The sequence below is a fragment of the Acinetobacter kanungonis genome (genome assembly GCF_009939195.1).
Taxonomy (GTDB): Bacteria; Pseudomonadota; Gammaproteobacteria; order Pseudomonadales; family Moraxellaceae; genus Acinetobacter; species Acinetobacter kanungonis.
Map to the genome: position 1 here is coordinate 173014 of NZ_JAACKC010000001.1, position 230686 is coordinate 403699.

At 41.3% G+C, this 230686-nt stretch carries 195 protein-coding genes, 1 tRNA gene, 5 pseudogenes and 1 riboswitch (2 of these 202 running past the window's edge); of the genes and pseudogenes, 108 read left to right on the forward strand and 93 right to left on the reverse strand.

Annotation, left to right across the window (positions count from 1 at the left end; all coding sequences use genetic code 11):
• The 3 genes from GWK51_RS00775 to GWK51_RS00785 all read left to right on the forward strand — a co-directional run.
• Positions 1–194, forward strand: partial view of a styrene monooxygenase/indole monooxygenase family protein gene (locus GWK51_RS00775; RefSeq protein ID WP_216071654.1) — the 3' end only. It extends 1045 nt beyond the left edge of the window; 194 of the gene's 1239 nt are visible here — the last part of the coding sequence; its start codon lies off the left edge, out of view; it ends in the stop codon at positions 192–194.
• A 29-nt stretch (positions 195–223) separates the two neighbouring features.
• Complete coding sequence (locus GWK51_RS00780; RefSeq protein ID WP_161932772.1) at positions 224–754, forward strand: flavin reductase family protein; 531 nt, start codon at positions 224–226, stop codon at positions 752–754.
• Between the two features lie 64 nt (positions 755–818).
• Positions 819–1751 (forward strand): SphA family protein, encoded by a 933-nt coding sequence (locus GWK51_RS00785; RefSeq protein ID WP_235941049.1) that lies wholly within the window; start codon positions 819–821, stop codon positions 1749–1751.
• A gap of 78 nt (positions 1752–1829) precedes the next feature.
• Here GWK51_RS00785 and GWK51_RS00790 read toward each other — a convergent pair whose 3' ends face one another.
• From GWK51_RS00790 to GWK51_RS00810, 5 genes and pseudogenes are all read right to left on the reverse strand, one after another.
• Positions 1830–2849: an AraC-like ligand-binding domain-containing protein gene (locus GWK51_RS00790; RefSeq protein ID WP_161932302.1), complete on the reverse strand. Its 1020-nt coding sequence runs from the start codon at positions 2847–2849 to the stop codon at positions 1830–1832.
• 381 nt (positions 2850–3230) lie between these two features.
• Positions 3231–4022: a 3-oxoadipate enol-lactonase gene (gene pcaD, locus GWK51_RS00795; RefSeq protein WP_161932303.1), complete on the reverse strand. Its 792-nt coding sequence runs from the start codon at positions 4020–4022 to the stop codon at positions 3231–3233.
• A gap of 47 nt (positions 4023–4069) precedes the next feature.
• A pseudogene (gene pcaF, locus GWK51_RS16790) lies at positions 4070–5283 on the reverse strand (3-oxoadipyl-CoA thiolase).
• Between the two features lie 70 nt (positions 5284–5353).
• Positions 5354–6007 (reverse strand): 3-oxoacid CoA-transferase subunit B, encoded by a 654-nt coding sequence (locus tag GWK51_RS00805; RefSeq protein ID WP_161932304.1) that lies wholly within the window; start codon positions 6005–6007, stop codon positions 5354–5356.
• Between the two features lie 13 nt (positions 6008–6020).
• Positions 6021–6703: pseudogene (locus GWK51_RS00810) on the reverse strand (3-oxoacid CoA-transferase subunit A).
• Positions 6704–6983: 280 nt separating this feature from the next.
• Here GWK51_RS00810 and pcaU point away from each other — a divergent pair.
• Positions 6984–7808: an IclR family transcriptional regulator PcaU gene (gene pcaU, locus GWK51_RS00815; protein WP_161932305.1), complete on the forward strand. Its 825-nt coding sequence runs from the start codon at positions 6984–6986 to the stop codon at positions 7806–7808.
• A 76-nt stretch (positions 7809–7884) separates the two neighbouring features.
• Here pcaU and GWK51_RS00820 read toward each other — a convergent pair whose 3' ends face one another.
• Together GWK51_RS00820 and GWK51_RS00825 are read right to left on the reverse strand one after the other, a co-directional pair.
• Entirely contained in the window at positions 7885–9207 is a 1323-nt protein-coding gene (locus tag GWK51_RS00820) for a basic amino acid/polyamine antiporter (protein ID WP_161932306.1), read from the reverse strand.
• A 9-nt stretch (positions 9208–9216) separates the two neighbouring features.
• Positions 9217–10095, reverse strand: a complete 879-nt coding sequence (locus GWK51_RS00825) for a homocysteine S-methyltransferase family protein (protein ID WP_161932307.1) — start codon at positions 10093–10095, stop codon at positions 9217–9219.
• A gap of 470 nt (positions 10096–10565) precedes the next feature.
• Between GWK51_RS00825 and chrA the strand changes: the two genes are divergently transcribed.
• The 6 genes from chrA to GWK51_RS00855 all read left to right on the forward strand — a co-directional run bounded on the left by chrA (position 10566) and on the right by GWK51_RS00855 (position 16246).
• On the forward strand, positions 10566–11918 hold the full coding sequence (chrA, locus tag GWK51_RS00830; protein ID WP_161932308.1) for a chromate efflux transporter: 1353 nt from the start codon (positions 10566–10568) through the stop codon (positions 11916–11918).
• 181 nt (positions 11919–12099) lie between these two features.
• Positions 12100–13044, forward strand: a complete 945-nt coding sequence (locus GWK51_RS00835) for an ABC transporter permease (protein ID WP_161932309.1) — start codon at positions 12100–12102, stop codon at positions 13042–13044.
• Complete coding sequence (locus GWK51_RS00840) at positions 13044–13928, forward strand: ABC transporter ATP-binding protein (RefSeq protein ID WP_161932310.1); 885 nt, start codon at positions 13044–13046, stop codon at positions 13926–13928. Before GWK51_RS00835 ends, GWK51_RS00840 begins: the two co-directional genes overlap by 1 nt.
• Before the next feature lie 81 nt (positions 13929–14009).
• Positions 14010–15014: an isopenicillin N synthase family dioxygenase gene (locus GWK51_RS00845; protein WP_161932311.1), complete on the forward strand. Its 1005-nt coding sequence runs from the start codon at positions 14010–14012 to the stop codon at positions 15012–15014.
• Complete coding sequence (locus GWK51_RS00850; RefSeq protein ID WP_161932312.1) at positions 15011–15901, forward strand: hypothetical protein; 891 nt, start codon at positions 15011–15013, stop codon at positions 15899–15901. Before GWK51_RS00845 ends, GWK51_RS00850 begins: the two co-directional genes overlap by 4 nt.
• A gap of 15 nt (positions 15902–15916) precedes the next feature.
• The gene (locus tag GWK51_RS00855; RefSeq protein WP_161932773.1) at positions 15917–16246 is read left to right on the forward strand and encodes an SMR family transporter; all 330 of its coding nucleotides are present in this window, start codon (positions 15917–15919) and stop codon (positions 16244–16246) included.
• Positions 16247–16309: 63 nt separating this feature from the next.
• Here GWK51_RS00855 and GWK51_RS00860 read toward each other — a convergent pair whose 3' ends face one another.
• Genes GWK51_RS00860 through GWK51_RS16795 form a run of 3 tightly spaced genes read right to left on the reverse strand, consistent with a single transcriptional unit; the run spans position 16310 to position 17923 of the window.
• Positions 16310–17332 carry an ABC transporter substrate-binding protein gene (locus tag GWK51_RS00860; protein ID WP_161932313.1) on the reverse strand — a complete coding sequence of 341 codons (1023 nt, stop codon included), beginning with the start codon at positions 17330–17332 and terminating at the stop codon, positions 16310–16312.
• An 18-nt stretch (positions 17333–17350) separates the two neighbouring features.
• The gene (locus GWK51_RS00865; protein WP_100242635.1) at positions 17351–17788 is read right to left on the reverse strand and encodes a CopG family ribbon-helix-helix protein; all 438 of its coding nucleotides are present in this window, start codon (positions 17786–17788) and stop codon (positions 17351–17353) included.
• 3 nt (positions 17789–17791) lie between these two features.
• The gene (locus GWK51_RS16795; protein WP_407925952.1) at positions 17792–17923 is read right to left on the reverse strand and encodes a hypothetical protein; all 132 of its coding nucleotides are present in this window, start codon (positions 17921–17923) and stop codon (positions 17792–17794) included.
• A gap of 255 nt (positions 17924–18178) precedes the next feature.
• Here GWK51_RS16795 and GWK51_RS00870 point away from each other — a divergent pair, with 255 nt between their 5' ends.
• Positions 18179–20062: an AAA family ATPase gene (locus GWK51_RS00870; protein ID WP_161932314.1), complete on the forward strand. Its 1884-nt coding sequence runs from the start codon at positions 18179–18181 to the stop codon at positions 20060–20062.
• Positions 20063–20115: 53 nt separating this feature from the next.
• On the opposite strand, the gene uca is transcribed toward GWK51_RS00870, so the two are convergent.
• The 6 genes from uca to mnmG form a co-directional block, all read right to left on the reverse strand.
• Positions 20116–23721, reverse strand: a complete 3606-nt coding sequence (uca, locus tag GWK51_RS00875) for an urea carboxylase (protein ID WP_161932315.1) — start codon at positions 23719–23721, stop codon at positions 20116–20118.
• A 5-nt stretch (positions 23722–23726) separates the two neighbouring features.
• A complete protein-coding gene (locus GWK51_RS00880) occupies positions 23727–24377 on the reverse strand; it encodes an urea amidolyase associated protein UAAP2 (protein WP_142769004.1) in 651 nt (216 codons plus the stop codon).
• 18 nt (positions 24378–24395) lie between these two features.
• Positions 24396–25139, reverse strand: a complete 744-nt coding sequence (locus GWK51_RS00885) for an urea amidolyase associated protein UAAP1 (RefSeq protein WP_161932316.1) — start codon at positions 25137–25139, stop codon at positions 24396–24398.
• 29 nt (positions 25140–25168) lie between these two features.
• Positions 25169–25265, reverse strand: a riboswitch (guanidine-I (ykkC/yxkD leader).
• A 169-nt stretch (positions 25266–25434) separates the two neighbouring features.
• Entirely contained in the window at positions 25435–26499 is a 1065-nt protein-coding gene (locus GWK51_RS00890) for a diguanylate cyclase (protein ID WP_161932317.1), read from the reverse strand.
• Positions 26500–26735: 236 nt separating this feature from the next.
• On the reverse strand, positions 26736–27962 hold the full coding sequence (gene mhpT / locus GWK51_RS00895) for a 3-(3-hydroxy-phenyl)propionate transporter MhpT (RefSeq protein ID WP_161932318.1): 1227 nt from the start codon (positions 27960–27962) through the stop codon (positions 26736–26738).
• Between the two features lie 307 nt (positions 27963–28269).
• Positions 28270–30150, reverse strand: a complete 1881-nt coding sequence (gene mnmG / locus GWK51_RS00900) for a tRNA uridine-5-carboxymethylaminomethyl(34) synthesis enzyme MnmG (RefSeq protein ID WP_161932319.1) — start codon at positions 30148–30150, stop codon at positions 28270–28272.
• A 262-nt stretch (positions 30151–30412) separates the two neighbouring features.
• Between mnmG and GWK51_RS00905 the strand changes: the two genes are divergently transcribed.
• The 7 genes from GWK51_RS00905 to purD all read left to right on the forward strand — a co-directional run bounded on the left by GWK51_RS00905 (position 30413) and on the right by purD (position 38183).
• Positions 30413–30757: a hypothetical protein gene (locus tag GWK51_RS00905; protein ID WP_100242643.1), complete on the forward strand. Its 345-nt coding sequence runs from the start codon at positions 30413–30415 to the stop codon at positions 30755–30757.
• An 872-nt stretch (positions 30758–31629) separates the two neighbouring features.
• Positions 31630–32529 carry a bile acid:sodium symporter family protein gene (locus tag GWK51_RS00910; protein WP_161932320.1) on the forward strand — a complete coding sequence of 300 codons (900 nt, stop codon included), beginning with the start codon at positions 31630–31632 and terminating at the stop codon, positions 32527–32529.
• Positions 32530–32642: 113 nt separating this feature from the next.
• A complete protein-coding gene (prmA, locus tag GWK51_RS00915; protein ID WP_161932321.1) occupies positions 32643–33545 on the forward strand; it encodes a 50S ribosomal protein L11 methyltransferase in 903 nt (300 codons plus the stop codon).
• A gap of 19 nt (positions 33546–33564) precedes the next feature.
• Positions 33565–34446, forward strand: a complete 882-nt coding sequence (locus tag GWK51_RS00920) for a DUF3426 domain-containing protein (protein WP_161932322.1) — start codon at positions 33565–33567, stop codon at positions 34444–34446.
• A gap of 391 nt (positions 34447–34837) precedes the next feature.
• The gene (gene fis / locus GWK51_RS00925; RefSeq protein ID WP_001086304.1) at positions 34838–35107 is read left to right on the forward strand and encodes a DNA-binding transcriptional regulator Fis; all 270 of its coding nucleotides are present in this window, start codon (positions 34838–34840) and stop codon (positions 35105–35107) included.
• Between the two features lie 91 nt (positions 35108–35198).
• Positions 35199–36773: a bifunctional phosphoribosylaminoimidazolecarboxamide formyltransferase/IMP cyclohydrolase gene (gene purH, locus GWK51_RS00930; RefSeq protein WP_161932323.1), complete on the forward strand. Its 1575-nt coding sequence runs from the start codon at positions 35199–35201 to the stop codon at positions 36771–36773.
• Between the two features lie 126 nt (positions 36774–36899).
• Positions 36900–38183 carry a phosphoribosylamine--glycine ligase gene (gene purD / locus GWK51_RS00935; RefSeq protein WP_161932324.1) on the forward strand — a complete coding sequence of 428 codons (1284 nt, stop codon included), beginning with the start codon at positions 36900–36902 and terminating at the stop codon, positions 38181–38183.
• Positions 38184–38281: 98 nt separating this feature from the next.
• On the opposite strand, the gene GWK51_RS16540 is transcribed toward purD, so the two are convergent.
• Together GWK51_RS16540 and GWK51_RS00940 are read right to left on the reverse strand one after the other, a co-directional pair.
• Positions 38282–38443, reverse strand: coding sequence for a helix-turn-helix domain-containing protein (locus GWK51_RS16540; protein ID WP_235941030.1), 162 nt, complete (start codon positions 38441–38443; stop codon positions 38282–38284).
• Positions 38440–38853 carry a hypothetical protein gene (locus GWK51_RS00940; protein ID WP_235941031.1) on the reverse strand — a complete coding sequence of 138 codons (414 nt, stop codon included), beginning with the start codon at positions 38851–38853 and terminating at the stop codon, positions 38440–38442. Before GWK51_RS00940 ends, GWK51_RS16540 begins: the two co-directional genes overlap by 4 nt.
• A gap of 37 nt (positions 38854–38890) precedes the next feature.
• On the opposite strand from GWK51_RS00940, the pseudogene GWK51_RS00945 reads away from it, so the two are divergent.
• The 11 genes and pseudogenes from GWK51_RS00945 to GWK51_RS00995 all read left to right on the forward strand — a co-directional run.
• A pseudogene (locus GWK51_RS00945) lies at positions 38891–39148 on the forward strand (3-hydroxyacyl-CoA dehydrogenase family protein); the annotation flags it as partial.
• 736 nt (positions 39149–39884) lie between these two features.
• Positions 39885–40760, forward strand: coding sequence for a MetQ/NlpA family ABC transporter substrate-binding protein (locus GWK51_RS00950; RefSeq protein WP_161932325.1), 876 nt, complete (start codon positions 39885–39887; stop codon positions 40758–40760).
• A gap of 73 nt (positions 40761–40833) precedes the next feature.
• Positions 40834–41859 (forward strand): methionine ABC transporter ATP-binding protein, encoded by a 1026-nt coding sequence (locus GWK51_RS00955; RefSeq protein WP_142769016.1) that lies wholly within the window; start codon positions 40834–40836, stop codon positions 41857–41859.
• Complete coding sequence (locus GWK51_RS00960) at positions 41856–42551, forward strand: methionine ABC transporter permease (RefSeq protein WP_161932326.1); 696 nt, start codon at positions 41856–41858, stop codon at positions 42549–42551. The genes GWK51_RS00955 and GWK51_RS00960 overlap by 4 nt, the downstream gene beginning before the upstream one ends.
• 91 nt (positions 42552–42642) lie before the next feature.
• On the forward strand, positions 42643–43272 hold the full coding sequence (locus GWK51_RS00965) for a hypothetical protein (protein WP_161932327.1): 630 nt from the start codon (positions 42643–42645) through the stop codon (positions 43270–43272).
• Between the two features lie 189 nt (positions 43273–43461).
• Complete coding sequence (gene dnaE, locus GWK51_RS00970; RefSeq protein ID WP_161932328.1) at positions 43462–47031, forward strand: DNA polymerase III subunit alpha; 3570 nt, start codon at positions 43462–43464, stop codon at positions 47029–47031.
• A gap of 41 nt (positions 47032–47072) precedes the next feature.
• A complete protein-coding gene (locus GWK51_RS00975) occupies positions 47073–47927 on the forward strand; it encodes an RNA methyltransferase (RefSeq protein ID WP_161932329.1) in 855 nt (284 codons plus the stop codon).
• Positions 47920–48729 (forward strand): serine O-acetyltransferase, encoded by an 810-nt coding sequence (gene cysE / locus GWK51_RS00980; RefSeq protein ID WP_142769018.1) that lies wholly within the window; start codon positions 47920–47922, stop codon positions 48727–48729. The genes GWK51_RS00975 and cysE overlap by 8 nt, the downstream gene beginning before the upstream one ends.
• A gap of 116 nt (positions 48730–48845) precedes the next feature.
• Positions 48846–49760: an ABUW_2363 family tetratricopeptide repeat lipoprotein gene (locus GWK51_RS00985; protein WP_161932330.1), complete on the forward strand. Its 915-nt coding sequence runs from the start codon at positions 48846–48848 to the stop codon at positions 49758–49760.
• Positions 49761–49882: 122 nt separating this feature from the next.
• Positions 49883–51889, forward strand: coding sequence for an alpha/beta fold hydrolase (locus GWK51_RS00990; protein ID WP_161932331.1), 2007 nt, complete (start codon positions 49883–49885; stop codon positions 51887–51889).
• A 181-nt stretch (positions 51890–52070) separates the two neighbouring features.
• On the forward strand, positions 52071–52799 hold the full coding sequence (locus GWK51_RS00995) for an SDR family NAD(P)-dependent oxidoreductase (protein ID WP_100242659.1): 729 nt from the start codon (positions 52071–52073) through the stop codon (positions 52797–52799).
• Between the two features lie 253 nt (positions 52800–53052).
• Here GWK51_RS00995 and GWK51_RS01000 read toward each other — a convergent pair whose 3' ends face one another.
• The gene (locus GWK51_RS01000; protein ID WP_161932332.1) at positions 53053–55749 is read right to left on the reverse strand and encodes a helix-turn-helix transcriptional regulator; all 2697 of its coding nucleotides are present in this window, start codon (positions 55747–55749) and stop codon (positions 53053–53055) included.
• A gap of 352 nt (positions 55750–56101) precedes the next feature.
• Here GWK51_RS01000 and GWK51_RS01005 point away from each other — a divergent pair, with 352 nt between their 5' ends.
• The 4 genes from GWK51_RS01005 to GWK51_RS01020 all read left to right on the forward strand — a co-directional run bounded on the left by GWK51_RS01005 (position 56102) and on the right by GWK51_RS01020 (position 60303).
• Entirely contained in the window at positions 56102–56596 is a 495-nt protein-coding gene (locus tag GWK51_RS01005) for a 2,4'-dihydroxyacetophenone dioxygenase family protein (protein ID WP_161932333.1), read from the forward strand.
• A 72-nt stretch (positions 56597–56668) separates the two neighbouring features.
• Positions 56669–58303 (forward strand): long-chain fatty acid--CoA ligase, encoded by a 1635-nt coding sequence (locus tag GWK51_RS01010; RefSeq protein WP_161932334.1) that lies wholly within the window; start codon positions 56669–56671, stop codon positions 58301–58303.
• A gap of 35 nt (positions 58304–58338) precedes the next feature.
• Positions 58339–59163 carry an SDR family NAD(P)-dependent oxidoreductase gene (locus GWK51_RS01015; protein ID WP_161932335.1) on the forward strand — a complete coding sequence of 275 codons (825 nt, stop codon included), beginning with the start codon at positions 58339–58341 and terminating at the stop codon, positions 59161–59163.
• Positions 59164–59481: 318 nt separating this feature from the next.
• Complete coding sequence (locus GWK51_RS01020) at positions 59482–60303, forward strand: SDR family NAD(P)-dependent oxidoreductase (protein ID WP_161932336.1); 822 nt, start codon at positions 59482–59484, stop codon at positions 60301–60303.
• A 66-nt stretch (positions 60304–60369) separates the two neighbouring features.
• Here the strand turns inward: GWK51_RS01020 and GWK51_RS01025 are convergent, their stop codons facing one another.
• A complete protein-coding gene (locus tag GWK51_RS01025) occupies positions 60370–60984 on the reverse strand; it encodes a MarC family protein (protein ID WP_161932337.1) in 615 nt (204 codons plus the stop codon).
• 12 nt (positions 60985–60996) lie between these two features.
• Positions 60997–63057, reverse strand: a complete 2061-nt coding sequence (locus GWK51_RS01030; protein ID WP_100242665.1) for a choline transporter — start codon at positions 63055–63057, stop codon at positions 60997–60999.
• Positions 63058–63611: 554 nt separating this feature from the next.
• On the opposite strand from GWK51_RS01030, the gene betI reads away from it, so the two are divergent.
• The 6 genes from betI (at position 63612) to GWK51_RS01060 (ending at position 71550) form a co-directional block, all read left to right on the forward strand.
• Entirely contained in the window at positions 63612–64238 is a 627-nt protein-coding gene (gene betI / locus GWK51_RS01035; protein ID WP_161932338.1) for a transcriptional regulator BetI, read from the forward strand.
• On the forward strand, positions 64231–65703 hold the full coding sequence (gene betB / locus GWK51_RS01040; RefSeq protein ID WP_161932339.1) for a betaine-aldehyde dehydrogenase: 1473 nt from the start codon (positions 64231–64233) through the stop codon (positions 65701–65703). Before betI ends, betB begins: the two co-directional genes overlap by 8 nt.
• A gap of 107 nt (positions 65704–65810) precedes the next feature.
• Positions 65811–67478 (forward strand): choline dehydrogenase, encoded by a 1668-nt coding sequence (gene betA, locus GWK51_RS01045; protein ID WP_161932340.1) that lies wholly within the window; start codon positions 65811–65813, stop codon positions 67476–67478.
• 543 nt (positions 67479–68021) lie between these two features.
• A complete protein-coding gene (gene mqo, locus GWK51_RS01050) occupies positions 68022–69656 on the forward strand; it encodes a malate dehydrogenase (quinone) (RefSeq protein WP_161932341.1) in 1635 nt (544 codons plus the stop codon).
• 68 nt (positions 69657–69724) lie between these two features.
• The gene (locus GWK51_RS01055) at positions 69725–70999 is read left to right on the forward strand and encodes an MFS transporter (protein WP_161932342.1); all 1275 of its coding nucleotides are present in this window, start codon (positions 69725–69727) and stop codon (positions 70997–70999) included.
• Between the two features lie 65 nt (positions 71000–71064).
• Complete coding sequence (locus tag GWK51_RS01060; protein WP_142769028.1) at positions 71065–71550, forward strand: hypothetical protein; 486 nt, start codon at positions 71065–71067, stop codon at positions 71548–71550.
• 104 nt (positions 71551–71654) lie between these two features.
• Here the strand turns inward: GWK51_RS01060 and GWK51_RS01065 are convergent, their stop codons facing one another.
• Entirely contained in the window at positions 71655–71852 is a 198-nt protein-coding gene (locus GWK51_RS01065; RefSeq protein ID WP_161932343.1) for a hypothetical protein, read from the reverse strand.
• A 290-nt stretch (positions 71853–72142) separates the two neighbouring features.
• On the opposite strand from GWK51_RS01065, the gene GWK51_RS01070 reads away from it, so the two are divergent.
• The 4 genes from GWK51_RS01070 to GWK51_RS01085 all read left to right on the forward strand — a co-directional run bounded on the left by GWK51_RS01070 (position 72143) and on the right by GWK51_RS01085 (position 76825).
• On the forward strand, positions 72143–72433 hold the full coding sequence (locus GWK51_RS01070) for a hypothetical protein (protein WP_161932344.1): 291 nt from the start codon (positions 72143–72145) through the stop codon (positions 72431–72433).
• 309 nt (positions 72434–72742) lie between these two features.
• On the forward strand, positions 72743–73252 hold the full coding sequence (locus tag GWK51_RS01075; protein WP_161932345.1) for a sigma-70 family RNA polymerase sigma factor: 510 nt from the start codon (positions 72743–72745) through the stop codon (positions 73250–73252).
• Between the two features lie 17 nt (positions 73253–73269).
• On the forward strand, positions 73270–74235 hold the full coding sequence (locus tag GWK51_RS01080; RefSeq protein ID WP_161932346.1) for a FecR domain-containing protein: 966 nt from the start codon (positions 73270–73272) through the stop codon (positions 74233–74235).
• Positions 74236–74293: 58 nt separating this feature from the next.
• Positions 74294–76825, forward strand: coding sequence for a TonB-dependent siderophore receptor (locus GWK51_RS01085; protein WP_161932347.1), 2532 nt, complete (start codon positions 74294–74296; stop codon positions 76823–76825).
• A 602-nt stretch (positions 76826–77427) separates the two neighbouring features.
• Here the strand turns inward: GWK51_RS01085 and GWK51_RS01090 are convergent.
• A complete protein-coding gene (locus GWK51_RS01090) occupies positions 77428–77865 on the reverse strand; it encodes a hypothetical protein (RefSeq protein ID WP_161932348.1) in 438 nt (145 codons plus the stop codon).
• Positions 77866–78251: 386 nt separating this feature from the next.
• Between GWK51_RS01090 and GWK51_RS16710 the strand changes: the two genes are divergently transcribed.
• Positions 78252–78374, forward strand: a complete 123-nt coding sequence (locus GWK51_RS16710) for a hypothetical protein (protein WP_268895752.1) — start codon at positions 78252–78254, stop codon at positions 78372–78374.
• 202 nt (positions 78375–78576) lie between these two features.
• Here GWK51_RS16710 and GWK51_RS01100 read toward each other — a convergent pair.
• From GWK51_RS01100 to GWK51_RS01110, 3 genes are all read right to left on the reverse strand, one after another.
• A tRNA-Ile gene (locus tag GWK51_RS01100) sits at positions 78577–78653 on the reverse strand.
• 361 nt (positions 78654–79014) lie between these two features.
• Complete coding sequence (locus tag GWK51_RS01105; protein ID WP_161932349.1) at positions 79015–79491, reverse strand: ester cyclase; 477 nt, start codon at positions 79489–79491, stop codon at positions 79015–79017.
• A 64-nt stretch (positions 79492–79555) separates the two neighbouring features.
• A complete protein-coding gene (locus GWK51_RS01110) occupies positions 79556–80992 on the reverse strand; it encodes a gamma-aminobutyraldehyde dehydrogenase (RefSeq protein ID WP_161932774.1) in 1437 nt (478 codons plus the stop codon).
• A 663-nt stretch (positions 80993–81655) separates the two neighbouring features.
• Between GWK51_RS01110 and GWK51_RS01115 the strand changes: the two genes are divergently transcribed.
• The 5 genes from GWK51_RS01115 to GWK51_RS01135 all read left to right on the forward strand — a co-directional run bounded on the left by GWK51_RS01115 (position 81656) and on the right by GWK51_RS01135 (position 88329).
• A complete protein-coding gene (locus tag GWK51_RS01115) occupies positions 81656–83152 on the forward strand; it encodes an APC family permease (protein WP_161932350.1) in 1497 nt (498 codons plus the stop codon).
• A gap of 236 nt (positions 83153–83388) precedes the next feature.
• A complete protein-coding gene (locus GWK51_RS01120; RefSeq protein WP_161932351.1) occupies positions 83389–84714 on the forward strand; it encodes an APC family permease in 1326 nt (441 codons plus the stop codon).
• Between the two features lie 31 nt (positions 84715–84745).
• Entirely contained in the window at positions 84746–86164 is a 1419-nt protein-coding gene (locus GWK51_RS01125; RefSeq protein ID WP_161932352.1) for an NAD(P)/FAD-dependent oxidoreductase, read from the forward strand.
• A gap of 738 nt (positions 86165–86902) precedes the next feature.
• The gene (locus GWK51_RS01130; RefSeq protein ID WP_142769047.1) at positions 86903–87463 is read left to right on the forward strand and encodes a 1-acyl-sn-glycerol-3-phosphate acyltransferase; all 561 of its coding nucleotides are present in this window, start codon (positions 86903–86905) and stop codon (positions 87461–87463) included.
• Positions 87464–87579: 116 nt separating this feature from the next.
• On the forward strand, positions 87580–88329 hold the full coding sequence (locus GWK51_RS01135) for a YebC/PmpR family DNA-binding transcriptional regulator (protein ID WP_100241530.1): 750 nt from the start codon (positions 87580–87582) through the stop codon (positions 88327–88329).
• 84 nt (positions 88330–88413) lie between these two features.
• Here GWK51_RS01135 and GWK51_RS01140 read toward each other — a convergent pair whose 3' ends face one another.
• A complete protein-coding gene (locus GWK51_RS01140; protein ID WP_100241531.1) occupies positions 88414–88884 on the reverse strand; it encodes an Lrp/AsnC family transcriptional regulator in 471 nt (156 codons plus the stop codon).
• Positions 88885–89141: 257 nt separating this feature from the next.
• Entirely contained in the window at positions 89142–89912 is a 771-nt protein-coding gene (locus GWK51_RS01145; RefSeq protein ID WP_142769048.1) for a glutathione S-transferase family protein, read from the reverse strand.
• A gap of 369 nt (positions 89913–90281) precedes the next feature.
• Here GWK51_RS01145 and GWK51_RS01150 point away from each other — a divergent pair, with 369 nt between their 5' ends.
• From GWK51_RS01150 to GWK51_RS01190, 9 genes are all read left to right on the forward strand, one after another.
• Entirely contained in the window at positions 90282–91484 is a 1203-nt protein-coding gene (locus tag GWK51_RS01150) for an SfnB family sulfur acquisition oxidoreductase (protein WP_161932353.1), read from the forward strand.
• A 10-nt stretch (positions 91485–91494) separates the two neighbouring features.
• Positions 91495–92718 carry an SfnB family sulfur acquisition oxidoreductase gene (locus GWK51_RS01155; RefSeq protein ID WP_161932354.1) on the forward strand — a complete coding sequence of 408 codons (1224 nt, stop codon included), beginning with the start codon at positions 91495–91497 and terminating at the stop codon, positions 92716–92718.
• A complete protein-coding gene (locus GWK51_RS01160) occupies positions 92718–94133 on the forward strand; it encodes an LLM class flavin-dependent oxidoreductase (RefSeq protein WP_161932355.1) in 1416 nt (471 codons plus the stop codon). The genes GWK51_RS01155 and GWK51_RS01160 overlap by 1 nt, the downstream gene beginning before the upstream one ends.
• Before the next feature lie 31 nt (positions 94134–94164).
• Positions 94165–95007 (forward strand): MetQ/NlpA family ABC transporter substrate-binding protein, encoded by an 843-nt coding sequence (locus tag GWK51_RS01165; protein WP_161932356.1) that lies wholly within the window; start codon positions 94165–94167, stop codon positions 95005–95007.
• A gap of 9 nt (positions 95008–95016) precedes the next feature.
• Positions 95017–95859, forward strand: coding sequence for a MetQ/NlpA family ABC transporter substrate-binding protein (locus GWK51_RS01170; RefSeq protein WP_161932357.1), 843 nt, complete (start codon positions 95017–95019; stop codon positions 95857–95859).
• Positions 95860–95870: 11 nt separating this feature from the next.
• Positions 95871–96941 (forward strand): methionine ABC transporter ATP-binding protein, encoded by a 1071-nt coding sequence (locus GWK51_RS01175; RefSeq protein ID WP_161932358.1) that lies wholly within the window; start codon positions 95871–95873, stop codon positions 96939–96941.
• Positions 96922–97581: a methionine ABC transporter permease gene (locus GWK51_RS01180; RefSeq protein WP_100241539.1), complete on the forward strand. Its 660-nt coding sequence runs from the start codon at positions 96922–96924 to the stop codon at positions 97579–97581. The genes GWK51_RS01175 and GWK51_RS01180 overlap by 20 nt, the downstream gene beginning before the upstream one ends.
• 113 nt (positions 97582–97694) lie before the next feature.
• Positions 97695–98786, forward strand: coding sequence for a redox-regulated ATPase YchF (ychF, locus tag GWK51_RS01185; protein ID WP_100241540.1), 1092 nt, complete (start codon positions 97695–97697; stop codon positions 98784–98786).
• A gap of 293 nt (positions 98787–99079) precedes the next feature.
• Entirely contained in the window at positions 99080–99691 is a 612-nt protein-coding gene (locus GWK51_RS01190; protein WP_161932359.1) for a superoxide dismutase, read from the forward strand.
• Between the two features lie 191 nt (positions 99692–99882).
• Here the strand turns inward: GWK51_RS01190 and GWK51_RS01195 are convergent, their stop codons facing one another.
• A complete protein-coding gene (locus tag GWK51_RS01195; RefSeq protein ID WP_161932360.1) occupies positions 99883–100422 on the reverse strand; it encodes an Mpo1 family 2-hydroxy fatty acid dioxygenase in 540 nt (179 codons plus the stop codon).
• Between the two features lie 94 nt (positions 100423–100516).
• On the opposite strand from GWK51_RS01195, the gene GWK51_RS01200 reads away from it, so the two are divergent.
• On the forward strand, positions 100517–101218 hold the full coding sequence (locus tag GWK51_RS01200) for a Crp/Fnr family transcriptional regulator (protein ID WP_161932361.1): 702 nt from the start codon (positions 100517–100519) through the stop codon (positions 101216–101218).
• An 87-nt stretch (positions 101219–101305) separates the two neighbouring features.
• On the opposite strand, the gene GWK51_RS01205 is transcribed toward GWK51_RS01200, so the two are convergent.
• Together GWK51_RS01205 and GWK51_RS01210 are read right to left on the reverse strand one after the other, a co-directional pair.
• Positions 101306–101479: a hypothetical protein gene (locus tag GWK51_RS01205; protein WP_161932362.1), complete on the reverse strand. Its 174-nt coding sequence runs from the start codon at positions 101477–101479 to the stop codon at positions 101306–101308.
• A gap of 181 nt (positions 101480–101660) precedes the next feature.
• Positions 101661–102146 carry a hypothetical protein gene (locus GWK51_RS01210; protein ID WP_142769059.1) on the reverse strand — a complete coding sequence of 162 codons (486 nt, stop codon included), beginning with the start codon at positions 102144–102146 and terminating at the stop codon, positions 101661–101663.
• A gap of 101 nt (positions 102147–102247) precedes the next feature.
• Between GWK51_RS01210 and GWK51_RS01215 the strand changes: the two genes are divergently transcribed.
• The 5 genes from GWK51_RS01215 (at position 102248) to dapC (ending at position 108683) form a co-directional block, all read left to right on the forward strand.
• Positions 102248–103006 (forward strand): AzlC family ABC transporter permease, encoded by a 759-nt coding sequence (locus tag GWK51_RS01215; RefSeq protein ID WP_100241546.1) that lies wholly within the window; start codon positions 102248–102250, stop codon positions 103004–103006.
• Positions 102996–103343 (forward strand): L-valine transporter subunit YgaH, encoded by a 348-nt coding sequence (ygaH, locus tag GWK51_RS01220; RefSeq protein ID WP_142769060.1) that lies wholly within the window; start codon positions 102996–102998, stop codon positions 103341–103343. The genes GWK51_RS01215 and ygaH overlap by 11 nt, the downstream gene beginning before the upstream one ends.
• 237 nt (positions 103344–103580) lie before the next feature.
• Complete coding sequence (purT, locus tag GWK51_RS01225) at positions 103581–104795, forward strand: formate-dependent phosphoribosylglycinamide formyltransferase (RefSeq protein WP_171519123.1); 1215 nt, start codon at positions 103581–103583, stop codon at positions 104793–104795.
• A 26-nt stretch (positions 104796–104821) separates the two neighbouring features.
• Complete coding sequence (gene glnD / locus GWK51_RS01230) at positions 104822–107488, forward strand: [protein-PII] uridylyltransferase (protein WP_161932364.1); 2667 nt, start codon at positions 104822–104824, stop codon at positions 107486–107488.
• Between the two features lie 25 nt (positions 107489–107513).
• Positions 107514–108683 carry a succinyldiaminopimelate transaminase gene (gene dapC, locus GWK51_RS01235; RefSeq protein ID WP_161932365.1) on the forward strand — a complete coding sequence of 390 codons (1170 nt, stop codon included), beginning with the start codon at positions 107514–107516 and terminating at the stop codon, positions 108681–108683.
• A 59-nt stretch (positions 108684–108742) separates the two neighbouring features.
• Here the strand turns inward: dapC and GWK51_RS01240 are convergent, their stop codons facing one another.
• The 5 genes from GWK51_RS01240 to msrB form a co-directional block, all read right to left on the reverse strand.
• Positions 108743–110962, reverse strand: coding sequence for a TonB-dependent receptor (locus tag GWK51_RS01240; RefSeq protein ID WP_161932775.1), 2220 nt, complete (start codon positions 110960–110962; stop codon positions 108743–108745).
• 176 nt (positions 110963–111138) lie between these two features.
• Positions 111139–111753 (reverse strand): LysE family translocator, encoded by a 615-nt coding sequence (locus GWK51_RS01245; RefSeq protein ID WP_161932366.1) that lies wholly within the window; start codon positions 111751–111753, stop codon positions 111139–111141.
• A 41-nt stretch (positions 111754–111794) separates the two neighbouring features.
• A complete protein-coding gene (locus tag GWK51_RS01250; protein ID WP_235941050.1) occupies positions 111795–112679 on the reverse strand; it encodes an AraC family transcriptional regulator in 885 nt (294 codons plus the stop codon).
• Between the two features lie 5 nt (positions 112680–112684).
• A complete protein-coding gene (locus GWK51_RS01255; RefSeq protein WP_100241554.1) occupies positions 112685–113167 on the reverse strand; it encodes a glutathione peroxidase in 483 nt (160 codons plus the stop codon).
• The gene (gene msrB, locus GWK51_RS01260) at positions 113164–113583 is read right to left on the reverse strand and encodes a peptide-methionine (R)-S-oxide reductase MsrB (protein ID WP_100241555.1); all 420 of its coding nucleotides are present in this window, start codon (positions 113581–113583) and stop codon (positions 113164–113166) included. The genes GWK51_RS01255 and msrB overlap by 4 nt, the downstream gene beginning before the upstream one ends.
• 229 nt (positions 113584–113812) lie before the next feature.
• Between msrB and GWK51_RS01265 the strand changes: the two genes are divergently transcribed.
• Complete coding sequence (locus tag GWK51_RS01265; protein WP_161932367.1) at positions 113813–115243, forward strand: pyridoxal phosphate-dependent aminotransferase; 1431 nt, start codon at positions 113813–113815, stop codon at positions 115241–115243.
• Between the two features lie 133 nt (positions 115244–115376).
• The gene (gene gloB, locus GWK51_RS01270; RefSeq protein ID WP_161932368.1) at positions 115377–116108 is read left to right on the forward strand and encodes a hydroxyacylglutathione hydrolase; all 732 of its coding nucleotides are present in this window, start codon (positions 115377–115379) and stop codon (positions 116106–116108) included.
• 512 nt (positions 116109–116620) lie between these two features.
• Here the strand turns inward: gloB and GWK51_RS01275 are convergent.
• A complete protein-coding gene (locus tag GWK51_RS01275) occupies positions 116621–117004 on the reverse strand; it encodes a DUF962 domain-containing protein (RefSeq protein ID WP_161932369.1) in 384 nt (127 codons plus the stop codon).
• Positions 117005–117394: 390 nt separating this feature from the next.
• Between GWK51_RS01275 and GWK51_RS01280 the strand changes: the two genes are divergently transcribed.
• Together GWK51_RS01280 and GWK51_RS01285 are read left to right on the forward strand one after the other, a co-directional pair.
• Entirely contained in the window at positions 117395–118858 is a 1464-nt protein-coding gene (locus GWK51_RS01280; protein ID WP_161932370.1) for a CYTH domain-containing protein, read from the forward strand.
• Positions 118859–119041: 183 nt separating this feature from the next.
• Positions 119042–120502 carry a CYTH and CHAD domain-containing protein gene (locus tag GWK51_RS01285; protein WP_161932371.1) on the forward strand — a complete coding sequence of 487 codons (1461 nt, stop codon included), beginning with the start codon at positions 119042–119044 and terminating at the stop codon, positions 120500–120502.
• Between the two features lie 7 nt (positions 120503–120509).
• Here the strand turns inward: GWK51_RS01285 and GWK51_RS01290 are convergent, their stop codons facing one another.
• Complete coding sequence (locus GWK51_RS01290) at positions 120510–121142, reverse strand: hypothetical protein (RefSeq protein WP_161932372.1); 633 nt, start codon at positions 121140–121142, stop codon at positions 120510–120512.
• 109 nt (positions 121143–121251) lie between these two features.
• Between GWK51_RS01290 and GWK51_RS01295 the strand changes: the two genes are divergently transcribed.
• Positions 121252–121641 (forward strand): DUF3144 domain-containing protein, encoded by a 390-nt coding sequence (locus GWK51_RS01295; RefSeq protein WP_161932373.1) that lies wholly within the window; start codon positions 121252–121254, stop codon positions 121639–121641.
• A gap of 53 nt (positions 121642–121694) precedes the next feature.
• Here GWK51_RS01295 and GWK51_RS01300 read toward each other — a convergent pair whose 3' ends face one another.
• The 4 genes from GWK51_RS01300 to GWK51_RS01315 form a co-directional block, all read right to left on the reverse strand.
• Positions 121695–122027, reverse strand: a complete 333-nt coding sequence (locus GWK51_RS01300; protein ID WP_235941035.1) for a hypothetical protein — start codon at positions 122025–122027, stop codon at positions 121695–121697.
• A 131-nt stretch (positions 122028–122158) separates the two neighbouring features.
• Positions 122159–124924 (reverse strand): M16 family metallopeptidase, encoded by a 2766-nt coding sequence (locus GWK51_RS01305; protein ID WP_161932374.1) that lies wholly within the window; start codon positions 124922–124924, stop codon positions 122159–122161.
• Between the two features lie 129 nt (positions 124925–125053).
• On the reverse strand, positions 125054–125878 hold the full coding sequence (locus GWK51_RS01310) for a PhzF family phenazine biosynthesis protein (protein ID WP_161932375.1): 825 nt from the start codon (positions 125876–125878) through the stop codon (positions 125054–125056).
• Between the two features lie 156 nt (positions 125879–126034).
• Complete coding sequence (locus GWK51_RS01315) at positions 126035–127423, reverse strand: L-cystine transporter (RefSeq protein ID WP_142769073.1); 1389 nt, start codon at positions 127421–127423, stop codon at positions 126035–126037.
• A gap of 157 nt (positions 127424–127580) precedes the next feature.
• Between GWK51_RS01315 and GWK51_RS01320 the strand changes: the two genes are divergently transcribed.
• The 5 genes from GWK51_RS01320 (at position 127581) to GWK51_RS01340 (ending at position 131940) form a co-directional block, all read left to right on the forward strand.
• Complete coding sequence (locus tag GWK51_RS01320; protein ID WP_161932376.1) at positions 127581–128171, forward strand: flavin reductase family protein; 591 nt, start codon at positions 127581–127583, stop codon at positions 128169–128171.
• Between the two features lie 117 nt (positions 128172–128288).
• Positions 128289–129488 carry a YbfB/YjiJ family MFS transporter gene (locus tag GWK51_RS01325; protein ID WP_216071657.1) on the forward strand — a complete coding sequence of 400 codons (1200 nt, stop codon included), beginning with the start codon at positions 128289–128291 and terminating at the stop codon, positions 129486–129488.
• 568 nt (positions 129489–130056) lie between these two features.
• Positions 130057–130302 (forward strand): hypothetical protein, encoded by a 246-nt coding sequence (locus GWK51_RS01330; RefSeq protein WP_161932377.1) that lies wholly within the window; start codon positions 130057–130059, stop codon positions 130300–130302.
• Positions 130289–130825, forward strand: coding sequence for a hypothetical protein (locus GWK51_RS01335; RefSeq protein ID WP_161932378.1), 537 nt, complete (start codon positions 130289–130291; stop codon positions 130823–130825). Before GWK51_RS01330 ends, GWK51_RS01335 begins: the two co-directional genes overlap by 14 nt.
• Before the next feature lie 287 nt (positions 130826–131112).
• A complete protein-coding gene (locus tag GWK51_RS01340; RefSeq protein ID WP_161932379.1) occupies positions 131113–131940 on the forward strand; it encodes a hypothetical protein in 828 nt (275 codons plus the stop codon).
• 13 nt (positions 131941–131953) lie between these two features.
• Here the strand turns inward: GWK51_RS01340 and GWK51_RS01345 are convergent, their stop codons facing one another.
• The 4 genes from GWK51_RS01345 to GWK51_RS01360 form a co-directional block, all read right to left on the reverse strand.
• Positions 131954–132517, reverse strand: a complete 564-nt coding sequence (locus GWK51_RS01345) for a M23 family metallopeptidase (protein WP_161932380.1) — start codon at positions 132515–132517, stop codon at positions 131954–131956.
• A 571-nt stretch (positions 132518–133088) separates the two neighbouring features.
• Positions 133089–133529, reverse strand: coding sequence for a hypothetical protein (locus GWK51_RS01350; protein ID WP_161932381.1), 441 nt, complete (start codon positions 133527–133529; stop codon positions 133089–133091).
• The gene (locus tag GWK51_RS01355; RefSeq protein WP_161932382.1) at positions 133520–133726 is read right to left on the reverse strand and encodes a hypothetical protein; all 207 of its coding nucleotides are present in this window, start codon (positions 133724–133726) and stop codon (positions 133520–133522) included. The genes GWK51_RS01350 and GWK51_RS01355 overlap by 10 nt, the downstream gene beginning before the upstream one ends.
• A 263-nt stretch (positions 133727–133989) precedes the next feature.
• Complete coding sequence (locus GWK51_RS01360; protein WP_100241572.1) at positions 133990–134328, reverse strand: hypothetical protein; 339 nt, start codon at positions 134326–134328, stop codon at positions 133990–133992.
• Positions 134329–134946: 618 nt separating this feature from the next.
• On the opposite strand from GWK51_RS01360, the gene GWK51_RS01365 reads away from it, so the two are divergent.
• Positions 134947–135735, forward strand: coding sequence for an rRNA large subunit pseudouridine synthase E (locus tag GWK51_RS01365; protein ID WP_100241573.1), 789 nt, complete (start codon positions 134947–134949; stop codon positions 135733–135735).
• Positions 135736–135769: 34 nt separating this feature from the next.
• On the opposite strand, the gene GWK51_RS16545 is transcribed toward GWK51_RS01365, so the two are convergent.
• Positions 135770–136441, reverse strand: a complete 672-nt coding sequence (locus GWK51_RS16545; protein WP_235941051.1) for a hypothetical protein — start codon at positions 136439–136441, stop codon at positions 135770–135772.
• Between the two features lie 96 nt (positions 136442–136537).
• Complete coding sequence (locus tag GWK51_RS01375) at positions 136538–138769, reverse strand: NADP-dependent isocitrate dehydrogenase (protein ID WP_142769082.1); 2232 nt, start codon at positions 138767–138769, stop codon at positions 136538–136540.
• 466 nt (positions 138770–139235) lie between these two features.
• Between GWK51_RS01375 and paaI the strand changes: the two genes are divergently transcribed.
• Complete coding sequence (paaI, locus tag GWK51_RS01380) at positions 139236–139649, forward strand: hydroxyphenylacetyl-CoA thioesterase PaaI (RefSeq protein WP_100241576.1); 414 nt, start codon at positions 139236–139238, stop codon at positions 139647–139649.
• A 131-nt stretch (positions 139650–139780) separates the two neighbouring features.
• On the forward strand, positions 139781–140179 hold the full coding sequence (uraH, locus tag GWK51_RS01385) for a hydroxyisourate hydrolase (RefSeq protein WP_161932383.1): 399 nt from the start codon (positions 139781–139783) through the stop codon (positions 140177–140179).
• Positions 140180–140260: 81 nt separating this feature from the next.
• On the opposite strand, the gene GWK51_RS01390 is transcribed toward uraH, so the two are convergent.
• Positions 140261–141964, reverse strand: coding sequence for a M61 family metallopeptidase (locus GWK51_RS01390; RefSeq protein WP_161932384.1), 1704 nt, complete (start codon positions 141962–141964; stop codon positions 140261–140263).
• 179 nt (positions 141965–142143) lie between these two features.
• Between GWK51_RS01390 and GWK51_RS01395 the strand changes: the two genes are divergently transcribed.
• The 5 genes from GWK51_RS01395 (at position 142144) to GWK51_RS16715 (ending at position 147755) form a co-directional block, all read left to right on the forward strand.
• Entirely contained in the window at positions 142144–143454 is a 1311-nt protein-coding gene (locus tag GWK51_RS01395; RefSeq protein WP_161932385.1) for a D-alanyl-D-alanine carboxypeptidase PBP6B, read from the forward strand.
• Positions 143455–143580: 126 nt separating this feature from the next.
• Positions 143581–144864, forward strand: a complete 1284-nt coding sequence (locus GWK51_RS01400) for an NAD(P)/FAD-dependent oxidoreductase (protein WP_161932386.1) — start codon at positions 143581–143583, stop codon at positions 144862–144864.
• A 135-nt stretch (positions 144865–144999) separates the two neighbouring features.
• Positions 145000–145482, forward strand: coding sequence for an FKBP-type peptidyl-prolyl cis-trans isomerase (locus tag GWK51_RS01405; protein ID WP_016167486.1), 483 nt, complete (start codon positions 145000–145002; stop codon positions 145480–145482).
• A gap of 139 nt (positions 145483–145621) precedes the next feature.
• Entirely contained in the window at positions 145622–147037 is a 1416-nt protein-coding gene (locus tag GWK51_RS01410) for a cryptochrome/photolyase family protein (RefSeq protein ID WP_161932387.1), read from the forward strand.
• Positions 147038–147629: 592 nt separating this feature from the next.
• Positions 147630–147755, forward strand: a complete 126-nt coding sequence (locus GWK51_RS16715; RefSeq protein WP_264757391.1) for a hypothetical protein — start codon at positions 147630–147632, stop codon at positions 147753–147755.
• 45 nt (positions 147756–147800) lie between these two features.
• Here GWK51_RS16715 and yaaA read toward each other — a convergent pair whose 3' ends face one another.
• Positions 147801–148580, reverse strand: a complete 780-nt coding sequence (gene yaaA / locus GWK51_RS01415) for a peroxide stress protein YaaA (protein WP_161932388.1) — start codon at positions 148578–148580, stop codon at positions 147801–147803.
• Between the two features lie 125 nt (positions 148581–148705).
• Here yaaA and GWK51_RS01420 point away from each other — a divergent pair, with 125 nt between their 5' ends.
• Entirely contained in the window at positions 148706–149335 is a 630-nt protein-coding gene (locus tag GWK51_RS01420) for an alpha/beta hydrolase (RefSeq protein WP_100241582.1), read from the forward strand.
• A 434-nt stretch (positions 149336–149769) separates the two neighbouring features.
• Positions 149770–150210, forward strand: coding sequence for a DUF2147 domain-containing protein (locus GWK51_RS01425; RefSeq protein WP_100241583.1), 441 nt, complete (start codon positions 149770–149772; stop codon positions 150208–150210).
• A gap of 130 nt (positions 150211–150340) precedes the next feature.
• Here GWK51_RS01425 and GWK51_RS01430 read toward each other — a convergent pair whose 3' ends face one another.
• The 3 genes from GWK51_RS01430 to pheA form a co-directional block, all read right to left on the reverse strand.
• Positions 150341–150715: a hypothetical protein gene (locus GWK51_RS01430; RefSeq protein ID WP_161932389.1), complete on the reverse strand. Its 375-nt coding sequence runs from the start codon at positions 150713–150715 to the stop codon at positions 150341–150343.
• 116 nt (positions 150716–150831) lie between these two features.
• On the reverse strand, positions 150832–153078 hold the full coding sequence (locus GWK51_RS01435; protein ID WP_161932390.1) for a bifunctional prephenate dehydrogenase/3-phosphoshikimate 1-carboxyvinyltransferase: 2247 nt from the start codon (positions 153076–153078) through the stop codon (positions 150832–150834).
• Between the two features lie 172 nt (positions 153079–153250).
• Positions 153251–154360 (reverse strand): prephenate dehydratase, encoded by a 1110-nt coding sequence (gene pheA, locus GWK51_RS01440; RefSeq protein WP_100241586.1) that lies wholly within the window; start codon positions 154358–154360, stop codon positions 153251–153253.
• A 441-nt stretch (positions 154361–154801) separates the two neighbouring features.
• Here pheA and GWK51_RS01445 point away from each other — a divergent pair, with 441 nt between their 5' ends.
• Positions 154802–155320: a type 1 glutamine amidotransferase domain-containing protein gene (locus GWK51_RS01445; RefSeq protein WP_100241587.1), complete on the forward strand. Its 519-nt coding sequence runs from the start codon at positions 154802–154804 to the stop codon at positions 155318–155320.
• Between the two features lie 46 nt (positions 155321–155366).
• Here GWK51_RS01445 and GWK51_RS01450 read toward each other — a convergent pair whose 3' ends face one another.
• Positions 155367–156509, reverse strand: coding sequence for an acyl-CoA dehydrogenase family protein (locus tag GWK51_RS01450; RefSeq protein WP_161932391.1), 1143 nt, complete (start codon positions 156507–156509; stop codon positions 155367–155369).
• 159 nt (positions 156510–156668) lie between these two features.
• Positions 156669–158015, reverse strand: coding sequence for a dicarboxylate/amino acid:cation symporter (locus tag GWK51_RS01455; protein WP_100241589.1), 1347 nt, complete (start codon positions 158013–158015; stop codon positions 156669–156671).
• Between the two features lie 445 nt (positions 158016–158460).
• Here GWK51_RS01455 and GWK51_RS01460 point away from each other — a divergent pair, with 445 nt between their 5' ends.
• Positions 158461–159456, forward strand: a complete 996-nt coding sequence (locus tag GWK51_RS01460; RefSeq protein ID WP_161932392.1) for a glycosyl transferase family protein — start codon at positions 158461–158463, stop codon at positions 159454–159456.
• 103 nt (positions 159457–159559) lie between these two features.
• Here GWK51_RS01460 and GWK51_RS01465 read toward each other — a convergent pair whose 3' ends face one another.
• Positions 159560–159832 (reverse strand): YeaC family protein, encoded by a 273-nt coding sequence (locus GWK51_RS01465; RefSeq protein ID WP_142769094.1) that lies wholly within the window; start codon positions 159830–159832, stop codon positions 159560–159562.
• Positions 159833–159834: 2 nt separating this feature from the next.
• Positions 159835–160740 (reverse strand): NAD(+) kinase, encoded by a 906-nt coding sequence (locus GWK51_RS01470; protein WP_100241592.1) that lies wholly within the window; start codon positions 160738–160740, stop codon positions 159835–159837.
• Between the two features lie 189 nt (positions 160741–160929).
• Between GWK51_RS01470 and mrcB the strand changes: the two genes are divergently transcribed.
• The gene (mrcB, locus tag GWK51_RS01475) at positions 160930–163329 is read left to right on the forward strand and encodes a penicillin-binding protein 1B (protein ID WP_161932393.1); all 2400 of its coding nucleotides are present in this window, start codon (positions 160930–160932) and stop codon (positions 163327–163329) included.
• 16 nt (positions 163330–163345) lie between these two features.
• The gene (locus tag GWK51_RS01480) at positions 163346–163894 is read left to right on the forward strand and encodes a tetratricopeptide repeat protein (protein WP_161932394.1); all 549 of its coding nucleotides are present in this window, start codon (positions 163346–163348) and stop codon (positions 163892–163894) included.
• A gap of 39 nt (positions 163895–163933) precedes the next feature.
• Here the strand turns inward: GWK51_RS01480 and GWK51_RS01485 are convergent, their stop codons facing one another.
• Positions 163934–164833 carry a thiamine phosphate synthase gene (locus tag GWK51_RS01485; RefSeq protein ID WP_161932395.1) on the reverse strand — a complete coding sequence of 300 codons (900 nt, stop codon included), beginning with the start codon at positions 164831–164833 and terminating at the stop codon, positions 163934–163936.
• A 141-nt stretch (positions 164834–164974) separates the two neighbouring features.
• Between GWK51_RS01485 and hemP the strand changes: the two genes are divergently transcribed.
• Positions 164975–165145, forward strand: coding sequence for a hemin uptake protein HemP (gene hemP, locus GWK51_RS01490; RefSeq protein ID WP_100241596.1), 171 nt, complete (start codon positions 164975–164977; stop codon positions 165143–165145).
• Between the two features lie 111 nt (positions 165146–165256).
• Here hemP and GWK51_RS01495 read toward each other — a convergent pair whose 3' ends face one another.
• The 4 genes from GWK51_RS01495 to GWK51_RS01510 all read right to left on the reverse strand — a co-directional run bounded on the left by GWK51_RS01495 (position 165257) and on the right by GWK51_RS01510 (position 169670).
• Positions 165257–166594, reverse strand: a complete 1338-nt coding sequence (locus GWK51_RS01495; RefSeq protein WP_161932396.1) for a sensor histidine kinase — start codon at positions 166592–166594, stop codon at positions 165257–165259.
• On the reverse strand, positions 166595–167260 hold the full coding sequence (locus tag GWK51_RS01500) for a response regulator transcription factor (protein WP_161932397.1): 666 nt from the start codon (positions 167258–167260) through the stop codon (positions 166595–166597).
• 99 nt (positions 167261–167359) lie between these two features.
• Positions 167360–167722, reverse strand: a complete 363-nt coding sequence (locus GWK51_RS01505) for a NirD/YgiW/YdeI family stress tolerance protein (RefSeq protein ID WP_161932398.1) — start codon at positions 167720–167722, stop codon at positions 167360–167362.
• Positions 167723–167912: 190 nt separating this feature from the next.
• The gene (locus tag GWK51_RS01510) at positions 167913–169670 is read right to left on the reverse strand and encodes a GspE/PulE family protein (RefSeq protein ID WP_142769101.1); all 1758 of its coding nucleotides are present in this window, start codon (positions 169668–169670) and stop codon (positions 167913–167915) included.
• A gap of 251 nt (positions 169671–169921) precedes the next feature.
• On the opposite strand from GWK51_RS01510, the gene GWK51_RS01515 reads away from it, so the two are divergent.
• Both GWK51_RS01515 and GWK51_RS01520 read left to right on the forward strand, forming a co-directional pair.
• Complete coding sequence (locus GWK51_RS01515; protein WP_100241601.1) at positions 169922–171181, forward strand: MgtC/SapB family protein; 1260 nt, start codon at positions 169922–169924, stop codon at positions 171179–171181.
• A 252-nt stretch (positions 171182–171433) separates the two neighbouring features.
• Positions 171434–172366: a sensor domain-containing diguanylate cyclase gene (locus tag GWK51_RS01520; RefSeq protein WP_161932399.1), complete on the forward strand. Its 933-nt coding sequence runs from the start codon at positions 171434–171436 to the stop codon at positions 172364–172366.
• Here GWK51_RS01520 and tsaA read toward each other — a convergent pair.
• Positions 172352–173080: a tRNA (N6-threonylcarbamoyladenosine(37)-N6)-methyltransferase TrmO gene (tsaA, locus tag GWK51_RS01525; RefSeq protein WP_161932400.1), complete on the reverse strand. Its 729-nt coding sequence runs from the start codon at positions 173078–173080 to the stop codon at positions 172352–172354. The two genes, GWK51_RS01520 and tsaA, sit on opposite strands and share 15 nt — an antisense overlap.
• A gap of 105 nt (positions 173081–173185) precedes the next feature.
• Here tsaA and GWK51_RS01530 point away from each other — a divergent pair, with 105 nt between their 5' ends.
• Positions 173186–173965, forward strand: a complete 780-nt coding sequence (locus GWK51_RS01530) for a ferredoxin--NADP reductase (protein ID WP_100241604.1) — start codon at positions 173186–173188, stop codon at positions 173963–173965.
• 453 nt (positions 173966–174418) lie between these two features.
• Here the strand turns inward: GWK51_RS01530 and GWK51_RS01535 are convergent, their stop codons facing one another.
• Positions 174419–174985 (reverse strand): TetR/AcrR family transcriptional regulator, encoded by a 567-nt coding sequence (locus GWK51_RS01535; protein ID WP_100241605.1) that lies wholly within the window; start codon positions 174983–174985, stop codon positions 174419–174421.
• A 260-nt stretch (positions 174986–175245) separates the two neighbouring features.
• Here GWK51_RS01535 and GWK51_RS01540 point away from each other — a divergent pair, with 260 nt between their 5' ends.
• Both GWK51_RS01540 and GWK51_RS01545 read left to right on the forward strand, forming a co-directional pair.
• The gene (locus GWK51_RS01540; RefSeq protein ID WP_161932401.1) at positions 175246–176085 is read left to right on the forward strand and encodes a hypothetical protein; all 840 of its coding nucleotides are present in this window, start codon (positions 175246–175248) and stop codon (positions 176083–176085) included.
• Between the two features lie 149 nt (positions 176086–176234).
• On the forward strand, positions 176235–177023 hold the full coding sequence (locus tag GWK51_RS01545) for a DUF2071 domain-containing protein (protein WP_161932402.1): 789 nt from the start codon (positions 176235–176237) through the stop codon (positions 177021–177023).
• A 27-nt stretch (positions 177024–177050) separates the two neighbouring features.
• Here GWK51_RS01545 and GWK51_RS01550 read toward each other — a convergent pair whose 3' ends face one another.
• A complete protein-coding gene (locus GWK51_RS01550; RefSeq protein WP_161932403.1) occupies positions 177051–177692 on the reverse strand; it encodes a cation transporter in 642 nt (213 codons plus the stop codon).
• A 63-nt stretch (positions 177693–177755) separates the two neighbouring features.
• Between GWK51_RS01550 and GWK51_RS01555 the strand changes: the two genes are divergently transcribed.
• The 3 genes from GWK51_RS01555 (at position 177756) to GWK51_RS01565 (ending at position 179887) form a co-directional block, all read left to right on the forward strand.
• Positions 177756–178160 carry a MerR family DNA-binding protein gene (locus GWK51_RS01555; protein WP_161932404.1) on the forward strand — a complete coding sequence of 135 codons (405 nt, stop codon included), beginning with the start codon at positions 177756–177758 and terminating at the stop codon, positions 178158–178160.
• A gap of 80 nt (positions 178161–178240) precedes the next feature.
• Positions 178241–179635: a prephenate-dependent tRNA uridine(34) hydroxylase TrhP gene (gene trhP / locus GWK51_RS01560; protein ID WP_161932405.1), complete on the forward strand. Its 1395-nt coding sequence runs from the start codon at positions 178241–178243 to the stop codon at positions 179633–179635.
• A 3-nt stretch (positions 179636–179638) separates the two neighbouring features.
• Positions 179639–179887 (forward strand): YfhL family 4Fe-4S dicluster ferredoxin, encoded by a 249-nt coding sequence (locus GWK51_RS01565; protein ID WP_161932406.1) that lies wholly within the window; start codon positions 179639–179641, stop codon positions 179885–179887.
• Positions 179888–180029: 142 nt separating this feature from the next.
• Here the strand turns inward: GWK51_RS01565 and ahpF are convergent, their stop codons facing one another.
• The 4 genes from ahpF to GWK51_RS01585 all read right to left on the reverse strand — a co-directional run bounded on the left by ahpF (position 180030) and on the right by GWK51_RS01585 (position 184623).
• Entirely contained in the window at positions 180030–181595 is a 1566-nt protein-coding gene (gene ahpF / locus GWK51_RS01570; RefSeq protein ID WP_161932407.1) for an alkyl hydroperoxide reductase subunit F, read from the reverse strand.
• A gap of 140 nt (positions 181596–181735) precedes the next feature.
• Positions 181736–182665 (reverse strand): hypothetical protein, encoded by a 930-nt coding sequence (locus tag GWK51_RS01575; RefSeq protein ID WP_161932408.1) that lies wholly within the window; start codon positions 182663–182665, stop codon positions 181736–181738.
• A gap of 31 nt (positions 182666–182696) precedes the next feature.
• Entirely contained in the window at positions 182697–183815 is a 1119-nt protein-coding gene (locus tag GWK51_RS01580) for a toxic anion resistance protein (protein ID WP_161932409.1), read from the reverse strand.
• A 7-nt stretch (positions 183816–183822) separates the two neighbouring features.
• Positions 183823–184623, reverse strand: a complete 801-nt coding sequence (locus tag GWK51_RS01585) for a tellurium resistance protein (RefSeq protein ID WP_161932410.1) — start codon at positions 184621–184623, stop codon at positions 183823–183825.
• Positions 184624–184912: 289 nt separating this feature from the next.
• Here GWK51_RS01585 and GWK51_RS01590 point away from each other — a divergent pair, with 289 nt between their 5' ends.
• On the forward strand, positions 184913–186964 hold the full coding sequence (locus GWK51_RS01590; RefSeq protein ID WP_161932411.1) for a TonB-dependent receptor plug domain-containing protein: 2052 nt from the start codon (positions 184913–184915) through the stop codon (positions 186962–186964).
• A gap of 204 nt (positions 186965–187168) precedes the next feature.
• On the opposite strand, the gene GWK51_RS01595 is transcribed toward GWK51_RS01590, so the two are convergent.
• Together GWK51_RS01595 and hrpA are read right to left on the reverse strand one after the other, a co-directional pair.
• On the reverse strand, positions 187169–188284 hold the full coding sequence (locus tag GWK51_RS01595) for a beta-ketoacyl-ACP synthase III (RefSeq protein WP_161932412.1): 1116 nt from the start codon (positions 188282–188284) through the stop codon (positions 187169–187171).
• A gap of 30 nt (positions 188285–188314) precedes the next feature.
• Positions 188315–192241, reverse strand: coding sequence for an ATP-dependent RNA helicase HrpA (hrpA, locus tag GWK51_RS01600; protein ID WP_161932413.1), 3927 nt, complete (start codon positions 192239–192241; stop codon positions 188315–188317).
• Positions 192242–192744: 503 nt separating this feature from the next.
• On the opposite strand from hrpA, the gene ahpC reads away from it, so the two are divergent.
• Positions 192745–193308, forward strand: a complete 564-nt coding sequence (gene ahpC, locus GWK51_RS01605; RefSeq protein WP_100241618.1) for an alkyl hydroperoxide reductase subunit C — start codon at positions 192745–192747, stop codon at positions 193306–193308.
• A gap of 196 nt (positions 193309–193504) precedes the next feature.
• Positions 193505–193711: a KTSC domain-containing protein gene (locus GWK51_RS01610; protein ID WP_100241644.1), complete on the forward strand. Its 207-nt coding sequence runs from the start codon at positions 193505–193507 to the stop codon at positions 193709–193711.
• Between the two features lie 59 nt (positions 193712–193770).
• On the opposite strand, the gene GWK51_RS01615 is transcribed toward GWK51_RS01610, so the two are convergent.
• From GWK51_RS01615 to GWK51_RS01630, 4 genes are all read right to left on the reverse strand, one after another.
• Positions 193771–194373, reverse strand: coding sequence for an O-methyltransferase (locus GWK51_RS01615; protein ID WP_161932414.1), 603 nt, complete (start codon positions 194371–194373; stop codon positions 193771–193773).
• 64 nt (positions 194374–194437) lie between these two features.
• Positions 194438–194659 carry a DUF1653 domain-containing protein gene (locus GWK51_RS01620; protein WP_161932415.1) on the reverse strand — a complete coding sequence of 74 codons (222 nt, stop codon included), beginning with the start codon at positions 194657–194659 and terminating at the stop codon, positions 194438–194440.
• Between the two features lie 176 nt (positions 194660–194835).
• Complete coding sequence (locus GWK51_RS01625) at positions 194836–195930, reverse strand: fatty acid desaturase family protein (RefSeq protein ID WP_142769120.1); 1095 nt, start codon at positions 195928–195930, stop codon at positions 194836–194838.
• Positions 195931–195944: 14 nt separating this feature from the next.
• Complete coding sequence (locus GWK51_RS01630) at positions 195945–197012, reverse strand: ferredoxin reductase (RefSeq protein WP_161932416.1); 1068 nt, start codon at positions 197010–197012, stop codon at positions 195945–195947.
• A gap of 138 nt (positions 197013–197150) precedes the next feature.
• Here GWK51_RS01630 and fabR point away from each other — a divergent pair, with 138 nt between their 5' ends.
• A complete protein-coding gene (gene fabR / locus GWK51_RS01635; RefSeq protein WP_161932417.1) occupies positions 197151–197846 on the forward strand; it encodes an HTH-type transcriptional repressor FabR in 696 nt (231 codons plus the stop codon).
• A 75-nt stretch (positions 197847–197921) separates the two neighbouring features.
• Here fabR and rapA read toward each other — a convergent pair whose 3' ends face one another.
• The 9 genes from rapA to GWK51_RS01680 form a co-directional block, all read right to left on the reverse strand.
• Positions 197922–200759: an RNA polymerase-associated protein RapA gene (gene rapA / locus GWK51_RS01640; RefSeq protein ID WP_161932418.1), complete on the reverse strand. Its 2838-nt coding sequence runs from the start codon at positions 200757–200759 to the stop codon at positions 197922–197924.
• A gap of 144 nt (positions 200760–200903) precedes the next feature.
• The gene (locus GWK51_RS01645) at positions 200904–201545 is read right to left on the reverse strand and encodes an RluA family pseudouridine synthase (protein ID WP_142769123.1); all 642 of its coding nucleotides are present in this window, start codon (positions 201543–201545) and stop codon (positions 200904–200906) included.
• Between the two features lie 131 nt (positions 201546–201676).
• Positions 201677–202381, reverse strand: a complete 705-nt coding sequence (locus tag GWK51_RS01650; RefSeq protein ID WP_161932419.1) for a phosphopantetheine-binding protein — start codon at positions 202379–202381, stop codon at positions 201677–201679.
• On the reverse strand, positions 202381–202800 hold the full coding sequence (locus tag GWK51_RS01655) for a GlcG/HbpS family heme-binding protein (RefSeq protein ID WP_161932420.1): 420 nt from the start codon (positions 202798–202800) through the stop codon (positions 202381–202383). The genes GWK51_RS01650 and GWK51_RS01655 overlap by 1 nt, the downstream gene beginning before the upstream one ends.
• A 63-nt stretch (positions 202801–202863) precedes the next feature.
• Complete coding sequence (gene hemL / locus GWK51_RS01660) at positions 202864–204165, reverse strand: glutamate-1-semialdehyde 2,1-aminomutase (RefSeq protein WP_161932421.1); 1302 nt, start codon at positions 204163–204165, stop codon at positions 202864–202866.
• Between the two features lie 41 nt (positions 204166–204206).
• Complete coding sequence (gene thiE, locus GWK51_RS01665) at positions 204207–204827, reverse strand: thiamine phosphate synthase (RefSeq protein WP_161932422.1); 621 nt, start codon at positions 204825–204827, stop codon at positions 204207–204209.
• 136 nt (positions 204828–204963) lie between these two features.
• A complete protein-coding gene (gene rnk / locus GWK51_RS01670) occupies positions 204964–205368 on the reverse strand; it encodes a nucleoside diphosphate kinase regulator (protein ID WP_142769128.1) in 405 nt (134 codons plus the stop codon).
• Positions 205369–205534: 166 nt separating this feature from the next.
• The gene (glyA, locus tag GWK51_RS01675) at positions 205535–206788 is read right to left on the reverse strand and encodes a serine hydroxymethyltransferase (RefSeq protein ID WP_100241631.1); all 1254 of its coding nucleotides are present in this window, start codon (positions 206786–206788) and stop codon (positions 205535–205537) included.
• Positions 206789–206942: 154 nt separating this feature from the next.
• A complete protein-coding gene (locus GWK51_RS01680) occupies positions 206943–208169 on the reverse strand; it encodes an alpha/beta hydrolase (RefSeq protein WP_161932423.1) in 1227 nt (408 codons plus the stop codon).
• Positions 208170–208404: 235 nt separating this feature from the next.
• Here GWK51_RS01680 and GWK51_RS01685 point away from each other — a divergent pair, with 235 nt between their 5' ends.
• The 3 genes from GWK51_RS01685 (at position 208405) to GWK51_RS01695 (ending at position 210409) form a co-directional block, all read left to right on the forward strand.
• A complete protein-coding gene (locus GWK51_RS01685; RefSeq protein ID WP_161932424.1) occupies positions 208405–209103 on the forward strand; it encodes a DUF3820 family protein in 699 nt (232 codons plus the stop codon).
• Between the two features lie 87 nt (positions 209104–209190).
• Positions 209191–209853: a hypothetical protein gene (locus GWK51_RS01690; RefSeq protein ID WP_161932425.1), complete on the forward strand. Its 663-nt coding sequence runs from the start codon at positions 209191–209193 to the stop codon at positions 209851–209853.
• Positions 209854–210061: 208 nt separating this feature from the next.
• The gene (locus tag GWK51_RS01695; RefSeq protein ID WP_161932426.1) at positions 210062–210409 is read left to right on the forward strand and encodes a hypothetical protein; all 348 of its coding nucleotides are present in this window, start codon (positions 210062–210064) and stop codon (positions 210407–210409) included.
• Between the two features lie 327 nt (positions 210410–210736).
• Here GWK51_RS01695 and tpgA read toward each other — a convergent pair whose 3' ends face one another.
• From tpgA to GWK51_RS16550, 3 genes are all read right to left on the reverse strand, one after another.
• Positions 210737–211531: a trimeric autotransporter adhesin/peptidogylcan-associated protein TpgA gene (gene tpgA, locus GWK51_RS01700; protein ID WP_161932427.1), complete on the reverse strand. Its 795-nt coding sequence runs from the start codon at positions 211529–211531 to the stop codon at positions 210737–210739.
• Positions 211532–211591: 60 nt separating this feature from the next.
• Positions 211592–218182: a YadA-like family protein gene (locus GWK51_RS01705; protein WP_328703723.1), complete on the reverse strand. Its 6591-nt coding sequence runs from the start codon at positions 218180–218182 to the stop codon at positions 211592–211594.
• 155 nt (positions 218183–218337) lie between these two features.
• Entirely contained in the window at positions 218338–218457 is a 120-nt protein-coding gene (locus GWK51_RS16550; protein ID WP_235941037.1) for an ESPR domain-containing protein, read from the reverse strand.
• 522 nt (positions 218458–218979) lie between these two features.
• Here GWK51_RS16550 and aspT point away from each other — a divergent pair.
• The 4 genes and pseudogenes from aspT to GWK51_RS01720 all read left to right on the forward strand — a co-directional run bounded on the left by aspT (position 218980) and on the right by GWK51_RS01720 (position 224067).
• The gene (gene aspT, locus GWK51_RS01710) at positions 218980–220665 is read left to right on the forward strand and encodes an aspartate-alanine antiporter (protein WP_161932428.1); all 1686 of its coding nucleotides are present in this window, start codon (positions 218980–218982) and stop codon (positions 220663–220665) included.
• A 51-nt stretch (positions 220666–220716) separates the two neighbouring features.
• The gene (locus tag GWK51_RS01715; protein ID WP_161932429.1) at positions 220717–222321 is read left to right on the forward strand and encodes a bifunctional aspartate transaminase/aspartate 4-decarboxylase; all 1605 of its coding nucleotides are present in this window, start codon (positions 220717–220719) and stop codon (positions 222319–222321) included.
• Positions 222322–222697: 376 nt separating this feature from the next.
• Positions 222698–222847, forward strand: a pseudogene (locus GWK51_RS16555) (IS481 family transposase); the annotation flags it as partial.
• A gap of 61 nt (positions 222848–222908) precedes the next feature.
• Positions 222909–224067: pseudogene (locus tag GWK51_RS01720) on the forward strand (IS3 family transposase).
• A 237-nt stretch (positions 224068–224304) separates the two neighbouring features.
• Here GWK51_RS01720 and GWK51_RS01730 read toward each other — a convergent pair.
• The 6 genes from GWK51_RS01730 to GWK51_RS01755 all read right to left on the reverse strand — a co-directional run.
• A complete protein-coding gene (locus tag GWK51_RS01730) occupies positions 224305–224586 on the reverse strand; it encodes a hypothetical protein (protein ID WP_161932430.1) in 282 nt (93 codons plus the stop codon).
• Positions 224587–224631: 45 nt separating this feature from the next.
• Positions 224632–225237, reverse strand: a complete 606-nt coding sequence (locus tag GWK51_RS01735; protein WP_161932431.1) for a ComF family protein — start codon at positions 225235–225237, stop codon at positions 224632–224634.
• An 11-nt stretch (positions 225238–225248) separates the two neighbouring features.
• On the reverse strand, positions 225249–226238 hold the full coding sequence (locus GWK51_RS01740) for a hypothetical protein (protein WP_161932432.1): 990 nt from the start codon (positions 226236–226238) through the stop codon (positions 225249–225251).
• A complete protein-coding gene (locus GWK51_RS01745; protein WP_161932433.1) occupies positions 226235–229744 on the reverse strand; it encodes a DEAD/DEAH box helicase in 3510 nt (1169 codons plus the stop codon). The genes GWK51_RS01740 and GWK51_RS01745 overlap by 4 nt, the downstream gene beginning before the upstream one ends.
• A gap of 94 nt (positions 229745–229838) precedes the next feature.
• Positions 229839–230312: an HAD family hydrolase gene (locus tag GWK51_RS01750; RefSeq protein ID WP_161932434.1), complete on the reverse strand. Its 474-nt coding sequence runs from the start codon at positions 230310–230312 to the stop codon at positions 229839–229841.
• 47 nt (positions 230313–230359) lie between these two features.
• On the reverse strand, positions 230360–230686 hold the final stretch of the coding sequence (locus tag GWK51_RS01755) for a DNA-processing protein DprA (RefSeq protein ID WP_161932435.1). The gene runs 594 nt beyond the window's last position; only the last 327 of its 921 coding nucleotides appear in the window; its start codon lies beyond the right edge, outside the window; it ends in the stop codon at positions 230360–230362.

Below are 230686 nucleotides of genomic sequence, written 5' to 3' on the forward strand. Positions count from 1 at the left end.
CATGGACCAATAGTCTGCTTTTGCCACCACAACCGCATGTCGTGGAATTACTTGCAGCCGCCAGCCAGAACCAAGCCATTGCTTCAGTGATGGCAAATAACTTTGATGACCCACGTGACTTTGCGCCGTGGTGGTTTGATGCAGAACAGGCACAGCATTTTATTGCTTCGAAAACGGCACAAAAAGTTGCGTAATCAGGCTGGGTAAAAGGAGCTTAGGCATGATGGACAGTATTGTAGATATGGCACTACAGCCAGTAAATGTAGAAAACCCTAGAGAAATACGGAATTTACTCGGTCAGTTTGCAACAGGGGTCACGGTGATTACTACTCGTAGTAAGCAGGGGCGTAAAGTCGGTATGACGGCAAATTCCTTTTCTTCCTTGTCACTCGACCCACCCTTAATTTTATGGAGTTTATCCAAAACAGCCCCAAGCTTGTCGGACTTTGTAGATGCAGAACACTTTGCCATTCACATGCTGGCACAAGAACATCATCTGTTGTCTGGACATTTTGCCAAAGCCTCTGCAGACAAGTTTGCGGGGATTGCTCATCGAGAATGTGATGTGGGTGTCCCGATTCTGGAAGATGTGCTGGCAACTCTCGTTTGTCGCAATGTGACTCAATATGAAGGAGGAGATCATCTCATTTTTATTGGTCAGATTGAGCAATATCAACAACGGCAGGGAGAGCCTCTGGTTTTTCATGCAGGAAAATATCGCGTTGCTGCAGCACATCCAGAGCTAAGCAATTAAAGATTTGGTCACGATGCTTTCATCGTGACTTTTTATTTAGGAAAGAAGAATGAAGTCTCGTGTAATGCAAAAAAGTATTTTGCTCTGTGGTCTGGGGTGTCTGTCTTTCATGGCACATGCTTATGATTTGCCGACGGTAAATTTAGGGATGACCAGCTTTTTAGATGGGGGTTTGCCTGCTGGCACAGGCTGGTATGCACAAACCTATTTTCAAAACTATGACAGTGATGAATTGGTCGATGCACATGGAAACAAACTCCCTTTACCTAAAACAGACCTCAACTATCAAGTGATAGTGGAGCAAATTAGCTACTTATCTAATGTTAAATTAGGCGATCATGCCAGTTTAGGGGTGAATTTTCTGATTCCATTTGTGAGCAAAATGGATATGGATGATGGATTGAATCAAATGGCAATCAAATCACAGGGTGGTTTTGGTGACATCATGATCGGGCCTTTTGTACAATTCGATCCAATTATGGGAGCAGCGGGTCCCAAATTTGTACATCGGATTGAGTTCCAAGTGAACCTGCCAACAGGGGATTACAGTTCACAAAAAGATATTAATCCGAGTAATAACGCGGTTTCGTTAGATCCGTATTGGGCTGCAACCTACTGGTTTAATCCAAAGTGGACGGCTTCGACACGTATTCATTATTTATATAATTTTAAAAATGATGATCCAAGCTATGCATTTGTTGGTGCAGATGAGGTTCAGGCGGGTCAGGCATTGCATGCAAACTTTGCTACAGAATTTGCATTTACCCCACAGTTACGTTTGGGGATCAATGGATATTGGTTAAAGCAAATCACCGATACTGAGGTGGATGGCGAGGAAGTTAAAGGACGTAAAGAAAAAGTCTGGGCAATTGGTCCAGGTGGAATGTTTAGCTTTTCACCGAATAACCATGTAGTGGCCAATGCTTATTTTGAACAAGATGCAGAAAACCGTCCTGAAGGCACACGGATGCAAGTTCGCTATATTCATCATTTCTAATTAAAACAATGCCTTTTATCCCTTGCAGGATAAAAGGCAATTTATTTATGTGTTAGTGCAGATTTTATTTAAATTGCCTTAGCTACAACGACGCGTAGATGACGGTAAAGTTCCAAAACGTCTTTTATATTCTTGAGAAAATCTGCCTAAATGGGTAAATCCCCATTTAAATGCCACATCGGTAACGGTCAAATGTTCATTCCGTACGAGCTCAAAGTGTGCCTGATCAAAACGTAATTCCCTGAGATATGCCATTGGGGTCGTGCCCAAATAGTTTTTAAAGCCCGTAAATAAGGTACGTACACTTACACCCGCTTGTTCTGCCAGCGTTTCTACACTTAAAGGCTCATGTAAATGTTGTTGAATATAGGCCTCAGTCCGTTTAATAAAATGTGGCGAAATGGTTTTGTCTTTATGCGAATCTATTTTATCCAAGCCATTATTGGGTTGCCCATAAATCAGCGCATTTAATAGGTTGGATTCAAACTGTTTAAAAGCCAGTGGATGATGCAGTGGATGTTTGTCGCATGCCAGTGCATCCATTAAGGTGCGGAGTAATTGCAAAAAGTAGCTGCCATTTTGGCTGGCAAAATCGAGTTTGGGATCAAAAATCAGCGGGGTGTTGTCTGTGTCAGGAATATGTTGACGGCAGTGATGCAGAAAATCCTCTTTAGAAATTTTTAAAATGAGTTGTGGCGAATTGGCATGCCAACGCATCCGTAACGATTGTTGCGGTGAAATGATGGATGCGACTTGCGAATAGGACATAAATTTTTGACGTCCAAATTCAATTTCGGCATAGCCATGCGTTGGAATCTGGATTAAATAAAACTTGTCTAAATGGTCGGGTTCTATAATCACATCTGCGCCGTAGACCAGACGGCTAATGGAGAGGGCACCTGTTTTAACATGGTGCATGGTTGCACTAAAATTTTTCTGTGGCTTGGAAATTTTTAATAGGTGAGGTTTAAAAACTTGCCCCACATTCTTACAGGTTTCGTCTATATCTTGATGGCTGAACAGTAAATTATGCGGAGCAAAAATTGATTCTTGCTGAAAATGTCGCCCATTTAATTCAGAAGAGTTGGCTTGATACATATCGCTATTCCTTTGGCTAACTCCTGCGTGCATTTCACCTTGAAAATTCTGCTCGGATATTTTCGAATTGGTGGAAATACGGCACTTAGATGATTCAGTTGTGCGCAAAATATAAAAAGATCAATGCAAGATATAGACCAGAATTGCCAAAAAATGCTGCTTTCAACAAGTATTAGTGAAGGAGTAAAGATCCTTATTTTTGGTATTGAATGACAGGCAGCGACTTGAAGATTCCATTCTATGAACTTGGTTTTCTTATTGAGATCTTATTCCTTAAGATCTGCATAATTTTATAGCAAATCCAAGTGATAGGGTCAATTTTATGATCACTTGGATGATGCTTATGTTATTGAAATAGTATCTATTTGAACGAATGTATTTCTAAAGACATACATTCGTTTGTAAAAAGCTTTTGAGGTTCTGATTAAACGCCGTTGGCTGTTCCACATTGGAAATATGCGAAGCATCAATTTCTACCAACTGACTACTCGGAATCTGCTGCTGCATAAACTGCGCATCTGCCACGGTGGTGACTGGGTCTTGCTGACCTGCAACAATCAACACGGGCACAGTAATATCTTTCAACTGCTCCCGCACATCCGCTTTAGCCAAAGCCGCACAACAGTTGGCATAACCTTCGGCGCTGCCAGCTGCCAAGTCGTTTTGAAGATTAGACACCACTGTAGCATGACTTTGGATAAAGGGAGCTGTAAACCAACGCGATGCTGCGGTATCCGCGATCGGTTGTAAACCTTGGGCTTTGACTAGGGCTGCACGATCCAACCATGCCTGTTCCTGACCAATTTTGGCTGCGGTATTGCACACCACCACTTGACTAAACCGCTCTGGATAATGAATCGCCAGCCATTGACCGGTTAAGCCACCCATAGAAATTCCACAGAAGGCGGCTTTTGCAATCTGTAAATGATCCAGCAACTGAATCACATCTTCACCCAACTGTTGCAGCGTATACGGACCCGTTGGCGTCGATGAAGCACCATGACCGCGCGTGTCATAACACACCACAAAGAACAGATCCTTTAAAGCTTTAAACTGCTGCTGCCACATGCCATAGTTGGTACCTAAGGAATTGGAAAACACCAAAGCAGGATTGCTGGCATCGCCAAAAGTTTGATAATGCAGTTGCAGCTCAGGCGTGGTTAAAATGGGCATATGTTATTCCTTCATGTATTTTTAATTAACTCATTTAACTTTTTGGATCAGCCTTCTACGCGCTGAATAATCAGCGCAATGCCTTGACCCACACCAATACACATTGAACACAGGGCATAAGTGCCACCGGTTTGTTCCAATTGATTCATTGCTGTCGTCACCAAACGCGCACCTGAAGCACCGAGTGGATGACCAATCGCAATTGCACCACCATTTGGATTCACTTGTGTGGTGTCATCTGCCAGACCAAGATCACGGGTGACGGCAAGTGCCTGTGCAGCAAAAGCTTCATTCAGTNTCAATCACATCCATCTGTTCAATGCTGAGATTGGCTTGTTTGAGGAGTTTCTTGATCGCAGGAGCTGGGGCAAAGCCCATGATGCGCGGTTCTACGCCCACTGCCGTAGAGGCAATGATCTTGGCACGTGCTTTCAGTTGGTACTGTTCAATTGCTGCTTCTGACGCAATCAGTACAGCAGCCGCACCGTCATTGATGCCTGACGCGTTTCCCGCTGTGACGGTGCCTTCTGCTGTANACGACTGGCTTCAGTTTCGCCAAACCTTCTAATGTGGTCGATGCACGTGGATGTTCATCGGTATCCACCACAATCGGATCACCCTTACGCTGAGCAATGCTCACTGGGATGATCTCGTGTTTAAAAAAGCCTTGAGCTTGCGCGGTTGCTGTGCGCTTTTGACTCGTCAAGGCAAACTGGTCTTGATCTGCACGATCAATATTAAATTGTTGTGCCACGTTCTCGGCAGTCTGTGGCATGGTCTCTACGCCATACATGGCTTTCAATTTGGGATTGATAAAACGCCAGCCCATGGTGGTGTCTTCAATTTTCTGGCTACGCCCATAAGCGCTTTCTGATTTACCCATGACAAAGGGCGCACGCGACATGCTTTCCACACCACCCGCAATAATCAGATTGGCTTCACCCGCTTTAATCGCGCGTGCTGCAATGGCAATCGCATCTAACGATGAACCACATAAACGGTTGATGGTGGTGGCTGGTACTTCAACCGGTAAACCTGCCAATAATGCCGACATACGTCCGACATTACGGTTATCTTCACCCGCTTGGTTGGCACAGCCGTAGATCACATCATCCACCTGTTTCCAGTCCACGCTTGGATTACGTTGCATCAGGGCTTGAATAGGCAATGCACCCAAGTCATCAGCACGAACTGGAGCTAAACCTCCAGCATAACGGCCAAATGGGGTACGGATGGCATCGATGATATAAGCGTCTTTCATGTTTAATCTTGTCCTGTGAATCCCCCCTTATATTTCCCCTCTTTCTTAAAGAGGGGTTAGGGGAGATTAATTATCCCTGTGTCGCATCCATCAGCGGAGCACCCGTCATCGCCTGCAATTCTGCAAAGCTTAAGCCGTCGACTTTCTCAATCACTGTTAAGCCTTCAGGCGTAACATCAATCACACACAGATCCGTGTAGATCCGATCGACACATTTCAAGCCTGTTGCTGGATAAGTCAGTTCCGCCACGATCTTTGGTTCACCTTGTTTGGTGACATGATCAGTGGTGATAAACACTTTCTTGGCACCCACGGCTAAATCCATGGCACCACCGACGGCTGGAATTGCATCTGGTGCACCGGTATGCCAATTCGCTAAATCACCATTGGCTGCAATCTGGAAGGCACCCAATACAGCAATATCCAAATGTCCACCACGCATCATGGCAAAAGAGTCGCCATGGTGGAAAAAGGCACCGCCTTGCAGCATGGTCACATATTCTTTACCAGCATTGATCAGTTCAGGATCTTCTTCACCAGCCGCTGGCGGTGGACCAAAAGCCAACAAGCCATTTTCAGAATGCAGGAACACATCTTTGTCGCTTGGCAGGTAGCTGGCAATCTTGGTCGGTAAGCCAATCCCAAGATTCACATAAGCCCCATCGGGAATATCTTGTGCCACACGTTCAGCAATCTGGTTGCGGCTGAGTTTTTGATAGCTCATGAAAGTCTCCTACTTACACAGCAACAGGTTCAGGTTGTACCTGCACCACATGTTGAACGAAGATGCCTGGGGTGATGATATGTTCTGGATCTAATTCACCCAGTTCCACCACTTCCGAGACTTGAGCAATGGTTACACCTGCTGCCATGGCCATGATCGGACCAAAATTACGTGCAGATTTACGATAGACCAGATTGCCCCAACGGTCGCCTTGCTGTGCTTTAATCAAAGCGAAGTCGGCTTTGATTGGATATTCCAACACATAATCTTTACCGTCGATGTGACGGGTTTCTTTACCTTCCGCCAATAAAGTCCCGTAGCCTGTTGGGGTAAAGACTGCACCGAGTCCCATGCCCGCAGCTTGAATACGACAGGCCAAATTGCCTTGTGGCACCAATTCCAGTTCGATTTTGCCTGCACGATAGAGTTCATCAAAAACCCAAGAATCTGACTGACGCGGGAAAGAACAGATGACTTTTTTNCACGGCACCAGCTTTAAGCAGTTTCGCCAGACCATAATCGCCATTGCCTGCATTGTTGCTGACAATGGTGAGGTCTTTAATGCCGAGTTGAATTAAGCCATCGATCAGTTCTGCAGGTTGTCCTGCTGTACCAAAACCACCAATCATGATGGTTGAGCCGTNCGGTGATTTGGGAGAGCGCTTCCGTTAAGGTCGCTGCACTTTTATCTATCATTAGATAACTCCATTGTGCATCATGCAAATTTGAAAAGGCGCGGAAACCTCACGTATACTGGAGAACTATTCAGCTAAAACAACATTCCCTAGTCTTTTAGTTTGATTTCCTTATGTGTTCATTTTTTATCATTTCCCTACATAAGACTAGATGGTCAGACCAGCTTTTGTTCGATGATCGAACTTTTTCACCTACTATCGAACAAAACCTGATTTTTTCAGTCTGATTTCACGCTATAGTAAAAAATATAAAGACAACAGCATTGAAGGGAATCGCAAAGATGGATGAGGAATTGCAGAGAACAGAGAAACTGCTTGAAAATAAAGACAATAAAAAAATCATTCGACATGAAGACTTTGTCGCAGGCATTAGTAAAGGCATGGCAATTCTCGACTGTTTTGGTGCCGACCGTCATCGCTTGAATATTTCCATGGCTGCCGAACGCACAGGCATGACCCGCGCTGCAGCACGGCGTCACTTGCTGACCCTCGAATATTTGGGCTATTTAGAATCGGATGGTCATTATTTTTATCTTACCCCGAAAATTCTGAAATTTTCAGGTGCCTATCTTGGTGGTGCTCAACTTCCAAAAATCTCTCAACCTTTGTTGAATCTACTTACCAATCAAACCTCTCTGATTTTTTCCGTAATGGTACTCGACGGTTATGAAGCGATTACCATCGCCCGCAGTGCAGCCCATCAACAGACTGACCGTGTCAATCCTTATGGTCTGCATTTAGGCAACCGCTTGCCTGCACATGCGACATCCGCAGGCAAAATTTTATTGGCACATTTAGAACCGCATGAACAACGGGAATGGTTAGAAAAATATCCGCTACAACGCTTGACCAAATATACCCATACCGACAATGAAACCTTCTTAAACCTACTACATGAAATTAAAGAACAAGACTGGTGTTATTCCTGCGAGGAACATGAACTGGGTGTACATGCACTGGCGGTCCCTATTTATGAGCAAAAATCCAAAGTCATTGCAGCCCTGAATATCGTGTCTCCTACTACCCGCACCACCAAGGAGTATCTGATTCAACATATTCTGCCTTTACTACAGGAAACAGCGCGGGAATTACGCAATATCTTATAAAAACCCTAACACTGGCTGTGATACTGATAATCCTTTTTTAAAAAAAAGACCGCTTCTCTAAGCGGTCTTTTTAGTTTTACTCGAATGCCACTTTTTTATGGCTCAATCGACTATAGAAAAAGATCAACAAGCCCAGCAAATATAAACACCCTGACAGCAACAGCAATGAAACGCCTGCTGCATACAGTAACCATGCGGCATAAATCACGGCGACTGAGGCAATCCAAACATGCTTACTGCGTTTATTTCTAACCGATTCTTTTAAATAGAATGCTGAAACCAAGAAATAAGGCAAAAGAATCATCACCGATGAAATCAGCAACAATTGGGTGTAGTTCTTGTCAAAGAAACACACGGCAATAAGCGAAACCTGCACCACAATTGAGGTCAACCACAGCGATGCAATCGGTACACCATTGGCATTGGTCTTTAAAAACACGGCTGGGAAGGCTTTGTTTTTCGCTGCTAAGAATGGAATTTCCGTAGCGAACAAAGTCCAACTCAAATAAGAAGAACTTACCGAAATAATCAAACCAAGGGTAATAATAATGGTACCTGGCAGCCCTATCAGTTGCTCCAAAATAGTTGCCATAGATGGATTATGCATATTGGCAATTTCAGCGCGCCCCGTTACCCCATAAGCCAGCACCGTCACCATCACATAGAAACTCAGCGCTAACAACACACCCAACACGGTGGCACGACCAATATCACTGCGGTTCTTGGCGCGAGAGGATAACACCACTGCCCCTTCAATCCCCGTAAATACCCATAAAGTAATGAGCATCAGATTACGGACTTGCTCCCAAACTGGTACTTGCAAAGTGAAATCAATAAAATTGAGCTTGAACAGATCCAGTTTGAACGCAACAAAACTGCAGGCAATAAAGATCACCAAAGGTACAATCTTGGCAATGGTTGCAATCAAGTTGACTAATGCTGCTTCTTTAATGCCCTGACTCACCAGCCAATGCACAATCCAGACAAAAATGGATGAACCAATCAGCGCATAGAGTGTATTGCCTTCACCGAAATACACATGTTCTGGACTATCGGTAAATAAACCCAAACCCGAGAAAGCAATCACGACATAACCGACAATCCCAATGGTGGTACATAACCAATAGCCCCATGCGGAACAGAACCCGATTAACTCGCCAAAACCTTCACGGGCATAGTTATAAATACCACCTTCAAGATCTGGGCGTTGTCGTGTTAAAAATAGCAGCGCAAAAGCCAGAAATAGAATACCGACGCCAGTAATAAGCCAAGCAATTAATAAGGCCTGACCATTTGCCACTGCCGCCATATTCTGTGGAAGGCTAAAAACCCCCGAACCCACCATTGAGCTAAACACTAAGGCGGTCAGGGAAAGTAAGCCAATTTTAGCTGTAGACATATGAAAGTATTACTGTTTAAAAAATTGAGAAAGTTCTGCAATATGTTCAGGACCTATACCACAGCAGCCCCCAATTAAAGTTGCACCCGCATCTTGCCATTGCTTAGCAAAGTTCAAATACAACTCAGGATTTAGATCGGCACGAATTTCATCTAAACCATCATTGGCTGTGGCTTCGCTGTTTTGCGGTGGAAAGGCATTGGCATAAGCCCCAATTTGCACTGTCTCAGGCAAGAGTGCCTTAATTTCTCGAATGGCTTGTAAGACCACTTCTGGCTGACAGCAATTAAACAATACGGCATTGGCATTCAAACGTGTAATCAGCTCCGCAGCTTGTTCAAGGCTTTCACCCGAACGCAATAACGGATGTTCAAGCTGAATTTCATCTTGTAAGGTAAAAGACACCCAAAATTCACGCCCATCTTTAGGTAATAAGGCATGCACTGTTTCAACTTCTTTAAGGCAAGATTGTGTCTCTGCCAGCCAAAAATCAACATCTGGCGAAAGTGCTGCAATAATGGGGGTTGCTAAAGCTTTTGCTTCATCTTCTTTAAATAAGTCTGCACGGTAAGAACCAAATAACGGCGGCAAACAGCCCGCAATGCGAACCGCTTTACCACTCTCCGCAACGGCATTTTTTGCCTGCGTTACCGCAACGTTTACCAAGCTCGTCACTTCATTTGCAAAGCGTTGCTCGCCGATATGAAATGGCACCACTGCATAATTATTGGTGGTAATGACTTCTGCACCTGCCTGAATAAAATCCAAATGCACTTGTTTTACAATTTCAGGGGCTTCAGTTAAAGCCAAAGCAGACCATTCAGGCTGTCTAAAAGGTGCGCCTCTACGCGCAAGTTCACGACCAAAACCACCATCTAAAATTTTCATAAAGTTAAGTTGTATTAAAGAAAGATGGCAATTATAGAGAATATCTAAAGAGAATTAATGCTTGAAACCTCCAAACAATATCTTTATTTCAGCTAATCAAAATTCATTTTTCTAATAATTAAAGCTGTTAATGTGTATGCAGAACGCTGTTAATTCATTCAAAATTATCATTCAAAAAATAATGCTGGAAGCTCCATGAAATTGATATGGAATATTACTTCTCGATACTGGATAAGGCTTGGATAAAGGGTTCCTTGATGATGAATTATGGTGCTAATCGGAACTGATAAAAGATACCAAATAAAAGAAGAGAGAAAAGAATGACAAAAGCGGAATCGGGAAGCTGCTTTTCTTCATAGTGAAAGAATCTTGCAGCAGAATCTATTCAAGCAACTGAAACACCAGCTAAATCAATAGAAAGTAAAATATTTCAACCCAAATCACGCGTTATAACCCTTCAGGCACCCCCCATGAATCAACCTCATCAACCATCCTCCGAAATTACAAATATACAGGCTATTCCCTTTTGGCAGGCCTTAAAGTTTTGGTGGAAATTAGGTTGGATTAGTTTTGGCGGTCCTGCGGGACAAATTGCATTAATGCATCAGGAGTTGGTCGAAAATAAACGCTGGATTTCTGAAAAACGCTTTTTACACGCGCTTAATTACTGCATGCTGTTGCCCGGTCCAGAGGCGCAACAACTAGCGACCTATATCGGCTGGTTAATGCATAAAACCATGGGCGGGCTGGTTGCAGGTTTACTCTTTATTCTGCCCTCTTTATTTTTGATCATCGGACTTTCATGGGTGTACATTCAGTTTGGAGATGTGCCCTTCATTGCAGGCTTATTTTATGGCATTAAGCCCGCAGTCACGGCGATTGTGTTTCACGCCACCTATCGTATTGCCAAACGCGCCTTAAAAAATAAGAGCTTATGGATGATTGCCATTTTGGCCTTTATCGCGATTTTTATCCTGAAAATTCCGTTCCCGCTGATTATTCTGAGTGCAGCAGTTTTGGGCTTTCTCTTGGGCCGTTATCACCCACAATGGTTAAAGAATGCCCCACAGCATTCTACTCAGAGCAAAGATTATGGTCCCGCCTATATTGATGATCATACCCCTACACCCGAACACGCCCATTTTAAATGGTCAAGACTGTTAAAGGTGGTGCTGTTTGGCGCAATCTTTTGGTGTACCCCCATGATCATACTCACACTGAGCTTGGGCTGGGAACATCACTATACCCAAATGGCGTGGTTTTTTACTAAAGCCGCCTTACTCACTTTTGGGGGGGCTTATGCAGTTTTGCCTTATGTATATCAGGGTGCGGTGCATCATTATGGCTGGCTCAGTGCCAATCAGATGATTGATGGACTGGCTTTAGGTGAAAGCACGCCGGGTCCTTTAATCATGATTGTGGCTTATGTCAGTTTCTTGGGTGGCTTTAGTCAGGCGCTACTGGGGAGCGAGCATGTCTTTTTAGCAGGCGTTATCGGGGCCTGTATTGCCACTTGGTTTACCTTCCTGTTTTCCTTTGTGTTTATTCTTACTGGTGCCCCTATCATTGAATCCACCCATCAACACATTCAATTCACTGCACCTTTAACGGCCATAACCGCCGCAGTAGTTGGGGTCATTCTGAATCTGGCCCTGTTTTTTGCCTACCATGTGTTGTGGCCACAAGGGTTTTCAGCAGAACTCGATGTCATTGCCCTGCTTTTAACTTTAATGGCAACCATCTTACTGTTCTATTTTGAATGGAATGTGATGAAAGTACTGCTCATCTCTGCGGTTTTAGGTTTGCTGGTTTATCTAGTTTAGAGGATGGATTCAGTCTAAGCATGCTTTCAACTTTAATCTAACATTAGATCAAACATCGACTCCACATTGCCCGAACCTGCATTGAGGTAAGCCCACCTGTTTGTTTTTTAACTCTTTGGCATCCATTTTGCTTAAAAGTATTACGGTTTTAAAAATTCGTAATACTAGGCGGGCAAGCACTATGGGCTATGTTGCAACTGAACTTAACCACAAAAACAAGCTGATTCTGGGCTTTTGCTCGTTTCTCATTCCAATTTTAATCTGGTGTGCGGTGAGCTATTTACCTTTTATCTGGCATCCACAAGTCCAAATTACCGATTCTGGTAGTGTTTCTTACTTCCAAGTGGACAGTCGGGTTGATAAAACCCTGTTCTATAATGAAGCACAAAATGCAGTCAATCATGGCGATGCGCCACCTCAAGGCAAACTGGTTAATCCCATTTATTTGCCTGCACCTGATCAAGTTGCAACCGCATTATTTACCGCTTTTACCACGCCACCTGTTCAAGCCGATGCCCCATGGTTTCATCAAAGCCTGTGGCACAGTATCAAGCTGGTGTTTACCGCCTTTTTCCTGTCGTCTTTAGTGGGGATTCCTTTAGGCATTTTGTGCGGTTTCTCACTCAAGATTTCAAAACTGACTGAACCTTTTGTCGAATTCTTCCGCTATTTACCTGCACCTGCTTTTGGCGCACTGGCTGTTGCCATTTTGGGGATTAATGATGCACCCAAAGTCGCCATTATTGTGATTGGTACACTGTTCCAACAAATCCTGATTATTGCCAATACCACACGTATGGTCGATCGTGGTTTGATTGAAGCAGGTTATACCCTCGGCACCAGCAAAATGAAAAGCCTATTCCATGTGGTGATTCCCGCTGCCCTGCCAGATATTTACCGTGATTTACGCGTACTGCTCGGCTGGGCGTGGACGTATTTAATTGTGTCTGAATTGATTGGCACCACTTCGGGGATTACTTGGTTTATGACCCAACAAGCGCGTTACCAAAACTTTGACAATGTCTATGCAGCTATTTTGATTATTGGGGTAATTGGACTGGTCTGTGACGTAATTTTAATGAAACTGGGCGAACGCATGTTCAAATGGAAAGCAGGAGCAAAATAATGACGACCCACTCAAATTATGATGCCAAACAGTATTTTGAACAGATCTATCAACGTCCTGTCATTTTGGAAGCCAAACAGCTCACGCAAGTGTTTCAGCATGGTAAAACCCAAAGAACCATTCTGAATCAACTGGATTTAAAAATTCATAAACGCGAGTTTATCTGTGTGATTGGTCCTTCAGGTTGTGGGAAATCGACGTTTAGCCGAGTCGTGGCAGGACTGGATCCGTATCACAGCGGTGAATTATTGGTAGATGGTCAGCCAATTACAGGACCAAGTCCAGAACGCGGCATGGTGTTTCAGGGCTATACCTTGTTCCCGTGGAAAACCGTAAAAGAAAATGTGATGTTCGGCCCACTGATGAAAGGTGCCAGTCATGCTTCTGCCGAAGCGCATGCGCGCGAGTGGATTAATATTATCGGGCTGGAAAAATATGAAAATCAGTATCCGCACCAGCTTTCAGGTGGGATGAAACAACGGGTTGCAATTGCACGCGCACTGGTCAATCAACCGAAAATTTTGCTCATGGATGAACCTTTTGGTGCACTCGACCCGCATACACGACAAAAAATGCAAAAGCATTTAATGGACTTATGGCAGAACATCGACATCACCATTATTTTTGTCACGCATGATATGGATGAAGCCATTTTATTGGCCGACCGTATTGTCGCGCTCAAAGCCAATCCGGGGGAAATTAAGGAAATTATTGAGGTGAATTTACCGCGTCCACGTAATGCGGAGTTAATGCTGACGCCTGAATTTAAGCAACTCCGTGAACGGGTTGATGCCTTGGTACATGCGCAAGAAGATGAACTGGACCCTGCTTTAGAAGAGCTGCCAAAAATTCCACGCATGACGCAAATCAGTACACAAAAGTAAGAATCACAGAACTTCATATAGCCTTTGGGACGACCCAAAGTGTTTAACGATGTGTTGGACGACCAACATTTGGTGATCACTATGCAAAAGGAATACGTATTACCCCTCGTCGAAATATCACAACTCAGTAGCCCCCATCTGGAAGATCGTTTGGCTGTGGCACAAGCGCTCGATCAAGCCTGTAAAGACGTGGGTTTTCTATATTTAAAAGGCGACCAATTTCAGCCTGAACTGTTTCAGAACCTGTGCCGTATTGCCGAACAATATTTTGCGCAAGATGAAGCGCAAAAAATGCGTCACTATATTGGTCAATCGGAAAATCATAGTGGCTATGTGCCCATTGGTGAAGAACAGTTTGTCAGCAATAGCTACGACTTGAAAGAATCCTATGATATCAATTATGACTATTTAACATCTGAAGGACGGCGTCCCTTAGTCGGACCAACCCAGTGGCCCGACTTTCCAGAATTTAAACTGCATGTGGCTGAATATTATCAACATCTTAAGCAGATTGGGCATCAACTGTTTCGCTGTTTTGCACTGGCATTGGGTTTAGATGAGCACTATTTCGATGCGCATATAGCACATGCCCCCAGCCAACTGCGTCTGATTCATTATCCTTTTAATCAAGCAGCTCAAGATCGTGAAGGGATTGGGGCACATACCGACTACGAATGTTTTACCTTGCTGTTGCCCACGGCGCCCGGCTTACAAGTCTTGAATAAACAAGGCGAATGGATGGATATTCCTTTATTGGAAAATACCTTGGTGATGAACATTGGCGACATGATGGAAATTCTGTCCAATGGACGCTACCTCGCCACCAAACACCGCGTCAAAAAAGTTCAGCAAGAACGCTATTCCTTCCCGCTGTTTTTCTCGTGTGACTATGACTATCTGATTCAACCTGTGATTGATACCGATCAGCCGCGCTATGCGCCGCTGAAAGGTGGTGAGCACCTGTTTAATCAGACCGCCCAAACCTTTCAGTATTTAAAACAAAAAGTCGCATCGGGCGAGATCGTGCTGGAAAATGCCCGTCCGCTGTATTCCTTTGGTCTGAATGAACAAAAGGAGCTGTCATGAACCTGATTGAATTATCTGCTGAACTGGCTCCAACCGATCTTACCACCCTGCAATTGCCCACTGCTTTACTGGGTGCATTTCGACGCAAAAGCATCAGTTTTTTTAATGGTGAGACCGATGAAAAAACCATTGTTTACTGGTTTCAGTCCACATCCTTCACCATCGATTTACGTCTGAAAGATGTCACGCAAACCCCAATTTTGCAGCGACAAGGTTGGCTTGGACAAACCCTTTGGGATGAAGTAGATCAACTACTGTCATGGCAGGTTGAAGCACATGCCAATTATCAAAACCACATTCAATGGCCTGAACCTGCGAAATTACACTGCATTGGCAACTGTATCTTGGAGTTTTCACCCAGTAATGCTTATGTGGAAGATTGGCGTCAGCAAGCCAGTCAAGGTTTGTATTTAGGCTTACGCTTAGAAAAAGCCATTCACCTTGCATCGAATACACCCATTCAAATGGATGCAGGACTGATTATTTGTGGCGATTGGGTGGCTTATGCACAGTCACGACTGCCACAAAATCAGCAAGCCTTAGCATCTTACGAAAATCTAGCAGAGGCACACGCAGCAGGGGGTGATTTAGAGCAGATCAATCAATTTGAAGTTTCAGTCGGTTCCCTAACTTCAGGGGTGCAATATTCGACTCAGAATCATCGATTGCAACAATCCTTTCAACTCGATGGCTTTGAACGCGTCAGTGAGCATCAACTTCGACAGATTAAAGACATAGACGGTGAACGCTATGCCTTGTATTTCACGGTCGACATGTATCAACCGCACTATCAGTTCCAAACCCAAACCGCCACCACAACCACCAGCCAAACTTGGCTCACACAAGAAGCTGAGCATCTATTGCACCATGCTCAAGCCACATATTAAGCAGGTGATATTTTGATTGCATTTATCTATTTAGGCATCGCGATTATTGCGGAAGTGATTGCCACTTCTGCCCTAAAAGCATCACAAGGTTTCAATGTACTGCTACCCTCCAGTATTACGGTTTTGGGTTATGCGGTTGCTTTGTATTTCCTATCTTTGACGCTCAAAACTATTCCAATGGGAATCGCCTATGCGATTTGGTCAGGTGCAGGCATTATCCTCATTTCATTGGTCGGTTGGTTTGGCTTTAAACAGCAACTGGATTTTCCAGCTTTAATTGGCTTGGGTTTAATGATTTCAGGCATTTTGGTGATTCATATTTTTTCGCAAAGTACACAGCTTTAATTTTTTATTCATGACGATTAAAAGCCCAGTTCAAGACTGGGCTTTTTCCTGTGCTGCTTTAACTTATTGCGCTGCTTGCACCAACTCAGGATAAATTAAACCATCCACATCTAGTTTGGTTTTATAAATACCATTGGTCACATTAAATTCATTCACATGATAAGTCGAACCATAAATCGAATCGAAGCCTGAGCCTTTGGTAAAGACTTTTTTGTTTGCCGCAACATCGAGTAAATGCGTGCCGCCAATAAATTGTTCATACTGCTGCGGATCGACCCCAACGCGATTCGACATAATCTTGACGGCATCGGCATGGGTTGCAGGGTCATTAATGTATTTTACGGTTTTATCCCAAACCTGAATCAGTTTTGCCCACTGCTCTTTGTTAGCAGCCAAATGGCTCATATTCACGGTCAAGGTGTCATAAATCAGACCCGGTTTATCTTCAGAGGTGTAAATAATTTTAGACCCTGCCACCGATTTTAATGCCTGATTGGCAACAGGTTGCCACACTGCAATCGCATCAACCTCTTTACTTGCAAACACCTGCGGTAATTCATTGGTCATTGAATTGACCAGCTTCACATCGGTAGATGGAATTTTGGCGTCGGTTAATGCAGTTGAAAGTAACAGGTGATCCACCAGTCCTTTTTCAGTCGCAATCGATTTCCCTTTTAAATCTGCAATGCTGTTAATGCCTTCTTTGGCAATAATCACATCATTCCCCGCAGAATAGTCGGTTGCCATAATCATGATGCCTTTGGTTCCTCCCGATGCCGTCACCAGATTATCACCATTGGTGACCAAAACTGCATCTAACTGGTTGGCTGCAAAAGCCGATAATGAAGCCGAATAATCAAACCATTTAAATTCGACATTTAAGCCTGCATCTTTTAACCAGCCTTTTTCAATGGCAACTTGCCAAGCCACAAAACCGGGCCAGTCACTATAGCCAATGGTCATTGCCTGAGTCGCTGCGGCTGTTTCGGTCTTCTTTTCAGCTTCAGGTACTTTGGCGGTATTGTCACAACCCGAAAGTAAAATACCCGCAACTACTGACATTGATAACACTGCTTTTTTCATCATTTTCAGGTTCCCCTAAGATTATTCAACATTTTGTGGAATCGGTGGCATTACCGCGTCCATCAGTTCAAGGTGTCCGTTAATGACCCCTTTCAAGGCAATAAATTGCTGGCTCATTAACTTTAATTCTGCGCTTTTGCCCTGCATGAGCATGACTTCCATAATTTTTTGCTCATCCAGTTGGATATGCAGCGAGCTAATCACTTGTTCTAAATATTGCTGTTGCAAATCCATCAACTGCACCCGTAATGGCATTGAACTGGCGTCATACAACAAGGTTAATGTCCCAACCATGACTGCATTTTGTTGTTCTTCTACCGCAATTAAGTGCTTGTGAATCATGTCTACAATGGCTTGCGAACGACTTTCATAGCATTGATCGACAATTTTCTGATCGAGTGCACTTAAGGTACTTTCTGGCACCGTGACACTGATTCGGGCAAGTTTAGGTTTAGGCACAATTCACTTCCGCAATGATTCAGGATGATGAGGGTCTTGCTTGATATAAAAGCCTGCTCTCACGCTTAACAACTCCAGTAAAAACTGTTTAAAGAGCTGTGATGTCTTCTTGGCTTGATTCTGCTTCTTTTGCATCTGTAGCTCCTCTTTGGTATTACCAAATTCGAATTTTGTATTACTCGAATAAATGCAGAAACCGTGCCAGTTTGATAGAGGATATTTACGGTTTTAAGGACTGAAAAAGCTTATTCTTTGTGCAGAAAATTGAGCCTTGTCCTAATTCGGGGCAAGACCATGCATTAGACATAATTTGAGATTTCTTTGATTAGATTCAACTTTCTATTTTTATGTAATATCATGTGCTTATAAAAAACTTATGTATATTTAAAGATGAACAACAAACTCTATTATTGGGCTGAAAATTTAGAAGACTATAGTGCGGATAATGAAGAAGGTTATGGTCAAGTTATAGAAATAAAACGATTAAACTTTTTTATTGGTAAAAATAATGCGGGTAAGAGCCGATTTTTAAGGGCTTTATTTGAATCAAAAAATTCTTATAGCTTTTATCAATCTGAGTTCTATTTAAAACTATGTAAGCTAAGTGAAATTTTAAAACATGATTCCTATAAACAGAAAAGAAACAATTCATATTATGGTCATTTTACCAGCAGTTTTGATAGTTTAAGAACAAAACTCACCGAAAACAATAAAAGTGAAGCTATTCAGTTATTTACCCATATTTTAGATTACCTTTCTCATTTAGGAATTTTACCCTTACTTGTTAGTAACAATAATGCTCCTCATGCAATTGAACTATTTTCAAATCAAATCAACAACCCTACTGTTAAATTTGATGCACTTAAACTTTACATTCCCATTCTAAGAGGAATGCGTCCAATTACTGGCATCAACAATAGTCAGCACTATATTGAACGCACTCAAAATGATTATTTTACTGATTATAAAAGATTCAACTCCAAAAATATCATTACAGGTGAAAGTCTTTATAACGATTTAAAAATACATTTACTCGGCGAACCTGAACAACGAGACTTGATTAAAAGTTATGAAGAAATGCTCAGTCAGTATTTCTTTGATAATGACCCTGTTTCACTCATTCCTAAACATGACCAAGATGTAGTCAATATTAAAATTGGTAAAGACAAACAATTCCCAATTTCACAACTTGGGGATGGATTACAACAAGCAATTATTTTGACCTATGAAGCATATATAAAAAGACAAGATTCTGAAGGTAATGAACAAATTCATGCTTTTTTTATTGAAGAACCTGAATTGCACATGCATGCAGGTATGGTTCGCCAGTTGATGAATTTCTATTTAAATGAAACCCGTCACTACTATTTCTTTTCGACTCATTCCAATCATCTATTAGATATGGCTGATGAATCCGATCAAGTCATCATCCAAAAGTTCGTCAAAGAACCAAAAATAGATAATCCAAATACATTTAATTTTAAAATTTATCGCTGCGACCGAGATCGAGACTTACTTGCTTCATTAGGGGTTAAACCCTCATCTGTATACTTAGCCAATTGTACAGTTTGGGTCGAAGGCATTACAGACCGCCTGTACATTACAAAATATATGGAGAAGTATCTAAACGAACTAAAAACATCCAACGAAGAGTTATATAAGAAATACCGCCGCTTTATGCCAAATTACCACTATACCTTTGTGGAATATGCAGGAAGTAATCTAGTGCATTGGTCTTTTAGTGATAATTATGCCGATCATCTAGAAGACAAAGGTTTAAGTGCAAAGGCTGTTGCAAGTGAAATGCTTTTGATTGCTGATGGAGATATTCACGGCAAGGCTGATCGTGTAGCCATTTTAAAAAAGGAATTGAAATCTGAGAATTATTTCATTCTAAAATGTAAAGAAACAGAAAATACATTACCTAAAGATTCTATTATTCGCGTAGCAAAATCTAGATTTTCTCGTATGAAAGAATCAACAACTCAAAGTTATGATATTGCGCTCATTGATCAAATTACCGATGATCATTATTTTGATCATGCAGATGATGGAATTGGCAAGTTGCTTGATACGAAAATCAAAAAACCAAAATCTACATCCTCCAAAACTGCATTTGCTGATGGTGATGGCGTTGGGACTATTAAATCCAAGTTAGATTTTTGCCGAGAAATTATTAAAGATTTTGATGAAAACCCTGATTGGCAACTCACTCCTAAAGCGAATGAGCTTTGCGAACGAATTTTCAAGCATATAGAAAAATGTAATCGTTAAAGCTTTTTAGCACCCTAACCTCTCTCCTAAAAGAAAGGTTAGGGAAAAACAATCTAAGCCACAGGCGCCAATGTAAACAACACCTGCCCCGTTTTCACTGTTTGCCCTTTCTCAATGGTAATGGCTTCGACTTTCATGCGTTCAGGTGCCAAAATTGGAATCTCAATTTTCATGGCTTCAATCACGGCCAAAGTCGCGCCTTCTTCAACCACATCCCCCGCCTGACATTCAATTTTCCAAATTGAACCCGGCATATGTGACTCTACGGCACAGCCACCATCAGGAATTAAAACGGCTTCGCCATCATCCACCGCATCTAAACTTTCGGAAACATATTCCGCCAAACCAGCTTCATGCCAGCGGCGGCGTTCGGCTTCAAAGTTACTTTGTTGCGTGTGCTTAAATGCTTGAATGGTTTCAGCGTTTTCCTGCAAGAACTGATTGTATTCTTTTAGGTTCAACACGCCTTCTTCCACGCGAAGGTTTAAACGTCCTGCTTTAAAATCTTCACGCATCTGCATCAATTCAGCTTCAGACACTTCATAAAATTTAATCTGGTCAAAAAAGCGCAGTAACCACGGCTTACCCTCTTCAAAATTGGCATTTTTACGGTAGCGACTCCACATTTGTGTGGTACGACCCACAAATTGATAACCGCCCGGACCTTCCATGCCGTACACGCACATATAGGCACCACCAATGCCGACGGCATTTTCAGGCGTCCAAGTCCGTGCAGGGTTATATTTGGTGGTCACTAAACGTTGACGCGGGTCTAAAGGCGTTGCCACAGGCGCACCCAAATACACATCGCCCAGTCCCATCACCAAATAACTGGCGTTATAAACCACATCTTTCACCGCCTGTTTCGAGTCCAAGCCATTAATACGGCGAATAAACTCAATGTTATCTGGGCACCATGGTGCATCAGCACGCACAATTTGGCTATAACGTTCGGTTGCCAATTGAGTTTGTGAATCTTCCCACGCCAAAGGCAAATACACCGTCCGTGATGGCACCTGCATTTCTGCAATATTCGGAATTTGTTCTTCAGCTACTTCAAGCAAACGTAGCAAGTCGGTTTGATCCAGCACCAAACAATCATAATGAATTTGTAGCGAGCGAATGCCCGGAGTTAAATCAATAATGCCCTTGATGTTCTGCTCTTTCATCCATTGCATTAAGGCATGAATACGGAAGCGCAGATTCAAATCCAGCACCAACTCGCCATATTCCACCAACAGGTAATGGTTCCCTGCAGGACGATAAACCACATCTGGACGTATACCATCCCCTTTAAAGGTATCCAAAATCACATGATTTAAAGTGATCGGTTCAGCTTGTACCGCTTGCGCATAGTGAATGCTTTCAGGTAATGGTGCATCCAGCATGACTTGATAGTCTTGATTGAGTTGTTTGGCTTGGTGATAGCTGACTGGTACAAATTTAACTTTATCTCCCGCTTTCAGTTGTCCCAATTTCCACAATTCAGAATGAATCACCACCGCAGGACAGACAAAACCGCCCAAACTCGGACCATCAGGTCCCAAGATAATCGGCATATCCCCAGTAAAGTCGATTGCACCAATAGCATAGGCATTATCGTGAATATTGGATGGATGTAAGCCCGCCTCACCACCATCTTCACGTGCCCATTCAGGTTTTGGTCCAATCAGACGAATACCTGTACGGCTGGAGTTGAAATGAATTTCAAACTCATCTTCAAAGAAGGTTTCAATGTCTTGATTGGTGAAAAAATCTGGCGCACCGTGCGGACCATACATCACTGCAATTTCCCAATGCGAATTAAACGTAGGGATTTGCGCCTGATTTAAAGCATGTAAAGGCTGATCGCTAAAAGATGTGATCGGCAACATATCCCCGACCAGCAAATTACGCCCTGCATGCCCCCCAAACTGACCTAAGGTAAAGGTCGCTTGCGAGCCCAGATACTCAGGGACTTTGAAGCCACCTTTAACCCCAATATAACTGCGGCAGCCTGTGCTAATTTTGCCGCATTTCAGGATTTGCCCTTTCTTCACATTCACGGTCTGCCACATGGGAATGCTCAAACCATCCAGTGTACTTGGCATCTCGCCGCCCGTGAGGACAATTTGGCTATCACAATGAAATTTCAGGCTTGGACCTTGCAAGGTACATTCCAAACCTGCCGTATTTTTCTCATTGCCCAACAGTTGATTGGCAACATTTAAAGAAAAAGGATCAATTGCCCCTGATGGTGGTACACCCACATCCCAATATCCCAAGCGCCCTGTCACATCTTGAATCGAAGTTTGAATACCTGCCTGTAACACCTCAATCTTTTGGGTTTTCCACTCAAAACTATTTAAGAAACGCGTGGTTTGTGTGCCTGCAAGAAATACTTCCCCTGCCACAATGTTCTGCAAATATTCGAGGTTGGTTTCAATTCCTGCCACTTGCGTATTGGCTAGTCCTGCACTCATGGCTTGAATCGCAGTATCACGATCTACGGCAGTCACAATGATTTTGGCAATCATCGGGTCATAATAGGAAGATACATTCGAGCCTGTTTCCACCCAAGTTTCGACACGACAATCTGGATCAAATTCAACTTCAGTTAAAAGTCCTGCACTCGGTTGGAAGTTTTTAATCGGATCTTCGGCATATAAACGCACTTGAATGGAATGCCCTTGCGACAGTAATGCTTCCGTTGGGGCAGCCCAATCACCACTGGCTAAAGTCACCATCCATTCCACCAAGTCCACAGCATAGACTTGTTCCGTCACACCATGTTCAACTTGTAGGCGGGTATTCACTTCCAAGAAGTAAAATTCTTGGGTATCGGTATCCATCACAAATTCAACCGTACCCGCAGAACGATAGTGCACAGATTGCATCAGTTGAATTGCCACCTGTTGCAAATAATCGCGCTGTTCGTCTGACAAATGCGGTGCAGGCGTTTCTTCAATTACTTTCTGGTTACGGCGTTGTACCGAACAATCACGTTCCCCCAAGGCCAAGACCTGACCTTGACCATCCCCAAAGATTTGCACTTCGATATGACGGGCATTTTGCACAAATTTTTCTAAATACAATCCTGCATCTTTAAAGTTGGCTTGCGCCAAATAGGAAACAGTTTGATAGGCATCTTTCAGTTCTTCAGCATTCCAGACCAAACGCATGCCAATACCACCACCACCCGCGGTGCTTTTTAGCATCACAGGGTAGCCAATCTGTTCGGCTTGTGCCAAAGCTTCCGCCTCATCTGCCAACAAGCCACTCCCCGGTAAAAGCGGCACTTGGCTCTGAATCGCCAATTCACGTGCAGTATGCTTTAAACCAAAACTGCGCATTTGGGCAGAAGTCGGACCAATAAAGGCAATTCCTGCGGCCTCACATAAGTCACAAAACTCGGCATTTTCGGATAAAAAGCCATAGCCGGGGTGAATCGCTTCTGCCCCAGTCTGCTGTGCGACTTGCAGGATTTTTTCAATATTTAAATAACTTTGGCTGGCGGGTGCTGCACCAATACAAACGGCTTCATCCGCCATGGTTACATGCAAAGAGTCTCGGTCTGCTTCGGAATAAACAGCAACCGATTGAATCCCTAATTTCTTGAGGGTGCGGATTACTCGGCAAGCAATCGCACCACGGTTGGCTATCAGAACTTTATTAAACATGGTGCTTACTCCGCAGCTTCACGCACAATCAGTTGGATGGGCGTTGGGTTATAGGCATTACACGGATTATTCAACTGAGGACAATTTGAAATCAGTACAATCAAATCCATCTGCGCTTGAATTTCCACATATTTCCCTGCGGCTGAAATGCCATCATCAAATTTCAAATGACCATCTGCGGTGACTGGTACATTCATAAAGAAATTAATGTTCGGACCAATATGGCGCACATTTAAACCATGCTTTAACGCCACAGGGTGTTTCGCCAAGGCATACATGAAATTATTGCGGCAGCTATGCATCGGGTAAGTGTCATGCGCATAACGAACCGTGTTGCTTTCACAAGAACATGCACCACCAAGTGTGTCATGTCGACCACAATTATCATCGTGAATCACGGCCATCGGTCGAGCCAAATTACTATAAAGAGTCGTACCTTTTTCTAAATAAATCTGACGGTTCATCGCCAAAGTATCAGTGGCGCTATAGCGTTCTTCTGGATTTTCAGCACTGATAAACAACGTATCCACCGCCTGATTGCCTTCTAAATCGATAATGCGGAAATATTGCCCTTGTTTAACCTCACACATCCATGCTTCGCCCGCAGGACATACTTCACTTAACACTGTTTTTTCAAAATTTTGTAATACGGTCATGACTGTTCTCCCCTGTGTTTAGCAAGCATCAGATAATGCGAAATAACGTGCATTGTTTTGAAATGCACGCTGGTTTTGGGCACATGAATCACGACAAATATCATGCTCATTCAGAGGATTGGCTTTAAACAGGGAAAGCTGAATGTCCGCAGGTTGATAGTGAGGAGTTTGATCTAAAGCATGCGGTGCAGCAGACAAGAACACCAAACAATCCATTTCAAAGCGCAGCTCAATCACCTGATCGGTATTATCAGCAGTCACATAAGAGAGTTCGCCCGCATCATTCGGCGCAACTTTGGAAAATAAATTTAGGGTGGCGCTTAAGTCAGTTTGTCCTAGAGAACTCTTCGCCATTTCCACCAATAAGCCATCGACGCCACTTTGATACATGGCATTGCGTGCAGCTTGAAAGTTCTGCTGACCATATTGTGCTGCAATCTGTTCGGCACGACTTGCACCACACAACACATCATTCCAACCATGTTCATCCGTGACAATCGAAGCCATGACACGACCAAGATCTGAATACAGCACATGCCCTGCGCTTAAATACGCGGTATGTTGTCCCTTCAAACTGTCTGGCATGTTAAAGCGCTCCAGTTTATCGGCAGCATTGACACAGAACAGTGAAACATTGGCATGTGCGGAAAGTGCTTGAAAATGAAGAACCGCACCTTTTTGAATACGTCCCGACCAGTGATGCCCACCCGGCAAAACCTCAGTCCAGAGTGTTTGATTATTATGATATTGCTGTAAGCCCATTGCTGTTACCTCTTCGGTGGATTCGCATGACCTCCCGGGCTTTTATCCCTCCGTGTAGTTCTTTCGAACCGTGAACTCTCGGTCTCGGACATACGCGCACGTATCGGAACCCTAGATCACTTTTTTCATAGTCATGATTAAGCAAAGGCTGTGCCAATTTAGTATTACGATTTTTCGCATTCGTAATACTATTTTTGAGCGAAGATGAGGCAAAAGAAAAAAACTGGTGCTTTTGTGCACCACAAATACAACATTTTAAAAATAATGATAAAAGAAATGGATGATCTAGTTTTGATTAACTCATTTCACAAACGTATTGCACGCCATCACGTCCTTGGCGTTTGACTTCGTATAAAGCCTGATCTGCCATCTTCAGCCAGTCGGTCGTCGAACGCGCGGCTGCCGCAGAAGAAATCCCAATACTGATACTCATGCGAAAATCGGGATTACTGGGTAATCTGAAATGTCGTACTTTATCCAAAATGGTTTGAGACAGTTGCATAATTTCCTGCGAACTACTGTCCATGACAATCACTGCTAACTCATCTCCCCCAAAACGGGCAGGAATGTCCTTGGTTTGAATCGATTCTCTTAAAATATTAGACAGCTCAATCAGCACATAATCCCCCATTTCATGCCCGTAGGTATCATTAATTTCCTTAAAATGATCCACATCAATCAGCATCAAAAACGCTGTATGATTGCCGCGTTGGGTTTGAACAAAAGTACTGGCTAGACGTTGCTCGAACAAACGGCGGTTGGGAATATGTAAGCGCGGATCCATTAAGGCAATCCGTTCAAACTGGCGGTTCTTCTGGCTTAAATTGGTCGATAATTTTCGAGACAGCACACTTAGCGCAATTAAATATAGCGTGGCTAATGGAATGGTCAGCCAAACGGTATGTGGACTAAAAGTGAGCGTCAGAGGCATGCCCACTAATAACCAAATACCAAACAAAGAAACAGTAAAGCCTAAAATGGATGGTGCTAAAAGTTTCCATCCACCTGCGGCATAACGGTCGGCAATAAACACCGCCAAAATAATAAAAGATGGCATCGGACTTAAACCCATCACGCCAATCCACGCTCCACCAAACATGGTGTCTAAAATCAAACTGGTTTGTTCTGTTTTAACAGGGTCACTTGAATTTTTACTAATGAGATAAGCCAAACTCGGCCAGATAAATGCATTGATCCCCAGTAATACTAAAAAGCCCGTGCCATAATGCATATCCAATAAAACCGAATACATCGGCAAGAAACATAAAAATGTCCCTAACTGCCGCATGATAAAAATTCGTTTTAAAAATCTTTTCGTTCGCGTTTGTAATAATTCTTCATCAGGAACGATGTAAGACATATTTAACCTAATGCTAAATGAGAATAATTTCCTCTAATGTAGCAAATTTTATTCCCTAATTAATCTCTAATCTTATAAAAAAGTTGATATTTCTCACTTTTTGAGACTGTGACTCATTCTTATAAATTTATAAATACAATGCCTGAAGTTTTTAGTTATCGTCTGATGAGCAAAGCCAATATAAAAAGCACAAGTGCAAATCATCACACCTGTGCTTTTATTTTACAGCTACGGTTTTATCCCACGCTTTCATTCTGCTCTTGTTTGGCTTTAAAGCGCGATAACGAAGTCACGGCAATGGCTGAAAGCACAATCCCCGGTGCACTTGCCATCAAAATGCCTGTGGTTCCTAAACCTAATGCCAGAATTTTTCCTGTCAGCAATGGACCCGTCATTGCCCCTAACCGACCTAAAGAAATGGCGCTACCTACCCCAGTCACTTTGCCAGAGCCTGAGTAAAAAATGGGAGAAATACCGTAAAGGATCGATTGACCACCCGTAGAAAAAATACCACCCAACACCCCTGCAATAATTAATACCGTCGCGACCTTACTGGTAAACAGTAATAATATGGCGATAAACAAACCTGTGTAGATAATGGCTGCCATTTGCCATAATTTTAGACGGTCTAACAAATATCCAAAGCCCAACGTTCCTATTACAGCACCCACTTGGAATACCAGCATGACTAAAAATGCTTGTTGCTTTTCTAGGCCTTGTTCCATCAGTAAGTTCGGTAACCAGCTAATTAAAATATAGTTCACCATTAAGGTAAAAAAGAAGCTGACCCAGAGGGGTAAAGTCTGTTTAAATTTTTGCTGTTGAAATAACACTTCTGTCATTGCAGGCACAGATGCTGTGTCTATTTGCTCTGAAAGTACTACTGGCTTCGGCTTATCTTTTAAAATAAATGCCATAAAGGGAATCAGGACCAATGGCGTTATTCCACCAATCAGGAACAGGGTTTGCCATGGAATATCTTTAAAATAAATCGCCAATCCTGCTACAAAGATTGCCCCGACAGGCAAACCACAATACATCAAACTGTTTAATTTACCTCGGTTGGCTTCAGTCGCTTCATCACCCACCACTGAAATCATAGTCGGCATTGCTGCGCCTAAACCTAATCCCGTAAAAAAGCGCGCAAGATATAAAATTTCCACATTGGGTGCGACTGCACTGATGCTAAAAAATACCCCAAAAATTGCAATCGAGAGCATTAGCACTTTCTTTTGCCCTAGATAATCTGCAATGCGTCCACCAAAGAATGCACCAAACAGCATGCCAAATACACCAAGGCTGAACACATAACCCATTTGTACTTGATCTAATCCAAAGGTTGCTGCGATTCCTTTTGCTGCAATACCAGGTGCTTGTAGGTCAAAGCCTTCAAAAAATGCTACCCAGAAACACAAAAATACGGTGAGGAATTTCTGCATTTTTCCCGTATTTGTTTGAGCCATAATTGATCTCCATTCAATAGTTTGCAAGTTGGCTAAACTTGTAGGGCTATTTTGAAAGGTATCACTGGCGAGAAATAGCACGACAATGGTCGGGTTTAATTTGCATGTGCCAAGCAGTTTAAAAAAATTAAGAGCTAAAAGCTTATTTCTTTATAGTTTTAAGCGATTAAATATTATTAAAATTATTATTTTTCATGTAGATAAGAAATGGAAAGCTATTCGCTATCATGCCATTACTAAAAATGATGATCCTCATTTTTGCATAAAAAAACCCGCTCTCAAGCGGGTTTTCTCAAGTCAAATTAGCTTAAGCCGATTTCTTGGTTTGTGCATTCTTACGAATCGTAATCATCACCAACTGCACTGCTGCTGGTGTCACACCAGGAATACGGCTAGCTTGTGCTAAAGTATCTGGACGGACATCTTTCAGCTTTAAGGTGATTTCACGAGAAAGACCTGAAACCACATCATAGTTAAAATCGGCTGGAATTTTGGTTTCTTCCAAACGCTTCATTTGCGCGACATCTTCATGCTGACGGTTAATATAACCTTCGTATTTCACCGCAATTTCAATCTGGTCACCTACTTGTGGTGACACTTCAGAGCCAGTCAATTCTGCAATTTGAGCAAATGAAATATTTGGACGTTTTAACAGATCAATCGCGCTACATTCTTTCGACAAGTCAGCACCCGTCATTTCAACAAACTTTTTACCCATTGGGTTGTTTGGTGCAGCCCATAAATGCTGTAAACGACCTGTTTCTGTTTCAACCGCTTCCATTTTTTCACAGTAAGCTGCCCAACGAACGTCATCCACCAAGCCCATTTCACGACCCACTGGGGTTAAGCGCTGATCCGCATTGTCTTCACGCAACATCAAACGGTATTCCGCACGTGAGGTAAACATACGGTACGGTTCTTTGGTACCCAATGTAATCAAGTCGTCAACCAGTACGCCCATATAGGCTTCATCACGTTTTGGCGTCCATTGTTCTTGATCCCATGCACGACGTGCAGCATTCAGACCTGCCAATAGACCCTGCGCACCCGCTTCTTCATAACCTGTCGTACCATTAATCTGACCTGCAAAATACAGGTTGTTAATCGCCTTAGTTTCTAAAGTAAATTTAAGTGCTTGCGGGTTGAAGTAATCATATTCAATCGCATAACCAGGACGCAAAATATGCGCATTTTCCATACCACGAATTGAACGTACCAATTCAAATTGCACATCAAATGGTAAAGAGGTCGAAATACCGTTTGGATATAATTCGTGTGTATCTAAACCTTCTGGCTCTAAGAAAACTTGATGCGAATCTTTGTCCGAGAAACGGTGAATTTTATCTTCAATCGATGGGCAGTAACGTGGACCAACCCCTTCAATCACACCTGTGTACATTGGTGAACGGTCTAAACCACCACGAATAATGTCATGGGTTTTTTCATTGGTATGTGTGATGTAACAGTTCACTTGTTCTGGGTGCATAGACGCGTCACCCATAAACGACATCACTGGTGATGGGAAATCACCCGGTTGTGGTGTCATCACAGAGAAATCTACTGAACGTGCATCAATACGTGGCGGTGTACCCGTTTTTAAACGACCAACAGGAAGGTTTAATTCACGTAAACGTGCTGCAAGCGCAATAGAAGGAGGATCACCAGCACGACCACCGCTCGATTTTTCCAAACCAACGTGAATCACGCCGCCCAAGAATGTGCCTGTAGTCAGTACAACCGTTTTCGCATCAAAGCGAATACCCATTTGCGTTACTACACCTTTAACGGTATCGCCTTCTACAATCAGGTCATCAGCCGCTTGCTGGAAAATATCCAAATTGGCTTGGTTTTCTAAAGTCTCGCGAATTGCAGCTTTATAACGCACACGGTCAGCCTGTGCACGTGTTGCACGTACTGCTGCACCTTTACGCGAGTTCAGAATACGGAACTGAATACCGCCTTTATCGGCAGCTAGCGCCATCGCACCGCCTAAGGCATCAATTTCACGAACAAGGTGTGATTTACCAATACCACCAATGGCTGGGTTACAGCTCATCTGCCCTAAAGTCTCAATGTTATGAGTCAAGAGTAAAGTCTGTCGACCCATACGCGCCGCAGCAAGCGCTGCTTCCGTACCTGCGTGACCGCCACCGATAACAATGGCATCGTAAACTTTAGGATAATGCATAGTGGTATAGAGAGAAGTAAAAAGAATGACAGAACATTATATCAAATTTTGCTGGATAAGTTGACAAAGCTAGTCAATTTTATTTTTAAACATTCCATCTCCAATGTTGCATATCACTACATAAACACTATTGAATCGTCTATTAATTAAGCAATTAAACACAAATTCTCTGCACTTTTTACCTGATTTACACTGTTTTATTTTGTCTATTTTTTATCCTATTAATTAATAACATTAGAAACAAAGGAACAAGGTACGCATCATGAATAAGAATGTTCTACTCTCTGCTGTTCTCTGCGGTTTATGTCTCGCGCCATTTGCAACCCAAGCAAATGATAAAGTTGAAACAACCTACAACGCCCAAAAATACATGCAACTTTGTAAAGGTAAGTCTCAAGGTACTTGGGTGAGTTTTGCCTACCGCGGAATTATTTGGAATGGTACCTGTGAGCCACAGTTTTTTAGTATGAATAAAGCCGTCAAAGGCAATGAAACCGAATTAATGACTGCATGTCAAATGGATATGGCAACCAAATCTGTCATGATCAATGGTATGGAAGTGAAAGGGAAATGTGCACTCGGCTTTACCCCACCCCATCCTAAATAAACACCACGTATTCCCAAGTTATCCTCCACAAAGTGGTCATCGGTTGTACGCCTTTGACCATTTTTATTTTGTCTTTATAAAACAATCCGTAATTCAACTATTCTCAACATGATGCTTACTGATTAACACTGATGTGAAATCTTTTTAATTCAAATAAAACAGTCACAAAGGATCAATAAAAATTATATTTAAGACGCTTTCACTCTTTTAGCTCCATCTTAAAGGAAAAGCTTTTTATGGTGATTGACTCTATTCGAAGAGCTTCTCAACGTAGTCTATTGATGGGCAAGATTGAAAAATGATTTTGATATTCGATAAAACTCTAAGTGCCTTACCTGGTATCCTTTAATAGTCAGCAATTCAAAAATCATCTTTCCCTTTTTCTTTTCATTAACGTCAGTAGAAATAAGCATCAGATCAATTTGAGTACCGCTCGGTCACGTTTTACTGTTATTTTGAGCACAATTTGCACTTGCTAAATTTAAATGTAGATGCCTTTTCTTGATATGACACATTACCTAACTGCAACGCTTAAAATCTTGGAAAATTTAAACATTATCCATTAATCATTGAAAAGTAATTACTTATAGCTGTGGCGCGAGCTTCCATGAAAATGAAGCATTTAAGCAAGCGTGTCGTTCATCACAATAATGCTTAAAAATCGCAAAATAAATATCCACATCCTCTCCAACACAGCACTGCGCATAAAGGTCATTTGCAATTGATTTGAATTGATTATGATCAAAGGGATTGTGTATCGCTATGTGCGAAAGACCCTCACAAAAATATTGCACACAATCTCAATCACAAAAACTCAGGATCGAGTTTGACTGATTTTAAAAATTAAATTGATTAAACAATAGGAATAAAGAATGGATGCTGGATTGATTACCGTTGTTTTGCCATTAGCCTTGGCAATTGTCATGATGGGTTTGGGCTTAGAACTCACCCCCAAAGATTTTGCACGTGTCACTCAACAACCCAAAGCTGTACTAATTTCACTGTTCAGCCAACTTTTTCTGCTGGTTGGTGTTGCCTTCCTGCTCTGCAAGCTCTTTGCTCTACCCCCACTACTCGCAGTCGGTTTAATGTTATTGGCAGCTTCACCTGGTGGTAGTACCGCTAACTTATTCAGCTATTTATTTAAAGGGGATGTTGCTTTAAATATTACCCTCACCGCGATTAACTCCGTACTTGCTGCCATAACCTTGCCATTAATTGTCAATTTCTCCATCAATCATTTTATGAATGATGGACAACAAATCAGCCTACAGTTCAGCAAAATTATTCAGGTGTTTAGCATCATTATTGTACCTGTCTGCATAGGCATGCTGATTCGTCATTTTGCCCCAAATTTCACCCACAAGATGAACAAGCCTGTCCGTATCTTTGCAGTGGTATTCTTGGTTCTGATTATCATCGCTGCCTTTATTAAAGAGCGCGCGCACATCATGGAATATTTTGCGCAAATTGGTGCGGCAACCATCCTGTTCTGTATCATCAGCCTGACCATTGGTTATTTTGTACCGCGTCTAATGGGTGTACATACCACTCAAGCACGTGCCTGTGCCTTTGAAATTGGCATCCATAACGGTACATTAGCCATGACCATTGCACTAACAGTCTTGGAAAATACTACGGTATCCATTCCAGCAGCCGTATATTCGCTCTTTATGTACATCATCGCGGCTGGCTTTGGCATGTTATTGAATAAATTTGATCGTGCCACCGCACCTGCCCATAATAACAACTCTCTGAAACTCGAATCTTAATCAACAATCAGGATGCTTCGGCATCCTTTTTTACAGTTATATGAAAGAGTAGCTGTCTGGACTGCACTCCGCTACAATGGGCGCTTTAGAAAAGCAAAGTTTGGGTTATCTCCGTGAAGTGGTTACAAATTCATATTACTGTTGATCAAGCACAAGTCGATTTTACAGAAACATTATTAAGTTCTTTGGGCGCAGTAAGCGTGACTTTGGACGATGCTGAAAATCAAGACTTACTTGAGCCACTTCCAGGCGAAACACCGCTTTGGAATAAAGTTATTGTGACAGGCATCTATGCCCAAGAAGAAAATGAAGAAATTGATGTTGCAGCATTAGAAACCTTCATTCGTACTCAAATGCCAGATGCACCAATGCGCAGCGAATTCTTGGAAGATCAAGTTTGGGAAAGATCTTGGATGGATTACTACGAGCCAATTCAAATTGGTGAGAAATTCTGGATTGTCCCTGAATGGTTAGAGCCACCAGAAGCAGATGCAGTTAACATTAAACTTGACCCAGGTTTAGCATTTGGTACTGGTAATCACGCAAGTACTTTCCTTTGCTTACAATGGCTTGGCAAGACCGACCTGAAAGATAAAATCGTCATCGATTACGGTTGTGGTTCAGGCATTTTGGGTGTTGCAGCTTTACTTTTAGGCGCGAAAAAAGTCTATGCAACAGATATTGACCCACAAGCAGTCTTGGCTACGCAACAAAACGCCGATTTAAATGGTGTACTCGACAAGATCTTTGTGGGCTTACCAGATGAATTTAACGAAACTTTCGGCAGCCAAAAAGCTGATGTTTTGGTTGCAAATATTTTAGCGGGTCCGCTCATGGCACTTGCACCAGAGTTTGCAACTTTAACCAAATCTGAGGCAGAGTTCGCACTTGCAGGCGTAATTGAAGAGCAAGTTGCTGATGTTTCTAGTATTTACTCAGAGTTTTTTGATATATTAGACGTTGAGAAACGTGAAGAAAACTGGTGCCGTATCTCAGGCAAACGCCACAAAATCTAACTATCTAAATTAAAAAACTATGAGTGAAAAGCAAACCAGCTGTCCTGAGTGTCTAACAATTTATCGAGTCTCCGTGGCTCAACTGACTGTTGCTCAGGGCATGGTTTGTTGCCCAAAGTGTTCCACCACGTTTAATGCGTTAACGCATTTGGTCAATCAACCCTTCGGTCAGCTTGCAACCTATCCTTCTTCAGAAGATTATTTTGATGCGCCTGCTCAGAACGAAGATTTTCGTCCGCAAATGACTAGTATTACGTTTGAACATTCATTATCGAATCGTCAACAGCTCCTCGAAATCTTTGACCGTAAAATTGAACACTCCAATATTGATTTAAAGACTTATTTAAACAACCTCAATTATTTTAGTACTGACCCAATTGGCAACTTCCCTGCGCTGAACTTGGCAGACAAAGATGTTGAGCGTAAACCACGTAGTCCTGCGTACTATGTCATGTGGGGTATGATTAATGTTGCTTTAATTCTTTTATTGTTATTCCAATTCTTCTGGTTTAATCCACATTATTTAAGAAGCAGCCCAGCTTTGGCAGCAAGTTTTAACCAAGCTTGTGCATTATTTAAATGTGAATTCTTGCAAGCAAACTATAGCCAGCTTGCCATCAACAAAGCCAAAGTTAGACGCATTGGTAAAAAAGAGACACTATTTACTGGTGAATTGGTCAATTCACATGACAAGAGCTTGCCTTTACCAATAATTAAAGTGACTTTAAAAGATCAAGGTGTCGAAACAGGCAGCTACAACCTACAACCAAATGAATATTTGGCGGACAGCTTGGTCGGTATTCAACGTATTCCACAGAAAAGACCATTTAAAATTCATTTTGAGCTTCCAGTCGACCGAAAAAGCTTTGATGACTATCGTTTAGAAATCGTTGGACCTTAAAAAAAGAAAAAACTACAAAAAAAGTAAAAAAAAAGTAAAAAAAATGCAGTTTTCTTGCTCACTTTTTCTAAGACAATGGTATCATACGCGCCACGAAAGCTTTGTGCTGCAAACTCCTCGCTATATTTCACAACAACTACTAGTTTTGCCAATGCGCTTTATTCCAGATAATGCGTAGGGTATCTATTTTTTGTTTTGATTTTGATCAGTAACAAATATTAAATTATTGTTACGCATGTTTTTTGATCAGTATGGCAAAGTTGTGGCAAGCTAAATGTACGAGTTTTAGAACTCCTCGTTTTAGGATCTAAAACGGAGTTCATTTATTTTTATAGACAACATTAATATACCGCTTTACCCAAGTGGTATCTGATTTTTCGGATTAATTCGCATGAATAGCAAATCTCCTATTTTTACTGCACAATCTGATGTTGCTCTACGTATTCACGTAGATCGCGCAGTTCGCCATTACTTTGCTCAATTGCAAGGCGAGCAACCTTCTCAGGTATATGACATGGTGCTAGCAGAAATGGAGAAACCTCTTTTATCTGTCGTTCTTGAGTATACACGCGGTAATCAAACGCGTGCTGCTGAGATCCTAGGACTGAACCGTGGTACTTTACGTAAAAAGTTGAAAGCTCACGGTTTAATGAGTGAATAAATGATAAAATGCTTGCGGCTTCCGCGGGCATTTTTTTTACCTGCTATTTTAGCTTTTTTTGTTTTAATTCTTGATAACTGTGACGAAGATCATGACCATTAAACGCGCGTTAATCTCTGTTTCCGATAAAACTGGCATTGTTGAGTTCGCTCAAAACCTTTCTGCTCTAGGGGTAGAAATTTTATCAACTGGCGGTACATATAAGTTGCTTAAAGACAACAATATCGCAGTTGTTGAAGTTTCAGAGCACACTGGTTTCCCAGAAATGATGGATGGTCGTGTAAAAACTTTACATCCGAAAATTCATGGCGGTATCTTGGCTCGTCGTGGTCTAGATGAAGCTGTAATGGCTGAACACAACATCGACGCAATTGACTTGGTGGTTGTGAACCTTTATCCATTTGCTGCAACAGTGGCTAAACCGAACTGTTCACTTGCAGATGCAATTGAGAACATCGACATCGGTGGTCCAACCATGGTTCGTGCTGCTGCGAAAAACCATGCGTCTGTTGGTATTGTTGTAAATGCATCTGACTATGACACTGTTGTTGCCGAGCTTAAAGCGAATGGCGCGTTGTCTTATGAAACTCGTTTTGATTTAGCAGTAAAAGCTTTCGAACACACTGCTCAATACGACGGCATGATTGCTTCTTACCTTGGCGCTCGCGTAGGTAAAGCTGAAGGTGAAGCAGACAAATTTGCCCGTACCTTCAATACACAGCTTAATAAAGCACAAGATTTACGTTATGGCGAAAACCCGCATCAAGCGGCTGCGTTCTACGTTGACCCTGCTGCAACTGAAGCCTCTGTTTCAACTGCAAAACAGCTTCAAGGTAAAGAGTTGTCTTATAACAACATCGCCGACACTGATGCTGCACTTGAATGTGTAAAATCTTTTGCTAAACCAGCCTGCGTTATTGTGAAACATGCCAACCCATGTGGCGTTGCAGTTTCATTAGATGGCATTCAAGCTGCTTACGATCTTGCTTATGCAACTGACCCTGAATCTGCATTCGGTGGCATTATTGCATTCAACCGTGAACTTGATGTAGCAACTGCACAAGCAATTGTGGATCGTCAATTCGTAGAAGTCATCATTGCACCAAGCATTGCTGAAGGCGTACTTGAAGTGACTGGCGCGAAGAAAAATGTTCGCGTATTGGTTTGCGGTGAATTACCTGCGATTGATGAACGTGCTCCACAGTTAGACTACAAACGTGTCAACGGTGGTTTATTGGTTCAAGACCAAGACTTAGGCATGATCACCAAAGATGATCTTAAAGTTGTGACCAAGCGTGCACCGACTGAACAGGAAATTGATGACATGATTTTTGCATGGAAAGTTGCAAAATATGTGAAATCAAATGCGATTGTTTATGCGAAAAACCGTCAAACGATCGGTGTAGGCGCAGGTCAAATGAGCCGCGTAAACTCAGCACGTATTGCAGCGATTAAAGCTGAACATGCTGGTTTAGTGGTTGAAGGTGCAGTTATGGCATCTGATGCATTCTTCCCATTCCGTGATGGTATTGATAATGCTGCGAAAGCGGGCATTAAATGCATTATCCAACCAGGTGGTTCAATGCGTGATGAAGAAACAATTGCAGCAGCTGATGAAGCAGGCATTGCAATGGTCTTCACTGGTATGCGTCATTTCCGTCACTAATTTCGGATTTCGACGATAATGACTTGGTCATTCGTATCATTTAAAACAGATTTCTAAATCTTGCATAAAGTCTTCGGCATTTCAGCAGAAGACTTTATGTCATTTCGATTCATGGAGTATGAACCGATGAATATTTTAGTTTTGGGTAGCGGCGGTCGTGAACATGCATTGTCATGGAAAATCGCTCAAGATGAAAAAGTTGCCAAAGTATTCGTTGCCCCAGGTAACGCAGGTACAGCAACTGAAAATAAATGCGAAAACGTTGCTTTAGATATTCAAAACAACCCTGCAATTATTGAATTTGCCAAAAATAATTCGGTGGATTTAATTGTCGTCGGCCCAGAAGCTCCTTTGGTAAATGGCGTTGTAGATGCTTGCCGCGAAGCTGGACTTAAAATTTGGGGTCCGACTCAGTTTGCTGCACAGTTAGAAGGTTCTAAAGCCTTCGCTAAACACTTCTTAAAACGCCACAACATTCCAACTGCATTTTACGATGTATTCACTGAAGTTGATGCGGCGAAAGCCTATGTTGCTGAACATGGTGCACCAATTGTGATTAAGGCAGACGGTCTAGCTGCAGGTAAAGGTGTCATCGTTGCAATGAGCAATGAAGAAGCTTTTGCTGCCATTGATGACATGTTGGCTGGTAACAAGTTTGGTGATGCGGGTTCGCGTGTTGTGATCGAGCAATTCCTTGCTGGTGAAGAAGCCTCTTTCATTTGTATGATTGATGGCGACAACATTTTACCAATGGCAACGTCTCAAGATCACAAACGTATCTTTGAAGGTGACCAAGGTCCAAACACTGGCGGTATGGGGGCTTACTCTCCTGCTCCAGTCGTGACACCAGATGTATTTGAACGTGTAATGGCTGAAGTCATGCGTCCAACCGTGGAAGGCATGAAAAAAGACGGTCATGTGTATACAGGCTTCTTGTATGCAGGCTTAATGATTGATGAACAAGGTCAACCACGTGTGATCGAGTTCAACTGTCGTTTTGGCGATCCTGAAACTCAACCGATCATGATGCGTTTAAAATCTTCATTGGTGGATTTAGTTGAAGCAGGTATTGCAGGTAACCTTCCAGCAGAAGCTGAATGGGATGAGCGTAAAACTGTAGGTATCGTACTTGCATCGAAAGGCTACCCAGAAACTTCAAGCAAAGATGATGTGATTTCTGGTTTAGACACTGAAATGACTGATGCTAAAGTTTTCCACGCAGGTACAGCAACCAATGCCAATGGTGACATTGTGACTGCAGGTGGTCGTGTACTGTGCGTAACCGCATTGGGCAACACCATTGGTGAAGCACAAGCCAAAGCTTTAGAACTTTGTGAAAAAGTGACTTTTGATGGTGTCCAATATCGTAAAGATATTGGTTACCGTGCGATTGCGCGTGAAAATGCTTAATTTGCATTAACACGGCATAAAAAAAACCCGCTTGTTTGCGGGTTTTTTTATTTTTGATCTGCGCTGAAGAGCATAAAACTAAAACTTAACCATCTAATTTAATTTAAAAAATTGGTCTCATTTTGATTCAATGCTTCAAGTGGCTGTGAACTTTCAACTTTAATTTTAAGCTGCCGTGGTGACATGCCAAACCACTTCTTACACGCTCGACTTAAAGTAGATTGTTCTGAAAAACCGAGTGCCGAGGTAATCTGTGTCATGGTTGCCTTAGAATCCACCAGATACTGCAAAAAAGTTGTCGCCTTAACTGATCTTTGATTTCATCAAAACTGGTTCCAGATTCGCTCAATCTTCGCTGTAAACTTCTCGGGTGCATTGCCAATATCTTCGCAACATCGACTTTATTGGCTTTAGGGCTGGATAAATTAATCCGAATCGCATGCTGTACGCGCTCGACAATTGAACCTTGTTGACTGCGAAAACTCTGTTCAAGATAACTATCAACAATTTCACGCAACCCATGATCTGCACTATTAAATTGAATATTTAGCATGCTTTTATGTAGATACAATGCAGCACGGCTCTGCCCTTCCATGACATCTGCATTGAAAAACCGCCTATAGATATTCAGCGGTGCAATCGGATGATGCGGTAAAGCCACCTTTAGCAAGCGATATTGCTCACCACTTTGGGTAAAAGAAGTATCAGACCCTCATACCATCGATAAAACATGGATGAAGTCCTTTGGCTCACCAAAAGGTCCATTTGCAATCTTGGACATCATTGGAATTAACACGGTTTACAATGTCGCAAAATTACATGCAGAAGTGAACCCGATGATGGCACGCATTATGGAAAGATTGGAACAGGAATATATCAATCAAAATAAATTAGGTCTTCCTACAGGACAAGGTTTCTACAACTACCCTAACCCTGCTTATGAAGCTGCTGATTTCTTAAAATAATCAGTATTCAAACTGCCGCACAAGATAAAGATTGAATTCAGCTAAGGTGATTAACTGTACCTATCGCCTTAGCTTTCACATATTAAGCTTTGATTCACTTTATTCACCTCGCTTTCGCTTTATTCACTCGAATTAGACTTTAGTCTTAAATTTAATAAATATTTAGCAAGCAGAATAATCATTCATAGCCTAAAATAAACCATAAAATTGCATAAATATTCTATAAATTCATATGCTTAAAATTTATTAATACATTCAATTTTCATCAATTATTCATTTTTCATATGTCTATTGGATAAAATCTTATAAAGCATAATTTTTCAGCACAATTAACAAATTCAACAGATTAAGTTAAAACAATATATTGTTTTTATTGTTATTTTATTTAAAACCTGCATTTTCTTTTGCGACTAAACAGATAAACATTGCATTCTTATTCACTATATCGAATATAGTTTTATTGTTATCATAGCGTAACTTTTTAAGACTTCAAAAGCTGCTTCAACAGTAATACGATGTGATTTCAATATCATAACGTGAAAATTTTGAACTTCTTAATACGAAATTATTTTGGTCTTGTTGGGATGAAGCGAATTCCTGGTTTTATTGATAGCTAGAAATCGCAAAGTACCGAATTTTTATCAGACAGTTTCATTCATCGTCATCATCGCACATTTATTTAGCTTGTCTTTATAATGCAGATACGATGCAGTTATGTCTGCACTAGGAAATATTCATGAAAAAGCTATTTAGCGTTTTATTGAGTGCATCTGTATTAACACTCAGTGCCTGCAGCAAACAGGAAGCTCCTGCGACTGAAGCAAAAACCGATACAGCTACAACTACTGAACAATCTGTTGTCATGGCATCTACAGGTTCTGATGCTGATATCTGGCGTTATATTGCGACCCTACCTGAAACTAAACAGGCAGGCATCAAGCTTGAAGTTAAAAACTTTACTGACTACGTAGCAATGAACACTGCTGTAGCCAACAAAGAAATCGACATCAATGCATTCCAATCTTATGCTTACCTTGTTGCATTCAATGCCAACAACAAAGACAAGATTGCACCAGTTTCGACGACTTACCTTGAGCCAATGGGTATTTACTCAAGCAAAGTAAAAAAATTGGATGAGTTCCAAAACGGCGCGACAATTGCTATTCCAAATGACGGTGCGAACGAATCTCGTGCATTGTTATTGCTTCAATCTGCTGGTCTAGTGAAATTGAAAGATGGTTTTGATGATGTAAAAGGCACACCTGCTGACATCGTTGAAAACAGCAAAAAATTAGAGATCAAACCAATTCAAATGGCGACTGCGGTTCGTGTGAAAGACGAAGTTGATGCAATTGTATTGGGCAACACTTTGGCAATGGAAGGTGGTTTAAACGTATTGAAAGATGCGGTTTTCTATGAGCCAATCGACCAAAGCACTAAAATGAACGTGAACATTTTGGCTGTTGCTGAATCTCGTAAAGATGATCCTATCTTGAAAAAAGTGGGTGAGCTTTACCACACTAAAGCTGTAGAACAATATGTTCAAGAACACTTTGGTGGCACTAAAATTGATGTAAACAAACCTGTTAGCTATCTTACAGAAAGCAAATAGTAATATAATGCTGCAAACAAAACAGGCAAAGTAACTTTTGCCTGTTTTTTCATTTTGTACAGTTTTTGACGCTATGATTGAATTTAAAGACATCTCAAAACACTACGAGCTCAAAGGTCAAACCATACGTGCTCTGGATAACATTAACCTGACGATTCCAGATGGCAGTATCTTTGGCATTATTGGCTATAGTGGTGCAGGTAAAAGTACCTTAATCCGTCTGATTAATTTGCTTGAACGTCCAACGCAAGGTCAGGTCATTATCCGTGACACCGACTTCACTGCTTTGGATGCACGTTCATTACGTCAAGAACGTGCAAATATAGGCATGATTTTCCAGCACTTCAATTTACTGCAAACCAAAACGGTGGCAGCCAATATTGAAATGCCGCTCAAGCTCTTGGGCTTTTCCAAAGCTGAACGCGAAAAACGTCTGAATGAATTGCTTGAATTTATCGATCTCAAGCATAAAAAAGATGCTTATCCAGATGAACTTTCAGGTGGTCAAAAACAGCGTGTCGGTATTGCACGTGCCTTGGCGAATCATCCGAAAATCCTACTTTGTGATGAAGCAACCTCTGCACTCGATCCACAAACCACCAAGTCGGTTTTGGCTTTGCTGAAAAAGATCAACCAAGAACAAGGCATTACCATTGTCATGGTGACGCATGAAATGGATGTGATTGAATCGGTCTGCGACTATGTGGCAGTCATGGAACAAGGCAAAGTGATTGAAACAGGTCCGACGCTGGATATTTTCAGTCAGCCGCAACATCCGACCACCAAAAACTTTATTCAAACGGTATTACAGCAGCAATTGCCAATCAATATTCTGAAGAATTTAGAAAACCAAAATCAGCACAGTATTTATAGCCTGCAATTCTTGGGTACTTCAGCACAAGAAACCGTAGTGCAAGCCGCAATTAAACAATTTGATATCAGCTTGAATATCTTGTTTGCCAACATGACCGAAATTAATGGTTCAGTGATTGGACAGATGTTTATTCAGTTATTGGGTGATCCAAACATCATTCAAGACGCCATTGCATTCTTTGAACAGCACGGCGTGAAAGTTGAACAATCTGGAGTCTGCGAATGAGAGATTTAATCGTCCAATGGCTGACAGACCTCACGGCACCTTTTTGGCATAGCTCACTTAGCATTGACCAATTTGTAACGGCGATGCAAGAAACCTTCCACATGGTGTTTTTCGCCATGCTGTTTGGTTCGATTTGGGGCTTTATTCAAGCCATTGCCTTATTGGTGACTCGCCCAGATGGCATTTTACCCAATCGTGTGGTGTATCACCTGCTCAATCCGATTGTGAATGCTTTACGTTCCCTGCCTTTTATTATCTTACTGATTGCCGTGATTCCACTCACCAAAGTGATTGTCGGCACTTCAATTGGGACTTGGGCAGCGATCGTGCCCCTCACCATTTACGTGGGTCCATATATTGGTCGTCTGATTGAAACTTCCCTATTAGAAGTAAATGAAGGGATTATTGAATCGGCACAAGCGATGGGTGCTAGCCCTTGGCATATCATTTTCAAGTTTATTGTGCCTGAAGCACGTAGCTCACTTATTCTCAATCTAACCACAGCAACTATTAGCCTGATTGGTGCCACTGCAATGGCAGGTGCTGTTGGTGCAGGCGGTATTGGTGACTTGGCAATTTCCTATGGTTACCAACGTTTTGATACCAGTGTGGTGATTCTGACTGTAATTGTACTTCTAATACTCGTACAGTTGGTGCAAAGTCTCGGTGACTGGTTGTCCCGCTTAAGATAACCCTGATCTTTTAAAGCTCCCTAGATGGGAGCTTTTTTCAAGTTCAAAATTTATATAATCAACAACACAACAGACGAACTACAACGAAATCATGAAAATAACTACTGTATTAATGGGACTTGGCTCGCTTTCTATAATTCACCAAGTTCATTCAGCTCATTACGATTATGTCACCAGCATCAAAGTTAACCAGATTGAACTCAATGCTGCTGTATCGGCAGAACAAGTCAGTCAATTGATTAAAGCAGGTAATGCGAAAACCCAAAAAATCTATTCAGAATGTACAGGGAATTATGAATACGGCCTAAAACCAACGCTTAGCAAAAACCTAAGCTTTGAAATTTTTGCTGAAGATAATCCTCAAATCAAAGATGCACAATTTTATAAAAGTAAATCCAGCTTCCAGCAACTGGGACAAACCAAAGGTCGTGTCTGGTTAACTTGGAACAACACCCAAGAGATGAACGAGAAAATTGTTGCAGACAATGTTCAAATTACAGCGCACTATACTTTGCAGCAGTTTAAACAAGATTTTAAACACAGTGCACAAACATTGAGTCCATCGGGAGAAGCTCAAGTACTTATTTTAGAACGTGATCAAGTGAATGAGTTTATAAAGCATCCGCAAGATTTCAGCCCACCTTATACGGCTTCTCTCAATTTCAGTTTTAAAAATGGAAAACTCGCAAAGTTCTCCATTCAGCAAGCGCTTGCATGTTAGAGGTACATTCCCTGTCTCCGCTCATTTCGCCCATCTAACAAGAAATGGGCGGTCAGTTTGTACAAGTTAAAATAAAACCAGCCTTGAGAAGCCTTTAGGCTATTAAAACTTAACCAATTCATTTCAATTAAACTCAGAATAAGCGCAGAGCATGCTAAACTATTGAGTGGTTTTCGCAGGGACTCATTTATGCACTTTGTTCATCTTGGTATTCATACCGAATTTTCAATTACTGAATCTATCGTTCGGATACCTGATCTAATTAAAGCTGCGATAAATGACGAAATGCCAGCTTTGGCTTTGACCGACTTGTCGAATCTGCATGCAGCCGTCAAATTTTACGGCTCTTGTCAGTCCAAAGGTATTAAACCGATTCTAGGTTCAGTCATTCGACTGAATGATGCCGAACATCGCGTGACCTTATTGGCCATGACCAATAAAGGCTGGCGTGGACTGACGGAAATTGTTTCCCGCGGTTTTATTGAAGGTCAGCAACTCGATATCCCCTGCGTGCAAAAAGACTGGGTGCTGGAACAGCATGATGACATTATTGCCTTATTGGGCATGCAAAGTGATGTCGGTAAAATGCTGTGCTCGTCCAATCCGCAAAAGGCAGAACCCTTACTCGAACAGTGGATCGAAAAATTCGGTAATCGGGTTTACCTTACCCTCACCCGCACGGATCGCCCTTTTGAAGAAGATTATATTGTCGAAGCGGTAAAACTCGCCAAAAAATATAATATTGGCGTGGTAGCACATAACGATGTGCACTTTATTACTCGTGACGATTTTGAAGCACACGAAGCGCGCGTCTGTATTGCCGATGGTTATGTGCTTGGTGATGATCGTCGTCCAAAGCCTTATAGCCCTGAACAATATTTTAAAACTGCGGCTGAAATGACCGAGCTGTTTTCAGATTTGCCGACGGCAATTGAAAACAGTTTCCACATTGCGAGACGTTGTAATGTCACTTTGCAACTGGGTAAGTACTTCCTTCCCGACTATCCAATTCCAGAAGGTCATACCATTGACACCTTCTTTGAGCATTTATCCAAAGAAGGTCTGGAAGAACGCCTCAATCACCTCTATCCAGTGGAACAACGTGGCGATGACTGGGCTGAAATCCGTAAACCGTATGATGACCGTATTACTTACGAAATTAACATCATTAACTCGATGGGGTTCCCTGGCTACTTCCTCATCGTTATGGACTTCATTCAATGGTCGAAAAATAATGGGGTTCCAGTTGGTCCTGGACGTGGTTCGGGTGCGGGCTCTCTGGTCGCTTATAGCTTAAAAATTACCGACCTCGACCCACTCCGTTACGACCTGCTCTTTGAACGTTTCTTAAACCCTGAACGTGTCTCGATGCCCGACTTCGACGTCGACTTCTGTATTGCAGGTCGCGATAAAGTCATTGACTATGTAGCACGCAACTACGGACGTGATGCGGTTTCCCAAATTGCCACCTTCGGTACCATGGCAGCAAAAGGTGCCATTCGTGACGTTGCCCGTGTACTCGGTAAATCTTATGGTTTGGCGGATCGTATTTCCAAAATGATTCCGACCAAGCCTTTAGGTTTGTCTTTAGAAGAATCGATTGAAGCTGAACCACAACTTAAAGATATTGTCACCAATCCATCTAACCCGGACAACGACGATGCCTCTGAAATTTGGGAAATGGCGCTCAAGTTAGAAGGCATTACTCGTAATACAGGTAAGCATGCGGGTGGTGTGGTGATTGCACCAACCAAAATTACCGACTTCTCTGCGGTACTGTGTGATGCAGATGGTACAGGTCGTGTCGCACAATACGATAAAGACGATGTTGAAGCTGCTGGACTGGTCAAGTTCGACTTCTTGGGTCTACGTAACTTAACCGTTATTGAAGACGCAGTACAAAATATTAACAAGCACTACCCGTCTGAGATACCACTGGATATTGCCAACATTCCACTGGATGATAAAGACGCCTACTTGGTTTTCGCAGATGCCAATACCACTGCGGTCTTCCAGTTTGAATCCGTCGGCATGAAAAAAATGCTCAAGGAAGCTCGTCCGAGCAAATTTGAGGAAATTATTGCCTTCGTATCCTTATACCGTCCGGGTCCTATGGATCTAATTCCAGACTTTATTCACCGTATGCATGGTGGCGAATTTGAGTACCTACATCCTTTACTTGAAGGCGTACTCGAACCAACTTATGGGATTATGGTGTATCAGGAACAGGTAATGCAGGCTGCACAGTATTGTGCGGGCTATACTCTGGGTGGCGCGGACTTACTGCGTCGTGCCATGGGTAAAAAGAAACCTGAAGAAATGGTGAAACAGCGCCAGATCTTTATTGAAGGTGCATCGAAAAAAGATATTGATGAAGCCACGGCCAACCATATCTTCGACTATATGGAAAAGTTCGCAGGTTACGGTTTTAACAAATCGCATGCAGCAGCGTACGCATTGGTTGCTTATCAAACGGCGTGGCTAAAAGCACATTATCCTGCTGAATTTTTGTCTGCGGTAATGTCATCGGAAATGCAGAACACCGACAACGTGGTGTTCCTAATTGATGACTGCCGTAATAATAACTTAGATGTATTACCACCATCTGTGAATATGTCGCTCTATCATTTCCATGCGACCGATGAAAAGACCATTGTCTATGGCTTAGGTGCGATTAAAGGCGTCGGTGAACAGGCCATGCAGTCGGTGATTGACTCTCGCCTGCAGGATGGTCCGTATAAAGACCTGTTTGATTTCTGCCACCGTATTGATTTAAAGAAAATCAATAAACGTACCCTTGAAGCGCTGATTCGTGCTGGTGCTTTGGACTGCTTAGGTATTGAACGTTCAAGCCTCATGGCACAATTACCTGAAGCAGTTCAAGCTGCGGAACAGGCACGTAGCAACCGTGAAACAGGCATCATGGATTTATTTGGTGAAGTTGAAGAAGTTCAACGTAAGCCTGCCAAACCTGTGAAACCATGGTCAGATGAAGTTCGCCTCAAAGGTGAAAAAGATACCCTTGGCTTATATTTAACAGGACATCCGATTGATGTATATCGTCCTGAATTAAAATCCTTCATTCCTGCCAAAATTAATGAACTCACACCGACCCGTCGCGGTGTAACCACAGTATTTGCAGGTTTGGTGGTGGATGTTGCCAACTTCCCGAACCGTGTCATGGTTACGCTAGATGATGGGACATCGCGTATTGAAGTTTCTGCCAACCACGAACGCTTCCAACGCTTTAAAGACATTATCATCAATGAGCGCGTGGTAGTAATTGAAGGTGAAATTTACGAGCGTGAAGGTTTTGACCGTCCGATGGGACGTCTCACCAAAGCCTTTAGCCTGAATGAGATTCGCCAGAAACGCGCCAATAGCATTCAAATTAAATTACAGCCAGAACATCTGAGCAAAACCTTGGGCCAAGATTTGCAAAAAATCTTGTTGCCGTATTGCAATGTCGACCTGTGCAATCACATCCCGGTGTTATTGCAACTGGATTATGCTTATGCTACTGCCGATTTACATTTAGGCATGCAGTGGAAAGTCGCGCCTTTAGATGAGCTTCTCAGCAAATTACGCGATTATTTTGGTAAAGAAGCCATCTATATTGAATATCAGGTCAAGTCGAAAGCGGCTAAAGCTGTCAGTTATGAACAGGCTAAACCTGCCCAAGTACCCCCTCCACCTGCCGATTTGAGCATGGATGAGGCAATGGATTTATATCAAGCTGAAGCGAACCAATACTCTTAACGATTAAGGTCATTCAGCGATTTAACAAGATTGGAAATGTGATGAATCAATTTGACAATACTGCCGTTGCAGCACATCTTTCCCATGTACGGATTGTCATGGTGAATACCACTCTGCCTGCCAATATTGGTAGTGCACTGCGAGCCATGAAAACCATGGGACTCAGCCAGTTGGTGCTGGTCGCGCCAAAGACTTATCCGCATCCAGACATTGAAGCTTTGGCGGCTGGCGCAGTCGACCTGATTCCACAGATTCAAATTGTGGACAGCTTAGAGCAAGCCATTCAAGACTGTCATATTGTGTTTGGCACCAGTGCACGTAGCCGTACCATTCCTTGGCCTTTACTCGATGCACGCCCTGCGGCAGAAATGTCGCTCAAAGCGGTGGTTTCGCAGCAACAAAATATTGCCGTAGTGTTTGGTCGTGAAGACCGTGGCTTGACCAATGAAGAACTGGCTTTGGCCAACTACCATGTCACCATTCCAGTCAACACCGATTACGGCGTGTTGAATGTGGCACAAGCCATTCAAGTGATTTGCTACGAAATGCGTATGGCTGCACTGGCTCTGGTAGAAAAAACTGAAGATCCTGAAACGACCATGCCCGTGACCAAAACCGCTCAAATGCATTGGGATGAGCCCTTGGTCACGCATGATCAAATGCAACAGTTCTACCCGCATTTAGAGAAAATGCTTGAAGATATTGAATTTTTAGATCCAAATAACCCAAGATTATTGCCCTTACGCTTGCGTCGCTTATTTGGGCGTATACAATTAGATAAAATGGAATACCATTTACTGCGTGGTATTTTTAGCCGTGTACAAGCCTTGCATAAAGGCACATGGAAACCATCTACACCTAAGACCCAAGACAAAGAGGATCCGTCTGATGCTTAAACAGCTCAAAGAGGATATACAAGCTGTCTTCGCGCGCGATCCAGCAGCTCGAAACACTTTAGAAGTTTTAACCACCTATCCGGGTATTCATGCCTTAATCATGCACCGTATGGCACATGAATTGTGGAAAAAAGACTGTAAAGGTTCTGCACGACTGCTGTCTTCGTTTAGTCGTTTTGCAACAGGTATCGAAATTCATCCAGGTGCAAAAATTGGTCGTCGTTTCTTCATCGATCATGGCATGGGTGTGGTAATTGGTGAAACTGCTGAAATTGGTGATGATGTAACCCTTTATCATGGCGTGACCCTTGGGGGAACCACATGGAATAAAGGCAAACGTCACCCTACGCTGGAAGATGGCGTGATTGTGGGTGCGGGGGCAAAAATTTTAGGACCGTTTACCGTTGGTAAAGGTGCTAAGGTTGGCTCAAATGCCGTCGTGACCAAAGCTGTGCCTGAAGGCACCACTGCTGTGGGTAATCCCGCCCGTTACATCAGCAAAGACCGCCCGAAAGATGAAGATGAAGCACGTCGTCGTGACTATGCAGAAAGTATCGGCTTCCAACCTTATGCAGCGACACAGGACCAGTCTGACCCGATGCTGGAAGGCATGCGTGTTTTACTGGACCGTATTCAAAACAATGAAAAGCGCATGAATACCTTGTGCCAGCGTTTATCCCTGCTTGATCCAACTTTTAAAAAGCAACAGTTGAATGAACAGCCGTATAGCGAAGAAGAATTAAAAATTATTGAAGACGTGCGCCGCGAATGTGAGGCACAAAGTAGTCAATCAAAGCCATAACGACATAATTAAAAACCAACTGTAACACGCACTATATTGCATGTTCGTCCGAGTTTTCTTAGACTGACGAACATGCAATTTTTTATTACTTTTAAAAGAAAGAATGGATGAATACTATGACGTTAAAGCCTCTGGCAATCGCACTAATTGCCGCATCATTTCTAACGGCTTGTAGCACAACACCAACCAAAGATAAGAACTCTAAAGAACCAATTATTTTCACAGAACCAGATCTTACTGCACCATTTTATGCACTAAACCCATTTAACTATTCTGCACCACCTCCATTTGAACTTGAGTTAAAACAAGCTGCGGCTCAACCTGTCACCAAAATGGTGGTGACCAATCCAGAAAATCCAAATGAAAAGATTACTCTAGATAGCAACCGTTTGATTATTCCGACAGTGCATAACAATCAACGCAGCATGAAATATGCAGTACTTGCGGGTGAAAACGAAATTGATATCACCGATATTGATGACTTTTTGCAAATGGTCGAAGGTAAAGCCCGTCACTATCCACCTCGTTTTACAGACCGTAAAGAACGTAAAGGCTTTGAAGCGAAGCTAAAAATGGTGACTCAGCAGCTGGATACTCTTGCAGTGCGTGATGATGCTTCTTTTGACATTTTGGTTCGTGCGTTCAAAGCCAGCGTCATGGCGCGTAACCTCGATTTGGGTTCGGTTTATACCACCAAATCACTTACTTATGCACAACGCATCTTAAAAATTAATCAAGATGACCCTGAAGCAAACTTCTGGTTCGGTTTTGGTTTGTCTGAAGGTGGTGGTCAACGCGAAGCCATTCCATATTTAGACAAAGCCATGAAGGCGGGTGTACAGGAGGCATATTTGTCTGCTGCCAATAACTACATTGCAATGGAACAAAAGAAAAGCGCGATTCAGATCTTGAAGAACTATAAGCTCAAGTACCCACAAGAAGCTGCTGTCGCTGACCGCTTAATTAGCGAAATTGAAAGCCAAGGTCGCTGGAATGTATGGCAGGTTTTGAATCCACCTAAAGCGTCATAATTCATATCATGAGATCAATAGACCGTCCAGTACGGTCTATTTTTTTGGCAATGATTGAAAAAGCTGACAATTATCGTATGATTTAAAAAAATAGAAACAAAACATTATCTTTAGATCACGCTATGCAAAAAAACTTCAGCCGTATTGCCCTACTCGCTATATTGACCACGACGTTGCTTTCGGGCTGCCAAGTCGTGACTGTCAAAAACCAAGCGGTAAAAGTCACGATTACCAATGAGCGTGAAAGCATTCTGACACGTGACAAACTCAGTGAAGCGACTTTAAATGTACTTTCCATGACGGGACGTGAAGCGAAGATCTGTACGGCACACCCGACCCAATGTGTACAGGAATTACAGCAAATCCCGCAAATTCAGGATGAACAACTATATTCCGCTGCAAGTGAATTGTATCTGGCACGGGCACTGGCATTAGAAGCATCATCAAACTGCAAGATGGGTTTATTGGCGAGCCATAAATCGGAAGAAAAGCAGAAAATTCAGCAAGAAAATTATCATCAATGTTTGGACCAAGAACTAGACATGCTGGATAAAAGTATCCGTTATAGCTATGCCTACATGTTTAAAACCCAACGCGGCCCTGAAGATCGAATTTTTGATAACCGCCAAGTCCAAATCCGAGATTTCTATAACTTAGCCATTGCCAAGCTATCGAGTGCGTATAGTCTGCGACACCCGCAAAAAGAAGTTGGGCAGCAAATTAAGGTCGGTCAGAGCATCTATCAACTGGATTTCAGCAATTATCCATTATTGAAAGATCAGAAAATCGAACAACTGATGTCGAGCTATAACCTGAATTTTTCAGGCTTACGCTCCATCAACCGTCGTGATGGTTTTGGATCTGAATTTGTACTGGTACTGCCTGATGCCAATGATCAGCAAAAGGAATCCAATAAATACATTCTTGATCCCTTGCATTTTTCCTATGCAAGTGGGGTCAATCCGAATATTCACAAAGCCCGTTATTTGGCGGCAACCTTTACCGCGGAGCCGAAATCAGCCACTTCGGTGAATGATATTTTGACCAAACCTGAATTTGTGATTCGTGCCTATGACCCTTATAAGTATGAGCAAATTCAACTGGCAGGCAAAAATTATCCTTTAGCTGCCAACTTCTCAACTCCGTATGGCTTATGGTTAGCGCAAAATAATTTAGGTAAAGCAGCTTATCTCACCTTAATTGACCGAGACAATCGCTTAACCATGCCGCATTTGTATATGTTAGAGCCTTACAATCCAAATAAAAAAGTGATTGTCTTGGTACATGGTTTGGCCAGTAGTCCTGAAGCATGGATTCGTTTAACCAACGACATTATGGGCGACAAAGTCTTAAGGGAAAACTACCAAGTCTGGCAAGTGTTCTACTCAACCAATATGCCAATTACGGAAAGCCGTTTTCAAATTTATGCCTTGCTGAAACAAAGTTTTGCTCAGGTGAATGCCAATGCCTCTGCCAAAAATGATGCTGTCCTGATTGGACACAGTATGGGGGGAATTATCGCCCGCCTACTGGTCAGTGATGCCGATGTCACACAAAAAGCACTGTCGATGATGAGCAACCGACAATTGAACAAATATAAAAATGTGCCTATTGTGTCGCAGCGCATGAATATACAAGATATCCCAAATTTTAGCCGTGCCATTTTTCTTTCTGCACCACACCACGGCACAGCTTATGCAGACCTGTGGTTTACCCGTGCTGCACGTAAAGTGATTAAACTGCCTGGTACATTTTTAACTGCGGTCGGTGATACCTTGCAAAGCCAAGAGCATGATTTTTCAGATCTGGCTAAACAGATTGATCAGGGACTCATTCAAAATGGACCAAGTGACTTAAGTTATAAGTCCAAGTTTATGGTACTAACCTCCGACATTGTGCCGCGTAAAGGCTTGTTATTTCATTCAATTATGGGAAACAACACTGATAGCAATGACCCGAATGTGATTACCGATGGCGTTGTGCCATACAAAAGTGCGCATTTGGATGGTGCTGTCTCAGAGAAGATTATCAAAGGTGGACATTCCATTCAGGAAACACCTGAAGCCGTTCTTGAATTAAGACGCATCCTGCGTTTACACCTTATGCAACTTGGACTGTATAAACCATAATTCACCGATCAGCCCATGTTCTAAATACTTCAACATGGGCTGACTTGGTTTACTCTTCAACTATTTTGATATTCCCCATTCATTAGAATGGTTTTGAATTCCTATTCTTTTCATTTGATTCTACAAGCGCTAATGTAAATCCCATCAGCTTAAGCTGAAAATACTATAACGGGATTGAAACATGGAAGCGTTCAACACAAAAATGTTTGAAAATAAAGTTGCTGTCGTCACAGGCGGAACTTCAGGTATTGGTCAAGCCGTTGCAATTGCATTTGCTGAAAAAGGTGCAAAAGTTTGGGCACTTGGACTAAATTCACAGAAAGCTGTTTTCCCAGCAGGCTTAGATATCGAAGCCGTTGAAATGGATGTGACCGACAAAGCTGCGGTTGATGCCTTCTTTGCCAAAGTTGATCGTATTGATACTTTATTCAATGGCGCAGGTATGGGTTCTGTTGCTGAACATGAGTTAGACACTTATAAAAAAGTCCTTGAAGTCAACTTAACTTCTGTTTTCTATATCAGTGAAGTTGCAGCGAAAGCTTTGGCGAAATCAGATAATCCATCAATTATTAATGTTTCTTCGCTTTATGCACAGTTTGGTTCAGCACTTGCACCAGCTTATTCTTGCTCGAAAGGTGCGATTGATCAGTTAACCTTCTCACATGCACTAAGCATGTCAGCAGCAAACATTCGTGTAAATGCAGTAGCACCAGGTTGGATTGATACTCCACTCATTCAACCACTGAAAGACATGCCAGAAGTATTTGGTGGCATCATGGCACGTTCACCAATGCAACGCCTTGGTAAGCCAGAAGAAATTGCCAATGTCGTGCTTTTCTTGGCTTCTGATGCTGCAAGCTTCGTGAATGGCGCGATCATCAAAGTTGATGGTGCATATTCTATTTTCTAAGCGGCAGGCATAAGCAAGCTTCGAAAGTAGATTCCAACCGTTTCTCAGCATGCTGGGAAACGGTATGAATTTTGAAGATGAAGATTATTTCCGCATGATCTTCATCTTCAAAGTTCAAAACCAGTTTTTTGCTTGGTTAGCTATCAAATCTTCAAATAACAAATCAAATTAAAATATTTCCAGTTCCCTATCTTGCCCATGTCTTAGCGTTTAGGCATGGGCATCTTTTTTTTATTTTCTACTAAATTTAGAATTATGGAATCAGACCTTGTTTTTTAGCTTCCGTTACCGCCTCTAATCTCGAGCGTACGCCAAGCTTGTTGTAGATATTGCGTAAATGCCACTTTACCGTATTAACGGACAAGAATACTTTATCTGCCAACTCAATATCCGTACAGCCCTCGCTCACCTTAAGTAAAATTTGTAATTCACGCTTGGACAATAATTCAGCTTGAATTGCACTGACAGCTTCATCTTCATGCACAACTTCAGTTTGAGGAGTTGGACAAATGGAAGTGAGCACCTCAGCAAATGCCAAAATTGAATGCTCTTTCTTCGGTTTCGATTTCAAAATAAATTTAACGTAATCCGCTAACAGCTGGAACAGCAATGGATGTTCGTCTAAAACAATACGAACCGCCTTGGTCGGCTCTAACAGCACTAGGGCTTGCTCAAACCAGTTAAACGCAGCATCTATTTGCTTCAAACGATAGTCGGCCAATGCCAATAACAACAAAATTCGAACCCGACGTAAGGGATAAGTCATGATTCGGGCCAGCTCTTGCGCTAAAAATGCTTTGGCTTGCTGTTCATGCCCCATAAAAATCAATTGGCGATACAGGGCTAAATCATCTCCCGTAATCACATTGGAGATATTTAAGGTTTTCTCTAAATGCTTTTGGCATAACTGTTCCACTTCTTGTGCATCAGCATCCAGTAACTTGTGCTTTTTATCAAACCACTGATATTGTTCATAAATGCTTTGCACAGTGCGACTTAACCTAGGCATGACCCAGTCATTGGTACAAATTTGTGATTGAGTCAGACAAGCCTGTTCTGCCTGTAGATTGCCTTGAATATGCGCCAGACGTAATAACAACTCAAACCCGACAATCGCAAGGTCAGGAATAATCAATTGCTCGCCATTATGAAAATGCTGCAAGGTATTTTCAGCGAGTGAAATCTCGTTCAGATCATAATAGAGACTGGCTTTCACACTGCTGGTAATCATTTTGACAATTGGTCGTAAAACCTCATCTGAACTCAGTTTTAAATAATCATCACTTTTGCCTATGTATTCAAATTTGACCAAAGCTTTGTCCAAATTACCTTCAAGATAATCACATAAAGCTTCTACACAATCGGTGATAATCAAACCAAAGACATTTTGACCTTGTATATATGCTGCGCGTGTTTGAATTAAGATTTTTCTGGCTTCGGTCATTTTCCCCAGACAAATATGATACAAAGCACCGATTCCAATTAAGGGTGCTCGCACAAAATAAGAGGCTTCTTCTAGTTTTAAGACATTCTCTTGCGCCAATTCCGATGCTTTTTTAATGTCATCACTCATCAACGCAACCATAGGTGCCAGAGCCAACTGGTCATCCCCGACGATGCTTTCACTCGAATCCACTTTGAGCCAAAGCTGTAAATAATGATTGCCAAGTAAATGCTGATGGGTAATGGTTAAAGACCAAATCACGTCATAGAGTAAAACTGCACGTTGTGCCAATAGTGCATCTGGGATGAGTTTGACCAATTCCAATAGGCTATAAAAACGTCCTTCCAAAACCAGATCACGGCTCACATCACTTAAAAGATCCAAGACCAGCATTTGATGTTCTGCATGCTGTGCATGGTAAATGGCTTCCATTAAATAATGGCGCTGCTGATACCAATAAGCTGCGCGAAGATGCGCTGCTTTATACTGTTCTGGATTTGAAACTTTAAACCGATTTTCGAGGAATTCACGGAATAAATGATGAATTCGATACCACGAGTTTTGTTCATCTAAAGCTTGCAGGAACAATCCTTTTTGAATCATGTTCTCTAGCAATTTAGCGGCGGCTGGGTTTTCTGCCACTTCTAGAATATTAGATAAGCTAATTTTTCTTAATACACTAATATTGAGCAGAAAATTTTGCATATCTTCTGGTAGCTGAATAAAAACCTGCTCACTCAAATAGTCGACAATTTGATTGTGGGCACCACTTAAGCTTTCAATTACGGCACCAGCATCGTGATAATTTTTTAAATATAGATTCGTCAGTTGAATGCCGGTTAACCAGCCTTCCGTTTTTTCAATCAACTGCTCAGCTAAAGCAGGCGTCAAAGTCACATGATCAAAATTCTGTTGTTTTAAAAAATCAATAAGCTGTGCGCTGTCTGAAGGTTTAATGCTTAAATGAACTTCCGTCACCAACTTCAAGCGCCCCAACAGATATTCTTTAGCAAAACTCCAATTCGGTTTAACTCGTGATGAAATCACCAAATGACAATTCAAAGGTAAATATTGGTACAACCACCACAGTATATTTAAACACTCAGGGTTTTCGATAACTTCAAATTCATCGATAAAGAACACCGTTTCAGCACTCATATCTGAAACTTTATGGGTTAATTCAAGAATATTTTGCTTGTGCACCTGACCATCAGGAATGGAACTCAGCTGATCTAGGCCTAAGAGTGCAACCCAAAGATATTGGTAAAGTCGAATCGGGTCATTGTCATCACTATCCAGTGTTAACCAGCTAATACGTTTGCCCTTGGCAATCAGTGCTTCACTGAGCTGATGCATTAATGTGGTTTTACCATAACCCGCTGCCGCATGGATAAAGACGAGAGAAGATTGGCAATAGTCCAGCATATGACCTAACAACTCAGGACGTTGCATTGCCTTATCGCTCATAATGCTTGGACGGCTGAGTTTAGTTTTTAATACTTTCATTTCAAATCATCCAATCTTTCTTATTTATTTCCATCAGCAAATTTCTACTCCTTGAAATTTAACAGCAAATTTACATACTCTTCAAATATATGTATTCCGCTAGTATAAAGCCGTCCCCAAATTAAAATAAGGCAAACAATCTCGTCATGTGAAATTGCATCATAATAAGGTTGAAAATATATCTTTGATACAAACTAATCGAACAATAATCAAACAACCCTAAATCCATTCTTTTGAATGGTTTGCTAATTCTGAAACGTTGCTATGCTCAAGTACATGGAAATAGCAGATATTCGCTGATCTAAGCGTTCTGATATCTCACTCACAAATAAAGACATACATGGAGTTTGTCATGAGTATTGCACAATCAATTAAGCATCAAGACCGCTTATTAACAATTAACGTTAACGATGGTGAAATCGAAAACGCATTACCAGGCGTACATGTTACCCCTTGCTTCTTAGATCCAGATAATGGTGTTTGGGTTATCCGCGCACGTTTCGATGCTGGTGTTACATTACCGCGCCATTTTCACACAGGTGTTGTTCATTTCTATACAACAGCAGGTGCTTGGCATTATGTCGAATATCCAGAAGATGTTCAAACAGCTGGTAGCTATTTATTTGAACCAGCAGGTTCTATCCACACTCTAACAACTCCTGAAGGCGCAGAAGGCTTCATGATTGTTGAAGGTGCCAATGTTAACCTCAATGATGACGACTCACTGATGTTCATTATGGACGCTGGTTGGATTGAGCGTACTCTCCATGCAGTTGCGCAACAAACAGGTCAAAAAATGCCACGCTACATTAAGCCAGGCTCTGAAGTTGCATTTAACAACAAATAAGTTCATAAAAGACTTTTAGCACTGGCTAAAAGTCTTTCTTTATTAAAAAAACAGCTACCAAGGATGAATGAAATGTTTGGCAAAATGATGCATCAATCTTTGTTGATTAGTAATTTACTAGAGCACGCAGCAAAGTATCACTCTGACACCTCTGTCATTTCACGTGAAGTGAATGGTCAAATTACGACAACCAACTGGTTACAAGTTCAGCAAAACAGTAAACGCTTAGCCAATGCTTTTACGACATTTGATCTTGAAACGGGTGATCGTCTTGCGACTATCGCTTGGAATAACCATCGTCATTTAGAAACTTGGTACGCAATTTCGGGCAGTGGCTATGTTTGCCATACCATTAACCCACGTCTTTTCCCTGAGCAATTGGTCTTTATTATTAATGATGCTCAAGACAAAGCGATTTTCTTTGATTCAACTTTCTTACCGTTAATTCAAGCTATTCAAGGTAAAGTTCCGACCGTTGAACGTTTCATCTGCTATGGTTCACGTGATGAAAAAGTCCTTGAAGCATTACCAGGTGTACTTTTCTATGATGAATTGATTCAACACCAATCTACAGAGTTTAACTGGCCACAATTCCACGAAGATACGCCAAGTTCGCTATGCTATACCTCAGGTACGACTGGTAATCCAAAAGGTGTATTGTATAGCCATCGTTCTACGCTATTGCACACCATGGCAATCAGCTTACCAGACACACTTAACTTATCTGCTAAAGATATTGTGATGCCTGTGGTACCCATGTTCCATGTGAATGCCTGGGGTGTGCCGTATGCAGCAGCAATGGTTGGATGCACAATTGTACTTCCTGGTCCAAACTTAGATGGTGACAGTCTCGTTAGCCTCATTGATGACTACAAAGTAACTGTCGCTTTAGGTGTACCTACAATTTGGCAAGGTCTACTCGCTGCTGCAAAAAAACGTGGGACAACTTTAGAAAGTATGGCTCGCAATGTTGTCGGTGGCGCTGCTTGTCCTCCGTCTATCATCCGTGATTTCAAGAATAACTACAATTGCGATACGATTCACGCTTGGGGCATGTCTGAAACCAGTCCTTTAGGTACAGCAAACCAACCGAAAGCAAAACATTCAGCTTTAAGTGAAGAAGAATTTGAAAAACTTCGTTTAACTCAAGGTCGTCCTCCTTTTGGCGTAGAACTACGTATTGTAAATGGCAGTAGCACAACTGCATTACCTAATGATGGGCATACACAAGGTAATCTACAAATTCGTGGCCCATGGATTGTTGATCATTACTTCAATCAAGAGAAAAGTTCACTGACTGCAGATGGCTGGTTTGATACGGGTGACATTGCCACCATTGATGCCGATGGTTATATGACCATTTGTGACCGTGCTAAAGACTTAATTAAGTCTGGTGGTGAATGGATTTCTTCTGTCGAAATTGAAAATATTGCAGTGGGTCATCCTGAAATTCGCATGGCTGCGGCAATTGCAGCGCGCCATCCAAAATGGGATGAGCGTCCAATTCTAATTGCAGTGAAACAAGAAAATTCGACCATTACAGAAGAAGAAGTGCGTGCATACTTTGAAAACAAGCTTGCTCGCTGGCAGATTCCTGATGTTGTAATCTTCGTTGAAGCACTTCCTGTAAACGGTACAGGTAAAATTGTAAAAGCTGATCTACGTAACCAATTTGGTGATGTACTATTAAAAGACGAAGTCGTCTAATTTATTATTTTAAAAGTTGACCTGAGGACATTGCGATGACAAACAATAGCTCTAAAACAGCATGGGTGACTGGCGGAAGCAGTGGTATTGGTCTTGAACTGACTAGACGTCTACTCAAAGACAAATATCAAGTGTGTATTTTTGCCCATGCAGGTATTGAACAAGCCGTTACTGAATTGCAAAAACTCTCACCTGCTGTTTGTGGTTTTGAACTTGATGTACAAAATGAAACTACGATGCAAGCAAAATTTGCTGAAGCTGTAACTGCATTTGGTGCACCAGATCTATTAATCAACTCTGCAGGGATTAGTATTGCGAAGAATTTTGATGAAATGACTTCGCAAGAGTTTGAACGACAAATCAATATTAACTTGATTGGTAGTCGCAATGTTGCTCATGCTGCTTTACCCCATCTACAACAAGCGGTTAAGGAAGGAAAACGACCAAAAATCGTATTCATTGCCTCTGCTGCGGGTCTAGTCGGTTGCTACGGTTATACAGGTTACTGCGCATCAAAATTCGGTGTAATTGGTTTAGCCGAAGTCCTTCGTATGGAATTACGTAGCAAAAAAATTGATGTTGCTGTGGTTTGCCCACCAGAAGTCGATACACCGTTAGTCACTGAAGAGCGTAAAACAGGTTCACCTGTTACCGCGGCCTTGAAACAATTGGGTGGTGGCACCATGCCAGTCGACAAAGCGTGTAAAGAAATCTATGAAGGCATTTTCTCAGATGAATTCATGGTGATTATTGGCACACAACTCCGCATTTTGAATAAACTCGCAAGAGTCTTACCTGATCTTTATCGTAGCCAAATCGATAAAAAATTAGACAAGATCATCCAGAAATTTTCGTTATAAGACACGGGTTGATTCAGCTACACGATAGCTGAATCAACCCAAAATAGAATAAAAAGCCCAATTCCTAAAATTCGGTTTTTTCACTGCAAACGGATTTGAACCTGTTCATGTAAGAACACTATTCATAGATTGCAGTAAAACAAAAAATTCATTCAGATTCAGCAATGCAACGGCCGCCTATTTCTTCAGAACGGGTGTTTAGATAACTAATGCCTAATTTTCATAAAAATTAGAAAATTAATTGTCCATGTGCCTGTTTCAGTGAAATTGAGGTCTCTGAATAAAGCTATTTATTACCACACTCATAAGGATAATGAGATGCAAAACAATATGTCTAAAACAGCATGGGTTACGGGTGGCAGTAGCGGTATTGGTCTAGAACTGACTAAGCGCCTACTCCAAGACAACTATCAAGTCTGTATATTTGCCCACGCGGGTATCGAACAAGCGCTAAAAGACCTCCACAAATTGTCTCCTAAAGTTACTGGCTTCGAAGTTGATGTCCAAAATGAAAGCACCATGGAAGAAAAATTTGCGGAAGCAGTGGCTACATTTGGTACACCTGATCTTGTGATTAACTCTGCTGGTATTGGTGTTGCAAAATCTTTTGAAGACATGACTTCTGAAGAATACCAACGTCAAATCAATATTAACCTTATCGGTAGCCGCAATGTTGCACATGCTGCTTTGGCACACTTAAAACAAGCAGTTCAACAAGGCAAACGACCTAAATTAGTATTAATTGCTTCTGCAGCTGGTTTAGTGGGTTGCTATGGTTATGCAGGCTATTGTTCTTCTAAATTTGGCGTGGTTGGATTAGCAGAAGTACTCCGTATGGAATTACGTAGTCAGAAAATTGCTGTGGCAGTAGTTTGTCCTCCAGAAGTCGACACCCCATTTGTGACAGATGAACGTAAGAATGGTTCCCCAATTACGGCTGCATTAAAACAGTTGGGTGGTAGCATGCCAGTTGAGAAAGCGTGTAAAGAAATTTACCAAGGTATTTTCTCGAAAGACTTTTTGATTATTCCTGGTACACAAGCACGTATTTTGACCAAACTTTCTCGCGTATTACCAGATACTTACCGTAGTCAAATTGATAAAAAATTAGATCAAATTCTTGAGAAATTTGCATCCTAATTAGAATCATATTTCTGACAATAAAAAAACCGAATGCATTGCATTCGGTTTGTTATTTTGATGAACTCACATCTCTGCAATCACACCTAAAATCCCAGTAATAATCATATCAATCGCAATCGTACCAATCAGTAACGCAGATAATCGACCCACAATATCCACATAACGGTCTATATATTTGGCATGCTTATACCTGAGATGATCATGCGAAAACTTCATCAAAATCATTAAACTACAGGTTAGCGCCAAGGTGAAGAAAATCACCAGTGCAGCGCTACCAATGGGCAAAGACATGCCTGTTACCACGGCAGCACTGATCGTCCCCGGTCCAATCATAAAGGGCATGGCAATGGTACCTGCCAAATGTTCAGGTGCTCCCCGCATCTCACCGATGGTGTCTGCACCTTGAAACACATAGCGATAACCAATCACCAAGAAAATAAGTCCACCAAAGATTTGAAATGCCTCAAATCGCACATTCAAATATTTGCTGAAAATGGCTTCGCCACCCCATGCAAACAGCATAAATACCACATAAGCAATTAAACAGCCTTGAATCAGGGCTTTATTAAACACTTTGGCTTCTGAATTACGAATCATGCCAATCATGTAAATGCTCATGAGAAATGGATTGAGCAATGAAAAGAACAACGCAAAAGCATGTAAATATGAGGTATACATGGTGTCCCCCGATTAGCCTTGTGGGTCTGGAAATAACGGACGATTTCCAGGACTGATTCGGTTTATATGTAAGAAGGTCATATGTCGTTCGTATCTGTCTAGAATATCATTAATGACTTGCTCTTTGGTGTAACCAACCAAATCGTTCCCTTGTGAGCCTTCATAAAGATAGGTTTCCAAACGGAAATAAAACCGCTTACCCAACTTACCACGTTCACTAAATGTGGGTGCGATATAACGTACTGGCCAGATTTGATAGACAAAGTTCTGTTCTTCTTCCAAATGAATAATCAAATCCAAATGATATAAAGTTGGATCTTGCTCTAATGCACTTTCCTGAACGTCAATATTCACGCCTCTTTTTTGCATTTCTTCTGCGACGGCCAGCACCGCAGGTCGGCAGATTTCATCCAACATGCGTTTAGTATCGGTCGTTCCGGGGTGATGCATCACCCGTGACAAGCGCTTTTTCCAGTTTAAGATATCCACATTACCCACCACAGGTGCTGCATTCAAACTACTACTGGCTTGTCGATAATCTTCAAGTCTTAAAGATTTATATAAACCTGCCATGACCAAGAACATCACAAAACTAAAAGGCAGCCCCATGATAATGGTGGCATTTTGCAAAGCGGTAATCCCATTGGTCATTAACATGGCCAAGGTCAATAAGCCAATGGCAATTGCCCAAAATACACTGAGCCAACGCGGTGCATCATGGTCGACATTGGTAAATTGCGTAGTGAAATTCCCTAACACCAATGCACCTGAATCGGCTGAAGTCACATAAAACAACAGCCCTGTAATGGTTGCGACGCCTGCAATAAAAGGAAAATACGGATATTGAGCCAACAAGTCGTAGAAACCGTGTGCTGGATTGGCAATGACCGTTTGAGCCAATGCCAGATTTCCATCAAAAATCACATTGTGTAATGCACTATTTCCGAAAATTGACAGCCACGTTAGGGTAAAAAATAACGGGATGATTAAGGTGCCACTGACAAATTCACGAATGGTACGCCCACGTGAAATACGCGCAAGGAAAAGTCCAACAAAAGGCGACCAAGCCACCCACCAAGCCCAGAAGAATAGCGTCCAACTGTTCATCCATTCTTTGGGTTGCTGAAAGGCAAAACTTTCCAAGGTCATACTTGGGAAACGGCTAATATAATCGCCAATATTTTGCACAAAAGTATTCAGCAAAAATTCAGTATTGCCGAGGAATAAAATAAATAGCATCAAACCCACGGATACATAAATATTCACTTCCGAGAGTATGCGCAGACCTTTATTTACACCCGAAGTCACTGAAATAATGGTCATCACCACGGCAACACCAATTAGGGCTGCCTGCATCCACAGATTTTCAGGTAAGTCGAACAGTACATGTAAACCATAATTCAGCTGCACGACACCAATACCACAGGTGGTCGCAATACCAAAAATCGTCCCGATCACCGCGGCAGTATCCACACTATGTCCAATCGGACCATGAATTTTTTGACCAAAAATCGGATAAAGCGCAGAACGGATGGTGAGTGGCAAATTATAGCGATAACTGAAATATCCCAGTGCCATGCCAATCAAGGCGTACATGCACCATCCTGTCAGACCATAATGGAATAAAGTCCAGACCATACTCTGGCGTGCCGCTTCAAAGGTCTGCCCTTCACCTACAGGTGGATGCATATAATGGGATAAAGGTTCAGCGACCGAGAAGAACATCAAGTCGATGCCAATCCCTGCTGAAAACAGCATGGCAGACCAACTGAGTAAACTAAATTCGGGTTTGGAATGTTTGGGGCCGAGCTTAATATCGCCATAGCGTGAACAGGCAATAAAAATCACAAACACCATATACAGTGTGGCAGCCAGTAAATAGTACCAACTGAAGGTGGAACTGACCCAAGCCAAAACTGCATTCAGCGTTTGATTGGCGAAGTCATTGAACAAAATGGTGGTAATCGAAAAAATTAAAATAATGAGAGCTGAAATATAAAAGACCACACCATTTAAACGGTCTTTTGGCGCTAATGTTTGATCATCAACTGCTCTTGGATTATCTGTTGCCATACAATCCTCAAGGAAGTAAATATAAGTTGAATATCAATTTTTAAACTTCTCGCTGTCGAGAGCTTAAAAATCGACAAGTGCTATACGACAGTACTTTTGTCTCCGACAAAAATGCTATCTTCGTGTAACCGAATGCTTAGCCAGAATATAAAGATGTGTGGCAGTGTAACAAATTCCCTGAATTTGCCCTGCTTACACAACCAATTCCAACATGAGAACGACATAAATAAACGGTTCTTCTCCTTAAACTCAATTTTGTAGGGGCTTTTAGGTGTTGTATCCAATGCTCCAAGCAAGAACATAAAAAAATGCGCGTACCTCGACACGGACTCATCCTAAGCCAACTACAAATCTATCCATATGATATATAAGCATTAATGCTTAAAAAATTGAGCACAAACTTTGCAAAGCTGCATTCAATTTATACAACATGATACTTTTAATTGATTGAACGTTCAATCAATTAAAAGTATCATAAAAAAATGCTATGATGTTTTCCATGTCAATAATTGAATCTAACACCTTTAAATCTAAGGTAAATTTTCTGGATTATCATGAATAAACGTAGAGTAAAACCTGAGCATGAACGTCGTGAAGAAATCATACGCGCAGCCTATGAGGTCATTTACGAGGTGGGTTTATCCAATACCACCATTGCTCAGATTGCAAAAAAAGCCCAACTTTCTACAGGTATTGTGAGTCATTATTTTGGTGATAAACAGGGTCTGATTGAAAGCTGTATGCGGCAAATGCTCTTTGTATTACGTGAAACGGCGGCAACCTATAAAGCCAAAGTTAGTCAGCCCACTCCAGAAAATTTACTCAAGGCAATTATTGATGCCAACTTTGACATCAGTCAGGTGAATCAAACGGCGATGCGTGTCTGGTTAGATTTCTGGTCCGCCAGCATGCACATGCCCGATTTAGGTCGCTTGCAGCGAATAAACGACCAGCGTCTTTATTCAAATTTGAAATTTCATTTACTGCAGATGATGCCCAAAGACCAAGCCAGCCTTGTCGCCAAAGGGCTGGCTGCTTTGATTGATGGTCTTTGGTTACGCGGCAGTTTAAGTGGTCATCAAGCATTTGATCGTGACTTGGCACGTTCTATTGCATACGACTATGTCGATATGCAACTTCGCTTAATACAACAGATACGGCAGGAACAGCAAAATGAATGATGCACAATTACATCAATTGTATATCCATGGACAGTATGTCAATGCCACCAGTGGTAAAACCTTCGATACGATTAATCCTGCAACAGGTCAAATCCTTGCTATCGTTCAGCAAGCCGCTAAAGCCGATGTAGATGCGGCGGTAAAAAGTGCCCAACAAGGGCAACACGTTTGGGCTGCCATGACGGCTGTTGAACGGGCACGTATTCTGCGTCGTGCCGTAGATATTTTACGTGAACGTAATGATGAACTTGCCCGTCTGGAAACGCTCGATACGGGTAAAGCTTATAGCGAAACTTCCAGCGTCGATATTGTCACCGGCGCGGATGTTCTCGAATATTATGCAGGTCTTGCAACCGCGATTCAGGGCGAACAAGTGCCCCTTCGTGAAAGTAGTTTTTTCTATACCCGTCGTGAACCCTTAGGCGTTGTAGCGGGTATAGGCGCGTGGAACTACCCTATTCAAATTGCCCTATGGAAATCTGCACCTGCCTTAGCTGCGGGGAATGCCATGATTTTCAAACCCAGTGAAATTACGCCACTGACGGCCTTTAAGCTGGCTGAAATTTATACCGAAGCGGGTTTACCTGCTGGGGTCTTTAACGTGGTTCAAGGGCTTGGACATGAAGTCGGTCAATGGCTGACTGAGCATCCTGACATTGCCAAAATCTCGTTTACAGGTGGTGTGGAAACAGGCAAGAAAGTCATGTCCAGTGCAGCCGCTTCCAGTTTAAAAGAAATCACCATGGAACTCGGTGGCAAATCTCCGCTCATCATTTGCCCTGATGCCCATCTTGACCGCGCTGCGGATATTGCAGTGATGGCAAATTTCTTTAGTTCGGGTCAGGTATGTACCAACGGTACGCGTGTATTTATTCCAAGCAACCTGAAAGTCGAGTTTGAACAGGCTGTACTCGAACGTGTTAAACGTATTCGTGTGGGTGACCCAATGCAAGCCGAAACCAATTTTGGTCCGCTCACCAGTTTCCCGCATATGGAAAAAGTCTTGTCTTATATTGAATTGGGCAAACAGCAAGGTGGGACACTTTTAATTGGGGGTGAACGAGCAACGTCTGCTGAACTTGCTCATGGCGCCTATGTCATGCCAACTGTCTTTACGGACTGTCATGACAATATGCAGATTGTACAAGATGAAATCTTTGGACCTGTGATGAGTATTTTGACTTATGACAGCATTGAAGAAGCCATTCAACGTGCCAACCAGACCATTTACGGTCTTGCAGCTGGAGTTGTCACACAAGATATCTCGCAGGCACACCGCATTATTCACCAACTTGAAGCGGGCATTTGCTGGATTAATACGTGGGGCGAATCCCCTGCTGAAATGCCTGTCGGGGGCTATAAGCAATCTGGTGTGGGACGTGAAAATGGTATCTCTACCCTGCAACATTACACCCGCATTAAATCCATTCAAGTCGAATTGGGCGATTATCACAGTATTTTCTAAACGCTAAATACTGACCTTTATTCTTTATTTTTCTGTTTTTACATCCTCAACTCAACATGTCGCCACGCTCTAATCGGGCGTGGTACTGCCATAGAAAAAGGATCATTATGCATTCTACACACTACGATTATATTATTATTGGCGCTGGCTCTGCAGGTAATGTTCTTGCTGCACGTTTAACCGAAGATGCCGATGTCTCTGTTTTATTATTAGAAGCAGGCGGACCTGACTACCGACTCGATTTTCGTACCCAAATGCCTGCTGCACTGGCTTATCCACTGCAAGGTCGACGTTACAACTGGGCATATCTGACCGACCCCGAACCACATATGAATAACCGCCGCATGGAATGTGGACGCGGCAAAGGTTTGGGTGGATCTTCACTGATTAATGGCATGTGTTATATCCGTGGCAATGCCATGGACTTAGAACAATGGTCGACTTTAAAAGGTTTGGAAAACTGGAGCTATGCCGATTGCCTGCCTTACTACCGCAAAGCAGAAAGTCGCGATATTGGCGCCAATGACTACCATGGTGATCATGGACCCGTGAGCGTGGCGACACCAAAAGCCAATAATAATGAACTGTTTCATGCCATGGTGGAAGCTGGCGTACAAGCAGGTTATCCACGTACAGATGACTTAAACGGCTATCAGCAAGAAGGTTTTGGTCCTATGGATCGAACTGTCACGCCCAATGGTCGACGCGCCAGTACAGCACGCGGATATCTGGATATGGCAAAGCAGCGTGCTAATTTGAGCATTATGACGCATGCCACCACCCATAAAATTCTGTTTAGTGGCAAACAAGCAATTGGCGTCGAATATCTGCAAGGCGCAAATCAACGACAGTTACATCAGGTCTATGCCAATAAAGAAGTCTTGCTCTGTGCAGGCGCAATTGCATCACCGCAAATTTTACAGCGTTCAGGTGTAGGCTCTAGTGAGCTACTGCGTGCTTTAGAGATTGCACTTGTACATGATTTACCTGGTGTCGGGGAAAATTTACAAGACCATCTGGAAATGTACCTGCAATATAAATGCACAAAGCCTGTTTCGCTCTACCCCGCCTTGAAATGGTATAACCAGCCTGCTATTGGTGCAGAATGGTTATTCAACGGGACGGGGATTGGCGCCAGCAACCAATTTGAAGCAGGTGGTTTTATTCGCTCTTCCGATGAATTTTCTTGGCCGAATATTCAGTATCATTTCCTGCCTGTTGCGATTAACTACAATGGTAGCAACGCAGTCAAAGAACATGGCTTTCAAGCCCACGTCGGTTCTATGCGCTCACCCTCGCGCGGGCGCATCAAACTGAAATCTAAAGATCCGTTTGAACATCCAAGTATTCTGTTTAACTATATGTCCACAGAGCAAGATTGGCGCGAATTCCGCGATGCCATTCGGATTACACGTGAAATTATGCAGCAACCTGCGTTAGATCCTTATCGCGGTGAAGAAATCAGTCCGGGCAAACATTTAAGCAGTGATGCGGAATTAGATGACTTCGTACGCAATCATGCTGAAACGGCCTACCACCCTTCATGTAGCTGCAAAATGGGCGAAGATGAAATGGCGGTGGTCGATGGTCAAGGACGTGTGCATGGTCTGCATAATTTACGTGTGATTGATGCCTCTATTATGCCGCTGATTATCACAGGGAATTTAAATGCCACCACGATTATGATGGCTGAGAAAATTGCCGATCAAATTCGTGGCCGACCTGCATTGGCACGTTCCAATGCTGGTTTTTATCAAGCCCGTTCATCTGCGTAATTTTCAAACACTCATGAGCAATCAGACCACATTATTGCGATGAATTAATGTGGTCTTTTTAATTCCTTATATTTTTTAGGTATTACAATTAGATATATTTTGAATATATTTTCATTATTTAAATTGCTTAGAATTCATGCATTATCATATAGTGAATATTCTGCTGTGATTATAGTTAAAATTAGGGTTTAATTAGGATAAACTTGTAGTTCATTGATTTATAGAAGAAATAGTTTTAATATAAATCACTGAAATTCATAAAAAATAATTTAACCATCACTCAAATTTATACATATTATATCCACATTTATAATAAAAATTACTTAGTCAATACTTATTTCGTCTAAAATGGCAACCGATTGGAAATGTGTGGTTAAACTAAAAGGTACATTTTTTCTTATTCTTAAGGATTCATGTATTTCACTCCCTCTCTTCTGAACTTTTAGTTTTGCCACCATTTCCGTCACCCTCTTTTTATATTTTTTGTTGCTCTCTATTCGCTCTAAAGCGATACAAAACACCTGCTCCCAAGGTCAAAATCGCATGAAAACTTTTTTAAAATACCTCACGGTATTTGTCGTACTGCTTTTGCTTGCAGTATTGATTTTTTTATTCCGTACAACTGCGTCTAAAAAAATTCAAACCTCAAATAATGAACCTGTTGTCGATGCCGTTTTAGTTGGTGGTGGCATTATGAGTGCGACCTTAGGCACTTATCTCACCGAACTGGAACCGAACTGGCAAATCCGCATGTACGAACGACTCGACCAAGTTGCTCAAGAAAGCTCTAATGGCTTTAACAATGCAGGCACAGGTCACTCTGGCTTTATGGAAATGAACTATACCTCTGAGAAAGACGGTAAAATGGACATTACCAAAGCGGTAAAAGTGGCTGAACAGTTTGAAGTTGCAAAACAATTCTGGTCTTACCAAGTTAAACAAGGCGTTTTAGGCGAACCAACAAGCTTTATTAACCCTGTTCCGCACATTGCTTTTGTCTGGGGCGACAACGTTAACTTCCTAGAAAAACGTTATACAGCAATGGTTCAAAACCCAATGTTCTACGGCATGAAATTTTCAGAAAATCCTGCTGAAATTAAACAATGGGCGCCATTGGTCATGAATGGTCGCGATGCTTCGCAAAAAGTTGCAGCAACGCGTATGGATGTTGGTTCTGACGTCAACTATGGTTCTATTACCACACAATTGGTTAATCACCTAAACAAGCAATCCAACTTCAAATTAGAAACCTCAACAGAAGTCACGGGCATTAGCCAAAATGATGACAAAACTTGGACGGTTTCTTTCAAAAATTTGAAAACAGATGCAACCAAGCATGTAAAAACGCGCTTCGTGTTTATTGGTGCGGGCGGTGCTGCAATTAAATTATTGCAGATGACTGATCTTCCTGAATCTAAGCAATATGCAGGTTTCCCTGTGGGTGGCGTGTTCTTGATGACAGACAACCCTAAAGTGACTGCTGGCCATACCGCTAAAGTGTATGGTCGTGCTGAACTCGGTGCTCCGCCAATGTCTGTGCCACATATTGATACGCGTTATATTGACGGTAAAAAATATGTGTTGTTTGGACCATTTGCAACCTATTCAAACAAGTTTTTGAAGCAAGGTTCTCAACTAGATTTAATAAAATCGACCACCAAAAACAATGTCTTACCAATGACCGCTGTCGGTCTGGAAAATCTGGACTTGGTGAAATATTTGGTGAGTCAGGTCATGATGACGGATGAAGATCGTTTCAATGAATTGAAAAAATATTATCCAGATGCAAAACCTGAAGATTGGCGTTTAAACCACGGCGGTCAACGTGTACAAATCATCAAAAAAGAAGATGGCAAACCAGCCAAACTTCAATTTGGTACAGAAATCTTCGCTTCTAAAGATGGTGCTGTAACAGCCCTACTTGGTGCATCACCTGGTGCTTCGACTTCACCCTACATCATGTTGAGTTTGCTTGAAAAAGCCTTCCCGCAACAAGTACAAGGTAAATGGAATCCGAAATTACATGAGATTGTAAAATCGTACCAACAAGAGTTAAGCACAAACCCAGTGTTACTTGACCAAGTACGTCAATACACCAGCCAAACTTTAGGACTGAAATATACGCCTATGCCGCAAGCAGCCAATGATTCAACAGCTGCTCTAAGCAAAGCGCAATAATTTCATCTCTATCAGAAGGATGAACTACGGTTCATCCTTTTGTTTTTCATATTATTCCAATATTTTTTATGTCTTATCTTCAGTCTGAAGCCTTTATTGCTTTTCGTTGTCGTGATTTCTCTTTGCTTAGCCTCAATCAACTTTGTTTGGTCCTTGCTGTAGTGATGCAAGAAGTCGCCATTGGTTTTGCACTTTATCAAATAACCCAAGATCCACTCAGTTTAGGCTTCATTGCAGTCGTAGAACTGCTGCCTTTTATTGGCTTGTCATTTTTGGGCGGGCATTGGGCAGATCGATATAATCGTCAAAAGCTGCTGCAATGGAGCTTTAGTTTGAGTAGCAGCATTCCGCTGTTACTGATTGTGGTGTTTTATACTTTCCAGAACCAACAGATTGAGCAAAACACGCTACTCTGCTTGGTTTATTTTCTTATTTTTTGCTTAGGCATTTTGCGCGGAATATACAGCCCTGCATTTAATTCAATACGCCCTTTTTTAATCGCTCGTCGAGCGGAAAACAATGCCGCCACTTGGACCACTTCGATTTGGCAATTTGGAGCCATTGCAGCTCCGCTATGTGCGGGATTATTGCTGAGCCATGTTGGACTAATTACAACGCTAGGTGTTGTCTTTCTGTTGAGTTGTATCGGCAGCCTTGCTGTTTGGCGGCTCAATCCGCGAAGTTTTCCGACCTCGACACACAGCCAAGTTTTGCAAAGTTTAAAACACGCTTTTGGATTTATGCTGCAACAGCGCTTACTGTTCTGGAGCATGTTATTAGATCTTTTTACAGCCTTATTTTGTAGTGTCCTCGTGCTACTTCCAATCGTCGCTCACGATGTACTGCATTTAGGCGCCGAAGGCTTAAGCTTACTAAGAGCAGCACCAGCTATCGGCACGGCTATCATGATGTGTGTATTACTGCATTTTACGCCAAGCCAAAATGCTTGGCGCAATATGTTACTTGCCAGCATAGGAATCGCAATCGCGACATTTGTATTTGCCTTATCCACATCACTTTGGATATGTATCGCCCTGCTTATGCTGATTGGTGCTTTGGACAGCATCAGTATGGTGATTCGCCAGAATCTGTTACAACAACTCCCTCCTCAAGACTTACATGGTCGTGTTGCGGCACTCAACGGCATATTGGTCACTACGGGTAATCAAATGGGTGCGTTAAACAGCAGTATGGCATCACGTTATTTTTCCATTACCCCTGCATTACTCATCGGAGGCAGTCTATGTTTAAGTCTGTGTCTTTTCAGCTTTTTTCGTACCCGAGATTTACTCAAAACACCATCAAGTTATGAGAAATATACAATACTTACAACAGAAAAATAGAAGCTTACACAGAATATGCCTATGCTTATTTCATGCGTAATGAGTTTAGATAAGGATTGATTTTTATGGCAAAAACAACCGAATTGACCCATCGACTTTATACGCTGATTTATTTTGTGATCATCTTTGTCATCTTGGCGTATTGTGTGCTGAACGCCATGTATACGGTGATTATTGGGGGTACCACATTCTATCTCTTTGCCAGTTTTATACTGGTTCTACAGTGTATTTTTGCCTTACGAACTTCGCTGGATAGTCGCATTTACGCCAGTTTAGGACTGGTATTGCTGATTGTAGGATTGTTATATACCCACGGGCTGGATTTTTTGAGTCATTTAAAAGCGATTGTCCTGATTCCAGCGCTCATGCTGACCCTATTTGGTCTTGATAGTTTATATAAACACCCAACACGCTTGATGCTCTTGAAAATAGGACTGGTGATGGGTCTGCTGCTGCTAGCTTATAGCCAATATTATGAGTTGGTCGAACTACAAAACTACTATAACTCCCTGCACAATGGTGAAACTTGGCAGCAATTTGGAGCGTTATAAATGATGAATTAAAAAATTTAAAGTTTTGATATAAATTTTAAAAGAACATAAGCAATAGACTTAAATAATATATTATAAAAAACCGCCCTCAGGCGGTTTTTAAATTAGTCTAAAATTGCAGACCAAAGCGAGTAAAAAGCCTGAATATCCGATTCAAGGAACTCATCACTTTCAGCATCATAAACAAAAGATTTTTCTTCTAATAAATATTCGCCATCTTGTTCAATCAAATATTTTTTTAAGAAAGTTTTAAAGTTATTTGCTCGATCAGGGAAAACTTGTTCTCCATCAAAAAAGATCATAACAACCTCTAACTTACTAGATCAGGTATTATTCTAAAAAATTTATTGAAGTTTATCAATATAAGATAATTTATTGATAAATACATCACTGTTTTTAAAGAAAAACTATTTTGTATCTCCCCATACCCCCCTTAATCTGCGAGAAAATGAGCAACCCTATCTGACTAAAGTCAAATAATTTTACATTTAATCAACTTATGTATCTTTATTTTTAAATAATGTGATTTATTTTGCATTTTATAAAGTTCTATTTAAAATATAGAAAGGGATATTCCATGAGGTTCTATACTATGAATTTCGATGTATTCTTTTCTGCTAAAGACCGTACAGAAGCAATTGATACCGCAAAACAAATGGTCTTTTTACCTGAAAATTGTTATTTCCTTGAAAATACAACACCAAGTATAAGTTTTTATCAAAATCATGATAATGAAATTTTCGCTAAAGTTATTGTTTCTTATCAAAATTGTGTGACAGAACTGATTACCGACAAACCCTTTACACTCAAGTTTCATGATAATGGTGTACATCAATTTTGGGAGTACGTTGATACTGGGACTAAAGAAACTTGGTTAATGTAATGTGACTTAAACAACAACATAGAACTATAAAATAAAAGGGAACTGTACTCATAGCAGTTTCCTTTTTTATGAGCCTATAGAAATTTTCCGTATATGGTATTTCTCTAAATAAGCGCAAATCAAGAAATTGTAGCTCTTTATCTACCTACATCTTGCTTGACTCTGAATGCTCTTAGAAATTATAGACGACTACTCTAAGACTTAAATATCTTATATTGATTATGATAATAATTATCATTACAATTAATTAAAACATTCATCTCCTTTTCACTTTCATAACTTGGATGTTTGAAGTGGCAAAGGTTACATATGGATTCAAAGACGCCTAGAAACTCATGGTTCAGTGATCAATTTCACTTACACCAATCCACCCTGTTATCTTGGTTTAAGCACAAACTACAACATCACCATCAGTCCGAAGATTTAAGTCAGGAAGTCTTCTATCGCGCGTTAAAAAGCCAATATCAGTATGAAAAGATTAAAGAACCGCAAGCATGGTTTATGGGGATTGCTAAACATGTGATCATTGATTACTGGCGGCGGCAGCATATTGAGCGACTGTATTTAGAGGCATTGGCTCAACTTCCAGAAGAAGCACACCCTTCCGTAGAACATGAGATGTGTATCCGCGAGACTTTATTGCAATTACATGTCTTATTAGATCAATTACCCACGCGGACTGCGCAAGTCTTCTTACTTTCCCAGCTTGATGGTCTAACCTATAAAGAAATCAGTCAAAAATTTAACATTTCAGAAGCCACAGTAAAAAGAGAAATGAAACACGCCTTTTTAGCCTGCCTAAGTCTCTCGTACCCATAAATGAGCACAGATTCATCATGCCCCCTTCATTAAAAATCTCAGATGAGATACTCAATACTGCGGCAGACTGGATGGTTCTACTGCACTCTGGAGATATGTCCAATCAAGTACAGCTTGAATTTGAACAATGGAAATCCCAGAGCCCTGAACATGCTTTAGCCATACAACATCTGGAACAGTTCACGCAAGGTTTGAGCCAACTGCCAACACAGATTCATCCCCAAACGTTGGTAGATTCCAATCAAAAATTTAAGACAGCTGTGAAACGGAACCTGATGCTGAGTCTTTCGGGTCTGGTGCTGTTAGGCAGTAGCTTGAGCCTATTGCCATGGGATAAGTGGCAATGCGATTTGCATACCCAAGTTGGGGAAATTCAAAATTTTAATCTAGAGGATGGCTCTCAACTGGTCTTAGCCAGTGATAGTTATGTCGATATTGAATATACCGCGCACACGCGACGGATCAAACTGATCGAAGGTGAAATCTTTATCCGAACGGCAAAGGATGTTCAGCATCGCCCTTTCTTAGTAAAAACCCAATCTGGTTTGGTTGAGGCACTCGGAACTGAATTTACTGTCCAGCAGGAGAAAAATAAATCCACCCACGTCGAGGTCTTTCAACATGCGGTGGCAATCCATCCTCATAAAAATACCCAAGTAAAAGTTCTTCAACAGGGACTGTCCGCTAGTTTTAATGATCATGAGATTTCATCAGCTCAACTGCTCCAGAATCAGCAGCCCTATTGGACTCAGCACCTGTTAGTCGTTGAAAACTGGCCACTAGACCAAGTCCTGAATGAACTTTATCGCTATCAGCACGGTATTTACCATTTGGAAGATGACTTAAAAAAACTCCCTGTTTCGGGCGTATTTTCACTAACCCACCCACACAACAGCATTGAAACACTGGCATATACCCATGCACTTGAGCTGAAAAATTACGGTCCATATTTACTCAATATCAAAAAAATTCAAAAAAAATGAGCTGTTTTTCTGAGTTATTCGACTTAGAGAGAAATAGCTGCTCAAATGAGAAAAATACATGAAGGACAATCAGGTTAAAAACACGTTAGCAATTGCTATACGTGCAGTGTTATTGGGGATTCCACTAATGGCAGGTAGCCTTGCCAGCACCACGGTTTATGCTGTGACTACCTATCCAGTCAATATCACCCAACTCCCTTTAGATGAAGCACTTAAACAGCTCGCGATTCAAACGGGAACCACCATTAGTTATGACGCCAAAACCCTTTCTAATATGCAGGGTAAAGCCCTCAAAGGAAATTACGCAGTCGATCAGGCACTGACAACTTTATTACAGCCTCATGCGCTGGTGGCAGTCAAAGTGACCAACGGTGGCTATAGCATTCAAGCCAACCAGCAAACACCGAAAGAAACCCGCATTATAAAATTAGAGACTATCCAAACCCAAGCGCACTCAACCAATAGTTTGAGTCAAGCTCAAATGCTTGAGGATGCAAACACTACCTATCTGCCAACCATTGCATTGAAAGCGCAATCCCATCCCCTTATCACTGAAAATTCAGGAACCTATAAGGCTGAGGCGAGTACAGCCGCGACGGGTTTAGCCTTATCGATAAAACAGACACCTCAATTGATCAGTGTCATTACCCGTCAGCAAATGGAAGATCAGCATTTGACACAATTGACGGATGTTGTGTCACAGGCAGCAGGTTTAAGCATTAATCAGAGTGGCAATATTGGTAGTGACAACTCCCCCATTTATGCGCGAGGACAAGCTGTAGACAGTTACTTGCTGGATGGCATCAAACTGCTCAGTTCTTATTCCAGTATTTTCCAAAGCCAAGATACCGCCCTGTTTGACCGTGTTGAAATTGTCCGCGGTGCAAATGGATTAATGACGGGTGCGGGAACAGCAAGTGCCAGTATTAATATGGTCCGCAAAAAACCATTACAAGATTTCAAAGCCTCCGTCAGTAGCAGCCTAGGCTCATGGGATACTTATCGTGCTGATGTGGATGTGTCCTCTCCACTAAATGATGCAGGAACGGTGCGTGGTCGAGCAGTTCTGGCATATCAAACGGGGGATTCCTATATTGATCGCTACAGTGAAGACCGTGAAATTGCCTATGGTGTGATAGAGGCTGACTTAAGCCCAAATACCAAAGCCAGCGTTGGTGCTAGTTATCAACAAATTGATATTTCAGGTATTGCACGCGGTGGTCTGCCCTCATTTTATAGTGATGGCAGCTTGATAGATTGGTCACGCTCAGATTCTGCTGCGGCTAGTTGGACTTATTCCGACCGCACCACCACTGCCTACTTTGCCGATATTGAACACCACTTGAATGATCGTTGGAGCATTAAAGGCACAATTTCTCGAACCGAAACCGCTTCAGATGAAGTGGTTGGATATACCTATTCCCGTTCAGGCATAGATAAAGTTACGGGTGCTGGTGCAATGCTGTATGCAACACGCTGGGATTATAAACCCACCCAAGACTTGTTTAACCTTACCCTAAACGGAAGTTTTGATCTGTTTAATCAAACCCATGACGTATTTTTGGGCACCACCTATACCAAAAGTGAAAATAAACGACCAACCTATTCGGGTTGGAATAATGCCTATACATGGAACAGTGATTTGGACAATATTTTTACTTGGGATGGCACCACACCGAGTCGTCCTGAAACCATGATTGATGGCTGGTATAGCAATGATGAAACCAGCCAATCTGTATTTGGTGCAATTCGCCTTAAGCTTGCTGATCCGCTTGCAATTATTTTAGGGACACGTGTCGAAAACTGGGAACGCATTGACGGCGACTATTCTTCATCTGACCAAACCACCACCTACGCGAAACGTCAAGAAAATGGAGAAGTTATTCCCTACTTTGGCATTACCTATGATTTTAATGAGCACTGGACAGGATATGCGAGTTATACCAATATTTTTTCCCCTCAAGACAAGAAAACCAGTACTGGAGGATATATTGAGCCTTTAGTCGGAAATAGTACTGAGCTTGGCATTAAGGCAGACTTTTTTGATCACCAATTGAATTTTGGAGCTGCGATTTATCAAACCCAAGAAGACAACAAAGCCATCGCAATCACCAATGTCTATGCTCCCGATGGATCTCAAGCCTACCGCACAGAATCTGGCACTGAAAGCCGTGGGTTTGAACTGGAAACCACAGGTAAATTGACTGATGTGTGGTTAGTGTCAGCCAGTTTTACACGCAATCTATCTGAAGATAATCAGGGAAATAATCTCAACAGTAATATTCCCAACAATACTGCCAAATTATTTAGCACTTATACTCTGCCTTATCTCAATGAAGCCCTAACCATTGGTGGTGGTCTGCGTTGGCAAAGCGATATTTATTCAGACAATGCTGGACCTACCAAAGTGAAGTTTACACAGGACAGTTATGCCATCGTAGACTTAATGGCGCGCTATAAAGTGAATGAAAACTTATTGCTGAACTTTAAATTGAATAATCTGTTTAATGAGAAATATCACCTATCGACCACCAATAGCTATTATGGAGCACCGACCAACTTTAATGTGGGCGTTCGCTATCAATGGTAGGTAATCATCATTTTTAAATAAGATGACTGAATCAAATTAAAATCAAATGCTCTATTGAATAAATAATAAGTCTATTCTGTAGAGCATTGTCAGATTCATCAGAGCGATTCCCGATAATAACTCAGCGTCTATTCTTGCCCATTTCCTGATCAGTAAATATCCCTAAGCTCCCCTAACACGAATATAAAATCCACTAAGTCACTACGTTAAATGAATGCAATGGTTTGTGATTATGAATCAAGATACTGTACACCCGACATATCAGCATGTGCTTCAACTATACGATTCTCTACTTTACTAGTAGATCATATTGGATATTTCGATTTTGTAAGGTTTTTTCTTAGATGCTTCAATAACAATCGCTTTAAACAACTGATCAATTTTTTTTCGATACATTTATAGTTATCAAGGATGAGATCTAAGAGTATCTTCAATGTTGTATCGAACATCTTCTTGTCGTTAGCTGGCTCTGATGCTTCGTAATCTGCAGTTTTGCACCAGATCCTTGTGTTTTACGTAGTCGCCATAAAAAGCCCCTTCGTTATGAATAGGGCTAATATGCGGAGTATTAAGTTCAGATTTGTTGAATATAAATAGTTTGGTTATGCACGTTTATACATTTCCTTATATATTTTTTGCTGCTCAAGGAATTTCTGATATGCCATTTTCACTATATGAGGCACTTTTAAGGTGAGGAATTCATTGGTCACTGGAATATCAACGCTAGGATTTACATAGGTTAGATGCGGCTCAATCGTTTTAAATTTTTTAATTATTTCCAAATTACGGTCTACAGCATATTGAATATCTTCTTTCCTAAAAAAAGATGCTTTAAAGCGAGGATCCTCAACAATAATAATATCTAAACCCCAATAATTAACAGGGTTATTCTGAGCATCTCTAATTAGGGGGTGATGAACAGCTAAAGCCCATTGTGACAAACTTCTTAATTCATTTGGGTTCAAAAATATTAGTTCAGCATTTTCTAAATATTTATCACTATAGGCAATAATTTTATCTGCAAGCGAATGATGACTCATTTTCATTAACTCCATTTAAATTATTAATTTTTTTCCATTTATAATCAAAACATGAGGTTAAGCCATACCAAATTAGCAAATATACAAGCAAAGTTGCATCCCGATTTTTGGGTAAATTCTATTCAATTTATTACCAACAATCTGTTAAATCACCTACCAACAAACTCAATTAGGCAGCCCCCAAAATAAAGCAAATCATTCCCCAAAACTCAATCATTGCATCACGATTGCCATAAATAGGTATACCGCCATTGCCACAAGATCATAAAAATCACGATCATGGTTAGACGAGTTGAAGTGAATGAAATTGTGAAGGAAAAATGATAAATAAAGTTAAATTAAAGCTTGAAGAATACTGATCTCAATTAATTGCTTCGGATATCAGTTTGGTCAACTCGATTGATGCTGCGACCATTCTTGGTTTTAAGCCAAATAACCTGCGTGTTTGGGCGAGTCAAGGAAAAGGCGATTTGAAACCTGTGATGACAGGCAATGGCGAAAAATGGTGACTGACGGACATTCGCAATTTAGTGGGTGTATAAAGCCGACAGATAAAATCAATAATCTCAAACCTCCAAATGGAGGTTTTTTATTGCCCATATATCTCAGCCACCGACATTCTCGTCTTTATTAGAAATATTTTGAGTGCTTACATGGATTCTAAAAACAAAAAACCACTTAGGATTAGTGCACCTAAGTGGTTGTTTTATTTGGTGGGCCCACCCAGACTCGAACTGGGGACCAACGGATTATGAGTCCGCTGCTCTAACCGACTGAGCTATAGGCCCAAATATAAGTTAATGAAATTAAATCAATAACTTGAAGACTGAGCAATACTAGCGATGTTTGATTAAATAAGCAAGTTTTTTGCGGCAGTTGTTTGAATATCTGCTATATACTTATTTAATCATCGTGAAGTATTGACTACGTGAGTGATTTTAGCGATGTCATAAAAAAGAGTAAAGCTAACATAGACATTTTTTGACCAAACCGAATCAGAATCATCGACTTATTTTTTAGATGCTTTTCTTTACAGTCAGCTTTTTTTACTGTTTAGAATAATATGAAGGTTTTATATGCCAAACCCTACTGCAAATATCAATTTAATCATCAATCTAGTACAGCAGGGCTTGGATCAGATCTAACGAATTACCAGCCTAACTGCTTGTTCAAAGTCGCAGAATCGTAGTAGTCACCTTGGTAAACAATTTTGTCGTTTTTAACACGAACAAAGCTGACACCTTCAAAGTTAATTGGCTTGTTTGTTGCAGGTGTATCTTTGCTCCATGCACCAGTGTTATCCCCAGTAAAGCGCCATTGGAAAGAAATACCATCTTTACTCTCAATTGGCGTACTGGTCATTTCCCACTTTAAATTAGGTACAGCATTAATAAATACGCTAATCACGTTATCTCGTGCTGCCTCTTGTCCTTTCTGAGGTGTACCTACAGCAGCATCATAAAATACGCCATCTTTAGCAAAATAAGAGGCGGCTTGGTTAGGATTATGTTGATTCCATGCTTTCATATAAGATTCAACCACCTGTTTCGGAGGTACAGCAGCATGTGCAACTGTTACACCTGCCATTACAGGAACTAAAACCAGTGCTTGTAAAATATTTTTCATGTGTCTTCCCTTTTAGAAAAAATATGCAAATTGCATGATGATCCCAAATTCATCATGCTAAAAATTAGTCTTCGTATGCACTCATCACGTGTTTAACGCGGGTGTATTCTTCAAATCCGTAGCTGGATAAGTCTTTGCCGTAGCCCGACTTTTTAAATCCACCATGTGGCATTTCCGCAGTGAGTGGAATGTGCGCATTGACCCAGACCGTACCAAAATCCAAATCACGGCTGAAACGCATGCTGCGACTATGGTCATTTGTCCAAACGCTGGACGCCAGACCAAATTCAACATCATTGGCTTTGTCTAAGGCATCTTCCTCATCTTTAAAGGTTTGGATGGTTACAATCGGTCCAAAAATTTCATTTTGAATGGCTTCATCGTGTTGTTCTAAACCGCAGATGATGGTTGGTTCAAAATAGTAGCCCGCGTATTGCGTCACTTGTTTTCCACCTGTCACAATTTTGGCATGTGCGGGTAAACGATCCAAAAAGCCTTGAATATGAACTAACTGTCTTTGGTTGTTTAAGGCACCATACAAAGCGGTTTCATCATCAGGTAAACCACAGTGGATTTTTTTGGTCTTTTCCAGCATTTTTTCCATAAACGCTTCATAAATGCTTTCTTGCACCAATACACGTGCCGCAGCCGTACAGTCTTGTCCCGCATTAAAGAAACCCGCGACAGAAATTGCATCGGTGGCTTTTTCAAGATCCGCATCTTCAAATACCAGTACAGGAGCTTTACCACCGAGTTCCAAATGTGCCTTTGCCAAGTTACTTGCAGCAGACGCTGCCACTTGGAGTCCTGCACGCACTGAGCCTGTAATGGAGACCATTGCAGGAACAGGATGTGACACCACTTTTGAACCTGCATCTGCCAGACCTAAAATGACATTGATCGCACCTTTCGGAAAAAACGGTGCTGCAATTTCTGCCAGAAGCAAGGTACTGTTTGGTGTTGTATCACTTGGTTTGAGAACCACCGTATTACCAGCAGCTAAAGCAGGCGCAATTTTCCAAACCGCCATCATTAATGGATAGTTCCACGGTGCAACTTGCCCAACCACGCCAATCGGCTCACGTCGAATACTGGAAGTAAAGCCTTCTAAGTATTCACCTGTCGATTTACCTTCTAGGCAGCGGGCAGCACCTGCAAAAAAACGAATATGGTCTGCCGAAGTTTTAATTTCTTCAGCGGCAATCATATGTTTAAGCTGACCCGTTTCTAAACTTTGTACATCAACCAGCTGGTCTGCATGGGTTTCTAGCGCATCTGCGAAAGCCAATAATGCTTTTTGACGCATAGATGGAGTTGAACGTCTCCAGACTTTAAATGCAGCTTTTGCACAATCATATGCATAATCAACATCTTGTTGTGTTGCATTTGGAGATTGAGCATAAATCTGACCATTAACAGGACTAATTAAATCAAAGAATTCGATCCCTGTTGTTTGAATAAATTCACCGTTAATAAAATGTTTTAATTGTTTAACGTGCATTTGAACAGATCCATTCGCCTGTCCTAAATTTTCACCAATATGAAGGTCTGTCATGCAATTTCCTTATTCCGCAATTCAATAAAATATCTTTCTATTCACCACAACTGCTTATGTATTATTTCTATTTTTTCTTGTCAAGGAAAAATATTTTCACATATCTATTGCAATACAATATATATTTCCATTATTATATGTACATATTTTAAATATTATCATCGCTTTTTTGATGATTAAATAACAATTAAATTATTGAAAAATATAAAAATAAATAAATTAAATTCCAAAAATTACATCTATACAAATATGTACAGTTATTTTTCTTAATTTTCACAAAAAAAGATATTTTTTCCCAAATTGGCTCCTTGTCAAATTGCCAAATTGGCTCTCGTTTGCCTTTCCGAAAACCGACAAATTAAGTCCTGTAAATACCTTGCGGTTTGAAAAAATTTTCCCTCTACAGGTATTTTTTGAATCAAAACCGCAAATAAGAAATATCTTTTAAAACCAAAAAATCAATCTAAGCAGTTGATTAGGATGATTTTCTTAAGTTTCTTCTATCTTTATAGAAACTTTTTACAGCCAGATGAATCGATACCCCAAACAGGATTGGGCGTATTTAAAAATACAGATGTATTGAACTTTTTTGCACAATAAGGAAATTGCATGACAGACCTTCCTATCGGTGAAAATATAGGACAATCGGAAAGTTCCGACACAATCCAATCTTCACAATTTGAACGATCAATCGGATTAATCTCAAATTTCTCACTTGGTTTTACTTATTTATCGCCATTAACGGCAGTGTATTCATTATTTGCACTTGCAATTACTCTTGCAGGTCCGCCATCTATCTGGTGGATTATGATCGCTGCATTTGGACAACTCTTGGTGGCGATTGTGTTTGGTGAAACCGCCTCACAATATCCAATCACAGGCGGTCTATATCCTTGGGCGCGTCGTCTGTGGGGCAGAAAATACGCATGGATGGCGGCGTGGATTTACCTTTGGGCTTTAGTCGTTACCGTCACTTCTATTGCGGAATATAGCGCTGGTTTTGTGGCGTCACTGTTTAGCTACGAAGCCAACGCCATGAACAGCTTATTGACCACCATCGTATTGCTCATCTTATGTATGGTGGTGAATATGTCGGGCACCAAAAACCTGGCACGCGTTGCGCGTATTGGTTTCTGGTGTGAGATCGTAAGTGTAATTGCACTGGGGATCTACTTATTGATTTTCCACCGTGCTCAACCCTTCTCTATCGTGTTCGATACGATGGGCGTATTGGCACAGAATGGTTCTTATACCACGGCGTTCTTCTCTGCATCCCTACTGGGTTTATTCATGTTCTTCGGTTTTGAAGCCTGCGGTAACGTGGCTGAAGAAGTCAAAAATCCAAGTCGTCAGATTCCTGTTGCCATGATTTTAAGTATTGTATTTGGTTGCATTTCGGCAATGGTGTCTGTATTGGGTTATTTACTTGCATCACCTAACTTACAAGCCATTGTAAATGGTCAAGTAACTGATCCAATTCCGTTTATTTTACGTGATGCCTTGGGAACCCATGGTGCGAATCTGTTTATCGTGATTGCGATTATTGCGATGTTGTCTTGCATCTTGTCTTTACAAGCAGCACTCAGCCGTCTGTTGTTCTCGTTTGCACGAGACCAAATGCTGCCGGGTAATCAGTGGATTGCTAAATTATCGAAGCAAAATGTACCTGATAACGCGATGATTTTAAGCTGCTTATTGCCTTTAATTTTCTGTGTTGTGGTTTATTTCTCTCCAGATAACTTAGCGCGTATTACGGCCTTTGCGGTCATTGGTATTTATGTTTCTTTCCAAATGGTGGTCTTTGCTGCACTCAAAAATCGCTTAAAAGGCTGGAAACCTGCGGGTGAATGGAGTGTGGGTGCATGGGGCTTACCGATTAATGCACTGGCATTGATTTACGGTGTTGGCGCAATTTTCCTCCTTGCTCAACCCGCAGATGCAGCATCCTTCTTTGACAGTTGGATTGTACTCATTGGCTTGGCTGTGGTGATTGGTAGTGGTCTGCTTTATATGTTCATTGCAAAACCCTATGGCAAATCACAAGCACCTGAAAATGACGCATTGTCTTATGCCGCTGAACTTCGTCAAAAACGCAATTCAGTTTAATCAACTCTGAACATCGGCTTAACGATCACGTCCCAACCCAATCCTAGAATGTACCTTCTACCGAAAAATTGATCAGTACATTCTAGCGTTAAGCCTGATGATCAAAATCACGCGTGAAATGGCTGAATTAGCGCATATCAGTGTCATGCCACTCAAATGATCCTGATGCCGATCTAAAGCCGTTTATGTCATGGATGACGAATCTGAACAGATTCAAAAATTACAGGTTATAAGAAATGGACAATCACAACCTTAATGTTCGTAAACTCACCTTATGGCAAGTCATTATTGTCGGCATTGCCTATATGACGCCCATGACAGTGTTTGACACTTTTGGCATTGTCTCGGATGTCACCAGTGGTCGCGTTCCCCTTGCCTATATCTTTGCACTGGTCGCCATGTTACTGACGGCATTTAGTTATGCTCGCCTCAGTCAGCAAACAGAGCGTCCCGGTTCAGCCTATACCTATACCGCAGAAAGCTGTGGTACTGCGGCAGGTTTCTTTGTCGGTTGGTGTTCATTACTCGATTACATCTTATTGCCATTAATCAATGCCTTATTGGCTGGCATCTACCTGAATGCACTCATGCCCGCCATTCCTTATGCCGTCTGGGTGTTCATTGCAGCAGGATTAGTGACATTAGTGAATTGTTTTAGAATTCATATTCTTGCCAATCTTTCTCTGCTGTTTGTGTTCGTGCCTTTAATCATGTTGGTAATCTTTATCTATCTGGTGATTCATGGCATCAGCAGCAATGGCTATGAACATGTTCTGACCTTAACCCCATTATTCAATGGCGATAGCAGCATTATTCCTTTAATTACGGGTGCCTCAATTCTGTGCTTCTCGTTTTTAGGTTTTGATGCAGTCACCACCTTATCTCATGAAACCCACAACCCGAAAAAAACCATTCCACGTGCGGTCATGCTGACAACCTTAATTGGTGGCGTAATCTTCATTTCAGCCTCATGGTTTATTCAGTTGTATTTCCCAGACAATTCAAGATTTAAAGACCCAGAAGCGGCATTACCTGAAATTGCCTTGTATGTCGGTGGCGCATTATTCCAAGCGGTTTTCCTTGTGGGACAAATCATGAATACCGCGGCATCGGGTTTGGCTTCACACGCCAGTGCTGCGCGCCTAATTCACATCATGGGTCGTGATGGTATTTTTCATAAAGGCATTTTCGGTGCATTCAACCATAAATTAGGCACGCCTTTATATTCAGTGCTGACCATCGGTTTAATTTCGATGACGGCCATGTTTTTAGATTTATCGACTGTGGTGAACCTGATTAGTTTCGGCGCTTTAATTGCCTTTACTGCGGTGAATTTCTCGGTGTTTATGAAATTTTATGTACAGGACAAACAACGCGCGGGATTCAAATATTTCGCCTTGAATCTGTGCTTACCCCTCTTATCCGTCTTATCGATTGTCGCGATGTGGGTCAATTTAGAATCCAGCGCCCTACATTTTGGCGGTGCTTGGCTGGCTTTAGGGATCGTGCTGTTTATTTATAAGAAACTGCGTAAACAAAGTATCGTCCTAAGCAATGCTTAAAAAGACGAATAAAATGAATAGAGAGTTAAATATGTCAATCAATGTCACAAAACCGAAATTACTCCAAGATGTTGCCTTTAAAGCCAGTCACTATCAACAGACAGGTAAGGAATGGAACTGGATTGCTCCTACAAATGGACAGTTTGATCACCCTGCCAATTATTATGAAAGCTCCTTGCAAGACTGGAACACTTTCCCCGCGCTCAATAGCAATATTGAATGTGATGTCGTGGTCATTGGCGGTGGATTATTAGGATCCTCTGCGGCACTGCATTTAGCAGAACAAGGCATTGATACGGTCTTGGTTGAAAAAAACCGGATTGGCAGTGCGGCTTCAGGACGTAATGGCGGCCAGCTCACTCCGGGTTTGGCGCGTTGGGAAGCCGAAACTATGGCTGAACACTTTAGCTTTGAAGATGCGAAAAAGTTATGGCATTTCACCTCAACCGAAGCTATGGCTTTAATTGACAGTATTAGCGAAAAATATGACCTAGATTTACAACGTAAACGCGGGCATATTACCGCTGCGGTACACTCAGGGCATTTAGATGCTTTACGTGACGGCATGCAGGCGCGTGAATTTTTAGAAGACAAAAATACTGCAATGCTGAGTCAGGCTGAATTACGCAAGCACATCCAATCCTCAAATTATTTTGGTGGCTTGTTGGATCACTTAGGCGGACACATTCATCCCTTAGCCCTAACCCGTGGTTTGGCGTATGGTTTTTGCCAAAATGGCGGAAAAATCTATGAACAAACAGAGGTCATTTCTATACAAGAACATGCCGATGGGGTTTATGTCAGTACTACCAACGGTATGATTAAGGCGCGTAAAAGTGTGGTGATGGCGGTGCATCACGCTTCGTTTAAGTTATTAGAACAACGTAGCCAAACCACCATTCCTTTCTATACTTATGTGTGTACCACCGCTCCATTAGAAGTGGATTTAAAAGAATTACTACCAACCGATATGCCTGTGTATGACACCCAGTTCCAGATCGATTATTACCGTGGTGTATCTCAAAACCGTTTACTGTTCGGCGGTGAAGGTACTGGTTCATGCTGGGGGCCGGAACAAACCCATGACTATTTGCTCGGAAGAATCCAGCATGTATTCCCGCAACTAAAACAAGTCAAAATTGATTTTGTCTGGAGCGGCACTACAGATTTAACCGTAAATGGAGCGACAGACTGCCGTAAGTTTGGAGATAAATATTCGATCTATTCGGTGCAAGGCTGGAGTGGTCATGGCGTGGCGCAAACTGTCCGCATTGGGAAAGCCATTGCCGATGATTTCTGTGGTCGTTCAGATGATTTTGACATGCTCACTAAAATCCAGCATATCAATATACCGATGGGTCGTGCACTCGCTCCGATTGTGATTCCGATTGCCAAGAGCATGTATGGCATTGGCGCGATGATTAATCCCGGGAAAATGGTGTCGTTCTAAAGCGTACTTCTGCCCTATTGATGGCTGCCTTTGTGCAGCCTTTTTAGTTTGATTGTTAGACTATTCTTTCGCTTTACAGCTTTTACGCTTGAGATGGATCAACGTGGAAAAGTTTGAAATGGCAACCTGCTCAAATATTTTTTTATGTGCAGAATAGTCAAGTCGATGCCTTAACGTCAATACAAAAGCACCCATTTTATTGGAAGAATAAATTCGAAAAGGATTGAAGTAATGAAAAGAGTTTAGCGAATAGTTAAAACGGAATAGCGAATAGAAATACAATAATCAAATAATTAAGACTATGATTTAATGCCTTTTTTCTTACGGGAGTCAAGATAAAATTCGATTAATGACCAAATCACAATGAGCAAGAAAAAGAATAATACCAAGAGAAAAGCTGAAACATACGTCATATTGTTCAATCCTAAACTTACTTGGGTAAAACGACCGATAGGCAATGAAACTCCATTTCATCTACGACAAAAGTCTAATACGGTTTAGGAGCGATGAATAGTGATTTTTTTCAATTAACTGATACTTTTTTCCAATAAATTCAGAGCTAAAAGCGATTAATCCAGCGAATTCAAACGTTTTTACGCGAATCCATCACAAAACAAAATTGCAAAAAATATACATCCGTATTTTATTATTTGAATTACGGCATTCCAGCCATTGACCTTATTTTAAAATAAGAAGACATTAGCAGGCTTGATTAACCCCATAACATTTAGATTTGCTATGTTAAAAAAAATGATTGGTGAGTCCGCATTTAAACTTGCGGGTTGGCAATATCACGTAGAACCCAATACGCTCGAAAACAAACAGGTGATTGTTGGCTTTGAACACACCTCAATGATGGATGCCGTTTTGTCTATCGCCTTGTTCCAGATCTATGATATTAAAATCCATACACTCATAAAAAAAGAACTGTTCAAAGGACCGATGAAACCACTGCTGGAAGCTTTAGGTGGTATCGCAGTAGATCGCAAATCCAATCAGGACATCGTGGGACAAATGGTCGACCTATTTGCTTCACATGAAAAATTCAATTTAGTGATTGCCCCAGAAGCAACGCGCGCCAAAAATGGTGAAGCACGTCGACCAATCCGCACTGGCTTTTGGCATATTGCCAAAGCAGCAAATGTGCCGATTGTACTGATGTATGCCAATTCGCAAACCAAACAAGGCGGTATTTTTGGCAAAATTTACCCAACCGAACTGCACCACGACCTTGCTCTGATGCAAAAGCTCTATAAGGAAAATGTCGGTCTGGACATCGTCATTCCTGAACCCAAATAGTTGCTGCTAATTGTATAAAAACTCAAACTTAAGCCCTTTCTCACAAAAAAGGGCTTATGGTAGAATCTGCACAATTTGATTTGGCATACAGCCAATCTACAAGGAGCATATTTCGCATGGCGGGTCATTCCAAGTGGGCTAATACTAAGCATCGTAAAGCAAAACAAGATGCGAGCCGCGCTAAAGTATTCACAAAATTCATTCGTGAAATCGTTACAGCTGCCCGTTTAGGTGGTGGTGATGTTGCGTCTAACCCTCGTTTACGTGCTGTCGTTGAGAAAGCATTAGTCGCAAATATGACGCGTGATACGATCAACCGTGCAATTCAGCGCGGTGTTGGTGGTGAAGAAAATACAGATTTAAAAGAAGTCACTTACGAAGGTTATGGCGTTGGTGGTGTGGCTGTTATTGTTGAAACCATGACAGACAACTTAAACCGTACTGTGCCAGATGTTCGCCATTGTTTCTCTAAAACAGATGGCAACTTGGGTACTGCGGGTTCAGTAGCGTATATGTTTACTAAACGCGGTGAGATTACTTTTGAAGATGTATCTTTAGAAGACAAAATCATGGACGTGGCTTTAGAAGCAGGCGCTGAAGATATTGAAGTGGCTGAAGATGAAATTTTAGTCATCACAACCCCTGAGTCTTTTGGTGAAGTTCAAGATGCGCTTACAGCAGCAGGTTTAAAATCTGACAATGCTGAAGTGGTGATGAACCCTTCAACGAAAGCATTGATTACAGATGTTGATCAAGCGAAAAAAATCGTGAAAATGATTGATATGTTTGAAGATTTGGATGACGTGCAAAACGTTTATACTAATGTTGAATTCACAGATGAAGTTTTAGCGCAACTCGATGCTTAAACCTGTCAACATAAAAAACGCGCAATTTGCGCGTTTTTTATTGTCTAAAAATACAGAAACTTGTTCTGCATTAAATGCTCAAAATTAAACTTTATTTAATAAGCCACGACAGTTAAAGACGTCATATTCCTTAATCACGAAACTGGAATGTAGCGCCACCACATGCTCAATCTTACCAATCCGATTCAGCAAAATCTGGCTGTAATTTTCCATATCCCGAGCAATCACTTCGACAATAAAATCTGCCGACTGCCCTGTCACTAAAAAGGCATTAATCACTTCTGGAATGCTTTCCAACTCTTCCAAAAATTTAGAGAAGGTATCGCTATCATGCTTGCTTAAAGACACTTGCAGTAACACATGCAAGCTAAAACCGAGTTTTTGATAATTAATATCACGACGCACATTGGTCATGACATTGGTGTCAATCAAATGCTTAATACGGCGATGCACAGAGCTCACGGAAAGATTGATTCGCTCTGACAATTCATTCAGATTCACATCTTCATGGGTTAAAATTTCCAGAATTTGTTTATCAAAGCGGTCTAATTCCATTACTGGCTCCAAATTAAAAAATTGAGTGCAGACAACAACTCAGGTATGAATTATTTGAGTTTCTCAAGATCTCTGCTCAACATCTGAAAATGATTATTTCGCTTATTCCGTTAAAAAGAAAGTCATTGTGCGACTTATTTTTAGCAAATGCGGTATTTATAGAAATTTAATGAAATAAATGCGCATTTGTCTAAACTAGATTTCATTCTTGAGGCAGTTCTGCGAGTTTATTTTCACTTTATTTAAGAAGAAATGAATTACATACCACGCCAGTCGACGCGTGCATTGCGTTCAGTCTGATAAACACGTTGCACATACTGCCCCAAAGGCAAGTCTAAAAATTGCTGCTTAAAGGCATAAAATTCTTCAGAACTTCCAGAAATATAATCTTCTTCACGCTCCCACGGCGTGCCTGCAATTTCCAGAAGTGGTGCCAGCATTGAACACACTGAAATATCTGCCAGTCCCAAACGCTCACCGACAAAATAACGACCGCCATTTTCAAGTAATTTCTGATTCAACACAGCAATTAATTGTTCCATTTGGTGTTTGGAATATTCGACTTTTTCAGCATCTAATTGATAACTTTTCGATACTAATGTTCTTAAAATCGGTTTAGAAAACTTTTCAAATTGACGCAAATAGCCTTTTTCACCAATCATGATGTCTAAGGTTTCATCGCTTTCAGACAGGCTCTGTGCCAAGCCCCAACGGCGCACATGCAACCCCAGCTCAGATGCCAAGGCATTTATTTCTAATGCCATTTCTCTTAAATGTGGGTCTGCTCTTAATAAGGCATGTTCAGGATAGGTCTGGTCTAAATACAAGGCGATCTGGGTAGAATCTGCAATCCAATACTCATTGTCTTTTAATATCGGCAGTTTGTTCTGCCCTGTTTTGAGTTGAGCAAAGGCTCGATGCACACCCGGAATTAAATTCTGTGCCACATAGTCCAGTTGTTTATGATCGAGTAACCAGCGAGCTTTCTCACAATAATGAGATAAAGGGAACTGGTATAAAATTCGCATAAACACTCCAAAAGATGCTGGGACATTGATTTATCGAGAAAACCAACGCTTTCAGTCTGTTACTTTAGACAGTCAAGCCCAGAAAAACAATGTACTTTTTATCCCAAAATAAACACCTGCTGTTCTTGCACAGTCATACATTTTTATGCCTTGAATATCTTAAAACTTGATAATTCTCAATTTTTTAAATTTACAGCAATTTATTAAAAAATATTTTCCATATAAAACAGCAATTTAATTTATCTGATTTTATTCAAACCTTTCCATTTAAAGTTTTAAACATCGTTTTTCATAAGTACAGAAAAATCAATCATTTAATTTTGTAAGGCTCGACACTTAAGATTTGGAGATTACTTTAAAGGTGTCACCATGGCTTATCTCAATTCAAAAAATATACAGATCATCAAAAATGATCAGGATGCAATTAATGCAGCGTATCAAGTTGCAGACTTTGCCCTCGAAGGTCGCAATTATCGAGATCAAACGCGAACCTTGCCTTTTGCCGAAATAGAACAATTTAGCCAAAAAGGTTTGGGTGGTTTAAGAATTCCAAAACAATACGGCGGAGCGTATGTCTCCAATAAAACACTGGCACGTGTATTCCGCATTCTGAATAAAGCCGACTCCAGTGTCGGGCAAATTCCGCAGAATCAAATTAGCCTGCTGTATTTAATTGACCTGATGGGCACTGAAGCGCAAAAGCAGTTTATCTTTCAGCAAATTCTAGATGGTAAACGCTTAGCCAATGGTGGACCCGAACGCCATACCAAAGACTCGAAAACACTGAATACCAGCTTAAGCATAGAAAATGGTCACTATTATCTACAAGGTGAAAAGTTCTACTCAACGGGTAGTAGTTTCGCGCATTGGTTAGCCATTAAAGCCATTCACCCCGAAGGTCATGTGGTGCTGGTACTGGTAGATCGTGAAGCTCAAGGCGTTGAGGTGATAAATGACTGGGATGGTTTTGGACAGCGTACTACATCTAGCGGCTCAGTCCGCCTTAATCAGGTGAAAATTGATCCCTTTCTGATTTTTGATGAACGCATCTTAACCGCGACACCAACCTATCGCGGGGCGTATTCACAACTTTTACAAGCTGCAATTGATGTCGGCATTGCTGAAGCAGCCTTTGAAGATACGCTGGCAGCCGTCAAAAAGGCGCGCCCAATTGTCGATGCGCAAGTAGAAAAAGCCAGTTTCGAACATTACACCTTACAGGAAATCGGCAAGCTGCAAATTCAGCTTGAAGCTGCCATTTTACTGCTGGATGAAGCCGCAGAATATTTAGATGAATTAGATCAACTTAATAACGTAACTGATGAACAAGCCACCCGCGCATCTATTTTAGTGGCTGAAGCCAAAATTTATGCCAATGATGCTGCACTCAATATCTCCGAAAAACTGCTCGAATTGGGGGGTAGCCGTTCCAGTTTAAGTCAATTCAATTTAGATCAGCACTGGCGTAATGCACGTGTACATACCCTCCATGATCCTGTGCGCTGGAAATTACATGCGCTTGGCGATTATTACCTGAATCATAAATTACCTGCGCGCCATGCATGGATTTAAGGAGAACAAAATGACTTCCTATCAAAGTATTTCCCCAGCACAGGCAGCGCAACTTGCACCTGCTCATATTATTCAATCGGACACCGAAGCATTGGAAATTGCCCATGCCTTAGCCGAACAATTCAAACACAATGCAATTGTTCGCGATGCAGAACGCATCTTGCCGTTTGAGCAAATTGAAGCCTATAGCCAATCTGGATTATGGGCGATGACTGTGCCCAAACAATATGGCGGTGCCGAGGTTTCAAGCTATACGGTGGCACGGATTATTGCCCTCATGAGTGGTGTCGATGGTTCAATCGGTCAAATCCCACAAAACCATTTCTATGCTTTGGAAGTATTACGTAACACGGGTACTGAGCAACAAAAACAAAAGCTTTATCGCGAAGTGTTGCACGGTGCCCGCTTTGGCAATGCCCTTGCAGAATTTAAAACCAAGAATGCTACACAAAAACAAACTTCCATTTCCCCTACAACCGATGGTTTCATCGTCAACGGGGAAAAGTTCTATTGCACGGGCAGTTTGTTTGCACATCGTATTCCAACCTTGGTCAAAGATGCGGATGAACGCGAGTTTCTTGCTTTTATTCCTCGTGATAGTAAAGGCGTAGAACTGATTGATGATTGGTCAGGATTTGGACAACGCACCACGGGCAGCGGTACGGTTAAATTCCATCAAGTCTTTGTCTCTGCGGAAGATGTGATTCCGTTCGATCAAGCATTTTTACAACCGACTTTGGTGGGTCCTTTTGCCCAGATTATGCATGCCGCGATTGAAACAGGCATTGCACGTGCTGCCTTTGAAGAAACCTTGGTTCGTGTGCGTAAAGCCCGCCCTTGGATTGATTCAGGCGTAGAAGCTGCAACCCAAGACCCACTGACCTTATTGGAACTGGGGCGTATCGTGGCAGATGTGCGTGCCAGTGAAGTCTTGTTAAAACAGGCAGCACGCTCGATTAACGCAGCCAAACCACAACCCACCGAAGACAACATCACTCAAGCGTCTTTAGATGTTGCCAAAGTTCGCGCACATAGCAGTGAAACGGCACTGAAAGCCTCTTCCAAACTGGTTGAACTGGCAGGCAGTCGTGGTAGCCAACGTACAGATGGTTTAGACCGATTCTGGCGCAATGCCCGCGTACACACCCTGCACGATGCGGCTCGCTGGAAATATTACTTCATTGCAAATTACACACTCAACGGCATTCGCCCTCCACGTCGGGGGACCTTGTAATGACAAAACAAACGCCAAAACAGATTCTTTTAAATGCTTTCGATATGAACTCGGTTGGGCATATCAATCATGGTTTATGGACGCATCCACGAGATCAGTCGCACCGATTTAATGAACTCAATTACTGGACTGAACTGGCGAAAACGCTGGAGCAAGGCTTATTTGATGGTTTGTTTATTGCCGATATTACCGGTGTTTACGATGTCTATCAGAACGGGATTGATCTCACCCTAAAAGAATCGATTCAGTTGCCGAGTCATGATCCAAGTACTTTGGTTTCAGCCATGGCTGCCGTCACGCAACATTTGGGCTTCGGGGTGACGGTTAATTTGAGCTATGAAAATCCGTATCAGTTTGCCCGTCGTTTTGCCAGTTTAGATCACCTGACTCAAGGTCGAATCGGCTGGAATATCGTGACGGGTTATTTAGACAGTGCGGAACGTCTGATCGGTCAGCAAGGCTTAAAAGAACATGACCTGCGATATACCCAAGCCGAAGAGTTTGTTGATCTCTGCTATAAATTTTGGGAAGGCTCGTGGGAAAATGATGCAGTACTAAAAGATAAAGCACAGCGTATTTTTAGCGATCCAGCGAAAGTGCATGCCATTCAACATCAGGGGCAGTTTTATCAAAGTCAGGGAGTGTTCCAAGTTTCTCCTTCACCACAGCGCACGCCAGTTCTGTATCAAGCAGGAGCATCACCTCGTGGTTTAGCTTTTGCGACTCAACATGCAGAAGGTATTTTCATTGGTGGTGACCAACCTGAAAAAATCAAACAGCAAGTCGATAAAATTCGTGCCCTTGCGGTTACGCAAGGTCGAGATGCAAATAGTGTCAAAATCTTTGTGGGCATTACCGTGGTGACCGCAGAAACGGATGCGCTGGCACAAGAAAAATTGGCTGAATATATCCGCTATGCCAGTCCTGAAGCTGGTTTAGCACATTACTCCAGTTCGGTCGGGATCGATTTATCAAAATTTGCAGATGATGAAGCGATTCCCTATCAAAAAACCAACAGCATTGCCTCGGTCAACCAAAAATTCAAAGAACAAAACATCACCCGTAATGACTTAAAAGCCCAACATGTCTTGGGTGGACGTTATCCCCTGATCGTGGGTAGCGGCGCTGCGGTCGCGGAGCAACTGATTCAGTGGATCGATGAAACAGGCATTGACGGTTTTAATCTGACCCGCACGGTTGCCCCAGAATCGCATCAGGATTTTATTCGCTATGTCATTCCTGAATTACAACAACGTGGACGCTACAAAACCAGCTATAGCACAGGCAGTTTAAGACACAAACTATTCCAGCAAGGTGACCATCTTGCAGTCCAACATCCTGTGCAGCAGTTCCGATGTTTAAGCTCAAACTCGACTCCAGACTTAACCACACATTCAGAAAAACAGACAGCTTAACTGCTGTAAATTTAGAAATACGAGAGATAACATGGCTTTAACTGCAAAAAATAAATTTACCTTTTTAGGGGTACTTGTCGCTGCACTAGTGATCGGACTGGTGGCGTGGAGCTACCACAAAAAAACCAGCAATACTGAGTTAGTGATTGGTATTAGTCCGCCCTTTGCCAATCCATTAAAAGTTGCGGTGGAAGAAGCGAAACAACAAGGCATCAATGTGAAACTGGTGGAATTTTCCGACTGGAATACGCCGAATATTACCTTAAATCATGGCGATATTGATGCCAACTATTTCCAGCATCAACCTTTCTTGGACAATGCGATTAAGGAAACCCAGTTCAAGTTAAAAGCTTTGGCAAAAGGCGTCACCACCCATGTCGGTTTATATTCAAAAAAATATCATTCGTTAGATGAGCTGCCTGATCAAGCGCGTGTGGTGATTCCGAATGATCCTGTCAATCAAGGTCGTGCCCTACTGCTGTTACAGCAAGCTAAACTGATTACTTTAAAAAATCCCGAGAATCATTTATCCAACTTGCAGGACATTGCGAGCAACCCTAAAAAGCTGCAATTTATTGAAGTTGAAGGTCCGCAAACCGCGCGTGCGGTGGATGATGCAGATTTAGTGTTTAGTTACCCACACTATTTACGTCTAGCGAAAACCATTGACCCGAATGATGCGCTGATTTTGGATGACAACACCAATACTCGTTATTCAATTTTATTTGTCGTGCGTGATGACTACCAGCAACAACATCCTGAAAAAGCGGCACAATTGGAAAAATTCATCCAAATTTATCAGACCTCTGCCAAGGTTAAACAAACCTTGAATGATGAAATTGGCTCAAAACTTTGGTTCCCAGGCTGGAAGTGAGATTGAGCAATGACAAATTCAGTTTCTATTACTAAAAATCGTAAAACATGGTTGATTGGATTGGCCGTGGTGATCTTGATTGCTGCTGTTGCGGTTTACCGCTATAGCCAAAGTCAGGCACAACAAGAGGTTTTAACCATCGGTATTAGCCCACCTTATGCAGAGCTACTACAAAGCGTCGCGGATGATGTGAAAAAACAAGGCATTCAGGTGAAACTGGTCGAGTTTTCTGACTGGCATGCACCGAACGTCGCAGTACAAAACGGCGATATCGATGCCAACTTTTTCCAGCAAAGCGTCTTTTTACGCAATGCAATTCGTGAAACTCAGTATGATTTGCACACCTTTGCCACAGGTACAGGCAGTCATGTTGGGCTATATTCGAAAAAATATAAGTCCTTAGATCAACTTCCAAACGAAGCCCGAGTGGTGATTCCAAATGATCCTGTGAATTCTGCCCGCGCCCTAATTTTGCTACACCGTGCAGGTTTAATTCAGTTAAAGGATATCAATAACGAACTTTCGACTGTGCAGGACATCGTCCAAAACCCAAAACAACTGCAATTTATTGAAGTTGAAGGTCCGCAAACTGCACATGCGTATAACGATGCCGATCTGATTTTTGGTTTTCCACATTATTTAAAAATGGCGAAAGTGACCGATCCGCACAGCGCTCTGTTTCTCGACCCGATCGATAAAAAATATGCAATTTTATTCGTGACCCGTAAAGACTATAGCGACCCTAATCAAAAACTAGCCATCTTTGTCAAAGCTTTCCAAAACTCTAAACACGTCCAAGAGATTTTAGATCGAGATTTTGGCAACAAGATGTGGTTTGAAGGCTGGAAATAAGGAGAAAGACAATGGTGAGTTTTGGTTCTCATGTGGATTTTTCCCTGCCACATATCAAAATCCGTAATTTGAACAAGTATTATGCGGTACAAAATCAACAAGTCCATGCACTGAAAAATATTGATTTGGACATTCCCAAGGGCAAAATTTTCGGAATTATTGGCAAAAGTGGTGCGGGTAAATCTTCCCTATTACGCACCCTGAATGGCTTGGAAAAAGTCAGTGAAGGCAGCATTCACATTCATCAACACAACTTGGCAGAACTGAATCATGCCGAACTGATTCAACTGCGTCAGCGTATTGGTATGATCTTTCAGCACTTCAATTTAATGTCGGCGAAAACCGTATGGGAGAATGTCGCGCTACCGCTGAAAATTGCCAATTACAGCCCGACTGAAATTGAGCAACGCGTCAGTGAAGTACTGCAACTGGTCAGTTTAGCCAATAAGGCTCAACACTATCCGTCGCAGCTCTCTGGTGGGCAAAAGCAGCGTGTCGGCATTGCTCGTGCGCTGGTGCATCATCCTGAAATTCTCTTGTGTGATGAAGCCACCTCGGCGCTTGATCCAGAAAGTACCTCCGTGGTGTTATCGCTGCTCAAGGAAATCAATCAAAAACTTGGTATTACCATTGTGCTGATTACCCATGAAATGCAAGTGATCCGTGAAATCTGTGATCAAGTGGTCGTCATCGAACATGGTGAAATTGTGGAATCGGGACAAGTCTGGTCGGTGTTTTCCAATCCTCAACAGCAAATCACCCAAGAACTGCTGGATTTAGAACAGTTGGATTTTCCTTTTCAGTTACATGCCGAACCTACAACAGAATCGAGCCATGTGATCTTGCGATTAAGCTATGCCTCGACCTTGCAACATGCGCCCGATCTGAACTCAATCTTCTCGGTAACTGATCGTCCTGTGCATCTCTACCAAAGTCATATTGATTCGATTCAAGAACATTTGATTGGAAAATTCGTGGTGGCTGTACCACACACAGATTTAGATCTGAATCAACTTCAACAACAACTGCAACACCAGTTTGCTAAATTTGAGGTGCTGGGCTATGCACGACCAACTCATTGAACTCTTGCTCACAGGCACGGTCGATACCCTGATTATGGTCGGTGTGTCGGCCATATTAGCTTTCCTGATTGGTTTACCGATGGCGGTCATATTGGTAAATACCAGTGAACACGGTATTTATCCCTCAAAACCGATTAACCAAGCTTTGGGTTGGGTCGTGAATATCACCCGTTCAGTGCCTTTCCTTATTTTGATGGTCGCGCTGATTCCCTTAACGCGTTTTATTGTTGGCACCAGTTACGGGGTATGGGCAGCAGTCGTTCCCCTCACCTTAGCGGCTACCCCATTTTTTGCGCGTATTGCCGAAGTGAGCTTACGTGAAGTTGATCAGGGTCTAATTGAAGCTGCGCAAGCGATTGGCTGTAACCGTAAACAAATTATTTGGCATGTGTTACTGCCTGAAGCCCTACCCGGGATTGTGGCAGGCTTTACCGTCACCATTGTCACCATGATTAACTCCTCTGCCATTGCAGGTGCGATTGGCGCAGGTGGATTGGGAGATATTGCCTATCGTTATGGCTATCAGCGTTTTGATATGCAAATCATGCTGGCCGTGATTGTGGTTTTGGTGGTGTTGGTCATGTTGGTACAGGCAACGGGAGATGCACTGGCTCAACAACTGGACAAACGAAAAGTCTAACAATCATGCACTTGAAGGTGCCAAAAAGAAAGATACGAGCCATGACCTGACTTTGTCATGGCTTTCATGTAAAATCAGCGCCAATTTTTAAATAATACGTTGTGAGTCATTTCATGGGTTTTAATTGCGGTATTGTCGGCTTGCCGAACGTTGGTAAATCTACCCTTTTCAATGCGTTAACTAAAGCAGCAATTGCGGCAGAAAACTTCCCGTTCTGTACCATTGAACCAAACACAGGCATTGTTCCTGTTCCAGATCCACGTTTAGACAAATTAACTGCAATTGTAAAACCACAACGTGTCATTCCAACTACCATGGAATTTGTCGACATCGCAGGTTTGGTTGCGGGTGCATCTAAAGGTGAAGGTTTGGGTAACCAGTTCCTTGCCAACATCCGTGAAACAGATGCAATTGCACATGTAGTTCGTTGTTTTGAAGATGAAAACGTGATTCACGTGAACGGTAAAATCGACCCGTTGGACGATATCGCTACCATCAATACTGAACTTGCACTTGCTGACTTGGAAACTGTCACCAAAGCAGTAACGCGTTTAGCCAAATCTGCAAAAGGTGGCGACAAAGATGCGATCGCAACCAAAGCCGTTTTAGACAAAATTCTACCTTTATTAGATGAAGGCAAACCAGCACGTGCAGCTACGCTGGATGATGACGAGCGTAAATTGGTGCGTGGTTTTGGTTTAATGACGTTAAAACCAACCATGTACATTGCCAACGTGGCTGAAGATGGTTTTGAAAACAACCCGCATTTAGACGCAGTAAAAAAACTTGCGGCTGAAGAAAATGCGATTGTGGTTCCTCTTTGCAACCAAATCGAAGCGGAAATTTCATTACTTGAAGATGAAGACCGTGCTGAATTCCTTGAAGCGATGGGTATGGAAGAACCTGGTCTAAACGTGGTCATCCGTGCGGGTTACTCACTGCTTGGCTTACAAACTTACTTCACTGCAGGCGTACAAGAAGTTCGTGCTTGGACAGTTAAAGTCGGTGCGACTGCGCCACAGGCGGCTGGTGTGATTCACACTGACTTCGAAAAAGGCTTCATCCGTGCTGAATGTATTGCTTATGATGACTTCATTCAATACAACGGCGAAGCAGGTGCTAAAGAAGCGGGTAAATGGCGTCTTGAAGGTAAAACGTATGTTGTTCAAGACGGCGACGTTTTACACTTCCGTTTCAATGTCTAATTTCATTTAGATCGCTAAAAAGCCAGTGTCATCACTGGCTTTTTTATGTTCAGAGAATGACTACACCACTCTCATCAACAATATTCCATATCTCCTGTACAGAAGATGTTGATGAATTACCCCCTCCTATTTCACTTAAAATCATCCAGCAAATACACAGATAAAGATTCAATTTAATCCAAACCATTTTATGATAAATATAATGATAATTATTATCATTATATTTACATTAACTACAACATCTCCTACACTCTAGGTTAAAGATATAAAAATTGCCCTAGGAATATTGTTTTATGGCTTACGTTCTTCCTGCACTACCTTATGCCTATGACGCGCTCGAACCGCATATCGATGCCAAAACCATGGAAATTCACCACAGCAAACACCATCAGACCTATATCAACAACATTAATGCGGGAATTCAAGACACACCGTGGGAAGACCTAAGTGTCGAACAATTAGTCACTCAAGTGCATGACGTCCCTACTGAACTGAAAAACAATGTCATGAACAATGCAGGTGGGCACGCCAATCACAGCCTATTTTGGACCATTATGAGTCCTCAAGGCGGTGGGCAACCTGTCGGAAAAATTGCGGCAGCGATTGATGCAGAACTGGGTAGATTTGATACCTTTAAAGAGGCCTTTACTAAAGCTGCACTGACCCGCTTCGGTAGTGGTTGGGCATGGCTTACAGTTACCCCTGATCATAAATTATTGGTGGAAAGCAGTGCCAACCAAGACTCGCCACTGATGCACGGTCATATCCCAGTTTTAGCACTCGATGTATGGGAACATGCCTATTACTTGAAATATCAGAACCGACGTCCCGAATATATTGCGGCGTTTTTTAATGTCGTAGACTGGCAGGAAGTCAACCGCCGCTATGAACAAGCAATCCAGTAATATGCACGCCCTATCTGAGTTGCCTATGTCATCCTTTCAGCGACTACGCCATATCTTGGGATTCGTCATTTTATTGAGTGGTGCACTACTCTGTATGTATAAAGTTGCGGCATTCCTGCAAGTCTTCTAACGTTGAAAAATCCTGTCCAATGCTCATCCATTCATTATTTTAAGCATTGGGCAGCTTATATTTAAGAATTAGAAGTCTGCACAGATTTACTATCCATGGCTGCACGTTGCTTTCGTGCCTGTTCCAATATCCGTTGCTGCAATTCTTGTCTAAAGCCCAGCATAAACATGGCTTCAGCCAATACAAATAATGGCCCAATAATTAAACCTACCAAATCATCCACAAAGGCGGGCTTTTTCTTTTCATAAAAATGTCCCACAAACTGAAACACCCAACCCACCACAAAAATGCCGACACTTGTGAGTAACCATCCGCTCAGACTTAAAGCAGCCACCTTCAATGCCATCGGATAAACTGCAGAAAACAGCAATAACATGATGCAACCGAACCAGATGTCCAATTTTAAATAATAGATTCCACTGATCAAAATCAGCATCAAGGCTAAAGTGATTTGAAAACCCGAAAATACAAAACCAGCTCGTGCAGTCAAACACATAATCGAGAACACAATCAGTGGAATCCCCACAAAGTGGGTTAAGATATTTTTATGATCCAGATGGTAAGCTGCATACTGGCTTAACAGTTGTTCTAATTTAGACATTTGGTACGTCCTTGCAAAATCGATGCATCCACTATATAAAAAATTCAAATATTCAGTTGTCAGCTTGCCGACAACTCCAAATAGCAGAATACCTATGACCCTTGAACTGGAAGATTTACAACAACTTGCCAATAATCGCTGGTACTCCGAACTGCCTCCCCCTTTTCAGCAGTCAATCGTGCAGCATGCACGAGTACAACACTACGAGAAAGATCAAGCCATTTTTTACTCGGGAGATCGCTTTGATGGCATCTATGCTGTGTTGGAGGGTGCTGTCCGCTTAGGCTATGTTGATATTGAAGGCACGGAATCCATTGCTGCCATTGTCGAACCGATCATGTGGTTTGGGGAGATTTCATTGATAGATCAACAACCACGTTCTCACGATGCCATTGCCATTCAAAAAACACGGATTCTGCATATTCCCGATGCTGCCATTCACACATTACTCGCAGTACAGCCTCAGTTCTGGTTTCATATTGCACAATTGACCAGCCAAAAATTACGTATGGCTTTTTTAGAGTTAATCTCGATTCAAACCCAGACCATCCGCCAACGGCTGGCTTTAAGATTAATGCTGATTTTGCAAGGTTATGGCAATCATATCTTGATTGAAAAAAATGTGATTCAACTGAGTCAGGAACAACTGGCACAAATGCTGACCTGCTCACGACAAACAATCAATCAGGAGTTACAGGCTTTGGAAAAACTGGGGGTATTAAAACTTGCGTTTAAAAAAATTGAAATTATAGATCAGGAACACTTACATCGTTTAGCCTATACCCTACACAGCTAAAACCCAAACAAGACAGGTAATTTTATGGTGCAAATATTTTCACCATAAATGTGCATATTCAAATACATGCACCAAAAAGCAGCTCAACTAAGAGTTTAATTGACAGACATTGACCTCATCAAAGCCATTGGTGCAAGGTGCAACTTCGTGTGCCACCGCATGATGCAAAGCCGTATGCGGTTTAGGCTGCACAACCTGAGCATTTACGGTGGAACTGAATAAACAGAACAGACTAAAACCGAAGATCGATAATTTACGCATGAGACGATAACCTTATTGCTATTTAATGTGAATTTTCACGTAAATTATATCGCTTTTTATCACATTAGGATAATGCATTAAATTAATCAAGTCAGTCTTATTTTCTATTATCGTCGTTATGAAGTAAAAAGCGGCATTGCAATCTTCAAGACCACAATGCCGCTTTAAATATTTAACTTTATTAGGAGCTAAAGGCTTTCTTCTTTGGGTCAGTATTGCCAAGTTCTGGATGCTCAAGAGCATCTTTACATTGTGCTTTGTCGCGTTCGTAATCCGCTTTGGTCTGCGAGACGTTTGCAGAATTTTCCATGGTTTCACGTGCCCAAACATCTAAACTGGTCAGCGCCTTACGACACAAGGCGTATTTCCCTTCCGTTACCGAGTCTGTCATTTTCACGTTAATACGCCAGTCTGTGCTGAGCTTGCGCGCAGGTTTCCGCACATTTTCTTCAATCAAATTACGTTGTTTACGATATACATAAGGGTCAGCCTCGTTCATGAATCGCCATGCTTCGTGCGCATAGCTCGTTGCATCATTGGTCAATTTAGGCGCAGCTTTAATTTCTGCTTTCTTTTCAGCATGATCTGAAGATTGACCGCACGCTTGTAATAGCAAACTGCTACACAACACTGAAACAACAAGAACAGGTGCACTAAGTATTCGCATCTGGGGCATCACCACAACAATCTATTAGGTACTATGCTAGTAAATTCAGATACAATACACAATCTTATTTGACCTATCGTTTAACTCTAACAAGGTGTGTCGTGTCACAACACAAATTAACACCCACGCAAACGGCTGGTTTTTGGCAAGGTGCCAAAGATAGCCAAGCGATTATATTTACTTATTTACCTGTTTCTTTTGCCTTTGGGGTTTCTGCAACGCAGTTTGGCTTTAGTGCTTGGGAAGCCTTATTTCTCTCTTGTACCATGTACGCAGGTGCCAGCCAGTTTCTGGTGGTTGCCTTGCTCGGCAGTGGCACTTCCATTTGGATGACAGCGCTGACCGTGATTGCCTTGGATATTCGTCACTTGCTATATGGACCAGCCTTACAGAATCTGATTCAAGACCGATTAAACCTGAAAAAGACCGCAATCTGGGCATGGGGTTTAACCGACGAAGTGTTTGCTTCGGGCATGATTAAACTCTCGCAAAGACGTCAAGAATGGTCTGAGTCATGGATGTTGGGACTCAGTTTATTTAGCTGGTTGTCTTGGGCAACGGGCTCATTCTTGGGTGGACTGTTTGCCGATCAAGTCAGCAATCTGCCGCAGTTTCTTCAGGCTGCTCTGGATTTCTTGTTACCCGCACTCTTCCTCAGTTTCTTGTTGGCTGCCTTTGAAAAGAAACACACCTTTGTGGTCAGTGTGACCATTTTGGTGTCTGCCATCGCCTGCTATTTCATTGATTTATCTGCGGCAATTTTCATTGGTATTTCTTCAGGTATTTTCGCAGGTTTGTTTAAGCACTATGTCCTGAAACAACACGATCCCGAACACGCAGGAGCATCACATGAATCTTGAGATTATTCTGGTAGGTATTGTGGTCGGCATCGCCAATTTTGCCTCACGTTTTGGACCCTTTTTTGTCATTCAAAAATTCCAGCAAGGTTCGCAAAAACGCGGTGCTTTGTGGTTAAAAATCGCCTTGGGCTCCATTGGAATTTCAGCCATTAGCTCCATGTTGGTGGTCGCTACACTGCCTCCGTTGCTGGAAACGCCCAATAAAAGTTTAGCGATGTTGATCGGGTTCTTGGTACTTACAGGCTTGTACTTTAAGTTTAAGAAAATTGTGCCTGCGACCTTAACCGCTGCCTTGGTTTATGGTGTTGTTTATACCTACATTCCTTTTCATTTTTAAAAAATTTTGAACGGATGATTCACAACCAAGTTAATCACTTGAATGCCATTTTTAGGTGATTAACTATAAATAAGAAATAAACTTACTTTATGATAGTAAATAAGTTTTTATTCAAACACCAAATCATCCTTTTCAACTAAACTGTAAAAAAATTGTTCGACAATCTTATTATTTTATGTGAATCCGACCTGAACACCGCTCTGAGTTCTGCTATGCTAAAACCCCATTTACGCAAGGATGAATCACATGAGCGTGACTATTGGTACTCCCCTTCAATCTTCTGCATTTAAAGTTCTACTATTAGGGTCTGGTGAACTAGGAAAAGAAGTGGTGATTTCACTGCAACGTTTGGGTGTCGAAGTACACGCAGCTGACCGATATGACCATGCTCCTGCCATGCAAGTTGCACATTATCAACATACTTTGAATATGGCAGATCCTGAAGAATTAAAACAACTGATTGCCAAAGTACAACCCCACCTGATTGTTCCTGAAATTGAAGCGATTGCGACTGAACTTTTAGTCGAAATTGAAGCCAGCCAAACCACAACCATCATTCCTTCTGCAAAAGCGGTCAACCTCACCATGAACCGTGAAGGTATTCGTCGTTTAGCGGCAGAAGAACTCGGTTTGCCAACTTCGGCTTATCGCTTTGCCAATACTCTCGAATCTTTCCGCGCTGCATGTGATGACATTGGTTATCCAAACTTTGTCAAACCTGTTATGTCTTCTTCGGGCAAAGGTCAATCACGCGTCAAAAGCTTTGCCGAAGTCGATGCAGCTTGGGAATATGCACAAACTGGCGGTCGTGTGAATCAAGGTACTGTTATTGTTGAATCACAAATTGATTTTGATTTCGAAATCACGTTATTAACAGTCCGTGCCAAAAATGCAGAAACTGGTGAAATTGAAACCCAATACTGCGACCCAATTGGGCATCGTCAAGACTCTGGCGACTATGTAGAAAGCTGGCAACCTCAAGCCATGACAGCAGTGGCTTTAGAAGAAGCAAAACGTATTTCACATAAAGTGACGACGGCTTTAGGCGGTTGCGGTATTTTTGGCGTGGAATTGTTTGTCAAAGGTGACAAAGTGTGGTTTAGTGAGGTTTCACCTCGTCCACACGATACAGGTCTAGTGACTTTAGCCTCTCAATATCAAAGCGAATTTGAATTACATGCACGCGCAATTTTAGGCTTGCCTGTCAACACAACACGCCACAGTGTTGCTGCAAGTGCCGTGATTTATGCGGGTGTGGATGACACCAACCTTTCCTTCTCTGGCTTAAATCTTGCTTTGGCAAATCCAAATACTGATTTACGCCTGTTCGGAAAACCTGAAGGCTTTAAACGCCGCCGTATGGGTGTTGCGACTGCACGTGCTGAAACAACTGATCAAGCACGCGAGCTGGCTCAACACGCTGCGGATCAAGTCATTGTGAATCAGAACTAACTTATAAACATTACGGAACACTGTTCATGATCAATACTTTACCCTTGTTGAATTACGTCAAAAGTAACCATGATATCCAAGCGATCAACCAATGGCGTACCGATGTAGAAAAGCAACTACAGGAAAGTTTTGAACATGGACAGCCCATTCGTGAAGTGATTTCAGCTCGCGCGAATCTAATTGATGAAGCGCTACAATTTTTGTGGCGCCATGCAGAGTTAGATCAAACCAAGTTGGGGCTGTTTGCGGTCGGTGGCTATGGTCGCCGTGAAATGCTGCCGTATTCAGACGTCGACATTATGATTTTGTCGGAAGATGAAATCACGGCAGAGCAAGAACAGCTCATTTCTACTTTCATTTCTTCCCTTTGGGATGTTGGTAATTTTAAACCCGGCATCAGTGTGCGCAGTATTCGTCAATGTGTCGAAGAAGCCACTAATGATTTGACGGTTGCCACCACCCTGATTGAAGCTCGACTGATTATCGGCTATGAACATTTATCACGTTGGCCACGTCGTATTGTTTCACAAACATGGACGGACAAAACCTTCTATGATGCGAAAATGGAAGAGCAACACCGTCGCTATGCACAACACAACAATACCGAGAGCAATTTAGAACCTGATATTAAAAATGCCCCAGGCGGTATCCGAGATATTAATCAAATTGGCTGGATTGCGAAGCGTCATTTCCGTGTTAATCGTATTTACGATTTGGTTCACTTAGGCTTTATTTCCGAATTTGAACTGGGTGTACTCGAAGAAGCCGAGAGTTTCTTATGGGAAATTCGCCATCATTTACACCGCCTTACCAAGCGCGATGAAAACCGTTTATTGTTTGACTATCAACGTGATATAGCTGCGATGTTTGGCTATGTGCGTGAAGAAGACAAATCACCCAATTATCCAATTGAACAGTTCATGAAGCGCTACTACCGTACTGCGCAACAGGTCTCTACCCTGAATGAAATGTTATTGGCATATTTTAGTGAATCGGTCATTACCCCTCGACTGCCACAATATGAACGTCAAATTGTGGAAATTAATGAAAATTTCAAATTGGTCGATGGCAAATTAGCAGTACAACACCATAAAATTTTCTCAGAAAAACCAAGTGCAATTTTAGAATTATTCTATTTACTTGCGAACCGTCCAGAAATCGAAGGTATTCGCGCACGTACTCTACGCCTCTTGATTTTAGCCGCCAAACGTATCGATCAGGCTTATCGAGACAATCCTGAGCATCAAGCTTTGTTCATGGCGATTATCCGCTCGCCTTACCGCTTGTACGACACCATGGTTGCCATGAAGCGTTACGGTGTGTTGGGTAACTATATTCCTGCTTTCGGGCAAATTATGGGACTGATGCAATATGACTTGTTCCATATTTATACGGTCGATGCGCACACGCTCCTATTATTACGCAATTTAAACCGCTTTAAAGAGCCTGAATTTGCCAAAGATTTCCCAGTGGTCAGTTCTGTCTTCCAACGCCTTGCGCGGCGTGACATCGTGTTTTTAGCTGCATTGTTCCATGACATTGCCAAAGGTCGTGGTGGTGACCACAGTGAACTCGGTGCGGAAGATGCGATTGAATTCTGCCGTGTGCACGGCTTTACTGAACGCGAATGTAAACTGGTGGCATGGCTGATACACAATCACTTACTCATGTCACTGACGGCACAGAAAAAAGACATTTCTGACCCAGATGTAGTGAAAGATTTTGCCGAAAAACTCGGGGATATGGAGCATCTAGACTACCTCTATACCCTCACGGTTGCTGATATTAATGCCACTAATCCAAAACTCTGGAACTCTTGGCGCGCATCACTGATGCGTCAGCTCTACACCCATGCCCGTGACATTATTCGTACTGGTTTGGGACGTCCAGTGGACTACCAAATGCTGATTGAAGACACCAAGTTTGCAGCCAGTGAGATGCTGGTGAATGACTTCTCCTTGGCCGATGTAGAAAAAGTCTGGCAAGAACTGGGCGATGAATATTTCATTAAAGAATCTGCGGATGAAATTGCTTGGCATACCCGTGCCATTCTTGAACATGCTGACAATCCAGATCCGCTAGTGCTGATGCGTGCACATCGTAAATCGGCGCAGGATGCGGTACAGATCTTTATTTATACCCGAGACCAGCCGAACCTCTTTGCGACCACGGTTGCCATTCTCGACCGTATGAATCTAGACGTTCAGGATGCACGGATTATTACCGCCACCACTGCCTTCAGTTTAGATACTTATGTGGTGCTTGATCGTTTCGGTACTTTACTGACCGACCCAGAACGTGAAGCCACCGTAATTCATTCTCTAACATCTGCCTTACGTCAATCAGATAAATATCCGGGCTTAATGCAACGCCGCATTCCACGTCAGCTCCGCCATTTCGATATTGAAAATACTGTGGATGTGACCCTGAATGAAGCCTTGCAACAAAACATGGTGGAAATTTCAACACTTGACCACCCCGGGTTACTTGCCAAAATCGGTGGTCTGTTTATGATGCAGGGTTTAGACATTCACTCTGCTAAAATTGCCACCTTAGGTGAACGTGCCGAAGATATTTTCTTTGTCACCAAAAAAGATGGCTCTCCGATGACGGAAGAAGAGACTGTATTATTTGCCAATCAACTGAAGTCCGCTTTAGATGAAGCTTCTAATCAGGTCTGTGGTCAACATTAATTTTTAACGTTCGGGTATTCGTTTCATGAACTCTAGTTTGTCTTTATTACATCCTTATCCATTTGAAAAGTTAAACAAGCTTTTTCAGGGTGTACAAACCGCAGATTTACCTTTGATTCCCCTTTCAATTGGTGAGCCAAAGCATCCTGCACCAGAGTTTGTGAAACAAGCGATTATTGATAATTTCCAGCACCTATCGACTTACCCAAGCAGTAAAGGTTTGCCTGAACTACGCCTGAGCATTGCCAACTGGTTAACACGTCGTTTTCATCTGAATCAAATTAACCCTGAACAGGAAATTTTGCCTGTTTCTGGTACGCGCGAAGCGATTTTTTCATTCGTACAAGCATTGATTAATCGTGATGAAAAGCCGTATGTAGTTATGCCAAATCCGTTCTATCAAATCTATGAAGGCGCGGCTTTATTGGCAGGTGCAGAGCCCTATTTCATTAACTGCACAGAAGAAAACAATTACCTCGGTGATTTTGATGCGGTTCCTGCCGAAGTGTGGGAAAAAACGGCATTACTGTTTGTCTGCACACCAGGCAACCCGACAGGTGCCGTGCTCTCTAAAGAACAATTCAAAAAATTAATTGCCCTGTCAGATCAATACGGTTTTGTGATTGCATCAGATGAATGTTATTCAGAACTTTGGTTTGATGAAGCACCTACAGGACTTTTAGAAGTCTGCGCTGAAATTGGACGTGACGATTATAAAAACTGTGTGGTGTTCCACTCTTTATCAAAACGCTCAAACTTACCGGGCATGCGCTCAGGTTTTGTCGCAGGTGATGCAGCCTTACTCAAACCTTATTTGCAATATCGTACTTATCATGGTGCGGCGATGCCTGTACAACATCAGTTGGCATCGATCGCGGCTTGGGATGATGAAACACACGTCGAAGAAAACCGCGTACAATACCGTGCCAAATTTAATTTATTCCAGTCGGAATTAGGTCATTTACTGCCGCTGAAAAAGCCGGATGCAGGCTTTTATTATTGGCTCAAGGTTGATAATGACGAAGCCTTTGCCAAAATGCTGATGGAAAAAGCCCATATTAAAGTGCTTCCAGGTCGTTATTTATCCCGTGAAACAGAGACTGGCAACCCTGGTGAAAATCATGTTCGCCTTGCGCTAGTTGCAGATCTGGCGCAATGTGAAGAAGTGGTAAAACGCTTAAAGCAGATTCTCTAATCACTGTTTAGCCAATAAAAAAACCTCCATTACTGGAGGTTTTTTTCATTTAAACCATATTAAAAATCAAATGATGCACTTAACATAAATGTCCGCGGTAAACCTGCAACCAAATAGCCATTATTGGTATTGCTGGTACTGTTGATGTTGTCATACAGCCCTACAGAACCCCAATAGTCTTTATCCAACACATTATTCACAAGGAAATTAAATGTCGTAGGTGTTTGACCAAGCTGCGTTTTATAAGTTGCGCCTAAATCTAACGTCGTCCAATCCTTCACTTTTAGGCTATTGTCCAAACTCGCGTAAGTCGAACCTGTATAAGTCACTTGAGCATTCACAGAAACATCTTGAGCTAAAGGCAGTTTCCATGTTGTACCTAGATTCGCCTGAAACTTTGGCGCCCCTACTTCATAATTTCCATCATATGTCGCTGAACCGGTGTCTTCTTGCTTGGCGTGCATCCATGTTACTCCACCCAGTACAGTCCACGAATCTGTCAATTTTCCATAACTGCTCAATTCAACACCGCGATGCACATATTCACCAGCATCACTAAATACGCCATTTTGTAGAATGCCACGCTGTTTATTAATATCAAATAAACTTAAGGTCACACCTAAATGATCATTTTCATACTTCGTGCCGATTTCTTTTTGCTTGGCTACAAAAGGTTTTAATGTTGTTGTGACATTACCCGTTGTATTGCTCAAGCCTTTCGCCAGAGATTCTATATAGTTAGCATACACAGAAACTTCAGGCGTAATTTTATAGGTTAAGCCCAATGCAGGCGTCCATTTACTTTCGTCATACGTTCCTGTTTTCACTTGTGCATAACTGTAGGTATCTTGAAGAATCTGCTGATAACGCGCACCCAACATAACAATTAATTTATCGTCTAAAGCAGTTAGATTATCGCCAATTGCAATACTTCTTAAACGTGTCCGTGTAGTAAGTTTTGGACTCTCTAAATCACCACCAGAAAATAATGGGGTTAAAGCTTCAGGCTGATTGTATTGAACTGGATCATAAATATTAGTAGCAAGTTGATTGCCCCAATCCATAAAATAAGCATTACGGGTATTTTGCTGGAATGCCGAAGCAGAAAGCACCATATTATGGTTAATTACTCCTGTTTCAAATTTAGCTCGGACCCCCACTTCACCTGTATTCACCATATCTACACGTGCGTTATCAAAGCGATAGAATGTACTATCACCAGTCGTTGCATTATTAAGTATGACATTTGCTAGACTATTCTGCTCTTTGCCGTGACGAAAACCATATGCGGCATAGGCAGTCATCGCATCATTCAAATCATATTCAGCACGATAGCTTCCAAATACGTCTTCTTCATTTGAATACGACCATTTTTGCGCATAATTACTCGAACCATCCACTGCGGTAGGTACCGAAGTAATACCACTGCCTAATGTTACATTTGGCCGTGTCGCATCAAGACGATTATTGCTATAGCCCATATCGCCAGAAAGACGTAAACGCTCGCCTTGATAATCTAGACCAATCGCAGCTAAGCTTAATGATTTCTTTTCATCATCTACCGAAGTATGCCCATCATGATAAGCCGTATTTAGTCGCACCCCAAATTGCTGATCTTCACCAAAACGACGTGAAATATCACTTGAAATATAGCCACCATTAAAATCTGTGCCCACCGTCACGCGATTTAAAGGTTCGTTGCCTGCACGTTTAGGCAATAGATTAATAGCACCACCGATACCCCCATTACTTGGCATCGCACCATTTAAAAAGGATGAAGCCCCTTTGAACACTTCCACTCGTTCAAAAAGTTCTGTTGGAATATATTGACGCGGCAAAATCGAATACAAACCATTATAAGCCGTGTCATCTGAACCTAGATTAAAACCACGGATATAATAATTTTCCTGAAAATTACCGTAACCACGACCAACACGTACACTCGGATCTGCTTTAAGCACATCCCCAACACTCTTGGCTTGACGTTCTTGAATATATTGATTGGTATAGCTGGTCAAATTAAATGGGGTATCCAAATTCTTTTGATTGCCAAAAATCCCCACGCGTCCGCCACTGGCAACTTGACCACCTGCGAATGGCTCCATTAAACCTTCCGCTGAAGCATCCGCACTGGCAACAACATGAATGGTTTCTAAAGCTGTCACATTACTCGCTTGAGAGGCTTCATCAGATTCCACTGATGGTGTTTCGGCAGCATGTGCAATGCTATATCCAGATACACACGCCATCATCAATACCAATGGTTTTAGCTTAATCACCATTTCTCACCTAATTTATCAGCATTATTACTTGCGCCTGATAGTAGATGAGAACAAGTCTTAATAAAACCGATTTAATTCTCATTTACATTGTAAATTTAAATGAGAATTAGTTATGTGATTGTTATTATTTATGAAGTCTGACATCTGATGTGACCAGATCCTCATAATTCCATCTAGAATATGGCAAGCATCAATGCGAAACCCACAAAGCAAAACCCTGTAACTCGATACAATAATCCTGATTTTTTCTTTAAGAAATGACTCGAGTCTTTCCAAATCAGCAGTTGAAGTAATGCTAAATTCCACAATAAAACCACGCACACCATCCACAAGCAGATTAAAAATAACTGTTGAAAGCTAAATTGATGATAAACCAAAAGAATCAGACTGCTATAAAACATGACATTTTTAGGGTTTAACAAACTAGATTGTAAACCTTGTACAAAACAAATAATCCTTGATGTCTTGGTTTGAATTGCAGCATTTGCTGTAAAACTCTCGTTCCCATCATCACGATAACGAAAACATTGCACTGCCAAATACAACAAATAAGCGATACCCAACCAGCGCAACAGTTGAAGAATCAAAGGGTGTATCTGCCCCAACCACCATAACAAAGTAAAAATCAGCAACAAGATCAGTGCATTTCCGAGCGCAATCCCCAATACGGTATAACGCGTCAAGTTTGACCCGTATTTCATTAAATACATTAAGATGAGAAAAAAGTCAGGTCCGGGGGACAGCAACGCGATAAAATGGGTCAATGCGATAAATAAAAATAATTCCATAACTTATCTCAATCAATTCGTGAGATAAGCCTAGTCTCTACCTAGATTGAATTATTGTATGAAATTGCGCGACGATGTTGCTTTTGATAAATCTTTGGTGTGGTGCCTGTAAGCTGCTTAAATACTCGCTGAAAATGGCTTTGATCACTAAAACCCAGTTGATAACTCAACGCTGCGATATCCTGCCCCTGTCGCAGCAGTTTGCGTGCAGCATTAATTTTTAAGTTGAGCTGATAGGCATGCGGAGTTAAGCCCAAATTCGACTTAAATAAGCGAATAATGGCATAGCGACTTAGACCACTTTGCTCGGACAATTGCTGCAAAGAAAGAAATTCTTCTGTTGTACCCAGTCTAGACTGGAGTAGCTGGAATTCCTGCTGTGCGTAGCCATTTTCTTTCAGTACCTCTAAGTGCAGGTTTGGAAACAATAATTCAGTTAAGGTCTGAATCAGCAACTGCTCTTTATTCAAGTAAGAAATGGAAGAATCAAATAAACGTTGATTTAAATGACAAAAATCCGAATAAAGCTGTTGAGCTTGATAAAGTTGAGGTTTGTATTGCGGAATTGCATCACAACGGAAATCTTGTTTAGTTTCCTGTAGCAACGGCTGTAACCAGCGCATATCCAGATGCATCATCTGGTAACTCCACGCTTGATCGGGTTCAGGATTACAGGAGTGTTCAACATGCGCAGGAATGAGTACCAATGTTCCTGACTCAATCTTTTGTGTGCCGACAAAGTGACTACTGAAAACACTTTGCCCAAGATCTACTGCACCAATCGAAAAGGTTGGATGACTATGGGCACGATAACAGGCGCGGCTATGACATGCCTTACGCGTTTCCACATAAGGCATATTCGGGTCACTCCAAAACTCCATCTTAGCTTTGGAGGCATCATTGGAAGGCTGCAATCTATTCAACATCACGTTTATTGTTGCAATGCCTTTTCAATTTCTTCTTCCAAGGCTTCTGGCTTGGTGGTTGGCGCAAAACGGTTTAAAACCGTTCCATCTTTACCAATTAAGAACTTGGTAAAGTTCCATTTAATCCCGCTGCCTAAAATACCTTTACTATTATTGGTCAGATAGCGAAAAATAGCATGAGCTTCGGGACCCTTAACATCCACCTTGGAAAACATAGGAAATGTCACCCCATAATTTTTATGGCAGAAAGCACCAATTTGGTCGTTTGAACCGGGGTCCTGCCCACCAAACTGATTACATGGAAAGCCAAGCACCTCCAACCCCTGAGGCTTATATTTCTCATATAATTTTTCTAAACCTGCAAATTGTGGGGTAAAGCCACACTTACTCGCTGTGTTTACGATTAATAAAACTTTCCCCTGATAATCGGTAAAAGATTTATTTCTTCCATCTAACAACTCAGCTTCAAACTGATATATGTTGGTCATGGATAGGTTTCCTCGTCATTTTTTTCTTGTGATTGTAATTCTAATGAAGCCGAATTTACGCAATAGCGTAATCCTGTTGGCTGTGGACCATCCTCAAAAACATGCCCTAAATGTGCGTCACAATGATGACAAACTATTTCAGTTCTCTCCATACCATGTGAACTATCTGGCATTTCATCAATTGCCCCTCCAGCAATTGGTTTAAAAAAGCTTGGCCAGCCGCAACCACTGTCATATTTCGTCGTAGACGAAAACAACGGTGCTCCGCAGCAACGACATACATAGGTTCCTTCTTGCTTGGTGTTCCAGTATTTCCCCGTAAAAGCTGGCTCTGTTCCTTTTTGTCGAGTTATACGAAATTCTTCTGGAGATAACTCTCTTTGCCATTCACGGTCTGTTTTATTGAGTTTTCCCATGATTACTTCCCTTTCTATCTTGCTGTTTAAAAATAGGATAATCTTATATTTACGTCATTCATTCTAAAATTTCTAGTCTTTACTTAACAATTTACAAAAGACTTATAATTTCTTTAAAAGCAAAAAGTAAGCAAAATAAAAATATTGGTGAGCATTTTTATTTATGAAATGCTTTTTTGTGAGCAACATTGGTGCTATTCTTAGGGTCATGCTTACTCAGGATTAAAAAATGTCGCAGAAAAAGAGCGTTATTTTTAAACATCTACTGCCTGTGATTAAACAATATCAACAGGTGGGTTATACGCATGAAAAAATTGTTGCTTTGCTCAGAGATGAACATGATCTCGATTTGGTAACAACGGAAACATTCAAAAGTTATTTATATCGTTATGCAAAAGTGACCCCCACTCCTTCCGAGACTCTCAAAATGCCAAACACTATTCAAACCCCACGCGAAATAAAAAAATCGTCTAAGCTCGAGCATGTATGCTACGACATCCGTGGACCAGTGTTACGAGCGGCCATCGAGATGGAGGAAGCTGGTCACAAGATTATCAAGCTGAATATTGGTAACCCTGCACCATTCGGCTTTGAAGCACCACAAGAAATTATTAATGACGTTGCGTTAAACCTGCCAAATGCTGTGGGTTATACCGACTCGAAAGGAATTTTTCCTGCACGTAAAGCCATTTGCCAGTATTACCAGCAAAAAGGCATCTTCGATATGCATGTTAATGACGTCTATATCGGTAATGGTGTGTCTGAACTGATTGTGATGGCGATGCAAGGTCTATTGGATGATGGCGATGAAATGCTTGTTCCAATGCCTGACTATCCACTCTGGACGGCAGCAGTCAACTTATCTGGTGGCACAGCGATTCATTACAAATGTGATGAAGAAAATTTCTGGTATCCAGATATTGCGGACATGGAAAGCAAAATCACGCCAAATACTCGTGGTATTGTAATTATTAACCCGAACAACCCAACAGGTTCGGTTTATCCACGTCATGTCTTAGAGCAAATTGTTGCTTTAGCGAAGAAATACGACCTGATTTTGTTTGCAGATGAAATCTACGACAAAATTGTCTATGACGGTATCGAACACGTTTCAGTTGCTGCTTTGGCGGGTGACCAACTGTGTATCTCCTTTAACGGTTTATCTAAAGCGTATCGTATTGCAGGCTATCGCTCAGGCTGGATGGCAATTACTGGCGATAAATCGCGTGCAATGGATTACATCGAAGGTTTAGACATGTTGGCGTCTATGCGTCTATGTGCCAACCACCAAGCACAATATGCGATTCAAACAGCATTGGGCGGCTACCAATCAATTAACGATTTAATCCGCCCAGGTGGCCGTTTATACGAACAGCGCAATATCGCATGGCAAATGCTGAATGACATTCCTGGTGTCACTTGTGTGAAACCTGAAGGTGCAATGTACTGCTTCCCGAAACTTGATCCAGAAGTGTATCCAATTCAGGATGATGAAAAGCTCATGCTTGACCTACTACGTGCAGAAAAAGTGTTATTGGTGCAAGGCACGGGCTTTAACTGGCCGACGCCAGACCATTTCCGTGTGGTGTTCTTACCCGCTGAAAATGAACTGCGCGAAGCGATTACCCGTGTCGGTCGTTTCTTGGCGAAATTACGCTAATTAGATCCTGCTCAAAAAGCCGCATTTGATATGCGGCTTTTTCTTTTGCTTGCAGCTAGAATTACAGTGCTAAAACAGTGGGGCTGACTGATTCAATGTTACACTGTTCAACAAGAAATAATGAGCGAATGACATGACTTATCAAGTACATATCATTGATGTAAAAAATCAATTACAAAACTATATTTGGTTACTCGAACATACAGAATCACATGAAGTGATTGCGGTTGACCCCACTGAAGCCCAGTTGGTAGAAGACTATTGTCAAGAACATCAGCTACACCTCAGTCAAATCTGGCTCACACATTGGCATAAAGACCATATTGGCGGGGTACCCGGGCTATTGGTCAATCGCAATATTCCTGTCTATGGTCCAAGAGCAGAACTCAGTAAGATTCCGTTTATCACCCATCCCCTCGGTGATGGTGAGCATTTCAATTTTCATGATGTTCGTATTGATGTGATTGCAGTACCTGGGCATACCTTAGGACACATCGTTTATTTTAGCGATGCCTTAGATTTGGTGTTTTGTGGAGATACCTTATTTGCCATGGGCTGTGGGCGTGTCTTTGAAGGAACTTTTGAGCAGATGTATCACTCGCTCAACCGTTTGGCAGCCTTACCACCAAGAACCCAAGTCTATTGCACCCATGAATATACTCTGTCAAATGCCAAATTTGCCCTGCATGTAGAACCTGATAATCTGGAAATCCAGCAACGCTTTGAACAGGTGGAAGCACTACGAATGCTGGATCAGCCGACCGTGCCTAGCACCATTGAAATTGAGCTGGAAACCAATCCATTTCTGAGAGTACAAAGCGTGGAAGAGTTTCAAAGATTACGTGAATTAAAAGATAACTTTTAATTTTTCAGTTTTACAAAAATCACCATTTCTAGGGATAGAGCAAGCGTCAAATTCACGGTTTAATACAGTCATAAAAGCAATAAAATACAATGATAAACCGAAAGATTTTGTTTATTTTCAATAAGAATAACAATAACTGAAAATAAACACGACTCTCTAATTTTCTGCACTAACCACACGGGCAATGTGGGCAGAAAATTAGAGAGTCTTTCAATTAAAAGTCCCTTATTTTTCTTCTGCTATTTCGTTACTTTTCCAAGACTCAGAATAAAAAAAGCCCAGAGAAAGGTCACTCCAGGCATTGGAAACTTGCTGTATCCTGACACAAACAAGACACTCTAAATAATCCGAGTCTCATACTACATCAGAAGATTGCAACATCCTAGCTGATTTTTAAAATATACGTGAAATATAAACTTTAATGATCAATTAAAGTTCAAATATAACATGTATTTATAATTCACATTTATCTGCAATATTAATAGACAAATGTACTTTATATAGCATACGTCCTAACTTGAAATTTTATCCAATGATCGACATTTCAAACTCAAGTTGCCTCGTGCAATATCCGACAGCATACGCCAGTCCGAAATAAAGCTATACAGCGGCTGTTTAAAAGAAGCAGGCTTATTTTTTTCAAACATAAAATGCCCAACCCAAGCACAAGCATAGCCAGGCAGCAAACCATACAACACATATTTCGGTTTACGCTGGCGGATTGCTTTGGCGATGAAATATCCGCCTATGGCACTGCCTAAAACGTGTAACCGTCGGCTGGTGATATTGCGATGTTCCGTTAAATAAAAGCGATAAAACTCGTTATAGTTTCGGATGGGTAGTTGTGGTGCTTGCGCTGCTACCAGCTCATTTTTCGGCTCTACGATTGCATTCATGCTTGGATCTTCCTGATTGTTTTAAATTCTTAATTTGTATTTCGCCCAAACATGATTGTGCTTCATGCAAAATTGGTCAATTACATTTTTGCTCACCTTTAACAGTTAAAATTGGCAAAAACTAACTTCTCATTTTCAGCCTCCCCCTGTTGATTAGATACTTAGATTTCAATGAGTGAATCAACATACAAACTGCACATTTTTCTGTGATGCAAATACAACATTGCTACTTTTGCGCTAGGAAACACCTGATTGCCGATAATTTCACTCATTGTCCCTTACAGCATCAAATTTTTCGGCTAGAATTTAATATTAAAAAGTCACTGCTGTTATAAGTGCTCAACTTAAAGTGACTTCACCATTTTTCCAACAATGATCTAAGGCAAATTTATGATTGAAGTTGAATTAAAATTTCAAATTCCTACTGCAAAAAGAACAGCACTCCTGAAAGCCTTAGATCCAAAAAAATCTAATCTGATTCACCTCAAAGCCAAATATTTCGACACACCAGATAAACAACTTTCACAACATGGTGTTGCGCTACGTTTGCGCCTAGAAGGTGAACATTGGGTTCAAACTTTAAAAGCAGCAGGCAAAAGCCATTTGCACCGTTTTGAGCATAACCATGATTTTGGTGTGTCTGAACACGCCCCTGCTTTAGATTTAACGATTTACCAACAAGAACCCGAGGCACTTGCTATTTTGCAACAAGCGTTGGGCGATCAGCTGGATGGATTAAAGTTACAATTCGAATCTGATATTCAGCGAACTTATCGCGTCATTCACTTTGAAGATGCAGAAATTGAAGTCAGTCTTGATATCGGTCGCTTGGCCACAGAAACTGAAGAACGCGAAGTCCATGAAGTCGAGTTTGAGTTGAAACAAGGTGCTATACAGTCCTTACTCGCCTTTAGTTTTGAATGGGTCAAGAAATACCAATTGTGGCTCGATGTTCGCAGTAAAGCCGAAATGGGTCATTTACTGTCAATTCAGCAAGAAGTGAGTCCAGCCAAACAAGCAAAAGCGTTTCAACTGGTCAAAAAAGACAGCGCCGACAGCAATGTGCGTTCACTGATTGCGCAGCAACTACAACATTTGCTACCCAATATTGCAGCCATTTCCGCGGGTGTTGCTCAACAAGAACATTTAGAACAAGCACATTTGGCTTTAGATCATCTCTATTTAACTTCTGCTCTATTGAGAACATGGAGTAAGGATGTTTCTGACAAGTGGGCTTATCAGCTGGCAGCCTTCAAACATCATTTTGAACATTTACAACAGCTTGAGCATATGCAGCGTACCTTGGGTGCATTACTGCAAAATCCAACAACGACTGCTAGTCTGACCAAAGACATTTTATATGCGCAAGAAAAACTGAATAATTTGGTTCGCTCAACCCTGAATGTGCATCACTTTTTAGAACTCTTAATGTTTAGTTTGCAATCCAGTACAGCGACGCAAGAACTGGATTTAAAAGGTTATGCTCAAAATACCTTACAACAGCAATATAAGCAGATTCACGAGCAGCTTGCCGAAACTGACGTGACCAATTTTGAAAGTCTAGAACTGCTCTCGCAGCGTATTCGTGAACTCAAGTTTAGCTTCCCGATTTTGACCTCAATTTACGATGTCAAAAACTTGCAAAAATATAGCAAAGCACTGAATGAAGCCCATCAAGCTGCTGAGGAATATCTAACCCTCAGCTCTTCTGCTGCTTATATTCAACAGACTGAACTGGAAGCCAGTGACTGGTTTGTATTGGGATGGTTAACAGCCAAGCAAGAAGTCTATGCGCAGGCATTATTAGATGCGACTGAGCAATTTATGGTGAGCCGAAAATTCCTCAAATTCTAAGTGGCTTCAATCTCTAAGCCATTGGCATCCATAAGTTTGACTTGTGGATGTCTTTCATTTTTTGTCTTTAAATAGACATGTTACATATTTACATTTTTACTGGACTTATTCAGTCTGTTTAGCCAAGATATACATTTAGCGCCATTAAAATAATTTTAAAAACTCCAGTGCGAGGGCTAGAACATGTCAGAAATTGAACTCAAATTTCAGATTCCAGAAGCGTTTCAGGACATGATTTATCAAGACTTCTGCGCCTCCAAAGTCTATAAGCAACGTCTGCTCGCCCATTATTACGACACCCCAGATTTTCAACTGGCACAGCAATCGATTGCGCTACGATTACGCTTGGAACAAGGTCACTGGATTCAAACCCTGAAATATAAAACTGAACGACATATTGAACGCTTTGAGTTTGAAACTGACTTGGGCAAGAAAAAGCAACCTAAACTTAATTTAGCCTTATATCAGGATCATGTTGAGGAACTGCCTGCACTTTTTACCACTGAAAATGCATCGCAGAATTTTCAAGTCAAGTTTTCGACCGATGTTGAACGTGTATCTAAGATTTTGTTGTTCAATCAGTCTGAAATTGAAGTCTGTCTCGACATTGGTTATCTGGTCTTTCAAAAAGAAAAATTAAGAATCTTTGAAATTGAGTTTGAACTGGTGCAAGGTTCAATTCATGACTTAATCCGCTGTATAGAACCGTGGATGAATAAATACCAGCTATGGCTGGATACACGCAGTAAATCCCAGCGTGGAGATTTGCATGTGCAGCAACAGGATCTATTACCGCCACAATATGCAGCGCCTATTGTTTTAGATCCAGCCATGACTGCAAATGCGGCCGTCCGCGCCATCTTAAACAATACCTTTAAGCATCTCTTACCAAATGCAACTGCCCTTGCCTGTGGCTTCTACAATAGTGAACATGTGCATCAGGCACGAGTAGCAATACGGCGAATGCGTAGCGCACTGAGTTGTTATGCTAAGCTTACTCACGATATTCCGCCACACTGGGCGGCACAATTACGGATCATTTTCCAGTCCTTAGGCCATGCGCGTGATACCGATGCCATTCGTGAAACCCTTCTGCCCCAGTTACACCAAGCGGGCTGTTCACACTTAGAAATTCCAACTGCCGAGAGTTATCACAATCAGGTGATGTGGATTTTCCAGTCCACCGAAACCAATCAATTAATATTAGAACTAATGGACTATATGACTTCAGAACTGAGTCCCAAAAATAAAAAGAAAAAACCGTTTTTAAAATATGCTGAGAAAAACTTAAAGAAAACCCATCAACGCATTGCAGATGACATTGGTCATTTTTCACAACTAGAAGATGAAGAAAAGCACAAACTCCGTAAATGCTTCAAACATTTACGTTACAACATTGAGTTTGTGCGTAGCCTATACAGTAATAAAGCGGTGAAAGATTACCTCAAGGCGATTAAACCAATTCAAGAACTCTTGGGGCAATACAATGATCTTTTGGTTGCCGAGCAATTTTTCCATGAACTGCCTGAAAATGAAGAAATTCACTGTGCGATAGACTGGCTCAATCAACAGGAAAAGCAACAACTCAAACACATCGACAAGCAACTCAAAGCCTTTAAAAAAATCAAACCGTTCTGGTCTTAACATCAACTTAACGGTATTTTCCGAAGACTTTCCACACCCCGTTATCCGCCAGTGGATCACTATAGCTATCGCTGCGTTGCTTGCGTGGCTTATCTCGTGCATCCACCAGTTTAAAGTCCTCTTCAGTGCTTAACACAATACCATTCACATAAAATCGGGTACGCGTATATTCACTTTGTCCATGCTGAAACACATAAGTTCTAAGGTCAATGAATTCTCGGTGTGCGACCAGTGCTGCCTGATCATCACTATTTAACCAGACTTGCATCGCTGCAACCTGCTCTGCGGAATATTCTCCGCATTTATCCAATAGACTGGCGATCCCCCTGAAAGTCTTCGACTCTTTAGCTTGTGTTTTATTAATTCGAATCCGATCTACATGAAAATAAAACAACGGCAAATTCAAATGACTGGGTAAATGAATCGCATCAACCATTTCATCACTTAAAAAAGGTTGGCTCAACAGTTGTGCACGCTCGATTAAATCTTGCCATTGCTGATAATAGTGTGCGACATCTTCTTTCGAACCATAATAAATGGGTAATCCTTCGACATTTGCCAAAGTTTGTGGTGGCCAAATTTGTTGGCGCAAAAGTGCAATATCATGTTTAAGATTTTGAATTGCAATAGCATCTGACATAACGTGTTCCATCTTTATAATGCTTAGGCTATTTTTAGATTAAGTCAAAGGTTTTGTTTCTGCAAGGCTTTGCCTATAATGCAGAATGAAATTTTAGCTAGGAACAGTCATGGTTCAAAAGATTGATGCTACCGATGTTACCGAAGAAGAAGCTTTGAATGCTGCTTTTTTTGAACGTGCAGATGAATTTATTAAACATGCCAATGAATTTTGTCGCCCAGCCAAAGGACAACAAGTCAAGCCCGCTGAAATTCGTGGTCAAGTCAGTGCTTCTATGCTGTTTGCAACAGCACGTTTTAATACTTGGGTTGCAGCCAATAATTTCAAAGATGGCAACGAAATGCGTGATGCCAAAGAGCAAGTGATGTCTTATATCCTTCAGCAATTCCAAATGATGCTGGAAGATAACTATGACGAATACTGTGAACAGTTCGAAAACTATTTACGTTTCCGTCATAATGAAGAATTCCATGCCAACAAGCATGATCATGACCATTAATTTAATGGTGTAATAAAAAAGCCCTCAGTTTAGACTCAGGGCTTTTTTATGACTTAAATTTTACGATCCCACACGATTTTTTTAATGACGTTATCGACAATGGTAACAGTGTAATAAGCATTCCCCACCAAATACACATAATCCGATGCAGTAAGCTGCTTTTTGGCTTCTTTCCACTCGTAATTTCGCACTGAGATTGGCGATTGCTGCATATTCTGTACCAGTTGAATATAGCTATCACCAAGAGATACCAATTGCCCGTTTTCAGTACGGATGGTGCGCATTTCAGTTGCTGCTGTAGTATATGAAGTACCGATGACAAATACCAAAAGAAGATAACCAGAAATTTTTAGAATTTTCCTCATATAGATAGACTCAATTAACATGATGTTTTCATTATTAAGAAGTTATATAAAGTTTTTTATCATCCGTTCAATTTAACTTCAAGTTTTAAAATAAAAAGCCACAAAAATGTGACTTTTTATAGAAGTTTTTAAGTGGATTAGAACCTTAAAGTTTAGTCATTCGGCTGTCCATATTGATCAGCCATCACTTCAACCAATTGATCAAGATGAATGTATTTTTTGATGGCTTGGTCTACATCCGCTTTGGTTAAGTTGGCAATCGCTTGATCACGCTTTTTACGAAACAATAAATCGCGGTTTCGTTCCAACTGTGAAGTCAACATTTGATGAATATTGCGTTCATCTTCCAAAGCCGTTACGCGGTTTTTTAGAATATCAGCTTTAGCCGCTTCTAACTCTTGTTCAGTTACCCCACGATCCACCAGTTCTTGCAGCACCTTATGCACTGACTGAGAGACTTGCTCGGCTTTGCCTGCGGTGTAATTGGCATCGATACTCAGTGCGCCAGAGTTGACCCAATCATCCAACTGAATTTCACTGCCAAAACCATACACCAAAGCATTCTTCTCGCGTAATTCCTGTGCCAGACGTGAAGACAACTGCGAATCGCCAAGAATATAACTAAAGACCAGCATAGCAGGTGCATCAGGATGATCCTCACCCAGCGGGAAGGTCAGCAAACTCTGATAGCTCCCAAACTCACGTTGCTCCGACAACACGTGCTTCTTCTGCGCCTTATATGGCGTATATTCAGAAGTCAGTTGTGCATATGCTTGCGTGCCTTTCCAATTTCCAAACTGCTGTTTGATGGTACGCAACATTTTCTTAGCATCGAACTCACCCGTCACCGCAATTTGCGCGTTATTCATGGCAAAAAATTGTTGATACAACTGCTTCACTTGCGCATTCGTAGAAGCTTGGTATTGCTTCTTGGCATATTCAGGTTCGAAGTGATAACGCAAATCGCCTTGCGGATAGATTTCGATTAAACGAGCAATGGTCAGTGCGGCGACTGTTTCAGGTTCCGTATAGGGACGGTTTAAACTGGACAGCGTTTGCGACTTGATTAAATCAAACTGCGACTGTTCAAACTTCGGATTTTTCATGACTTCAACAATGTAATTAAAGAAGTCTTCAAACTTTTCCTTTTTCGCCACAATCTGAATGGTCATGCCGTTGCCATTGGATGATGCCGTTGCGGATCCCCCTGCATCAATCGATTTATCGGCAATATCTTGCAGGCTGTATTTATCCGAAGCACGGAGCAATAAATAAGAGGTGAAATCAATAATTTCACTTTTATTCATTAAACTTTGAGCAGTACCAAACTCCACATTAATGGTCGCATAGGTTTTATTGTCACGGGTCGCAACAGGATAAAGCGCATATTTCATGCCATTTTTAAGTGCACCGCGTTGAATTTTCTTCTCATTCTTTTCCAAATATTGTTGAGAGCTTGCTACATATTGCGCCACTTCTTGTTGATAGACACTCACATCTTTCAGTGGTTCTGGAGCTTGCGTCTGCTGATCTAAAGTCTGCTTTGGCGCCTTTGCCTGCTGTTGTTGCATGGCTTTCTTCTGATCTTCTGGGGTCGGCTGAATATCTCCCGTAATACGATGCTCTTTGACCAAGAACTGGTTCAAGGTCTGATTAACCTCATTTAAACTGAGGTTTTGAATATTATTCAGATCGACATAGTACTGATCCCAACGCCCCTGACTCGCTACAAAATAATCTGCCAAACGTGAACCCAATGCCGCAGAGTTACTTTGAATACTGTCTGCCTGATTTTGAATCAGACTTTTCACCCGTTTCAGCTCAGTTTCATTAAAGGCTTGAGTCTTTTCTACCCCTTGATCGAGTGCTTGATCGACTTGCTCGGCATCATGATTCGGCGCATACATTGCCCCCATAAACACCAAATTAAAATCACGATCGAGCCATGTGGTTGCCTGCACCATGGTACTGGTGCCTGTTTCAACCATGCTTTGATACAAATGTCCACTCGGCTGCATGGTATACAACAATGGCGACAAGGCTAAAGCAGGTTTGATCTTGTCATTTTTTCCATTCAGGTAAATATTGAACTTGGCGAGATCACTGCCTTTTGCCACAGTAAATTCACGCTGCTTGATTTTACTTGCATCAAGCTGTGGCACTTGAATCTGAGCAGGAATTTGACGTGCAGGAATGGCACTAAATTGCTGATCAATCTGTTTTAGTACTTGTGCCTTGTCGAATTTACCCGCAATCACCATAGCTGCATTATTCGGTGCATACCAAGTGCGGTAGAACTGATTCAGTTCGTTCATTTTAATGGACTGCAATTCGTTTAAATCGCCAATTGGTAAACGTCCTAAATACTGGTTCCCATAAGCCGATTTCCACATCTGATCCATCAACACCGCAAAAGGCTGATCCAGACGTACTTCACGCTCACGTTTCACAATCGCAATTTCAGAAGGAACAAATTTTTCTTGCAGCACCAATTTATCCATACGCTCGGCTTCTAAATGCAAAATTTCATTTAAAGCCGTTTGTTCAGGACGCACGACATTGATATAACGGGTTGAATAATAGTCGGTACTAGCATTGGTCATTAAGGTGTATTGATCCAGTCTGCGCTGGAATTCTTCGCCTTTGACATTTTGCGTCCCCTTGAATGCAAGGTGTTCTAATAAATGTGCCAAGCCCCCTTTACCTTGCGGATCATTCAATGAACCTGTCAGATAAATGGTGCTCATATAAACTTTATTTTCTTTATCATTCGGCGCCAAAATCACGCGAAAACCGTTATCTAATTTATATTCTTCAATTTGATGATCTGATTTGACCAAAACAGGCTGTGCCCAAGCAGCCGAACTTAAACCAACAAAAAACAGAGAGAAAGTAAGTTTTTTCAACCGCATTAACATGTTAATTCCAATATATTCAGTCATATAAATATTTTATAAGCTGCCTATCTTACGGAATCAAAAATGGGATTTATAGTGAAGTTTTGCAAAGCAACCCTCTGTTTTGAGCGTTGCTTTGTTCGAATATGTTTAATCTAAGAACAACTCTGCTTGCATATAAAGTTTGCCATAGCCCGAAATTTCAATACGTTCCTGATCGACAATTTTGCAATACAATTCGCCGCCACGTGCAGAGGCCTGATAAGCAATCAACTCTGTTTTATTTAATCGTTCTGCCCACAATGGTGCAATTGCGGTATGAATAGAACCTGTGACAGGATCTTCATTAATGCCCATAGCAGGCGCGAAATAACGCGAAACACAGTCATATTGTTCGCCTGTCGCAGTAATCGCAACATCAACACTTGAGCAATGCGCGGTAATGGCGGTACGTAATGAACCCAATTGCTTTAACAGTTCTAAATTTGGTTGCTCATCCAAAACGTCTTGTACAGTTTCATACTCAATGATGAAAGCTTGCTGGTTTAAATACACATTTTTAAACGGTTTGCTGAGTGCCTGTGTTAAAAGCTCAGGATACTCTTCTACTTTTTCTGCACGGCGAATTGGGAAATTCATACAGATTTTGCCATCTTCAGCCTGACTCACAATGAAGATGCCTAAATTTTTGACATGAAAATGAATGGTTTTGGCTGAAGTAAAATCTTTAAACAGTACAAAGCTACTGGCTAAAGTCGCATGTCCACAAAAATCGACTTCGGCAGTTGGCGTGAACCAACGGATTTCAAAATGTTCAGCATCAATCTTTTTTACAAATGCAGTTTCAGACAGATTATTTTCCAAAGCAATATTTTGCATCAATGCTTCATCTAACCATTGCTCAGTCACAATCACTGCCGCAGGATTACCCTTAAATAATGCATTGCTAAAAGCATCGACTTGATACATTTTCATGATTTTTCTCCATTGTTTCATGCTTATTATGCCGTGACAGCCCAACAATAACAGATACAAATTTATTTGATTTATGGATACAGTTGTTGCATGGCATAAAAAAAGAAAGCCAATATCGAAAATACTGGCTTTCCCATTGATGTCGAAACCGTGAAATTAATTCTCGATTAAATCCACATTTTCTTGTTTGAAAATCGCTTGATCGGTTTGCCCTAAGACTTGACTGGTGACCATACCCGCAGTCATTGAACCATTCACATTCAATGCGGTACGTCCCATATCAATCAAAGGTTCAATCGAAATCAGCAGTGCCACGAGGGTCACGGGTAAGCCCAACATTGGCAATACAATCAGCGCTGCAAAAGTAGCTCCGCCACCCACACCTGCTACACCGACAGAACTCAGCGTCACCACACAAACCAAAGTCAAAATCCAGATTGGATCGAGAGGATTAATCCCGACCGTTGGCGCAACCATTACCGCCAACATGGCTGGATATAAACCTGCACAACCATTTTGACCAATGGTCGTCCCAAAAGATGCCGAGAAGCTGGCAATTGACTCAGGCACACCCAAACGACGCGTTTGCGCTTCAATATTCAGCGGGATACTGGCAGCACTAGAGCGACTGGTAAAAGCAAAGGTCAGTACAGGCCAAACCTTTTTAAAGAATTGAACGGGATTCACCCCTGTCATTAACAAAATGAGTGCATGCACAGCAAACATAATGCCCAGTCCAATATAGGATGCGACAAGGAAGCCACCCAAATTCAGGATATCTGCCAATTTTGAATTCGCCACAATATTGGTCATTAAGGCAAACACACCATACGGGGTGAGCATCATAATTAAACGGACCAACTTCATGACCCATGCTTGCATAATTTCAATCGCTGCAAGCAATTTTTGCCCTTTCTCTGCATCCGCCTTAATTAAGTTCAAACCTGCAATACCAAGGAACACCGCAAAAATCACCACACTAATAATGGAGGTTGGATGCGCGCCTGTCAGTTCAGCAAATGGATTGGTCGGAATAAAAGAGAGAAACAAATCTGGTACTTGTAAATTGGTCACCTGCCCGACATAGTCGGTTTGAATCGCATTCAGACGTTCAGTTTCTTGTGCACCCTGAACCAGACCTGCCGCAGTCAAACCAAAGGCATTGGTCACCACCACACCCACAAAAGCAGCAATAGCCGTTGTGACTAACAATGTACCAATACTAATGAAACTGATTTTGCCCAGCGAACCTGCATCATGCAGTTTAATGACCGCACCTAAAATGGAAACGAAAACCAGTGGCATGACCACCATTTGCAACAGTTTGACGTAGCCTTTACCCACCAAGTTGAACCATTGCACTGACTCTTGCAGCACGGTTGAGCCTGTGCCATACACCAAATGTAAGGCTAAACCGAACACTACCCCCAAGCAGAGACCAGCAAGCACCTTTTTGGCAAGGCTCCAATTGGTATGACGTGTCCGACTTAATAAGAACAGCAATGCCACAAAAAGTATGACATTGATGATTAAGGGCATATTCATGTATTTTCCCTAAATAATGTAACCCTCATTATAAATCAAAATTCAATTCGACTTTTGGCTTTACCTATCAGCGCTAACCAAGTGTTCAAATTTAGACTACTCCTGCAACAATCAGAGTTATGATATGCCGTAGCAAATACTCTAATTGAATCTAAATATGGCTGACTTCTCCCATCCTCACATTCAACCTGTCGAACTGGCAAAAGCGTACCGTTTACTCAATCATGGTCCAACCGTCTTGGTGTCTGCACAACATGGGCAGGAAAGCAATGTCATGACTGCCGCTTGGGCATGTGCCTTAGAGCTGGTTCCAGCCAAAGTTTCAGTAGTGCTAGATAAAAGCACCAAAACCCGAAAATTAATTGAAGATTCAGGTTATTTTGCGCTACAAGTTCCCACCCTAAAGCAAATTGAGCTGGTACAAGCCTTGGGTTCAATCAGCCAGTTTGATGATCCAGATAAACTCGAACATTGTCATACACCACTGTTTCACTTTGACGGTTTTGACTTAGCTGTGGTGGAAGGCTGTGCCGCTTGGCTAATTTGTGAGTTAATTCCTGAACCACATAACCAGCAAGCACATGATTTATTTATAGGAAAAGTGCTTGCAGCCTATGCTGATGATCGCGTGTTCCGTGATGGGCATTGGTATTATCACGAAGCTGATCCTTCGTGGAAAAGTGTGCATCATGTTGCGGGCGGTCATTACTACACCATTGGTGATGCGGTGGATACCAATAAAAAATAAATTGCTGATGATATCCCTGCTGCATCATATCGACTAAAGGTGAAAAGTCAGCGATTGTATTTCTCTATTTTTCACCTTATAGTTCAAGTATATTTTTTAAACAATTAGTCAAATTGTATGAACAGGACGTTCTCGGATACTGTCAAGCTCAGTGCATTTCTTTGTTTGAGTATGTGTTTAGGCATTGGTATTTTGCGCTTTTCCTATACCGCCTTATTGCCTTCAACGCGCGAAGCCTATGAATGGAGTCATAATTTTGCCAGTATTTTAGGTAGTGCCAACCTTTTGGGCTATTTGGTGGGTGCCTACTGGGCGATGAAAATCCCGCAAAATTCCAAAATGCCCATCTATATCATTAGTGCTGCTTTTGTGGGTTCTATCAGCTTGTTTGCCTGTGCCTTTTCCAGTTTTTCGGAAACGTGGTATTTAAGCTGGCGTTTCATTTCAGGCATCAGTGGTGGCTTACTGATGATTCTGTCTCCAAGTGTTGTCGCGCAATGTAGTGACTTACAACATCGCTTTAAAATCAACTTTATTGGCTTTAGTGGTATCGGTTTGGGGGTTTTATGTGCCACGCTGTTTATGCCCTATCTGGATCGAATTGCAATTTCTACGGCATGGTTAATCTTATGTGCTTTCGCCTTTGGCATGAGTGCATTGCTCTGGCTGCTTGTACGTCCATTTCAAGCTCAACTACAAGCCATTCCAGCCACACAGTCCCAGTCATATCAAGTCGGTTTCATTTACTACAGCTTGTTAATCGCCTATGCCTGTAGTGCTTTTGCTTATATTCCCCATTCTTTATTTTGGATTGATTATTTAAGCCATGTATTGGCACTTAATTTGTTCTGGATTAATTTCAACTGGATTCTATATGGCTTAGGCAGCGCCTTAGGTGCGTATAGCGCATATGCTTTGGCACGCAAGCTCGGGAATTTTGCGGCACTTAAAGTGTTATACAGCATCTACATTTTTGCGGTTTTAATAGCCGTATTCAGCTTCTCGCCAATTTTTACGTTCTTATCCTCCTTCTTGACAGGTTTACTCAACCCTGCCGTGGTTTTCCTCACCTCCTATACCATTTTGCAATTGTACGGTTTGGCTTATAAAAAATTATGGAGTATGGCAACACTCAGTTTTGCCAGCATTCAGTTGCTAGGTGGAATTAGCTTTAGCACTTTGCAGCATTTCAGGGTGTCTTACCCTCAGCAATTTAGCATCGCTTCTGCGGTTCTGTTACTCGGTACCTTACAACTGTTCTGGTTTACTCGCCCACATGCAAAAACCAGTCGTAGCAGTGAGCAAATGACGGATTAAGCATATCGGCGCTGCATATCCATCTCCCTAAACTTTGCTCATGCCTAAGAGCTGCTGCTGAATCTAAATCAATTATTAGATTGGTTTGGCTCTTCGCTTATACTATGTGCCAAAAGCTGTGCACAGCCAGCAAAACGTAACAACACAATCTATTCCTGCCCATTTTTTACCTGCTTATAAACATCATAAATTAGGCACTTGAATACCTCCACAACTGGGACTTTGAGCAATTTATGTGGACGGAATTAGGAAAAATTTGTATGACCTTCTTTCAGTAATCTTAAAACCTGTTCTGAACTTTTATCCGCAGTCAGCTCCAAGCCCTACAGAAAGTTCAAGCTATAATTATTATATTAATTTCAAATATTTAAATAAGAATCTTAATCAATAAAACATAAATCCATACAATTCTTTGCATCAATCTTTGAAATGTATTTGCCACAATATTGATTATTTTTTAACCTATTTTAAATAACCATAAAAATCTAAACACATCATCGTCAGCAGAACTGCCTTAATTTAAAGATAAAAACAGCAACCAAAATTACACAATGATCAGGAATAGCCCATGAAACCGATAACGACACTATCAATCAGTATTGCCATATTACTTGCATTAGGAAATATTTCTTCAAGTTATGCAGCTACACCTTCCGAACTTTCCGACTTAGTCGGTGCAAGAGCCAGCGGTGGTGAAACTCAGCTTGAACAGCGTGGATACACGTTTATTAAAACTGAAAAAGGAGAAGACCGTAGCTGGTCCAATTGGTATAAGGCTTCCAATAAAAACTTGTGTCACTGTGGTCACGTATAATGGTCGCTATGATTCAATTACCGATAGCCCTGTCTTCGATTGCAATAATGGACAGACCACCGCCAAAAAAGAAAGTCATACGGCTGAAATTGCGGCTGCCGCTGTCGCATTAGGTGCAATTGCAGCTGTTGCGGTACATGAACATAACAAAGATAAAAAACACGACCAAAGCTCATCTGTATCCAGTGATATCAATAATTTAGTCGGGGTAAGAGCCAGTTCCGCAGAAAGCACTTTAAGATCTAAGGACTATCGGAGTGTCAGTACCAGTACAGGACGGAGCAGTAAAGAAACCCTATGGTGGAACTCACATCGAAACGAATGCTTAAGTGTAACAACGGCTGATGGTCGTATTGATAACATGCACAGATTGTACAACTCCGACTGCGAAAAAGCACATTCTAATTATGGTTCACAAAACTATTCACCTGCACCAGACATTACCTGCTATCAAAATCTGAAAAAGTGTTATCGATACGGCAAAGGTGTAGACGACTACTGGACCAATAAAGAATTCAATTAAAAGAAGAACAAGTCGAGATATTCTGCATGGATACCTTAAAGCAAACAAAAATCTGGAAAATAAGATTAACCTCCATTCTATGGTTTACCTTGGGTGTCTTATTTTTAATTAGCCTTCCGCTGGTACTGAATATCTCCGTTTGGCTTTTCCCAATACTTATTATTATTTCACTCATTTTCGCCTGTCTGGTATTTATAATTCGCAAACTGTTTAAACATGAATGGAGCTTTGCAACATTCATTAAAAACACCATTTTCTTTGGTTTTTTACTCACAATTCTTTGTGCGATGCCCATTCTTTATTTTGCAATACTCACGCAACTTCACCCGACGTTAATCCCTCAAGTCACCTTAACCAATGGTAAAAAGACCGTGATTTTTCAGGGCATGCAGCATGTAGGTAGTGAGGAATTTTATAAGTCAGTTGTTTATGACCTTGAAGATGCGCTCTCTCGGGATTATGTCTTGCTCTATGAAGGCGTCAAACCGGGCACACCTGAATCTGAAAAGTGGTTCAATGCCATGTTTGCTCAGGGGAAAAACCTTGCTGAAGGTTATCAATTAATGGGAAAAACCTGCGGTCTGAAATTTCAAGGCTCTTACTTTCAATTGTTTTCCAAAGATATGGCTGAACAAACAGATCGCTTCATCAATGCAGATGTATCCACATTACAAATTAAACAAAGATATGATGAATTAGTGAGGAGTGATCCTGCTTTTGCTCAAGCGATGCAGCAGCGCCAGCATAAAAAAGAGGAGTCCAGTGAAAATAGTGTACTCAATTCAATGATCAATGGAATCGCTCAAGGCAATGAAAAGCAGCAATTTATTACAGGCATTCTGTGTCGTGGTGTTATGACCATGAGCATGAATCAAGACAAAAAAGATGAAATGGATAAGCTGGTTTTAAATTATCGTAATGAAGCCTTAGCCAATTCGATTATGCAGCAACCGAATTCAAAGATTTTTATTACTTATGGTAATGCACATCTTCCTGGTACTTACCAAATTTTGAAAGAGAAAGATCCAAACTGGAAAATTGCATCTGTGAAATGGATTAGAACCATCGACACGCCTAAAGAGTACCAAAAAGAACTCGACCTACTGGAAGAATAACTAATACGAGGCGCTAGTGTTGCTTACTTGAACTTAAATAAGGATAAGGGTTCACCGCCCCTTGCCCAGATAGATAAACCCCATAATGCAAATGCGGGGTTGTGTTTTTCGCATTCCCCGTGTTTCCGACATAGCCCAACACGGCTCCTTGCTCGACCCAGTCTCCAACATCTATCTGCTGCGCATAAGCATCTAAATGTGCATAATAATGTCGGCTTAAATTTGGACCAATAACCCAAACCACTTTACCGCCCAGACTGTCTAAACCGACCTTTACCACTATACCTTGCGTAGTACTCAGTACAGCTGTGCCACGTTTAGCAAAAATATCGATACCTTCATGTTTACGCCCCTGTCCCCTTGCTGCACCCCATGTATCACTGATTTGCTTTGGCGTAATGCCTTCAACGGGCATAGGCAACTGCTGCGAAAGGTTTTGTCGTGCCAATTGAAATTGTAAGAGTGGATATTGCCAACTGGTCGATTCACCCGAGTTTGGCGGTTTACATGCCTGTAGCACTAAGCTGACTGCGAATATCAGAGAGATACGTTTAAACTTTTGATATTTGACTTTCATTCTAATGTTTTTGCATTTTTATAATGGGCTCAATTCTAACCATGAGCCATCCACTTCCCTATAGTGTTTTGGTTATTTAGGCACATTTTAAAAGCAGAAAAACTCACAAAAAAAGATGACGATTGCAGCTCTGAGACAAGCTGTTGAGTCACTCTAAAAATTGATGAAAATAAAAATTTTAAGCAAAAAAAAGCCTACAAATGAGTCAAGTAGGCTTTAAAAAATTTAAAACAAGTCAGGGAACTATCAGCTTTAAATCTTGTGCTAATAGTGCCAAAGCTGTAGGTCATTTACAATACTTTGGTTAAAGATATATTTAAAATATTTGTTAAAAAGTCCACTTTTTTGTAACACAGACAAATTTGCACAAAATGAGGGCAATATCCTTTATATTTTGTTAACACGCGCCATACAAGTATGATTAATTTTCAATCACTTTACTTATCAAGTAGTACATGCTGATTCAGCTCTCATTCTTGTAATTGACCATAATGCATCCCCATAAAGAGCATGGAGATGGAGTTCTATACCGGCAAGATAACCGCCCTTCGCATATAGGCTTCATAGGCTATTATTCCACTCGTATATTTTCCAGTTCATTCACTTGCACAACTCTGATGTTTTCAATTTTTTTCACACTATCAATCAAGATGACTTGATCTGAAAATGTATCAAAGATATACCACTTTTTTGCATCATCTTTTAACGATGCAACAGGTAAATGAGATGCCATCTTTTTTTGATAAGCACTATAACCATTCAAAAACGGAACGACAAAAAAGATTAATAATATTGAAATTAACCGACCCAAATATTTAAAGTACATTAAGCCAAATAATGCCAACAAACCAATGAGATAAGACAGGACTTGTAGCCACTCCCGATTATCTCTCCAAATTAATAAAATTAAGATCGCAATTAAAACACCACATCCAATCAAGAAAGTACGATGCTGTTTGCCTTTCGGCTTTGAATCTGAAAAGAAGATTTCTTGTAAAAACATTAATGCCAAGATAAATCTGCACCCAGCCTAATATTAGAAATTAAAAGTTCTTTGGTTGTCAGCAGATTGATAAGCCAGTCTGCTTTTAAGCCCACCACATAATAGCCGTAGTAATAACTCACACCTGTAATAAAAAGAAATGCCGTTTCCAAACCAATGATCTGTGCTGCCCCGAGTCCTAGCTGATCTAATTTATCTTTAATCATGTTTTATCCTTATTTTTCCTTTGGAAATTTTTATGCACGGATCAAATTTGAATACTTAAATAGCAAGATGTTTAGAGTTAGTTATTCTTAAGTGCTTATAACATTTGAGGAAAATTAGTTTCGAAGAATACTTTACTATATCAAACACATAAAAAATCATATTTTGATTCACGATTCCAAAATAGAATAACTCGGTCAGAATGCAATAATTAGATAAATTACGCTTTAACGCTAACAGGCTAAATCAACATTAACTTTAAGATTTAATCGAGCTTTGACAGACAGCTGACATAATACTTATTTGCAAACTGGTTCAGTTGAGTCTCCTGCGACATGGGTTTGGCATAAGTCGGCTGTGCATAGGCATCACGAATTACATAATCAACCAGTTGACGCATTTCGTCATTGGGATGATCTTTATATCTCGTGGCATTGGCTTGCAGTAATTTGGTTTCAGCTATACCCGCCTGCTTTTGCTTCATGATGGAACTTGCCATGTCCAAAAACTGTTTACACCCATTATCAAAGTAAGCATCTGACTCCCCTGCATACAGAGAATATGAACTCATAGATAACAAGCTAAGCAGTAATATTTTTTTCATGTTTATTTCCTTTTTCTTATCTATAGCAATATACGTTTAATTCATTGAGCAGCATTTAGAACAAGCGTTTAACCATTCCCAAAGAGATTATTTTAAAAATCTAAAATGCCTTCAAAATTTGCTCTTTAACTCTTTCTTAATTTAGAGATACAGGACATTGACATAACCAAGTCTACAACGCTTTTTTCATTACATCCGCCAAGCCAAGACTTTATATTCTCTGCATATATCGCTTAAAAAGCATACTGTAATATTCATGTTTTTGCATACTCAATTACATTTTTAATTTAAGCCTCTTTTAAAAAAGTGTACTCAATCCTCATCATCAGATTTGCTCTTAAACATTAATCTGTATTTAGTTATCCTCTAAAATCTTCTAGTGCAAGATAAATTGAGATGATTTTCAAGCATCTCTTTAGAAGGCTAAGGCAGTAGTTTTAAGCGCTAAAACGTGTATCAACAATAAAATTGAGGAGCATCAGTCGAAATCTGATATAGTAGCCTACATCTTATGGACTTTTTCTTTACCCTTCCCGACCTACTCCCACTTATTCGGGTAACCAAACGGGCAACACAAGCAAGTCCAAACAAATTTTTTAAATTTTCTAGTAGGTTAAAGTGAAAATAGTCATTCTTAACAAGCCTTATGACGTTCTCTCTCAGTTTCGTAAAGACGAAGCGCACATGACAATGTCTGACTTTGTAGATGATCCGTCATTGCGTTTGGCTGGTCGTCTCGATATGGACTCTGAAGGCTTAGTTTTCTTAACTGACCACGGTGGTCTAAATCAATACATCACCAACCCTGCAAACAAAAAGTACAAAACATATTTAGTACAGCTTGATGGCGATGTGACTGAAGAAGCGTTAGAACAGCTTCGTAACGGTATTGAATTAAAAGATGGTATGACTTTGCCAGCGAAAGCCATCAAAGTTCAGCAACCTGAATGGTTATGGGAGCGTGATCCTCCTGTTCGTTACCGTGCTTCGGTTCCAACTTCTTGGGTTGAAATTTCAATTTGTGAAGGGCGTAACCGCCAAGTTCGTCGTATGACTGCTGCTGTTGGCTTCCCGACTTTACGTCTAATTCGTACTAAAATTGGCTCAATTGACTTGGTGCAACTGGGTTTACAACCGGGCGAAACGAAAGAAATTGAACCTTTACTCTACCCTGACTTTAAAGATGTACCAGCGGAAGAGCCATATCGCTCTCGTTCGTATGTGAAAAAGCCAGGTGGTACAGGTGGTAAGCCAATGGTTCGCAAGAACAAAGATGGTTCTGTGAAAAAATCTGGTACTAAACGTATTTGGCAAATGGATGAAAGTGAGAAACCACGTCGTAAGACCAATGGTACAACGCGTCCAAATACCAAAGCGCCACGTGGTCGTGGACGTAGTGGTCGTTAAGATTTGATTTTTTAAAGCCCACGTCAGTGGGCTTTTAGTCTATCTCAACTATATAAGTTTGACTTCCCTTAACATTTTTAATCATTATTTTCTTTGTTATCACAATTAGATCACCTAAAACATTTTCATATTCAAGATCAAGCTTATCCTTTAGTACTTCACTACCCTCAAAAATCCCTACTATTTCTTGATCCCAAACCATTTTTTCAACATTATTTACAGCTATTTTTATAGGATTTGTAGATATTTCGCCCCATAAAATTTTCATATTAATAGCATCTCCTGTACCACGATTATGAATCTCACAATGTAAACGATATTTATCTTCACCAATTCTTTGACACAGAAATCTATTAAACCCTAATAAAGGACGTACTTTAGATTTTTCTTCTTTACTTCGTTGATTTAAATGAGTAACTACATTTTTTTGTTGATTAATACTTTCTCTCATCTCATCAATTTGCAATTTTAAAGCACTTTCTTGTTGTTCCAAAGCTCTCGTATTTTGATCTAGCTGCTTACCTTGTTGTATATATCCTAAAATCAGCCAAAAGAAAGCAATTGGTGCAAAAATACCTGCAAGAAAATCACCCAATTCATTTAATGATGTAGGCCAAGTATAGCCATTGCTTCGGCTAAATAGATAAATTCCCAATAACCAAATAAAGGTAACCAAAACACCGAAGATCAAACTTTTCTTATTCATATTCTTAGCCAGTTCAAATATCTTGAAATATAAAAAAAGCCGACGCATTTGCATCGGCTTTTTCACATCATCGACTAAAAGCCGATTTTGCTAAACTTAAACAGTTTCAAGCGCAGCATTAAGTGTAGCACTTGGACGCATTACAGCATTTACTTTCGCTGGGTCTACAGCATAGTAACCACCGATGTCCGCAGCATTACCTTGAACAGCTGCAAGTTCTGCAACGATTTTATCTTCGTTTTCAGCAAGTACTTTTGCAAGTGGAGCAAATTTCGCTTTCAATGCAGCATCTTCGTCCTGAGCAGCCAAAGCTTCAGCCCAGTATTTAGCTAAGTAGTAGTGGCTACCACGGTTGTCTAACTCGCCAGTACGACGTGATGGAGACTTGTCGTTGTCAAGTAATTGACCAGTCGCTTGATCTAGAGTTTTAGCAAGAAGTTTCGCCTGAGCGTTGTCTTCTTTAATGCCTAACTCTTCTAAAGAAACCGCTAATGCAAGGAACTCACCTAAAGAATCCCAACGTAAGTGGTTTTCTTCTACAAGCTGTTGTACGTGTTTAGGCGCAGAACCACCAGCACCAGTTTCGTACATACCGCCACCTGCCATTAACGGCACGATAGACAACATCTTCGCAGAAGTACCTAATTCCATAATTGGGAACAAGTCAGTGAGGTAGTCACGTAAGATGTTACCAGTTACAGAAATCGTGTCTAAACCACGCGCTACACGCTCAAGCGTATAACGCATTGCACGTACTTGTGACATGATTTGAATATCAAGACCAGCTGTATCGTGGTCTTTCAAGTACTTTTGTACTTTCTTGATCAATTCATTTTCATGTGGACGGTATGGGTCAAGCCAGAAGATTGCAGGCATACCAGAGTTACGTGCACGAGTTACTGCAAGTTTCACCCAGTCACGAATCGGTGCATCTTTCACCTGACACATGCGCCAGATGTCACCTTGCTCTACATTTTGAGTCATTAACACTTCGCCAGTGTCAAGGTCAGTAATGTTTGCAATACCCGCTTCTGAAATTTCAAAAGTCTTGTCGTGTGAACCGTATTCTTCAGCTTTTTGCGCCATCAAACCTACGTTTGGCACAGTACCCATAGTTTTAGGGTCAAAGTTGCCATTCCACTTACAGAAATTGATCATTTCTTGGTAGATACGCGCAAATGTAGATTCTGGCATTACTGCTTTACAGTCGTACTGCTTACCATCAGCACCCCACATTTTACCGCCACTACGGATCATTGCAGGCATAGATGCGTCAACAATAATGTCGTTTGGTGAGTGGAAGTTTGTGATGCCTTTAGCTGAATCCACCATTGCTAATGCAGGACGGTGTTCTTGACATGCATGTAAATCTTCGATGATTTCTTCACGTAAAGAAGTCGGTAATGTTTCGATCTTTTCATAAAGACCAGCCATACCGTTGTTTACGTTAATGCCTAGCTCATCAAATAATTTGCCATGCTTTTCAAATGCATCTTTATAATAAATCTTAACGCAGTGACCAAATACGATTGGGTGCGATACTTTCATCATGGTTGCTTTAACGTGCAACGAGAACAGAATGCCAGCTTCACGACAATCTTCGAGTTGTTTCTCGTAGAAGTCACAAAGTGCTTTTTTGCTCATGAACATTGAATCGATAATTTCGCCATCTTGAAGCGCAACTTTTGGCTTAAGAACGATAGTTTCACCAGCGTTGGTGATCAATTCCATTTTCACGTTACGCGCGCGGTCAAGCGTCATTGATTTTTCGCCATGGTAGAAGTCACCTTCTTCCATGTGTGAAACGTGAGTTTGTGACCATTGCTTCCACTCGCTCATAGAGTGCGGGTGTTTTTTAGCGTAGTTCTTTACTGCAGCAGGCGCACGGCGGTCAGAGTTACCTTCACGTAAAACTGGGTTTACAGCAGAACCAAGGCACTTACCATAACGTGCTTTAATCTCTTTTTCTTCTTCAGTCGTAGGATTTTCTGGATAGTCAGGAATCGCAAAACCTTTAGATTGAAGTTCCTTAATACATGCAGTTAACTGAGCAACTGAAGCACTAATGTTAGGAAGTTTGATGATATTCGTGTCAGGATCTTGTGTAAGACGACCTAATTCTGCGAGGTTGTTTGGAACCTTCTGCTCGTCGCTTAAATAGTCAGCGAATTCTGCAAGCACACGCGACGCTACAGAAATATCACTTTTGGTGATCTCGATGCCAGCTGGCTTAGTAAAGGTTTCAATGATCGGCAGTAGCGAATAAGTCGCCAACAATGGCGCCTCATCAGTCAGTGTGTAAATGATGTTTGACTTTCCACCAGCCATATATAGCCCCTTGTGTTAAATTGAGTTTTAGAGAACCAGACTTTTGGCCCAGTCCTACGAACCGATTGCTTAAATAAACCCTGAGAGTATCAGCCCTCAACGCTTTTCAGTCAACGATATATCTTGTGATAACGACATTTCGTAAGAAAATACCACTCGGTTTATGTGGTTTTTTTAAACACTTTTTAAAGTCAATCATTTAGATTTCGTATAAATCATCAACAGTGCTCAAACCACCTGTAACCAAGCGCCCGATTGTAGCTTGTCTATATTAAATCCGATATATGACGATTGGATAACCGAATGAACTTATAAAGCATCCAATTTTGCCTTCAACCATGAATATTTGTTGATCTTTCAAATTTCCAAATTTTATTAAAACTGCTTGATCCCACCCTATGATAATGCTAATTATGATTCATATTAAACAATATTATTTAAATAACGTATCAAAAAGGGAAATGTCATGGAAATCGCAAAAGGACATGCGCTGTTTAATAATGACCACGTGATGCAAGAACTGGGCGCGCGCTTGGTTGACTATAAAGATTGCTATGCCAAAGTAGAACTCTTGGTCGAAAAGCGACATACCCAAGGGCATGGCACTTGTCATGGTGGCATTATCTTCACCTTAGCCGATGGTGCTTTTGCCGTTGCCTGCAACACAGGTGACTACCCTGCCGTGGGACAGCACTGCAATATCAGCTACATTAAGCCTGGGAAAATTGGTGACATCCTTACTGCAACTGCGGAGTTACGCTCTCAAGCGGGCCGTTCGGAATTCTATGACATCCAAGTGGTCAACCAAAAGCAAGAAACCATTGCGGAATTTAGAGGTGTGTCACGCATGCTGGTACCCGCCAAGAAAGAACTGTCATAAATATGAGAACCATCTGAACTGATCTCAACAGCTTCAACACGACCTAGCTTCTTGTTTTGGTTACATATTGAAATGTTGAAATTTTATTGATTGTTTAAACTAAATCTTTTTTAAGCTTTAGGATCAATCAGATGGTTAAATTGCTAGTGCCGCTTATTGGACTTGGTTTCTCCTCTTTTTGCTTTGCGCAAAATCCACTCAGTGTACATGTCCTGAATTTAGAAAATGGCTTACCTTCCGCTAACGTCAAAGTGGTACTTGAAGCACAACAAAATGATAAATGGACAGAGATCAATACAGGCACCACCGATGAACAAGGTCGGATTGCCGAACTTTATCCCAAAGATGCCCCTTTACAAAAAGGCGTATATAAAGTCACTTTTAAAACTGGGGACTGGTTCCGTCAAAAGAATGAACGCTCATTTTTTCCAGAAGTTCCTGTAGTGTTCGTGATTGATGGCTCACTGGAGCATTATCATATTCCGCTACTGATCAGTCCTTATGGTTATTCGACCTATCGCGGGAATTAATTGCACTGCATAAATGCCTATTCAAATACAAAAAAGCCGATACTTTCTAGCATCGGCTTTTTTAATTTACGCTGTGTCTATTTAAGCTTTTAACCAAGCATCTGCTTTCGCCTGATTTTCCACTTTTAATTCCACCGTGGTTAAGCCCGTTTCACCACCTTGAACTTCAAATTGCATCAATTCATCACGACGGAAGGCAAAAATCGTGAATGTTTCTTGGCGTTTCGCATATTGTGCTAATAACTTTTCACTGGCTTTTAAGCCATCAATTGCAAGAATCACATCATTGGCTGATAGACCTGCTTGTGCAGCAGCACCATCGCGGCGCGCTTGCTGAATCAGCACACCTTCTGGTTTATCTACGACTTTCATGCCAAATGGCAATGACTTGTCATTTTTCAGACTATAGCTTAAGCCAAACTCTGGGAACAATTGATCCAGCGGTAGTTCATCTACGGTGTTAATCAAATGGTTAATCTGTTCAAGCCAGCTGTCGCCAGTTAATTGCTCACAGATTTCAAAAATGCTGCGTTCATTGACCTGAATCCCATTTTGCGCATTTTCATAGAGCTTACGCATTAAGGCATCCAAACTCGAACCACGTAAACGCAGACCCAAATCTAAGCATAATGCGACTAAACAGCCTTTGTTATAGTAGCTGGTGCCTGCATTATTCGAGTTTTCATCCTGACGGTAAAACTTCACCCACGCATCAAAACTCGACTCCGCCACAGTTTGCACATTGCGACCAGGGTTTTGCAAATAACGATCAATCTGGGTTTTGAGTAGTTTGAGATACGACTCTTGCGACACCACACCACTACGTAACAAAATTAGATCATCATAATACGAAGTAAAGCCTTCAAACACCCAAAGCAAAGTCGTATAGCTTTCTTTGTTCAGGTCATAATTGACCAAATTTTCAGGGCGAATAAACTTCACCAACCATGAGTGGAAATATTCATGGCTGCACAAGCCCAAGAAGCGTTGATAATCTTCCGAAGGCTCTACAGGTTCATCAGCTTTTGGCAAATCACTGCGTGGTGTAATTAAACTGGTGCTGTTGGGATGCTCTAAACCACCATAACTATTGCCCGTTGCCATGGTCATAAAGGTATAGTTGGCAAACGGAGCAGAACCGAACATTTTAATTTCAGTGGCACAGATTTTTTCAATGTCTTGCTGCATACGTTCTGCATTCATGGCGTGTTGCCCTGAAACCACAAACTCATGTGCAATGCCTTCGGCTTCAAAACCAAAACGGGTTTGTTCCGCCAGTTCAAATGGCGCATCAATCAATTCTGCATAGTTTTGTGCTTTTAAGGTATAACGCCCTTTCACCAAGCTTTTAGATGCCAAGCCTGTTGCCAACTGGAAATGCTTTAATTCATCTGGCAAGAACAGTTCAACTTCAACTTCTTTTTCTTCCTGACCTTCCAAGCCCAAACACGCGCAAGCTGGATTGACATATAAACGGTTCTGATCGACATAAGCGCCACGCACCGACAAATCGTAAGCGTAGACATCATATTCAACCGTAATAAATTCATGGTCGGTATTGAACAAGCGCCATTTATTCTTTTCAAATTTCTGAATTTTTAAAATACGTCCTGCTTCATCATAGGCACGCACCGATTCAATGTGCTTGGAAAACTCACGAATCAGGTAGCTACCTGGAATCCAAGTTGGGAGTGAAAGGACTTGAGTTGGGTTTGCCAAAAAACGCAGTGTGACATGTACAAGATGCTGACGATAATCGTCAAATTCGATTTGATAATGCAACATAATAGGCAGTTCAAAATAAAAATAATTAATCTTGGCAGCTAGCTTAGCACTTTTTTTCAAGCCGATGCAGAACTGTGTTATTTGTCTGCAACACAGACTAGCCATCCGTTCAAAAAAGGCATAGCATGCCCCTAGTTTTGTCAGTTTTTTGCTGATGGATTAGCTTGATAGGAATACCTTTGAAACGTTTCACTTACCTCCTCGCTTTATTTGCTTTGCTCTGGACTTCTTTTGCCAATGCAACACTGCTTAACTTGGTTCCCGAAAGTGTCCAAGCCGAATCATGGACGATTTTAGACACTCAATCAGGACAAGTGATTGCAGAACATAATAGCCATGCACAACGTGCACCAGCCTCATTAACCAAAATGATGGTGGGCTATATTGCCTTAAAAGAAATTCAGGCAGGACATTTACGTAAAGATGAGGTTCTCACGGCAACCCCAGTGGTAAAAACCGTGATGTGGGATGAATCGCAAATGTACTTAAAAGAAGGTGAGCAAATCTCAGTTGATCAACTTCTTGCAGGCTTAATTGTGATGTCTGCAAATGATGCAGCAGTGACGCTGGCGGAACGTATTTCGGGCAGTATTCCAAAGTTTGTTGAACGCATGAATCAGGAAGCGAAAGCGTTGGGCATGAAAGACACCCACTTTCAAAACCCAGCAGGTATTACCATGCCTGAGCATTATTCTTCTGCCAATGATTTAGCACACTTGGGACAAGCAATTACCAAACAAACTCCTGACTATTTGTATTATTCCAAGCAACAGAGCTTTAGCTATAACCAACGTTTTCACCGCGCCACCAATTTGGTGCTGAAAATGGATGCGACTGTAGACGGCTTAAAAACAGGTTATACCAAGGCGGCAGGCTACAACCTCGCCTTAACTGCAAATCGCCCGACCATGAATCCTGATGCGCCAAACCGACGTTTAGTTGTAGTGGTGATGGGAACCAAAAGTGCAGCCAAACGTGCTGAAGTGGCGTATGACCTGATGAATTTGGCATACACCTATACCCGCAATGAAGTCGCGATTAAAGACAAACAATTGATTGCGGAATTACCTGTGGTGAAATCCACACTGAAAATGTTTAAAGTGCAAACACAGGCACCTGAACTGATCACCACATCCTTGTATGACCAACCCTATGCGATTGACTTAAGCACTTATGACAAGGTCAATCAACGCATTATGCTTAACACAGATGATGGCACAATCCGTCCAGTAGAGCCATTGCTAGAAACACGCACGCATATGAATGTTGAAATGCAAGAACATGCCCTGACTGCGCCATTGGCTAAAGTGATGCAGCTTGCTACTGTACAAGTCTATCAAAACAATCAGCTTCTACGCAGCATTACCATTCAAGAGGATGTACAAATTGATGAAGCCAATATTTTTCAGCGCTTCTGCATCTGGCTTAAACACATCCTGCCATTTTTCAGCAGTGAAGAACTCAAAGTGAAGATTTACCCCCTCCATTAAAATGAAATGCTTTGGTCTGGTTTATGTAAGTTGTTGTAACTTATAAAACAATTCCAACACATCCCCTGTAAGAAGATGGCATGTTAAGCCATCTTCTTTTTTTAATAATAAATAGGTCCGTCGAATATGAACGAACTGCATAACATTGTGATTGTGGGCGGTGGTGCTGGAGGGCTAGAGCTTGCCACTTTATTGGGCACACATTTGGGTAAGCCCGCAAAAGCCAAAATCACTCTGGTTGATCAAAACCTCACGCATATTTGGAAACCGTTACTGCATGAAATTGCCGTCGGTGCACTCAACGCACATACCGAAGAACTGAATTATTTTGCACATGCTGCCCAACATGACTACACCTTTGTCTTGGGTCGCTTTATCCAATTAGATCGCGCCAATAAAAGCATTTTATTAGAACATCCCTTTGCGGGTGTGAGTGAAGAACATCGCCACTATTCTCTAAACTATGACACATTAATCTTTGCCATTGGCTCCACCTCCAATGATTTCAATACCGAAGGGGTACGTGAGCATTGTCATTTTCTGGACAATCGAGCACAAGCCGAACAATTTCAGCAACAACTGTTACGCCTGTATCTGACTGCCCAAACGCAAACCGCGAGTCCTGATCTAAACATCGCAATTATTGGAGCAGGTGCCACAGGCGTCGAACTAGCGGCAGAGCTGGTTCAAAGCACACAAAGTTTTCAACGTTATGGACTGAATAAAATTGATCCGAAGCGCATCAAAATTTCATTGATCGAAGCCGCTGATCGCATTTTGCCTGCATTGTCTGAAGATATGGCACAGCATACATCCCGCGAATTACATGCAGCGAATATTCAAGTTTTGACCCACAAACGTGTCAGTAAAATTGATGCACAACAGATTTATTTCAGTCAAGGCAGCAGCATTCCTGCGGACTTGAAAGTCTGGTGCGCAGGCATTCAAGCTCCGAAAGTGTTTCAGCAACTGGCTGAATTTGAAAAAGATCATCTGAATCGCCTTAAAGTATATGCCACGCTCCAGACCAAAACCGATCCCAATATTTTTGCCTTTGGCGATTGTGCACATTGCCAACCTGTTGCCAATGAACCTGTACTCGGTCCACGTGCGCAAGTGGCAAGTCAGCAAGCCCACTTCTTGGTCAACGCCATGACGGCGCGTATAAAAAACAAGGCACTCCCCATGTTTAAGTTTTCAGATAAAGGCTCACTGGTGTCATTAAGTCATCATAAAGCTGTAGGAGAATTGCTCGGGCAAGTCAATGTGCAAGGTTGGGTGGCAAAATCGCTGTATGTCTCTTTATATCGCATGCATCAGACCACTTTACATGGCTATACCCACACCGCCTATTTAATGGCAAAGGATGCGATGAACAAAAAAATCGCACCTAAAATAAAAATGCATTGAAATTTTTTGAACTGCCCCTATTAACTTTAAAATGTCGTAAAAAAGTACAAAATGCAGAATTTTTGATGAAATATAGTCAACAAAATCTGCTTTTCACTTTATGATGTACCCTTAAAAATTGAATGGATCAATAACATGACTGCTATTGCAAATAACCACGTGGTTTCTTTCCACTACACATTGACTAACGCAGAGGGTGAAACTCTCGACCAATCTCAAGGTGAACCACTTGCATATTTGCACGGTGCGGGCAACATTATCCCAGGTTTAGAAAAAGCGCTTCTTGGTAAAACTGTAGGCGAAAAATTCACTGTAAACGTTCCTGCTGCTGAAGGTTATGGCGAATACAACCCAGACCTAGTTCAAGAAGTTCCAGCGCAAATGTTCCAAGGCGTTGACAACATCCAAGCGGGTATGCAATTCCAAGCGCAAACTGATGATGGCGTTCAAATCGTAACTGTTAAAGCAGTTGAAGGCGACAACGTAATCGTTGATGCAAACTTCCCACTTGCTGGTCAAGACTTAACTTTTGAAGTTGAAATCGTTGAAATCCGTGAAGCTTCTCAAGAAGAATTAGATCACGGTCACGTACACGGTGCGGGTGGTCATCACCACTAAGATCGAAAGATCAAAAAGGGCAAATTTATTTTTGCCCTTTTTTTTGCCTATTTTTTCCAATTTTATCCATCACCTTGTACTGATCATAGCAAAATCGTTTTAGAATCATTTTAAGTTGTTTATTCAAAACATTAAGCTCATGCAATTGATTTGGTTCCGACAAGAATTACGTATTCAAGACCACGCTGCGCTTTGGTATGCGACGCAATCAGGTTCGTGTTTGGCCGTGGTGATCTTATCTCCTGAACAATGGAGTCTCCACCATGAAGCGCCAGTAAAAATAGATTTTTATCTGCGCCAACTGCATGCCCTAAAACAGCAACTTGAACAGTTGAATATTCCCCTCATTATTCGCACCGTAGGTTTATGGAAAGATGTTCCAGCGACCTTACTGCATTTGGCACAAGAGTTTTCACTAGAAAGCATTCATGCCAATATTGAATTTGGCGTCAATGAATTAAAACGTGATGGCGAAGTACAAGCACTGTTGCAGCAACATAATAAACGCTTAGAATTGTACCAAGACCGCACCCTTTTCCCGATAGGTTCAATTCGGAATAAATCGCAACATCCTTATCAAGTGTTTGGTGCTTTTAAAAAAGCCTGTTACGAAGCCCTCAGTATCAGCCTTCCACAGTGTTACCCAACCCCTACTGCCCAGGCACCAGTCCAGATAAAGCTGAATGACCTTGTTCCTACACTTGCCGAACTATACAGCAAGACTCTGGCTTCAGACTATGCTGAACAATGGCCTGTCGGAGAAGACTATGCTTTGACGCTACTAGATGATTTTATCGAAAATAAGGTAAGTCACTATCAAAATGAAAGGGACTTTCCAAATTTACAGGGTACCAGTCAACTTTCGCCTTATCTCAATATTGGGATCATCTCTATTCGCCAATGTATTCAAGCCCTGTTCAGAGCACAACAAGGACATTTCCATCCAGAGAATATCGGTCAACAAACATGGTTGGATGAATTGCTTTGGCGAGAGTTTTACCAACATATCTTGTTTGATTTTCCGCAAGTCTCTAAACATCAACCTTTCAAAGCCAGCACCCAATATTTAGCTTGGCGTGAAGTGCCTGAAGATTTAACCGCATGGCAACAAGGGCGTACAGGTATTCCGATTGTCGATGCAGGTATGCGGCAATTGCTTGCCACAGGCTGGATGCATAATCGCGTGCGCATGATTACCGCCATGTTCTTGTGCAAAAACTTGCTGATTGACTGGCGGCTGGGTGAACAATGGTTTATGCAGCATTTGATTGATGGAGATTTGGCGGCCAATAATGGCGGTTGGCAATGGTGTGCATCTACAGGTACAGATGCTGTGCCTTATTTCCGCATCTTCAACCCGATTAGCCAATCACAGAAATTCGATGCCAATGGTGATTATATTCGTACATGGGTACCTGAATTGGCACATCTAGATGCCAAGACCATTCATGACCCTTTTACCAAAAATCCCAACTTAAAACTGGATTATCCACATCCAATGGTTGACTTAAAGTCGAGTCGCCAGCGTGCAATTGAAGCCTTTAAGGGAATTTAATTGTCCCACCAATTTATCTTCATATTTATTTGCAATACTTTCAGGGTCTTGCAAATAAATATCTAAAAATATCCACCACGATGTAACCAATCGACCAAATACTGTACTTTTCATGTTAAACTTCACTCGTTCATCTACCCTTGCTGTATTCTTTCCGACATAGGCGTTCTCCTGCCCATGGTCGTAAGCTAATCACTCGATTAGACAATTTTATCTCTCTCAAGACTGAAATTCAGTTCTGATAAGATCTGCAAATCTACATAGATTAAATCTCACTTTAGGTATTAATCTGGCTGTCGCTTTGGCTTGGTTTTCTCCCAAAATCAAGATCAAAGGGGTGATTTTGCAAGTGAAGGATACTCGATACTTTGATTGCTACGTTATGTAACTGGCTTGGTTGAGTTTGCTCTTGCCTACTCCATTTAGGTGTAAAATGAGTCATATCTGCTATGACTAAATACATAGCATCAATATGGATACAATATCTAAAAATCAGACCGATCCATTCGGTACGACTTGAGATAAAGCATCTAAAGATCGAAGCAGTGAATATGGTAGTTGAAATATCATTTTTTCTTCATATGAGGTGCTTATGCGTACATTTCTTGTTGTCTTACTAACGTCTTATTACTTAGTCGGCTGCCAAGGAGCTGTGACTCCGCCTCCTCCTTCCACACAACCCTTGATTCAAGACACGCCAAGTGGTTGGGTCGGATAAATAAAAAAAGCCCCTGTTCAGGGGCTTTTTAGCAATTAAAGATGTTTAAGCTGCTTGTTCATCACGCTTAAAGACCAGTTCTCCTTTCATCGAGCTTGCAGCATCAAAATAATAACCATCCGTATTGAAAGATTTTAAATCTTCAGCACGATTCAGTTGATTTTGAATAATATAGCGCGCCATTAAACCACGGGCTTTTTTCGCGTAAAAACTAATCACTTTGTATTTGCCATTTTTCTGATCCAAGAAAACAGGCTTAATAATTTCAGCCTTTACTTTGCTTTCTTTGACCGATTTATAGTATTCATCAGAAGCCAAATTCACCAACAGCTCAGAATTCGCCTGAGCCAAGTCAGCATTGACCAACTGGGTAATTTGATCTCCCCAAAACTCATATAAGTTATGACCACGTGCATTGGCAAGTTTGGTTCCCATTTCCAAACGATACGGCATCATCAAGTCCAAAGGACGCAATAAACCGTATAACCCCGACAGCATACGCAAATGGGTTTGTGCAAATTCCAAGTCTTGCGCACTTAAATCGTAGGCATCTAAACCGGTATAAACATCACCTTTAAAGGCAAAAATGGCTTGGCGCGCATTGGAAAAATTAAACTCTGGTTGCCAGTCACGGAAGCGTGCTACGTTTAATTGTGCAATTTTTTCACTGACACTCATTAAACTGGCGATTTCTGAAGCAGATAGCTTACGACTTCCGTCTATAAGTTGTTGTGAATGCTCTAACAGTCTTGGTAAAGTGTGCTGGTCAGTTGGAAGTGCAGATTCATAATCTAAAGTCTTAGCAGGAGAAATTAAGGCGAGCATATACAATCTGATTAAAAAATAATTAAACAAACTATATCAGTAGACTTATTTTTTTTCCAATCTGTGTTTTTACTAAGCATAATCGGTAAAATAGCCGATTCTCCTGCTATTAATCCATTTATCTTATGTCCGAGCAAATTTTCATTCCCGGTCCTGTGGGTCAAATTGAAGTTTTCGTTGATTACCCACAAGGCGAAGTGAAAGGATTCGCGGTAATTTGCCACCCCCATCCATTGCAAGGCGGCACGCCTCAACATAAAGTTCCAGCACTTCTTGCCCAAATTTTAGTTGAAAATGGCTGTGTGGTTTATCGTCCTAGCTTCCGTGGTTCAGGGCAAAGTGAAGGTGTCCATGACGAAGGACACGGCGAAACTGACGATGTGTTAAAAGTCATTCATCATGCACGTTTGCAACATGTAGGCTTGCCTTTTTATGCAGGTGGCTTCAGCTTTGGCGCGCACGTAATGGCGAAATGCTACGATGCTTTACCAAGCGAACTCAGATCGATTCAAACGATTTTATGTGGTTTGCCAACTGCAACGGTTGCAGGTGTTCGTCACTATCAAACGCCTGAAATTAAAGGTGATATTCTATTCATTCATGGTGAAGCTGATGATGTAACAACATTATCTGACATGATTGCATGGGCAAAACCTCAACGTCATTTGGTTACTGTTTTACCAGGTGCTAACCACTTCTTCACAGGTTATTTAAAACAGTTACGTATCGCGATTGCACGTTTCTTGTTAATTTAAGCTGCAATACAATCGGGAAAGAAATCATGATTTGAGAAAATGGTTTCTTTCTTGTATTTCTACTCAAACAGACTACTTAGCGCTCATTTTAAGCTACTGATTAATTTTTTTAATCGGTCCTAATTAGCGCCATCTTCTCGATTTATTTAGATTTAGCTATTCAAACTTATTTTCTTCCTTGAATGAGCAGACACGCCTTTCATTTATACCCAAATACATCACTCTGGCTGTTTAATTGATACATGCTTGAGCTTCCCTCTATTGTCGACATTGCATGTGATGTGAAGGAGCACTTTGTTCAGCTTTACAAGCTTATTTAGTGACGTTTTTTGGCATTTTCTGCACATCCGTATTTTAATAATTAATTATACAATCAATACCTTAGCTCGCTATAGCTTTCCACTTTCAAATTTCAATACTGCGGTCAGGTTTCTATGAAAACATTTTTCGGAGCAATGTTACTTGCTTTAGCCACTACATCAACTTTTGCACAGGATATTACTGGTACTTGGCGCTATATTGATGATAAAACAGGCGAGCCTAAAGCTCTGGTGAAAATTGAAAAGCAAAGTAATGACACTTATGCAGGTACCGTGCTTAAGCTCACTCCACGCCCTGGTTATACAGCCAAAGAATTCTGTACCCATTGCCCTGTACCGTACACCAACAAACCAATTGTCGGGATGCAAGTTATTTCTGGTCTAAAGACACAAGATCATGTTAATTACAGTAACGGTAAAATTATTGATCCTGTATCTGGAAAAATTTACAGCTTAAAAGGCAAGGTTAGCGCGAATAACAAAAAACTGTTTTTACGTGGCTATTTTGGCGTTTCAGCGGTCGGTCGTAGTCAAACTTGGTTACGTGTCGAGTAAAAGTCTGCACTTTATTCGTTAAGTTCCTCAGAGTTTAAACTCGGTATTTCAAGTAATTATGTGTCAATCTGCTGAATCGAAGCAAACCTATTCAGCAGATGATTTTTAATAAAAGATGCTCGCTCAGTTTTTACAACCATTCAAATCCACTAAAACTCTCATCCGTTTTCAATGTATTTTCAACCGCTTGTGCCAATTGGTTTAATAAACTTCGCTCATTAATACGATCTAACCAGTCCTGATCTTCCGTTGGATATGAGGTAATTTCACAAACCAAATGTCCTTCCTGATCTGAACCTTGACAGGTAATCGACAAGGGCAAGGCATGGTTGTCGACACTCACGGCAACATGATCACGACTTTGTGGCAGGGTATGGAAGCCATATTGACTGAGTTTGCCGACCAATAAGTCCGCTACATATTCTTGTGTAATATGGCACTGGTTCTCTGCAACTGCCTGATGTTGATGCTGCTCGCAATTGGCAGTGAATTGTAGTTTTCGCATAATGCTACCCAAAGGCATTTTTGTTATATGGGTTTAGCATAAGCAATAAAAACAAAACAGCCAAGCATTTGCTTGGCTGTTCAATCATAAATACATGACTTGTGGAGTCACAAGGCTTATTCAGTGACCTGAATCGCTAAACCCGCTTGATTTGCAAGTTCTGTAAAGGTTGGGAAACTGGTTGCCACAGTTTCTGTACCCATAATTTTGATCTCTCCTGAACTACGTAAACCCGCCATACTAAAGCTCATGGCAATACGATGATCATGGTGTGATTCAATTTCACCACCTGTAAAGATTGCAGACCAATCTCCAGATTGACCTTTACCTTCAATAATGATGCCGTCTTCAGTAGGCGTACAATCAATACCCATGGTTTTTAAACCATCTGCCATGACTTGAATACGATCCGATTCTTTCACGCGTAATTCAGCAGCACCCGTCAGGACAGTCTGCCCTTCGGCACATGCCGCAGCAATAAACAATGCTGGGAATTCATCAATCGCTAAAGGCACTTGATCTTCAGGCATATGAATACCCCTTAAGGTACGACTACCACGAATACGAATATCCGCAATCGGCTCGCCACCAGCTATACGTTCGTTTTCTACGCTAAGGTCCGCACCCATTTGTTTCAGGATTTCAATCACACCTGTACGCGTTGGGTTAATCCCGACCGCTTCCAGCGTCACGTCTGAACCTTCGGTAATCGCAGCACCGACCATAAAGAATGCAGCAGAAGAAATATCAGATGGCACCTGAATGTCAGTACCAACTAACTTACCACCACCTTGTAGCGAAATGCGATTACCTTCAGTTTTCACGTCATAACCAAAAGCACGTAGCATACGCTCAGTATGATCACGTGTCGGCTCAGGTTCAGTCACAGACGTTTCACCCGCTGCCCATAAACCCGCCAATAGAATGCCTGATTTCACTTGCGCAGAAGCCATTGGCAAATCGTAGTGAATGCCTTTTAGCGGTTGGCTACCTGTAATCGACACTGGTGGTGTACCACGCTCACCTGTGGTTTGGATTTGCGCACCCATTTCACGTAATGGTTTCGCAATACGCTCCATTGGACGCTTTGACAACGAAGCATCACCCGTCATCACAGAATCAAATTTTTGCGCAGAAAGCATGCCTGACAACAGACGCATAGATGTGCCTGAGTTCCCCATATACAGCGCGCTTGCAGGTGCTTTTAGCCCCTGCATGCCTACACCATGAATGGTCACTTCACCATTTTTAGGACCTTCTATGCTTACACCCATATCGCGGAAGGCTTGCAATGTTGCCAATGCATCTTCACCTTCAAGGAAACCTGTAACATGGGTTGTGCCTTCTGCAATCGCACCAAACATGATAGAGCGGTGAGACACAGACTTGTCTCCAGGCACGGTAAATTTACCTTGGAACGTCTTAGGGCCTGGCAAAATGGTAAATTGTTGTGTCACCTTATTTTTCTCCATCAGGGGTTTCTTGGCTAACATGTGATTGAAATGTTGTCGCGCCGCTTGAGCATTGCCAAGCAAGCCCATTAAGGCTGGCGAATCTTCATTTTCAATCAGTTTTCTAAGTACAGCGAGTTGTTGTTCAAAACCATCTACAGCATTCAAAATGGCTTTTTTATTGGCAAAGAAGATGTCATGCCACATTTGCGGATCACTGGCAGCAATACGCGAAAAATCACGAAAACCGCCCGCAGCGTAACGGAAAATATCCAGATTGTCGGCACGGTTTGCAAGTTGTTCGACCAAGTTGAATGCCATTAAATGCGGTAAATGACTGGTGTGCGCCAACACTTCATCGTGCTTTTCCACATCCATGCAAATCACTTCTGCTTTCGCGGCTTGCCACAGGGTAATTAGCTTTTCGACTGCCCAAGGTGCACTACTTGGCAGTGGTGTGAGAATGACTTTATGGTGGGCAAATAAATCGACTTTGCCTGCATGCACACCTGTATGTTCAGCCCCTGCTATTGGATGACCAGGCACAAAACCCGCAGGAAGCATTTCACCATACACCGCCTTGGCTGCATCAACCACATTGCCTTTGGTACTGCCTACATCGGTAATGATGCAGTTTTCCGACAAATAAGGTTTAATGGTAGCTAAGACTTTTTCTGTGGCACGTACAGGTAAAGCCAGTACGACCAAATCCGCACCTTGTACAGCATCGACTGGATTACTATAACCTTGCTCAATTAAACCCAATGCTTTCGCATCTTCCAGCGTTTTCGCTGAACGTGTCGATGCAACAATTTCAGTTGCCAATTTTTCAGCAATCATTACACGAGCCAGACTTGAACCAATCAGTCCGAGTCCAATAAATGCAACTTTTTTAAACAACGGCTGTGTCATCTTTTATGCTTTCGCCTCTAAACCCCACACTTTGGCAAGTGCTTTTCAACGGTATCTTTATGCTTAAGTTTGTTTAAAACTCGAAGTGTATGCCTGCTGTCTCGGTGTATCTGGCTTTCGTCTAGACTCATGCAGCGAGACAGCAGTGCCACCTTACGATGGCAAATGTCTTTTATAGCACAGCGATTGGATAAGAACCCAATACACGCACTTCTTTGACTAAAGGACGAATTTCTTCAATCGCTGCTTTCACATTGTCTTGTTCAATATGCCCTTCAAGGTCAATAAAGAACACATAGGCCCATTTTTCTGGAAGCGCAGGACGCGTTTCAATACTGGTCAAACTAATTTGATGTTTCGCAAAAGGCGCCAAGATTTCAAGTAAAGCACCTGCACGGTCATGTGCAGAAATCAGCAATGAAGTTTTATCATTGCCACTTTGCGGAACCTTCTCACGACCAATCACCAAGAAACGTGTGGTGTTTTCTGGATTATCTTCAATATTGCTGTGCAGAATTTCTAATTCATAAATACTTGCAGCCACATCCGATGCAATGGCAGCCGAATGCCATTCGTTACGAATACGACGTGCCGCTTCAGCATTCGAGTTTAATGCCACACGTTCCACCCCTGGATAATGTGCATCTAACCATTTACGGCACTGTGCCAAGGTTTGTTGGTGCGCATAAATCTGCTTAATGCTGTCTTTACGGGTATTTTCAGAAATCAAGAATTGATGATGGATACGCAACTCCACCTCACCAATTACATTCAAGGTCGAAGATTTAAAACAATCTAGCGTATGGTTGACTACGCCTTCAGATGAGTTTTCGACAGGCACTAAACCATAATGTGCACTGCCCGCTTCAACTTCACGAAAAACTTCATCAATGGTTGGTAAAGGACGTACCACTGCATCCTGACCAAAATGCTTCAACACAGCTGAATGGGTAAAAGTTCCGACTGGACCCAAGAACGCAATACTTTGTGGCGCTTCTAGTGCGAGACAAGCCGACATAATTTCACGGAATAAACGCGCCATCGTCACATCTGACAATGGACCTTCATTACGCTCCATCACATTACGTAAGACTTGCGCTTCACGTTCAGGACGGTAAAACATTGGATTCTCTTCAGAAGCAAATTTTGCTTTTGCTACTGCTTCTGCCAAGCGCGCGCGACGGTTAATCAGTTGTTGAATCTGCTGATCGACAGAATCAATATCTTCGCGAATCTTGGTCAAGTCTAGAGAAGTCGTAGTGTTTTGATCGTCGTTGATCATTGTTATTTCGCCCTGCAAAAACGTGAATGCCGACAGTATATCAAGAGTTCAATTAAATGGTAGGCAATAAAATCTGGATTCATCCTGATTTCAAGCCACTAGCCCCTAATATTTGCCAAAATCGAACTAAAGTTTTGGATTATAGAATCGATATAAACCTCAACTTCAAGATTTAGAGGATTGGGCCATGTAAATAACACAGCCGCTAAGGGTTAAAATTGGCTCATAAAAATGTAATGACAAATACAATACAACATTGAAATTTGATGAATCACGTTATCTTTATTATTTATTTAAAACATAAGACTAGAAAGTTTCATCAACAATATGACATGATCAAGGCATATTACTTTTCGATCACAATTTAACCACAATTTAATATGACGTATTTCACAATTTGTCTGTTATTTTAATTTTAAAAATGCTATTCGGAGAATAAAAATGCCAAAAAGAATTGCAGTTTTAGTCACGCATGACTTCGAAGACATGGAATATGTCGAACCTGTGGAAGCCTTCCGAGCAGCTAGTCATAGTGTGGTCAATATAGAAAACAAAGCAGGGAATATTGTTTATGGAAAAAAACGCCGCTATTCCGTAACAATTGATCAAGGTATTGATGATGTATGCGTGCAAGAATTTGACGCGCTATTAATTCCTGGAGGTTACTCACCAGACAATTTAAGAGCAGATGAACGCTATGTAGATTTTGTACGCAGATTTGCCAATGCACAAAAGCCAATTATGAGTATTTGTCATGGTCCGCAATTGTTAATTAATGCAGGCGTGGTCAAGGGACGACGCATGACCACCATGAAATCAGTGATTATTGATTTACTTAACGCAGGCGCTGTGTTTTACGATCAAGCGGTAGTGAATGACAATAACCTGTATATTTCATCTCGCGCGCCTGAAGACCTACCTGACTTCATACGTGAAAGTTTAAATGTACTTAAGCTTTAAAGTAAAAAGAGCCTTAGGGCTCTTTTTACAATGCTATCTTTTATAGTTAGCGACCCAGTAATCCACGGGCGATAATTTCTTTCATAATTTCATTGGTACCACCATAAATTCGTTGAATTCGTGCATCGACAAAGAAACGGGAAATTGAATATTCCGTCATGTAGCCATAGCCCCCAAACAATTGTAGCAATTGATCTGCGACTTTCATTTGCATATCGGTCGAAAAGCTTTTCAGCGCGGCTGCTGTTTCAACATCCAGTTTGCCCTGCATATATAACTCAACATTTTGGTTATAAAAAGCGGCTGTCGCGAGTTCATCAATTTTTGCCTGCGCCAAGACAAAGCGGGTATTTTGGAATTGCCCAATCTTTTGCCCAAAAGCCTGACGTTCTTGAACATATTGTGTAGTGACATCAATCGCGCCACGAATTGCACCTAATGCTGTTGCCGCAATTGCCGTACGTTCACGCGGTAACTCTTGCATTAAATAGTGAAAGCCTTGTCCAGCTTGCCCTAACAATTGATCCTTGGGTACTTTCACATTATCAAAGAAAAGTTCCGAGGTATCTTGCGAATGTAAACCAATCTTGTCTAAGTTGGTGCCCTTTTTAAAGCCATCTAAATGGGTATTCAATAAAAGCAAAGACACCCCTTTGGCGCGGGCTTGCGGATCTGTTTTTACCGCGAGAACCACTAAATCAGCATGCTGCCCATTCGAAATAAAGGTTTTTGATCCATTCAGAAGATAATGTTCATCCTGCAAAATTGCAGTCGTGCGTATCGCCTGCAAATCTGAACCTGCACCAGGCTCGGTCATCCCGATAGCCCCAACTACTTCACCTGTGACCATTTTCGGCAACCAGTACTGCTTCTGCGCCTCAGTACCGATATGTAGAATATAAGGCGCAGCAATTTCAGAATGGCACGAGATGGCTGTAGAAAGTGCGCCATATCCAGCTCGTGCGGACTCTTCAACCAACATGAGCGAGTAATGTGTAGGCACCCCATAGCCACCATATTGCTCAGGTACATCTACACACAGAAAGCCATTCTCACCCAGCTTGTTCCATACGGCGCGCGGCATAATCCCTTGGCTTTCCCATTGTTCATACTCTGGGGCAATATGCTCTTGCATAAAACGTTTAAAATTATCTTTGAAAAGTTCCAAATCTGCATCATGAGCTAACATTATTCTTCCTGAGTTGTTTTTAATCTTCAGCAGACATGCTAGGCAATTTCACTGCTTCTGTCATGTGCAGCTTGTGTCTTATTTGTGGCAACTTCAGGTCAATTCGAATCAATAAATAAAAAAGGAAGCCGAAGCTTCCTTTTGTTCAATCACATCGGATTAAGCGTGTGCTTGATTACCTTCATCCATCATTTGCTTGTCTACCTCTTCAGGGTTAGCCAATGCAAAATCTAGTTTTTCCTTGTCGAGCTGACCAACCCACTTTGCAACTACAATCGTTGCCAATGAGTTACCCACCAAGTTCGTTAAAGCACGAGCTTCAGACATGAAACGGTCAATACCTAAAATCAGTGCTAAACCAGCAACAGGAATATGACCTACAGCAGACAATGTCGCCGCCATCACAATGAAGCCTGAACCTGTCACACCCGCAGCACCCTTAGAAGAAATCAACAACACCAACAACAATGTGATTTGGTGTGAGATATCTAATTGAGTATTGGTTGCTTGAGCAATAAAGACCGCAGCCATCGTCAGGTAAATAGAAGTACCATCTAAGTTAAATGAATAACCTGTAGGAATAACCAGACCCACCACAGATTTTTCACAACCTGCAATTTCAAGTTTCTTCAACATACGTGGCAATACCGATTCTGAAGAAGAAGTCCCTAAAACGATTAATAATTCTTCGCGAATCATACGAATCATTTTCAGGATACTGAAACCACAGATACGGCTGATTGAACCCAATACAATAAAGATGAACAACAAACAGGTGATATAGAAACAGATAATCAACTGGAATAATTGCGCTAAGCTACCAATACCATATTTACCAATGGTAAATGCCATCGCACCGAATGCACCAATTGGCGCAAGCTTCATGATCATATTTACGATATTGAAGAATACATGCGAAATTTGGTCAATCAGTTTCAGTACAGGCTTGCCAGAATCACCTAATTTATGCAGGGCAAAACCGAACAAAATAGCGAATAGCAAGACTTGAAGAATTTCGCCTTCAGCAAATGCACCCACCACGGTATGCGGGATGATATTCATTAAGAAATCGACAGTGCTTTGTGACTGACCAGATTCTACGTATTTAGAAATACCCGATACATCTAAAGATGCAGGGTCAATGTTCATGCCTACACCTGGTTTAGCAATGTTAATTACCAATAAACCAATCAGTAAGGCAACCGTAGAAACGATTTCAAAATAAAGGAGAGCGATACCACCCGTTTTACCCACAGATTTCATGCTTTCCATGCCAGCGATACCGCTAACAACTGTACAGAAAATTACTGGGGCGATGATCATTTTAATCAAACGAATAAATGCATCACCTAAAGGTTTGAGCTGTTCGCCTAAACCAGGAACATATTGTTCAGCACCATTTACAATCTGGGTTCCACTTGGAGAGAAATGACCTACCAGAATACCTGCAATGATAGCTACAATCACTTGAAAATACAGTGATTTATAGATGGGTTTTTTAGCCATAGCGTTACTTCTACACATGTTTCTAGAACTAGAAACATCCAATATTCGTCTATTCCTAAGAATACACAGCCCTTAAAAATTCCTTTTATAATCACTACAAAAGGCCATAGGTATTAAGTTAGGCTTAATACCTTCTAATTAAACTAAATAATAATATCCGCGATTCCATCGCAGTTTGATTACTGAAAATGAATATTTTCAATAGGATAGAAAAGACCACTAATAAGAAAAACTTAACATTCTTCCTTATTCGCACGAATTCTACCGAATTTTTGAGCAGTAAATCTACATAAATTTTTCATATTGTCTAAATATTATTCAATTTTCATTAGACATTAGTCTTATACCCACCACTCTGTTTTTCTTTCTTTTCTGCTGAAATCTTTCTATGATCAGATGAAACCTTTCTCCCCAGATCCACTAAATTACACAGTGACCAAATCGAATGAACACCAAAAGAAATTTATATAAAGATTTTGAGCACCCCTTTGCTCAATTCGTCCGTATTGTCGGCAAAGGCAAAAATGGTGCGCGTTCACTCACTTATGATGAAGCCTATCAGGCTTTTAAAATGATTTTGAATAATGAAGTACTGGATGTGCAATTGGGCGCCTTCTTAATGTTGTTACGTGTTAAAGAAGAATCCGTCGATGAATTGGCTGGTTTTGTACAAGCAACACGCGACTCTCTCAATTTCAGCCCCCTTCAGGTCGATCTAGATTGGTCATCCTATGCGGGTAAACGGAAACATTATCCATGGTTTTTATTGGCTGCCCTGACGTTAGCACATCATGGCTATCGCATTGTGATGCATGGTGCATCGGGACATACCTTAAACCGTGTCTACACCGAACAGGTCTTGGAATATCTCGGTTATCCAATCTGTCAAAACCAAGCTGATGTCGAGCAACAACTACAACAACGTCAGTTCGCCTATATGCCTTTAGATGTGATCTCACCTGTGCTGAGTGAACTGATCTCGCTGCGTAATGTCATGGGCTTACGTTCACCTATTCATACGCTAGCTCGCCTCATTAATCCGTTTAATGCCCCTGCCACCTTACAAGCCATTTTCCATCCTGCCTATCGTAGTTCACATCAACAAGCTGCTTTTAAATTAGGTTACTTAAACAGTGCCGTGATTAAAGGTGAAGGTGGAGAATTTGAGCGCAATCCTGATGCCAAAACCCTGATTTGTGGCATCAAAAATGGGGAGTTGTATGAACATGAACTCCCGAAACTGACCGATAACCGAAGCCCTGTGGAGGAAGAACTCGATTTAGCTGTATTTAAGTCGGTATGGGAAGGTCAACAGGCACATGAATATGGTGAAATTGCAGTGGTTGAAACCATGGGGATTGCACTTTATACCATGGGCGTGTGTGATAGCTATCCTGCTGCAATGCAAAAGGCTAAAGAACTCTGGCTCAATCGCTTTTAATTTCAATCTCAACGTTGTAATGACAAAATGAGAGAGCAAATAAAAAGGACTCAATTATGAGTCCTTTTTATTTCCTTCCCGTTGAGAAGAATACTTTGTGTTCTTAAACGAAACGGATTGGTTTAAATTCTGGTTCATTTTTGTGATGATCATCATCACATTCTTCGCCTTCTTCTTTAGTACCGCGATCGATATAACCACTGCGCTCAGTTTCAGGTAGGTTTTTCATTTCCCATGCATATACTGCCTGCATGCAGATTTCGCGCTGTTCTTTGGTCAATGCTACACCATTTGGCCACTTGCCAATTTCAACTGCAGTTTTTAAACGACCAACAATATCAGGATCGAGTACAGCCAGCATTTGTTCAATATTCATAGTTAATCCTGTTGTTGCAATGAATCAAAATCTTGGTTCCAACCCAGTTTGGTTCGGCACGCCATATAGAAGTCATAACCAGGTGGATGCAATAGGTTTAATTTAAATGGATGCTTGCGGATATGCAAACTATCACCCACATTCAGTGAAATACTATGTTGACCATCGGCACTGACCATTGGTAAAACGCGATTTTCACGAATCAAAATCTTAATTTCACTGTGCCCACCAACCACAATTGGACGTGAAGACAAGGTATGTGGATGCATTGGAACCAAGGCAATCGCATCCATACTCGGATGAACAATCGGTCCACCACCCGATAGCGCATAAGCGGTTGAACCTGTCGGCGTCGAAACAATCAGACCATCACTGTGTTGGCGATAGACATATTGACCGTCGATATTCAACTCGAAGTCAATCATATGTACTGATTTACCCGAATGCAGCACTACGTCGTTCAGTGCAATGGCATCATGAATGGTTTCGCCTTTTGAACGCACTTCCATTTCCAGTAGGAAGCGACGATCTTGCTGGAACTCGCCCTGCAAAACTTGATCGAGCTTAAAAATAACTTCAGTCGGTTTAATGTCTGTTAAAAAGCCCAAACGACCACGGTTCACGCCAATCACAGGGGTATTGTATTTCACTAATGAGCGAGCAGCATGTAATAACGAACCATCCCCTCCAACGACAATAACCAAATCCACAACCTCGCCCAATAATGCACGGCTGACAGTCTGTGTATTTTTATAAGGAACAAGCTCGGCTGTTTCTGCATCAAAAACAGGATGTAAACCTATGCTCATAAGATGATCGTGAATGAGGCTTAAGGTTTCAACGACTGAAGATTTGTCTGGTCGACCAATTAATCCAATATTCCGAAATGACTTGTGTGAAAGTTGCACCTATGTGATCGCTCCGCTAGGATTCTGGCCTATCATACCATTAAACCCGATTGAAATAAAAAACCTTAAAAATAACCTGATTAGCCCATTCAAATGTATGGCTTTTTGCTTCTGTGACAGATTTATTATTGCAAATTCAGAAAAAGCTTCGCATGATTAGCAAAATTTATCAGGATCTTATCACCTTTTATGAAGTTTGAACGTGGCATAGGATTATTCGCCCTTATTTTCTCCATATTGGTCATTGGTACTTTTCTCGCATTTAGTTTCTACTTGATTCGACTAGACAATATCGTGAGAGAAAAATTTGAAGGTAAGCGCTGGGATATTCCTGCGAAGGTTTTTGCTCGCCCACTAGAAATTTATACCAATGCTCCTGTGAGTCAAAAAGACTTTAATCAGGAACTCAAGCTATTGGGTTATAAAAATGCGGATAGCTATGCAAAATCAGGCAGCTATGTCAGCTCGGGGGATACTTTATATGTCCATACCCGTGGTTTCGACTTCGGTGATAGTGCTGAACCTGAACAAGTTTTAAAAGTCAGTTTTGCCAATGACCAAATTAGTGAAGTGAGTGCGACCAAGCCTTCATCAACAGGCATTGCGCGTTTAGAACCTTTATTGATTGGCGGTATTTACCCGCAGCATAATGAAGACCGCGTCCTGATTAAACTCTCGAATGTTCCAAAGCCACTGATTGAAGCCTTAATTGCAACGGAAGACCGTAACTTCTATAAGCATCATGGTATTTCGGTACGAGGGACTGCGCGTGCAGTGGTCAGTAATATCACGGGTGGTAAGCGTCAAGGGGGTTCGACCTTAACGCAGCAGCTGGTGAAAAACTTCTACTTAAGCCCAGAGCGTACTTTAAAACGTAAGGTCAATGAAGCCCTGATGGCATTATTGGTCGAACTTCATTATGACAAAGATGAAATTCTTGAAGCTTATTTAAATGAAGTGAATTTAGGACAAAATGGTAACTATTCGATTAATGGTTATGGTTTGGCTTCGCAGTTCTATTTTGGCTTACCTTTACGTGAATTGAATATTTCGCAACAAGCCTATTTGGTCGGCTTGGTTCAAGGCCCATCCTTATTCAATCCGTGGCGTAACCCTGAAGGTGCGAAAAAGCGTCGTGATATCGTATTGAACAACATGTTGGTGATGGGTTATTTAACTCAGGAACAATATGAACGTGAAATTGCACGACCACTGAATGTGTTAGCCAAACCAACTCTAGGGCCTGCGCGTTTCCCAGATTTTCTTGACATTGTGCGTCGTCAATTACGCACCGAATATCAAGAATCTGATTTAACCAACCAAGGGTTAAAAATCTTCACTACACTTGATCCAGTAGCGCAAACCAATATTCAAACTGCTTTTAAGAGTTCGGTTGAACGCTTAACCAAAAATAATCCAAAACGCTTAAATGATTTACAAGGTGCTGTACTGGTTTCGCATCCTGAAAATGGTGAATTGGTTGCGGCGGTTGGTTCAACTCAAGACTTTACTGGCTTTAACCGCGCGATTGATGCTAAACGCCAAGTTGGTTCATTGCTGAAACCAGTTATTTATCTCAGTGCGATTGAGTCTGGACGTTATAACTGGGCAAGCCCGATCCAAGACAGTTACATCAGCATTCCAAGTGAGGGTAAATCTTGGACACCGAAAAACTATAGTGGTGGCGAACATGGTGTCGTCCCGATGGTACAAGCTTTATCCAACTCCTATAATCTGTCTGCGGTGCGTCTAGGACAAGAATTCGGTGTTTCGACCTTTAGTAACCATCTGAAAAAATTTGGTGTGACTTCCAACATTCCGACCTACCCTTCCATTTTCTTGGGCGCGGTTGATATGTCGCCAATGGAAGTCATGAGTATTTACGGCAACTTTGCGACAGGTGGCTTTAAATATCCAATCAAGTCGATCCGTTCTGTGGTTGATTCAAATGGTCGTGTGTTGGAACGTTATAGTTTAACCGTTCAACAAACCATTGACCCTGCGGCTGCCTATATTGTGAATTATGGTTTACAACAGGTGATGAATTCAGGTACAGGGCGTTCTGCTTACAATACCTTGCCAAGTTCACTCAAACTTGCGGGTAAATCTGGAACCACCAATGATACCCGCGACTCATGGTTCGCTGGTTACTCAGGTAATTATCTCAGTGTTGTTTGGCTGGGTCTGGATGACAACAAAGTCACAGGACTCACGGGTTCTTCAGGTGCATTGCCTGTATGGACCAACGTAATGAGCCAATTACGTCAAAAGCCAGTAAATTTACGTCAAACCGACGATGTGCAATGGCAATGGATCGATAGTGGCTCTGGCAACTTATCGGCTCAGGGTTGTGAAGGTGCATTGTATATACCGTTATTAAGGAGTGCTGTACCACGTCGTGCTACAGCATGCGGCTTTCCTCACTACCAAGTGGAACCAGTTTACACACCTGATACGGAAATGAATCAGAACCCATCGGCTCAACCCGATAGTATGGACAACTATATTCGCGAAAGTGAAAATGACATGCAAAATGACTTGGATCAAAATTCAGGGCGTGTCATTTCCAGCGGAAGTTATGCCAACTAAGGACGATTGATTGCTTATGCTGAGACTCTTTCTATTTTCTGCTGCTGTTCTGGCTTTGGTCGGCTGTCAAAGCCTACCAAAACCTGAAAGTGCTCAACCTGCCGAAACAACAGAGAAGCCCAAAGCTGAACCCTCAAAATCTTCTGGTGTGGTGGTTACACCGTATGAGCAAGCCGAGATTAAGCGGCAGAAATTGCAAGTGGTTGTGCCTGAGCAAAAACCACAGCAAAAATTTGAAGATGGACGTTCTCTTCCAGCATTTAAACAGCTGATGAAACAAACTCAAACAGCGTATCAACAAGGGCGCTGGAACGATGCTGAAGCCGCTGCAATACGTGCACAACGTATCGCACCTCAAGCGGCTGAAACCTATTTGTTTTTGGCTCTCGTTGCCAATCAGAAAAATCAGCCTGCCAATACAGAAGCCTTGGCACGACGTGGTTTAAGCTATGCGCAAACCCCAGCCATGAAAAAGCAACTTTGGCTCGCGATTGCCAAAGCAGGTCAAAAGCAAAACAACCCGAAAACCGTTCAACAAGCTCAGCAGGCATTAAAGTCACTTTAATGCACTGCCCCGCCAACTTTGTCTGCTTACTGCATTGCATTAAATAAATCGAATGCCTGCAATCCCATAAGCATGATGAGACTGCGCCTCGTGTAAATACGCTGCCTGCATGCCGCCTAAGGCAAACACGGGAATCTCGACCTGCTGTGCATATTCTTGAAAACGTGCCCAACCAAGAGGAACTACGTCTGGGTGAGTTGCAGTTGCCAATACAGGACTTAATATCATCGCATCACAACCAATGTCCTGTGCATGTTGCATGGCCACCAAATCATGACACGCGGCGATAACGCGCACACCTACGGGCAAATCGCCTCGCTTGAATGCCATCAACTGCTGCTGCTTTAAATGCACAGCCGCCACCTTCTTCTGCATTGGAACAGTCAGTTGTTGCCATGCTTTAAAGTTGATAATTAAATTGGCAGCAAGCTCGGTTGGTAATTGTTCCAAAGTTTCTACATCAGCCGCCTGATGCTCCACTCTCCAATACAATAACTGTTGCGGTTTAAGTTGCTCAAGATCAGCCAAATGCTCAGAAATTTTAATTTGAGTCGGCCAATACAGACGTTGCAAAATACTATAATTAGCTTTGGGAAAGTTCAGATTCAGCAATTCTGCTCTGCTGTACCATGTCCACGGTTGCTGGATTTCATTTAATAACTCTGCGGGTACAACCGCATGAAATAAATGCAGATTGACCACCACATCATCATATTCATGACAAATCACATCAAAGGCATGCCAGTCTTTAAGTCCAACGCCAACTTCTTCAAAAACCTCACGGCGGCAAGCCTCTAAAGGCGTTTCATTTTCTTCAACCTTACCACCTGGAAACTCGTGTTTATTGCCCTGATGTTGTTCGGCACCACGCCACCCCACCAAGACTTTATTTTGATGCAGTAATAAGGCAATTGCGACATGAATGTTCGGCTTGGACATAGAGAGTTCCATCACTTTAAAGTGGTATCAGTGTAAGTAAATTTAGTTTTTTTATAAATTGCAAAAATTCCCGTTGACAGATCTATTCGATAATGATTATCATTTAAATCACTCAAGAATACACCACGGAGTCAACAAAAAATGAACGCACCTTTTAGCCTTTTTACCCGTAATACTGAATCAGCACATGCCCTGCCAATGCTACATTCAAATAATCTTTTTGCCCTTGGACGCGAAATTCGCATCATGCATGCAGGTGAAGAATACCGTCTGCGTTTAACTCGGAATAATCGCCTTATTCTCACGAAATAAAAATAAAACCAAGCGATAATAACAAACGTGGGAACTAGCAGTATGTCAGCGCGTACTGCTTTTTTAACTGAAGCTGAAATAAAATAAAGATAACTTAGTAAGCGAATTACCCTATTTTCTAAAATAAAGTTCGACTTTTAAACCCCCATAACCAGAAGCTGAAAACTTCATGTCTGCTTGATGCAATTGCATAATCTTTTTACAAATGGATAAGCCTAAACCCGAACCCGTGGTTTGACTGCCCAAAGCCCGATAAAAACGCTCGCCTAGACGCGAGATTAATGCTTGATCCAGACCCTGCCCTTCATTTTCTAAGTGTAGATAGATCTGTTGTTGTCTTATTCCAACAGTTAAATATATCGTTCCATGTGATGGGCTATAACGAATAGCATTGTCCAAAAGATTACGTAAACAGGTTGCCATAAGTTCAGGATTGACCTCAATCTGTACAGATTCCAATTGCGTCTTAAGCATAACCTGTTTTTGCTGCCTGAAGATCTCCAGACTGTTCCATACCTGCATTGCCAATTCGCTTAAATCCAGTCGGGATTTCGGTAAGTCTGCGGTTTCCGTTGGGTCCAGTCGGGCCAGTAATAGTAAATTCTCCAGCACTTGCGTACCGCGACTCACATCTTGCTGAATCAATTGTAATTCTTGGGTAAAGTGTGGCTGATCTTGATATTTTCGTTGTAACACCTGCAAGCGCAATTGAATTGCCGAAAGTGGTGAACGTAATTCATGGGAAGCATCTGCGGTAAAGCGTTGTTCTGCCAGCAATGACTGCTGTAAACGACTTAATAATTGATTCAGCTGCGAAACAATCGGCTGTAATTCTTTAATTTCAGGCTGAGTGCTCTGAATCGGACTTAAATCTTGCGCACTTTTATTGGATATTTTTTGCGACAAAATCTGCATGACTTTAAATTGACGCCCAATGGCAAAATAAGCAAACAGCCACTGCAACAACCATAGCACAATTAACAACACTGCATAAATCAGAAAACTACTCAGCACTTCTTCAAAGCGAACTTTAAGCGGCTGATAAATTACCACCTGCATATCCGTTTCTAAATTTGAGGTCTGGTAACTGCGCCAAAACTGCTGTTGATACCAGACATAATCAAAATGATCATGCTGTTGCTGTGTCACATCAACCACAGGTGCTAGGTCAAAGTTTTCCGACTGTGCCAGTAGTTGCTGTTGATGCAGCAACTGATATTGCAGATCAAACTCTTCACTCAATTGCGTAATTTGCGACTGATTTGAGGCTTGCTGATCTCCGATCAGTAATGCATCGGCAATTTCATCCATCAGCTCATCTTGCAGATTCATGCTTTGATACAGGGCGATGCCGACCAGTAAAATAAAAGCAATTAAACCTGCTGCCACTGAACTGAGTACCGAAGTTTTCACTAACTTCTGTTGGAGTGAAATCGCCTTGCTCGACATTTACGACTCCTGATTCATTCGATAGCCTAGACCCCGAACGGTTTTAATATATTGAGCACCAATCTTCTTGCGCAATTGATAAATAAACACCTCGATGGCATTACTTTCAATTTCTTCGCCCCATGCATAAAGAGATTCTTCCAATTGCTCGCGCGTCACAATATGTTCAGGCTTTTGCATTAATTTAAATAAAATCTGGAATTCTTTGGCAGTCAGATGGATGAGTTGTCCATCTTGATGCACCACTTTGGCTTGCGGGTCGAGCTGCAAATTGGCAAAAGTTAAATACGGTCCTATCGACACCTGTTGCTGTAAGCGCAGTTGTGCCCGCACCCGTGCAGACAACTCTTCCAGACTAAAGGGTTTAACCAAATAATCATTAGCACCTAAATCTAACCCTTCAACACGGTCATGAATACTGTCGCGTGCGGTAATAAAAATGACAGGCACACCCTGCTGATTTGTTCTAATCGATTTTAAGATGTCATCACCAGTGGCTTGCGGTAAACCACGATCCAGCAAAATACAATCATAGTGATGCTGCGCCACAGCATGGATCGCATAATCACCACGATCAACCCAATCGACACTATACCCATCCATTTCTAACCAAGCCTTTATACTCTCAGCTTGAGAAGCATCATCTTCGGCTAATAATATTCGCATCAGCTATTCTCATCGTATAGGCGCATTCGACATGCCTTGATCTGGTTCTAAATACAAAAGCCACATGATGTATGTGGCTTTTAGAAATTCACGAATCACTTAAAACTTGATGCTATCCACATCAATTTCAACCCGCTTTGCTGGACGATAATCGATATCGACCTCACCCGTGATAGTGACAGGTGTTTTGGCAGAGATTGGTTGACCACGCCAGAGCTCATCATCAATATCGACAGTGATTGATCCAGTCGCATCTTGGAACTGATATTTCTCATCCCCCAGTGCTTTGACCACAAAACCTTTCAATTGCACGGGTGTATCATCTTTTAAACTCAGTGCATGCTTGACTGTGGTCTGGGTAGGTGCAATCGCTTGCTGATTCACAGCGGTATTGGCAATCGCAAAACCACTCAAGCTACCGAGTAGTAGTGTCATGACTGTTGTTTTCGCAAGTTGTTTCATTACTTCGCCCTCATATTCACGTCTTGATTTACTTAAAGTGATTAAAACAGAACTACATGAGTTGAATCTTAAGATAAGATGCGTCCAATTCAGAAAATTTAAAGTCCTGATGAAGATCAAGTTTATTGGTTAAATTGGGTGATGCATCCCACTGAATGCATCACGTTGATACTTGTCGTTGAAGCTGGAATTAATTTAAAGGCACTACTCTTAGTACTTCTTCAAGTGTGGTCATGCCTGCAATCACCTTACGTGCGCCTGCAATTCTTAAGGGTTCGATACCTTCTTTTTTCGCTTGTTGACGTAATTCAGTCAGATTGGCATTGGCGCCAATCAATTGCTTGGTACTTAAGCTGAGTGGCATGAATTCGTAGATTCCGACACGCCCTTTATAACCTGTATGGCGGCAGGCTTCACAGCCGACAGCGCTATACACTTTTTCAGGCATTTCCATGATGTAGTCAAATGTAAGGTGTTCCCACTCATTTTCATTGATCTGGCTTTCTTGCTTACAATGCGGACAAAGTTTACGTACCAAACGCTGTGCCAGTACCCCCAGAATGGTCGCTGCCGTTAAAAACGGTTGAACGCCAAGATCATGCAAACGGGTTAAACTCGAAGGTGCATCATTGGTATGCAACGTCGAGAGCACCAAGTGACCCGTCAGCGCAGCTTGAATTGCCATATTTGCCGTATCGTGGTCACGGATTTCCCCAACCATGATAATGTCTGGGTCTTGACGCATTAAGGCACGTACCCCGTCAGCAAAACCTAAATCAATGGCAGTATTCACCTGCATTTGGTTAAAGCTCGGTTCGAGCATTTCAATCGGGTCTTCAATGGTACAGACATTGACTTGATCGGTTGCCAATTGCTTCATGGAAGAATATAAGGTCGTGGTTTTACCTGAACCTGTCGGCCCTGTAACCAAAATAATGCCATGACTATGCGCAGTCAGATTTTGCCACTCATTGAATAAATTGCCTTCAAAACCCAGTTGTTCGAAACTGCGAACCAATACTTCTGGGTCAAAAATACGCATCACCAGTTTTTCACCAAAAGCCGTCGGCAAGGTGGATAAACGCAATTCTGTTTCCTGACCTTTCGGTGTGCGGGTTTTTAAACGACCATCTTGTGGCTTACGTTTTTCTGCGACATTCATGCGCCCCAAAATTTTGATTCGCGAAATAACCGCGGTGAGCGTATTGGCAGGCATGTTATAAATGGTGTGCAGCACGCCATCGATACGAAAGCGTACCTTGCCTGTATCTTTACGTGGTTCCATATGAATATCGCTGGCACCTTGTTCAAAGGCGAACTGTAAAATCCAGTCCACCAGTTTCACAATATGCTGATCATTGGCATCGGGGTTTTGGGTATCCCCCAATTGTAATAAAGCTTCTACCCCTTTATTTTCACGGTCATATGCACTTGACTTCAGTGAGTTTGAAACGGCACGACTGACCTGATAGTACTCAAGCAAATAACGCTGTAATTGATCAGGACTGAGCAATACCCGTTGAATTTTTTTAGGCAGCAGACTGCGTTCTAAATTGCTCACCCATTCGGTTTTATATGGTTGATCGGTGGCAATTAAAACCTCATCAGGTTTCACTTCAACCGCAAGAATTCGGTTACGCACCGCAAATTCTTGAGACATGACATTGGTCAATGCAGCGACATCGGCTTTAAGTGGATCTATCACATATAAAGGCAGTGTTGATTTATCTGCGAGCCATTGCATTAATCGATTGAGAGACAAGGTTGCTTGAGGATAGAGCTGATCTTTTAAATTAAAATTTGCAATCCACTGTAAAGGGTGCCATTTCAGTTGCTCTCTTTGGCGATGTGTGGTTTGAACCAATAATTTCTCGCGTTCATCAATGCGTCCATCTTTAAATAATTGGTCTAAACACCATGTGGTATCAATTTCAAAATTAAAATTCATTGTTCTAAGCCTCAATGTCTAGCGACACTATAACAGACTTTATTTGCCCATTGTTTATTGGCTTTGCATCGCACAAACAAGGATTAACACCCTAATATCCTTATATTTAAATCTCAGCATGAACTTTTGTGATCACAGCGTTTTTACATGAAATGTGGTATAAAGTAGAAAATCTATTCAATATACGCATCATAAAAAATAATCCACATATTCAATAAAACCACACGGACTTTAAAAGGTTTTTATACAGTATGCCAAATTCACTCTTTGATCTGACCATACTTCAAGCTTCCTTTCAGGAGTTGTTGACCATTATGGCAGCAGCTTTGGGTTGCGGCTTGCTGATTGGATTAGAGCGTGAACGCAGCAAACAACGTGAAAATCCGCGTAGCTTTGCAGGAGTACGTTCGTTTGTCATTTGTGCCTTGATGGGCGCGCTGTGTTTTGCTTTTGGCACTGCGCTGGGCATTGTCGGTGCTCTGATTATTGGCGCAATTACCGTGTTTTCAATTAGAAACCAAGTGGATGATCTAGGTATAACCACTGAACTGGCATTTGTGATGACCTATTTTATTGGCGCATTGTGTTTGTGGCATGCAGCATTTGCCGCAGGTCTATCGGTGATCTTGACCATCATTTTAATGCTGAAACATCCCATTCATGGATTTGCCAGTCAATGGATCACGGAACGTGAATTTCGAGACGGCTTGTTCTTGCTCGCGCTTATTTTAATAGCCTTACCCCTCACCCCGAATATTCCACTGTGGGGAACCGTTCTTAATCCGCATATCATTCTTAAACTGCTGGCTTTAATCCTTGCCGTGCAAGCACTTGCACATATCGCAAAACGACTACTCTCCTCTCAAAATGCCCTGATTCTTTCGGCACTGGCTTCAGGCTTTGTATCGAGTACTGCCACCATTGCCAGCTTGGGCATGGAAGTTCGTGCAGGACGTGCAGAAGCTGTTCCCAATGCAGGTGCTGCCTTATTGTCTTGCGTGGCAACCCTGTTACAGCTTTTATTGATTGTCGCAGGCATCAGCTTGACGTGGTTAAAACTGATTATTTTCCCTGCATTTGCAGCCATGACCATTTTAGTGCTCTGGGCACTTTGGTTAATGCGAAAAACCAAACCCTCAGCACCAACTGAACATCCTGATGGACGTATGTTTAGCTTAAAAGAAGCCGCGATTATTGCCGCCACCCTCACCATTATTCAGGCGGCTGTTTACGGTTTAGGCTTAGTCTTGGGCGATGCAGGCTTGATTATTGGCACTCTACTGGCTTCATTATTTGAACTGCATGCCGCTATGGCAGCCATTGTGGTGCAAGGTGGCCCTGACAACTCAACACTTGTCTACGCCCTGATTTTAGGGATGGCTGCACATGCGATTGCTAAATCAGTAAATGCCGCACTCACAGGGGGCAGCAAATATGCATTCGCATTTGCCCCTGCACAAATTTTACATATGCTGGTGTTTGTTGCTTCGTTATGGTGGCTCATCCGTTAGCACTGAATAAAACCTAAATAATACATTCAGTTTAAAATTTGTTCTCTTTTAGAGCATCAGCAAGCTGCTTTATTTCATCAAAATGACACCATAATCAACTAAGCTGCATTAATTCTTATAAATATGATTTAAATCACATTTGATACAAAATTATTTGTGAGTTATTCAGTTCGATCACCAATTAATAATTAAGAATCATTTAGAATAACAACCTAATTCCATCCTCAATTTCTGTAGTCAAAGGTTCGTGCAATGACCGACATGGGTTTCAAAAGTTTTCATGATGCAGGACAAGCGGTCTTAAAATTTTTACATCAGCGCTTTGGTTTTGATTTATGGATGATTACCCGTGTTGAGGGTGAAGACTGGATTATTTTGCAAACCGAAAGCCATGGCTATGACGTCCAAGCAGGGCAAGTCTTTCACTGGACAGATTCGTTTTGTTCGCAGATGGTACAGGGTAATGGACCTAAAATTGCGCCTATTTCTGAAGACATCCCTGCCTATTGCCAAGCCCCAATTGCACAACAACTTCAAATTAAAGCCTATATTGGTCAAGCACTAACCAAAGAAGATGGCAGTTTATTTGGCACACTCTGTGCCATAAATCCAGAACCTAAATCAGAAAGCTTAAAAGACGAACAAAACCTCATTGAACTACTGGGCGATTTACTGAGTCAAATTTTACAGACTGAACTACGCGAAATTGAACAAACCCGTAAAAATGAGCGTTTACAAGCCGAAGCGCTGCGTGACCCCTTAACAGGGCTATATAACCGCCGCGCGTGGGATCAATTTGTACTGGCTGAAGAAGAACGCTGTCAGTTGTATGGGCATCATGCCAGCGTGTTTATGCTCGATCTCAACGATTTAAAATTCATGAATGATGTGCATGGTCACGCTGCGGGTGATCAATTGATTCGACAGACCGCTATCACATTAACAGAAAGCTGCCGCAATACCGACATTATTGCCCGCCTTGGCGGTGACGAGTTTGCCATTTTAACGGTTGAAAATGACCTCGAAGCATCCGAAGCACACCTCGCCCGCATCATAGAAAATTTAAACGCCAAGCAAATTAGTGCCGCAATTGGTTTTGCCTTACGTGATCCTAGCGATGGTATTGTTGCAGCATGTTTGCAAGCCGACAAGAATATGTACCAAGACAAATTACAACGTATTTAGGATCGGCTCTAAAGCAATCACTTCTAGAGTCAGCCCTTGAATCACAAAACTGACATCTAAACCTGCAAATTTCATTTTATAAATACGTTCACTGTCTTCCTGATATGCAGGACGCGGGTCCAGTGACAACACCTGCTCCAGTTCTTGAATACTCTGCAAAGTCGTCTGCTGCGTTGCGAGCAACTGTTGTTGGTCCGTCATTGCCTGTTCCGACCAGTGTACCTTCATCCGCTGCGGTTCTTGCTGTGCATAACCACTTTCTGCACTGATTACGGCATCTGAATACTGAATATAGGGCTTAATATCCAAAATTGGTGTGCCATCGAGCAAATCACTGCCAGTGACATACACCCGTACCGACTTGCCCTCTTTTTTTACTGCTTTGAGTTGTACCACTGAAAGACCAATGGGTGCAGGTCGATACATACTGCGTGTCGCAAACACCCCTATTTTTTTATTTCCGCCTAAACGCGGCGGACGAACTTGAGCACGAAACTGATCTTTTTTCTGCTGATTTTTATTGTCATGAAATTGCCACACTAACCAGAGATGACTGAACTCTTCAATTCCCTCAAAGGCAGCTAAATCATTGTATGGTGGCTGCATTTCTATATAGGACTGCACTTGAACCAGATTGGGTTGTCGCGGAATTCCAAATTTTTCCTGATATGGCGAGTGCATAATTCCAATAATTGGAAGCTGAATTTCAGACATAATCACTTTTTCTGATAAGTTCAATTAAATATATTCAGTTTATCGAGAATGATTTTAGATTAGAATAGCAAGCTGTTCTAATTTGATAATTTATTGAGACCTTTCATGGCTGCTTTTAACGTCGAAAAGATTACTCACGTACACCACTGGAATGACACACTGTTCAGTTTTAAGACGACGCGTGATACCGCATTACGTTTTAAAAATGGTCAATTTGTGATGATTGGTCTTGAAGTCAATGGTAAGCCACTCATGCGTGCTTATTCTATTGCAAGTGCAAATTACGAAGAAGAACTCGAGTTTTTCTCAATTAAAGTGCCAGATGGTCCTTTAACTTCAATCTTACAAAAAGTAAAAGTGGGTGATGAACTTCTTGTTTCTAAAAAACCTACAGGTACTTTAGTACTTGATGATTTGAACCCAGGTAAAAACCTATACCTACTTTCTTCTGGTACTGGTCTTGCTCCATTCTTGGCAACCATTCGTGATCCAGAAACATATGAACGCTTTGAAAAAGTAATTGTTGTGCATGGCACGCGTTTCATCTCTGAATTGGCTTACCAAGACCTCATTTTAGATGAACTTCCAAACAATGAATTCTTCGAAGAATTAGGGATTAAAGACAAGTTGGTATATTACCCAACGGTAACACGTGAAGAATATCCAAACCAAGGTCGTGTTACGACAGCAATTGAGTCTGGTGAGATCTTCGAAAAAATCGGCTTGCCACGTTTCAACCCTGAAAATGACCGTGCAATGCTTTGCGGTAGCCCTGCATTCTTAAAAGATGTTGCTGCTCTACTTGACCAGCATGGCTTAAAAGAATCACCACGTATGGGTGAGCTCGGTGATTACGTGATTGAACGTGCTTTTGTTGAGAAGTAATTTGCAAAAGTAGATTAAAACCGAGGGATTCCCTCGGTTTTTTTTATATTTCAACTATTTAATTTTCCCTTAATTTGCTTATTTTTTAACCTAAAGAGCAAGGATTTGTCAGAAAATACGACAAAGCGACTTAAAAGAGTTGTACCAAACAACAAAAAAACCTATAATCGATCTCACAAACAGACAGGTCTGTCTAGTTTTAAAGTCCGTCTTTATTGAGCTGATGTTATTTATAATCAATCCAGAGGGTACTTTATAATAATTATAATAAATGACACAAGAAGGAGTTTAAGCTCCTCTACAACATTAATATTTTAGACAGCTTCTGCTCGGGGCCGGCTAAAATATTAATATCAGGGAACTATCAGCGAGGCGTGAATACCATTATTGGTATTCACGCTTTTTTATTTGTCATGCGATTCAATTAATACAATCTGAATTACATGGCAAATATTAATCGCCCATTAACTCTAACTGGATCAGTTTGTACACACGTTTCCAGTATTCATCAATTTTGACCATGCCCTTGTCCATTTGCGCCTGAATGGTCATGCCATCTAAAATGCTGGCTAACATTGTGGCTAATTGAAATGGCTGAGACACCCCCAATTTTTCCAACGCAAAACGCATACGTTCAGTTAACCATTCTTTATATTCCATCGCTGGCTGCATGGTCGAAGGATAAACCTTGGACACTTCCTCAACGGCTTTCTGGAACATACAACCATTGAAGTCGTCCATTTGGAACCAAGCGTGATACCAGTAAAAAATAGTTTTTATATGGTCTAAATATTCCTCAGCTGGACACTGAGCTATTGCTGCATCTAAAGATTCTTGTAAGTTCATATTTCTACGGTGTAAGCACTCTTCAATGAGTTTCGCCTTGGACGGAAAATATTTGTAGAATGTCATTTTAGCGACACCCGACTCACTAATAATTCGATCGATTCCAATCGAGTTATAGCTATAAGAATTAAAAAGATGAAGCGCAGTACTAATAATGTCGTCTTTTTTGGACATGCTATTTACCTACCAAACTTATCTTTAAGCAGAAGTGGGTCAAAATGGAGTAAAAAAGGGGCATCTTTTTTAAAAAATGAAACTGTTGAGTAATATTATATCATTATTTGAATCCGAAGATTAAACTCATACACAATGTTTCATATGTGCCTATTATATAATAAAAAAAAGATAATAGTGAAGCTGTACTCATAAATCTTTATAGCGTATTTAATTTTTTTTTAATATGATTAAATTTATTAAAATCTGAACTCTCTCTCATGAGTACACTTGCTTTTACCCAATCTGAAAATGCACGGTTGGAAGCTTTAAATTTTATCCGACAATCTGTTGAACACGCATCATGGGTGCAGCATGTCGAGCAAGTGAGTGCACTCAAACAACAAAGTATTCAGCATGCACTGTTCCAGCTTCCAATAATGGAGCGTTTACACCAACAAGCACTGTCACTCGAACAGCTCAAGCTGATTCATATCAACTATTTTGCTGCCATTGTGAAAGTCTTTACCGATGCCTTGAGCATGCTGATTTATCAAACGCATCAGCTGGAACAACATCCTAATATTCATCAACATCAACGCGTCCATGCCAAAGCACATGCGCGCTACTTACTCTCGCTGAATTTGATTGATGAATTGGGTTTTAATACTTTTGAGTTAGCCTTAAGTTCGCCCAGCAAATCACACCTCGTGTATTTTATGGATTTACTGCAAGCATTAGAGATTGATCCGTTAAATGAACAAGCGGTATGCCCTGAGGCGTATGCACTCAATCAATTTATTCAGTCACATTTAGACTCATACGACAATTTACTGTTAATTTTGGCGTGTGCAGAATTACAAGTAATTCACTATAGCGAAGCGCTGCGTATTAATTTGGAAAAATACGATCCACGTTTTAGCGAAGGCTATTATGCTTGCCACGGCATCGTCGATCACTCCGACAAACTAGCCAATGACGACAATCATGAAGATGATATCTGGGCTCTATTAACGCAAAGCTATCAAACTCAGCATAGAAAAGACTATCAAGCACTGGTGCAAGAATACCTCGATCTTTGGATGCAATTCTGGCAAAAAATGAATAGTTTAAACGCTTAATCTCAAGCCAATATTTTTGAATAGAGCATAAGCGCTATTTCTCGCCTCGCCTTATAAGTGATTCATTTCTTTTCACAATTCTGTTCTATACGAATTCTGTGGCTTTACGTACTATAAGATTCAGAATTAAAAACTTAGCCCAAGACTCAATGACTTTCCCACAATTAAAATTTGAAGATTTTTTACATCCACGCCCACAACCAACGGGCATCGATGTGCAATGTAAATTGCAACATTTCGCGTTAATTACTTATGCACTTGACCCTGAACGCTTTGCACAGATTATTCCGCCAAGATTTAAATTAGACACGATTCAATATCAAGGTAAAGAACAGGCGCTGATGTCTGTGGTGCCTTTTATTGATGTGGATTTTACTTCTGCAGTTTACCCCTTTCCCAAGTTCAGCATGGGACAAACCAATTATCGCGTTTATGTGATTGATCAGCAGACACTAGAACGTTGCGTTTGGTTTTTAGGCACGACCTTGGATTCATGGACGTTAATTGTGCCAAGATTACTGTGGCAATTGCCTTGGCATGCTGCTGTGTTCAATTTTGATTGCGAGCAAGATGCTGAAGGTTACTATCAACGCTATAAGATGCAAACCCAATCGGCATGGGCAAATGCGGAGTTAGAGCTTCGCCAATCCAAGCAGGATGCATGGCAATATACAGGCTTCCCAGATTTAGAAAGTTATTTGGTGTTTTTAACGCATCCTTTGGCAGGCTTTTATTACCGTCGAGATGGGCAACTGGGCACCTATCGAGTTTGGCATGACCAATTACAGCTCAAACCAGCACAACTACTACATGCCAAATTTGACTTGCTGGATCGACTGAATTTAGTTTCCTTCAAAGATCAGTTGACCCCGTACAGTGTACTGGTTGAGCCCATGAATGAATTTACGATCTATCTTCCACCACAAGTCATTCGGTAAAAAAGAGAGCATTTTGCTCTCTTGTCTTTATTGACATTCTTCCAATTTATCTACAGTTTTAGTGCTGTTTCGCTCAGCCAATGCCTGTTTAATGACGCGATAACCGCCTGTTAAACCAAGTACAGACATAATCAATGCCACGAATAAATCTGGCAATAAACTCCCCGTTCCAAAGACCCCAATCGCAGCAATTATCACGGCAATATTACCAATCGCATCATTACGGCTACACAGCCACACCGATTGCATATTGGCATCCCCATCTCTAAAGGCATATAAAATCACGGCTGCTATGACATTGGCGATTAATGCCAAGACACCAATCGTACCCATGGTAATCGCTTCAGGCGGTATCCCCTGCAAGTAGCTATACCCTGTTTTGGCAATCACCACCAACCCAAAGCTTGCCATGGTGATGCCTTTTAGCAATGCGACGGTGGCACGCCAATATAAGCTCGCTCCCAAGACCGCCAAGGAAATGGCATAGTTGACTGCATCCCCAAAGAAATCCAATGAATCTGCCCACAGCGCAGATGAATGCGCAAAAGCACCACCAATCAGTTCAACCACGAACATGGTCAAATTAATGATCAGTGCAATCCACAAAGCTGTTCTAAACTTACTATTCGGTTTAATTGGTGCGGGTTCATGACTACAGCTACACGCCATTTCCATACTCCTCATTCTGTATTATGCTTATTTAAAACTATGGACTCGCTCTAAGGTCAAGCCATGCAGCATTATTTAATCCATCAACTCGCAAAAAAAACTCTGTTGCCTGTAGATACGGTGCGTTTTTATGAAAAAAAACAGCTGATTACTCCAAGTTATCGCGCTGAAAATAATTATAAATATTATGATGAAGCGACCTTAAAACGCCTGCAATTCATTAAGCAATGTCGTGCTTTAGATATGTCACTGGCTGAGATTCAGCAACTGATTGAATTGATTAAACAACCGCAGCAAGGCTGCCAGATTGTCGATCAAATGATCGAACAACACATCCAGCAAGTTGAAAAACACATTGCCGAATTGATCTCATTTCAAAGTCAGTTACAGGAACTACGTCAATCCTGTTCCAGCAATACCACCATTGATCACTGCCAAATCTTAAAAAATCTAGGATTATCAGAATAAAACCGACCAATTTACTAGGTTGAATCCTTTTTTTATATCCATACAATAAAGCCATATTTTCTGTATGCCTTTATTTTGTCATGAGCATTCACCACGTTACCGAACTTCTCTCTCCTGCTGGTTCTCTCAAAAACATGCGCTATGCATTTGCCTACGGTGCCGATGCAGTCTATGCAGGACAGCCGCGCTATAGCTTGCGTGTACGGAATAATGAATTTGACCATGACAATCTCGCCATTGGCATTCAGGAAGCACATGTTTTAGGCAAAAAATTCTATGTGGTGGTGAATATTCAACCACACAACAGTAAGCTGAAGAATTTTATTCGCGATTTAGCGCCCGTAATTGCCATGCAGCCAGATGCCTTGATTATGTCGGATCCTGGCTTAATTATGATGGTGCGTGAGCAATTCCCAGACATGCCTGTGCATCTTTCGGTACAAGCCAATGCCGTGAACTGGGCAACCGTAAAGTTCTGGAAAAACATGGGACTGACCCGTGTGATTCTATCGCGTGAACTCTCACTCGAAGAAATTGAAGAAATTAAAAACCATGTGCCCGACATGGAAATTGAAGTTTTTGTACACGGCGCATTGTGCATGGCTTACTCTGGACGCTGCTTGCTTTCAGGCTATATGAATAAACGTGACGCCAACCAAGGCGCATGTACCAATGCCTGCCGCTGGGATTACAAACTGCATCAAGCCCAAGAAAATGAAACGGGTGATGTGATTCCTGTGCATCAAGTTCATGAAACCCAGTGCTGTAATAACGATGCTGATGAACAGCATGCTATCGCCCAAAACCAATGCGCTGAACCTGTCCTGCTACAACGCAATGAAAAAGACATGTTTGCTGCCGAAGAAGATGAACATGGCACCTATTTCATGAACTCCAAAGACTTGCGTGCAGTCCAGCATGTCGAGCGTTTGACCCAAATGGGAATTCACTCACTCAAAATTGAAGGTCGAACCAAATCTTATTTCTACTGTGCCCGTACCGCACAAATTTACCGCAAAGCCATTGATGATGCACTGGCAGGTAAACCCTTCGATCCTTCACTGATGTTACAACTGGAAGGCTTGGCAAACCGCGGTTATACCGAAGGTTTTTTACGTCGCCATGTGCATAGCGAATACCAAAATTATGAAACAGGTTCTTCACGTTTTGACCATCAACAGTTTTGTGGTGAAGTGTTAGAACGTCAGGGTGACTACATCAAAATTGACGTGAAAAACCGCTTTGTGGTGGGGGATACGCTCGAGTTGATGACGCCACAAGGCAATATTCAGTTTGTCCTGAGCGAAATTTTGGATAAAAAAGGCAATTCCATTCCTGATGCCAAAGGCTCAGGTCATATTGTCGATATTCCTGTGCCTGCCGATGTCGATATGCAATATGCCCTGCTAATTCGTAATCTGCCTAATTCAGAAATCGATATTTCAGCATCTTCACTGGCGTATGTGGCTGGTTAAGTCATGGCTTTAAGAATCACGGATGCCTGCATCAATTGCGACATGTGCTTACCAGAATGTCCCAATGATGCCATTTATGAAGGTCAGAAAATCTACGAGATCGATGTAGCACGCTGTACAGAGTGTGTGGGGTTTTATGAACATCAAACTTGTATGGCGGTCTGCCCGATTGATTGTATTGAAGTTCATCCTGAACACATTGAAAGCAAAGCGGTATTAGAGGAGAAATTTAAAGCGCTGAATATTATTTAAAAAAAACTGTTTTAACTAAATCTTGGGGGAAAACAATAAATAATAAAAAAAGGAACATCGGTGTTAGCGTCCTCAGTTCCTATAAAAAGTAAAAAGTTTAATAGCAAGCCAACATAACTCAGTGTATGTTGGCTCTTTTTTATTACTGACCTGAACGAATCATGTAATCAAAAGCAGAGAGTGACGCTTTTGCACCTTCACCTGTCGCAATAATAATTTGCTTATAAGGAACAGTGGTACAGTCACCCGCAGCAAATACACCTTTCACATTGGTTTCATTGCGTTCATTAATCACAATTTCACCACGTGGCGTAAGTTCAACGGCACTTTCTTTCAAGAAATCCGTATTTGGCAACAAACCAATTTGTACGAAAATCCCAGCCAATTCAACCGTGTGCTCTACATCAGTTGCACGGTCTTTGTATTTCAAGCCTGTCACTTGAGCACCGTCACCCACCACTTCAGTAGATAATGCATTCATGATCACAGTAGCATTTGGCAAGCTGTTTAACTTGTCTTGTAACACTTGGTCGGCACGCAGCTTAGTATCAAACTCAACCAAAGTCACGTGCTCAACAATACCTGCCAAGTCAATTGCCGCTTCTACACCCGAGTTACCACCACCAACTACGGCAACACGTTTACCTTTGAACAACGGACCATCACAGTGTGGGCAGTATGCTACACCACGGGTACGGTATTCTTTCTCACCTGGTACATTCATTTCTCTCCAACGTGCACCTGTTGAAAGAATGACGGTTTTCGATTCAAGTTTTGCACCATTTTCAAGCTCAACAGCCACCAAGCCATTCGCAGTTTGATCTGCACCAGTGATTTTATTCACACGTTGCAAGTTCATGATGTCTACACCATATTCACGAACATGCGCTTCCATATCTTGTGCAAACTTAGGACCAACTGTTTTTTGGACTGTGGTAAAGTTTTCAATGTCCATGGTATCCATGACCTGACCACCAAAGCGTTCAGCCACAATACCTGTTTTAATGCCTTTACGTGCCGCGTAAATTGCCGCAGTACCACCAGCAGGTCCACCACCAATCACCAACACATCAAACGCATCTTTGGCATTTAATTTCGCTGCTTCTTTCTCAGCAGAATTTGTATCCAGTTTGGCAATAATTTCTTCCAAAGTCATACGACCTTGACCAATATGTAGCTCATCTTGGAATACCATCGGTACTGCCATGATTTTGCGTTGTTCTACTTCTTCTTGGAAGAATGCACCATCAATCATGGTTGCCGTCGAACCTGGGTTATAAATGGCAATCAGGTTCAATGCTTGAACGACGTCCGGACAGTTATGGCAGCTTAACGATACGAATACATCAAAGTTTGATTTGATGTTTAAAGCTTTAATTTGGTTGAGTACTTCTTCAGAAACTTTAGGCGCATAACCAGAAACTTGTAACAATGCAAGAATCAATGAGGTAAACTCATGTCCCATTGGCAAACCAGCGAAGTGTACACGTGGTTGCTCTCCTGCTTTGGCAATCGCAAAGCTTGGACGACGACTATGTTCACCATCGAAGCGTGCTGTCACTTGGTCTGATAACACCGCCATTTCAGTGACTAACTCTTTAATTTTTTCAGATTTCTCTGAAGCATCTAAAGACGCAATAATTTCGATTGGGCTTTCAAGACGTTCTAAAAGTGTTTTTAATTGAGCAGAAGTATTTTGATCTAACATTGCTAACGACTCCAGTGGAGAGATAATTTAGTTGATGAATGCATCATAGTAAAAAACATGAAATTGGTAAAACAGTTTGTATTTATAAATACAATCGAAATATCAGATCAATAGAAAAAATAGTGCATAACTTGAATCACTTAGCACACATTTTTTAAATTATGCTCAATTCTACGCGTACGCGCTAGAAAGTAGCGCGATAATGCATAAAGTATTAAGCTGAGAATTACATTCAGAATAAATACTGAAATAATAACACCTTGCAGTCTACCCACCCACTTTTGCACTTGCATGAACTGTGGTGAAACAGACTGAGCTATCGGGGTAATCGCTTTGCCATAGAGTTGTTGCTGCATCGCCCAGAGCTGCGAGGGACTAAAGCCATATTGAATAAAATCAGGATCATTTTCTTCAGCATCAACCAGTGTCAATACATACGGTATCGCGGCATTTTCATCGGCAGGCGAATGTAATAATGCAATTTGCGCCAGTATATAAGCTTTTACAGGTGCTGCCAGTTGGGTTTGCTCTAACTGTTGCACCAATTCACTTTCATGCAAGCGGTTTTCATATTGAATCGCCTCAGCATAGGGATGCTCCGCATCATCTTTCCAATCATATTGCACATAGGTCAGTGCTGACCAGATACAGATAAATGCAATTAACCAGCCAACAAACTTCAGAACAAAAGATTGAAAGCGAATATAGAAGAAACGAATTTTCTTGAGAAAATGAATCACAAAGAACGCGCCAATAAAGGCACTGGTCATCTTTAATAACAACCAGCCAAACCACGACAGTAAATTAAAAAAATAGTCAGGTGCTTGCCCAAACTGTGCCAAGGCACTGTCTGCACCCACGGGGATATGCAATTGTTTCACTTCGGGACTTAGTCCAAACCAACTGTACAGCATATCCTGCTGGAAAAAGTAGCTCAGCAAAGCCACCAGTGCCAAACTGGAAGTGAATATACACCACCACATCAGATGAGTTTGCCGGCGTTTTAGCGCCTGCACTCCTTGCTGAATCTGGCTGGCATTGATTGCATATTCATCTTCTAAATGAGACAAGTGACCTCCTGCAAAAGACTATAAGAAAGATTTAGCGTTGATTTGACTCTAATACCAACTGACTTAAATTGCTTTGTAAGTTACGTAAACGCTGTGTCGCCTCTTCACGCTTCTGCATGCCTTCCTTTTGAACTTGTAGCACATCATTCACCGTTTGAATCAAGGTATTTTGCACATGCTCAAGGGTTTCAATATCAATTACAGAACGCTGATTGGCACGCGCAGTATCGACCGAATTTTGATGCAACAAGTCCGCATTACGGCGCAATAAATCATTGGTGGCATCATCAATGGTATTTGCCAGTTGTACACTGTTCTTTTGCTCTTGCAGGGAAATGGCAAGGCTGATTTGGTTTTTCCACGCAGGCAAAGTAATGTTTTTGATGGCATAGAACTTATCTACCAACATTAAATTATTCGACTGAATAATCCGAATCATGGGTAAAGTCTGCATGGCAGATTGTTGCAATACCTGTAAATCGCTAACTCGCTTCTCCAGATTATTAGAAAGATGATTCAGATCATAGATTTTCTGGGTTGTGGTCTGATCCTGCTCCTGTGTGGTTAAGCTGGCAATTTGCTGCTGAACTTCATGCTGCTTGATCTTTCCCGCTGCCACATAAATGCCCAATTGCTTATATTCATCTTGCACTGAATCAAACATCTGTTCTAGTGTCTTGACCCTGTCTTTCAGCCCCGACTGTGAAGCCTCAATTTCTTTGACCAAAGCATCAATCTGTTCTTTGGTGGTATTAAAATGCTGATCAAAACTCTGCTTCGCCCCTTTAAACTTACTTAAGATACTGCCCAAAAAACCTGAACTTTTAGACTGATTCAGAATGCTGCTGCCATTTAACTGCTGTGCCACCTGCACCACTTGGTTCAGCTTTTGCCCTGTGGTATCTAAATCTTTGTTTTGCACCAAATCTAACAACTCATCGGTATACGTCGAGGTTTGCGTGGCAATATGCTTGCCGTACTCGGCAACACTTTGATGATTCATATCTTGCAATTCTTTGGTTGCGGTCAATACCTCAGCCAAGTCGGAGCTTTGCAAACCCAGTTCATTTAAATTGAGTTGCTGAAACTGCTGTTCTGCCATTTCTTCCGTCAGGATTACAGCAACGTTGTTCTGTTCTGAATTGGTCATAATTCACCTAATTTTGAGTTGAGTTCCCAGAGGGCTTCTCTAATGATTTTCTTAAAGTTTTAATCAGTTTTTCGCGGCTATTATCGAGCTTTAATAGCTCAGAAGTCGAGTCTGTCTGTTGACTTTGCTTAACATGATATTGCCACGCAGGAATCAACACCTGTTGCGCTTCAGTAAAACGATCCAGCAATCCCAAGGAGAGTTGCTGCGAAAGTTGCATTTGCTGCAGGGCAATATCATTACTGGCCTGTACGGTTTGCAGGCTATGAATCTTGTGGGATAAGCGCTCGGAAAACTGATCTAAGGGATGCTGCGCGCGTAGCATCTTGGGATACTCTTGCATAAACTCCTGCGCGGCAACCACATAATTTGCCATTCTTAAGCGCAACCCCAGTAATTGCTGTACCCGAGATTCGGACTTTTGTATTTCCAAGCGCAGTTTTTGACTTAAATGTTGGCTACGATCAAGCAACACATCCAAATTTTTATAGTAGTCAATTTGCCCTGAGCTATGTTCAATATCAATGCCGAGCCATTTCTGCAAAGCATTGAATTTACGTTTCTTTAGATATTTATCGGATTGGCTCAAGGCTTGAATCAGTGCCTCTATACTTTGTCTGAATTGCTGAGTCAGCAGCGGATCTACCCCCTGCAACAACACTGCCTGCGCTTGAACAAGCTGTTCCGCATAATGATGTAACAATGCCGCATTATTAAAAATGGGCACCAATTCATTCCGTTGAATCGCCAAAACGTCCTGTCGATTGACCTCTATTTCAGATAAAGGAATCAGTTCAGTAACTTGCATTGCAATTTAGATCATGACCAGTACTCCTCTGTTTTAACATAGCCATTAAAATTATCAACTCTGTATTTTTGATATGAAGGTCAAGCACGAACAGGTCGGGATCTTGAATAAACAATAAATAAAATACAACCAGTTAAAAATGATCCTCCATGGAATCATGCATCACCAGCACAACCATCAGACAGATGAATTATTTTTATAACGAATGCGAATAAATTGAGAGCTCCACAATTTTTCTACATAATTTTGGTTTACTCTTACGCGAAATTACATTTGGAAACATAAAGTCATGGATGCGTTACAGCCTTCTTGGAAATTCAGTGCACTGACTTGTGCACTTTTAGGTATCTCTATTACAGGCTGGGCTGCCGAAACCACGCAAGCCGTGACTGAAGAACCTGTACAAACACTCAAAACCTTAAAGCTTCAAGCCGATGCAACTGCCAATAAAAATAACGACATCAGTGCAATTGCCAAAACCATTATCAGCCGTGAAGAAATGCTGAAATATGGTGATCAATCGGTCAGCGATGCCTTAAGACGTGCCGCAGGTTTTCAAATGCCATCAGGTTCTGGTCCACGTGGTCCTGGCGGTGCATCAGGCATGCGCTTTCGCGGTAGTGGTGCCCCCATCTTTATGATCAATGGTGAACCCGTGCAAGGCGGTCCACGCGGGGGCATGTCGATTATTGATACACTCACGCCTGACGTGATTGAACGAATTGAAATCACCAAGCAGCCGAGTGTGACCCAAGCCTCGGTCGCGGCATCTGCAGTGATTAATATTATTTTAAAAGAACCGCTTCAAAGCACACGCCTAAGCGGTACTGCGCGTGTCGGTTATGGTCTTTATAGCTCTGGCGCTGCGGAAGAAGAACGTAAAAACCTCACCCTACAAATGGATGGACGTGATAGTCCTTGGCTATATAGTGTGTCTGCTAACCAGAGCTGGGACGACACCACCTCCATTACAGAAACGCAAACATCAAGCCAAACTCGGGTGCAGAAAAATGTCTCCGAGCGCAAAGCATCCATGATCAGTCCACGTGTGGAATACGAAATTGATGATGAAAACAAAGTTGTGGCGGAACTGTTTTATCGTAACCATGAACGTGATGGCACCCGTTCCGACCAAGTGCAACAGGACAAAAATGATAGCCTGCGTCTCAACACTCGCTATGAACGCCAAGTCGATAAAAACTCTGACAAAGTCCGTCTGTCTTATGAAAAACAGAATGAAACCGAACTCACTCGCTCTTCACAAGCATCACAGTATATTGATCAGCAGATTGAAGAACTCGGTTTGGCGTATGATGCTGTGCGTCAGTTTGATGCAGATCGTCAAATTAAATTTGGGCTAGACACCCGCTCAAATACCCTCGAAAGTAACACCGCTGACACCTTGGATGAGCAACGTTATGCCTTATATAGTGAAGGCAGCTGGCGCTTTACCGATCAGCAGACGGTAACACTGGGGCTACGTCAGGAATGGATTCAGCGTTCAGGCTTGGTGGATTATAATGATCAGCACCTTAGTCCTGTACTGGCACATCTTTATAAGTTTGATGATCAATGGTCACTCCAAACCAATATCAGTCAGGCATTCCGTAGTCCGAAAGCTGATAATTTATTACCGACAGTATCTATCTCAACCGACAGTGATGCAGGCAGCCTCAACAACCCTGACCGTGGTGGAAATCCATTTTTACGTCCTGAAAAAATTCAGGCTTATGAATCAACACTGGGCTATAACACCGCTGCGGGTGGGGTAAATTTGACAGGCTTCTATCGTCAAATTGATGACTATATTGAATCGGTCATTCGTCTGGAAAATGGTCGCTACGTGCAACGTCCACAAAACCAACCGCATGCAACCACCTATGGTGTAGAGCTTTCAGGACGTTATGCCTTAAAACAAAATGAGCAAGGTCATTCTTGGATGTTAAACAGCCAACTGTCTACCATTCGCGCCAAAGTGGAAGATGATACTCAACAAGAACGCCTTGTCAGTGATGTAGCACCTTATACTGCCAGTATGGGACTTTCTTATAGTTATCAACCTTGGCGAGTTTCGACCAGTGTCAATTTAAGTTATACCCCTGAATTTACCCGTGCTCTAGAAAATCAACCCTATAACCGTACCAGCAATGAACGCGTGAACTTAGACATCAGTGCGACCAAACGCTTTAAGCAAGGCTGGTCTACCAGCTTAAGTGCCCGCAATCTGCTCAGCACCGACTATAAAGAGCGCTTAAATAATCAATCTGATGGCAGTTTATATCAAGCGCGAATTAGCCAAGCCATTCCAAGCTTATTGCTCAATATAGAAAAGAAATTCTAAGACGAAGCACCATCCCAAAAGACCAAGGTACTTCATGTGAATACTACCTGAAGTACCTTGATTCAGTGTTACACACTTGAAAGATGTATCCCACAATGTATTCAGCCTTAAACATAAAAAAGCACCACTCACTTGATTCAAATGAGTGGTGCTTTTATTTCACTGTCATCAATTAGATTGAAAACAGCGATTCAATCTTGGGGATTAAGCGACGTGCTTTTGTACCAAGATTGATCCAACAGAATAGCCTGCACCGAATGAACACAATACGCCATATTCGCCATCATTCACTTCATGAGCTGAACGATGTAAGGCAATAATCACACCCGCAGATGAGGTATTGGCAAACTCATCCAAAATGATTGGCACAAGGCTTGGATCTGCTTCAGCCGCTTCCTTACCCACCACCAATTTCAAAATCAGTTCATTCATATTCTGATTGGCTTGATGTAACCAGAAACGCTTCACCTGTTCAGGTTTAATCTGATTCTTTTCCAACTGATTTGAAATCATTTTTGCCACAAGTGGACAAACTTCTTTAAACACTTTACGACCATCTTGACGGAATTGCTTGTCGTCACGTGAAGTGAGTTCAGAACCGTTCAAGAAGCCAAAGTTATTACGGATATTGTTTGAAAATTGTGTGAACAAATCTGTGTCTAGAATTTCAAAACCAGTTTTTGTGTCAGTATTTTCAATAATTGAAGCGGTCGCCACATCACCAAAAATAAAGTGACAGTCACGTGAACGGTAATCGGTATGACCAGAAGTTAACTCAACATTCACCAACAATACGCGGCGTGCACCCGATTTGATTGCATCATAAGCTTGTTTTAAACCGAATGTCGCTGCTGAACATGCCACATTCATGTCATAGGCATAACCTTGAATGCCCAGTGCCGTCTGAATTTCAATAGCTACGGCTGGATAGGCACGTTGCAAGTTTGAACATGCCAAAATCACCACATCGATATCTTCAGCAGTGACGCCCGCATTTTCCATCGCTTGCTTCGCGGCAGTTACGCCCCATTCCGCTTGGATCGACAATTCGTCATCACTACGTTCTTCTAAGCGTGGGCGTAAACGGTTTGGATCAAGTACACCCGTTTTTTCAACCACATAGCGGCGCTTTACACCCGATGCTTTTTCAATAAACTCTGCGCTAGAACCACGACGTGCTTCTAACTTACCCGCTTCAATTTGCTCAGCATGGTCTTGGTTATACTGTTCCACATAAGCATTTAGACTTTCGACTAGCTCTTCATTGGTAATGACATGTTCTGGGTGGAACAAGCCAGTACCTGTAATACGGATGCCCATGTAAAACTCCTTCTCTGAATTCGTTCAATTCTAACTGATACTCAGACGTTCCCACAATTTTTGTAATCGTGTCGCAGAAATAGGCATCTTGGTTTTCATCGGTTGAGAAAACAGAGAAATACGCAACTCTTCGATCATAAAGTACAATTCTTTCAAACGAACGTCATTTTTATATTTAAATAATTTATCCATCCACGGATCAATTTGTCCAATGGCAGCAATATCTCGTTGGAGATTATTGGGCAAGCGGTCCAAACGCAATAGCAAAGCTGCTAAATATCGTGAATACTCAGTCCACACATCAACCGGTTTGCTATAGACAAAATTAGACAATTGCATTAGATCTAACTGGTCTTCAATATCATCCATGCTGCGTCCAAATATATCGCCATCTAGCATCAATAATTTTTGGCGAATGCTTTGCCACTGGATAAAAATATCACTCATCATTTTTAACGCCTGTTGTCCATGCGTTAAAAAGTTTTGTTTAACCTTCTGCAACAACTGCTGGAATTCAGCCTGATTGATTGACAGTTCATTAATCGCCAATTGTAGGGTGGCGTATACCAGCATCTGTTCCAGTTGCGCCTTATCACCTAAAGGCGAGTATGCCAATGCCATCGGTTTGGAAATCTGCTTTTTCAACTGACGAACCAGATCACCCAATTGCAAATGGACCAAACGGATAATCCCTTCACGATGCTGCTTAATCGCTTCCTCTTGGTCATTAAAGGTTTGAATCACAACGCCTGAATCATTTTTAGCTTCTAGCTTGGCAAATACTTTTACCGGCACCAAGGCTTGATATTGCTTGACCACCACACCCGTCACTTTATGTGAGGCTTCAAATACAAAGTCATCAGGGAAAGTATTGAACTGTCCTTTGGCTTGCTTGACTGGGCTATGGGTTTCGGTACGGCAACGCGCTTTTAATTCGGCTAAATTGCGCCCTTTTTCAATTACGCGCCCTTTTTCATCAATCACTTTGATAAATGGCAAGAGATATTGATCAATTTTCTCAAATGAAAAATCTTTTTCCGTAATCTGCTCACCGCGTAATTGAAATGCCAAGTAGCTAAATAAGTGCTCACGCAAATGTACCGCATCTAGGCGCTGCATCAGCTTTTTCGCAGTATCTGGAATCGGCACCAAATTACGGCGTTTATCTTTAGGTAAGGCTTTTAATAAAGCTTCAATCAAGTCCTGACGCCAGCCTGGAATACCCCAAGACCAGATGTTTTCATCCACTTGCGGTAAAGCCTGCACTGGAATTTTAACCGTAGCCCCATCTTCATCATGGCTTGGATCAAAACGATAGCTTGCCGCCAAACGCAGTTCGCCATTATGCAAATAATCAGGGAACTGTTGAGTGGTCGGACGATCATTCTGCCACAGTGCATCATCTTCCACATACAAGAACCGTGGTTGTTTAGGCTCAACCGTGGCACGCCAATCTTCAAAACTACTGCGACTCGCAATTTCAGCAGGTACTTTCGCGGCATAGAATTGATAAATGGTTTCTTCGTCCACCACCAAATCACGACGACGTAATTTGTCTTCGACTCGCTCAACCTCTTCTAGTTTGAGGAGATTATGCTTTAAAAATGGTGGCATAGTGCCTAGATTGCCTGTCGTTAAGGCATCTCTGAGGAAGATTTCATGCGCCGCGGGTTGATCGACTTTTTCATAGTTGATCATGCGCTTCGGCTCAATAATCAGACCGAACAGTGAAATCTGCGCATAGGCATTCACAATACCTGCTTTTTTCGACCAGTGTGGTTCAAAATAATGGTATTTCAGCAAATCGCGCGCAGCCAACAGAATCCACTCAGGTTCAATCCTTGCCAGCGTTCGCAAATAAACCTGCGAGGTCTCCACCATTTCAAATGCCATAATCCATGGCGTATTAGTCTTGTGCAACGTCGATGCAGGGAATACTCGTGCCTTCTGCTGGCGCACTGCCATAAATACATTACGCTCATCGGTTTTATTGGCAATGAATGACAACAGACCTGTTAACAGCGCACGGTGCAAGTTTTCATAGCTGGCTTTTTTATCATTAAAAGAAAGATGCAAACCTTTGGCTAAATCTAGCAATTGTTCATGCGTTTTCTTCCATTCTCGTAAACGCAACCAGCTCAAGAAATGCTGGCGTGCAAAGGTGCGGCGTTTATTTTCACTCATGGACTCAACAGGGTCGTGAATCGCTTCCCATAACTTCAAATAAAATAGGAAGTCGGAATCTGCTTCACGGAACAAGGCATGTTTTTGATCCGCCTGCATTTGTTTATCGGCAGGACGTTCTCGCGGATCTTGTACCGCTAATGCCGCCACAATAATCAGCACTTCATTTAAAACACCGAAATGTGCCCCGCCGACAATCATACGCGCCAAACGCGGATCGATCGGCATTTTTGCCATCATCTGCCCAACTTTAGTCAGCCCATTGCTCTGATTGCCCTTTTTCCCACGCGTAGTGTCAGAAGCTGGTTCGGCTTTGCTTGCACTCAGTTGTGCTGCACTTTTTTCTGTGAGTGCACCGAGTTCAACTAAGAGCTTACGCCCATCATTCACCAAACGGTGATCAGGCGGCTCAATAAAGTCAAATCGTTCCAGTGTACCTAAACCCAGACTTTGCATTTGCAAAATCACCGAAGCCAAATTGGTTCGTTTAATTTCAGGCTCGGTAAACTCTGGGCGGCTTAGGAAGTCTTCTTCACTATACAGACGAATACAGACACCCGGTGCAATACGTCCACAACGACCTTTACGCTGATTGGCTGCTGCCTGTGAAATGGCTTCAATCGGTAAACGCTGCACCCGAGAACGATAGTTGTAACGTGAAATACGGGCAAAACCGCTATCAATCACATAACGGATATTCGGTACGGTCAATGCGGTTTCGGCAACGTTGGTGGCAATAATAATGCGGCGTCCACCACCTGACGAATTGAAAATCTTTTGCTGATCAGCCAAAGCCAAACGCGCATACAGCGGTAAAATTTCAGTATGACGCGGACCATACTTGTGCAAGGTTTCTTGTAATTCTCGAATTTCCTGCTCGGTACTGGCAAAAATCAGGATATCCGCATGTTCAGGATGCCCTTTTTCCTGAGCATCCTGAAAACATTCTTCTACCGCCTGTACTACAGCACGTGGTAAGTTCTCTTCAAAATCGTCAAACTCATCATCATCACTACCCACAATGCTCAATTCTGAAATAGGACGATAACGCACTTCCACAGGGAAACTACGTCCTTCCACTTCAAAAATAGGCGCACCATGGAAATATTGGCTAAAGCGTTGCACATCTAAAGTTGCCGAAGTGACGATCACTTTTAAATCAGGGCGTTTTGGCAATAATTGCTTTAAATAACCCATGATAAAGTCAATATTGAGTGAACGCTCATGCGCTTCATCAATAATGATCGTATCGTATTTACTTAAATAACGGTCATTGGACAGTTCTGCCAGCAAAATACCATCCGTCATCAGACGTACAATCGAATCTTGCGAACCTTGTTCGTTAAAACGTACCTTAAAGCTGATCGACTCGCCCAGCTTTTCACCGACTTCTTCGGCAATACGCTGTGAAACACTCCGCGCCGCCAAACGACGTGGCTGAGTATGACCAATCATGCCAGTTAAACCACGCCCTGCCAGCATAGCGATTTGCGGTAACTGCGTGGTTTTTCCTGATCCCGTTTCACCCGCCACAATAATCACTTGATGCTGTTGAATGGCAGCCATCAAGCTTTCGGCTGACTGTGTCACAGGCAAATCTTGATTCAGTTTAATTTTTGGCAGGCGTGCAAAACGCTCTTGAACTTTGCGATTAGACTGTTCGAACAGTTCTTGATATTGCTTGGGATCACCATCTTTGCTGCGGCGTAGTCGATTTAAACGATGACGGTCGCGGGCCATAACCCATTGATCGATATTTAAATGACTTTGCACAGATGATTAATCCCGAGAAAAATTTGAATCCTGCATTTTACGCTTTAAGCGCGCATAGAGAAAGCCTCTCACCCACGATACTGAAATACGGCATGAAATGTGCTTAATTTTCATGCCGATTGATGCAGAAAATGCTTAAAGCAAACAATGGGATCAAAAAAGTGAGGGCTGGGCAACTTGCACACATTTCCTTTTCATCTGTGAAAAATTAAACAACTGCAACACACTAAAATATCTTTTTTCAATTTCACCCTTGAAATTCAAGCGCAATGGCTGCATGTTGATTAACGATTTAAATACGACAATTTGATTGTGACGTATTGTCATTTTTTCATCATCTGTTTCATTTGTAATAGCTGATGGTGCTATTGGATGAAATGGTGTTTAAATTGCTAATTCGGTTTTTCCGATGCTTGTAATGTAAAAATACTGTTTCAGCAATAATTAAAATTTCGATATTCTACTTCCAAATTCAAAGACTAACCTCAATCATGGAGACAATGATGAGCTTAATTAATACTGAAGTTAAACCATTTAAAGCACAAGCTTACCTTAACGGCAAGTTCATTGAAGTTACAGAAGCTGACCTTAAAGGCAAATGGTCTGTAGTTTTCTTCTACCCAGCAGACTTCACTTTCGTATGCCCAACTGAGCTTGGTGACCTTGCTGATAACTACGCTGAATTCAAAAAATTAGGCGTTGAAATCTATGCAGTTTCTACTGACACTCATTTCACGCACAAAGCTTGGCACGATTCTTCTGCTGAAATTAAGAAAATTGAATACCCAATGGTTGGCGACCCTACTTGGACGCTTGCTAAAAACTTCGAAGTATTAATCGAAGCTGCTGGTCTTGCTGACCGTGGTACTTTCGTTATCGATCCTGAAGGCAAAATCCAAATCGTTGAAATCAACGCTGGTGGTATTGGCCGTGACGCTCAAGAACTTCTTCGCAAAGTTAAAGCTGCTCAATACGTACACGCTCACCCAGGTGAAGTTTGCCCAGCTAAATGGAAAGAAGGCGACGCTACTTTAGCTCCGTCTATCGACCTAGTTGGTAAAATCTAATTTTGAATTAGATTGCATCGAAAAAACCACGCTTTATGCGTGGTTTTTTTATATCTTAATTTCGAGTAATTTTATCAAGAATGTATTTGACGTCCCTGTAATTTCTGCTATACATCTAACTAAGCCTTCCATTTTATTCAGTTTGAATATTAGGGTTAGGTCATTGAGTTTTTTATACAAATTCAAGGAGGTATGTATGGGGATAATGCTTGCCGTGACTTCTTGGAAATACAATGCGACTTCAAGATATTTAAAAATTTTTTATAACAATGGTTCCGGAGAACTCTACCACCCTGTACCCAAATTTGTTTATGCCAACATGTTACGATGTAGTGATAAAGCCGCCTTTGTCCACAAATACCTAGAATACGACTTGCACTTCACCCGTATCACCATCCAATAAATAACAATAAAAAATCAGGGTAAGCCCTGATTTTTCACATCCATCCATTCACTCATAGCTCAGCCATGATAGTCCTTGGCTGTAATCACCAATAAACCTGCCCCTAGAGCCAAAGTCGATAACAAATAATTGCCGTCTTCTTTCACCAACTGCGTGAATGCTTGCACTTCTTCGGCATGGGAAATCACATTATCAACAATTAGTACGCCACCCTGCTGAGCCAACACGCGCTTTAAGTGCGGCCAATAGTCCACATAGGCATCGCGTTCTGCATCAAGCAAAATAAAATCAAATTGTGTGTTACATGTTGCCAAATAATCTTGGGCATCCCCCACCCAAAACTGGATCCGCTGATCGAGTCCAAATTCCTGTACATACTGCTGTGCCTGCGCACTGCGAGCAGCCTCAATTTCTAAAGTGGTGAGCTGTCCTTCCGTAACTTGCAGAGCATCTGCCAGCCACAAGGTGGAATAACCTGTCGAGGTCCCAATTTCCAAGACTTGTTGCGAATTTTGAATCCGAATCTGCATGGCTAAAAATTGTGCCGAATCAGGCTCGATATTGCGGTAACGTTGTAGGCGATCTTTCTGAGTGGCATCATGCTTTTTAAATGATTCGTAGAGATCATTTATTCTTGCTTCAAATTGTTGGCTCAAGCTCATCGGGACTTCCTGTTCTTAAATTTAATTTATGGTAAATTTCATTTTTATTTCTTGGGCTGGGTATTCAAATACCGGTTTTTTGAATCAATTTAAAGCGCGGTACAACTTTTCCATCTTCCAGAGTCACTTGCTCGCTAAACATGCTCAGTGGACGTACCCATAAAGAGTAATCACCATATAAACATTGATAAACCACCAGTTGCTCTTCCGTTTCACTATGCGTTGCCACAGAAAACACCTGATACAACTGACCTTTATAATGCTGATAAATACCACGTTCTAACATCGTTGAACTCTACAATTATTTGTGATGCCTCATGCTAAATCATTCAATCAGGTTTTGAAATTCAATCTGTTGAAGTTCTTGTATTTTTATCTTTATCAAAACATCACATGAGCAGCGAACAACACTAAGTTTAAGCGCATAAAAAAACCACTTCCGAAGAAGTGGTTTTGATTGAATTATTTCTTGAATGGGAACGCGTATTTCACGATACGTTTAATCACGCTACCGTATTGCTTCACCAAGCTGGCATTGCTGTAGTTTAAGCCGTATTTCTCACACACTGCTTGTACTTTTGGCGCCATTTTGCGGTAGCGACGTGCTGGAATATCTGGGTACAAATGATGTTCAATTTGATGGCTTAAGTGTCCTGTCAAAATATGGAAAGCTTCAGAACCCGTTAAGTTCGAAGAACCACGAATTTGACGCATATACCAGTGACCACGGCTTTCATTTTGTAATACGGTTTTCGGGAACACTTCGACGTCTTTGGTAAAGTGACCACAGAAAATCACACTGAAAGTCCAGATATTACGGATACCATTCGCGACAAGGTTACCCGTAAACACAGGCAATGCCGCAGGACCAGCAATCAATGGGAAGAACACGTAATCTTTAAACAATTGCTTGCCAATTTTACGTTGTAAAGGCTTCCACTCTTCTTTCAGTTCTTGTTTCGATTTACGACCAAACCAAACTTTACCCACTTCGAGATTCTGAATCGCCACGCCCCATTGGAACAACAAGCAGAATGGGATGCTATACAATGGTTGCAACAAGAACCCTGGTTTCCAGCGTTGTTCTGGGAACAAACGTAATAAACCATAGCCGATATCATCGTCCATACCTTTAATGTTGGTATAGGTATGATGTTTATAGTTATGGGTTTGGCGCCAGTTGTCCGAGGTACCCACGATATCCCACTCGTAATTTTGACCACTGAATTTAGGATCATTCATCCAGTCATATTGACCGTGCATGACATTGTGACCCAATTCCATGTTTTCCATGATTTTGGCAAAGCCCAATAAGCCTGTGCCTAAAATCCATGCTGGTGGGAACCAACCTGCAAATAAGCAGGCACGACCCGCAATTGAAGCATACTGTACGGTTGAATAAACACGACGGATATATTTGGCATCTTTCTCGCCAATATCATCCAATACTTCTTGTTTGATCGCATCTAATTCACGCGCCAATTCATCTAACTCAAATTGAGTAAGTTCACGATTTTTTGGGTTCTTAAAATATTGTGCTTTTACAGGCATATTCATGATATTGAACTCTCTTATAAATCAATCACAAGATCTGTTTTGGCAGAACTTACACATAGTTTTAATGGATTACTTGGCTCGCTATTTTGTTGACCATTCAGCATGTCTTGCGTTGAGCCTTGTACTTTATTACATACACATTTATGGCAGACACCCATACGGCAACCATAAGTCGGTTTCACATTGGCATGTTCTAGACCAACCAAAATCGATTGTCCGCGTGGAATTGCCACCACTTTGTTGGACTTACTTAGCGTCACATTCACAAAGCCAGTATCGTCATTTGCTACAGGCGTCATGCTGAATGCTTCGCTCTTGAACAGTTGCGCTTGAGCAAACAGTTGTTCTGCTTGTTGAACAAAACCAGAAGGACCGCAGGCATACACAATGGACTGATCAATATCGGTTAATACCTCGACCTGAGCTGCATTTAAACGTGCATCCGCTTGTGCTTCTTGGGTATAAAACACTTGATAAGAAAATTGCGGATATTGCTTCGCCCATTGCTCAAAATAAGATTTGAAGGCGAAATCTGCGTAGTGCTTGACCCAGTACATCACATGAACTTTACGCTCACGTAATTGCTCCGACTGCGTCAAGGCAGTCAATAAGCTGTACATTGGGGTAATACCACTACCCGCAGCCAACAAAATTAACGGTTGCTTCTGTTCAGGCAACAACATATCACCATAAGGTTGACCGAATTCCAGTACATCACCCACTTGAGCTTGGTTGATGAACCAGTTGCTGACTTTACCTTGTTCAACTTTCTTCACGCTAAGCAACACATGCTGTGCATCAATCTGAGTCAAACTATAAGTACGCTCATAACGCGCACCTTGTACATCGACCATCACAGGATGATGCTGACCTGCTTGACCCATTTTGAAATGACGGTTGACTTCAATCGTCAAGCTCACCATTTCATCTGCGGTCGTATCTTTTTGAACAATCTTACCGAGTGCCTGATCGACAGACCAAAGTGGATTGACTTTTTGCAACCAGAAATTCAACGAGTGCTGATCAACAACACTGTCGATTAAAAAATTAAGGGGAGAATTTGATTTTTTTAGCATGAACATCGTTAGGACCACGCAATTGACTTTTAATTATTATACACATGTATATATATTTGTATATATATTCGTCCTTTTTTATTCATTTCACTTCATCAGCAGTAAAGGCTATAATGCGAAAAAGCATTTAATCTATTGAAAAATATGAACCAGCCTTCGATCAAAACAAAACTCGACTCTACAACGCATGAGCTAAATAAGGCACATGAACCTGTTGTAGTACGTTCTGTCGGTCGTAAAGCTACCATTACGAAAGATGAATTATTCCAAGCAGCACTCAAGCTGATTGGACCAGAAAAAAGTATCGCCTCTTTAAGTTTGCGTGAAGTTGCACGTGAGGCAGGCATTGCACCAAATAGTTTTTATCGTCATTTCAAAGATATAGATGAACTCGCGATTGAACTGATTGACCGTTCAGGCATTGTATTACGCCAAATTTTGCATGAAGCGCGTTTAAAAGCCATCAAGCAAAGCAGCATTATTCGCAGCTCAGTCGAAGTATTTATTGAACAGTTAAATACGGATGAAGGCAATTTAAGCCTGTTGCTGCGCGAAGGCTATACAGGTTCGACCTCTTATAAACAAGCGGTAGACCGCCAACTGAATTTCTTCCAGCAAGAACTGAAAGATGACCTGATTCGCCTAGAACGTCTCAATCACAGCAAAATGGCACATCCCGAACTTGCCGCCAAAGCCATTACCCAACTGGTGTTCCATATGGGCGCCAAAGTCATTGATTTACCCAATGATGAGCGTAAAGCCGTTGCAGAACAAACCATGATCATGATTCGCATGATTTTAGAAGGCGCACGCCATTTGAATGAATCGCAAATTCGTTAAACTTAGAAACGTATTTATCCCAATAAAAAAAGCACCTGACGGTGCTTTTTTTATTGTTCGATCGAAAGTTAAACCTTAAGGCTTAACCACGACCAAGACCTGAATCGCTTCTGGAGTGACAGATAAACCATCCAACAAGCCAATGCCTTCTTTTTGCAATTTTTGTAACCGCGTAATTTCATCTTCACGAATACTTGGGTTGAATTGCTTTAAGTAGCTTAAACGGTCAATTTCATATTGCCATTTTCCACCATAGATTTCTTTGGCTTGCTGCTTCATCTCAGGTAAAGCAGCTTTGGCGATATTCAAAGCTTGTTGATAACGCTCTTCAATCACATCACGGCGTGCTTTCACCACTTGACGGCAACTGTTGCTGTCTAAATGATGTAAATATGGCTTCAAAATGCTTGGCTCGATCTTCATCGATAAATCTTGACCATTCTCACTGAGCAATACGCGAATCAATTGCTGTGGCAAGCTCGATGGCAAGTTCAAGGCTTTCGGTGCAATCACATCGACCTTAAACCACACTTCAAGTAGAACTGAACCTTGTTTTAATGCGTTCGACTTTAAAATCGCGACATTGGTACTACCAAAAGCTTGCGTATTGATCATTTCCATCACGCTTTCGGTGAATGGATGTTCCAAAGTCAAATATTGTGCATCTTCACGCACTTGTGCTTGATCACGATAGAAGGTCGCAGTCATGCCTTCTTCATCCAAGGTGAGACCTTGAACTTGCATTTGATCTGTTGGTTTAATAATAACCGTACCATTGCTTTGCTCATCAAAATCAATGTTGGTCGACGCCATGAAGCGCTTCATAAACATTGGCAAAGTGGTGTTGTCATCATAGTCTTCAAGCGCTTGTACAATTTCTTGTGCCACGATTGGACGACATGAATTGTATTCCAGTAAACGGTCACGCCCTGCTTGCAATTCAGCTTCCAGCGCTTCACGTTGCACACTCACCTCTTCCAGCAAGTCTTCAAACTGTTGCCCCATATCGGTAAGCAAACAGTCTTTCAAATTGACAATGAAGTTTTCTTGTAAGGTTTGCGCGGTTGGCGAAATATTACTGAAAATATTCAACGCTTCGTTATACCAACGGAACATACGCTCTTGCGCAGTGCCTTCCAAATATGGCACATGAATTTGAATACGGTTTTCTTGACCAATACGGTCTAAACGACCAATACGCTGCTCCAACACGTCTGGGTTGGCAGGCAAGTCAAATAACACCAAATCAGAAGCAAACTGGAAGTTACGTCCTTCTGAACCAATTTCAGAACAGAGTAAAATCTGTGCACCATAAGAATCTTCAGCAAAATATGCCGCAGCTTGGTCACGCTCAAGCAAGCTCATGCCTTCATGGAACATTGCAGTACGGATACCCGCATGCAAACGCAAGGCATTTTCCAAGGCTTCAACCACAGGACCACTACGCGCAATCAACAACACTTTTTTGTGTTTTAACTGAGTGCGTAACATTTCCATAAGCCAACCCACGCGTGGGTCAGATTCCATCCATGCGCCATCAAGCTGTGCTTCTTCAGGCCACATTTGCTCACGCAATTTACCATCTTTAGACCAGTTTTCTGGTGCTGGAAGTGGCGCAGGCTGGCAATCACGACCTGGGAAGCCTTGAATCGCTTCACGGGTATTACGGAATAAAATACGACCTGTACCATGACGGTCTAACAACTCATGGATAGCACGGAAACGTTGTTCAGGTTCATCCGTAATACGGTGACCCAATAACTGTTCAATTGCCGCTAAATGACTTTCTTCAAGCGGGAAATCTGACATCAACACTTCTGCAATTTTTGCAGTATGTTGATATTTCTCTTCTTCATCCAAGAAACGGTCTAATGAGCTAAAGCGTTGTGGATCAAGCAAACGTAAACGGGCGAAATGGCTTTCTACACCCAACTGTTCAGGTGTTGCTGTCAGCAACAATACACCCGGAGTTTGTTCAGCTAACTCTTCGACCAGATCATAGCGATCATTACCGCCTTCTTCTTCATTCCACATCAAATGATGCGCTTCATCTACCACCAACAGATCGAAACCTGCTTCAAGTGCTTGTTCACGCAAATCATCATGGTCAATCATCAAATCCACGCTGGCAATAATGCATTGCTCAGTCAGGAATGGATTGAGTTCTGGATCATGTTCTTTAATAGATGCGGTACGTGTTAAATCAAAAATTGAGAACGCCAAGTTGAAACGGCGACGCATTTCAATCATCCACTGATACTGCAATGAATCAGGAACTAAAATTAAAATACGTTCAGAACGACCTGTTTTTAATTGTTGATGGATAATCAAACCCGCTTCAATGGTTTTACCTAGCCCTACTTCATCGGCCAATAAAACACGCGGTGCAAAACGTTTACCTACTTCATGCGCAATATAAAGCTGATGCGGAATCAAACCGACACGTGCACCCACCAATCCACGAAGTGGGCTGCTTTGCATATTGGCTTGCATCAGCAACGCTTCAATACGCAGGTCATACCATTCTTTATAATCAATCTGGCTTGCCAATAAACGATCTAATGGCTTGGATAACTGGATTTGCGCGCCAATACGGGTTTCATTCAGCGTTTTACGTTCTTGAGAACCATCATCTAAGGTACGTACCACGGCATAACGCACCACGCCATGATTATGCTCCAATGACTCCACCAGCCACTGTGTGCCTTCCTGATCGTGGACTTCATCATTCGCATTAAAAACGATACGAGATAGAGGGGCATTGTTGCGGGCATATACACGCGTTTCATCGCTTTTTGGGAATAAGATGCTAATCGATCGTTCATCTACGTCGATTAAAACCCCCAAGCCAAGCTCTGTTTCTGTGTCAGATAACCAACGTTGACCAATAGCAAATTGCTGCAATTTTTCCACCTTTATCTCAAATGTAGACCAAGAAATAATTGCTCAAAAGAGAATATTATTTGAACAAAATTTCGGGTCTTTAAGCAATATATTTTGACATAAAGCTCACTAAAAAAGTGGGCTTATTCGAATCTGAAGCGTATTTTTTTCGCCCTAAAATGGCACTGGACAGTAGAACTCAACCAACTGCTCGGTCTTCGGATGAAGAAAGCTTAGGCGTTCAGCATGCAAACATAAACGATCCAACAATAGCTGCTCGGGTGCGGCATACAGCGTATCCCCTACGATTGGATGACCTAAATACTGCATATGTACACGTAACTGATGCGAACGACCTGTAATAGGTGTCAGTTCTACACGCGTCACTGCTTGACCTTGCATTTCAAAATGCTCAGTCGCTTTCCAGTGTGTCAATGCGGGCTTGTTGTGACTCGGATCGGCAATGTGCAAAGGTGGACGCGTTGGATCATAGACCACAGGTACATCCACCGTGCCTTCACCTTGTAAATGCCCAGCCACAACTGCTTGATAGATTTTTGAAGTTTGTCGTTCTTGAAACTGACGAGAAATTCGGTTTTGCCCGAATTTAGAGAGTGCAAAAACCAAAATGCCTGAAGTATCACGGTCTAGACGGTGAATCAGCAAGGTTTTCGGTTCTTCTTGTAGCAACCGATTAATGACACAGTCTTGCAAGTCAGCCGTTTTTCCTGGCACTGTGAGTATCCCCGCAGGTTTATGGATTACCATAAAATCCTCATCACGGTGGATCAGATGTTCATTCAGAAATTGACTCAAGAGATTTTCCAAGCTGACTGTGCAAACAAGCGGGCAATAATAAAAAGCTCACTCGAAAATTACAATGCAGAATCAGATAAAAGTCAGCGTTTTTTACGATTTTATCTAAAAAAATGCCGATTATGCCCGTATTATGAATCTGCCCTTAACTGCTTAATCAGTTTTTCCAGATTTTGGCTATGTAATACATCTTCATAACTGATATTCGCGCCATTGGCTCGCCATAGTCCAACCAAACTCATGACTGCGACAGAGTCCAAAGCATACGCCTGTAAATCCTGCACCAAATCCAATTCTAAAGGCGATATTTCTAGAGCTTCTGCAATAGCATACAGGATACCGCGCTCGGACAAGATAAATTCTTTAGGTGCGCTGAGCGACCAAAGCCGTAGCAAACTTTGGGTATTCATATGCAACATGTGCTGTAAGCTGATTTTTTCAATCCACTGCACATGCTGCTCCAAATTCGGAAGTGCTATAGCATCATTAATGACACAGATCTGTTCACTCACCGAATGAATATGCTCTAAAAGCTGTTTCGCCACTGGGGTAATTAAACCGGTCACCACCAACTGTTGTCGATCCGACAAATGCTCACCCAAGCGCTGCATGGTCTCAGCGGGATTGGCAAGATCTAATTTTAGGATCGGAACATCAAGGGCTTTGGCTTTTTGCATACAGCGTTGAACATTCAATGCCAATTCGCTGTTGCTCCACTCTGCTTCTGCTTGTAACTGTTGCAAACCAATCACCAACAGGACACTTTGCATAGTGCTCAGTGACCATTTGGCCGGTGTAGTCACAAGCTGAATCTTTTTCGGCAAGGGATAAAACATCAGCCCTGAACCTGTGCCATAAATTGTTGAATCGCATATTGGGCAATTTCTGCATCTTGGAAGGATTTCACCCCAGAAATACCCACTGCCCCCACAAGCTGCCCTTGATACAAAATCGGCTCGCCACCCTCTAGCATTCCCGAAATACTTTCTACAGTCAGAAAGCCTTGTTGCCCATTGCGGATTAAATCTTCAAACAATTTAGTGGGACGCTTGCTGATGGCAGAACACTGTGCTTTTTCATGACACAAACGTGCAGTCATAGGCGATGCCCCATCCATACGTTTCAGGCTCAACAAGCAACCCGTTTCATCCACCACGGCGATACTGACAGCAAAGCCGTTTTGCAGCGCATATTCATAGGCAGTATTTAAGATTAATTCGGCATCGGCTAAGTCTAAACAGTATTTGGTTTTCATGTATTTTCCTTGCATAAAAAAGCCTGCAACACTGTCACAGGCTTTTATCACATTCTGTTTGGATTACGCTTTCATTTCAGCAAAAGTTTCTTTGGCTGCCTGAATGGTAAACGCAATATCTTCATCACTATGTGCACTTGAAATAAAGCCTGCTTCAAATGCTGATGGTGCCAAGTTCACACCACGATTTAACATGCCATGGAAGAATTTACGGAATGCCGCAACGTCACATTTCAACATCGAATCGAAACTGGTGATGTCTTCTTGATCGGTAAAGTACAGACCAAACATCGCACCTGCCTGTTGGGTTTTAAAAGGAATCCCCGCAGCATCGGCTTCTTGTTGTAAACCTGCGAGTAATTTTGCTAATTGTGCAGTTAAGTTCTCGTAGAAACCTGGCTGGCGCAAATGCTTAAACATTTCAATCCCTGCACGCATCGCCAAAGGATTACCTGATAATGTTCCCGCTTGGTAGACTTTACCTAGTGGTGCAATACATTCCATCACTTCACGTTTACCACCAAAAGCACCGACTGGTAGCCCTGCACCAATAATTTTACCTAAAGTGGTTAAGTCTGGTGTCACACCATAATATGCTTGCGCACCACCCAGTCCAACACGGAAACCGGTCATCACTTCATCAATAATGAAGACTGAACCGTGTTCATCACATACTTCACGAATCGCTTGCAAGAAGCCTTCAACAGGCTTCACCAAGTTCATGTTACCTGCAACTGGCTCGACAATTACACCAGCAATTTCAGCACCAAATTTGGCAAAGCATTCTTTTAATGTCGCAATGTCGTTATACGGTAAGGTTAACGTGTGCTTGGCAAAATCAGCAGGCACACCCGCAGAAGTCGCTTCACCTTCACCTGTGGTCAATAAGCCTGAACCCGCTTTCACTAATAGTGAGTCTGAATGACCGTGGTAGCAGCCTTCAAATTTCACAATTTTGTCACGACCTGTATAACCACGTGCCAAACGAATCGCCGTCATAGTGGCTTCGGTGCCTGAGTTGGTCATACGCACCATTTCAATTGAAGGCATGATTTCACAAATTACATCTGCCAAAGTCGTTTCATGTACGGTCGGTGCACCAAAACTCAAACCATCTACCGCAGCATCTTGAACTGCCTTAATAATCGCAGGATGTGCATGGCCAAGAATCATCGGCCCCCAAGAGCCGACATAATCTACATAACGCTTACCATCCACATCAAACAAATAGGCACCTTGCGCTTTTTCAATAAAAACCGGTGTACCACCTACACCATTAAACGCGCGCACAGGAGAGTTCACCCCACCCGGAATATGTTTGCTGGCTTGTTTAAATAATTGTTCTTGCTTTGGAGATAAACTCATGAATTCACTCAATCTAAAAAGAAAATAATCGACTTACAACATTATGCAGTTTTGGCAAATAACTGTGCCCATGCATGCACACGGGATGGGATGTCAGCTACATTCAACGCTAATATATCACTAATTACCGCGCAAAGGTCTGCCCCCTTGCTGATCACAAGCGCTGAATTTTCAACAGTTAAGCCCCCAATCGCACAAATCGGTAGCGCAAATTTTTGCTTTGCCTGAGCAATCACTTCAATTCCCACATTGCCTGCTTCAGGCTTGGTTGCTGTCGCATAGACTGCACCAAATGCGACATAGGTGGCACCTTCCGCAATGGCTTTTTCTGCTAATGCCAAAGAGTTTAAGCAGGTACGACCAATAATGACGCCTTGCGGTAAACGCGCAACTGCATCGGCAATTTCACCATCATCCTGCCCCAAATGCACACCCAATCCGTATTGTTCTGCAAGAGCCAAATCATCATTAATCACAAATGGAACATGGTATTGCTCACATAATGCCTTGATTTGTTCCACTTCCGCAGGTTGCTCTGCCAGACTTATTTTTTTACGGCGATACTGGAGAATTGCAACCTGTCCCGTTGCCAAAGCTGCGTGTAATTTTTCCAGCAAAACATTTAAAGGATCATCATTGGTAATGAGGTATAAACCACGCATAAAAACGCCTTTCCACAACTGTTTAAAGAATCTAACTCAACATAGATTCTAAGATTTCATAAAAAAGCCATCATAGCATTATGATGGCTTTACGACAGATCAGATTTGCGCTAATTCCGTATGTTCAGCGCCAAACTTATAAATAATTGCCTTCACGTTCAGGTTGATAAAGTACACGTTCAATTTTGACTTTCATTAAATGTCCATCGGGTTGGGGCCATTCAATTTCCTGACCTTCAGACAGTCCTAAAATTGCTGCACCGACTGGTGCCAGTACATTCACTTGGCCTTTATCGCCACGAAAATCGTGTGGATACACCAAGGTAATTTCCGTTGCTGTCGTTTCAGGGGCAATAATCACCAATACCCGTGCATTCATGGTCACAACATTGGCAGGAACATCTTGTGGGGCAACAACATTTGCGCGTGCCAGCTCATCTTCCAAATGTTCCATAGTCGGTGTTAATTTCGATTGATGTTCTAACATGGTTTCTAAACGATTTAGATCCTGTGCAGAAACAATAATGGTAGGTTTATCCATAAAACCGTCCTTCTCAAAAATTTATGTTTTAAGTTTTACGTTGTATGTTCTTTATTTTCACTTACTCAATTATTTATAGCAGAAAATGAAGAATGGTGATGATAGGCATTTTGTATAGCAATAAAAAAAGCCCCCCTTGAGGGAGGCTTCTCAAGCAAAATCTAAATTATTTTGCATATACTGGGAATTTAGCACATACAGTTTCAACTTTCGCTCTCACTGTTGCAATTACAGTTTCGCTACCTTTTGAATCTAGGATGTCAGCAATCCAGCCTGCCAATTCGCGAACTTCTGCTTCACCAAAACCACGAGTCGTAACTGCTGGAGTACCAATACGGATACCAGAAGTAACAAACGGAGAGCGTGGATCATTTGGTACAGAGTTTTTGTTCACAGTGATGTGAGCAGCACCTAACCAAGCATCCGCATCTTTACCAGTAATGTCTTGTTTGATTAAAGATAACAAGAACAAGTGGTTTTCAGTACCACCAGAAACCACGTCATAACCACGTGCGATTAACACTTCAGCCATAGCTTGAGCATTTTTAACCACTTGTTGTTGATACGCTTTGTATTCAGGCGCCATCGCTTCTTTAAAGCAGATTGCTTTCGCTGCGATTGCGTGAACTAATGGACCACCTTGGTTACCTGGGAATACAGCAGATTGAAGTTTTTTCTCAATTTCTTCATTTGCTTTTGCAAGGATTAAACCAGAACGTGGACCACGTAAAGTTTTATGGGTAGTAGTTGTTGTTACGTCAGCAATTTGTACTGGGCTTGGGTATACACCCGCAGCAACTAAACCAGCAACGTGAGCCATATCAACAAAAAGGTATGCACCTACTTTGTCTGCGATGTCACGGAAACGCTGCCAATCTACGATTTGGCTGTACGCAGAGAAACCAGCAACGATCATACGTGGCTTGTGTTCAACTGCTAAACGCTCAACTTCTTCGTAATCGATCTCGCCAGTTTCTGGGTTTAGACCGTATTGAATTGCATTATACGTTTTACCAGAGAAGCTTACTTTCGCACCGTGAGTCAAGTGACCACCGTGAGCCAAGCTCATACCCAAAACGGTGTCGCCTGGGTTAAGTAAAGCTAAATAAACAGCTGAGTTTGCTTGTGAACCCGCATGTGGTTGAACGTTAGCGTAATCAGCACCGAATAACTCTTTAGCACGGTCAATTGCCAATTGTTCGATGATGTCTACATATTCACAACCGCCATAGTAGCGTTTGCCTGGGTAGCCTTCTGCATATTTGTTAGTGAGTTTTGATCCTTGAGCTTCCATTACTGCTGGTGAGCAATAGTTTTCTGATGCGATTAACTCAATATGAGCTTCCTGACGAGCGTCTTCGTTAGAAATTGCTTGAGCTAATTCTGGATCAAATTCAGCAATAGAGATATTGGCAAACATTAGCGAGGTCCTATGTATTTAGGGCTTTTAAGCCGTGCTAAGATTGGCGCGTATTGTAGCATGAAGTTTGTAAATTTTGAGAATGAAGTTTGCGCTGTTTTACACAAAAAAAGCTCATGCAGATAAAAACATGAGCCGAGTTGTTCAAACCAACTTATTGAATTGGCATTAATGTTTGTACGTCTACCAAAATATTTGGAATATTCAACACATAAGCCGTGCCATGATCCCAAGTTGTATTAGTCCTATAGGTAATTTGCGAGTTTTTAGCAGCCTCTCCACTCAGTAAAGTATCTGTGGCAGCTTTTGGAACCGTCGTATCCATGGCACCTTGATAAATAATAATCGGCGTATCAATTTTCACTTGTAATGGTTGCGAGTCGGTATCCAAAAATTTACGCACTGGTGACAGATTCATAAAGCCACTTTGGGTGCGCGGATAATTGCTAATATCCCCTGCATGCGTTTGTGCATAAGCCTGCATCCCTAAACCAAACTCCTGCCCCAAAGAGGTATAACAGTCCGTTTCAGCATTATCGGCAATTTGGTCGGTTGGGGACTTAAACACTTGGCTGTATTGCAAAGTAGGATTTGGATTACGTAAGCCTGCGGTAATTAAAGCTGTAAAGGTATCTAAAGACGCTAAGGTGGTAATCTTTTCGGTTAAATCCGTTTGTTGTGCCGCTAAACTTTCACCCGCAGTTAAAATCAATTCAAGATTGGATGCAGGTGCAACCGCTACCGTACCTTTATAGTCCAGTTGCGCTCGCGATTGATATTGCGCTGCGCCTAATGCGGCATGTCCACCTTGTGAATGCCCAACAGTCATCCAGCGATTCGATACCTTATTCCCTAAATAGTTTCGTGCTGCCACTACAGCATCAGTAATTGAAAAGGCTTCACTCTTTACATTCAAGAATGGATGTAACTCATCATTGGCAGGCTCACCCAAACCTTCATAATCTGGCGCAACCACGACATATCCCGCAGCGAGCAAACCTTCAATCATGGCTTGGATATAGGTGTTTAATTGACTTCGGCTCGGTGCACAAATATCGGCTACACCCGTTGTTCCATGTGCCCACACCACAATTGGCCAACCTTTGGCTGGTGGTGCTGTTTTAGGGGTAAAGACCAAAGCTGTTGCTTGAACCTCAGTATTATTCATACCGAGCATTTTATAGGTCATGACCACACTTCCACCCGCAGTTGCAGACATATCCGTTAGGGTATAAGCAGTTGGTGTCGTCACCACCGGATTCACAATATTATTTTTAGGAATACTATCGCCAGAGACATAAGAGTCATGGTCATCATCATGACATGCACTCAACAACAGGGTGGAACTGGTGAATATCGCAATCAGCAATTTCTTGTGCATGGTTATTTCCTTATTCAATTTTTATTGTTTTTGCTTAATTTTTCAGCAACGTTTTATTTTTACGCTTTTTTCTGTTTCTGTTCAATTTATTTTAAATTCAATCTTAAAAAAGCTGATTCGGCCATTTTCTAAAGTAAAAAGCTTGCAGGAGCAGATGAAACCCCTCCTTTAGATTTGTTTCACTCCCCCTGAAAATGTTAAATTGAGCCATTCAGCTGCACCTTAGGATTTTCATATGCAAGCCATTATTCTGGATACAGAAACTCATACCTTAAATGGTCAACCCATTGAAATTGCATATGCACCTATTGATGTTCAGAATGGAAAACTGACTTTGGATAAATCGAAGCTATTTGACCAACTGTATAGTGTCGATGAGCCCATTTCTTTTGCGGCGATGGCTGTACACCATATTCTTGAATCAGATTTACTAAACAAACCGCACTACAGCAGCTTTACCCTGCCGCCCGATACGCAATACATTATTGGACATAATATTGATTATGATATTCGGGCGATTGAAAAATGTGGTGTTAATTCCAGCTCGATTAAAGCAATTTGCACCTTGGCACTGGCACGTCGTGTCTGGCCAGATGCCGAAGCGCACAATATCTCTGCCTTAATTTATATGATCAGTAAAGGCAGTGAAAAAGCGCGCGAGATGATTAAAAAAGCGCATCGCGCCGATATGGATATTATTCTGACTGCCAATATTTTAATGCACATCGTGCATCAACTAAATATTAACAGTATGGAAGAGCTATATGCAGCTTCTGAAGATGCGCGCATTCCACGCAGCATTAACTTTGGCAAGCATCGTGGTACCAATATTTCAGATCTACCTGCTGACTATATACAGTGGTTATTGCGCCAAGATGATCTTGATCCTTACTTGCGCAAAGCATTAGAAAATGTGAGTTTAGTCACATTATAAATCTATGATTTGTAATTAAATTTTAACAATAGTGTAATTTTCACACAGTATAGTCTGCTTAATTTATCTCATGGAATAAATTAAGACATGATTCACTATTCTAAAACACAACTAGGACATGACGCACTAAAACAACGTAGCTTGCCATTAAATGCTCGTCAACGCCGCTTACTGGTTCTGATTGGAACTGAAGATTTTGAGTCCATGAACGAAATCTTCAAGCAGCGTCTTGCTCCACCTGAATTGATTGAGCAACTGAGCGAAATGGGGCTGATTATGGCTTCCAGCGTTAAAGCGATGGCGGAGCCAGAAATTCAAGCTGTAGAACCTTTAGCTGAACCACAAAATTCGCCAACTCCGCATTCAAGCAATCCCGTTTTAACGCCAACAACCGAACCAAACTTTCAGGTAGAAATACCTGCTGATCCACAAACTCAGGCGGCATTACTTTCTCATGATCAGATTGTTCAACCTGCTGTACCAGAACCCGCTGAGCCTGCATTTGAAGATTTAGTCGCACTGGATTTTGAAGATGTAAAATATTTAATGGCACAGCTTCTACAGAAATATTGTGGGCTAATGGCAAAACAACTGGTAATGCGCATTCAAGGTGCTGAAGATCTGCGCTCTTTAAAACTCTGCCAAATGCAGTGGATTACCCAATTACAAGAAACTCGCATTCCACCGAAAGAGTTGAATCGGATTTTGCATCAGATTAATTTTTCGCTGCAACGACTCAATCCAGCATAAACTTTAAGAGATATTTTGTTTAAGCTCAGTGGAATTGACACTTAGCAGCATATTTATGAATTTTAAAAGCTTATATTTATTAGAGCCTTGCTGCTCTTTCTTATTTTTAAATATTTCTTGCAACGCTTGAGATACCAATTCTTCGACTTAAGCGTTATAGCTTTAGGAAACACAATATCGGTGAAATAGAACAATTTAGGGGCAAGCAATGATGCCAATCCACCTTGTTTTTCATCCAGATGATCATCCCGCACAACTGAAAAAGGTAGGTAATTGGGTGATTACTTTTCCTGCACGCAGAGAAAACAGTGAAACACTGCAACTGATTATTCATAGTGTGATTCCACAGCAGATGAACCAGAACATACAATTACTGAATTTAGAAATCCACCAAAGTTCGCTTGATCATCACTGGGAAATCTTAACTATGAGCTATTTTGATGGTGAACACGCCATAGAGTTACGTCCAGATACAGAGAATCTGATTGCTATAAAAATGCTGAAAGAGCTGATTCAAGAATTTGGAAAATATGATGTAGAACTACAATTGAAATAAACTGAAAAAATTAAGTTGATTATAGATAAGCCATCAAAGATATTGTGGTTTAAAATTGAATACTATACACAGCAAGAACTCGCATTTCTGCGAGTTCTTTTATGTTGGATGGCTAGTGCTGATTATTTATTTGAACTTTACGTTGCAAATTCAATTAGCTGTCAATGATCCGTCCAACTACTTCGTAGCTCTTAGTGTTGCTAGCTACTGTAGTTTTAATATAGGACGATGCGCTTTAATTGGCAAGTGGCTGTGACATTAAGCTACAAGCGCTATAACAAACCTCTATTGACTGAAAATCCATCAAATATTTTAATATTTAGCCTTTCACCAATCCACATTCACACGTCGATTCGGACCTAAACAATGAATTAAACTTTCACTGCGCTGAGCGCCTTCACAACTTTGATATAAATCAGTTTTATTGTTAGCTTCAATTCGGATGCGATGCGGCGACACTCCATACTGCACCAATAACTGCGCCACAGTATTTGCACGTGCCTGAGATAATTTTTGATTATAGGTGTCCGAGCCTAACCGATCTGTATATCCAGACACGATGACAGGACCAGTACCACCAGCTTGATTAATCCTTTTTGCAAGTATATTTATTGAGTTTTCACCTGTCACAATACCTGCAGAATCGGAGCGATCAAACTCAAACAGGATATCAATAGCACTTTCTGTAGTAGCAGGCTCAGCCGCAGGTTGTAAAGGTTTAGGTTTTATATCTTGCTCTGAATATGCTGCCAACTTTTCACAGTCTTCGCCCTTCCAACTCAACCGTTCAGATAAAGATTTTCGGTCGAAGTCGACCCTGAGCTGACAACGTTGATATCGCTGCGTGTTAGGAACCCGAATATCTAATACATAATTCCATATTTTGGGTCCAAAGATGCCTTCATTAAATTGAGGATTGCCTAAAATATGCCGAAATTGATTCTTATCCAGACCAATATCCAATCGCGCAATATCATTGACTTCATAGCGTTTAACTTGTTTTAAATAGCTTTTCTTTTGCTTAGGAAAACTCACTTGCTGTGCTGTAGGTGTCACAGTTTCAGCAGCCTGAATCGATAAGGGGGCACACAGCAACATACCATAAAGAAGTTTATTTTTCATAGCTGTTATTCTCTTTTATATTCTAATTAAGTGGACAAAACTAAATGACTAATAATAGGCTTAATCAAGTACACCACTGAATCCAATACGTACACTTGGATCCCCCTGTGAAGCGGCTGCCATACCTCCCGTAAATGACCAACGTCCATTATCAGCCGTCTTACGCAATGTCACCCCAACCGCATTTTCACCACCATGGTATGCAGCCCCAGCAGCATAAGTGAATTTTCCTGCTACAAATGGTGCACCTTCCATTGCCATAGCTGCTGCAATACCTGCATTTGCCTTTTTCTCTACATCATCAATTCGCCCATTGGTGTTATAGAATACCTGCTCGATTCGATCTCCTAAATTGGTAATTCTGTCGCCCAAATCAATATCAGCTTGATTGAGTGCGCCTAAAGCATCACCTACATTATGGTATGTCCCCTTGTTTACATTATAAGTAGGGGCTGTGAATTGTCCGTTTTCATATTTTGCGCCCCCACCTAATGAGGTCGTAATATATTGATTTGAAGTATGAAGTTGCGAACCATTGACGGCATCTTTTGAGGTACTAGAAACTTCTCCTGATGCGACATTGGTCACTTTTTTGTTCCCTGCATTAATACCATTTTGGTCTATCGCAACATCACCTACTTTTACATTATTTGCGGTAACCGTATTTGAAGTGACCGAGTTAAACTTCACATCATCTGCAGTCGCCACAACAAATTCTTTACCTCCAGCACTGTTCTTGGTCTCTGTCACTGTAATGTTTTGACCAGAAACCACTGTGGAATGTTGCCCAGCTTTTTGATTGATTGAGCTAATTGCATCATTGATGTTAGTTGCCCCTGTTCCCCCAATGTTCACGATGGTATTGCCATCACCGCCTTGGAAAGCCCCATCTCCAATAATGTCGTGAATCTGGCTACCATTGACTGCATCTTTACTGTACTGAGCGATACTACCTTCGGCAACATTAGTCACTTTATTACCTGCTGCATCTATGCCATTTTTGGTCACACTTGGTCCACCCTTAATCGTTAGACCATCTGAATTAATGACGGCATCTCCTGCCGTGACACTATTAACGTTTATATCATCTGCCAACTCGACCGTAACATCGGTACCTGCGAGTCCAAATTCAATGTTTCCTTTTTTACTCGAGAAATCAACGATAGATGTAGAATCCACAACATTCGGACTTTTTGATCCATTTGTAGTTAACAACCAGCCTTTATTTGAGTTTTGCACACTGTCACTAAGTGACTTTAACTGATCTTCTGTCGCTGCCTGTCCACTGACATAATTATTGGGATCGAAAGTTTTATTGGTTAACCCCCCAATCGTTCCTGTCGAACCATTTACTTTCACAGGGTTTGCACCTCCAACAATAATTTGTGTAGGTCCCATTTGGGTTTGGTACAGACCATTACCAAGATTAATACTGCCTGCGCCAATCAGACTACTATTGGTTCCATCGCTGACTAACGTTCCATCTATGGTACTGGTATTGGTTTTATTACCATCTTTTAGCTCAACTTTGCCATCAGTGACCTTACTTTTTCCAACCGTTAAACTACCTGCTCTGGTTAGATCAATATTTTTAGATAATTCGACTTGAACTTTACCCCCTGAGACTTTGGTACTGATATTACTATCTGCCCCAATCACCTCAATGCTTTCACCCAATGGCTTAGTGATGGTATTGCCATCTTCCGCACTTAAAGCAAAGCCAGCATTGTTCAGACCCGTCTGCATCTCTTTAAGCTGTTCTTCTGTCGCTGCACGACCAGCTGTCGCAAAGTCACTACTGATTGTGGTTTTATTGGTTAAGCCTGTTACCGTACCTGTATTACCATTCACAATCACAGGATTTCCACCTGTAGCAGGTCCAATTTTAACGACAGGTTCTAAACCAAAAGTTATCCCATTATTCCCTGTATTGATAATTTTGATATTGCTATCCGTTGCATTAAAATCAACATTCTCACCCAACGCAATCGTGTCTTTTGCACCAGTGTCTGCATTTGCACTAACCGTAAAACCTTTATCAATAATTTGTTTGATTTGACTGCCGTTTACAGCATCCATTGAACTATCGGTAATATCACCCGCAGCAACATTGGTGATTTTATTGGTTCCCGCATTGATACCTGTCACGGTAACGCTTGGTGAATTCGGGACTGCACCACCACTCGAATTCACAAAGGTTAAGCCTTTACTGTCGATTACTGTTCCACCAGCATTAACACTGTCGAGCTTAATATCTTTGGCAAGTTTTATCGTGAGCTTATTATCGGTACTATCTGCTACGACGCCAATATTATTGTCTGTCAGATTGGCCGCTACAGATTCACCACCAACTATACTTAAACGCTGTCCCAATCTCCGATCGACATTGACACCAGCATTATCGCCCACAAATGTCAGCGGCGTTGCCAATTGATCTTCGGTTGCAGCACGTCCAGACACATAATTGATTGGGTCGAAAGTGGTATTGGTCAGACCTGTAATCGTGCCATTTTTGCCATTAATGGCAATGGTTGCACCACCTGAAAGCCCGCCAACATTCACGACTTCAGCCAGCTTCAAATCAATATCAGCCCCAATATTACTAATCAGTAAGTTATTGTCACTATTTGAAAAGTCGACTGTCGCATCAGGTGCAACATTTGTAGTACTACTCACATCTTTATTGGTAGTTAAGTTCCAACCTTTATTGGCATTTTGGGCAACATCATTGACCAATTTAAGCTGTTCTTCCGTCGCAGCTCGTCCAACTGTAGCAAAATCCGCCTCTGTAAGTGTCTTGTTGGTCAACCCAGTCAGCGTACCTGATGTACCACTCAGCAGGACATTATTGCTTGCATTGCTTAAGTTAATACTACTGGCATTGCTGATATTACTACTCGTACCTGAACTGATCACGGTTTGAGTTGAGGTACTCATATAACTGTTATTGGCACTGTCTTTAATTTCAACCTGACCATCCGTTACTTTAGATGTCCCTACAGTTAAACTACCTTGAGCACTAAGGTCTACATCTTTTGCCAACTTCAGTTGTAACGTATCTGTACCATCTGCGACCACACCTATATTGTTATCGGTAAGCACCCCTGTCGCACCACCTTTAACATTCAACTGCTCTCCTAGTTTTCGGTCTATTTTGGTACCAGTATCACCTGCAAAGCTCAATGCTGTATCTGCCAAATCTGTAATGGCTTGATTTGTTTGATAGAGTTGACTGCCGTTGATTGCATCTGTACTTGCAGCACTGACCCGCCCTGCGGCAACATTTACAATGGTTCTTTCAGAGCCAACATCTCCCACACTGACACTTGATGATGTCGTTGGAGCACCTGCAAAGTTATAGGTTTTCCCATTAATGATGGTAGATGGCGTAGCGACATAAGCCGCAGAAACCGAATTATTTCCAAGCACCACAGCATTTTCATGCGAAGCCGTTGCCGACTTACCAAATACGGATGCACCTTTTGCCGTTACTGAAGCGCTGTTTCCTATAGCAACAGCATCTTCCAACAGTGCAGATGAACTGGTACCAATAGCAACAGAATTCAAGGCATTTGCATTAGACTGTTTGCCCAGCGCAATAGCATTCACACCATTAGAAGTTGCATTATTACCAATCGCGGTTGCATCTCGAGCACGACTGACACTGTTTGTACCAGCAGCAATCGCATTTTCACCAGAGCTTTCAGCATTTTGACCGATTGCTGTTGCCTTTGCCGCGAAACTCTTTGATTGTGAACCAATCGCTAAACCATCTTGTGCGGTACTATTTGCATCAGAACCAATAGACGTTGAACTCACGCCTGAAGCTTTAGAATTATCCCCAAATGCCATCGCATCTTCTGCACTCGCATTCGCAAAACGCCCTAATGCAACCCCTTGAGCACCACTAACTTTAGCCTGATAACCAATGGCAGTACCATTGTCTCCTTGAGCAAGCGCCTGACGTCCAATCGCAATACCTTGATCAGCAGTATTGACCTCTGAATCACTACCGACGACAACCGCATAGTTGGACTTAGTTCCATCGGCTTCAGAGCCATTACCAATCACAATTGTATCTTCACCTCTACTTTCAGCACTCTTCCCCATTGCAATATTATTTGTACCTGTTGCAATAGAAGAATCACCAATCGAAATTGAGGAAGCACCCACAGCACCTGCACCCGCACCGATTGCCACAGCTCGCTCTCTAGCAGCAATAACATTATTCCCTAATGCAATACTGCCGACTGCAAGCGTGGAAGTACTTGCACTTGGACCAATCGCTAGTGAATTGTCACCACTTGCGCCCGTATTATTTTTATTATTGATATCGCCTGTTTTTACTGAAAAGTATTGCGGTCCAGCTTCTTCTACAGCTGCTTTTAACTGTCCGACATTAACGGCAGAAGTCAGGTCATTATCATCTGCCTTCACATTACGAATAATGGTTCCATCAGTGCCAACTAAATTTACCACTGATTTATCTGAGTTATACAACACTGCATCGGGCACAATGCCACCAATTTGCCCACTTCCCAATAAATTAAACGCATCTTGAATTGTAGTAGGCAATTGACTGGTATTGCCTGTCGATGGATCAATAACATTCACTTTGATTAATGGCAACTTACCATTGCTATCAATAGTTGCAGGGTTTCCAGTGGAATCTGTCGCGCCCATCACGCGGATAATATCACTTTGTAGCGCTTTAATTTGATTGACCGTCACCGCATCTTGCAAATTAGAACCATCTGCGACATTGGTAATACGACGTTGCTCATTGTCATTACCAACCGAAACGATATTGAAACCACCAACACCACCAGACACATTGGTAATATAACCATTACCCAATGAATTATTCTGAGCAATACTGCCTGAACCTAAGGCAACGTCACTTTGGCTGGCAACAGAATCTAAACCAATGGCAACCCCTGATGTTCCTATTACACTGGAATCATAACCTAAGGCTATCCCTCCCTGAGCAGCATTCGCTCGCGTACCTACAGCCACAGCTAAACTCTCAGTAAAAGTTGCAGCACCAAGAGCGACAGAGCTTTGTATAGTCTCATTTCGGTCTTTATTACTGCCAAAACCTATAGAAATATTCTGATTACCAGATAAATTTGACCCAGCATCTGTACCTAAGGCAATATTATAATCAGAGCTAGTTGTATTCACCGTCGCATTACTGCCTGCGCCCACACCAATTGCAATAGACTGATTCCCCGCAATATTTTGACCAGAATTTGCCCCGATTGCGATATGGCCATTACGGTCGACCGTACCCGAACCTATAGATCCTACCCCTGCATCATTACCAATTGAAACACCATCTGCAACGCTGGCTTTAGCCCCATCCCCCACAGCCACAGAATGTGCACCACCAGATACCGCTTGATTACCAACCGCTACGCTGGCACTACCACCAGCCGCCGCAGCATTACCAAGTGCAGTCGCATTGGTCGCTGCGGAAGCTGAAGTACCAATTGCGTTAGAATTATTGCCTGCTGCATTTGCCCCATTACCAATTGCATTTGAATTGCTACCTGTTGCTAGTGCGGTATTCCCTACAGCAATACTAGATGGCCCACCCGCCAAAGTTGAAGCCCCTAGTGAAACACTTTTGTCCCCAACCGCCATATTCGCGCCATTTTGAATAGCACTGACAAACTGGGTCACTTGAGCAGGTGTAACAGCTACACCGTTAATCTCCGTAATACTTGAAATGTCGGTACTTGTTGCAGTGACAGGAATGCCATTAATCGCTACGATTTGCGTATTTGAAACATTGTAGGTGGGTGTCAGTGTCCGTGATTGACCACCATTACCAATAGATGTCGAGTTCGTGCCGAGCGCCCCCGTTTCTTTACCAAAAGCTATCGAATAATCATTTAATGCATTTGCAGTATTTCCGACCGCGATACTATTTAAGCCTGTAGCATTCGAAAAATGCCCGACAGCAATGGATGACTCGCCTTGTGATTTTGCAATAGGACCAATAGCAACAGAATTTAGACCTGTTGCCTCAGAATCAGCCAAAGTCGAATTGGTATGAAAATATTTAATCCCCTGACCACTTTGGAAAAGCAAATCGTTAATCTGACCACCAGTCACCGCATCAGTTGAACCTGCAGCAATATTTCCATCTGCCAGATTTGTCAGCTTGTCCCCGCCAATGTCCAAACCATTTGGACCACTGGATAAGGTGGTACTATTGCTTGAATCACCAATTTTAACCGTATTAAATTCAGGATTATCGATGGTTGCAATTGAAATATTGGTACCTGTGTTAGTCACAGCAATATTTCTCCCATCTATAAAATTTATGGTGTCTGTTGCCTTGACCGTTGTTGTAGAACCACCGTTGGTTTGTAAGCTCCATGTCTGGTTTTTTAGTGTATTTAAATCCGCTTCAGATGCTTTACTGCCTAACCCTGTATTAACATCATTGACTTGGTTATTCAGGGTATTAAAATCCGATTGCGAAGCCTTAGTATCTAATCCTGTATTAGCATCATTCACCTGATTATTTAAAACATCGAAATCAGACTGAGAGACCTTTGTCGTCAAACCTGTTGCAGCATTATTAACTTGATCATCCAATGAGGTTAAATCGCTTCGGGTCTGTGTCAGATTATTATTCACATCAATGAGAGAAACGCCATTGGCAACGACATCACCTGTAGAGGTTAAGCCACCTGTCAGGGAGGCGTCTCCAATAACTGAAAAATTTCCATTTACATTCAGATCATCATTAATATCCTGAGCTTGAGAAAATCCAGAATATAAAATTGATAGTACTATGGCTGATGTTTTAATGATTTTATTGATCGAAGATTTTTTTTGCCCTTCGCAGTTTCAGAGACAGCAACCCAATATCCTAAAACTGCATTCCAGACTAACTTATACACTTTATTCATATTATTACCTTTTTATAAAAAGCATTTTAAATTATTAAAAGAAGCGTAATTTTTTATTGATATTAAAATGCACAATTTCTTCATAATTTTCAAAATTGTTTACCAAATGATACATTCTTAGAACAATTTAGAAATACTTAACACTCATAACAGACAATTTAAATAAATTTATAATTATAATTTTCATATATTTATACATTTTTTAATTTCATTTTATTATTTACACAAAGTTACACTACATTTTTTCTATCAAACATCAATAAAAATCAAAAAAAACCACCTCGAAGTTAATTATTTTATTTCCATCAATCACTTAAAATAATAGATTCTGTTTACACATTTTAATTTTATTAATTTTTAAGAACTCAATATTTTATAAAAATAAAAAAAAACAGAGATTCCAACCTAATAAAGAAAGACTACAGTTTGCGAAATAGTTATTTGCAGCGTATTTTCTAAACACAAAAATTAAATAAATTCGAAAGAAATATATTGACCCAATAATAAAGTGAGACCATAGGCATGATTGAATGGTTACAAAATGAATTAAAGCATAGTCCTGAAATACTGTTGTTTTTATCACTGGCTATCGGTTTTTGGATTGGTCAGTTTCAATTCGGAAAATTTCAATTCGGAGGTGTCGCGGGTTCTTTACTTGTAGCAGTGGTATTAAGTCTAATTGGTGTGCCTGTAGATAATGGCGTTAAAGCCATTTTATTTGCGTTATTTATTTATTCAGTGGGTTTTGAAAGTGGTCCTCAATTTTTTAAATCTCTAGGACCGCAGTCGTTAAAAGAAATTTTGCTTGCCGTATTTATGGCAATCAGTGGACTGATTACGGTCCTGATCATGGCAAAGATTTTTAACTTAGATAAAGGCCTGGCTGCTGGTTTAGCCGCAGGTGGCATGACTCAATCTGCGATTATTGGCACAGCGGGTGATGCGCTGTCTCGTTTAGATTTACCCCTTGCTGAAATTCAGAAACTGCAAGCCAATGTCGCAATTGGCTATGCGGTCACCTATATTTTCGGATCGCTTGGTGCGATCATTGTATGCGTGAATATCTTGCCTAAATTTATGGGGAGAGAAATTCATGATGATGCTTTAAAAGCACAATCTGAACGATTAAAAGGCGCATTTGAATTAGCACCAGGTCAAGAACTGGCCATGCCCGAGATTGTTGGACGTATTTATAAAGTACAACAAGCCTCAGGGCAAACCATTGCAGAGATAGAGAGCAAAGTCCCTAGTTTCACCATTGAAAGACTGAAACGTAATAACCAACTTCTTGATATTACACCCGAAATGACACTCCAAGCAGATGACGTTGTACTCGTTGTTGGACGTCGCGCAAGTGTTGTTTCCATCTCTGAAAATATCGGATCTGAACTCCAGTCCTCGCAAGGCATGGAGATGATCATGGATACCAGCGATGTGATTCTTAGAAACTCCAAATATATTGATCGCACGCTAGGTGATATTAAAGCCAACACCCCAGCCTATTTAAAGCACGGCATATATATTCTCAGCATTCAACGTAATGAAGAAACTCAAGCCCTAAGTGATGACACCATTTTAAAGCAAGGTGATGTCGTCACGGTATACGGTACGAAAAGTGATTTAGACCGTTTAATTAAAGAGGCAGGTAAAGCACTACCAGAAAGTCTAAAAACGGATTGGATTTTTCATGGAGCTGGTTTGGTCGTGGGCTTGCTGATTGGGTTATTTGTTGTTCGTATTGGCGGCGTTCCCCTCACCTTAGGTGCAGGTGGTGGTGCACTCTTGTCAGGGCTTTTATTCGGTTGGCTCCGTAGTCGAAATAAAGTGCATGGCAATATGCCTTTGGCGGCATCTCAACTCCTTAAAGATTTAGGTCTGGCAGGTTTTGTTGCGGCAGTCGGACTACAGTCTGGGCTGCAAGCAATTCAAACCATTAAAGAAAGTGGTCTTTCGCTGTTCATGATTGGGGTCGTGGTTACCCTTGTTCCGTTAATACTCTCCATGTTCTTTGCGCGTTATGTACTTCGTTATGACAACGTCGCTGTCATGGCTGGTGCACTTTCAGGTGCTCGCAGTGCAAATCCTGCATTCGGTGGAGTACTCGATAAAGCAGGAAACTCTATTCCGACAGTACCTTTTGCCATCACTTATGCATTAGCGAATGTATTTTTAACTTTACTCGGACCACTGATTGTCGGTTTAGCTTAACTCATTTTGATCTACAACTTTTACACTTCAAGATAATAAAGGAGACTTCCCATGGGGAATGTTGATTACTCAAAATATGCAAAACTAAGTCCGTTTGAACTTAAAGATGAATTAATTGCCTTAGCGCAAAGCCATACTGATCGAATGATGCTGAATGCAGGTCGCGGAAATCCGAACTTTCTTGCAACCATCCCCCGTCGTGCATTTTTTCAGCTCGGATTATTCTCTGCAACCGAATCAGAATTTTCATTTTCCTATATGCCTGAGGGATTAGGTGGATTTCCACGACCTGAAGGACTGCAATCACGTTTTGACCATTTTGTCCTCGAAAATAGAGACAAAGCTGGTGTAATATTTTTAGGTAAAGCGATTTCCTATGTCCGTGATCAATTGGGACTTGATCCAGATGCCTTTTTACTTGAAATGGTCGAAGGCATTCTAGGCTGTAACTACCCTGTTCCTGATCGAATGCTGCGCGTCAGTGAAAAAATTATTAAAGAATATGTTTTACGAGAAATGGGCATCCAAGGCATGCCGCCTGAAGGCTTGGATCTGTTTGCTGTTGAAGGAGGTACTGCTGCAATGGCATATATCTTTAACTCCCTTAAAGAAAATAAGATCATTGCAAAAGGAGATCGAATCGCAATCGGCACACCGATTTTTACGCCATATTTGGAGATTCCTAAACTCAATGATTATCAATTGGAAGAAGTACTGATTCAAGCCGATCCAAACTTAGGTTGGCAATATTCAGAATCTGAATTACGTAAACTAGAAGATCCATCTATCAAAGCATTCTTTTTGGTCAACCCAAGTAATCCTCCTTCCGTAAAAATGAGTGATGAAGGCTTGGCGATTTTGGCGGATATCGTCAAAAAACGACCTGATTTGATTATTCTCACTGATGATGTGTATGGAACTTTTGCGGATAATTTTAAATCTTTATTTGCCATCTGCCCTGACAATACGATTTTGGTTTACTCATTTTCAAAATATTTTGGCGCCACAGGATGGAGACTCGGTGTTATTGCGCTGAGTAACAACAATATATTAGACAAGAAAATTGCCGACCTCTCAAAAAAAGATAAGCTCGAACTCGAAGAGCGTTATTCATCACTCACGACCGATCCTTCGAGTATCAAATTTATTGACCGCCTTGTCGCCGACAGTCGCAATGTTGCCTTAAATCACACAGCTGGACTCTCAACCCCTCAACAAGTTCAAATGGTGCTCTTTGCACTCTTTAATATGATGGATTCACGCCAAAACTATAAAAAAGCTGTGAAATCAGTCGTCCGTGAACGTGATGCTGCACTGTATCGTCAACTGGGTGTTGAAATTCCACAGGATCCAAATGCTGTTGACTACTACACTCTGGTCAATTTAGAAAATACCTCGCGTACACTATATGGTGATGAATTTGCTGATTGGATTATGAAAAATAAAAATCCAACTGAATTATTATTCCGCGTAGCAGATGAAACAGGCGTGGTACTGTTACCAGGTTCTGGGTTTGGTGTGCAACATCCTTCTGCACGAGCCTCATTAGCAAATTTAAATGAATTTCAGTATGCCGCAATTGGAAATTCATTACGTAGTTTTGCAGAAGAAGCCCATGAGGAATATAAAAAGACCTTCAAGAAAAAATCGAAGTAGTTTTTCAGTTTATAGTTTAAGGGCTAGATAAAAATGGGCTTTCAAAGCCCATTTTTAACATTTAAAGAATTTCATGATCTTTTAACTTTGAAGAGAAAATTTAAAGTGAAATAGAGAACTGATTAGTAAATTTTGGAGATAAATCAAAACTGAATGAATTTTTCAATTACGCTAAATTAGGCATTAAGTTATTAAATTTATAAATAAATAATTTGGTGCGCTCAGCGCGCACCTTATCAACCAATTAAATAATTGATTTATAACTATTAAATTTATTCAAATTTTCTATATACCGTAAAAAATACCGTGAAAACTTAATACGCTTTTTATACTAAATATATACTGGACTGCCACCACTCTCCTAGACAAATATGGCCCATTCCGTATTCACACCATTCAAACAGATAATGGTCATGAATTCCAAACAAAGTTTCATTGGCATTTAAATGATCTGGCTATTTACCATCGATATATCAAATCTCGGACTCCTAAGCATTACGGTAAAGTTGGGAGATCTGATCCTAGCCAAAATAATGGACACAAAGTCCCTCTAAAGCTAACGTAATGTTAACTTTGGAGATGTAAAAATGGCTAAACGCTTTAGTCCAGAATTTAAACAGCAAGCAATAGATTACGCACTTTCAAACTTGCACGAGTCTGTCGCAGCAATCGCCCAGAAACTAGGTGTGGGTTATTCAACATTAGATAAATGGATTCGTGAAGCTAATCCAGCAGGTTCAAGCAAACTCCAACTCTCGCCAGAGCAACAGCGTATTCTCGATTTAGAAAAAGAAGTCAAACAACTCAGGGAAGCCAATGATATTTTAAAAAAGGCGCATGTGTACTTCCTGACAGATAATGCCAAGAAAAGTACACGGTAATCAAGAGTCTAGCTATGACTGAAATTACGACTTCTTCTGCCTGTAAATGCCTAGGTGTTAGCACGTCGGGCTACTATGCTTGGCGAAAGAGACAGATTTACGTCAAGCAGAAGTATACTGATTTAAAAGCTGTATATTGGCAGCACCACGCTCGCTTAGGAGCACCTTCATTGGTGCACGACATGCATGATTTAGGTTACTGCATGAGTGAACGTACAGTTGGGAGAATACTGCAAAAGCTCGGTTTACGCAGCAAGATTGCACGTAAATATAAGCATACGACTGATTCAAATCATCGTTTGCCGACAGCACCGAATTTGTTAGATCGCCAGTTTACAGTCATACAGCCGAATAGAGTCTGGACAACTGACATAACGTATATCCATACCAAAGAAGGTTGGTTGTACTTATGCGTGATGCTAGATTTATTTAGTCGTCGTATCGTGGGTTGGCAAACTAGCCATCGAATAGACCGTCAATTGGTGTGTGATGCATTTAATTATGCAATGGCTCGTCAAGGCTATCCAATAGGAACTCTGGTACATTCTGACCAAGGTTCACAATACTGTAGTCGAGATTTTAGAGCGCTATTATTAACGAATAACTGCATCCAAAGCATGTCACGCAGAGGCAACTGCTGGGATATGCAGTAACAGAAAGCTTCTTTCACACATTAAAAGGTCATGTGGTACACCGTAGTGTGTTTACTACCCGAAAAGAAGCCAAGGCTGTCTTATTTGAATATATTGAGATTTACTACAATCGAATTAGACGGCATTCTGCAAATGGCTGGTTAAGTCCTGAAGCATTTGAACAGAAATATTTTAAGAATTTAGAGGGATTGACTGTCTGTAATATTGTCTAGGATCAGGCAATATTTCCGCTATTAATGAGTGCTCGGTTATATGAAGACCAATTGGTTGTACGATAAATTTTAGGTGTAGGCTTATTCATTGGAGAATTATATTGTGGAATAAGCCTTTAGAGATAGGTTTGTGCAACAAATCCGTTTTCAACCAAAGTAAAATTAAATAATAATTATCCTCTGACCTATCCCTTTTAATGCCAAAAAAATATATTTTTCAGATATGATCGACTTATTTTAGATATCTTGGCAATGCTCCTTTCTTTCTTTTTCTAGAAGATCCTCATATTCAGGACGATCTTTAAAGAAATCAAAAATAGTAATCTCCTTAAGACCAACTTCAATGCGCTTTTCATTTAAGCCAACTAAATCATTTTTGATTTTATAAAAATCATTGACTCTTTCCTTTTCACAGAACTGCGCTGTCTTTTGATCTAATTCAGCCGTTTTCTGTTCTAGCTTTTTAACAACTAAATTTATGTCACTTGTAAATTTATTTAACTTATTCCAAAAACTCATTACTACACCTTTAAAAATTCAATTTCTATATAATTTGTTAAACCATTAAACATTTATAAAATTATATTCCTTTAATAGAGGCTTATTTGCACCATCTCCTAGTTGATTATTAGTTTTAGCAACACAAGCAAAATACAATTTTACTAATGGCCAATGAGTACGCAAAGTTCTAGCTATTTCATGAGCAGTAGCACCTGTAGTAGAAACATCATCAATAATCAATACCTTTTGATCATTAAAATCAATACCAGATACTATATTTTCATTTAAACTATAACTACCAAAAATATTCGAAATTCGCTCATCTTTACTCGATATATCATGCATAGGTTTAGTTATTTTTTTAACTAAAATATGAGGCACATAATCTAAAGAAAGTTTATTACTTAGTGATAATCCTATTTTTTGAGTACCAATTTTACTTTGTGGCAAAACTTCACTTTCATTACTTGATAATGCTCTTACACAGAATTTAATTTTTTCATCTTTAAAAGTAGTAGCCATAATATCCGTACAGTAATCACCAAAACTTCCAAAATCACCTTCTTTCAAAGACAGAATTCTGTTACTAACATGCGTTAAATCTGTATTTTTCAAATAATAAAATAGTGCAAATGATTTTTCGAAATTACTATAGTTTAGATTTAACATTTTTCATTTTCTCAACTAAACCAACCTTTTTTCTTTGTTTGCTCAATAATAATTTTTTGATTTTTTTCCATTTCAGAAAGAAATGAATTAATTTTTAAAAAACTCTCATTCTGTGAATTATTCAAAGAAATAATTGATTGCTCCAATTCTTCAATCTTTCTATAAATTGCTCCTATTTTAGTTTCAACAGTAGCCTTAAGAAAATTTATTGAAGTTTCAATCTTATTGACATTGATTGAATTTTTTTCCTCAATTTTATTTAAATTTTGTTTTATTAAATTTAAATTATCATTTAATTCAAGTTTATTTAAAATCTGTAAATATTCTTCATTTTTTTCATGAACCTTTTGAAAATTATCATAAATAAAAGATTGATTTGTAGAGCTATATTCTAAAAATTCATTTAATTTGTAATTTTGAGAATTGATTACATCTTTGATATCAACCTTAATTTCCCCTAAAGTTAGATCAAAAGATTTATTCAACTGAGACAAATCAAGTTGATTGAAAGCAGATATGATATTTTTATGCGTATCTCTTACTTCATCAACATAATTAGAATATTCCAAGTAATTGGTAGAATTATTCCATTTCGTAAAATTATTTTCAAAAATTTCATTCATCTTAGAGATTAAACAATCAAAATTATTTTGATATTCTGTTGCTTTTTTATCAAAACTTTGCATAACCTGAATAGTTTCATTCTGATCTAATTGTTTAATAATCAGAGGAATTTTTAAAGATATATGCTTCTGCTCATTAGTTATATCATAGACTTGTTTCATCAAATTTTTAATATTTTTTTCTTCTTCTTTATAAATATCATTTGTATTTTCAATGTCTAATTTAATGTGAGTAAGTACATCATTTAAATTCCTCAAAATTTCTGAATTTCTAGAATAACTACTTACAAGATTTTTTAGGCTTTGCAGACTTTCGTAGGCTTCTCCCATACTTTCTTGTACGATTTCCATAGTTGATTGATCTATTTTCGCGCTCATATTTTTTCCAAACCGAAATCATTAAAAACTGAATTAATGTAATTTACTAACAACTTATTTTTAGCAAATGTACTTGATGGATACTGCCTTACCAATATCTCTACTGGAGCTTCCAATTTTTCATATTCCCATACTGCAAATATTTCGTCTAAGTGTTTAAATAGCATAATACTTATTTGTTCAGTGATATGTTTCAAATATCTCATTGTATCTTCAATATTTTCAATACCATACTCTTCCAACCCATTTAAAGCCGCCCGAATCTCTTCAGTACTCCTCATTAATGAAGATTGATCAATAGATAAATTTCTTGTTATCGCACTCAGTATCAATAATCCAGGATGCGTCGAATAACTTTCCAAAACACGTTGAACAGCACCATATAACTCACGTATGTCATCAGGTGTTAGATTTCCTTCAACTATTCTAACCCATTCAAAAACGTTATCTTTATGAACTAACTCTTCTAAAATATTTGTAAAGCTTTCTGATGTTTGTAAATAAAGTAATAAGTTTCTCTCAAATTCTTCAGGTCGTTTTATACCTATACGAACCATCTCAAGCATTTGTCTTGATGCCTGTCTACGTTTTCTCTCAATTTGATCATATACATAATCAATGAATACAGATGTAACTGATTTTTCCAAATCATAAAGTTGTTCATAATTCAAAGTATTGATCTGATTCTTTTGTTTTAGAATTTGATAACGACTTCTATAATACTCAAATTTATTTGCATAATATTTTTTTAGTTTTACAACTTCATCCTTAATATTCATCCAATCAGAGTTTAAGTCATAAAAGCATACTCTAGCTTTGTAATCTTTTGTATAATCTCTTAGCACCCCCATATGCAATAATCGCACAAGCGAATACTCTACGGCACTACCATCTTTATCTCTAGGAATTATATCCCATCGCAATAAATTAGAACCATTATTTAAAATATTAAATCTAATCTGATTTAGAACAATCATTAAATTTTCAACTTCTTGTTCTGGTGTTCCAAAGGCACTTTTATGAAAATAAAATGCTCCTAAAAAATCACCAGGAGCCCATCTATTTACCTTATCAAAATCTTCATAAATTTTTGTTGCTGTAGATATATTAATGTCTGGTGATAAGATTTTATCAACAACCTCAGAATTTTCATCTGAAAATAATATTAATCCTTCAGAAGGCTGCTTATCTCTGCCTGCACGACCAACTTCTTGATAATAACTTTCAGGAGAAGAGGGTGTTGAAAAATGGATTACTCTACGAATTGATGGTTTATCAACCCCCATCCCGAATGCTTTAGTAGATACTAATATTCGGAAACTTGGATCAAAACTATTTATAAACTCTTCTTGGTTTTTTCTTTTTATCTCATCCCAACTACTTCCTTTGATGCATTCAAAATTCTTTGGTTTTGATCCAGCATAACATCGGATTTCTTCATTTAAAATACTATTTAAACTTGCAGCAATATTGTATACACCTTTGTTACCATTAACTGCATCTGTAAAAATCAAAATTCCATCTGTTTTATTTTTATTTATGTCGATAAAATTTTTAACATTTTCCTGTAAATAACTAAGTTTATTTTCTTGATTAACTAAAGTACATTTTAAAGTTAGCTCAGGCCTTCCCATACTTTTTGCTTGAACCAAACAATTTGGATCCTCTAATCCTAACTCGCGTCTTACATCAGCTAAAACGACTGAAGATGCGGTCCCTGTAAGAGCTATCAATGGTGCAGAGGAATCCAGTCGTAGTGTTCGCTCTTTTACAATTCTACTAACACTTAAATATGCTGGTCTAAATTCATGTCCCCATTCACTCACACAATGGCATTCATCAATAATAACCTGATTAATCTGCCCAAATACAAATTGATAGTACTGTAGAATTTCACGGAAACTTTTTATTAAAAAACGTTCGGGTGACACTAGGATAAATCGTGATTGTCCATACACTAATTTATCTTCTTCAATCTTCTTTTCTTCTACTTTAAGAGCACTACTTATCTGAGTAACTCGTGTTATTCCAATTTCATTAAATCTGTCATATTGATCCTGAATTAGGGAAATTAATGGGGCTACATATATACTTAGACCTACATTAAGGAGTCCAGATAATTGGTAAATTAGACTTTTTCCACCACCTGTCGGCAATAGGCCAATGACATCATTCTTTGAAAATATTTTTGAAAAAATATCATATTGCCCATCCCTCAATGACTTTTTTCTGAATAAATATTGAACAAAATAATTAACACTATTTAGGGGAGGATTCGAACTTCCTTTAAAATTATAATGTGCATTAAATGATGGTTCCTTTGCAACACGATGTACAGATCTCGACCAATAGTATTTAGTATTCTTTTTTCTCGTATCTGGGTAAATATTACTTAATGGATCTACATCAACAATTATAGATGTACATTTAGTATGCTCTAATTTTATTTCACTTACATATTCAAAATCATATAAATTAAATAGATGATTTAAAAATATATTTAAGTCATGCAGGGCAATTTCTTTGATCCAGGAATCACAATGATGACATTCAATTCCTACTGTACCATTTAATTGTAAATCATTATTGTATAAAGCTTTTAATATTAAAAATTGTATCCTTGTAATTGCAGTACTGCCCCAAGCTAAAGTTATTTCAGTCATTGTTCTAGCTGGATAATTCTTATACTTTAAATTCTTTAATTTTTCGATTAGTTCATTAGGATATTTTTTTACTCGAACATCTTCAGTCGAAATACGAAAAACACTCCATCCATATGATTTTAATGAAAAGTCACGAACTTGATCTAGATAATTTTGAGCTAAAGACTTATGTTGTTTACCGTCAATTTCAATAACAACTTTAACATCATCACCATCATCAATGCTGAAATCAACTCTTTGACCTTTAAACTCAGGCCCCAAACCAAGATCTTGTAAAAAAGTTTGTGCAGATAAAGTATGAATATGGTTTATCCCTAGTATTTCAACTAAAAAATCATCATAAAACAACTTTTCTACGTTACTTCCTTCAAAACTTAAGTTAAGTTGTTTCCAATATTTATCGAAATTAAAATTCTGATTTTCTGAGTTAAAAATTCTATTTTCAAATACATTCTTTAATTTATTACTATCATACTCTCCAAATATAGGATTTATAAATTCTAAAGAAATAGCTTCCTCATTAGGCTCTTGTGAATCAAAATTAAAATTACTTTTTGCGTATTCAAATAGCTTCTGTTCTACTAATACACTAGGAATTGTCCAATCACCTCTTTGCAAGATTTGGGTTGCTAATGTATAGATAAATTTTTTCTCTTTATTAAAGTCTCCTTCTAATTGCTCAGGCCCCCCCCAAGCATGACTAGATCTAAGATCTAATAAATTTTTTATTTGCTCTTGTTTATGTCTCCATTTTTTTTGCTTAGAACTAAAAATAGATCCCCATAAATTCGAGTTTCTTAGAAAATTTGGTAAGCTAGAAGTTCTTGTTAAATAGATGCTCATGACTCTATTTTAATTTGTTAAGTATATTTTTAATATAACAAATTATTTTTAATAAAAAAATATTTAAATGAATATACAAACTATTTTTGTATCATCACATCAATTCCATTTCATCCATTTCCAAAACTGTTTCAAAGATTAAATCTGCCTTTGACTCACGCAAACTATCTCTATCTTCACTACCCCAGAGGGCAGCTACTGAAACTACATTAGCCCTTTTTGATGCAACAATATCATCCTTTGTATCTCCAACAGAAATAATAGAATTACACCCATATTCATTAATTAATCTATTTTTTGCTAAAAGTATTGGCTCTGGATGAGGCTTATGCATTTTCGTGTCATGATAACAAACTAGAAACTTTGCTTTAATTCCAAAACTAGCAATTACATTTTCACAATACGAACGTGGCGAAGATGTAACAATACAAAATGGAATATTATTTAAAACCAATCTATTTAAATAACACTCAATCCCATCAAAAAATTCAAATTTATTGATTTTTGAATATACTCCCCCCCAATTCCCAGCCTTTCTATTTTCTAATGCACAAACACTATTAATCAATGTTTGATCAAGATCAAATATAATTCCGACATTTAATAAGGAAGAGTTTAAGACTTTTTTGAATTAAACATCTCCTTTTTAACTAAGCTAACCATAGTGTCTAATTCATCTTTTGTACCTAGTGGTTGAGCAAGTCCATCTGCAATCAATTTTATATTTCCTTGAACCTTTTCCTCATTTCTATACTTTTCAGGATGATCCACACAAAATAAAGTTCGTTCAAGCTCAATAGTAGTTTTAACCGCATGCATAGTCCCCCCTTCTATTCCTGTCTCAACAACAATAGTCGCATTTGAAAGACCAGCTTGAATTCTATCTCGTGCAACAAATGAATTTTTACTAGGTGCCATACCAAAAGGATATTCGCTAATTAA

What these genes read in the sequence shown, in the direction of transcription:
- GWK51_RS00780 (WP_161932772.1), top strand. Translation starts at nt 224, where the DNA reads ATGGACAGTATTGTAGATATGGCACTACAGCCAGTAAATGTAGAAAAC.
- GWK51_RS00785 (WP_235941049.1), top strand. Translation starts at nt 819, where the DNA reads ATGCAAAAAAGTATTTTGCTCTGTGGTCTGGGGTGTCTGTCTTTCATG.
- GWK51_RS00790 (WP_161932302.1), bottom strand. Translation starts at nt 2,849, where the DNA reads ATGTATCAAGCCAACTCTTCTGAATTAAATGGGCGACATTTTCAGCAA.
- pcaD (WP_161932303.1), bottom strand. Translation starts at nt 4,022, where the DNA reads ATGCCCATTTTAACCACGCCTGAGCTGCAACTGCATTATCAAACTTTT.
- GWK51_RS00805 (WP_161932304.1), bottom strand. Translation starts at nt 6,007, where the DNA reads ATGAGCTATCAAAAACTCAGCCGCAACCAGATTGCTGAACGTGTGGCA.
- pcaU (WP_161932305.1), top strand. Translation starts at nt 6,984, where the DNA reads ATGGATGAGGAATTGCAGAGAACAGAGAAACTGCTTGAAAATAAAGAC.
- GWK51_RS00820 (WP_161932306.1), bottom strand. Translation starts at nt 9,207, where the DNA reads ATGTCTACAGCTAAAATTGGCTTACTTTCCCTGACCGCCTTAGTGTTT.
- GWK51_RS00825 (WP_161932307.1), bottom strand. Translation starts at nt 10,095, where the DNA reads ATGAAAATTTTAGATGGTGGTTTTGGTCGTGAACTTGCGCGTAGAGGC.
- chrA (WP_161932308.1), top strand. Translation starts at nt 10,566, where the DNA reads ATGAATCAACCTCATCAACCATCCTCCGAAATTACAAATATACAGGCT.
- GWK51_RS00835 (WP_161932309.1), top strand. Translation starts at nt 12,100, where the DNA reads ATGGGCTATGTTGCAACTGAACTTAACCACAAAAACAAGCTGATTCTG.
- GWK51_RS00840 (WP_161932310.1), top strand. Translation starts at nt 13,044, where the DNA reads ATGACGACCCACTCAAATTATGATGCCAAACAGTATTTTGAACAGATC.
- GWK51_RS00845 (WP_161932311.1), top strand. Translation starts at nt 14,010, where the DNA reads ATGCAAAAGGAATACGTATTACCCCTCGTCGAAATATCACAACTCAGT.
- GWK51_RS00850 (WP_161932312.1), top strand. Translation starts at nt 15,011, where the DNA reads ATGAACCTGATTGAATTATCTGCTGAACTGGCTCCAACCGATCTTACC.
- GWK51_RS00860 (WP_161932313.1), bottom strand. Translation starts at nt 17,332, where the DNA reads ATGATGAAAAAAGCAGTGTTATCAATGTCAGTAGTTGCGGGTATTTTA.
- GWK51_RS16795 (WP_407925952.1), bottom strand. Translation starts at nt 17,923, where the DNA reads ATGCAAAAGAAGCAGAATCAAGCCAAGAAGACATCACAGCTCTTTAAA.
- GWK51_RS00870 (WP_161932314.1), top strand. Translation starts at nt 18,179, where the DNA reads ATGAACAACAAACTCTATTATTGGGCTGAAAATTTAGAAGACTATAGT.
- uca (WP_161932315.1), bottom strand. Translation starts at nt 23,721, where the DNA reads ATGTTTAATAAAGTTCTGATAGCCAACCGTGGTGCGATTGCTTGCCGA.
- GWK51_RS00880 (WP_142769004.1), bottom strand. Translation starts at nt 24,377, where the DNA reads ATGACCGTATTACAAAATTTTGAAAAAACAGTGTTAAGTGAAGTATGT.
- GWK51_RS00885 (WP_161932316.1), bottom strand. Translation starts at nt 25,139, where the DNA reads ATGGGCTTACAGCAATATCATAATAATCAAACACTCTGGACTGAGGTT.
- GWK51_RS00890 (WP_161932317.1), bottom strand. Translation starts at nt 26,499, where the DNA reads ATGTCTTACATCGTTCCTGATGAAGAATTATTACAAACGCGAACGAAA.
- mhpT (WP_161932318.1), bottom strand. Translation starts at nt 27,962, where the DNA reads ATGGCTCAAACAAATACGGGAAAAATGCAGAAATTCCTCACCGTATTT.
- mnmG (WP_161932319.1), bottom strand. Translation starts at nt 30,150, where the DNA reads ATGCATTATCCTAAAGTTTACGATGCCATTGTTATCGGTGGCGGTCAC.
- GWK51_RS00905 (WP_100242643.1), top strand. Translation starts at nt 30,413, where the DNA reads ATGAATAAGAATGTTCTACTCTCTGCTGTTCTCTGCGGTTTATGTCTC.
- GWK51_RS00910 (WP_161932320.1), top strand. Translation starts at nt 31,630, where the DNA reads ATGGATGCTGGATTGATTACCGTTGTTTTGCCATTAGCCTTGGCAATT.
- GWK51_RS00920 (WP_161932322.1), top strand. Translation starts at nt 33,565, where the DNA reads ATGAGTGAAAAGCAAACCAGCTGTCCTGAGTGTCTAACAATTTATCGA.
- fis (WP_001086304.1), top strand. Translation starts at nt 34,838, where the DNA reads ATGAATAGCAAATCTCCTATTTTTACTGCACAATCTGATGTTGCTCTA.
- purH (WP_161932323.1), top strand. Translation starts at nt 35,199, where the DNA reads ATGACCATTAAACGCGCGTTAATCTCTGTTTCCGATAAAACTGGCATT.
- purD (WP_161932324.1), top strand. Translation starts at nt 36,900, where the DNA reads ATGAATATTTTAGTTTTGGGTAGCGGCGGTCGTGAACATGCATTGTCA.
- GWK51_RS16540 (WP_235941030.1), bottom strand. Translation starts at nt 38,443, where the DNA reads ATGACACAGATTACCTCGGCACTCGGTTTTTCAGAACAATCTACTTTA.
- GWK51_RS00950 (WP_161932325.1), top strand. Translation starts at nt 39,885, where the DNA reads ATGAAAAAGCTATTTAGCGTTTTATTGAGTGCATCTGTATTAACACTC.
- GWK51_RS00955 (WP_142769016.1), top strand. Translation starts at nt 40,834, where the DNA reads ATGATTGAATTTAAAGACATCTCAAAACACTACGAGCTCAAAGGTCAA.
- GWK51_RS00960 (WP_161932326.1), top strand. Translation starts at nt 41,856, where the DNA reads ATGAGAGATTTAATCGTCCAATGGCTGACAGACCTCACGGCACCTTTT.
- GWK51_RS00965 (WP_161932327.1), top strand. Translation starts at nt 42,643, where the DNA reads ATGAAAATAACTACTGTATTAATGGGACTTGGCTCGCTTTCTATAATT.
- dnaE (WP_161932328.1), top strand. Translation starts at nt 43,462, where the DNA reads ATGCACTTTGTTCATCTTGGTATTCATACCGAATTTTCAATTACTGAA.
- GWK51_RS00975 (WP_161932329.1), top strand. Translation starts at nt 47,073, where the DNA reads ATGAATCAATTTGACAATACTGCCGTTGCAGCACATCTTTCCCATGTA.
- cysE (WP_142769018.1), top strand. Translation starts at nt 47,920, where the DNA reads ATGCTTAAACAGCTCAAAGAGGATATACAAGCTGTCTTCGCGCGCGAT.
- GWK51_RS00985 (WP_161932330.1), top strand. Translation starts at nt 48,846, where the DNA reads ATGACGTTAAAGCCTCTGGCAATCGCACTAATTGCCGCATCATTTCTA.
- GWK51_RS00990 (WP_161932331.1), top strand. Translation starts at nt 49,883, where the DNA reads ATGCAAAAAAACTTCAGCCGTATTGCCCTACTCGCTATATTGACCACG.
- GWK51_RS00995 (WP_100242659.1), top strand. Translation starts at nt 52,071, where the DNA reads ATGGAAGCGTTCAACACAAAAATGTTTGAAAATAAAGTTGCTGTCGTC.
- GWK51_RS01000 (WP_161932332.1), bottom strand. Translation starts at nt 55,749, where the DNA reads ATGAAAGTATTAAAAACTAAACTCAGCCGTCCAAGCATTATGAGCGAT.
- GWK51_RS01005 (WP_161932333.1), top strand. Translation starts at nt 56,102, where the DNA reads ATGAGTATTGCACAATCAATTAAGCATCAAGACCGCTTATTAACAATT.
- GWK51_RS01010 (WP_161932334.1), top strand. Translation starts at nt 56,669, where the DNA reads ATGTTTGGCAAAATGATGCATCAATCTTTGTTGATTAGTAATTTACTA.
- GWK51_RS01015 (WP_161932335.1), top strand. Translation starts at nt 58,339, where the DNA reads ATGACAAACAATAGCTCTAAAACAGCATGGGTGACTGGCGGAAGCAGT.
- GWK51_RS01020 (WP_161932336.1), top strand. Translation starts at nt 59,482, where the DNA reads ATGCAAAACAATATGTCTAAAACAGCATGGGTTACGGGTGGCAGTAGC.
- GWK51_RS01025 (WP_161932337.1), bottom strand. Translation starts at nt 60,984, where the DNA reads ATGTATACCTCATATTTACATGCTTTTGCGTTGTTCTTTTCATTGCTC.
- GWK51_RS01030 (WP_100242665.1), bottom strand. Translation starts at nt 63,057, where the DNA reads ATGGCAACAGATAATCCAAGAGCAGTTGATGATCAAACATTAGCGCCA.
- betI (WP_161932338.1), top strand. Translation starts at nt 63,612, where the DNA reads ATGAATAAACGTAGAGTAAAACCTGAGCATGAACGTCGTGAAGAAATC.
- betB (WP_161932339.1), top strand. Translation starts at nt 64,231, where the DNA reads ATGAATGATGCACAATTACATCAATTGTATATCCATGGACAGTATGTC.
- betA (WP_161932340.1), top strand. Translation starts at nt 65,811, where the DNA reads ATGCATTCTACACACTACGATTATATTATTATTGGCGCTGGCTCTGCA.
- mqo (WP_161932341.1), top strand. Translation starts at nt 68,022, where the DNA reads ATGAAAACTTTTTTAAAATACCTCACGGTATTTGTCGTACTGCTTTTG.
- GWK51_RS01055 (WP_161932342.1), top strand. Translation starts at nt 69,725, where the DNA reads ATGTCTTATCTTCAGTCTGAAGCCTTTATTGCTTTTCGTTGTCGTGAT.
- GWK51_RS01060 (WP_142769028.1), top strand. Translation starts at nt 71,065, where the DNA reads ATGGCAAAAACAACCGAATTGACCCATCGACTTTATACGCTGATTTAT.
- GWK51_RS01065 (WP_161932343.1), bottom strand. Translation starts at nt 71,852, where the DNA reads ATGATCTTTTTTGATGGAGAACAAGTTTTCCCTGATCGAGCAAATAAC.
- GWK51_RS01070 (WP_161932344.1), top strand. Translation starts at nt 72,143, where the DNA reads ATGAATTTCGATGTATTCTTTTCTGCTAAAGACCGTACAGAAGCAATT.
- GWK51_RS01075 (WP_161932345.1), top strand. Translation starts at nt 72,743, where the DNA reads ATGGATTCAAAGACGCCTAGAAACTCATGGTTCAGTGATCAATTTCAC.
- GWK51_RS01080 (WP_161932346.1), top strand. Translation starts at nt 73,270, where the DNA reads ATGCCCCCTTCATTAAAAATCTCAGATGAGATACTCAATACTGCGGCA.
- GWK51_RS01085 (WP_161932347.1), top strand. Translation starts at nt 74,294, where the DNA reads ATGAAGGACAATCAGGTTAAAAACACGTTAGCAATTGCTATACGTGCA.
- GWK51_RS01090 (WP_161932348.1), bottom strand. Translation starts at nt 77,865, where the DNA reads ATGAGTCATCATTCGCTTGCAGATAAAATTATTGCCTATAGTGATAAA.
- GWK51_RS01105 (WP_161932349.1), bottom strand. Translation starts at nt 79,491, where the DNA reads ATGAAAAATATTTTACAAGCACTGGTTTTAGTTCCTGTAATGGCAGGT.
- GWK51_RS01110 (WP_161932774.1), bottom strand. Translation starts at nt 80,992, where the DNA reads ATGCACGTTAAACAATTAAAACATTTTATTAACGGTGAATTTATTCAA.
- GWK51_RS01115 (WP_161932350.1), top strand. Translation starts at nt 81,656, where the DNA reads ATGACAGACCTTCCTATCGGTGAAAATATAGGACAATCGGAAAGTTCC.
- GWK51_RS01120 (WP_161932351.1), top strand. Translation starts at nt 83,389, where the DNA reads ATGGACAATCACAACCTTAATGTTCGTAAACTCACCTTATGGCAAGTC.
- GWK51_RS01125 (WP_161932352.1), top strand. Translation starts at nt 84,746, where the DNA reads ATGTCAATCAATGTCACAAAACCGAAATTACTCCAAGATGTTGCCTTT.
- GWK51_RS01130 (WP_142769047.1), top strand. Translation starts at nt 86,903, where the DNA reads ATGTTAAAAAAAATGATTGGTGAGTCCGCATTTAAACTTGCGGGTTGG.
- GWK51_RS01135 (WP_100241530.1), top strand. Translation starts at nt 87,580, where the DNA reads ATGGCGGGTCATTCCAAGTGGGCTAATACTAAGCATCGTAAAGCAAAA.
- GWK51_RS01140 (WP_100241531.1), bottom strand. Translation starts at nt 88,884, where the DNA reads ATGGAATTAGACCGCTTTGATAAACAAATTCTGGAAATTTTAACCCAT.
- GWK51_RS01145 (WP_142769048.1), bottom strand. Translation starts at nt 89,912, where the DNA reads ATGCGAATTTTATACCAGTTCCCTTTATCTCATTATTGTGAGAAAGCT.
- GWK51_RS01150 (WP_161932353.1), top strand. Translation starts at nt 90,282, where the DNA reads ATGGCTTATCTCAATTCAAAAAATATACAGATCATCAAAAATGATCAG.
- GWK51_RS01155 (WP_161932354.1), top strand. Translation starts at nt 91,495, where the DNA reads ATGACTTCCTATCAAAGTATTTCCCCAGCACAGGCAGCGCAACTTGCA.
- GWK51_RS01160 (WP_161932355.1), top strand. Translation starts at nt 92,718, where the DNA reads ATGACAAAACAAACGCCAAAACAGATTCTTTTAAATGCTTTCGATATG.
- GWK51_RS01165 (WP_161932356.1), top strand. Translation starts at nt 94,165, where the DNA reads ATGGCTTTAACTGCAAAAAATAAATTTACCTTTTTAGGGGTACTTGTC.
- GWK51_RS01170 (WP_161932357.1), top strand. Translation starts at nt 95,017, where the DNA reads ATGACAAATTCAGTTTCTATTACTAAAAATCGTAAAACATGGTTGATT.
- GWK51_RS01175 (WP_161932358.1), top strand. Translation starts at nt 95,871, where the DNA reads ATGGTGAGTTTTGGTTCTCATGTGGATTTTTCCCTGCCACATATCAAA.
- GWK51_RS01180 (WP_100241539.1), top strand. Translation starts at nt 96,922, where the DNA reads ATGCACGACCAACTCATTGAACTCTTGCTCACAGGCACGGTCGATACC.
- ychF (WP_100241540.1), top strand. Translation starts at nt 97,695, where the DNA reads ATGGGTTTTAATTGCGGTATTGTCGGCTTGCCGAACGTTGGTAAATCT.
- GWK51_RS01190 (WP_161932359.1), top strand. Translation starts at nt 99,080, where the DNA reads ATGGCTTACGTTCTTCCTGCACTACCTTATGCCTATGACGCGCTCGAA.
- GWK51_RS01195 (WP_161932360.1), bottom strand. Translation starts at nt 100,422, where the DNA reads ATGTCTAAATTAGAACAACTGTTAAGCCAGTATGCAGCTTACCATCTG.
- GWK51_RS01200 (WP_161932361.1), top strand. Translation starts at nt 100,517, where the DNA reads ATGACCCTTGAACTGGAAGATTTACAACAACTTGCCAATAATCGCTGG.
- GWK51_RS01205 (WP_161932362.1), bottom strand. Translation starts at nt 101,479, where the DNA reads ATGCGTAAATTATCGATCTTCGGTTTTAGTCTGTTCTGTTTATTCAGT.
- GWK51_RS01210 (WP_142769059.1), bottom strand. Translation starts at nt 102,146, where the DNA reads ATGCGAATACTTAGTGCACCTGTTCTTGTTGTTTCAGTGTTGTGTAGC.
- ygaH (WP_142769060.1), top strand. Translation starts at nt 102,996, where the DNA reads ATGAATCTTGAGATTATTCTGGTAGGTATTGTGGTCGGCATCGCCAAT.
- purT (WP_171519123.1), top strand. Translation starts at nt 103,581, where the DNA reads ATGAATCACATGAGCGTGACTATTGGTACTCCCCTTCAATCTTCTGCA.
- glnD (WP_161932364.1), top strand. Translation starts at nt 104,822, where the DNA reads ATGATCAATACTTTACCCTTGTTGAATTACGTCAAAAGTAACCATGAT.
- dapC (WP_161932365.1), top strand. Translation starts at nt 107,514, where the DNA reads ATGAACTCTAGTTTGTCTTTATTACATCCTTATCCATTTGAAAAGTTA.
- GWK51_RS01245 (WP_161932366.1), bottom strand. Translation starts at nt 111,753, where the DNA reads ATGGAATTATTTTTATTTATCGCATTGACCCATTTTATCGCGTTGCTG.
- GWK51_RS01250 (WP_235941050.1), bottom strand. Translation starts at nt 112,679, where the DNA reads ATGTTGAATAGATTGCAGCCTTCCAATGATGCCTCCAAAGCTAAGATG.
- GWK51_RS01255 (WP_100241554.1), bottom strand. Translation starts at nt 113,167, where the DNA reads ATGACCAACATATATCAGTTTGAAGCTGAGTTGTTAGATGGAAGAAAT.
- msrB (WP_100241555.1), bottom strand. Translation starts at nt 113,583, where the DNA reads ATGGGAAAACTCAATAAAACAGACCGTGAATGGCAAAGAGAGTTATCT.
- GWK51_RS01265 (WP_161932367.1), top strand. Translation starts at nt 113,813, where the DNA reads ATGTCGCAGAAAAAGAGCGTTATTTTTAAACATCTACTGCCTGTGATT.
- gloB (WP_161932368.1), top strand. Translation starts at nt 115,377, where the DNA reads ATGACTTATCAAGTACATATCATTGATGTAAAAAATCAATTACAAAAC.
- GWK51_RS01275 (WP_161932369.1), bottom strand. Translation starts at nt 117,004, where the DNA reads ATGAATGCAATCGTAGAGCCGAAAAATGAGCTGGTAGCAGCGCAAGCA.
- GWK51_RS01280 (WP_161932370.1), top strand. Translation starts at nt 117,395, where the DNA reads ATGATTGAAGTTGAATTAAAATTTCAAATTCCTACTGCAAAAAGAACA.
- GWK51_RS01285 (WP_161932371.1), top strand. Translation starts at nt 119,042, where the DNA reads ATGTCAGAAATTGAACTCAAATTTCAGATTCCAGAAGCGTTTCAGGAC.
- GWK51_RS01290 (WP_161932372.1), bottom strand. Translation starts at nt 121,142, where the DNA reads ATGTCAGATGCTATTGCAATTCAAAATCTTAAACATGATATTGCACTT.
- GWK51_RS01295 (WP_161932373.1), top strand. Translation starts at nt 121,252, where the DNA reads ATGGTTCAAAAGATTGATGCTACCGATGTTACCGAAGAAGAAGCTTTG.
- GWK51_RS01300 (WP_235941035.1), bottom strand. Translation starts at nt 122,027, where the DNA reads ATGTTAATTGAGTCTATCTATATGAGGAAAATTCTAAAAATTTCTGGT.
- GWK51_RS01305 (WP_161932374.1), bottom strand. Translation starts at nt 124,924, where the DNA reads ATGTTAATGCGGTTGAAAAAACTTACTTTCTCTCTGTTTTTTGTTGGT.
- GWK51_RS01310 (WP_161932375.1), bottom strand. Translation starts at nt 125,878, where the DNA reads ATGAAAATGTATCAAGTCGATGCTTTTAGCAATGCATTATTTAAGGGT.
- GWK51_RS01315 (WP_142769073.1), bottom strand. Translation starts at nt 127,423, where the DNA reads ATGAATATGCCCTTAATCATCAATGTCATACTTTTTGTGGCATTGCTG.
- GWK51_RS01320 (WP_161932376.1), top strand. Translation starts at nt 127,581, where the DNA reads ATGGCTGACTTCTCCCATCCTCACATTCAACCTGTCGAACTGGCAAAA.
- GWK51_RS01325 (WP_216071657.1), top strand. Translation starts at nt 128,289, where the DNA reads ATGAACAGGACGTTCTCGGATACTGTCAAGCTCAGTGCATTTCTTTGT.
- GWK51_RS01330 (WP_161932377.1), top strand. Translation starts at nt 130,057, where the DNA reads ATGAAACCGATAACGACACTATCAATCAGTATTGCCATATTACTTGCA.
- GWK51_RS01340 (WP_161932379.1), top strand. Translation starts at nt 131,113, where the DNA reads ATGCCCATTCTTTATTTTGCAATACTCACGCAACTTCACCCGACGTTA.
- GWK51_RS01345 (WP_161932380.1), bottom strand. Translation starts at nt 132,517, where the DNA reads ATGAAAGTCAAATATCAAAAGTTTAAACGTATCTCTCTGATATTCGCA.
- GWK51_RS01355 (WP_161932382.1), bottom strand. Translation starts at nt 133,726, where the DNA reads ATGATTAAAGATAAATTAGATCAGCTAGGACTCGGGGCAGCACAGATC.
- GWK51_RS01360 (WP_100241572.1), bottom strand. Translation starts at nt 134,328, where the DNA reads ATGAAAAAAATATTACTGCTTAGCTTGTTATCTATGAGTTCATATTCT.
- GWK51_RS16545 (WP_235941051.1), bottom strand. Translation starts at nt 136,441, where the DNA reads ATGAATAAGAAAAGTTTGATCTTCGGTGTTTTGGTTACCTTTATTTGG.
- GWK51_RS01375 (WP_142769082.1), bottom strand. Translation starts at nt 138,769, where the DNA reads ATGGCTGGTGGAAAGTCAAACATCATTTACACACTGACTGATGAGGCG.
- paaI (WP_100241576.1), top strand. Translation starts at nt 139,236, where the DNA reads ATGGAAATCGCAAAAGGACATGCGCTGTTTAATAATGACCACGTGATG.
- uraH (WP_161932383.1), top strand. Translation starts at nt 139,781, where the DNA reads ATGGTTAAATTGCTAGTGCCGCTTATTGGACTTGGTTTCTCCTCTTTT.
- GWK51_RS01390 (WP_161932384.1), bottom strand. Translation starts at nt 141,964, where the DNA reads ATGTTGCATTATCAAATCGAATTTGACGATTATCGTCAGCATCTTGTA.
- GWK51_RS01400 (WP_161932386.1), top strand. Translation starts at nt 143,581, where the DNA reads ATGAACGAACTGCATAACATTGTGATTGTGGGCGGTGGTGCTGGAGGG.
- GWK51_RS01405 (WP_016167486.1), top strand. Translation starts at nt 145,000, where the DNA reads ATGACTGCTATTGCAAATAACCACGTGGTTTCTTTCCACTACACATTG.
- GWK51_RS01410 (WP_161932387.1), top strand. Translation starts at nt 145,622, where the DNA reads ATGCAATTGATTTGGTTCCGACAAGAATTACGTATTCAAGACCACGCT.
- GWK51_RS16715 (WP_264757391.1), top strand. Translation starts at nt 147,630, where the DNA reads ATGCGTACATTTCTTGTTGTCTTACTAACGTCTTATTACTTAGTCGGC.
- yaaA (WP_161932388.1), bottom strand. Translation starts at nt 148,580, where the DNA reads ATGCTCGCCTTAATTTCTCCTGCTAAGACTTTAGATTATGAATCTGCA.
- GWK51_RS01420 (WP_100241582.1), top strand. Translation starts at nt 148,706, where the DNA reads ATGTCCGAGCAAATTTTCATTCCCGGTCCTGTGGGTCAAATTGAAGTT.
- GWK51_RS01425 (WP_100241583.1), top strand. Translation starts at nt 149,770, where the DNA reads ATGAAAACATTTTTCGGAGCAATGTTACTTGCTTTAGCCACTACATCA.
- GWK51_RS01430 (WP_161932389.1), bottom strand. Translation starts at nt 150,715, where the DNA reads ATGCGAAAACTACAATTCACTGCCAATTGCGAGCAGCATCAACATCAG.
- GWK51_RS01435 (WP_161932390.1), bottom strand. Translation starts at nt 153,078, where the DNA reads ATGACACAGCCGTTGTTTAAAAAAGTTGCATTTATTGGACTCGGACTG.
- pheA (WP_100241586.1), bottom strand. Translation starts at nt 154,360, where the DNA reads ATGATCAACGACGATCAAAACACTACGACTTCTCTAGACTTGACCAAG.
- GWK51_RS01445 (WP_100241587.1), top strand. Translation starts at nt 154,802, where the DNA reads ATGCCAAAAAGAATTGCAGTTTTAGTCACGCATGACTTCGAAGACATG.
- GWK51_RS01450 (WP_161932391.1), bottom strand. Translation starts at nt 156,509, where the DNA reads ATGTTAGCTCATGATGCAGATTTGGAACTTTTCAAAGATAATTTTAAA.
- GWK51_RS01455 (WP_100241589.1), bottom strand. Translation starts at nt 158,015, where the DNA reads ATGGCTAAAAAACCCATCTATAAATCACTGTATTTTCAAGTGATTGTA.
- GWK51_RS01460 (WP_161932392.1), top strand. Translation starts at nt 158,461, where the DNA reads ATGAACACCAAAAGAAATTTATATAAAGATTTTGAGCACCCCTTTGCT.
- GWK51_RS01465 (WP_142769094.1), bottom strand. Translation starts at nt 159,832, where the DNA reads ATGAATATTGAACAAATGCTGGCTGTACTCGATCCTGATATTGTTGGT.
- mrcB (WP_161932393.1), top strand. Translation starts at nt 160,930, where the DNA reads ATGAAGTTTGAACGTGGCATAGGATTATTCGCCCTTATTTTCTCCATA.
- GWK51_RS01480 (WP_161932394.1), top strand. Translation starts at nt 163,346, where the DNA reads ATGCTGAGACTCTTTCTATTTTCTGCTGCTGTTCTGGCTTTGGTCGGC.
- GWK51_RS01485 (WP_161932395.1), bottom strand. Translation starts at nt 164,833, where the DNA reads ATGTCCAAGCCGAACATTCATGTCGCAATTGCCTTATTACTGCATCAA.
- hemP (WP_100241596.1), top strand. Translation starts at nt 164,975, where the DNA reads ATGAACGCACCTTTTAGCCTTTTTACCCGTAATACTGAATCAGCACAT.
- GWK51_RS01495 (WP_161932396.1), bottom strand. Translation starts at nt 166,594, where the DNA reads ATGTCGAGCAAGGCGATTTCACTCCAACAGAAGTTAGTGAAAACTTCG.
- GWK51_RS01500 (WP_161932397.1), bottom strand. Translation starts at nt 167,260, where the DNA reads ATGCGAATATTATTAGCCGAAGATGATGCTTCTCAAGCTGAGAGTATA.
- GWK51_RS01505 (WP_161932398.1), bottom strand. Translation starts at nt 167,722, where the DNA reads ATGAAACAACTTGCGAAAACAACAGTCATGACACTACTACTCGGTAGC.
- GWK51_RS01510 (WP_142769101.1), bottom strand. Translation starts at nt 169,670, where the DNA reads ATGAATTTTAATTTTGAAATTGATACCACATGGTGTTTAGACCAATTA.
- GWK51_RS01515 (WP_100241601.1), top strand. Translation starts at nt 169,922, where the DNA reads ATGCCAAATTCACTCTTTGATCTGACCATACTTCAAGCTTCCTTTCAG.
- GWK51_RS01520 (WP_161932399.1), top strand. Translation starts at nt 171,434, where the DNA reads ATGACCGACATGGGTTTCAAAAGTTTTCATGATGCAGGACAAGCGGTC.
- tsaA (WP_161932400.1), bottom strand. Translation starts at nt 173,080, where the DNA reads ATGTCTGAAATTCAGCTTCCAATTATTGGAATTATGCACTCGCCATAT.
- GWK51_RS01530 (WP_100241604.1), top strand. Translation starts at nt 173,186, where the DNA reads ATGGCTGCTTTTAACGTCGAAAAGATTACTCACGTACACCACTGGAAT.
- GWK51_RS01535 (WP_100241605.1), bottom strand. Translation starts at nt 174,985, where the DNA reads ATGTCCAAAAAAGACGACATTATTAGTACTGCGCTTCATCTTTTTAAT.
- GWK51_RS01540 (WP_161932401.1), top strand. Translation starts at nt 175,246, where the DNA reads ATGAGTACACTTGCTTTTACCCAATCTGAAAATGCACGGTTGGAAGCT.
- GWK51_RS01545 (WP_161932402.1), top strand. Translation starts at nt 176,235, where the DNA reads ATGACTTTCCCACAATTAAAATTTGAAGATTTTTTACATCCACGCCCA.
- GWK51_RS01550 (WP_161932403.1), bottom strand. Translation starts at nt 177,692, where the DNA reads ATGGCGTGTAGCTGTAGTCATGAACCCGCACCAATTAAACCGAATAGT.
- GWK51_RS01555 (WP_161932404.1), top strand. Translation starts at nt 177,756, where the DNA reads ATGCAGCATTATTTAATCCATCAACTCGCAAAAAAAACTCTGTTGCCT.
- trhP (WP_161932405.1), top strand. Translation starts at nt 178,241, where the DNA reads ATGAGCATTCACCACGTTACCGAACTTCTCTCTCCTGCTGGTTCTCTC.
- GWK51_RS01565 (WP_161932406.1), top strand. Translation starts at nt 179,639, where the DNA reads ATGGCTTTAAGAATCACGGATGCCTGCATCAATTGCGACATGTGCTTA.
- ahpF (WP_161932407.1), bottom strand. Translation starts at nt 181,595, where the DNA reads ATGTTAGATCAAAATACTTCTGCTCAATTAAAAACACTTTTAGAACGT.
- GWK51_RS01580 (WP_161932409.1), bottom strand. Translation starts at nt 183,815, where the DNA reads ATGACCAATTCAGAACAGAACAACGTTGCTGTAATCCTGACGGAAGAA.
- GWK51_RS01585 (WP_161932410.1), bottom strand. Translation starts at nt 184,623, where the DNA reads ATGCAAGTTACTGAACTGATTCCTTTATCTGAAATAGAGGTCAATCGA.
- GWK51_RS01590 (WP_161932411.1), top strand. Translation starts at nt 184,913, where the DNA reads ATGGATGCGTTACAGCCTTCTTGGAAATTCAGTGCACTGACTTGTGCA.
- GWK51_RS01595 (WP_161932412.1), bottom strand. Translation starts at nt 188,284, where the DNA reads ATGGGCATCCGTATTACAGGTACTGGCTTGTTCCACCCAGAACATGTC.
- ahpC (WP_100241618.1), top strand. Translation starts at nt 192,745, where the DNA reads ATGAGCTTAATTAATACTGAAGTTAAACCATTTAAAGCACAAGCTTAC.
- GWK51_RS01610 (WP_100241644.1), top strand. Translation starts at nt 193,505, where the DNA reads ATGGGGATAATGCTTGCCGTGACTTCTTGGAAATACAATGCGACTTCA.
- GWK51_RS01615 (WP_161932414.1), bottom strand. Translation starts at nt 194,373, where the DNA reads ATGAGCTTGAGCCAACAATTTGAAGCAAGAATAAATGATCTCTACGAA.
- GWK51_RS01620 (WP_161932415.1), bottom strand. Translation starts at nt 194,659, where the DNA reads ATGTTAGAACGTGGTATTTATCAGCATTATAAAGGTCAGTTGTATCAG.
- GWK51_RS01625 (WP_142769120.1), bottom strand. Translation starts at nt 195,930, where the DNA reads ATGAATATGCCTGTAAAAGCACAATATTTTAAGAACCCAAAAAATCGT.
- GWK51_RS01630 (WP_161932416.1), bottom strand. Translation starts at nt 197,012, where the DNA reads ATGTTCATGCTAAAAAAATCAAATTCTCCCCTTAATTTTTTAATCGAC.
- fabR (WP_161932417.1), top strand. Translation starts at nt 197,151, where the DNA reads ATGAACCAGCCTTCGATCAAAACAAAACTCGACTCTACAACGCATGAG.
- GWK51_RS01650 (WP_161932419.1), bottom strand. Translation starts at nt 202,381, where the DNA reads ATGTTTTATCCCTTGCCGAAAAAGATTCAGCTTGTGACTACACCGGCC.
- GWK51_RS01655 (WP_161932420.1), bottom strand. Translation starts at nt 202,800, where the DNA reads ATGAAAACCAAATACTGTTTAGACTTAGCCGATGCCGAATTAATCTTA.
- hemL (WP_161932421.1), bottom strand. Translation starts at nt 204,165, where the DNA reads ATGAGTTTATCTCCAAAGCAAGAACAATTATTTAAACAAGCCAGCAAA.
- thiE (WP_161932422.1), bottom strand. Translation starts at nt 204,827, where the DNA reads ATGCGTGGTTTATACCTCATTACCAATGATGATCCTTTAAATGTTTTG.
- rnk (WP_142769128.1), bottom strand. Translation starts at nt 205,368, where the DNA reads ATGGATAAACCTACCATTATTGTTTCTGCACAGGATCTAAATCGTTTA.
- glyA (WP_100241631.1), bottom strand. Translation starts at nt 206,788, where the DNA reads ATGTTTGCCAATATCTCTATTGCTGAATTTGATCCAGAATTAGCTCAA.
- GWK51_RS01680 (WP_161932423.1), bottom strand. Translation starts at nt 208,169, where the DNA reads ATGCACAAGAAATTGCTGATTGCGATATTCACCAGTTCCACCCTGTTG.
- GWK51_RS01685 (WP_161932424.1), top strand. Translation starts at nt 208,405, where the DNA reads ATGCAAGCCATTATTCTGGATACAGAAACTCATACCTTAAATGGTCAA.
- GWK51_RS01690 (WP_161932425.1), top strand. Translation starts at nt 209,191, where the DNA reads ATGATTCACTATTCTAAAACACAACTAGGACATGACGCACTAAAACAA.
- GWK51_RS01695 (WP_161932426.1), top strand. Translation starts at nt 210,062, where the DNA reads ATGATGCCAATCCACCTTGTTTTTCATCCAGATGATCATCCCGCACAA.
- tpgA (WP_161932427.1), bottom strand. Translation starts at nt 211,531, where the DNA reads ATGAAAAATAAACTTCTTTATGGTATGTTGCTGTGTGCCCCCTTATCG.
- GWK51_RS16550 (WP_235941037.1), bottom strand. Translation starts at nt 218,457, where the DNA reads ATGAATAAAGTGTATAAGTTAGTCTGGAATGCAGTTTTAGGATATTGG.
- aspT (WP_161932428.1), top strand. Translation starts at nt 218,980, where the DNA reads ATGATTGAATGGTTACAAAATGAATTAAAGCATAGTCCTGAAATACTG.
- GWK51_RS01715 (WP_161932429.1), top strand. Translation starts at nt 220,717, where the DNA reads ATGGGGAATGTTGATTACTCAAAATATGCAAAACTAAGTCCGTTTGAA.
- GWK51_RS01730 (WP_161932430.1), bottom strand. Translation starts at nt 224,586, where the DNA reads ATGAGTTTTTGGAATAAGTTAAATAAATTTACAAGTGACATAAATTTA.
- GWK51_RS01735 (WP_161932431.1), bottom strand. Translation starts at nt 225,237, where the DNA reads ATGTTAAATCTAAACTATAGTAATTTCGAAAAATCATTTGCACTATTT.
- GWK51_RS01740 (WP_161932432.1), bottom strand. Translation starts at nt 226,238, where the DNA reads ATGAGCGCGAAAATAGATCAATCAACTATGGAAATCGTACAAGAAAGT.
- GWK51_RS01745 (WP_161932433.1), bottom strand. Translation starts at nt 229,744, where the DNA reads ATGAGCATCTATTTAACAAGAACTTCTAGCTTACCAAATTTTCTAAGA.